At 49.2% G+C, this 230686-nt stretch carries 191 protein-coding genes, 1 tRNA gene and 5 pseudogenes (2 of these 197 cut by a window edge); 148 read left to right on the plus strand and 49 right to left on the minus strand.

Features of this window, described 5'->3' with window-relative positions; genetic code table 11:
- From QU597_RS06315 to mnmL, 6 genes are all read right to left on the minus strand, one after another.
- Positions 1-317 carry the 5' end (the start) of a class I SAM-dependent methyltransferase gene (locus QU597_RS06315; protein WP_310831860.1) on the minus strand. Its footprint begins 541 nt before the window's first position, so 317 of the gene's 858 nt are visible here — the first part of the coding sequence; the start codon lies at positions 315-317; the stop codon falls past the left edge of the window.
- 178 nt (positions 318-495) lie between these two features.
- Positions 496-1458, minus strand: a complete 963-nt coding sequence (locus QU597_RS06320) for an alpha/beta fold hydrolase (RefSeq protein WP_310831861.1) — start codon at positions 1456-1458, stop codon at positions 496-498.
- Between the two features lie 88 nt (positions 1459-1546).
- Positions 1547-2515: a type I phosphomannose isomerase catalytic subunit gene (locus QU597_RS06325; protein ID WP_310831862.1), complete on the minus strand. Its 969-nt coding sequence runs from the start codon at positions 2513-2515 to the stop codon at positions 1547-1549.
- 39 nt (positions 2516-2554) lie between these two features.
- Complete coding sequence (locus QU597_RS06330) at positions 2555-2947, minus strand: VOC family protein (protein WP_310831863.1); 393 nt, start codon at positions 2945-2947, stop codon at positions 2555-2557.
- Complete coding sequence (gene mnmM / locus QU597_RS06335) at positions 2948-3553, minus strand: tRNA 5-(aminomethyl)-2-thiouridylate-methyltransferase MnmM (RefSeq protein ID WP_310831864.1); 606 nt, start codon at positions 3551-3553, stop codon at positions 2948-2950.
- Positions 3553-4506: a tRNA modification radical SAM protein MnmL/YtqA gene (gene mnmL / locus QU597_RS06340; protein ID WP_369698840.1), complete on the minus strand. Its 954-nt coding sequence runs from the start codon at positions 4504-4506 to the stop codon at positions 3553-3555. The genes mnmM and mnmL overlap by 1 nt, the downstream gene beginning before the upstream one ends.
- 350 nt (positions 4507-4856) lie before the next feature.
- Here mnmL and QU597_RS06345 point away from each other — a divergent pair, with 350 nt between their 5' ends.
- Positions 4857-5039, plus strand: a complete 183-nt coding sequence (locus tag QU597_RS06345) for a hypothetical protein (RefSeq protein WP_054939336.1) — start codon at positions 4857-4859, stop codon at positions 5037-5039.
- A gap of 207 nt (positions 5040-5246) precedes the next feature.
- Positions 5247-5963 carry a tRNA (guanosine(46)-N7)-methyltransferase TrmB gene (gene trmB, locus QU597_RS06350; protein WP_054939337.1) on the plus strand — a complete coding sequence of 239 codons (717 nt, stop codon included), beginning with the start codon at positions 5247-5249 and terminating at the stop codon, positions 5961-5963.
- Between the two features lie 114 nt (positions 5964-6077).
- Here the strand turns inward: trmB and QU597_RS06355 are convergent, their stop codons facing one another.
- Both QU597_RS06355 and QU597_RS06360 read right to left on the minus strand, forming a co-directional pair.
- Positions 6078-7193: an MGDG synthase family glycosyltransferase gene (locus QU597_RS06355; RefSeq protein ID WP_236336354.1), complete on the minus strand. Its 1116-nt coding sequence runs from the start codon at positions 7191-7193 to the stop codon at positions 6078-6080.
- A 58-nt stretch (positions 7194-7251) separates the two neighbouring features.
- Positions 7252-7779, minus strand: coding sequence for a phosphatase PAP2 family protein (locus tag QU597_RS06360; protein ID WP_310831865.1), 528 nt, complete (start codon positions 7777-7779; stop codon positions 7252-7254).
- Positions 7780-8190: 411 nt separating this feature from the next.
- Here QU597_RS06360 and QU597_RS06365 point away from each other — a divergent pair, with 411 nt between their 5' ends.
- From QU597_RS06365 to rplT, 4 genes are all read left to right on the plus strand, one after another.
- Complete coding sequence (locus tag QU597_RS06365; RefSeq protein ID WP_206103602.1) at positions 8191-9429, plus strand: glycosyltransferase family 2 protein; 1239 nt, start codon at positions 8191-8193, stop codon at positions 9427-9429.
- 296 nt (positions 9430-9725) lie between these two features.
- Positions 9726-10223 carry a translation initiation factor IF-3 gene (gene infC / locus QU597_RS06370; RefSeq protein WP_054939340.1) on the plus strand — a complete coding sequence of 166 codons (498 nt, stop codon included), beginning with the start codon at positions 9726-9728 and terminating at the stop codon, positions 10221-10223.
- A gap of 56 nt (positions 10224-10279) precedes the next feature.
- Entirely contained in the window at positions 10280-10480 is a 201-nt protein-coding gene (gene rpmI / locus QU597_RS06375; RefSeq protein WP_019912828.1) for a 50S ribosomal protein L35, read from the plus strand.
- Positions 10481-10511: 31 nt separating this feature from the next.
- Positions 10512-10871 (plus strand): 50S ribosomal protein L20, encoded by a 360-nt coding sequence (gene rplT / locus QU597_RS06380; protein ID WP_038587257.1) that lies wholly within the window; start codon positions 10512-10514, stop codon positions 10869-10871.
- Positions 10872-10962: 91 nt separating this feature from the next.
- Here rplT and QU597_RS06385 read toward each other — a convergent pair whose 3' ends face one another.
- Entirely contained in the window at positions 10963-11505 is a 543-nt protein-coding gene (locus QU597_RS06385) for an acyl-CoA thioesterase (RefSeq protein ID WP_310831866.1), read from the minus strand.
- A gap of 308 nt (positions 11506-11813) precedes the next feature.
- On the opposite strand from QU597_RS06385, the gene QU597_RS06390 reads away from it, so the two are divergent.
- From QU597_RS06390 to QU597_RS06410, 5 genes are all read left to right on the plus strand, one after another.
- Positions 11814-12890, plus strand: a complete 1077-nt coding sequence (locus QU597_RS06390) for a BMP family lipoprotein (protein ID WP_206103604.1) — start codon at positions 11814-11816, stop codon at positions 12888-12890.
- Between the two features lie 178 nt (positions 12891-13068).
- Positions 13069-14607 (plus strand): ABC transporter ATP-binding protein, encoded by a 1539-nt coding sequence (locus QU597_RS06395; protein ID WP_310831867.1) that lies wholly within the window; start codon positions 13069-13071, stop codon positions 14605-14607.
- Entirely contained in the window at positions 14600-15673 is a 1074-nt protein-coding gene (locus tag QU597_RS06400; protein WP_236336361.1) for an ABC transporter permease, read from the plus strand. Before QU597_RS06395 ends, QU597_RS06400 begins: the two co-directional genes overlap by 8 nt.
- Positions 15674-16630, plus strand: coding sequence for an ABC transporter permease (locus QU597_RS06405; protein WP_236336362.1), 957 nt, complete (start codon positions 15674-15676; stop codon positions 16628-16630).
- A 337-nt stretch (positions 16631-16967) separates the two neighbouring features.
- Positions 16968-17309, plus strand: coding sequence for a hypothetical protein (locus QU597_RS06410; protein ID WP_310831868.1), 342 nt, complete (start codon positions 16968-16970; stop codon positions 17307-17309).
- On the opposite strand, the gene QU597_RS06415 is transcribed toward QU597_RS06410, so the two are convergent.
- Complete coding sequence (locus QU597_RS06415) at positions 17306-17761, minus strand: GNAT family N-acetyltransferase (RefSeq protein ID WP_310831869.1); 456 nt, start codon at positions 17759-17761, stop codon at positions 17306-17308. The genes QU597_RS06410 and QU597_RS06415 overlap by 4 nt on opposite strands.
- 668 nt (positions 17762-18429) lie before the next feature.
- On the opposite strand from QU597_RS06415, the gene ilvB reads away from it, so the two are divergent.
- The 5 genes from ilvB to QU597_RS06440 all read left to right on the plus strand — a co-directional run bounded on the left by ilvB (position 18430) and on the right by QU597_RS06440 (position 27580).
- The gene (gene ilvB, locus QU597_RS06420; protein WP_054939348.1) at positions 18430-20178 is read left to right on the plus strand and encodes a biosynthetic-type acetolactate synthase large subunit; all 1749 of its coding nucleotides are present in this window, start codon (positions 18430-18432) and stop codon (positions 20176-20178) included.
- Positions 20175-20663, plus strand: a complete 489-nt coding sequence (gene ilvN, locus QU597_RS06425; protein ID WP_054939349.1) for an acetolactate synthase small subunit — start codon at positions 20175-20177, stop codon at positions 20661-20663. The genes ilvB and ilvN overlap by 4 nt, the downstream gene beginning before the upstream one ends.
- Before the next feature lie 181 nt (positions 20664-20844).
- Positions 20845-21837 (plus strand): ketol-acid reductoisomerase, encoded by a 993-nt coding sequence (gene ilvC / locus QU597_RS06430; protein ID WP_054939350.1) that lies wholly within the window; start codon positions 20845-20847, stop codon positions 21835-21837.
- Positions 21838-21948: 111 nt separating this feature from the next.
- On the plus strand, positions 21949-23490 hold the full coding sequence (locus QU597_RS06435; RefSeq protein WP_310831870.1) for a 2-isopropylmalate synthase: 1542 nt from the start codon (positions 21949-21951) through the stop codon (positions 23488-23490).
- Between the two features lie 337 nt (positions 23491-23827).
- A complete protein-coding gene (locus tag QU597_RS06440; protein WP_310831871.1) occupies positions 23828-27580 on the plus strand; it encodes a collagen binding domain-containing protein in 3753 nt (1250 codons plus the stop codon).
- 112 nt (positions 27581-27692) lie between these two features.
- On the opposite strand, the gene QU597_RS06445 is transcribed toward QU597_RS06440, so the two are convergent.
- The gene (locus QU597_RS06445; RefSeq protein WP_310831872.1) at positions 27693-28823 is read right to left on the minus strand and encodes a response regulator; all 1131 of its coding nucleotides are present in this window, start codon (positions 28821-28823) and stop codon (positions 27693-27695) included.
- A 16-nt stretch (positions 28824-28839) separates the two neighbouring features.
- Positions 28840-31941, minus strand: a complete 3102-nt coding sequence (locus tag QU597_RS06450) for an ATP-binding protein (RefSeq protein ID WP_310831873.1) — start codon at positions 31939-31941, stop codon at positions 28840-28842.
- A 173-nt stretch (positions 31942-32114) separates the two neighbouring features.
- Between QU597_RS06450 and QU597_RS06455 the strand changes: the two genes are divergently transcribed.
- The 4 genes from QU597_RS06455 to QU597_RS06470 are packed head-to-tail and all read left to right on the plus strand — an operon-like array spanning position 32115 to position 34754.
- Entirely contained in the window at positions 32115-32657 is a 543-nt protein-coding gene (locus tag QU597_RS06455) for an RNA polymerase sigma factor (RefSeq protein ID WP_310831874.1), read from the plus strand.
- Complete coding sequence (locus QU597_RS06460) at positions 32654-33097, plus strand: zf-HC2 domain-containing protein (RefSeq protein WP_310831875.1); 444 nt, start codon at positions 32654-32656, stop codon at positions 33095-33097. The genes QU597_RS06455 and QU597_RS06460 overlap by 4 nt, the downstream gene beginning before the upstream one ends.
- 44 nt (positions 33098-33141) lie before the next feature.
- Positions 33142-33642, plus strand: coding sequence for a hypothetical protein (locus tag QU597_RS06465; RefSeq protein ID WP_206103613.1), 501 nt, complete (start codon positions 33142-33144; stop codon positions 33640-33642).
- A gap of 20 nt (positions 33643-33662) precedes the next feature.
- Positions 33663-34754, plus strand: a complete 1092-nt coding sequence (locus tag QU597_RS06470; protein ID WP_310831876.1) for a DUF4097 family beta strand repeat-containing protein — start codon at positions 33663-33665, stop codon at positions 34752-34754.
- A gap of 101 nt (positions 34755-34855) precedes the next feature.
- On the opposite strand, the gene QU597_RS06475 is transcribed toward QU597_RS06470, so the two are convergent.
- Positions 34856-35836 (minus strand): aldo/keto reductase, encoded by a 981-nt coding sequence (locus QU597_RS06475; protein ID WP_310831877.1) that lies wholly within the window; start codon positions 35834-35836, stop codon positions 34856-34858.
- Between the two features lie 258 nt (positions 35837-36094).
- Between QU597_RS06475 and leuB the strand changes: the two genes are divergently transcribed.
- From leuB to QU597_RS06500, 5 genes are all read left to right on the plus strand, one after another.
- Positions 36095-37177, plus strand: coding sequence for a 3-isopropylmalate dehydrogenase (leuB, locus tag QU597_RS06480; protein ID WP_206103616.1), 1083 nt, complete (start codon positions 36095-36097; stop codon positions 37175-37177).
- A gap of 246 nt (positions 37178-37423) precedes the next feature.
- On the plus strand, positions 37424-37963 hold the full coding sequence (locus QU597_RS06485) for a peroxiredoxin (protein WP_310831878.1): 540 nt from the start codon (positions 37424-37426) through the stop codon (positions 37961-37963).
- Between the two features lie 218 nt (positions 37964-38181).
- Positions 38182-38589 carry a hypothetical protein gene (locus tag QU597_RS06490; RefSeq protein ID WP_310831879.1) on the plus strand — a complete coding sequence of 136 codons (408 nt, stop codon included), beginning with the start codon at positions 38182-38184 and terminating at the stop codon, positions 38587-38589.
- Positions 38590-39030: 441 nt separating this feature from the next.
- Positions 39031-40134, plus strand: coding sequence for an ATP-binding protein (locus QU597_RS06495; RefSeq protein WP_310831880.1), 1104 nt, complete (start codon positions 39031-39033; stop codon positions 40132-40134).
- Positions 40135-40289: 155 nt separating this feature from the next.
- Positions 40290-41822: a leucyl aminopeptidase gene (locus QU597_RS06500; protein ID WP_310831881.1), complete on the plus strand. Its 1533-nt coding sequence runs from the start codon at positions 40290-40292 to the stop codon at positions 41820-41822.
- A 105-nt stretch (positions 41823-41927) separates the two neighbouring features.
- Here the strand turns inward: QU597_RS06500 and QU597_RS06505 are convergent, their stop codons facing one another.
- From QU597_RS06505 to QU597_RS06520, 4 genes are all read right to left on the minus strand, one after another.
- On the minus strand, positions 41928-42065 hold the full coding sequence (locus QU597_RS06505; RefSeq protein ID WP_167347598.1) for a hypothetical protein: 138 nt from the start codon (positions 42063-42065) through the stop codon (positions 41928-41930).
- A 110-nt stretch (positions 42066-42175) separates the two neighbouring features.
- Positions 42176-42358 (minus strand): FeoB-associated Cys-rich membrane protein, encoded by a 183-nt coding sequence (locus QU597_RS06510; protein ID WP_310831883.1) that lies wholly within the window; start codon positions 42356-42358, stop codon positions 42176-42178.
- 42 nt (positions 42359-42400) lie between these two features.
- Positions 42401-44413: a ferrous iron transport protein B gene (gene feoB, locus QU597_RS06515; RefSeq protein ID WP_310831884.1), complete on the minus strand. Its 2013-nt coding sequence runs from the start codon at positions 44411-44413 to the stop codon at positions 42401-42403.
- A complete protein-coding gene (locus QU597_RS06520) occupies positions 44410-44652 on the minus strand; it encodes a FeoA family protein (RefSeq protein ID WP_054939366.1) in 243 nt (80 codons plus the stop codon). Before QU597_RS06520 ends, feoB begins: the two co-directional genes overlap by 4 nt.
- 238 nt (positions 44653-44890) lie before the next feature.
- On the opposite strand from QU597_RS06520, the gene QU597_RS06525 reads away from it, so the two are divergent.
- The 3 genes from QU597_RS06525 to QU597_RS06535 all read left to right on the plus strand — a co-directional run bounded on the left by QU597_RS06525 (position 44891) and on the right by QU597_RS06535 (position 48298).
- Positions 44891-45853, plus strand: a complete 963-nt coding sequence (locus QU597_RS06525) for an aldolase catalytic domain-containing protein (protein WP_054939367.1) — start codon at positions 44891-44893, stop codon at positions 45851-45853.
- Between the two features lie 171 nt (positions 45854-46024).
- Positions 46025-48148, plus strand: a complete 2124-nt coding sequence (locus QU597_RS06530; RefSeq protein WP_310831885.1) for a bifunctional diguanylate cyclase/phosphodiesterase — start codon at positions 46025-46027, stop codon at positions 48146-48148.
- Between the two features lie 76 nt (positions 48149-48224).
- Positions 48225-48298 (plus strand) — tRNA-Gly (locus QU597_RS06535).
- Between the two features lie 216 nt (positions 48299-48514).
- Here QU597_RS06535 and QU597_RS06540 read toward each other — a convergent pair.
- Positions 48515-49870 carry a dipeptidase gene (locus QU597_RS06540; protein ID WP_310831886.1) on the minus strand — a complete coding sequence of 452 codons (1356 nt, stop codon included), beginning with the start codon at positions 49868-49870 and terminating at the stop codon, positions 48515-48517.
- Between the two features lie 319 nt (positions 49871-50189).
- Between QU597_RS06540 and QU597_RS06545 the strand changes: the two genes are divergently transcribed.
- The 4 genes from QU597_RS06545 to QU597_RS06560 all read left to right on the plus strand — a co-directional run bounded on the left by QU597_RS06545 (position 50190) and on the right by QU597_RS06560 (position 52661).
- Positions 50190-50645, plus strand: a complete 456-nt coding sequence (locus QU597_RS06545; protein ID WP_310831887.1) for a winged helix-turn-helix transcriptional regulator — start codon at positions 50190-50192, stop codon at positions 50643-50645.
- Positions 50646-50683: 38 nt separating this feature from the next.
- Positions 50684-51643 (plus strand): TRM11 family SAM-dependent methyltransferase, encoded by a 960-nt coding sequence (locus tag QU597_RS06550; RefSeq protein WP_310833248.1) that lies wholly within the window; start codon positions 50684-50686, stop codon positions 51641-51643.
- Between the two features lie 45 nt (positions 51644-51688).
- Positions 51689-52306 (plus strand): NUDIX hydrolase, encoded by a 618-nt coding sequence (locus QU597_RS06555; RefSeq protein WP_310831888.1) that lies wholly within the window; start codon positions 51689-51691, stop codon positions 52304-52306.
- A gap of 202 nt (positions 52307-52508) precedes the next feature.
- Positions 52509-52661, plus strand: coding sequence for a hypothetical protein (locus tag QU597_RS06560; protein WP_236336393.1), 153 nt, complete (start codon positions 52509-52511; stop codon positions 52659-52661).
- A gap of 160 nt (positions 52662-52821) precedes the next feature.
- Here QU597_RS06560 and QU597_RS06565 read toward each other — a convergent pair whose 3' ends face one another.
- From QU597_RS06565 to QU597_RS06575, 3 genes are all read right to left on the minus strand, one after another.
- Positions 52822-53295 carry an ASCH domain-containing protein gene (locus QU597_RS06565; RefSeq protein ID WP_310831889.1) on the minus strand — a complete coding sequence of 158 codons (474 nt, stop codon included), beginning with the start codon at positions 53293-53295 and terminating at the stop codon, positions 52822-52824.
- Between the two features lie 18 nt (positions 53296-53313).
- Positions 53314-55257 carry a ribosomal protection-like ABC-F family protein gene (gene abc-f / locus QU597_RS06570; RefSeq protein WP_310831890.1) on the minus strand — a complete coding sequence of 648 codons (1944 nt, stop codon included), beginning with the start codon at positions 55255-55257 and terminating at the stop codon, positions 53314-53316.
- A 116-nt stretch (positions 55258-55373) separates the two neighbouring features.
- Positions 55374-55535 (minus strand): hypothetical protein, encoded by a 162-nt coding sequence (locus tag QU597_RS06575; RefSeq protein ID WP_167347599.1) that lies wholly within the window; start codon positions 55533-55535, stop codon positions 55374-55376.
- A 167-nt stretch (positions 55536-55702) separates the two neighbouring features.
- Between QU597_RS06575 and QU597_RS06580 the strand changes: the two genes are divergently transcribed.
- Positions 55703-56080 carry a PH domain-containing protein gene (locus tag QU597_RS06580; RefSeq protein WP_054939376.1) on the plus strand — a complete coding sequence of 126 codons (378 nt, stop codon included), beginning with the start codon at positions 55703-55705 and terminating at the stop codon, positions 56078-56080.
- A 23-nt stretch (positions 56081-56103) separates the two neighbouring features.
- Here the strand turns inward: QU597_RS06580 and chrA are convergent, their stop codons facing one another.
- Both chrA and chrB read right to left on the minus strand, forming a co-directional pair.
- Complete coding sequence (gene chrA, locus QU597_RS06585) at positions 56104-56643, minus strand: chromate efflux transporter ChrA (protein WP_310831891.1); 540 nt, start codon at positions 56641-56643, stop codon at positions 56104-56106.
- Positions 56643-57224, minus strand: a complete 582-nt coding sequence (gene chrB / locus QU597_RS06590; RefSeq protein ID WP_369698841.1) for a chromate efflux transporter ChrB — start codon at positions 57222-57224, stop codon at positions 56643-56645. Before chrB ends, chrA begins: the two co-directional genes overlap by 1 nt.
- 225 nt (positions 57225-57449) lie before the next feature.
- Here chrB and ggt point away from each other — a divergent pair, with 225 nt between their 5' ends.
- From ggt to QU597_RS06665, 15 genes are all read left to right on the plus strand, one after another.
- Positions 57450-59027 (plus strand): gamma-glutamyltransferase, encoded by a 1578-nt coding sequence (gene ggt, locus QU597_RS06595; protein ID WP_310831892.1) that lies wholly within the window; start codon positions 57450-57452, stop codon positions 59025-59027.
- 61 nt (positions 59028-59088) lie between these two features.
- The gene (locus tag QU597_RS06600) at positions 59089-60276 is read left to right on the plus strand and encodes an amidase (RefSeq protein ID WP_310831893.1); all 1188 of its coding nucleotides are present in this window, start codon (positions 59089-59091) and stop codon (positions 60274-60276) included.
- 324 nt (positions 60277-60600) lie between these two features.
- Complete coding sequence (locus tag QU597_RS06605) at positions 60601-62175, plus strand: PucR family transcriptional regulator (protein ID WP_310831894.1); 1575 nt, start codon at positions 60601-60603, stop codon at positions 62173-62175.
- A 65-nt stretch (positions 62176-62240) separates the two neighbouring features.
- Positions 62241-62861, plus strand: coding sequence for an NTP transferase domain-containing protein (locus QU597_RS06610; protein ID WP_310831895.1), 621 nt, complete (start codon positions 62241-62243; stop codon positions 62859-62861).
- A 218-nt stretch (positions 62862-63079) separates the two neighbouring features.
- Positions 63080-64252 carry a BMP family ABC transporter substrate-binding protein gene (locus QU597_RS06615; protein ID WP_310831896.1) on the plus strand — a complete coding sequence of 391 codons (1173 nt, stop codon included), beginning with the start codon at positions 63080-63082 and terminating at the stop codon, positions 64250-64252.
- A 108-nt stretch (positions 64253-64360) separates the two neighbouring features.
- Complete coding sequence (locus QU597_RS06620; protein WP_310831897.1) at positions 64361-65893, plus strand: ABC transporter ATP-binding protein; 1533 nt, start codon at positions 64361-64363, stop codon at positions 65891-65893.
- On the plus strand, positions 65890-67011 hold the full coding sequence (locus QU597_RS06625) for an ABC transporter permease (RefSeq protein WP_310831898.1): 1122 nt from the start codon (positions 65890-65892) through the stop codon (positions 67009-67011). The genes QU597_RS06620 and QU597_RS06625 overlap by 4 nt, the downstream gene beginning before the upstream one ends.
- A gap of 63 nt (positions 67012-67074) precedes the next feature.
- A complete protein-coding gene (locus QU597_RS06630) occupies positions 67075-68004 on the plus strand; it encodes an ABC transporter permease (protein WP_310831899.1) in 930 nt (309 codons plus the stop codon).
- A gap of 234 nt (positions 68005-68238) precedes the next feature.
- Entirely contained in the window at positions 68239-68772 is a 534-nt protein-coding gene (gene uraD / locus QU597_RS06635; RefSeq protein ID WP_310831900.1) for a 2-oxo-4-hydroxy-4-carboxy-5-ureidoimidazoline decarboxylase, read from the plus strand.
- Positions 68769-69152 (plus strand): hydroxyisourate hydrolase, encoded by a 384-nt coding sequence (gene uraH, locus QU597_RS06640; protein ID WP_310831901.1) that lies wholly within the window; start codon positions 68769-68771, stop codon positions 69150-69152. The genes uraD and uraH overlap by 4 nt, the downstream gene beginning before the upstream one ends.
- A gap of 254 nt (positions 69153-69406) precedes the next feature.
- Entirely contained in the window at positions 69407-70801 is a 1395-nt protein-coding gene (locus QU597_RS06645) for an allantoinase (protein WP_310831902.1), read from the plus strand.
- The gene (allC, locus tag QU597_RS06650) at positions 70798-72045 is read left to right on the plus strand and encodes an allantoate deiminase (RefSeq protein WP_310831903.1); all 1248 of its coding nucleotides are present in this window, start codon (positions 70798-70800) and stop codon (positions 72043-72045) included. Before QU597_RS06645 ends, allC begins: the two co-directional genes overlap by 4 nt.
- Positions 72046-72066: 21 nt before the next feature.
- Positions 72067-73299: a pyridoxal-phosphate-dependent aminotransferase family protein gene (locus QU597_RS06655; RefSeq protein ID WP_310831904.1), complete on the plus strand. Its 1233-nt coding sequence runs from the start codon at positions 72067-72069 to the stop codon at positions 73297-73299.
- 155 nt (positions 73300-73454) lie between these two features.
- Entirely contained in the window at positions 73455-75260 is a 1806-nt protein-coding gene (locus tag QU597_RS06660; protein ID WP_310831905.1) for an adenine deaminase, read from the plus strand.
- 370 nt (positions 75261-75630) lie between these two features.
- A complete protein-coding gene (locus tag QU597_RS06665; protein ID WP_236336415.1) occupies positions 75631-76083 on the plus strand; it encodes an IDEAL domain-containing protein in 453 nt (150 codons plus the stop codon).
- A 154-nt stretch (positions 76084-76237) separates the two neighbouring features.
- Here QU597_RS06665 and hemH read toward each other — a convergent pair whose 3' ends face one another.
- Positions 76238-77278, minus strand: a complete 1041-nt coding sequence (gene hemH / locus QU597_RS06670; protein WP_310831906.1) for a ferrochelatase — start codon at positions 77276-77278, stop codon at positions 76238-76240.
- Between the two features lie 490 nt (positions 77279-77768).
- On the opposite strand from hemH, the gene QU597_RS06675 reads away from it, so the two are divergent.
- Positions 77769-80054 carry an FMN-binding protein gene (locus QU597_RS06675; protein WP_310831907.1) on the plus strand — a complete coding sequence of 762 codons (2286 nt, stop codon included), beginning with the start codon at positions 77769-77771 and terminating at the stop codon, positions 80052-80054.
- A 270-nt stretch (positions 80055-80324) separates the two neighbouring features.
- Positions 80325-81281 (plus strand): 3'-5' exoribonuclease YhaM family protein, encoded by a 957-nt coding sequence (locus tag QU597_RS06680; RefSeq protein WP_310831908.1) that lies wholly within the window; start codon positions 80325-80327, stop codon positions 81279-81281.
- A 353-nt stretch (positions 81282-81634) separates the two neighbouring features.
- Here the strand turns inward: QU597_RS06680 and QU597_RS06685 are convergent, their stop codons facing one another.
- Together QU597_RS06685 and QU597_RS06690 are read right to left on the minus strand one after the other, a co-directional pair.
- Entirely contained in the window at positions 81635-82297 is a 663-nt protein-coding gene (locus QU597_RS06685; protein WP_310831909.1) for a 3'-5' exonuclease, read from the minus strand.
- Between the two features lie 198 nt (positions 82298-82495).
- Positions 82496-83053, minus strand: a complete 558-nt coding sequence (locus QU597_RS06690) for a GNAT family N-acetyltransferase (protein ID WP_310831910.1) — start codon at positions 83051-83053, stop codon at positions 82496-82498.
- A 297-nt stretch (positions 83054-83350) separates the two neighbouring features.
- Here QU597_RS06690 and QU597_RS06695 point away from each other — a divergent pair, with 297 nt between their 5' ends.
- The 12 genes from QU597_RS06695 (at position 83351) to QU597_RS06750 (ending at position 94651) form a co-directional block, all read left to right on the plus strand.
- Positions 83351-84244 (plus strand): LysR family transcriptional regulator, encoded by an 894-nt coding sequence (locus tag QU597_RS06695; protein WP_310831911.1) that lies wholly within the window; start codon positions 83351-83353, stop codon positions 84242-84244.
- 120 nt (positions 84245-84364) lie between these two features.
- Positions 84365-84880 (plus strand): GNAT family N-acetyltransferase, encoded by a 516-nt coding sequence (locus tag QU597_RS06700; RefSeq protein ID WP_310831912.1) that lies wholly within the window; start codon positions 84365-84367, stop codon positions 84878-84880.
- Between the two features lie 4 nt (positions 84881-84884).
- Positions 84885-85745 carry a transporter substrate-binding domain-containing protein gene (locus QU597_RS06705; protein WP_310831913.1) on the plus strand — a complete coding sequence of 287 codons (861 nt, stop codon included), beginning with the start codon at positions 84885-84887 and terminating at the stop codon, positions 85743-85745.
- A gap of 33 nt (positions 85746-85778) precedes the next feature.
- Positions 85779-86564 (plus strand): amino acid ABC transporter permease, encoded by a 786-nt coding sequence (locus tag QU597_RS06710; RefSeq protein WP_310831914.1) that lies wholly within the window; start codon positions 85779-85781, stop codon positions 86562-86564.
- Positions 86561-87271: an amino acid ABC transporter permease gene (locus tag QU597_RS06715; protein WP_310831915.1), complete on the plus strand. Its 711-nt coding sequence runs from the start codon at positions 86561-86563 to the stop codon at positions 87269-87271. The genes QU597_RS06710 and QU597_RS06715 overlap by 4 nt, the downstream gene beginning before the upstream one ends.
- Positions 87268-88020 (plus strand): amino acid ABC transporter ATP-binding protein, encoded by a 753-nt coding sequence (locus QU597_RS06720; RefSeq protein WP_310831916.1) that lies wholly within the window; start codon positions 87268-87270, stop codon positions 88018-88020. The genes QU597_RS06715 and QU597_RS06720 overlap by 4 nt, the downstream gene beginning before the upstream one ends.
- A gap of 11 nt (positions 88021-88031) precedes the next feature.
- Entirely contained in the window at positions 88032-89048 is a 1017-nt protein-coding gene (locus QU597_RS06725) for an LLM class flavin-dependent oxidoreductase (RefSeq protein WP_310831917.1), read from the plus strand.
- Positions 89049-89099: 51 nt separating this feature from the next.
- Complete coding sequence (locus tag QU597_RS06730; RefSeq protein ID WP_310831918.1) at positions 89100-90281, plus strand: amidohydrolase; 1182 nt, start codon at positions 89100-89102, stop codon at positions 90279-90281.
- Positions 90278-91453, plus strand: a complete 1176-nt coding sequence (gene solA / locus QU597_RS06735; RefSeq protein ID WP_369698847.1) for an N-methyl-L-tryptophan oxidase — start codon at positions 90278-90280, stop codon at positions 91451-91453. The genes QU597_RS06730 and solA overlap by 4 nt, the downstream gene beginning before the upstream one ends.
- Entirely contained in the window at positions 91453-91932 is a 480-nt protein-coding gene (locus tag QU597_RS06740) for a DinB family protein (protein WP_310831920.1), read from the plus strand. The genes solA and QU597_RS06740 overlap by 1 nt, the downstream gene beginning before the upstream one ends.
- Positions 91933-92015: 83 nt before the next feature.
- Entirely contained in the window at positions 92016-93353 is a 1338-nt protein-coding gene (locus QU597_RS06745; protein ID WP_310831921.1) for an LLM class flavin-dependent oxidoreductase, read from the plus strand.
- Entirely contained in the window at positions 93350-94651 is a 1302-nt protein-coding gene (locus QU597_RS06750; protein WP_310831922.1) for a M20 metallopeptidase family protein, read from the plus strand. The genes QU597_RS06745 and QU597_RS06750 overlap by 4 nt, the downstream gene beginning before the upstream one ends.
- A gap of 991 nt (positions 94652-95642) precedes the next feature.
- On the opposite strand, the gene QU597_RS06755 is transcribed toward QU597_RS06750, so the two are convergent.
- Entirely contained in the window at positions 95643-96335 is a 693-nt protein-coding gene (locus QU597_RS06755; protein WP_310831923.1) for a PspA/IM30 family protein, read from the minus strand.
- Positions 96336-96396: 61 nt separating this feature from the next.
- The gene (locus QU597_RS06760; RefSeq protein ID WP_054939410.1) at positions 96397-96615 is read right to left on the minus strand and encodes a PspC domain-containing protein; all 219 of its coding nucleotides are present in this window, start codon (positions 96613-96615) and stop codon (positions 96397-96399) included.
- A gap of 307 nt (positions 96616-96922) precedes the next feature.
- Between QU597_RS06760 and QU597_RS06765 the strand changes: the two genes are divergently transcribed.
- The gene (locus QU597_RS06765; protein WP_054939412.1) at positions 96923-97552 is read left to right on the plus strand and encodes a YfbR-like 5'-deoxynucleotidase; all 630 of its coding nucleotides are present in this window, start codon (positions 96923-96925) and stop codon (positions 97550-97552) included.
- Between the two features lie 23 nt (positions 97553-97575).
- Here QU597_RS06765 and QU597_RS06770 read toward each other — a convergent pair whose 3' ends face one another.
- A complete protein-coding gene (locus QU597_RS06770) occupies positions 97576-98220 on the minus strand; it encodes a CPBP family intramembrane glutamic endopeptidase (RefSeq protein ID WP_310831924.1) in 645 nt (214 codons plus the stop codon).
- Between the two features lie 157 nt (positions 98221-98377).
- Here QU597_RS06770 and QU597_RS06775 point away from each other — a divergent pair, with 157 nt between their 5' ends.
- The 8 genes from QU597_RS06775 (at position 98378) to QU597_RS06810 (ending at position 104862) form a co-directional block, all read left to right on the plus strand.
- The gene (locus QU597_RS06775) at positions 98378-99130 is read left to right on the plus strand and encodes a hypothetical protein (protein WP_310831925.1); all 753 of its coding nucleotides are present in this window, start codon (positions 98378-98380) and stop codon (positions 99128-99130) included.
- On the plus strand, positions 99127-99660 hold the full coding sequence (locus QU597_RS06780; RefSeq protein WP_310831926.1) for a peptidase M56: 534 nt from the start codon (positions 99127-99129) through the stop codon (positions 99658-99660). The genes QU597_RS06775 and QU597_RS06780 overlap by 4 nt, the downstream gene beginning before the upstream one ends.
- Positions 99661-99703: 43 nt before the next feature.
- Positions 99704-100147 carry a zinc-ribbon domain-containing protein gene (locus QU597_RS06785; protein ID WP_310831928.1) on the plus strand — a complete coding sequence of 148 codons (444 nt, stop codon included), beginning with the start codon at positions 99704-99706 and terminating at the stop codon, positions 100145-100147.
- 5 nt (positions 100148-100152) lie between these two features.
- Complete coding sequence (locus tag QU597_RS06790; protein WP_310831929.1) at positions 100153-100983, plus strand: PP2C family serine/threonine-protein phosphatase; 831 nt, start codon at positions 100153-100155, stop codon at positions 100981-100983.
- Between the two features lie 96 nt (positions 100984-101079).
- Entirely contained in the window at positions 101080-101448 is a 369-nt protein-coding gene (locus tag QU597_RS06795; protein ID WP_310831930.1) for a hypothetical protein, read from the plus strand.
- Positions 101449-101831: 383 nt separating this feature from the next.
- The gene (locus QU597_RS06800) at positions 101832-102416 is read left to right on the plus strand and encodes a TetR/AcrR family transcriptional regulator (protein WP_310831931.1); all 585 of its coding nucleotides are present in this window, start codon (positions 101832-101834) and stop codon (positions 102414-102416) included.
- Positions 102417-102506: 90 nt separating this feature from the next.
- The gene (locus tag QU597_RS06805; RefSeq protein ID WP_310831932.1) at positions 102507-103940 is read left to right on the plus strand and encodes an MFS transporter; all 1434 of its coding nucleotides are present in this window, start codon (positions 102507-102509) and stop codon (positions 103938-103940) included.
- A 61-nt stretch (positions 103941-104001) separates the two neighbouring features.
- Positions 104002-104862: an NmrA family NAD(P)-binding protein gene (locus QU597_RS06810; RefSeq protein WP_310831933.1), complete on the plus strand. Its 861-nt coding sequence runs from the start codon at positions 104002-104004 to the stop codon at positions 104860-104862.
- A 237-nt stretch (positions 104863-105099) separates the two neighbouring features.
- Here the strand turns inward: QU597_RS06810 and QU597_RS06815 are convergent, their stop codons facing one another.
- Positions 105100-107445 carry a helix-turn-helix domain-containing protein gene (locus tag QU597_RS06815; RefSeq protein WP_310831934.1) on the minus strand — a complete coding sequence of 782 codons (2346 nt, stop codon included), beginning with the start codon at positions 107443-107445 and terminating at the stop codon, positions 105100-105102.
- 245 nt (positions 107446-107690) lie between these two features.
- Between QU597_RS06815 and QU597_RS06820 the strand changes: the two genes are divergently transcribed.
- The 8 genes from QU597_RS06820 to QU597_RS06855 all read left to right on the plus strand — a co-directional run bounded on the left by QU597_RS06820 (position 107691) and on the right by QU597_RS06855 (position 114521).
- On the plus strand, positions 107691-108656 hold the full coding sequence (locus QU597_RS06820) for an ABC transporter permease (protein WP_310831935.1): 966 nt from the start codon (positions 107691-107693) through the stop codon (positions 108654-108656).
- A gap of 21 nt (positions 108657-108677) precedes the next feature.
- The gene (locus QU597_RS06825; protein WP_310831936.1) at positions 108678-109553 is read left to right on the plus strand and encodes a carbohydrate ABC transporter permease; all 876 of its coding nucleotides are present in this window, start codon (positions 108678-108680) and stop codon (positions 109551-109553) included.
- 40 nt (positions 109554-109593) lie between these two features.
- Positions 109594-111162 (plus strand): extracellular solute-binding protein, encoded by a 1569-nt coding sequence (locus QU597_RS06830; protein ID WP_310831937.1) that lies wholly within the window; start codon positions 109594-109596, stop codon positions 111160-111162.
- 23 nt (positions 111163-111185) lie between these two features.
- Complete coding sequence (locus tag QU597_RS06835) at positions 111186-112358, plus strand: M24 family metallopeptidase (RefSeq protein WP_310831938.1); 1173 nt, start codon at positions 111186-111188, stop codon at positions 112356-112358.
- Positions 112359-112385: 27 nt separating this feature from the next.
- Positions 112386-113471: a sugar phosphate isomerase/epimerase family protein gene (locus QU597_RS06840; protein WP_310831939.1), complete on the plus strand. Its 1086-nt coding sequence runs from the start codon at positions 112386-112388 to the stop codon at positions 113469-113471.
- Positions 113464-113706, plus strand: a complete 243-nt coding sequence (locus tag QU597_RS06845) for a hypothetical protein (RefSeq protein WP_310831940.1) — start codon at positions 113464-113466, stop codon at positions 113704-113706. The genes QU597_RS06840 and QU597_RS06845 overlap by 8 nt, the downstream gene beginning before the upstream one ends.
- A 10-nt stretch (positions 113707-113716) precedes the next feature.
- Complete coding sequence (locus QU597_RS06850; RefSeq protein WP_310831941.1) at positions 113717-113902, plus strand: hypothetical protein; 186 nt, start codon at positions 113717-113719, stop codon at positions 113900-113902.
- A gap of 439 nt (positions 113903-114341) precedes the next feature.
- Positions 114342-114521 (plus strand): hypothetical protein, encoded by a 180-nt coding sequence (locus QU597_RS06855; protein ID WP_310831942.1) that lies wholly within the window; start codon positions 114342-114344, stop codon positions 114519-114521.
- 148 nt (positions 114522-114669) lie between these two features.
- Here the strand turns inward: QU597_RS06855 and QU597_RS06860 are convergent, their stop codons facing one another.
- From QU597_RS06860 to QU597_RS06870, 3 genes are all read right to left on the minus strand, one after another.
- Positions 114670-115863, minus strand: a complete 1194-nt coding sequence (locus QU597_RS06860; RefSeq protein WP_310831943.1) for a DUF3999 family protein — start codon at positions 115861-115863, stop codon at positions 114670-114672.
- 51 nt (positions 115864-115914) lie between these two features.
- Positions 115915-118485, minus strand: coding sequence for a DUF2339 domain-containing protein (locus QU597_RS06865; RefSeq protein ID WP_310831944.1), 2571 nt, complete (start codon positions 118483-118485; stop codon positions 115915-115917).
- Positions 118486-118928: 443 nt separating this feature from the next.
- Complete coding sequence (locus QU597_RS06870; protein ID WP_310831945.1) at positions 118929-120344, minus strand: glycoside hydrolase family 1 protein; 1416 nt, start codon at positions 120342-120344, stop codon at positions 118929-118931.
- A 129-nt stretch (positions 120345-120473) separates the two neighbouring features.
- Here QU597_RS06870 and QU597_RS06875 point away from each other — a divergent pair, with 129 nt between their 5' ends.
- Entirely contained in the window at positions 120474-121445 is a 972-nt protein-coding gene (locus QU597_RS06875) for a LacI family DNA-binding transcriptional regulator (RefSeq protein WP_310831946.1), read from the plus strand.
- A gap of 81 nt (positions 121446-121526) precedes the next feature.
- Here QU597_RS06875 and QU597_RS06880 read toward each other — a convergent pair whose 3' ends face one another.
- The gene (locus QU597_RS06880; RefSeq protein ID WP_310831947.1) at positions 121527-122363 is read right to left on the minus strand and encodes an AraC family transcriptional regulator; all 837 of its coding nucleotides are present in this window, start codon (positions 122361-122363) and stop codon (positions 121527-121529) included.
- 171 nt (positions 122364-122534) lie between these two features.
- Here QU597_RS06880 and QU597_RS06885 point away from each other — a divergent pair, with 171 nt between their 5' ends.
- The 4 genes from QU597_RS06885 (at position 122535) to QU597_RS06900 (ending at position 126660) form a co-directional block, all read left to right on the plus strand.
- Positions 122535-123194: a ThuA domain-containing protein gene (locus tag QU597_RS06885; protein ID WP_310831948.1), complete on the plus strand. Its 660-nt coding sequence runs from the start codon at positions 122535-122537 to the stop codon at positions 123192-123194.
- A gap of 34 nt (positions 123195-123228) precedes the next feature.
- On the plus strand, positions 123229-124332 hold the full coding sequence (locus QU597_RS06890; RefSeq protein ID WP_310831949.1) for a Gfo/Idh/MocA family protein: 1104 nt from the start codon (positions 123229-123231) through the stop codon (positions 124330-124332).
- Between the two features lie 37 nt (positions 124333-124369).
- A complete protein-coding gene (locus QU597_RS06895; RefSeq protein ID WP_310831950.1) occupies positions 124370-125353 on the plus strand; it encodes a glycoside hydrolase family 43 protein in 984 nt (327 codons plus the stop codon).
- A 206-nt stretch (positions 125354-125559) separates the two neighbouring features.
- Positions 125560-126660, plus strand: a complete 1101-nt coding sequence (locus tag QU597_RS06900) for a hypothetical protein (RefSeq protein WP_310831951.1) — start codon at positions 125560-125562, stop codon at positions 126658-126660.
- Between the two features lie 155 nt (positions 126661-126815).
- Here QU597_RS06900 and QU597_RS06905 read toward each other — a convergent pair whose 3' ends face one another.
- Positions 126816-127961 (minus strand): family 8 glycosyl hydrolase, encoded by a 1146-nt coding sequence (locus QU597_RS06905; RefSeq protein WP_310831952.1) that lies wholly within the window; start codon positions 127959-127961, stop codon positions 126816-126818.
- A gap of 347 nt (positions 127962-128308) precedes the next feature.
- On the opposite strand from QU597_RS06905, the gene sigK (QU597_RS06910) reads away from it, so the two are divergent.
- Positions 128309-129010, plus strand: a complete 702-nt coding sequence (gene sigK / locus QU597_RS06910) for an RNA polymerase sporulation sigma factor SigK (RefSeq protein WP_310831953.1) — start codon at positions 128309-128311, stop codon at positions 129008-129010.
- A 360-nt stretch (positions 129011-129370) separates the two neighbouring features.
- On the opposite strand, the gene QU597_RS06915 is transcribed toward sigK (QU597_RS06910), so the two are convergent.
- Positions 129371-129919 (minus strand): TetR/AcrR family transcriptional regulator, encoded by a 549-nt coding sequence (locus QU597_RS06915; RefSeq protein ID WP_310831954.1) that lies wholly within the window; start codon positions 129917-129919, stop codon positions 129371-129373.
- A 186-nt stretch (positions 129920-130105) separates the two neighbouring features.
- Between QU597_RS06915 and QU597_RS06920 the strand changes: the two genes are divergently transcribed.
- The 27 genes and pseudogenes from QU597_RS06920 to QU597_RS07055 all read left to right on the plus strand — a co-directional run.
- Positions 130106-131107 (plus strand): NADP-dependent oxidoreductase, encoded by a 1002-nt coding sequence (locus QU597_RS06920; protein ID WP_310831955.1) that lies wholly within the window; start codon positions 130106-130108, stop codon positions 131105-131107.
- A gap of 13 nt (positions 131108-131120) precedes the next feature.
- Entirely contained in the window at positions 131121-132134 is a 1014-nt protein-coding gene (locus QU597_RS06925; RefSeq protein WP_310831956.1) for an NADP-dependent oxidoreductase, read from the plus strand.
- 3 nt (positions 132135-132137) lie between these two features.
- Complete coding sequence (locus QU597_RS06930) at positions 132138-132983, plus strand: alpha/beta fold hydrolase (RefSeq protein WP_310831957.1); 846 nt, start codon at positions 132138-132140, stop codon at positions 132981-132983.
- Positions 132984-133264: 281 nt separating this feature from the next.
- Positions 133265-133843 (plus strand): TetR/AcrR family transcriptional regulator, encoded by a 579-nt coding sequence (locus tag QU597_RS06935; protein ID WP_310831958.1) that lies wholly within the window; start codon positions 133265-133267, stop codon positions 133841-133843.
- Positions 133844-134062: 219 nt separating this feature from the next.
- Positions 134063-134761 (plus strand): SDR family oxidoreductase, encoded by a 699-nt coding sequence (locus tag QU597_RS06940; RefSeq protein ID WP_310831959.1) that lies wholly within the window; start codon positions 134063-134065, stop codon positions 134759-134761.
- Between the two features lie 42 nt (positions 134762-134803).
- Positions 134804-135883 (plus strand): alkene reductase, encoded by a 1080-nt coding sequence (locus tag QU597_RS06945; RefSeq protein WP_310831960.1) that lies wholly within the window; start codon positions 134804-134806, stop codon positions 135881-135883.
- Between the two features lie 87 nt (positions 135884-135970).
- Complete coding sequence (locus tag QU597_RS06950; RefSeq protein WP_310833250.1) at positions 135971-136636, plus strand: SDR family NAD(P)-dependent oxidoreductase; 666 nt, start codon at positions 135971-135973, stop codon at positions 136634-136636.
- Positions 136637-136675: 39 nt separating this feature from the next.
- Positions 136676-137722: an aldo/keto reductase gene (locus QU597_RS06955; RefSeq protein WP_310831961.1), complete on the plus strand. Its 1047-nt coding sequence runs from the start codon at positions 136676-136678 to the stop codon at positions 137720-137722.
- Between the two features lie 109 nt (positions 137723-137831).
- Positions 137832-138404, plus strand: coding sequence for a TetR/AcrR family transcriptional regulator (locus tag QU597_RS06960; RefSeq protein ID WP_310831962.1), 573 nt, complete (start codon positions 137832-137834; stop codon positions 138402-138404).
- Positions 138405-138647: 243 nt separating this feature from the next.
- Positions 138648-139160, plus strand: a pseudogene (sigK, locus tag QU597_RS06965) (RNA polymerase sporulation sigma factor SigK); the annotation flags it as partial.
- A 1040-nt stretch (positions 139161-140200) separates the two neighbouring features.
- Complete coding sequence (locus QU597_RS06975) at positions 140201-140746, plus strand: hypothetical protein (RefSeq protein WP_310831963.1); 546 nt, start codon at positions 140201-140203, stop codon at positions 140744-140746.
- A gap of 269 nt (positions 140747-141015) precedes the next feature.
- Positions 141016-141529 (plus strand): annotated as a pseudogene (sigK, locus tag QU597_RS06980) (RNA polymerase sporulation sigma factor SigK); the annotation flags it as partial.
- Between the two features lie 767 nt (positions 141530-142296).
- Entirely contained in the window at positions 142297-143280 is a 984-nt protein-coding gene (locus QU597_RS06985) for an S-layer homology domain-containing protein (RefSeq protein ID WP_310831964.1), read from the plus strand.
- A gap of 97 nt (positions 143281-143377) precedes the next feature.
- Positions 143378-147154: a carbohydrate-binding protein gene (locus QU597_RS06990; RefSeq protein ID WP_310831965.1), complete on the plus strand. Its 3777-nt coding sequence runs from the start codon at positions 143378-143380 to the stop codon at positions 147152-147154.
- A gap of 98 nt (positions 147155-147252) precedes the next feature.
- Positions 147253-147459, plus strand: a pseudogene (locus QU597_RS06995) (RNA polymerase subunit sigma-70); the annotation flags it as partial.
- Positions 147460-148256: 797 nt separating this feature from the next.
- Positions 148257-149657, plus strand: coding sequence for a glycoside-pentoside-hexuronide (GPH):cation symporter (locus QU597_RS07000; RefSeq protein ID WP_310831966.1), 1401 nt, complete (start codon positions 148257-148259; stop codon positions 149655-149657).
- Between the two features lie 142 nt (positions 149658-149799).
- Positions 149800-150756 (plus strand): ROK family glucokinase, encoded by a 957-nt coding sequence (locus tag QU597_RS07005; protein ID WP_310831967.1) that lies wholly within the window; start codon positions 149800-149802, stop codon positions 150754-150756.
- Positions 150757-150761: 5 nt separating this feature from the next.
- Entirely contained in the window at positions 150762-152822 is a 2061-nt protein-coding gene (locus tag QU597_RS07010) for a methyl-accepting chemotaxis protein (protein WP_310831968.1), read from the plus strand.
- Between the two features lie 90 nt (positions 152823-152912).
- A complete protein-coding gene (locus QU597_RS07015) occupies positions 152913-153551 on the plus strand; it encodes a TetR/AcrR family transcriptional regulator (RefSeq protein WP_310831969.1) in 639 nt (212 codons plus the stop codon).
- A 309-nt stretch (positions 153552-153860) separates the two neighbouring features.
- On the plus strand, positions 153861-154652 hold the full coding sequence (locus tag QU597_RS07020; RefSeq protein ID WP_310831970.1) for a sugar phosphate isomerase/epimerase family protein: 792 nt from the start codon (positions 153861-153863) through the stop codon (positions 154650-154652).
- A gap of 15 nt (positions 154653-154667) precedes the next feature.
- Entirely contained in the window at positions 154668-155756 is a 1089-nt protein-coding gene (locus QU597_RS07025; RefSeq protein WP_310831971.1) for a Gfo/Idh/MocA family protein, read from the plus strand.
- A 246-nt stretch (positions 155757-156002) separates the two neighbouring features.
- On the plus strand, positions 156003-157100 hold the full coding sequence (locus QU597_RS07030) for a Gfo/Idh/MocA family protein (protein WP_310831972.1): 1098 nt from the start codon (positions 156003-156005) through the stop codon (positions 157098-157100).
- 16 nt (positions 157101-157116) lie between these two features.
- Complete coding sequence (locus QU597_RS07035; RefSeq protein ID WP_310831973.1) at positions 157117-158085, plus strand: sugar phosphate isomerase/epimerase family protein; 969 nt, start codon at positions 157117-157119, stop codon at positions 158083-158085.
- Positions 158086-158117: 32 nt separating this feature from the next.
- Positions 158118-160619 (plus strand): GH39 family glycosyl hydrolase, encoded by a 2502-nt coding sequence (locus QU597_RS07040; protein WP_310831974.1) that lies wholly within the window; start codon positions 158118-158120, stop codon positions 160617-160619.
- Positions 160620-160652: 33 nt separating this feature from the next.
- The gene (locus QU597_RS07045; protein ID WP_310831975.1) at positions 160653-161639 is read left to right on the plus strand and encodes a sugar phosphate isomerase/epimerase family protein; all 987 of its coding nucleotides are present in this window, start codon (positions 160653-160655) and stop codon (positions 161637-161639) included.
- Positions 161640-161658: 19 nt separating this feature from the next.
- Complete coding sequence (locus QU597_RS07050) at positions 161659-162051, plus strand: C-glycoside deglycosidase beta subunit domain-containing protein (RefSeq protein WP_310831977.1); 393 nt, start codon at positions 161659-161661, stop codon at positions 162049-162051.
- A 57-nt stretch (positions 162052-162108) separates the two neighbouring features.
- Positions 162109-162555, plus strand: a pseudogene (locus tag QU597_RS07055) (sigma-70 family RNA polymerase sigma factor); the annotation flags it as partial.
- A gap of 106 nt (positions 162556-162661) precedes the next feature.
- On the opposite strand, the gene QU597_RS07060 reads toward QU597_RS07055, so the two are convergent.
- The gene (locus QU597_RS07060) at positions 162662-164647 is read right to left on the minus strand and encodes a beta-galactosidase (RefSeq protein WP_310831978.1); all 1986 of its coding nucleotides are present in this window, start codon (positions 164645-164647) and stop codon (positions 162662-162664) included.
- 113 nt (positions 164648-164760) lie between these two features.
- Between QU597_RS07060 and QU597_RS07065 the strand changes: the two genes are divergently transcribed.
- The 11 genes from QU597_RS07065 (at position 164761) to QU597_RS07115 (ending at position 185341) form a co-directional block, all read left to right on the plus strand.
- Positions 164761-165603: an AraC family transcriptional regulator gene (locus QU597_RS07065; protein ID WP_310831979.1), complete on the plus strand. Its 843-nt coding sequence runs from the start codon at positions 164761-164763 to the stop codon at positions 165601-165603.
- 213 nt (positions 165604-165816) lie between these two features.
- Entirely contained in the window at positions 165817-167499 is a 1683-nt protein-coding gene (locus tag QU597_RS07070) for a CehA/McbA family metallohydrolase (RefSeq protein WP_310831980.1), read from the plus strand.
- A 113-nt stretch (positions 167500-167612) separates the two neighbouring features.
- Positions 167613-169223 (plus strand): response regulator, encoded by a 1611-nt coding sequence (locus QU597_RS07075; protein WP_310831981.1) that lies wholly within the window; start codon positions 167613-167615, stop codon positions 169221-169223.
- A gap of 33 nt (positions 169224-169256) precedes the next feature.
- Positions 169257-171017, plus strand: a complete 1761-nt coding sequence (locus tag QU597_RS07080) for a sensor histidine kinase (protein WP_310831982.1) — start codon at positions 169257-169259, stop codon at positions 171015-171017.
- A 271-nt stretch (positions 171018-171288) separates the two neighbouring features.
- Positions 171289-172218 carry an ABC transporter permease gene (locus QU597_RS07085; protein ID WP_310831983.1) on the plus strand — a complete coding sequence of 310 codons (930 nt, stop codon included), beginning with the start codon at positions 171289-171291 and terminating at the stop codon, positions 172216-172218.
- A 34-nt stretch (positions 172219-172252) separates the two neighbouring features.
- On the plus strand, positions 172253-173140 hold the full coding sequence (locus QU597_RS07090) for a carbohydrate ABC transporter permease (RefSeq protein WP_310831984.1): 888 nt from the start codon (positions 172253-172255) through the stop codon (positions 173138-173140).
- Between the two features lie 32 nt (positions 173141-173172).
- On the plus strand, positions 173173-174858 hold the full coding sequence (locus QU597_RS07095) for an extracellular solute-binding protein (RefSeq protein ID WP_310831986.1): 1686 nt from the start codon (positions 173173-173175) through the stop codon (positions 174856-174858).
- 117 nt (positions 174859-174975) lie between these two features.
- Positions 174976-175638: a histidine phosphatase family protein gene (locus QU597_RS07100; protein ID WP_310831987.1), complete on the plus strand. Its 663-nt coding sequence runs from the start codon at positions 174976-174978 to the stop codon at positions 175636-175638.
- Between the two features lie 13 nt (positions 175639-175651).
- Positions 175652-176881 (plus strand): amylo-alpha-1,6-glucosidase, encoded by a 1230-nt coding sequence (locus tag QU597_RS07105; protein WP_310831988.1) that lies wholly within the window; start codon positions 175652-175654, stop codon positions 176879-176881.
- The gene (locus QU597_RS07110) at positions 176878-179463 is read left to right on the plus strand and encodes a family 78 glycoside hydrolase catalytic domain (RefSeq protein WP_310831989.1); all 2586 of its coding nucleotides are present in this window, start codon (positions 176878-176880) and stop codon (positions 179461-179463) included. The genes QU597_RS07105 and QU597_RS07110 overlap by 4 nt, the downstream gene beginning before the upstream one ends.
- A gap of 13 nt (positions 179464-179476) precedes the next feature.
- Positions 179477-185341, plus strand: a complete 5865-nt coding sequence (locus tag QU597_RS07115) for an InlB B-repeat-containing protein (protein WP_310831990.1) — start codon at positions 179477-179479, stop codon at positions 185339-185341.
- Positions 185342-185522: 181 nt separating this feature from the next.
- Here QU597_RS07115 and QU597_RS07120 read toward each other — a convergent pair whose 3' ends face one another.
- Positions 185523-186488: an NAD(P)H-dependent flavin oxidoreductase gene (locus QU597_RS07120; RefSeq protein ID WP_310831991.1), complete on the minus strand. Its 966-nt coding sequence runs from the start codon at positions 186486-186488 to the stop codon at positions 185523-185525.
- Between the two features lie 213 nt (positions 186489-186701).
- On the opposite strand from QU597_RS07120, the gene QU597_RS07125 reads away from it, so the two are divergent.
- Complete coding sequence (locus QU597_RS07125; protein ID WP_310833251.1) at positions 186702-187847, plus strand: serine hydrolase domain-containing protein; 1146 nt, start codon at positions 186702-186704, stop codon at positions 187845-187847.
- A gap of 350 nt (positions 187848-188197) precedes the next feature.
- On the opposite strand, the gene QU597_RS07130 is transcribed toward QU597_RS07125, so the two are convergent.
- Complete coding sequence (locus tag QU597_RS07130) at positions 188198-188614, minus strand: MerR family transcriptional regulator (RefSeq protein WP_310831992.1); 417 nt, start codon at positions 188612-188614, stop codon at positions 188198-188200.
- Positions 188615-188731: 117 nt separating this feature from the next.
- Between QU597_RS07130 and QU597_RS07135 the strand changes: the two genes are divergently transcribed.
- Positions 188732-189781, plus strand: a complete 1050-nt coding sequence (locus tag QU597_RS07135) for an NAD(P)-dependent alcohol dehydrogenase (protein ID WP_310831993.1) — start codon at positions 188732-188734, stop codon at positions 189779-189781.
- 159 nt (positions 189782-189940) lie between these two features.
- Here the strand turns inward: QU597_RS07135 and QU597_RS07140 are convergent, their stop codons facing one another.
- Positions 189941-190534, minus strand: a complete 594-nt coding sequence (locus tag QU597_RS07140; RefSeq protein ID WP_310831994.1) for a TetR/AcrR family transcriptional regulator — start codon at positions 190532-190534, stop codon at positions 189941-189943.
- Positions 190535-190675: 141 nt separating this feature from the next.
- Between QU597_RS07140 and QU597_RS07145 the strand changes: the two genes are divergently transcribed.
- The 5 genes and pseudogenes from QU597_RS07145 to QU597_RS07165 all read left to right on the plus strand — a co-directional run.
- Complete coding sequence (locus QU597_RS07145; protein ID WP_310831995.1) at positions 190676-191677, plus strand: NADP-dependent oxidoreductase; 1002 nt, start codon at positions 190676-190678, stop codon at positions 191675-191677.
- Positions 191678-191695: 18 nt separating this feature from the next.
- A complete protein-coding gene (locus tag QU597_RS07150) occupies positions 191696-192466 on the plus strand; it encodes an SDR family oxidoreductase (RefSeq protein ID WP_310831996.1) in 771 nt (256 codons plus the stop codon).
- Between the two features lie 142 nt (positions 192467-192608).
- Entirely contained in the window at positions 192609-193361 is a 753-nt protein-coding gene (locus QU597_RS07155) for an SDR family NAD(P)-dependent oxidoreductase (RefSeq protein WP_310831997.1), read from the plus strand.
- Positions 193362-193407: 46 nt separating this feature from the next.
- Positions 193408-194487: an alkene reductase gene (locus QU597_RS07160; protein WP_310831998.1), complete on the plus strand. Its 1080-nt coding sequence runs from the start codon at positions 193408-193410 to the stop codon at positions 194485-194487.
- Positions 194488-194511: 24 nt separating this feature from the next.
- Positions 194512-194631: pseudogene (locus QU597_RS07165) on the plus strand (TetR/AcrR family transcriptional regulator); the annotation flags it as partial.
- A gap of 157 nt (positions 194632-194788) precedes the next feature.
- On the opposite strand, the gene QU597_RS07170 reads toward QU597_RS07165, so the two are convergent.
- The 3 genes from QU597_RS07170 to QU597_RS07180 form a co-directional block, all read right to left on the minus strand.
- Positions 194789-196675 carry an ATP-dependent DNA helicase gene (locus QU597_RS07170; RefSeq protein ID WP_310831999.1) on the minus strand — a complete coding sequence of 629 codons (1887 nt, stop codon included), beginning with the start codon at positions 196673-196675 and terminating at the stop codon, positions 194789-194791.
- 276 nt (positions 196676-196951) lie between these two features.
- Positions 196952-197923 (minus strand): alpha/beta hydrolase fold domain-containing protein, encoded by a 972-nt coding sequence (locus tag QU597_RS07175; protein WP_310832000.1) that lies wholly within the window; start codon positions 197921-197923, stop codon positions 196952-196954.
- A 122-nt stretch (positions 197924-198045) separates the two neighbouring features.
- Positions 198046-198315: a CD3324 family protein gene (locus tag QU597_RS07180; protein WP_310832001.1), complete on the minus strand. Its 270-nt coding sequence runs from the start codon at positions 198313-198315 to the stop codon at positions 198046-198048.
- 346 nt (positions 198316-198661) lie between these two features.
- On the opposite strand from QU597_RS07180, the gene QU597_RS07185 reads away from it, so the two are divergent.
- Complete coding sequence (locus QU597_RS07185) at positions 198662-200089, plus strand: family 43 glycosylhydrolase (RefSeq protein WP_310832002.1); 1428 nt, start codon at positions 198662-198664, stop codon at positions 200087-200089.
- 150 nt (positions 200090-200239) lie between these two features.
- Here QU597_RS07185 and QU597_RS07190 read toward each other — a convergent pair whose 3' ends face one another.
- Positions 200240-201109 carry a helix-turn-helix domain-containing protein gene (locus QU597_RS07190; RefSeq protein ID WP_310832003.1) on the minus strand — a complete coding sequence of 290 codons (870 nt, stop codon included), beginning with the start codon at positions 201107-201109 and terminating at the stop codon, positions 200240-200242.
- 130 nt (positions 201110-201239) lie between these two features.
- Between QU597_RS07190 and QU597_RS07195 the strand changes: the two genes are divergently transcribed.
- The 13 genes from QU597_RS07195 to QU597_RS07255 all read left to right on the plus strand — a co-directional run bounded on the left by QU597_RS07195 (position 201240) and on the right by QU597_RS07255 (position 219536).
- Positions 201240-202100, plus strand: a complete 861-nt coding sequence (locus QU597_RS07195) for an amidohydrolase family protein (protein WP_310832004.1) — start codon at positions 201240-201242, stop codon at positions 202098-202100.
- Entirely contained in the window at positions 202097-203056 is a 960-nt protein-coding gene (locus QU597_RS07200; protein WP_310832005.1) for an aldo/keto reductase, read from the plus strand. The genes QU597_RS07195 and QU597_RS07200 overlap by 4 nt, the downstream gene beginning before the upstream one ends.
- The gene (locus QU597_RS07205; RefSeq protein WP_310832006.1) at positions 203056-204075 is read left to right on the plus strand and encodes a zinc-binding alcohol dehydrogenase family protein; all 1020 of its coding nucleotides are present in this window, start codon (positions 203056-203058) and stop codon (positions 204073-204075) included. The genes QU597_RS07200 and QU597_RS07205 overlap by 1 nt, the downstream gene beginning before the upstream one ends.
- Before the next feature lie 50 nt (positions 204076-204125).
- Positions 204126-206372: a glycoside hydrolase family 95 protein gene (locus QU597_RS07210; RefSeq protein ID WP_370656234.1), complete on the plus strand. Its 2247-nt coding sequence runs from the start codon at positions 204126-204128 to the stop codon at positions 206370-206372.
- 321 nt (positions 206373-206693) lie between these two features.
- Entirely contained in the window at positions 206694-208397 is a 1704-nt protein-coding gene (locus tag QU597_RS07215) for a type 2 periplasmic-binding domain-containing protein (RefSeq protein ID WP_310832007.1), read from the plus strand.
- A gap of 97 nt (positions 208398-208494) precedes the next feature.
- A complete protein-coding gene (locus tag QU597_RS07220) occupies positions 208495-209481 on the plus strand; it encodes an ABC transporter permease (RefSeq protein WP_310832008.1) in 987 nt (328 codons plus the stop codon).
- Positions 209482-209495: 14 nt separating this feature from the next.
- A complete protein-coding gene (locus tag QU597_RS07225; protein WP_310832009.1) occupies positions 209496-210407 on the plus strand; it encodes a carbohydrate ABC transporter permease in 912 nt (303 codons plus the stop codon).
- Positions 210408-210539: 132 nt separating this feature from the next.
- On the plus strand, positions 210540-212063 hold the full coding sequence (locus QU597_RS07230; RefSeq protein ID WP_310832010.1) for a response regulator transcription factor: 1524 nt from the start codon (positions 210540-210542) through the stop codon (positions 212061-212063).
- A 21-nt stretch (positions 212064-212084) separates the two neighbouring features.
- Entirely contained in the window at positions 212085-213893 is a 1809-nt protein-coding gene (locus QU597_RS07235; protein WP_310832011.1) for a sensor histidine kinase, read from the plus strand.
- Positions 213886-215406, plus strand: a complete 1521-nt coding sequence (locus QU597_RS07240; protein WP_310832012.1) for a response regulator — start codon at positions 213886-213888, stop codon at positions 215404-215406. Before QU597_RS07235 ends, QU597_RS07240 begins: the two co-directional genes overlap by 8 nt.
- Before the next feature lie 96 nt (positions 215407-215502).
- A complete protein-coding gene (locus QU597_RS07245; protein ID WP_310832013.1) occupies positions 215503-216519 on the plus strand; it encodes an endo-1,4-beta-xylanase in 1017 nt (338 codons plus the stop codon).
- A gap of 46 nt (positions 216520-216565) precedes the next feature.
- Positions 216566-217993, plus strand: coding sequence for a glycoside hydrolase family 43 protein (locus QU597_RS07250; RefSeq protein ID WP_310832014.1), 1428 nt, complete (start codon positions 216566-216568; stop codon positions 217991-217993).
- Positions 217994-218021: 28 nt separating this feature from the next.
- A complete protein-coding gene (locus QU597_RS07255; protein WP_310832015.1) occupies positions 218022-219536 on the plus strand; it encodes a glycoside hydrolase family 43 protein in 1515 nt (504 codons plus the stop codon).
- A 92-nt stretch (positions 219537-219628) separates the two neighbouring features.
- Here QU597_RS07255 and QU597_RS07260 read toward each other — a convergent pair whose 3' ends face one another.
- Positions 219629-220420: a helix-turn-helix transcriptional regulator gene (locus QU597_RS07260; RefSeq protein WP_310832016.1), complete on the minus strand. Its 792-nt coding sequence runs from the start codon at positions 220418-220420 to the stop codon at positions 219629-219631.
- Between the two features lie 207 nt (positions 220421-220627).
- On the opposite strand from QU597_RS07260, the gene QU597_RS07265 reads away from it, so the two are divergent.
- Together QU597_RS07265 and QU597_RS07270 are read left to right on the plus strand one after the other, a co-directional pair.
- Entirely contained in the window at positions 220628-222190 is a 1563-nt protein-coding gene (locus tag QU597_RS07265; RefSeq protein ID WP_310832017.1) for a carboxylesterase/lipase family protein, read from the plus strand.
- On the plus strand, positions 222177-222965 hold the full coding sequence (locus QU597_RS07270) for an alpha/beta hydrolase (RefSeq protein WP_310832018.1): 789 nt from the start codon (positions 222177-222179) through the stop codon (positions 222963-222965). Before QU597_RS07265 ends, QU597_RS07270 begins: the two co-directional genes overlap by 14 nt.
- A gap of 156 nt (positions 222966-223121) precedes the next feature.
- Here QU597_RS07270 and QU597_RS07275 read toward each other — a convergent pair whose 3' ends face one another.
- The 3 genes from QU597_RS07275 to QU597_RS07285 are packed head-to-tail and all read right to left on the minus strand — an operon-like array spanning position 223122 to position 226833.
- Positions 223122-224912, minus strand: coding sequence for a type 2 periplasmic-binding domain-containing protein (locus QU597_RS07275; protein ID WP_310832019.1), 1791 nt, complete (start codon positions 224910-224912; stop codon positions 223122-223124).
- A gap of 41 nt (positions 224913-224953) precedes the next feature.
- Positions 224954-225922: a carbohydrate ABC transporter permease gene (locus tag QU597_RS07280; RefSeq protein WP_310832020.1), complete on the minus strand. Its 969-nt coding sequence runs from the start codon at positions 225920-225922 to the stop codon at positions 224954-224956.
- Positions 225919-226833 (minus strand): ABC transporter permease subunit, encoded by a 915-nt coding sequence (locus tag QU597_RS07285; protein ID WP_310832021.1) that lies wholly within the window; start codon positions 226831-226833, stop codon positions 225919-225921. The genes QU597_RS07280 and QU597_RS07285 overlap by 4 nt, the downstream gene beginning before the upstream one ends.
- Positions 226834-227292: 459 nt before the next feature.
- On the opposite strand from QU597_RS07285, the gene QU597_RS07290 reads away from it, so the two are divergent.
- On the plus strand, positions 227293-228456 hold the full coding sequence (locus QU597_RS07290) for a glycoside hydrolase family 27 protein (protein WP_310832022.1): 1164 nt from the start codon (positions 227293-227295) through the stop codon (positions 228454-228456).
- A gap of 234 nt (positions 228457-228690) precedes the next feature.
- Here the strand turns inward: QU597_RS07290 and QU597_RS07295 are convergent, their stop codons facing one another.
- Positions 228691-229554, minus strand: a complete 864-nt coding sequence (locus QU597_RS07295; protein WP_310832023.1) for an AraC family transcriptional regulator — start codon at positions 229552-229554, stop codon at positions 228691-228693.
- Positions 229555-229732: 178 nt separating this feature from the next.
- Between QU597_RS07295 and QU597_RS07300 the strand changes: the two genes are divergently transcribed.
- Positions 229733-230686, plus strand: the 5' portion of a protein-coding gene (locus QU597_RS07300; protein ID WP_310832024.1) for a glycoside hydrolase family 43 protein. The gene runs 618 nt beyond the window's last position; the window shows 954 of its 1572 coding nt (coding positions 1-954); the start codon lies at positions 229733-229735; its stop codon lies beyond the right edge, outside the window.

Consider the following 230686-nt stretch of genomic DNA (forward strand, 5'->3'; position numbering starts at 1 on the left):
TCGATGCTGTGGAGTGGGAAGGTATTCTCCTTTTGTTGCAGATTTCTGGCATATTCTACGGCAGCGGGAGACAGCTCCAGCAGATGGACCTCATGACCCAGCTCTGCCAGCCACCGGGAGTAGACACCGGTGCCGCCTCCGACATCATAGATAACTTGTTTGTTCCCGCTCAGGTATCTGGAGATGATGACTTTGCTGCGTTCCCATTCGATGACACCTATACCCCGCGTGAGGCGGTCCTTTTCGGTTCCGGCATTGTAATATTCGAGGATTTGCTCGAGATCCTGTTCCGAACCCTTGTTTCCTGAGTAACTCATTTCCACATTCCTCCTTATTTTGGATGGATTGTACAGCCGGGCTGAGCAGATGTCTATAACATTTCTCAGGCATACCGCCTCGGATGAAGCTTTGCTACGCTCAGCCCAAAAAGACAGGACATTCCGTTAATAACGGATGCCCTGTCTTTTGTAAATAATCTATATGTTTGAGTTGTCTTTAGTTTGCAGCCGGCTGTAGCAGCAGGGACTCGGCCGGAAGATGGCGGACCAGCCAATCCAGCACATCGGCAGTGACCTCATCGTGGTTGACTTCGTTCAGCATCTCATGCCGGCCTTCCGGGTAAAGACGGTACTCTACATCGCTTAGCCCTTGGTCCTTATATATAGCAGCCAGGCGCAGCACACCTTGCCCGTTCATGCCTACAGGATCTTTGGCCCCTGAGAATAGAAATACCGGCTTATCTTTGCATAACGTTAGCAGCGTTTCCCGGGAATGAATATCGCGCAGCAGCCGGAAGAAATCACGGAAGAAGCGGGTGGTACAGATTGCCCCGCAGAACGGATCGGCAATGAACCGGTCCACCTCCTGTGGATCACTGCTCAGCCAGTCGAACGCAGTCCGGATCGGAGTGAAGTTGCGGTTATAGGGACCGAATACCATGCCGTTAATCAGTACACTGCGGTGGTGTGCCCCTTGCAGTCTGAGCTGCATTGCCGCCAGAGATTCAGCGGCCCGAAGCATGCTGCGGGGCCCGTTGGTGCCGCTGAGAATGAAACCGGAGTACACTCCGCTGCCTGGCTCGCACATCAGCTTCTGGGCCAGAAAGGAGCCCATGCTGTGAGCGAGCAGGAAGAGCGGCAAGCCTTCCTGCCGGGATTGCACAATGCCTGCAAGCTGCAGCATATCGCGCCGCATCCAGTAGAAGCCGTTTTCGCCGGTATCGCCTAGCAGATTCACCTTGCCTGCCGTTTTGCCGTGGCCGCGGTGATCGTTGGCATAGACCGCATACCCGGCCGCCGTCAGTGCCGAGGCGAACCGGGCATAACGTGCAGCCGTCTCACACATGCCGTGGGCAATCTGCACTACCCCCCTGACCGGAGCCTCCGGTTCAGGCAGCCATTCATAGACATGGATATTGACACCGAGAGGATCGGTCATTGTAAAACTGTTTTCCCTCATCGCCTGTCCTCCTGAAAGTAACCTAGTTTTGTGAGCAACGCCGTACAAAACCAACTGCTGCTATAGTCTATTCACGGAAGGGCTTGCTTTATGGCAAATAAGAACGGAGCACCGTGGAACGGCCTTCGATGCCATAGGCTCCAAGGGTAGACGGCAGCAGGTAGCATTCTCCTGCGGCATAAGGCTGGGAGCCGCCTTCCCATGTCAGATGTCCGCTGCCTTCGCAGATGACCAGGATAGTGAAGCTGTCCGGGGTGGTGGACAGGTTCCACTCACCGTTTACAACCCCTTTTTCAACGATGAAATAAGGGGAGGAGGCGATTTGCAGCCATTCTCCTGGAACTGCACTATCTGTCTTCATCGAAGTGGCCCCAGCCCCTTCATAAGCGGTTACGTTGAGCGAATCTTCGATATGCAGCTCGCGCGGCTTGCCGTCAAGACCGGGACGGTCGTAGTCATAAATCCGGTATGTAGTATCCGAATTCTGCTGGATTTCCGCTACAACGACTCCGGCGCAGAGCGCATGGACCGTGCCGGCGGGAATGTAGAATGCGTCGCCTGCAGAGACTGTGATTTCCTGCATGCTGTCCATCACTGTACCGTTCTCCAGCGCGGCACGCAGGCTTTCGCGGGTGACGTTTTCTTTCAGGCCGTAGATGATTTTGGCATCAGGCTTAGCGTCCAGCACATACCACATTTCTGTTTTGCCGAGTTCACCCTTAGGCAATCCTTCATAATCATCTGTAGGATGCACCTGTACGGACAGATTGTCGTTGCAGTCCAGCAGCTTAATCAGCAGCGGGAACCGTCCGCCTGCTTCGGAGATGCCTTTGCTTCCGAACCATTCCTGCCCGAACTGCTCACGGATCTGGTCGAGGCCTTGTCCGGCCAATTCGCCGTTCACAACGGAAGAGACGCCGTTCGGATGATCGGCGATCATCCATCCTTCGCCAATATGGCCCTCCGGCAGGTTAAGGCCGAATTTTTCCAGGGCCCGGCCGCCCCACACGCGTTCTTTGAACTCCGGTTGAAACTTAAGTGGATATGGTTTTGTCATCACAGTATCTTCCTCTCCGTTTTTGATAATGCTGTTTCTCTAATTGCTGCGGGTAGACTCGAAGAACTCCAGCTTTTCACCGTCCGGCCCGTCAAAAAAGAAATAACGGCTGCCGTTCGCCAGCGTGCTGACTTCTGTCAGGCCAGGAAGCTTCAGCGCGGCAATCCGGCTATGCTCGGCCTCAATTCCGGTAACGGTAAAGGCGACGTGGCTGACCTTGCCTTCATCCGGCAGGCCGGTCCACACCCGTTCGATCAGCTCTATCTCTACGCTGGTCTGTCCGGGGAAGCTCAGGAAGGCCAGCCTCAGCCCGCTGCCCGGCTCGCCGATAATATCCTGCAGCGTAAGTCCGATGACTTCCTGGTAGAACGTAAGGGATTGCTCAAGCTGTGCAACCTTGATGCCGATATGCTCGATCTTGCTTACTGCCATTCAGATATCAGCTCCTTTTTTCTTCTCTACAGCAACAACATACGGGGCGGAGGCCCGCTGCAGCTGGCGGTATATAATGCTCTGCGCATGCGGCTGGGCGAGTCCTGCCGCCCAGGATTCGACGGCGGCGGCTTCGCGGTCGCCGCCGTCATGGCCGGGATAGAGCACGGCTGTGATAATGCCGCCCGGGCGCAGCAGCGCCAGGGCGGCATCCAGCGCGGCCAGCGTGCTCTCCGTCTCGGTGATGATGGTCTTATCGGCATCGCCCGAGGGCAGATAGCCGAGATTGAACATCACCGCTGAGACCGTTCCGCGCCATTCCGGCGGAACGGCTTCTGCCATCGCTGCATGGCTGCGCTGCAGCAGCGTCACGGGAGACAGCGCATCCGGCGCTTCCTCCCGGGCCAGCCGCAGGCGCTCTTCCGCGAGCTTCAGCGCCGCAGGCTGAATGTCGAAGCCATATACCCCGCCGCGCGGCCCGGCCGCCTTGGCGAGGACGAGCGTATCCGCACCGGTGCCCACGGTGGCGTCGATTGCTCTGCCGCCCGAGGCGAGCCGTTCGGCGGTTAATTTATGAGCAAAGCTAAGGACAGACATGAAGCCCATTAGCTCTTCCTCCAGTACTTACCCTGCCAGCTGTCGCGTGCAACCAGTTCATGGTCGATAGCGTTCAGCACTTCCCACTTTTTCAGGCTCCACAAGGGTCCAATCAGCGACTCGCGCGGTGCATCCCCGGTCAGGCGGTGAACAATCATCTCCGGAGGCAGAATTTCCAGTGAATCCACGATGAGCTTCACATATTCGTCCTGCTCCAGGAAGCGCAGCAGGCCGGCTTCGTATTGCTTCACCATCGGGGTTTTGCGCATGAGATGCAGCAGATGTATCTTGATTCCCTGCACATCCATGCCTGCAACCGCCGAGACGGTCTCCAGCATCATTTCATGGGTTTCCTGCGGAAGCCCGTGGATGATGTGGGTGCAGACGCGGATACCGTGGGCACGAAGCTTTGCAACAGCTTCGATATAACACTGGGTATCATGCGCCCGGTTGATCAGCTCCGAAGTGGAGTTATGGATCGTTTGCAGGCCCATTTCTACCCAGAGATACGTACGCTGATTCAGCTCGGCGAGATACTCGACGACATCATCCGGCAGGCAGTCGGGGCGTGTCGCAATAGACAAGCCGACTACACCGGGCTGCTGCAGAATAACCTCATAATATTCTCTCAGCTCGTCAACCGGAGCATACGTATTGGTGTAAGCCTGGAAGTAGCCGATGTATTTGGCGTTCGGCCATTTGAGATGCTGGCGGTCGCGCACATGATTGAACTGTGTGACCAGATCATCCCGGCGGCTGCCGGCGAAATCGCCGGAGCCTCTGGCGCTGCAGAAGGTACAGCCTCCTTTGGCGATCGAGCCGTCACGGTTCGGACAGGTAAAGCCCGCATCGAGCATAACCTTGAAGACTTTCGTGTCCATGTGCTCGCGCATTTCGTAGTTCCACGTATGGAAACGTTTATCTCCCCACAGCAGCGGAGAGGGGGTCTGTAAAAGGCTCACAGGTGAAGCTCCTTTCGTACATATAAGAACATTTATTTTGAGGGCCGAAGGGTGTTGTTTCAGCCGGCATAATCCTTATATTTTCACTGAGAAAGGCCGGTTTCCGTTAAGGGACGTACAGCCATTTCTTTCTAACCCGTCTATTGTATCAAAAATCAGCGTATAGCGTAACATTGCCGCCTGGAAAATAGGTGAAAAATAGGCTGTTTATTTACCAAGTTTACCTTGTTAATGCTTACACGATATGTTATATTTAAATTGTAAAAAAGCTGATGCACCAACTAAAATTTCATTCTTGAATTCATACTTTCGTGTCGTCCCGCCCATACTAAACCTAAGAGGTGATCACGATGAATTCTCAAACGGCATATGCCGAAGGAAAAGGCTCGATTGATGTACAGTTGACTCCCGATGAGGCGCTTGCACTTACCGGTGTTGAATTTAATGGCAATCACAAGATCAAGACCGAAGCGCAGCGTAAGATCAGAAACGCTTTCGAGAAGAAATTTGATTTTGATACTCCGTCAAGGTAGACTATGAACTGTTGAAAAGTGGACCCCAATTCCAAATACAACAAAAAAGGGATTCTCCAGCGGCCGTTTCCTGCCCTCCGGAGAATTCCTTTTTCCTATTTTGCCTTAAATCCCTTTACTTTTGCGGACAAGTTCGGCACAATATTTCAAGTGATACTAAGAGTTCATATTTATAAGTAATGTATTAGAGATAAGCGGAGGAATATTATGCGTTTACGCGGAAGAAAAGGAATACGTGAAAGCCTGGAGGAGCAAACCGACCTGGTGATCCTTGATCCACGCAGCCTCAAGGGCCGCTGGTCAGAATTGTTCGGCAACGACCACCCGATCCATGTGGAGTTCGGAATGGGTAAGGGGCAGTTTATTAGTCAAATGAGCTTCAAATATCCCGATATTAATTTTATCGGCGTCGATATGTACGATGAGCTGATCCGCCGTGCGGCAGAGAAGGCCAGACTGGTATGGGAACCGGCCGGGCAGGAGACACCGCCTAACCTGAAGGTCGCCCTTGCGAATATTAACTATGCCGAGGAAGTTTTTGCACCGGGGGAGCTGGAACGCATCTATTTGAATTTCAGTGATCCCTGGCCTAAGAGCAAACATGCCCGCCGCCGCCTGACCCACCCGCGTTTTCTTGACAAATACCGCGGACTGCTCAGCCCGCTGGGAGAAATTCACCTGAAGACGGATTCGCGCAGCCTGTTCGAATTCTCGCTGAATGCTTTTGCCGATTACGGCCTGCAGATGAAAAATATTTCCTTGGATCTGCACGCAGACGGCATCATTAACGAAGAGCATGTCATGACCGAGTATGAAACCAAATTTTATGGACGCGGTGTCAATATTCAGCGCTGTGAGGCGATTGTCGGCTCAGAGGCATTGGCCCGTTATCAGGCCGGACGCCTGGACAAATACCGGCTGTAGCCTGTGCAATGCCTGTGTTTGGGCATTAGCCATACAAGGCAGGAACCGTCAAAAATGGCAGTCACGGGATTTCCCGGACTGCCATTTTTATATGCCGCCTTGTTCTTGTCTGTCCTATTCGAGCATATCAATAATGCTCTGGGCGCTTTGCAGCGGGTGGAACCTTGCGATATCCTCCAGATGGCTTTTCCGCTTCGCCTGCACATCCCCGTAATTGTAGAGCAGCCGTTCCATCCATTTATCGACGACCTCCAGGGAGGAGATCGGCTCTCCGAGCCCGGCCGACGTAAAGTAACGGCAGTTTTCTTCTTCCTGTCCCGGCAGGGGGTGATGGAAGAGCATCGGAATACCTTTGGCCAGCCCTTCGCTGCAGGTCATTCCGCCCGGCTTCGTGACCAGCAGATCGGAGACCTCCATCAGCTTGTCGATCTCGCGGGTGAAGCCGATCAGCGAAATGTTAGGATGGCTGTATGTGGGGTCTTTCATCATTTCTCCAAGCAGCTTCTCGTTTTTGCCGAGACAAAAGACAATCTGCACCTTATCGCTCCAGCCGGCTAGTGCCTCGTTCACTACCTGGTCGTTCATCATGCCCCAGCCCCCGCCCATGACCAGCACAGTCGGCAGATCCTGGAGGCTGAACTGCTCCAGAATTTCTTCGCGTCCCGGGTGCTCCCAGAAGCTGGGGTGTACCGGCATGCCGGTCACCCGGATTTTGGCGGCGGGCACGCTGCGGCGGCGCAGCTTCGACTTCACCTCGGGGGTGGAGACCAGATAGCGGTCCACCTCCGGACTGATCCAGCTGGCGTGGGCATCGTAATCGGTTATGACCGTCACGAGCGGTGCCTTAAAGGCCGGGTCCAGCCGTTTTAGGCGTGAGACCACAGCACTAGGGATAAAGTGGGTACAGACGATAATATCGGGCTTTAGCTGCTTCACAATATTTTGTGTATGTGTATAAAATAAGCGGTGCAGGGCAAGCGTGGTAAGACGGTTAAATGATTTCTGGTGACGGTAGACGTAGCCCATCAGCCGGGGCCGGGTGGTTACCGTCTTGCGGTAAGCCGAAACGATCAGAGGCGCCATCTTGGGATTCAGAAAGTTTCCAAGCTCCAGCACCTTCGTTTGTACTCCCGGCGACAATTTACGCAGGCTGCTCGACAGCGCGTACGCTGCCTGTGTATGTCCTGCGCCAAAACCTTCTGACAGTAATAACACTCTTTTTTTGCGCAATTTTTATTTCACCTGTTCCCAAAAATGGTTTTCGCAGGTCAGACTTTTGTAGCAGGCTTCAGATCCATAGAACGATCGTGCCAATCGCGACGCCGCTGCCGATTACTGCACCTGCCATAACATCAGAGGGGTAGTGCAGACCTAGATAAATCCGGGAAAAGCCGACAATACACGCCAGCGGCAGCAGAATAACGGTAAGGGCAGGATAAGCCGCCATATAAGGAACCGTAGAGGCGAAGATAGCTGTAGTATGGCCTGAAGGAAAAGAATGATCCTTAAGCGGATTGTGAAACGTATTCGTTCCCGGCAGCGCCAGATAAGGCCGCATGCGCGGGTATAGCTTCTTGGCGACGGCCACAGGCAGGTGGCTGACGGCCAGTGCTGTCAGTGCCTGAAGTCCTGTTGTTTTGAGCGGCTGGGGAGCAAAGGCCCAGATCAGCAGATTAATGCCGATAGCGCTGGTTGCACCGCCCAGGTGGGTAAGATAAAAGAGCCAAAAGTTCAGGAATGGGTTATGCAGGCGGCCGTTGATCCATTTGAAAAGGCGGCGTTCCCAGAGAAGTAGTTTCATGAATAATTGTCTCATACCTTGTCCCTCCGATAGTCCGGCTGAGGATAGTAAGCGCTGCTGAAGCTAATCCGGTTTATACCCTAAAGCTGTCTTTATCATACTTTTTTAAGGTAGTCCATTTCAAGGAAAAGCTCAGCGGTGCGCGGAAATTGTCAGTTTTGACTTAAGAACCCCTTACACCGTACAATGATTCAAGCAGGCCGAACGCGTTTAAAAGGTAACAGAGAAAATGAGGAGTCCGTTTCAGCAGGAATCCCTATAACATCTTTTAAACGGGATATAAATAAATTGAACGCCTGCCCGCAAAAAAGGGGAAACTCTTGATCTATTGTAAGGGATGCAACAAAAGGGTCAGCAACAACGTTTAACAAGCCAGAGACAGAAAAAAGGGCATATCAAGAGTGAAAAAGGGGGCATCAAAAGATCATGACAGACGCATTGTTTGTTACGCTCCAAGTGATCTTGGCGGCAATTGCAGTTTATCAGTTTGGATTCTCACTGTTTGGACTGCGCAAGAAAAAGAAAAAGGAACACTTTGCACCGGAAAAATCATTTGCAGTACTGGTGGCTGCGCACAACGAGGAAGAAGTCGTCGGCGCGCTGATGGAGAATCTGAAACAGCTTAATTATCCCCAAGATCTGTACGATGTATTTGTCATCTGTGACAACTGCACGGACGGGACGGCAAAGATCGTAAGGGAGCACGGGATGAACGCCTGTGTACGCACCAACAACAATCTGCGGGGCAAGGGCTACGCCATCGAATGGATGCTGAAGGAACTGTGGGCTATGCCCCGCCAGTATGATGCGGTGGTCATGTTCGACGCCGACAACCTGGCACATACAGAATTCCTGATGGAGATGAACAATGATCTTTGCTCAGGCGCCCGGGTAATCCAGGGTTACATCGATACGAAGAATCCGGAGGATTCCTGGATTACTGCCGCATATGGTGTTTCTTACTGGTACATCAACCGCTTATGGCAGCTGTCGCGCCATAATCTGCAGATGGCGAACTTCCTTGGCGGAACCGGCATGTGCTTTGAGACAGCCCTGCTTAAAGAAATGGGCTGGGGAGCGACAAGCCTGGTGGAGGATTTGGAATTCACCATGCGCAGTGCCTCCAAAGGCGTCTACCCGAAATTCAACTATGATGCCAAGGTATTCGATGAGAAGCCGCTCACTTTCAAGGCGTCTTCCAGACAGCGTCTGCGCTGGATGCAGGGACATTTCACAGTGGCCCGCCGTTATTTCTTCCCTCTGCTGTGGCAGAGTATTAAAGAACGCAGCCTGACGAAGTTTGACCTCGCGCTGTATGGAGCGAATGTATATATCGTTCTGCTGACCTTTCTGATGACCGCGGTCATGTGGATTGACACTTCCGTGTTTGACGGCCCGCATATCGCGAACATTTACGGTCATCTGCCGATTTGGCTCAGCTATTTTGCAGTCGGAGCGAACATTCTGACCTTCCTGCTGGCGATGGCGCTGGAGAAGGTGAAATTCAAGAAGGTATATCTGTATCTGCTGGTCTTCCCAATCTATCTGCTCTCGTGGTATCCCATTACGTTCTATGCGTTCTTCACGCAGAACAACAAGCAGTGGAGCCATACCAAACATACGCGGGTCGTGCGGCTTGAGGAAGTACAGAGCAAGCAGGTCTAATCAGCTAAATGTATTTCGTACAATACTGTTGGAAAAACAGTTGACAACAGCTTGTGCTGTAATGTATATTATTCAAGTATGCAAAACATAGGGATTGCAAGCAGAAGCACCGGCTTCTCACCTGACTGGTAATATGCCAGCTGGTTTTGATCTCAATGCTTTATGAATGTTATAATTCATGAACGTTGATCAAACACGGGGTGTCGGGAGTTACCGGCACCCCTTTTTTATGGAGAACCGCAATAAAGAAATTGCCTAAGAAGATCCGGAGGTGGAGTATTATCAGTAAGGAACATATGATCAATGATGAAATTCGGGCCAAAGAGGTTCGGTTGGTTGGCGCGGAAGGCGAGCAAATCGGAATTAAGCCGATCCGCGAGGCGTTGCAGATGGCGATTGATCTTAATCTGGATTTAGTCAACGTAGCACCGCAGGCGAAACCGCCGGTATGCCGCATCATGGATTACGGCAAGTTCCGTTATGAAACGCAGAAGAAAGAGAAGGAAGCACGCAAAAACCAGAAGATCGTGGACATCAAGGAAGTCTGGTTCCGTGCTAACATTGAGGAACATGATTATCAAACCAAGTTCCGCAATGTCATCAAGTTCCTGGGCGAAGGCGACAAAGTGAAGTGCTCTGTCCGTTTCCGTGGACGTGAGATTACCCACGCTAGCATCGGCCAGAAGATCCTGGAACGTGTTAAGACCGAAGTGGAAGATATATCTGTTGTTGAGCGCCAGCCTAAGCTGGAAGGCCGCAGCATGATTATGATTTTGGCTCCTAAAGCCCAATAAACTGGAGTCACTTGCACAGCAATTTGGCGCCGCATAATATTCAAGGAGGAAACACCATGCCTAAAATGAAAACACACAGCAGCCTGAAAGGCCGCTTCAAAATTACCGGATCTGGTAAAGTACTGCGTTATAAAGCTCACAAGAACCACTTGCTGTCCCACAAATCGAAACGCGCAAAACGCGTATTGAACGGCAATCCAGTAATGGCCCCTGGGGATGTAAGACGTTTGAAACAAGGACTAGCTAACTTGAAATAGTTTATCACACATTTTTGGGAGGTTTATTAATATGGCAAGAGTTAAAGGCGGATTTGTAGTTCGTCGTAGACATAAGAAAGTATTGAAATTGGCAAAAGGTTACTTCGGTTCTAAGCACCGCATTTTCAAAACAGCTAACGAGCAAGTAATGAAATCGATGGTTTACGCTTACCGTGACCGTCGTCAGACTAAACGTAACTTCCGCAGACTGTGGATCGTTCGTATTAACGCAGCAGCTCGTTTGAACGGCCTGTCCTACAGCAAGCTTGTATTCGGCCTGAAATTGGCTGGAGTAGAAGTGAACCGTAAAATGCTGGCTGACCTGGCAGTAAACGACCTTAACGCATTCAACTCCCTGGCTGTTGTGGCCAAAGAGAAGATCAACGCGTAAGTGTTATAATTAACCGAAAAGCACCGCCTGCGGGGTAACCCGTGTGACGGTGCTTTTTTTGTGCGGCTTGGTCCGGCAGCTTCTGCCCGGCTTATTCCCAGTATTTGCTGGTGTTCAGCAGTGAGGCGAGTTTTTTGCTGCTGGCCCGTCTGATCTTACGTAATTCAGAACGTTCATTGGCGGATTCGCTGATCAGCTTCTCTTCGTCGGTTTCTGGAATGATGGCCGGGACAGGGGCTGGAGTACCGTCTTCTTCGACAGCCACAAAGGTGAGGAACGAAGTAGCGGCAACTATGCGCTCTCCGGTATAGAGGTTCTCAGAGATGACTTTGACGAATACTTCTATGCTTGTACGGCCTGTCCAGGAGACGAAGGACTCGAAGCAGACGGAGTCTGTAGGACGGATCGGCTGGAGGAAGTCAACGGAGTCCGTGGATGCTGTGACAACATTTTTACGGCAATGACGCATAGCTGAGATGGAGGCAACTTCATCTATAGTGCTCATCAGCTTGCCGCCGAACAGTGTCTTATGATTGTTGACATCATTCGGGAAAACACGGCCGGTCTTGAAGACGCGGGATTCCCGGCTGTATTTGAAGGACGGCGTTTCTTGAAGAGGATTTAGTTCATTCATGGTTTCAGTACTCCCTTTTCTTACAATATGTAAGCATTTATGATAATAGAATTTCTATCTGTGTGCAATAATATTATAGTCTACAGTGCGCTTCTTCAGCCAATTCGGAACTTTTCTAACATATTATGACCGTAAAGGTTACGTACGATGTTAGAGGAAGCGTTTTCTTGTGAAAAAATGCAAATTATTATTGACCTGAGGTCATTTATAGACTGGATTTTAGGTTTTTTTACAGTTATAATTTGATCTAATGGTATGTCCAAGCAGAAGACAGAAGACATCCAATTTCATAAGGGGGATCACAATCGATGAAAAAGTTTTTGAAATCGTCGCTCGTATTGTTGACGGCTTGCACTGTCGTTCTGGCAGGATGCGGAAACAACAATAACGCAAATTCAGGAAATGCAGCAAACGGAGACAAAGGTACTAACGCCGGAACGGCAACTAATGCACCAGCTGAAGCTCCTAAGTCCGATGTAAAGATCGGCCTCGTTACAGACGTAGGCGGAGTAAATGACAAATCGTTTAACCAATCCGCTTGGGAAGCACTGCAGGCTCTTGAAACAGAATCCGGTGCCCAAATTAAATATCTGCAAAGTAAATCCAATGCCGATTATGAGCCTAACCTTAACCAATTCGTAAAAGGCGGCTATAACCTGACTTGGGGTATCGGTTTTGACCTTGGTGACGCATTGCTTAAAGTAGCTAAAGAAAATCCGGATGCCAACCTGGCCATCATCGACAGTGTAGTTGATGCTCCTAACGTTGAATCCGTAACTTTCGCTGAAAATGAAGGTTCCTTCCTGGTTGGTGTAGTTGCTGGTCTGACTACCAAAACTAACAAAGTAGGCTTCATCGGCGGTATGGAAAGCCCGGTTATCAAACGTTTCGAAGTTGGCTTCAAAGCCGGCGTAGAAGCTGTTAACCCTAACGCAACAGTAACCATTACTTATGCAGGTGCATATGACAAGCCTGATACTGGTAAATCCCTGGCTGCTACTTTGTATGATGCCGGCAACGACATCATCTTCCCTGCTGCCGGTGCAACTGGTAACGGCGTATTTAACGAAGCTAAATCCCGCAACGATGCAGGCGGCACTAAAGTATGGGTTATCGGCGTAGACAAAGACCAATCCCTGGAATTTGGCGATGACGTTACCCTGACTTCCATGATCAAGCGTGTTGATGAAGCGGTTAAGAAAGTTTCCCAGCAAGTGGTTGACGGAACATTCAAAGGCGGCACTACAACCGTACTGAGCCTGAAAGACAACGGTGTAGGCCTTCCAGAAACATCCAAAGCTAACGTTTCTGCTGAAATCCTGGCTAAAGTTGACGAGTACAAACAACAAATCATTGACGGAAAAATTACTGTTCCATCTGAGTAAACTGATTTGATTTAATGTCATTCACGTCACCATATTACAAGAAACAAGGCCGGTTCTTAAGCTGGCCTTGTTCCCTGTTACAAAAGCGGTTAATCTAAACACAGCCTGCCGCCCTGCGAGGGGTGGCATGGCCGTGTCTATAAGGCAATGATATATATTCTGTGATGAGGGTGATTCCATGAGTGCTGCGGCTCCTGTCGTAGAGTTGAAGCAAATCACAAAACGCTTTCCCGGTATTGTCGCGAACGACGCTATTAGTCTGACGCTGGAAAAAGGGGAGATTCATGCACTGCTTGGGGAGAACGGAGCAGGCAAATCGACCTTGATGAATATCGTATTCGGACTATACCAGCCCGATGAAGGCAGCATCGAAATCGACGGGAAACCGGTTATTATCGATAACCCCAATAAAGCTATTGAGCTTGGCATTGGTATGGTTCACCAGCATTTCAAGCTTGTTGATCCTTTTACGGTAACCGAGAACATTGTTCTTGGCATGGAACCCAAAAAAGGACTTAAAATCGACTATAAATCCGCCGCGGAGCAGGTTCGTAAGCTATCTGAACAGTACGGACTCCAAGTAAATCCGAACGCAAAAATTCATGATATTTCGGTCGGTATGCAGCAACGGGTAGAAATTATGAAGACCCTGTACCGCGGAGCGGATATACTTATATTCGACGAGCCTACCGCTGTACTGACGCCGCAGGAAATTACGGAACTGATGGCGATAATGAAGCGGCTCGTTGCAGAGGGCAAGTCCATCATACTTATTACACATAAGTTGAAAGAAATTATGCAAATTTCTGACCGGGTTACCATTATCCGCCGGGGTAAGGTGATTGATACCGTAAAGACTGCGAATACGAATCCGAACGAACTGGCTGAAAAAATGGTCGGACGTGATGTAACATTCAAGGTGGACAAGCGTCCTGCGCAGGTGGGAACCAGTGTATTGAAAATGACGAATGTCCAGAGCAAGAACAAAGATGGTGTGTCTGTGCTTAACGGACTTAACTTTGAAGTGAAAGCTGGTGAGATTCTCGGGATTGCGGGAGTCGACGGCAACGGACAAAGCGAGCTGATCCAGGCAATTACAGGACTCCGCAAGATTGATTCCGGTTCAATCACTGTTTCAGGCAAAGAGATTGCCAATCTTTCTCCACGTAAAATTTCTGAAATGAATGTGTCCCATATTCCGGAGGACCGCCATAAACACGGACTGGTGCTTGATTTTACCGTCAGTGAGAATATGGTTCTGGAGACGTATTATAAGAGTCCCTATAACCAGAGCGGATTCCTGAAGCAGGATGTCATTGATAAGCATGCTGAAGATTTGATTAAGCAATTTGACGTACGTACGCCATCTATTGAGAATAAAGCCCGTTCGTTGTCAGGCGGTAATCAGCAAAAAGCGATTATTGCGCGGGAAATAGACAAAAATCCGACACTCCTGATTGCGGCTCAGCCTACGCGCGGTCTTGATGTGGGAGCGATTGAATTCGTACAGAAACAATTGATTGCCCAGCGTGATCAAGGCAAGGCTGTACTGCTGATTTCTTTTGAGCTTGATGAGATTATGAACGTATCCGACAGAATTGCCGTTATTTATGAGGGCCAGATTGTCGGCGAAGTATTCCCGCAGGATACCAATGACCAGGAACTGGGTCTGATGATGGCGGGCAGCTTGAAACAGGGAGGAAAAGCGGGTGCATAGACTTAAAAAAATCTTCGCGACAGACAGCTATATAGTGCCTATTGTCGCGATCATTATGGGCTTCCTGGTCGGAGCTGTCGTAATGCTGATCGGCGGGTATGATCCTATCGCCGCCTACTCCGCACTGTTCAAACGCGTATTTGGCAGCCCGTATGACTTCGGCGAGGCGGTACGTGAGATGACGCCACTGATGTTTACAGGTCTTGCCGTAGCCTTTGCCTTCCGCTCAGGGATGTTTAACATCGGTGCGGACGGACAGGTACTGATCGGAATGACAGCAGCTTCCGTTGTCGGCATTAAGCTTGCAGGAACACCTTCATTCCTGCTGGTGCCGCTTGCTGTTATTGCCGCCGGTCTTTGCGGCGGGATTTGGGCAGGGATTGCCGGATATCTAAAAGCAAAGCGCGGCATTAATGAAGTTATCACTACCATCATGCTTAACTGGATCGCACTGTATTTGTCCAATTATATTGTTAAACATTTTCTGCTGCTTAAAGGGCAGAACCGTTCGGTGGATAATCCAGCTTCGCTCTCCATGACATTCTTGAATTCGCTGTTCGATAATGCCCGTGTACACTGGGGCACGGCTCTTGCGCTTTGTGCCGCGTTGTTCTTCTATGTTTTCTTGTGGAAGACCAAGCAAGGGTATGAGATGCGTGCGGTTGGGCTTAACCCGCATGCCGCAGAATATGCAGGCATGAACGTCGGACGCAACGTAGTGAAGGCCATGTTTATCAGTGGTGCTTTTGCGGGTCTGGCAGGGGCAGGAGAGGTGCTTGGCGTGTTCCATTACCAGTCCATCTTTGCGGCGTCACCTGGCTACGGCTTTGACGGCATTGCAGTAGCACTGCTGGGGCTGACACATCCGCTGGGTGTTATTCTGGCGGCAATTCTGTACGGCATGCTGACCTACGGTTCAGCAGGTATGAGCTTTGGTGCGGATGTTCCGCCGGAACTGATCCGTATCGTTATTGGCTCCATCATATTCTTTATTGCGGCACAAGGAATTGTACGCTGGGTGCTTAAACCGTTCTACTTCAAGCGCAAGAAAGAGAAGGTGTTATAGATGGATTTGCAGACGTTAGGACAGCTGCTCAATACAACGCTTGTGTTTTCCACGGCGCTCATTTTTGCCGCACTTGGCGGCATCTTCTCTGAACGCTCCGGTGTAGTTAACATCGGTCTTGAAGGGTTAATGATGTTTGGTGCGTTTGCCGCTGCAGTGGGCGGATATTATGCCCAGGATGCAGGCATGGGAGCTTGGGCTCCATGGGTTGGTGTGGTTTGCGCGATGGCAGTTGGTGTTATTGGCTCACTGATTCATGCGGTAGCTTCAATAACGTTCAAGGCGGACCAGACAATCAGCGGTACAGTCATCAACTTCCTGGCTGCGGGCAGTACGCTTTATATGGTTAAGCTGTTTTTTGAGGGAGCCGGTGAAACTCCATTGCTGGAAGGTTTCAAAAAAGTTCCTGTTCCAGGGCTGTCCAAGATTCCGGTTATCGGTGAAGGGATTTTTAATTCCTATCCGACTACGTATTTAGCGATTGTGCTCGTTATCGTTATTTATTTTGTATTGTTCAAGACTCCGTTCGGACTTCGTCTGCGGGCTGTCGGTGAACATCCGAGTGCTGCCGATACTCTGGGCGTCAATGTCAACAAGATGAGATATATCGGCGTTATGCTCAGCGGTCTGCTTGCCGGAATTGGGGGCGCAACGATCACCTTGACGACTACGGGGACCTTTGCGCACAATACGATTTCCGGTCAAGGCTTTATCGCGATTGCTGCCATGATCTTCGGGAAATGGAATCCGCTGGGTGCCTTCGGGGCTGCAGTATTCTTCGGATTCTCACAAGCGATCCGCAACTATGTACAGCTGTTCGAATGGTCTAAGAGCATTCCGCAGGAATTCATTTTTATGATTCCTTATGTTCTGACGATTATTGTTCTGGTGAGTGCTGTAGGACGGTCTGCTGCACCTAAAGCATTGGGTGAGCCATACGACCCTGGTAAGCGGTAATTTGAATTTCAACGAATGGCAAAATAAGTACAGAAGCGCATGTCCTATAGGACATGCGCTTTTTTTATGTTTTTTAAGCGGACATGGAGATGTTAACCTGCTACACCCTTGAAGCAGGGACAGGTGTACAGGCGAACTGCTGCTTCACCGAATAGACTGAGTTGAACCTTAAGCGAATATGCAGGAATTCAAAACTAAGTTAATGCTTCCGAAGCCAGTTTTGTACGAAGTGAATCAATGAGGCTCAGCTCACAAAACTAAGTTAATGCTTCCGAAGCCAGTTTTGTACGAAGTGAATCAAAGAAGCTCAGCTCACAAAACTTTTAGGAGGGATTTTATGGCACATCCGGTTACAAAGAAACAGGTAATGAAGCTGGTCGGCAAAAATATTGTTGCAGTAAAAAAAGACGGTTCCAAGGTAATGGGCAAGCTGCTGCGCGTTTCGGGAAACCGTCTTATTCTCCAACGTGTCAGCGGTAAGAAAGTGCAAACCAAAGCATTGATTCCGCTGGTGCTGTTTGATTTGCTTGCTGTCGGTACAGCTCCGTATGCCTACGGTCCATATGGCTATGGCGGGGGCGGGCCTTACGGAGGCTATGGACCGGGACCCGGCTATGGCGGTTATGGACCAGGCCCGGGTTACGGCGGAGTTCCGTATCCTCCGATCGGATTCTTTTAAAGAAATCTGGTAAACTGCTTTTCGAACTCATAACAATAGTTCTGGGGTTGATAACGGGCTACGCTGTAGCCCAATTTTTCATAAAAAGAAATTCCTGCCGCATTTCCTGTATCCACAGCTACCTTAGCCCGTTTGCAGCCGCGTGATAATGCAAATCGCTCCGCCCGGTCCATCAGCATATTCCCCCAGCGTTTGCGGCGCGCTGAAGGGGCTATGGCCAGCATGTCAATATAGAGCAAATCACCATGCAGCATGAAATGGACAAACCCCAGCGGATCGCTCTCATAGTCGGGACAAGCTACAAGAGTAACTCCTTGGCCTAAGCGCCGGGGCAGGTCTTTTCTGACCTGGCTGATTACGGTTTGCGGCAGATGCGACAACGGGACAAGCTGCTTTTCAATTAAGTCCATAATGACGCTGTCGTCCTGCTTGGGTCTGCGGTAACGAATCATAGAGCGCCCCCTTTCCACGCATTGTCGTACATCATATGCCTGAGTCGGTGTGGGCGTTACGGAAACCGTAGAACAACGTTTTGTGACAGTTTATGAAATAAGGGTATTGACTAACCGTGTGAGGAATCATATAATGTGTCTAAACATTTTAACGAATATACTTGCATCGGCGATGATGAGGACGAAGTTTTAAGGGCTCTTTTGCTCAGAGAGTGAGAGGATATGCTGCAACCTCCACCAGAATCCCTTATATACGAGCTCACCTCGGAGCTGTTTCCCTGAAAGGTTCACCGGCAAGAGTGGTGAAATTATTAGGGGGAATCGTTTAGTCCGCGTTACGGACTTCAGGTTACAGAGATTTGGGCCCTGCCTACATCGATGGATTTTTGTATCCTGATAAGGCGTTACATCGTGAGATGTAATGCAAACATGGGTGGTACCACGGAAGATCAACCTTTCGTCCCTCACGCGCTTCTTCTTTGGCGCGTGGGAGGCGGGAGGTTTTTTTGTTTAGAAAGTATATGTTGGGGACCTCCGCAAAGTATCTGAGCAACATCTAAGCAAAGCTCCACTTTGTGGGGATCATTTGTTGTCAGCCCCTTACTGTTGTATAAAAGACGGTCCGTCATTTGCATAATGAATGTTAACTATTGAAGGGAGGAATACTGATGAGCGCGCAAACACCGGAAGTGCGGTCTACAGAAGAATTACGTGAGAAGTGGAAGAATCCTGAGGTGATTACGGGTTCCGAAGTCCTGCTGCGCAGTCTGGTTTTGGAAGGTGTAGACACTGTATTCGGATACCCGGGCGGAGCGGTACTGTATATATACGATGCGCTTCACGGATTCGATGATTTCAAACATATTCTAACCCGTCATGAGCAGGGTGCGATTCATGCAGCAGACGGTTATGCCAGAGCAAGCGGAAAAGCGGGCGTATGTATCGCAACCTCCGGCCCCGGAGCAACAAATCTTGTTACCGGAATCGCCACAGCTTTTATGGACTCGGTTCCGCTCGTGGTGATTACCGGGAATGTCTTTTCGAGCCTGATTGGAACGGACGCATTCCAGGAAGCGGATATCACCGGTATAACCATGCCAATTACGAAACATAGCTACCTGGTGCGGGATGTTGAGGATCTTCCGCGTATTATCCACGAAGCGTTCCATATTGCGAATACTGGACGCAAGGGTCCGGTGCTGATCGACATTCCGAAGGATGTATCGGCCGCGAAGACGTTATTTACACCAGTGCAGCATCAGGGAGTGAACCTCCGCGGCTATAACCCGCGAACCACGCCTAACAAGCTTCAGCTGGATAAGCTGATTCGTGCGATTTCGGCAGCTGAACGTCCAATTATTATTGCAGGCGGAGGAGTTATCTACTCCGGGGCGCATGAAGCGATGTATGAATTTGTTAAACGGACGGAAATCCCGATTACAACCACTTTGCTCGGCCTCGGCTGCTTCCCGAGTGCAGATGATCTCTGGATGGGAATGCCTGGTATGCACGGAACCTATACCGCCAATAATGCCATACAGCAATGTGATTTGCTGATAAATATCGGCGCACGGTTTGATGACCGCGTTACTGGCAAGCTGGACGGCTTTGCACCAAAAGCGAAGATTGTCCACATCGATATTGATCCGGCGGAAATCGGCAAAAACGTTACCCCTGATATTCCAATCGTCGGTGATGTAAAGACGGTTCTGGAAATGCTCATTCCAGATGTGACGCGTGCAGCAAATGCGGATGCCTGGAGAACACAGATTGCCCAGTGGAAGCTGGACCAGCCGCTTCGCTACAATGATTCTGATACGGAGCTCAAGCCGCAATGGGTCATTGAAATGATCAATGACACCACAAAAGGCGAGGCTATCGTAACTACAGATGTAGGACAGCATCAGATGTGGGCAGCACAGTACTACAAATTCAACCATCCGCGCTCCTGGATTACTTCCGGCGGTCTTGGAACTATGGGCTTCGGCTTCCCGTCAGCTATCGGAGCGCAAATGGCGCATCCGGAACGTCTGGTAGTATCCATTAACGGAGACGGCGGCATGCAGATGTGTTCCCAGGAACTGGCCATTTGTGCAATTAATAATATACCTGTCAAGATTGTAGTTATTAACAATCAGGTTCTGGGTATGGTACGGCAGTGGCAGAATCTCATTTATGAGAAACGTTACAGCTATACCGATCTTGCCGGCAGCCCGGACTTCGTAAAACTGGCTGAAGCTTATGGCGTTAAAGGACTACGGGCAACGAACAAAGAAGAAGCAGGCGCAGCGTGGAAGGAAGCACTGGAAACGCCGGGACCCGTTCTGGTAGAATTCGTTGTTCCCAAAGACGAAAATGTCTACCCGATGGTAACTCAAGGGTCAACCATTGATCAAATGCTGATGGGGGATGAATGACAGTGATGAAACACACGATTTCTGTGCTTGTGAATGACCAGCCGGGTGTGCTGCAGCGGGTATCTGGCTTGTTCGGACGCAGGGGCTTTAATATTGAGAGTATCACCGTTGGACAGTCTGAAGAGATTGGACTGTCCCGGATGGTCATCGTTACACTCGGTGACCAGCATACGCTAGAGCAGATCGAGAAACAGCTTTATAAGCTGATTGATGTTATCAAGGTCGTGGATCTTGGCTCTAAGCCGATGGTTGCCCGTGAGCTGGCACTGATTAAAGTCAAAGCCGAACCGGCTGAGCGTCCGGAAATTATGGGTGTAGTTGAAACCTTTCGTGCTTCTGTTGTTGATATTGGAGCAACAAGCCTACTCGTTCAGGTAGTTGGTGATACGCAAAAGATTGATGCAATGATTGAACTGATGAAGCCTTACGGCATTAAGGAACTGTCCCGCACAGGAGTGACCGCCATGATCCGCGGGAATGCCTAGTCGGTATAATTTACGGCTTTAACGAATTGCTGCTTGTTTGCATTAATTTGATAAGATTATAATGAACTTCCCGCGAAAGAGCGGGAACTTGAGGAGCGCCCAAAGCTGAAATCCGGGTCTCCAGCGCTCTTGAAGTACCCGCTCTTTACGATGGGTCCCAATTTAAAGGAGGATATTGACAATGGCAGTGACAACGTACTATGAACAGGATGCAGAACTCAGCGTTTTAAAAGGGAAGACAATTGCAGTAATCGGGTACGGCAGCCAAGGGCATGCCCAAGCGCAGAATCTGCGCGACAGTGGTCTTCAGGTTGTCATCGGCCTGCGTGAAGGTAAATCTTTCGAAACCGCCAAGAATGACGGATTTGAAGTATTGCCAGTAGCAGAAGCAGTATCCCGTGCAGATGTAGTACAAATTCTGATGCCGGACGAAACACAGGCATCCGTATATAAAAATGAAATTGAGCCAAACCTCAAAAACGGCGCGGCACTGATGTTCTCCCACGGCTTTAACGTGCACTTCGGCCAAATCGTTGCCCCTAAGGATGCAGACGTGCTGCTGGTAGCACCTAAATCCCCGGGCCACATGGTTCGCCGCACTTATGTTGAAGGCTTCGGGGTTCCAGGATTGATTGCCATCGAACAGGATGCAACCGGAAATGCCAAAGCAATCGGACTTGCCTATGCCAAAGGCATTGGCTGTACTCGTGCAGGAGTTATCGAAACTTCCTTCCGTGAAGAAACCGAAACTGACTTGTTCGGTGAGCAGGCAGTGCTTTGCGGTGGTGTATCCGCACTGATCAAAGCTGGTTTCGAAACTCTGACAGAAGCAGGATATGCTCCTGAAATGGCTTACTTCGAGTGTCTGCATGAGCTGAAGCTGATCGTTGACCTGGTGTATGAAGGAGGACTTGCCACTATGCGCGATTCCATCTCCAACACTGCCGAATACGGTGACTATGTAACTGGACCACGCATTGTTACAGATGAAACCAAAAAAGCAATGAAAGCTGTACTGACAGATATTCAACAAGGTAAGTTTGCCCGCGACTTTATCCTTGAGAACCAGTCCGGCCGTGCCTTCCTGACAGCAACCCGCCGCAATGAAGCTGCTCATCCGGTTGAAGTTGTCGGCAGCCAGCTGCGTGAAATGATGCACTGGATTAAGAAATAGGCTCATATACTTAATTTAGTAAGATAAACAATAGTGTAATCCTCAGATGCGGCCGTATTTTTTGCGGGCCGCATTTGAGGGTTTTAGCACAATCTTCAGGAGGTGCTCAGCTTGCGGAAAATATATGTGTTCGACACGACACTGCGTGACGGAGAGCAGTCGCCGGGTGTGAACCTGAATACGCGTGAGAAGGTGGAAATCGCCTACCAGTTAGAGAAGCTTGGAATTGACCGGATGGAAGCGGGTTTCCCCGCAGCATCACCGGGTGATTTGGCAGCGGTAAACGCGGTAGCCCGGGCGGTGAAGAATGTTACACTGATCGGATTGTCACGCTCCAGAGAGTCTGATATTGACGCGGTAAGAGAAGCACTGCAGGGAGCACAAGACCCTTGTATTCATATTTTCCTGGCTACCTCACCGATTCACCGTCAGCATAAGCTTCGGATGGATAAAGACCAGGTGCTGGAAACCGCCCAATCGGCGATCCGCTATGCGAAGAAATATTTCTCCAAGCTGGAATTTTCTTTGGAGGATGCAGGACGTACCGAGCGTGATTTCATGGCTGAGATGGTTGCCATGGCCGTTCGCGAAGGAGCAAATGTGGTGAACATTCCTGATACGGTTGGTTACCTGAATCCTTCGGAATATGGGGCGATTTTCAAATTCCTGAAGGACACCGTGCCGGATATTGAGAAGGTTCAGCTTAGTGCCCATTGTCATAATGACCTGGGCATGGCTACCGCCAATACACTGGCCGCAATCCAGAACGGTGCGGATCAGATTGAGGGTACCATCAACGGCATCGGGGAGCGCGCCGGCAACACAGCGATTGAAGAGGTGGCTCTGGCGCTCGAGACTCGCAGCGAATTTTTTGGCGCCAAGACTTCGCTTGTCCTGTCGGAAATCTCCCGTACCAGCCGTCTGGTCAGCAAGCTGACCGGGATGGCCGTGCCGGGCAACAAAGCTATTGTTGGAGCCAATGCCTTTGCGCATGAGTCAGGTATCCATCAGGATGGAATGCTTAAGGAGAAGACAACCTACGAAATCATGACGCCGGAAACCATCGGCCTGAAAGAGAGCAAGCTGGTGCTGGGCAAGCATTCCGGCCGTCATGCTTTCCGTGATAAGCTCAGCGATCTGGGCTACGATGTGCCGGAAGAAGCATTGAACACCGCCTTTGCGAAGTTCAAGGATCTGGCGGATAAGAAGAAAGAGGTTTCCGACGAGGATATCCTGGCACTGCTGGAGGAAAAGTTGGGGGATACGCCGGAGATTTTCAGCCTGCAGACTATATATGTAACTTACGGCAATGAAGCTGTTCCTACGGCAAAAGTTGTCATCAAGGGCCAGGAAGCCGAACCGATTGTCGCAACGGCTGAAGGCAACGGTTCTGTAGACGCAATTTATAATGCCATTGACCAGGCTACCGGCGAGGAAGTTACACTGGGTGACTATTCCATTAAAGCCGTCAGCAGAGGTAAAGACGCGCAGGGGGAGGTTCATGTCGTGCTGTCGCAGGGTGAAGTTGCCGCACAGGGACGCGGACTAAGTACTGATATTCTCGAGGCCAGTGCCCGAGCTTATCTGGATGCGCTCAACAAGCTGCTGGAGAAACGTAAGACGTATACACGGCGTGATCATGCGCAGTTGTAAACAAGTATAATTTTTTGCATAACTAATTAGATGAAGCCATCCCTTCAGAGGAGTCCTCTCTGCTGAAGGGGTGGCTTTTTTTGTGCATAATATTTGAAATTATTTATAGATTTGCGCATATTTGCTATTGGTTCATCAAATGGTTTTCCCTGTCTTATCAGTGACTTTAGTTGCCATAAAGAAAGTTAACTATCATAAAATCCCTAGAGACTTTGACTTTTTTGTGAAAAAAACAAGATATCTAACCAATTATACATAGGCTGTTCAGAAATTGTTCATGCGCGAAGAGTACAGTTAAGCCTGATAGATTATTCGGAGAAAAAGGAGACAACTGGAAATGTATAAAAAAAGAATGGCGGTCATACTTAGCTTACTTCTCATTTTCATACAAGGGGCTTACAGCTACGGTTTCAGCACCAAGGTCAATGCTGCGGAAATATCCGACAATATCATCACCAGTGTAACCATGGCCGTGTATGATAACGGCGTCCCTGTAACAGACGTTGTATATAAGCAGGGGGCTGAAGTGAAGCTTACCTATAATTGGGAGCTTCCGGATTCAACCTATAAGGGTGGTGATACATACAGCTTTGAGCTGCCCGACAAGTTTGTGCTTGCAAGTGACATAAATGGAACCCCTCTGATATTCGACGGCGTTCCGCTGGGTCATTTTGATGTCTTGAAGGGAAGTCCGAATAAAGTTGTTATGACCTTTAACGAAGATATTGAGCACTATTTTGGTGTGCACGGGTCTTTTACTATCAATACCAAGTTCGATAAAACCAAATTTACGGAAACGACCGTCCAGCAAATTGTGTTCCCGATCGACGGAGGCAATCAGACGGTGACGCTTACGTTTATTCCGGAGGTCACCTCTACCATTGTCAAGAACGGAGTTCCAACGGGCTCCAACAAGGATAACCTGAACGCCAAACAGATTATTTGGACTGTAGACGTGAACAAATTGCTGTCGAGTGTCCAAGGGGCGACGGTTAGCGATACCATTCCTGCCGGCCTTACGCTTGTGAACCCGCTGGACGTTAAGGTATATAACCTGAATGTGAAGCTGGATGGTTCCGTAACGCAGGGGGCGGAGCTTGATGTTTCACGATATGCTGTAACGACACCTGCCGGTAAGCTGAATGTTGCTTTTAATGATTCATCGATTACAGGGGCATACCGTATCCAATTTACTACGGACATCACGGATGCTGCCAAGACGAGCTTTACCAATAGTGCCGTCTTTAGTGGTTCCAATCAGGCGGCGGCTACAGCAACAGCCACAGTGAACGTATCGCAGGGCAGCTTTTTAAAGAAGACGTCCACCAGTTATAATTCGGCAACACAGGTAACCTACTGGGAGATTGATTACAACTACAATGAGCTGCAGCTTGCTCAGGCAGATGCTGTACTGAAGGATTATTTCAACAACACACAAGAGCTGGTGCCCGGCTCCCTGCAAGTGTTCCCGGTTAATTTCCTGACCAGCTCCAGCGGCACGGTAGGAACAACAGAAGCTACTAATTATGCAGTGAATGCACCTTCGGTCCCGGTCAGCGGGCAAAACGGATTTGAGCTTGCATTTACCAGCGATATCAGCGGCGCTTACAAAATTAAATATCAGATTAAAGCCGTTAACCGTGTGGAAGACAATGCGACAATCACGAATTCGGCTACTTCCGGAGCCACAACCGTAACAGGTACACGGGACATCGGTCAGGTAATCATCAGTAAAAAAGTAGCGGATTACAACTACCTTACCAAAACCGTCTCATGGTCGGTAACCATAAATGCCGATAGCTATCCGATGAATGAAGTGGTGGTTAAGGATGTATTTACGAACAAAGGACTAAAAATAGTGCCCGGCTCGATTGTAGTCAAGAAAGGTTCCGCTACGATCAACACAGGCCTTACTATTCAAAACCTGGATGAAACTGCCGGCTTCGACGTGGTATTCAGCTCACAGATTACAGGACCGTATACCATTACCTATGATACGTATTTTGATAACAACTGGCTTAGCTACAACTGGTTGAGCACAGCAGCCAAGTTCGAGAACAAGGCTACAGTGAACTGGAAAGATCCTGGTACTACAACAGTGAAGACTAAGACGGTAACCGCAGCCTTCGATCCGAATACTTCGGAAAAAGCGAACGGCTTCAAGAGCGGCGATTACAACGCGGTGAATAAGGAGATCACTTGGACCTTAGGCGTTAACTACAACCGTCAACCACTGGCTGATGCCAAAGTAACGGATGTACTGCAGAGCAATCAGCAGTATGAGCCAGGCTCTGTGGAGGTCTACAATCTGACTGTTGCCAAAAACGGCTCCCCCTCCCAAGGCACAAAGCTTACGCTGGGCACAGATTACACCGTGACCTATACAGAGAGCAGTAAGCTGCTGCAGGTGGATTTTAAGCATAATATTAATTCAGCCTACTACATCATTTTCAAAACAAACCTGCTGGGACAGCTCGTTGAGTCACCGACCCTTGTCAATACCGCCAATCTGTACAGCGGCACAACCCCTGAATCCAAGGATTTGACCGCTTCGCTGACGATTCCCAAAGCTGGAGAATTCGTGACTAAGAGCGGAGTACAGAGCAACACCAGAATAAAGTGGGCTATTCATATCAACAACAGCCAGTCTTTCATTGAAGATGCAAAAGTGACAGATGATCCAAGTGACAATCAGATTCTGCTATCCGATTCATTTAAGCTGTACCCGACAACTGTTAATGCAGGTGGTGATATTACTAAGGTGACAACACCGCTGTTGAAAGGAACAGATTATGATCTGGTCATCAGTACGGATGAGAATACCGGAAAACAGCAGTTCGTGCTTACTTTTATAACGGATATCGAGAAGGCCTACATTCTTGAATATGAGTCACTGATTGTGGCCAACAACAATGATAAAATATCCAACAGTGTGCGGCTCACCGGCAATAATTCGACCACGATCACCAAACAAAGCAGTAAAGAGATAACGGTGGCTCTATCGAGTGCAGACGGAGTGGGGACCGGAACCCGCAAGATATTAAATGTGGTAAAAAAAGATGCGGCGGAACAGGCGCTGCTGAGCGGAGCTACCTTTGCACTGTACCGTAAATCGGGTTCGACGGAAGTACTCTTTAATCAGCTGACAACGGATGCCAGCGGAACTGTTTCCTTCAAAAATCTCTGGCCCGGAAACTATGTGCTTCAGGAAGTCACGGCACCAGCCGGTTATGATCTCAATCCGACTAAGTTTGCTGTAATCTTCAACTCAACAACAGAAACAACAATGACGGTGACGGATAATAAGACAGTAACACCAACGCCGGTAACGACACCGACACCGACACCGACACCGACACCGACACCGACTGTAACACCAACCTCAACAGCAACACCGGCAGCGACAGTAACACCAACGTCGACAGCGACAGCAACGCCGGCAGCGACGGAACCACCGGCAGCGACAGCAACGCCGACATCGACAGCAACGGCAGCACCGACGCCTGCGGTAACACCAACCTCATTGCCGGGTTCGCTGCCTACGCCTTCGGCATCTGCGACACCGGTAGTTATTAGTACAGCAAAGCCTACGGCTTCTGTTACACCTGTGCCGGCATCAGCAACACCGACAGCAACACCTGCAGCCACACCGGGCCAGCCTACGGTTAGCAGCACTCCTGCTGCACCGCAAGCCACACAGGCAACTACAATTGTTGATGTTCCAATTGAAGGCGAGATCCCGCTGGGCGGCATTCCGAGCCTTGGAGACGAGCCGGGTCACGGGACGGTTACGATTACTCCAGACGGGAACTGGACGTATACACCGGATTCCGGCTACATTGGAAAAGATCAATTCACGATTGTTGTAACGGATGAAGACGGGAATGAAGAAGAGGTTGTTATTGAGGTAGCGATCGATGATGTACCGAAGGGTACGGTTACCGATACAGCCAATAACCCAGACGGCACACTGCCCGCAAAGCTTCCGCAGACCGGGGAGAGCAGTCCGCTACCGCTTTATCTGACAGGCGGAGGCCTAATTGCACTGGGTCTTGTTCTCGCCAGAAGATTCAAGACACGCACTAAATAGGTAGTAGTAATCGGCAGATAGGCTGCAGGATTACAGCAAAGACACCCGGGAACTCCGGGTGTCTTTGCTGTTGTATCTTAACAAAATGAATTCATGAAAAAATAAAGAGGTGTTATATGCTGAGATTAATATGCTTCCAGTTCTCGTACCAGTCTATGATATGGGACGGCAGCTCGATGTTCAGCTCACGGTTTAGCAGATTGCACAGCTTAGTATATTGCTGTTCTACCGCTATACGATCCCCCATACTGTCATAGACCTTCATCAGATCCAGATGGGCCTGCTCGAAATAAGGCTGGAGCAGAACGATGCGCTGATAGGTTGTAACAGCTGCAGGAAGCTTACCGCTGCTGACAAAAAATTCAGCCAGGCCGGTGGCTTGATGCAGCCAGATGGCACGCAGACGCTGACGCTCGCTTTCCGCCCATATATAGCCATAATCCCCTAAATAATCGCCGGAATAGAAATCTAATAGCTGCACATACTCCGTATAATTTTTTTCGTTAATTTCAGGCAGTGCTAGAATCCCCTTTTCCCACTCGACAGTATCAATCAGCAAGCCTACCGTTTCGAGTACATAGCCTTCATTGGCACTGTTGATCTGGAGCTCAATTCCCGATTGCTTCAGGCATTGCCGCACCTGATAAATCGTAGTGTAGAGAAGGGTGGAGGCTTTTTTATAATCCAATTCAGGCCATAGCCATTCAATCAGATAATCCTTGCTGATCAAGCGGTTTCGGTTATGGAGCAGATAGGCGAATACTTCCTGGGCCTTTAAGGTGCGCCAGCGGATGCTCTGTAACGGCTGTCCATCGAGCTCAAAGCGAATGGATTGCATACAGCGGAGCATAAGCTTAGATTGGTTCCCCAGCGTTACTTGAGCTTTGGCTGATTCCAGGCGCTGCAACGTCTTTTGCAAACGGTCACGGCGCACAGGTTTCAGCACGTAATCAAGGGCATTCAGCTCAAAAGCGTCCACAGCATAATCATTATAGGCGGTTACAAACACTATACTTGCCTCGGGACAAAGATTCTGCATAAGCTCGGCCGCCTGCATACCATTGATTTCCGGCATTTCAATATCCAGAAAGATTACATCAGGATCTAGGCCTGGTGCTGCACTTAGGGCTTCGCTCGGGTCTGTAAAAGCACCAGTAACCGTAACTGTGCCCAGTTCTTCCAGCATCAGCTGCAATTTCATAAGCGCCAGCCGTTCGTCATCGACTAGCAGGGCTTGAATCATAAGTGATTCCACCACCTCAATAAATATTCTTTGCTCCCGGAGAAGCCTGCGACTTGCTGAATGGAATAATGAAGCTGATTATAGTGCCCTTAAGAACTGTGCTTTCGATAGATAGTCCACGGCCATACATTCGCATCAGCCGTTTATCAGTGTTCTGCAGTCCGATCCCCCGTCCGGGTTCCAGAGGTCCGGTTAGCAATTGGGACAGAAGCTCTGCACGGATGCCAATACCATTGTCGGCAATGGTGACTTCATAACCCTCTCTGTGCTTCCTGACGGAGATTTCTACCCTGCCGCCTTTGGCACGGTTCAAAATTCCGTGTCTGACTGCGTTCTCAACGAGAGGCTGAATCGTTAACGGAGGAAGCAGGAAATGCAGATCCGGTTCGATAGACCAGGCGGTTTCCAGACGGCTATCAAAACGTTCCTTTTCGATATACAGATATGCCCTGACCAGCTCCAGCTCACGTTCTAACGGCACTAGAGGCTCAGCATTAAGGAAATTAAAGCTTAACCGCAAGTAGGAGCTAAAGGCATCAATTAAATCACTCATTCTTTCGGAATCAAAGGAGGCCAGCGCGGAAATGGAATTTAAGGTGTTGAATAGAAAATGCGGCTGAATTTGCGCCTGCAGATAAGCAGCCTCCACACGGAGCTGCCGGGAGACGGATTGTTTCAAATCGGTTAAAAAACGAACCCGCATCTGTAATTCCATCGCATTCACCGGCTTGCTTACATAGTCATTGGCCCCAGAGCCGAACCCGGTATAGATATCCTGTGGCTGGTTGCGGGCTGTAAGAAGCAGAACCGGCAGTTCTGTGACCGAGTAACGTTCACGGATCCGCCGGGTAAGCTCATACCCGGACATAACCGGCATCATTACGTCGGAGATGACCAGATCCCATGATTCATCATCCAGCAGCAGCAATGCTCCCTGCCCACTGGTAACGGTCACAATCTCATAATCTTCGGCGAGAAGAGCAGTGAGTATCTTTAGATTAACCGGATCATCATCCACCGCGAGAACTCTTGACTTGGATTGTGAATCAGAATCACCTATGCTATGATTCCGAACCAGCGCATAAGGGACCGAAGGTGCTTCTCCAGACTCGGGAAGGAAGACATCGTTTTTAAGAATGCTCTCTGCCGGCTCACCGGCCAATTGGAGAGTGAAGGTGAAGACCGAGCCTTCTTGTGGGCTTGAGACTACACTCAGGCTTCCGCCGTGCAGCTGAACCAGCTCTTTGCAGATGCTGAGTCCAAGACCGATACCGCCGCCCATGGCAGTCATACTGGAATCACCCTGCTCATAAGGCTCAAACACTCTTCGCTGTGTTTCCTGATCCATACCGATGCCAGTGTCCATAATATGAATACGGGCCGTTTGCTGGTGAATATCCGCATACACACTGATAGTGCCCTTCTCTGTATATTTAACGGCATTTTGCAAAAGATTGAACAGAATTTGGATAACTCTTTTCTCATCTCCTATTACATTAGGAAAGTTGTCTGGAATATCCATCTTTAGCTCGAGGGGTTTATCCCCAGTCATAAAGCGCAGCATGTCGATCACTCCGGAAGCCGCAGATTGAATACGGAGGCTTTCCAGCTTCAATTGGATATTGTGTTCGCGGAGCTGTGACAGATCCAGCAGATCGTTGAGCAGGAGGGACATACGGCGGCCAACGGTAATAAGCAGTCTCAGATCCTCGGCATTCTGCTCGTGCAGCGTGCTCTTTTCGCTGGACAGTACCGCTTCAGCAATATTTATAATGCCATGAAGAGGATTTTGCAGTTCATGTGAGGTATTGGCCAGAAAGTCATCCTTTTGCTTGATTGACCGCTGTAGGCTTACGGCCAGCGTGGCTGTCTGCTCCGCATTCCAGAAGAAGCGGCGGAACCAGAACGTGGCAAACGCTAAAAAGGCAAAAATCAGATCAAAGGGATAGAAGCTGAGCCCAAGTGTGCTATTGTTCTTGATAGATCCCCATATGGTGCTGCTGATGATACTGGTTATAGCCAGAAGCAGAAAGATCGTCCCTTCCTCATTTCGTATGAAGGATTTGTAGATGATGATAAAAATACCCACAGCTAAACACAGTAGCAGATGTCCGTATTGATGGCTCAGTACCGAAAAGAGAGTACTGCTGCTGGGAACGGCAATCAGCAGACCTCCAAATAATAAGGTAATAATGGCCAACACCCGCATCCACTTAAAGCGCTCATTCGGAAACAACAGCTGTTTGGCCAGAAGCAGCATGAAAAAAAACGTTCCCAAAAAAGCCAGCCGCAAGAGTTTGAGCGACCAGCCGTTGCTGATTGGCAGCCAGAGCATTAACAATCTGTCGTCATCCGATAAAATGCTGATTGCGGCAAAGATCACCATCAGCGTGAAATACAGTAATACCTTATGACGCGGGATGATCAGGTACAGAATGACGGCATAAGCGGCATGAAGCAGCAGCACGATGCAGACGGCAAGCTCCATTCCGATGGTAAGCAAGCGCTCCTTATGTATGGTCTGACTATTTCCGAACAAAACCGGACGCAGAATCCCACCTGAGTCGGTGTCAAAGTCGGCCACCTGCAGTACCAGTTCAGCTTCACCGTTGACAGCGTTGAAATATACTGGATAAGGGACAGCCCGGGCGGTGTATTCTTGCGCTGTTTCAGCAGGGATGCCTGAGTGACCTTCTATTTTGCCGTTTACATAAAGGGCTGAGGAAGAATTTATTTTGGGAAGAATTAATCCAATCCGCTGATCCGGCTGCTCCGTCAGAATCCGCAGACGATAGGTGGCATACCTGTAATCTTCCTGTTCCTGCTTCATCGCTCCTTTCCAACTGCCCGGTACGTGAATGTTGCTGGGGCTTTTCTCTGGAGAAACGGCGGAACGGTTACGACTGCCTGAAGGAAGCAGTGTACCAGGATAGATTTCCCACTCGCCTCTCAGACTGTAAATTTTGTCGTCTGAGAACGGGGTATCCCGCAAATCAAGTACACCGTGAACGGCCTTAAGGGGGAGCGGGAGCGGATGAATGCTAATCCACAGAAAACGCAGACCTGTAAGTCCCATTAGATAAAGTACGATTACCACAATAAGTTTTTTCTTTGTCATAGTGTTATTTTAGTTCGACAAACTCCGGGAGCATCCCTTCTACAACCTAGTATTCTTGATGTAGGATAGAGAATAAAGGATTTGAAATTACCTGAATTAAAAAAATATTAAATCATTGCAGGGGTCTATGAGTCCCCGGCGTCTAACGTTATGAAGAAGGAGGGGAGAACGACTTGGAAGAGGCAGAATGGATTTCAGCTGTGCTTAGCGGCCAAAGCCAAGCTTTTGGACATTTGGTAACGCGTTATCAGGGCATGGTATACAGAGTATGCATCAAAATTACGGGAGAAGCCGAGTCGGCCAAGGATATGGCCCAGGAAGTCTTCATCAAAGCCTACAAGGCGCTCCCCTCCTTCAGGGGACAATCCTCATTCTCCACCTGGCTGTACCGGATTGCTTACAGGACCTGTCTGGACTGGAAACGGGCGAATGACAGAGAGTGGCGGCACCGCAGTACAGCGGATTATACGGAAAATGATTGGGTCACCTCACAGACGCCGGAGCAAGCTGCGCTCCGCAAGGAAGCCTCGGAGGAGCTGGACCAGAATTTAAACAGTCTCACAGAACCGTACCGGTCGGTCGTGCAGCTGTATTATTTTCAGCGTCACTCCTATCAGGAGATCGCCGAGCAGAAAGGCGTCTCAGTCAAAACAGTTGAATCACAGCTCTATAGAGCCAGACAGATGATGCGCAAAAGCGGGGAGGAATGGCGATGAATTGTGCTACAGTCAAAGAATGGATGCCGCATTATATCGAAGGCATGCTGTCTCCAGAAGTGGAGCTGAATATCCGCCTGCACATTGAAGCTTGTCCCGACTGCTCATCGTGGCTGGAGGAAGCTAAAGGGCTTGCTGCACTATGGAGCGATATGGAACGTGGAGTAGACACACTGGAACCTCTGGATTTTCCTGATCTTACCGGAGATGTGATGGCACATATTGAAAAGCTTGAAACGGGACGCCGGGAACGCGCCACAAAAGCGACCATGGCCAGACGCCGTACTGCACCGGGAACCTCGTGGATGCATTATGGAGTTGCTGTAGGCTTGACCTTCCTGCTGCTGCAGTTTGGTGTTTTTGAAGATTTAGCCTATGGAATCAACGAGATCAACGGGCAGATGTCCACTTCGGTGACGGCGTGGTTTAATCCCAAGTGAGCTATTAATAGTAATACTTACAAAAACTTTTAGGAGGATATAGGATGATTAAGAAAAAACGCTGGCTTACCTTTTTCCTGGCACTGGTTCCGGGACTCGGGCATTTATATTTGGGGTTCAAAAAGCTGGGTCTGCAATATATGATCGGAGCCTCGATGTGTATTATGTTCATCCCGTCCATGCCAATGGTATTCCCGTTCGCACTGGCTGCCCTATGGTTCTACCAGCTGTTTGATGCGCTGCAGAAGGCGGCCTGGATGAAGATGGCGGCTGCCGAGCATGAACGCATGATGTTCCACCCCGACAGTTTCGGAGCTCCTTGGAGTATGGGAATGCCTCCTCATATACCAGATTATCCGCATGATGATGTGAATCCGGTTTGGGTTGGCATCGGCTGCGTAGCTGCAGGCTGCATGCTACTGCTGATTACAGCGTTTCCGTGGCTCTGGCGCATCCTCTCCGATATGAATATCGGGTCGATCCTGCTGTCACTGGCTCTCATCGGATATGGCTTTAGAATGCTCAAAAATAACTCAAAAGTATAGAGAAATGGGGATTAAAAGCCATGGGGAGATGGAAAATCGGCAGCTTTACTGCCGCACTAGGCTGCATCGCAGTGGGAGTAATTATAGTTCTGGCCCAAATTGATGTGGTTTCATACGACATCTTGGGTTATCTGTGGCCGGCCCTGCTTATTCTGTTCGGTCTGGAAATGCTGATCCGGCTGTTCTTCCGTTCGGATGTGAAGACCCGTGTCAGCGGATGGGCCATTGTCCTGATTATCGTCCTGGTGGTTGCAAGCGGGGGACAGACCGTACTGGCAGGCGGAACACTGGGCGGAATCTTTGGCAAAACGCAATTGACGCCGCTTAGCGGAACCGTGGACGTGAAGCCGGAGATTAAACAGGTAAAGATTGATTTGCCAAGCGGAAAAGTGAAGATACAGGGAGTAGAAGGAGCTACGCTCAATTACGAGGGCAAGCTCGAATTGCCGGGCAGCTCGGAAAGCGAAGCGGCAAGTGCAATGGAGAAGAAATGGAAGGTGTCAACGGAAGGCGACACGCTGATTCTGAAGCTGGATCTGGAAACGAATTGGCTATCCGGTATTCATTTTGGGATCTACACCAAAGAGCCGTATTTAAACGTCAGTCTTCCGCAGAATCTGGCCGTTGAAGTTGAGACCAGCGACGGATCGATTGAAGCGGGCAGCCTGCAGGCAGGGCTCGAAGTGGATACCAGCAACGGAACCCTTGATATCCACGATATCGCCGGAGGGGTAGATGCCCATACCAGCAATGGAACTATTAGTGCACAGAATGTGCAGGGGGAAACCGAGCTTGTAAGTTCTAATGGTGCAATAACACTTACCAATATTGACGGTTCATTACATGCGAAGAGCAGCAACGGCAGGATCAGCATTAATTCTGCTGTTACAGGCGACTGGGATTTCTCCTCGAGTAACGGTAGAGTCACAGTAAATCTGCCGGCAGCAACGGACGCCAAAATTAAGGCGGATACGAGCAACGGGTCATTGAAGGGCAATGTAGCCTGGGAACGTGATGGGGATAACAATGGAACAGCTGTGCTTGGAAAAGGCACTCATGAGGTATCGTTATCTACCAGCAACGGATCGATAACAGTCGATACAGCCGAATAACAAAAAGCAGGAGCACTCCCACCACAGGCATTATCGGGGGAGTGCTCCTTTTTTGTAGTCAATGAGTATTAGATCATGCCAGGTTACTTTGTCTGTACTGCTTACCAGGCATAAGCATTCGGAGCGGCACCGCCCGGACCCGGGAAGATTTCATCCAGACGTTTCAGTACGCTTTCATCCAGTACAACCTCTAGACAGCGCAGTGCGCTTTCCAGCTGCTCCAGTGTGCGCGGTCCGATAATCGGCGCCGTTACCGCCGGATTAGCGAGCAGCCAGGCAAGAGCGATGTTATCCTGCGGTTCGCCGAGGTCGCGGCTTAAATCGGCAAATTGTTCCAGCTGTTGTTTATATTGTTCTACACGTTCCGGATTACCTCCGCTGCGGCTGCCCTCAATTTTCTTAAGTGCATTACGGCCGAGCAGTCCACCGTCAAGCGGGCTCCAGGGAATAATGCCAAGACCGAGGTTCTGCGACGCAGGCAGCACTTCTAATTCAGGCAGACGGCAGGTCAGGCTGTACTTATGCTGCTCCGATACCAGCCCCAGGAACCCGCGTGCTTTTGCCTCCTGCTGGGCGAGCGCAATATCCCATCCGGCAAAATTGCTGGAACCGACATATCCGATCTTACCCTGGTTTACGGCAAGCTCAAAAGCACCCCACAGCTCATCCCAGGACACTGTACGGTCCACATGGTGCATCTGGTACAGTTCAATGTGATCGGTCTGCAGACGTTGCAGGGATCCTTCCAGATGGCGGCGGATAATGTAGGAGGAGAGACCGCTCTCATCATTGGGCCCGTCAAGCTTATCACTCATGGCACCATAGACTTTTGTGGCCAGCACGACCTTTTCCCGCCGTCCCCCGCCAAGCTTGAACCAGCGGCCGATAATCGTTTCTGTGAGCCCGGAGTTTTCGCCCCATCCGTAAATGTTAGCGGTATCAAAAAAATTGATCCCGGCATCCAGCGCGGCGTCCATAATACGGAAAGCTTCCTTTTCATCCGTAATCGGGCCGAAATTCATTGTGCCCAGACAGAGGCGGCTAACCTTAAGTCCTGACTTACCCAGCTTCGTATACTGCACTTCACCATCACTCCCTTACGATATTAAGTAGCGTCCAAAGATTAACAACATACTAATTGTAAACAACTTAAGAAACAAGAGCAAATTCCGGCCCGGTGTATGAACAGTCCGCAGCTACTGGAGAATTGATGTTATCCTATAGGCAATACCTATCACTTTCATAGAATCTATATCTTTGTCCTTTGGCTCCCGTTATGATACAACAATAGACAGAAGAACTATGTCTGCGTGCAGCAGAACATCTAAGGAGTGACGGAAATGAGCGAGGTTAAAAAAATCGCCGTAATTGCCGGGGACGGAATCGGACCTGAAGTTGTGGCTGAAGCGGAAAAAGTATTGAAAAAAGCAGAGGAGCTGTTCGGCTACACCTTTGAAACCGAGCATGCGCTGTTTGGCGGTATTGCCATTGATGAGCGGGGAACTCCGCTGCCGGAAGATACGCTGGAAATTTGCCGCAGTGCGGATGCTGTACTGCTGGGAGCAGTCGGCGGTCCGAAATGGGACAACAACCCGAAGGAGCTGCGTCCGGAAACCGGCCTTCTGGGTATCCGCAAAGCGCTGGGCCTGTTCTCCAATCTGCGTCCGGCAGTAGTGTTCGATTGCCTGAAGGATGCTTCTACCTTGAAACCGGAAGTACTGGAAGGTACGGACCTGATGGTTGTTCGTGAGCTGACCGGGGGCATCTATTTCGGAGAGAAGCTTCGCCGTCAGGGCGAGCACGGTGAAGAAGCTGTTGATACCTGTGTGTACAATGTAACCGAAGTAGAGCGCATCGTGCGCCAGGCTTTTGAGATTGCCGGTAAACGCCGCAATAAGCTGGCTAGCGTAGACAAAGCGAACGTACTGGAAACTTCCCGCCTGTGGCGTGAGGTTGTTAACCGGATCGCTCCGGAATATCCGCAAGTAGAGCTGGAGCATGTGCTGGTTGATAACTGTGCGATGCAGCTGCTGCGCCGTCCGTCGAGCTTCGACGTCATTGTGACCGAGAACATGTTCGGAGACATCCTGAGCGATGAGGCAGCGATGCTGACCGGATCGATCGGCATGCTGGCTTCAGCATCGCTGGGTGAAGGCAGCTACGGCTTGTATGAGCCGGTACACGGCTCAGCGCCTGACATTGCCGGCCAGGGCCTGGCTAACCCGATTGCGACCATCCTGTCGCTGGCGCTCATGTTCCGTATGACCTTTGGCTACGAGGATGCCGCTGCAGCAATTGAAGCCGCTGTAGCCGAAGTGCTGGATGCCGGACACCGTACCAGTGACATTGCTGTAGATAAGAGTAAAGCCATCAGCACGACTGAAATGGGCGATCTGATCGTTGCTGCAATCCGTAAAGCGTAATCTACCACTGCAGTCCTCCTTTGACGCAGAAAAACAGAAAACTTCACAAAATGTTGCTTATTTATAATAATTATAAAAAAGTAATGAGTGTAATATTGACTTTAATTTGGTGCGATGATACCATTTGGTCTATAGCAATAAGTAAGTGACCAACACATTTAATCAAGAAAAGCATATTGCCTCAGCTCCCTTAAGGGCTGCTAGGAGTGGTTGTTTTTCTTACATAATCAAAGGAGGATTTAAGCAATGGCAGAACGTTTGGTAGGTAAACAGGCTCCGGACTTCACAATGGAAACAGTTACGGGCGACGGTAAAGATTTTGGTAAGGTAAGCTTGTCCGACTATCGCGGCAAATGGCTTGTATTCTTCTTTTATCCGCTCGACTTCACCTTTGTATGTCCTACAGAAATTACAGCACTTAGTGATGCAGCAGCTGACTTCGCGGCACTCGATACTGAGATTCTCGGCGTGAGCATTGACTCCATCCACAGCCACAAAGCATGGATCACTACACCAAAAGACTTGAATGGCCTGGGCCCAGTGAACTTCCCGCTGGCTTCGGACATCACGAAGAAGGTTGCCAGTGATTACGGCGTTCTAATCGAAGAAGAAGGTGTAGCCCTTCGCGGATTGTTCATCATCGATCCTGATGGCGAACTGAAATATGAAGTGGTTAACCATAATGATGTAGGCCGCAGCGTAGAAGAAACGCTTCGTGTGCTTCAGGCTCTGCAATCAGGCGGTCTGTGCGCTATGAACTGGAAACCGGGCGACAAGAACCTGTAAGGGCTGTCTGCTCTTTGAGAGAATGATGAAAACCTCCTTGCGGGAAGATTTCCCGGCGAGGGGGTTTTTTGCAACAAAACACCAGTTTCTGGCAGTGACATCGTTTAAAAATAGGCGGAGCGGTTAATATATAGCCTAAAAGGAGAGGAATCTCCTGCAGGTTATTGTAATACAATAATACGAAATCAATGGAACATACCCAAGGAGGGTGAACAAAAATGAGCTTTTGCTGTGGAGCGAGTATGGTCGGAACGAAGGGAACCCTTAAACATTATCGCACGCAAGTCCATAATGTTCCCCTGCTTTTTTGCCCGGTCTGCCACCGGGTAGAGGTACATTACAAAGTCGAGAACGAGTATGAGATTCTGGCGGAATATGCTCATGGCGATGGAGTTAGCGACGTTGATTTTCAGGATTATGTAATGGAAGACGAAGAGGCGATCTTCGAGAATGTCATTAATATGGAGAGTGAAGATCCGCTGGCGATTGTTCGCAGTCAGATTGACATGGCTCTTGACCTGCTGGGCGTAGCCAAGCAGATTGGGGACAGCAAATGGGAGCGCGAGCTTAAGAAGCGCCTCGCAGTAATGAGTCAGCGGCGCAATCGCCTCCAGCAAAAAGCTTAAGCTCATTATTAATCCAAATAAGTTCCGGATATAGTCTGTTACCAAAGCCTTCGCTACTGCTGCGGAGGCTTTTTTGACGTATCAGAAAGTATCTACTCGGGGTCCCCGACAAGGATCTGGATATGCTTCCATGGAAATCCCACTGTATGGGGAATTTTGCGGGGAAATGCAACCTGGAGCAGCACTATAAGCGGCTTCTTGCATTAGTAATAATATTTAGTATGCCTTAAGAATCATTTTAGCAAGTTTTTTGTCATTCGACAGTTTCTCTGATTGCGTTGTCTTCTTCTCTTGGATATGATTGGAATATAGTTGAAACGGTTGGATAATATAATACGATTTCCGAATGTTCTGGCGGCTTCGTCATATACTCATTTACATAGTAATTTGATGTCGCTTAAGCGTCTACGCCAAATGCAGTAAAAGGGGGAACTTCGTATCGTGATAAGCCAATATCAGGAAAGCTTGCTTTTGCCGGCAAGAATGTTTCAATCCGTATCAATGAACACCACATATGAGGATGTGCTAGAGCACATTGAGAGCGGAATTATGCTTTTTGATGAAGAAGGGGTTCTGGTTTTTGTAAACAAGCAGATGTATGCTTTCCTTGAATTAGCTCGTCATTCACTCCTAGGCTGCACTATGACTCATCTGCTGGCGAATATTCAGTTAAGCCGTTTAAAAAGAAAGCAGGTGCTGCGAGCTTACCGGGAAATGGTGAGAAAAAACAAACCTACTTATGAATTCATAGATGAATATGGCCGTTATTGGCGGGCGACCCTGCGCTCAGGCGAGCAAATGAAGGGAAGCTATTTGTTTATCCTTAAAGAGATTTCCGATTATAAGCTGATTGAGCAGACCGCTTATCAGAACGATAGCCTGGCCATGCTGGGCAAATTATCCGCTTCAATCGCCCATGAGATTCGTAATCCTCTGACAGCGATTCGCGGATTTATCCAATTACTGCATCCGCATCTGCATCAGCTGGGTAAAGAGGAATACGCCAAGATCATTCTGGCCGAGATTGACCGCGCTAATGACATTATTCACGAATTTCTGACGTCATCTAAACCTTCTGTTCCCCAAGTCAGCATGATTCCTGTGTCGGCATTACTGAAAGAGGTTGTATTGCTTACGGAGAGTGAAGCCTTAATGAAGGGCTGCCAAATTAATCTCCATCCGCTTCAAGGCGATATGATCATTTCCGGTGATGCCAAGCAAATGAAACAGGTAGTGCTGAATATGATAAGAAATGCAATGGAAGCGATTACAGAGCGCGCGGATGATTATATAGGCAAGATTGAGGTTGGGGCCCGCAGAGAAGGTGCAGAGGTCCGAATCTTTATCTCTGATAACGGAAAAGGGATGGATCTCTGCACACTCGACAGATTGTTTAATCCATTCTTTACAACGAAGGAAAACGGGACGGGGCTCGGGCTGTCCGTTAGTGACCGGATTATCAAGAATCATGGGGGCTGCATTTCTGTCAGCAGCAGAGTTAACGAAGGGACCCGTTTTGTCATATCCCTGCCGCTAATTCAATAGCGGGATCTGCAAGCTGATTTTTCAGAACCCATACGTTATAATAAGAAATGCTAAAAGGCTGATTCCTGTGATGCACGGCTTAGTGCGGGAAGTCAGCCTTATCTGCGTTTTCATGGCGGATAGTGGTTATAGGAAGAACGGCTGGAGGGAAATATATGATCATTGAATGGAACGGCGGCGGTTCATCTGCTGCCATAACTGGTGATGCCTTATGTGTTATTGTATCCGAAGCCGAGCTGGAGCGGGGCAGTCTTCCGGCAGCATGGAAGTCGAGAATAGAGCCGCTGGCCCAAGCCGGACTTTTTGCAGGGAAGCTAAATCAGACTTATCTATTGACAGCCGGAGATTTGCCTAATCACCCTATTGTCATTTTGGCGGGGAGCGGGAAGGGAATACCGGATGCAGAAGAAATAAGGGTACTGGCTGCCCAGGTTTCCCGCGCTGCAATTCGCCACAAAGTCTCGGTGCTTATCATTCAAATACCAGAGCTGCTCCTGTCTCAGGAGGCTGTAATAGTGGCACAGATGCTTACCGAAGGCCTAGTACTTGGGGGCTACCGCAGGAAGCATTACAAGCAGGAACAGCCTCCTTATAGAGGACTAACCTCTGTAGTGTTTCGTACGGAGCAGCAGATGGGGGCAGCAGTCGACGATAGCTGGAATCAGGGGATACAACGGGGATTGGCCTTTGCTGAAGCGACGAATCTGGCGCGTGATTTAACGAACCTTCCCGGCAATTTGCTGACACCATCCACTCTAGCGGCAGCAGCCATTGAAGTGGCTGAGCGTCACGGCCTTCCGGCTGAAGTGCTGGATGAACGTGAAATTGAACAAAAGGGCATGGGCGGTCTGCTTGCTGTCGGGAAGGGCAGTGTGCATCCGCCGCGGATGATAGCTATTCGTTACCAGGGAACCGGTGACTGGGAGAATGTAATAGGGATAGTCGGCAAAGGAATTACCTTTGACACAGGCGGAATTTCACTGAAAAGAGCACCAGGGATGGAGGATATGATCAGTGACATGGGCGGGGCGGCAGCTGTACTTGGAGTCATTGATGCACTGGGCAGATTGCGGCCGCGGATCAATGTAGTTATGGTCATCCCTGCTGCAGAAAATATGCCCTCAGCTGCTGCCTTTAAGCCAGGGGATGTAATAACCTCTCTTAGCGGAAGAACGATTGAGGTGCTTAATACCGATGCTGAGGGCAGGATAGTACTTGGAGATGCATTGACCTATGCCATGGAATGGGGGGCAGAACGCATCATTGATGTAGCCACGCTTACAGGTGCGGTGCTGTCGATTCTGGGGGATATTGCTACCGGTGCTGTCACTAATGACGAGGCATTTTTACAGGAGTTGCTGGCTGCTTCCAGATTATCAGGGGAGAAAATCTGGCCGCTGCCGGTGTATCCTGAGTTTCGCGAGATGCTGAGAAGTGAAGTGGCGGATATCCGCAACGCAGCCGGAAGATTTGGAGGTGCCACAACGGCGGGCTTATTTATCGGTGAGTTTGCTGAAGGGCGGCCTTGGATTCACCTGGATATCGCCGGAACGGCCTTCCTGTCCAAAGAGCGGGGCGTGAACCCTAAAGGGGCAACAGGAGTTATGGTGCGCACGCTGCTGGAATATTTACTGAATCTTACCAATGGGACAGGTTCAGAACAGGCTGTTGCTTCAGCCGAAAGTTAGAGGATGGTTAAGACGAAAAGCCGCAAGGCTCCAGGGTTCAGGAGCCTTGCGGCTTTTTGTAATCAAAGTGAAATCGTTAAGGTATGAAGGTCTGATTTAGGGTGTTCAGCTGTTCCGCTTAGCCCTCACTTGCGAGGTGAAGGATTGGATGCCCTCCATAATCTTATCGCGTGCATTCTTGTTTTTCAGCAAATAAGCGGCTCCCAATGCTGCGGTAGTAAATAACGTTTTTTTAGTATTCATGGTTATTCCTCCTTAGGTTGTGGTCTGGCTGCAATTGCTTATAACAAACATACCCGATTGCTAAGGAGTTTAAACCTGCTGTATGAAGTTGGCAGTTGAATACCGCTTATTTACAGCTTGTTGTCAGCCGTTCCTGAAGAGCAGGAGAATGGTGAATCCAGCGAAGCAGCCGGACAGCTTTTGCTTTTATCACAGCCGGCGCAAGCACCTTGTTTGCCTTTTTGAACATGCCGGTAAATCATCCAGCCGGAATAACCGAACACTGCAGCTACAATCACAATATTGACTATCATTGTTTGTCCCCGCTTTCTGCAAGAAATCTGCCAATCCAGGCTTTACGACCATCCCAATAAACTTCCGCCCTGGAAAATAATAAGTGATACCATATACGCCAGCACCAGGGAGTAGCCCATGGAGAAGAAGGTCCACTTCCAGGAAGCAGTTTCTTTTTTAATTACCCCTACGGTGGCCAGGCAAGGAATGTAGAGCAGGATAAAGGCCATGAAGCTGATGGAGCTCAGCGGTGTAAATACCTGAGAGATCTGACTTTCCAATCCGGCATTATCCGGAGTGTGATAGATGATATTCATGGTGGAGACTACAACCTCTTTCGCAAGGAAGCCGGGAACCAGCGTAGAGCCGGCCTGCCAGGTTCCGAAGCCGAGCGGTTGCAGCAGCGGTGCAATCAGCCCGCCGAATTTAGCCAAAAAGCTGTTATCCATGTCCACATTGAATCCGGTAGGTCCGGCATAGGACATCAGCCAGATTATTACGGAACCGGCCAGGATAATGGTACCTGCTTTGCGCAGGAAGCCTTTGCCTTTCTCCCAGGTGCTGCGGCCAAGCGTCTTAAGCTGCGGCATACGGTAAGGAGGCAGCTCAATGATGAAGACGGATGACTCATTCTTGAACAAGTGTTTGGAGAACAGCTTGCACAGGATCAGTGCGAATACAACACCGAGCACATACATGGACATAACTGCCGTTGCCTGCTGGGCCGGGAAGAAGACTGCGGCAAACAATAGATAAACCGGCAGCCGGGCAGAGCAGGACATGAGCGGCAACAGGAGAGTTGTGAGCATCCGTTCTTTAGGCTGTTCAATGCTGCGTGCAGCCATGATAGCCGGGACATTACAACCGAAGCCGATAATAAATGGGATAAAGGCTTTGCCGTTTAACCCCATCCGTTCCATTGTGCTGTCCATAAGCAGACTGACACGTGCCATATATCCGGAATCCTCCAGGAAAGAAATCATCAGGAACAGAATAAAAATCTGCGGAACGAAGACAACCACGCCTCCTACCCCGCCGATAATGCCGTCTACAATCAGCGCATGCGTAAATCCTGATGCCCCGATAGTCTGGAGCAGCGAACTAGCACCCTCACTGATGGGGCCGGAAATCCAGCCGTCTACGATATCAGATAAAGGTCCGCCGACCCAGTCAAACGTTGTTTTGAACATTGCATACATAAAAACAAGAAATAGAGGAAGTCCCAAAAACCGGTGGGTCAGAATGGAATCCAGTCTTTCCGTCAGATTATGCGGCTTCTGGGCTGTGGTATCCACTGCCTCAAGACATATGGAATGAATGTATTCCTTACGGGTTGAACGAATCCATTGCGGCAGCGTCAGGGCCAGCTTCTTGTTCTGCAGCTTGGTTTGGCAGGTATCGCAGATTTCCAGCAGGCGGCTGATATTGATGCGTTTGCTCAGCAGCTCGAGCACCACCGGATTCTGTTCCAGCAATTGAAGGGCAACCCAGCGGTGGTTCGGCAAATCTGCAGTTTGCTGCAATTCATGCTGAATGGCCCCGATAGCCTGCTCCACGAGCTCACCATAATGGAGCTTAAAGGTTACTGCAGGGATGCTCGATGTTTTTTCCAGGACACTGAGTACTTGTCCGCTGCCTTTGCCCGTTCTGGCAACCAGCGGCAGTACAGTAATGCCTAAATGCTTCTGCAGGATCTCGGGATTAACATAAATGCCGCGTGCTTTAGCGACATCGATCATATTGAGGCCGAGTACGGTCGGCTTGCCATATTCCAGCAATTGCAGGGTCAGCAGCAGATTCCGTTCCAGCTGTGAGGCATCCACAATATTAACCAGTGCTTCCGGGGATTCCTCGATCAGATACTGCGCGGCAACGCCCTCATCACGGGAAAGGGGGTGCAGGGAGTAGATTCCAGGCAGATCAATCAGCTTGCCGGCGCCATTCTTCAGGCTGCCCACTTTTTTCTCAACGGTTACGCCTGCCCAGTTCCCTACATATTCATAGGAAGAGGTTAATGTATTAAAAAGTGAGGTTTTCCCGGTGTTGGGATTACCTACGAGTGCTATTGAACTCATGAAACATTCACCTCAATCATGGAAGCTTCCTTCCGGCGAATCGCGAACAATTGCCCGTTACATTCCAGTGTAATCGGACCTAAGAAGGGGCCTTTTCCTTTTAGACGGATCATAACGCCTTCGGACACCCCGAGATCTGCAAGACGGCGTCGCAGGATAGGGTTCATACCTTCAATTCTATGAATGGAGCCTATTGAGCCCGGTTGTAGGCGCAGTAATGAGCAGGATGTAGAGGCCATTTTAATCCCTCCAATAGAGACTGATAATCAATCTCATTTACTTTCTTGTACTGTAGCAAATTTTAATAAATTTTGCAGTGATTTATATCATAGCTTAAATGTGCTGAAAACAGTTATGGAAGAGAACAGAAATAATCTTTACATTTTATTCTTCACTAAAGTATGATTGTACGATAATGATTGCATAGTAATCTTATGCTGGCGGAAATAATGTAGGAAATGTTGAAGGGAGAACAAAATGGTGAAGAATAATCAAAGCAAAATTGTCGATTGCACGATTCGTGATGGAGGACTCGTCAACAACTGGGATTTTAGCGTAGAATTTGTGCAGAATCTGTATGCCGGTCTGAATGAAGCCGGTGTTGATTATATGGAAATCGGTTATAAAAACTCTCCTAAGCTGCTAAAAGGAGCAGAAGATGCAGGCCCATGGCGTTTCCTGAATGATGATTTCCTGCGCAAAGTTATTCCTCAAAAGGGAAACACCAAACTGTCGGCGCTGGTAGATATCGGGCGGGTGGACGAAAATGATATTCTGCCGCGCAGCGAGAGTATGCTTGACCTGATCCGTGTTGCCTGCTACAGCAAGGATGTCGACAAAGCACTGCAGCTGGTGCAGACTTTCCATGACCGCGGGTATGAAACAACCATTAATATTATGGCTCTGTCCAATGTGATGGAGAATGAGCTGCTGGAAGCCTTTGAAATGATCCGGGAAAGTGTCGTTGATGTTGTTTATATTGTAGATTCTTACGGCAGTCTCGATCATAACGACATGAAGTACCTGGTGGACAAGTTCAAAACCCATCTTCCTAACAAACGTCTGGGCGTACATACGCACAACAATCTGCAGCTGGCCTTCTCCAATACTCTTATTGCGGCTGAGCTGGGAGTAGAACTGCTGGATGCCTCCTGCTACGGGATGGGACGTGCCGCCGGGAACTGCCCGACTGAGTTGCTGGTTACCCACTTGAAGAATACTAAGTATACGCTGCGTCCGGTTCTTGATATTATCGAGCGTCTGATGATTCCGCTCCGTGAGAAAGAAGAGTGGGGATATATCATTCCATACATGATCACCGGCACTTTAGATGAGCATCCGCGCTCAGCGATGGCGCTCCGTTCATCAGAGGATAAAGATAAGGCTGTCGATTTCTATGACAAGCTGACAACGCCTGAGGTTAGTTTCGGAGATAAATAATCGTCTTCATACAAAAGTGCCGACCTCTGCCTCAGGGGGAGGTGCTTTTTCTTTTAAATATAAGTGGTGAGTGTAACTTTACAGGACGGTACAGCCGATATTTAAATGTAGGGCTTAAATCATTCATTCATCTATATAGTAGATATCATTTTTTTTAGACGCGAGGGACTTATGAGACAAGAAGAGAGAAAGACAATCCAAGCGGCGATTATAGGGGCCGCACTGTTCCTTCTAATTCAGATTTTCCGCACACCGCTTAGTCATATCGAGAATCAGGATGTACTGCTAGCATTCTATCTTATTATCGGCTGCTGCAATATAGCTTTTGGTTTTGCGATTTTTGCCCAAGGATGGCTGTTTTTCTCCGACAAATTATCCAGAGCAAGACTTTATACCTCCGCTTTATTTTTAGGAGTATGCATCTTTGATTTTTTACACACCTTAAGTTTTGTGGGAATTCCTGCAATATCTTCTATGATCAGCACCGATCAATCCCTTTGGCTGCTTACCTTCTCGCGTCTGGCCAGCGCATTCGGCATACTGTTTATTTTCAGCAAGGAAGACCAGCCTGTATCTGTAACGGGTAAAAAAAAGGTGTTCGGTGTATCGCTCGTACTGATTGCCCTTTCGCTGTCACTTCTGATCTTTAGCCATTCCATTGCTCAGGGATTTCCGGCCTACTCCTGGGTAAACACGATGAAGCATCTGGTGGATATGGCGGTGCTGTTTGTCTATCTGCTCAGTGTCGGCATTATTGTATACCCGGGCAGGGTTGAGAAATCTGCCTCTCTGCTCATTATTATCCGCGCCTTGATCTTTTTCGCCTTGGGTCAGGTATTCTTCATGAACCTGTTAAGTGTCGGGGAGATGGACTATCTCTTTGGAATGCTCAGCAGCGGAATATCTTATTATCTGATGCTCACCGGTGTGTACCGGCTGACGATCGATGAACCTTACCATGAGAATCAGCAGGCGGAAGCACGGATTAACTTTTTGGCATATCACGATGACGTGACAGGTCTTCCGAATAGAAGGCGTCTGATGCAGCGTGTGGAAGAAATGATCGTGCAGAGTGAAAAAGATAAAAGCCGTGGATTTTCGGCGCTGGTCATTATGAATATTAATCATTTTAAAAATATCAATGACTCTTTGGGGCATTACGCCGGCGATCTGCTGCTGCAGCTTGTTTCGGAGCGGTTTCAAAATGAGGTTCAGGTGAACGAAGAACTGTTCAGTATGGGGGCAGATGAGTTTGCCTTCTTGATGACGGAGCGGACCGGTGTAGAGAGCTGCCTGGTGCGCGCGTCTGAGCTTTTGCGGCTGTTCGAGACTCCAGTGCAGCTGGAATCCGGTGAATATCATATCTCTCTGAGCCTTGGGATGAGTATCCACCCCGGCGATGGGGATACGGCAGAACAGTTGATCCAGAATGCGGATACGGCTGTCCATAATGCCAAAGAGCAAAACGTGGAGATCCGCCGCTATATACCATCCATGCAGATGAAGGCCAAAGAACGCCTCAAGCTGGAAAACGATCTGCGCCGGGCACTGGAACGTGATGAATTCTATCTTGTCTATCAGCCGCAGGTACGGCTTGAGACCGAAGAAATTGTCGGGATGGAGGCACTGCTGCGCTGGAATCATCCAAAACGGGGGATTGTATCGCCTGTGGAGTTCATTCCGATTGCAGAAGAGAGCGGACTCATCGTTCCCATCGGGGAATGGGTACTGAAAACAGCCTGCCGGCAAAATAAAGAGTGGCAGGCAGCGGGATACCGCCCGATCTGTGTATCCATTAACCTGTCCATGCGCCAGTTTCTACAGCCTAATCTGGCCGGTAAAATTGATGCCATCCTGCAGGAGATCGGTCTGGATCCTTGTTATGTGGATTTGGAAATTACGGAAAGCATGACCTTGGACAAGGAAACCGCTTTTGACCAGCTTAACCGCTTGAAGCGGCTTGGCGTATTCATCAGTATTGATGATTTCGGCACAGGCTACAGTTCCTTGCATTATTTGAAGAATATGCCGATTGACAGGCTGAAGATTGACCGTTCCTTCGTCTCTGAAGTGATGGAAGACAGCAATAATGCTGCGATTGTCTCTACGATTACATCCATGGCCCACCACTTGAAGCTGAAGGTTACCGCTGAGGGCGTGGAGAATAAAGATCAGCTGAACTTCTTGCGCCAGCAGCATTGCCATGAAGCGCAAGGTTATCTGTTCAGCAAACCGGTAATAGCCGCAGAATTTGAAACAGAATTCCTAAAGCCATTAATGGGCGTATCTTTGTAAGCGGAGCGGGTAAGTCATTAGGGTTGCATTTTATTCATCGGAATGATACAATATCTTTTGTCTTCACTTTACGCTCGCGGGTGTAGTTCAATGGTAGAACTTTAGCCTTCCAAGCTAATAGCGTGGGTTCGATTCCCATCACCCGCTCCAATTATTAACTTCTGAAATCCTTGTTATGCAAGGGTTTTTTTTATTTGTTTATTTGTAAGTCAATAGCTGCAATTCTGGGTTTGTTTATTTTGTTGTCATCATCTCAAAGGCTTTTTTTATTTAATCCGGTATCATGCATAAATAAGCCAGGGTTTCCGCAGTATCTGCGGGACCCTGGCTTTATTGTTGTGTATTGCTGCAAATTGCTTGCCTGAGTTATACCGTCTTCAGGAACTCTACAATTGTAAGCAGGCCCTTATCAAAGTTCTCCAGGTTAAAGTGCTCATCGGGAGCGTGCAGGTTCTCGTCATCAAGACCAAAGCCCATCAGGACAACCGGTGCCTTTAGAATGCGGGAGAAGCTCTCCATAATCGGGATCGATCCCCCGTCTTTGGTGAAGAGGGCGCGGGTCCCGTATACTTTGCCAAAAGCATCTGCAGCCGTCTGCAGAATCGGGTTCGAAGGATCAATGTTGAAGGCGCGCGCTTTTTCCATCTGCTTCACATGTACCTTTGCCCCTGCCTGGATGTTGGCATTCAGATGAGCTTCCACAGCATCCAGAATATGCTGCGGATCCTGGTCGCCGACCAGGCGGCAGGTAATCTTGGCATGAGCTTCCTTAGGAATGACGGTTTTGCTGCCTTCCCCCTGGAAGCCGCCGTAGACACCGTTAAGCTCAAGCGTCGGACGGGCGCCGACCCGCTCAACAAAGCTGTAGCCTTCTTCACCGTACAGCTGATCGAGGCCGAGGGATTCTCTGATCTTCTCTTCATTCACACCCTGTTTGGCGAACTCTTCACGCAGCAGCGGGGAGAGCTCAGGTACGCCCTGGTAGAAGCCTTCAACAGCTACGCGGCCTTTGTCATCATGAAGCGAACTGAGCAATGAGACTAGCGCGTGCAGCGCATTGGGTACCCCGCCGCCGTAAGAGCCGGAGTGCAAATCGGTGGAAGCCGTATGGACGCTGACTTCAAGGGAGCAGAGGCCGCGAAGACCGGTGCAGATCGCCGGGCGTCCGCGTTCCAGGAGGGCGGTGTCGGAGACGAGTACTGCATCCGCTGCCAGCTTATCCTTGCTTGCTTCCAGGAACGGCGGCAGATTTACGCTGCCGATTTCTTCTTCGCCTTCGATGCACAGCTTGATATTGACTGGCAGTGTGCCTTCCTGCTTAAGGATAGCTTCGATGGCTTTGATGTGCATGAACACCTGGCCTTTATCGTCAGTAGCTCCGCGTGCATAGAGCTTGCCGTCGCGGATTTCCGGTTCGAACGGAGGCGTTGTCCACAAGTTCAGCGGATCTACCGGCTGCACGTCATAGTGACCGTAAACCAGAATAGTCGGCTTCCCTGGAGCATGCTGGTAATCTGCATATATCACCGGATGGCCCGCGGTAGGATGGATTTCAATATTCTCCAGTCCGGCACGTTTCAGGGTATCTGTCAGCCAATGGGCTGCCGAGTTCACGTCCTCTTTATGCACAGAAAGGGCAGAGATACTGGGAATGGCCAGCCATTCCTTCAGTTCAGAGAGCTGAGCTTCGCGCTCAGCCTGGAAATATTGTTCATAAGTCATAGTGAATATGTACCTCCTTGGAGTTTCGCTGCGCAAAACCGTCCAGATAAGCTAAAATCCTGAACCGGGCCGTTAATTGACCACCGGCTAGTTTGGCAGTGTAATGCATCCATTATACTGGAGAACTCACTATGGATCAAAACAGATTACAAATCGGCTTACCAGCCGATCCCGGGCCGGTGTTTATAATAGCGATTGTTTTCATATTAGATCAGTTCCCTTCCGGTTGTTGATTACGTTCAGTAACCATGCTAGACTTAACTGACCTATGGCGCAAGAAGGCACTATTAAATGCTTAGGTTACATGGAGGTAACCATTATGGACCGATCATTCACTGAGCAAGAGCGGCTGCAGCCGCTGCTGGAGGATTGCACCATTGCCCGGCAGATTTTAGACCGGGTCGGCGACAAATGGAGTGTGCTGATAATCGTCAATCTCGGTTCCGGGCCCTTGCGGTTCAAGGAGCTGCAGCGGCGCTCCGGCGGAATCTCACAGCGGATGCTGACCCAGACCCTCCGCTATCTGGAGCGCGATGGAATCGTCTGGCGGAAAGCAACACCCACGGTCCCCTTAACCGTTGAATACGGTTTAACCGCGCTGGGAGAGTCCCTGCTGCAGCCGCTGACTACTCTGGTCGGATGGGTAAACGGGAATCGTGAAGAAATTACCAGTGCGCGTATAAGCTATGACAGCAGGCAAGAGGATGCCTTAACGGTAGATGGCCTGGAAGAAACAACAGCGCCGCCAGCGGCGGAAGCGATAGGAGCGGAATAATAGTGTCAGCGAATTCACAATCAGGTTTGGAGCATGAAATGAAGCAAGTTCAGACGGGAGAGATTCCCGCTTATATTTATACATATGCCTGTTCCGGGGACGAGCTGGATTTATGCGGTATGGAGCTGCGCTGTTTGTTTGGCCAGGCAATTCCTCCGGGGATCTTCGCCAGCAGTATCAATGTAGAAGTCAGCCGCAGTCCGTTTATCAAGGAACGGATAGATGTAATGTACGCCGGAGACAGCCTGCCGGAAATTTATAAGCAGACAGAGCAGGTAGAGGTGGACGGAAAGACCTTTAAGGTGATCTTCGTGAAGACCAATGATTTGTCCCCGGAGGACAAAATAGCGTACGATGAACGCAGAGTGATTGAGCGGGAAATCGGCCTGCGCATCGAGGGAGAGGCGGATGTAAACCGTCCGGAGCTAGTCTACGGGATTGTAACGCTGGGCGGCCGCTGGTACTTTGGGACCTATCATAAGAACCAAGCGACCTGGTTCCGCCAGATGAAGAAACCGCGCAGTTACTCCATTGCGCTCAGTACGCGCGTGGCCCGGGCAGCAGTCAACATGGCTGTGCCGCAGCCGGCCGGTATCAGAGCTATCGATCCTTGCTGCGGCATCGGAACGGTAATGGTCGAAGCGCTGTCTATGGGGATAGATATTGTCGGGCGTGACATTAATCCCTTCATTGCGGCGGGAGCACGGACGAATATTGCCCATTTCGGCTTTGAAAGTGAGGTTACCCTGGGTGATATCGCTGACATAACGGAGCATTACGATGCAGCGGTTGTGGACATGCCTTATAATTTGTACTCCAGCATCACGCCGGAAGAGCAGTTTGATATTCTGGTCAATGCCCGCAGAATTGCTGACCGGGTTGTCATTGTAGCCATTGAAGCGATGGACGAAATGATCGGGGCTGCCGGGTTTGAAATTATAGACCGCTGTGTGGCCAAAAAAGGCCTGTTCTCCCGTCATTTGATGCTGTGCAGATAACTTAATCCGCAGAAACATAAAAACTTGAGTGGAGGCGCTGCTGTGATGGAAGCGAAATGGTTAACCTGGGCCAAGGAAATTCAGGGCATTGCCCAGACGGGTCTTACATACGCTAAGGATGTTTACGATATTGAGCGGTATCAGGCGCTGCGTGAGCTTAGCGTAGATATTCTGGCGAATTATACGTTTGAGAGCAAGGAGAAGATCCGGCTCGCTTTTGCAGAGGATGAGGGATACTGTACACCAAAGGTGGATATCCGCGGCGTTATTTTTCAGGACGGGAAAATATTGCTGGTCCGCGAGAAGCTCGACGGCAACTGGGCGCTTCCCGGGGGCTGGGGGGATATCGGGCTGTCACCGAGTGAGGTGGCTGTCAAGGAGATCGCCGAAGAGTCGGGTTATCAGGCTGAAGCGGTTCGGCTGCTCGCTGTGCTGGACAAAAAGTTCCATAATCACCCGCCGGAGCCGTATCATGTATACAAATTTTTCATTCTGTGCCGGATTACAGGAGGAGAAGCAGCGGAAGGTGTAGAAACTAACGGAGTCGGCTTTTTTGGTGAAGATGAACTGCCTGAGCTGTCCCAGGAACGGAATACGGAAAAGCAGATCAAGATGCTTTTCGAATTCTTAAAAAATCCTCAAAAGCCAGTCATATTGGACTAGGGAAGTGCATATAATGTATGACAAAGTGAAATATAAGTTTTAATTAGGCAAAAACTGGTTAATAATAATTATGAAAGCCTTTACAAAAAACATCCGCTGAGCCTTTATATCTAAAAAATTATCCGGAAACATAACTTTTTGGGCCGGGCGGTCTACATTTTTTCCTCTACTGTGACGATAAGATATTTTAGGAGGGGATCGCATGGAACAAGAAGAGTTGAGACTTCCGCTTACACAGGAGAGTGTAACACGTCCTGCCGAAGGCAATATTGCTACCGGACTGGTATGGGGTATTCTGATCAGCATTCCCTTATGGATCTCAGTATTCGGCTGGATCACAGGAATCTGGCGGTAAACAGCGTCCGCAGAATTATATCCTACATGAATTGCAACTATACATTGAAGGCTGCCTCTCCGCCACGGAAGAAGCGGCCTTTTTAATTCACTGCACATATTGCTTCCACCAAAAAAAAGCTGTGCCCCTGTTTAAGGAGGGCACAGCTTTTTGCTTCTGGTTACGGCATTTGCTTCACATGCACCACACGGAAGTTCTCACACACTACTTTCATTGTGGGGTCGAAGGACATGCCGTAGCGATTAAATTCTCTTGTGAAATACACTTCGTGCTCATGCCGCCACGATTTCAGCGAACGGTCATCTTCGCCCTCGGAATAAGCGAATTCCGCAGTCACTTCATTAAAGGGGACGGTCTCGATATGCGTTGTCTCGATGATTACCCTCGGCGTACCGTCTCCATCCAGCAGGATGGAGTGGCCGCCGATAAAAGGCAGACTCAATCCCTGCTGTTCGAACAGTACCTTATTGGAGGCAGTCCCCGTCTTAATTCCTTGCAGTACCAGTTCCAGGAGCTCATTTGCCAGCCGGGGGCTGTCACCGAAGGCCCATGCACTGTCGTATTTATCCGCTGCCTCCGGGTGCTCCTCTACATATGCGTTCCAATAGTCTGCTATAGCTGTGTTTTCAGTCATTCTATTCACCTTCTCCCCTTAAATTAATTCCGCTTCGTTCATCCAGGCTGTATATAAGTCATCCAGCTGGGTCTGCGCGGCATCCCGCGAGCGCTGAAGCTCAGCCAGCTTCAGTGCATCGCTGGCGATGGAGGGCTCCAGCATCTCGGCATCTATCCGGCTCACCCGTTCTTCGGCTGCCGCGATCTCTTCCTCCCAGCGGACCGCAGTGAGCGGTTTGCGGGAGGAAGCGGGAGGAGTGGAGCTGCTGCTTCGTGCGGAATCACTTTTCGGCGGAGCGCCGGCTTTGGAACCGGCTGCCTCTGCTTCTGAAGAACGGACAGCGGCTTTCTCGCCCTGCTTCTCTTTGTAATATTCATAATTCCCTGAGAATGCATGGAACCGGCCGTCTTCAATCGACCACAGCTTGCCGAAGCAGCGGTTGATGAAATAGCGGTCATGGGATACCGCCAGCACCGTGCCGGGGAATTCCTCAAGCGCCTCTTCCAGTGCCTCTCGGGAATCGATGTCCAGATGGTTGGTCGGCTCATCAAGGATGAGCAGGTTTGGACGGCGGTGCATCAGCACCGCGAAGCGCAGCCGCGTCCACTCTCCGCCGGACAGATTGGTGATGTCCTTAAACACATCACTGCCGTAGAAGAGGAAGCGGGCAAGCTGTCCGCGGGCTTCGCCTTCCTCCAGTTCCGCCTCTTCGCGGAAATAACGCAGTACAGACAGCTTGCCGTCCTCAGGCACGGCTTCCTGGGCGAGATAGCCTACAGCTGCCCGTGAGCCCAGTGTACAGCTTCCGCTGTCCGGGGCCTCCTGGCCGAGAATCATCCGGAGCAGTGTACTTTTGCCGGCGCCGTTGCCTCCGATGAGTGCGGTGGTTTCTCCGTATCTCAGGATATCGCTGGCTCCTGTGAAGAGGACGCGGCTGCCATAGCTTTTGCTGATCTGGTCCAGGATAACGACCTGATTGCCGGTCCGGTCATCCTGCTGCAGCTGCAGATCCATCGCTTTGCGCTCCAGGACCGGACGTTTGACCTTGACCATCCGGTCCAGTGCCTTTTGCATCGAAGCGGCCCGGCGGTGAAAGGAAGGATTCGGCGGATTGGAGCGGTTGCCCCATTCGATCAGCCGTTTGATGCTTTCCTGCATCTGTTTGATTTTCTTTTGCTGCTCCTGGTAATCGGCGAACTGCTGAAGCAGCCGGGCCTCCTTCTCTATCTGATAACCACTGTAATTAGTGTGGTAGGTAATGGCTTCACCGTCTTCAATTTCAACTACCTTCCTGACGACGGCATCGAGGAAATAGCGGTCATGGGAAATGGCCAGTACGGTGCCATCATAGGTCTGGAGGTACTGCTCCAGCCATTCGATAGCCTCCATGTCCAGGTGATTGGTCGGCTCGTCGAGCAGCAGAACGTCGGGACGTCGCAACAGCAGCTCTGCAAGACCGACCTTTGTTTTCTCGCCGCCGGAGAGGGAAGCGAACACGCGGTTATATTGGGAGGCAGCGATGCCAAGGCCAGCCGCGACGCGCTGGATAGAGGAGTCGATCTCATAGCCTCCGGCCGCTTCGAATTTCTCCTGCAGGCTGCCGTATTCCTTGAGGAGCCTATTCCACGCAGCTTCTTCGCTGCCGGCATCCAGTCCCGACATTTGCTGCTCCAGCTCCCGCAGCCGGCTCTGCCACGCGAGAGGTTCGGCAAAGCTGCGCTGCAGAACGGCATAGACAGTTTCCTGAGCGTCAGCTTCTTGGATCTGTGCGAGCAGGCCGACAATACTGCCCCGGCGGATGGATATTTGTCCTTGATCCGGACGTTCTTCTCCGCTCAGCAGCCGGAAGAGAGTGGTTTTGCCGCAGCCGTTGCGGCCTATGAGGCCGATCTTTTCGCCCTGGCGGATATCGAAGGTGATGTCACTCAGTACGAGCTGGGCACCGTGGTATTTTTGAACATTTTGACATGAGATGATCATGTGTATTCTCCTTTTTAGAATGCCCTGAGCCGCTTGATCAGGATGGGGGCCGGAAAAGAACATAAAAAGGCCGCGAGGAAATTTCCCCGCGGCCTTGAACAGTTCTCCGGTCTGGTTTATCCGTTGAAGTGTGGCTGGAAAGGCATTTCACAATGGTTTAGTGTTATTAAATTCTTGTAAATGGACAGACTTCTCCCGTTGTCGGCATTTACATGAACGATGCCAGCCATAGCGATAGGCAGCCGGCTAATAACACTGTTGGTCCAATTGCGATCCATTCCTCCACACCTCCTTCGTAACAAATTTAAAGTTAGTTTAACCAATATCGGCAGAATAAGCAAGGGCAAAAGGGATTTTTTACCGCATATAACTCCGGCGGCACAAGTAGGATGTTAGGGAGCGGTGCTGGCCGCCCAAATTTCTTTTACGGGAAAGAGGAGAGACTATGGCGATTTTTAACGGGCTCCTGGGCAATGCAACCCAGGTTGAGCTAGCCGATGTACAGCGGGAATATGCGCGGATTCTGGCCCCTCAGGAGAAGATTGAACGGGCATATAAGCTAATCAGGGATATGTTTATTTTTACGGATAAACGGCTGATTCTCGTTGATAAACAGGGCGTAACCGGCAAGAAGACACAGTACCATTCTATACCCTATAAGAGTATTTCCCATTATTCCGTGGAGACGGCGGGCCACTTTGATCTGGATGCGGAGCTGTGCCTGTATGTATCCGGCAGTGCCCTGCCGCTGAAGAAGACGTTCAATAAATCGGTCAATATTTACGAGGTGCAGGCGGTGCTGTCGCAGTATATTTTGAAATGAAGGCCTGATTGTTCCGGCAGCGGCTAGACCGTATAAGGAAGCAGAAACGCTCCATAGGCAAAAGCGGCAACAATCACAAGTGCGGGATGCAGCTTCAGCCACTTCATGGCGGCAAAAGCTATTACGGCAATGATGAGTGTCTGCCAGATCCCGATGCCTTCTGCCGGACTTTTAGCCATTTGAATCGTAAGCACAGTCATCATAATAGCGATTACCGGTTGTACGAGCAGAGTCATCCCTTTTACGACAGGAGACTGTTTATATTTCTGCATGACTTGAAGCAGGATGATCAGGGCAGCGGCAGAAGGGAGGACTGTAGCAAGCAGCGCTACAATGACTCCAATCCAGCCAAAGACATCATAGCCGACGTAAGCGGCGATTTTGGTGGCAATCGGACCAGGCAAGGCATTGCCAAGCGCCAGCATATTGGAAAATTGTTCATCCGTGAGCCATCCGTAATGCGGGACTATTTCCTCATACATCAACGGAATGGAGGAGGGGCCGCCGCCATAACCGAGCAGATTAGCCATGAAAAATCCGAAGATCAGTTCTAGCCATTCCATTAGGCGGTCCCCCCCTTCTTATTCTTCCCCGCAAGTATCCGGTAATGAACCGTTCCGTAACCGAGATAGAGCACAATGACGATGGCCGGGTGCAGATGCAGTACTTCCAGCAGCACCAGCGCCAGTACGAGAAAAGCTGTTCCAATCCATTTTCCAAGCCCTTTGAAGGCTTTTTGTGCGAATTCGTACGCCATCATTCCGAGCATCACCGCTATGACGGGCGAAACGGCGGCGATCATTCCCGCCACGGTTTTGGAGCCGCTTAAATAATTGACGGCAGAGAGCAGGGCGATCATAGCGATACAACTGGGCAGGATATGCGCCAGCACGGAGAGTATGGCCCCGCGGACTCCTTTTAGCTTATAGCCGAGATAGGCGGCCATTTTGGTGGCGATCGGTCCCGGCAAGGCGTTTGCGATAGCCAGCGTCTCACCGAACTCGTCATCTGTCAGCCAGCCGTACCGGGTTACGGCATCATGCCGGATCAGCGGGATGACAGACGGGCCTCCGCCGTAGCCGAGAATTCCCGTTCTGCACATCGCCACCGCAAGCTGCACATATTCATTATTGGTCGATTTCACGGGACTCCCCCTAAAAGTTTAGAAGCTTAGTCTGAGTTTGACTCATTCTATAACAACTGGTATTAGGGCAACTACTGCACATGCCGTATTTGCGTAAATCTTTGTGCATGGCTCACAAAAACAGACCGGCTGAATTTGAGTTTGCCCTTAACACATTGACAGGGGAATTTACTGTACGGTTAAATGACACTAACCTTAAGCGTTTCACGAAATGGAGATGGGTGCATGACGACAGGGCCAGTAATCGGCACAAAAACAATGGTGGTCAGCCCCCATTACCTGGCTTCCGCGGCCGGGGCGGGAATCCTGCAAAAAGGGGGCAATGCCTTTGATGCGGCGGTAGCGGTCAGTGCAACGCTCGCCGTAGTCTATCCGCATATGACCGGGCTTGGCGGCGATGCCTTTTGGCTCACCTACAGCGCCGGCGAAGGGCGCGTCCGGGCCTACAACGGCAGCGGACGATCCGGCTACGGCGTCCGCAGGGACCGTTATGCCGGGGAGGCGGCCATTCCCCGGCGGGGGATCCGCAGCGCCATTACGGTGCCCGGAATGGCGGACAGCTGGGCGGCGGTCCAGCGCCAGTACGGCCGCCTGACCTTCGCGGAGGTGCTGGAGCCGGCGATCGGCTACGCCTCCGCAGGGTTTCCGCTGTCGCAGGATCAGCACGGGGGCAGCATCTTAGCCGGAGCCGCGCTGACGCCCGAGGCGGCGGCGATCTATCTTCCCGGCGGACGGCCTCCGGCTGTCCACGGGAAGTTCGTGCAGACGCAGCTTGCCGGGACGCTGCGTCTGCTTGCGGCAGGCGGACGCGACGCCTTCTATAAGGGGGCAATTGCGCAGGATATAGCCAATTATATGCATGCCGCCGGCGGGTATCTCACCCGTGATGATTTTGCCGATCATCACGGGGAATGGGTGGACCCCGTCTCCACCGATTATCACGGGCATACCGTTTATCAGGCGCCGCCCAACTCACAGGGCTTTGCGGCACTGATGGCACTGAATATACTGGAGCACTTTGATTTCGGGAATATCGAACAGGGTTCCTACGAGTATTATCACCTGCTGGCGGAGGCTTTGAAGCTGAGCTTCCGTGACCGGGATCTGGTGCTTACCGATCCGGCATTCCGTCCGGTCCCGCTGGACCGGCTGCTGGATAAGCAGTATGGCGGGCAGCTTGCGGCATCCATCTCTATGCAGCGGGCTGCAGCGCTGGGCAGCGAGCCGATTGGCCGGGATACGGCCTATGCCGCTGTAGTAGACGGCGAGGGCAATGCGGTGTCGTTCATACAAAGTCTTTATTTTGAATTCGGATCAGGCGCTGTGGCTGGAGAGACGGGGATTCTGCTGCAAAACCGCGGCTCCTTTTTCTCGCTCGATCCTGCACATATCAATACGCTGGAACCGCATAAGCGTACGTTCCACACGCTTATGCCGGCTATGGCCTGTAAGGACGGCAAGCCAGTCTTTCTCTATGGCACACAAGGCGGAGAAGGGCAGCCGCAGACCCAGACGATGCTGCTGACGCGGATGCTGCATTACGGCATGGATCCGCAGGAGGCGGTGAATGCACCGCGGTTCGTATGGGGCAGAACCTGGGGAGAACCGACGCAGGAGCTGAAAGTGGAGAAGCGCGTGGGGCAGCATGTGCTTGATGAACTGGCCGCAGCCGGCCATATGGTCCGGCAGGCCGGAGAATATGACGGCATCATGGGCCATGCGCATGCCATCGCCATTGACGGCAACGGCTACCGCAGCGGAGGGACTGATCCGCGCTGCGATGGTGCCGCCATTGGCTGGTAGGGCATTGCTTCGGCATATGAATCAGATCCCCGTTCGGTCCGGGAGGAAAGGAGAGGAAGGGATGGTCCTTAATAATCAACATGGCGCTTTCATTGTCCCGGAGCTTGAAGTAACCGGCCGGAAACAGGGCGTGTTAGAAGGTCTTAGTTTTGCTGTAAAGGATGTGTTCGCCGTAGCCGGACACAGCTCTTCCGCCGGGAATCCCGACTGGCTCCGCAGCCATGAAGCGTCTGCAGCCCATGCGGCTACGGTGCTTAAACTGCTGGAGGCCGGAGCGTCTTTGCGCGGAGCTGCCCATACGGATGAGCTGATGTATAGTCTGGGCGGTGAGAATTACCACTACGGCACACCGCTTAACCCGCGCGGACCTGGCCGGATACCGGGCGGTTCCTCGAGCGGCTCTGCAGTGGCGGTAGCCTCCGGCGAAGCGGATTTCGCGCTCGGCACGGACACGGGCGGTTCGATCCGTGTTCCCTCGTCCTATTGCGGGGTGTATGGCTTTCGGCCGACGCATGGTGTGGTGGAGATGGACGGGGTGATTCCGCTGGCCCCTGGGTTTGACACGGTGGGCTGGATTGCGGACAGCCCGGAATTATTGCTGCGGATAGGCAAGGTACTGCTCGGTACGGAGCAGGTGCCATTACAGCAGAATAGTTACAGAATGAGCAAACTGTTCATCCCTGCGGATTGCTGGGCGCTGGCAGAAACGGCATGCTCCGAATTCCTTGAGCAAGGACTCCACCGGCTGCGAGCGGGAGCAGATGAAACGCTGGAAACGGTTATTTCAGCGGAAGGCTTGAAAACCTGGATGGATGTGTTCAGGGAGCTGCAGGGTACAGAAATCTGGGCCACCCATGGAGCGTGGATTGAGCAGGAGCAGCCGGTCTTTGGCCCGGACATTGCTGCACGCTTCACCTGGGCGGCAACCATTGCCGGGGAAGATCACAGCCGTTCGATATCCCTGCGGCAGGAGATTACGGCCAGGCTGCGGGATCTGCTTGGGGAAGACGGATGTCTGGTCATCCCTACGGTTCCCGGACCAGCGCCGCTGCGCGGCGGTGATCTGCAGCAGCTGGAACTGAACCGCAGCGGAGCGATGATGCTCTGCTGTATTGCGGGGCTGGCGGGACTGCCGCAGATCACGCTGCCGGTTCATGGCCCCGGCGGACTGCCGCTGGGACTGTCTGTCATCGGCGGTTACGGCCAGGATCACCGCCTGCTCTCATGGGTCCGGCAAAATTGGAATTAGAAGCAAATAAACGTTGGCATACACGGCTTCCGTCTCTGCGTAATCACGCGGGAACGGAAGTTTTTTATTCATCCCTCACACTCCGCGCTATTTCGGGCTCCCCTCCATTATCCGTTCATAAGCCAAACGCAGCGCCAGAATGTGGACCCGTCAGCAAATAGAAGTGCAATCGTTAATATTTTGTGACATACGTAATATTATCTAACATAATATACGGAAGATTTAAACTTTCTCTTTCAATAAGGGGTCATTTTATCTATAATGTTACATAAAGTAACATAAAGACCGAACGATAATAAATGAACCTATTTGAGGAGGGGTGGCATGCATCTTACCGTTGAAGAAGCGTTGTCCATTTATCCTTTATCCGAAGCAAAACTTATAGCCGGAGCTAAGGGGAAACACAGAATTGTGAAGTCGATTAATGTGATGGATGCGCCGGATATTTCGGACTGGATTAAAGAAGGGGAAATGCTGCTGACAACAGCCTATTTGATCAAGGACAGCCTGGAGGATGCGTCTGCACTGCTGCACACCCTGAACCGCCGCGGTTCTTCCGCCTTGGGCATCAAGTTAGGCCGCTTCTGGGATACGGTCCCGGAGGAGCTGATCGCTGAAGCGGAGACGCTGAATTTCCCGCTGATTGAGCTGCCGTTCCAGTTTACGTTCTCCGATCAGATGAACGGGCTGTTTCGTGCAGAACTGTCGCGCAGCACCAGTATGCTGCAGAGCATTATGGATAAGCAGCGCAAGCTGATGCGCTTCGCGCTACGCTCCGGACGGAGCCGCCCGCTGTTCGAGTCGGTATCCGAGGTAATTGGCTACCCCCTTGCAGTTGTAAGCGCCCGGGGAGACGCGGTGTACAATAATTCGGAGTACGAAGACCGACAGCTGCTGGAAGGCTGGCCTTGGCAGAACCGCAATCAGCGTTTTCGCATCAGTGACAAAACAGGCCTGCGGATACCGTTAATGCAAGGGGAGAAATGCTCCGGCTACCTGTTGTACTGTCCGATTGACCCGCTGCTGCTGCCTGTGGAAGAGAGCTTATTTGTCCAGGGAGCTGAACTTATTTCCTTTCATATTCATTCCGGTTATGAAGATTATTTTGAGCATGCCGAGCACCGTGAATTCAGCAGTCTCCTGCGCCGGTGCCTGAAGGGCGGATTGTCCTGCAGCGAGCTGTCCCAGGCCGCAGTCAAGCTGGAAGTGACACTTTTGCATTCCCCTTTTCAACTGGTGCTTACCGATACAGCCGCTATTGGAGATGACCGGCAGGGGGAACTGCTCCGGCTGAAGGAGGAATATGCGGAGCATCCTGCCCTGCGGGAGCTGAATGCCATTCATGTCATCATGGATGAGGGGGTAGTATCACTGTTGCCGGTTAGCCAGCACAGCCCTGAACAGTTTCGTGCTCTGATAAATGAATGTTTTCACAATTTGAAGCTTGATAAAACGTACTATCCCCGGGCGGCAGTTAGCAGTATTAAGGTGAAGCCGGAAGGACTGAAGGAGGCTTTTGCCGAGGTAAGGGAATGCATGTCGATGGCCCGGCAGTGGGGGGCGTACGGGAATGTGGTGCATTACCGCCAGCTTGAGCTGCATCTCCTGCTGGGCCAGATTCCGACGGATACGATGGAAAAGTATATTAACGGCAACCTGCGCGGGCTGCTCAGCCGGGAGCCGGAATACGTCAAGGAGATGCTCCATACGCTGGAGGTATATCTGGACAATGATGGACATGTGAACGAAACCGCCAAAAAACTGTTCATTCACCGCAACACTGCCACTTACCGGATTGAGAAGTTAAGTGAGCTTCTGGATGTCGATTTCAAAAAAATCAATGACCTGATGAGGCTAAAGCTGGTATTCGTATTCCGCAAAATGCTGGAACGCGACTAAGTCCTCCGTATTGCTGAGGAGTTAATCCCAATTACAACAGGCGCTGCCGAAAGGAGTGGAGAGCTTTGAAAATAGCCGGTATTTATCTGGCGGCAGGACAGAGCAGACGAACGGGCGTGTCGAAGTCATCGCTGAAGCTGTCCCCGGAGGTCTCGCTTAGGAGTGTCGTGCTCAGTGAGCTTGACCGCTGCGCTCTTGAACCGCTGGTGGTTGTCGTTCGTGCAGATGATCAATTGGAATGGCTGCCTCCTGCCGGTGAACAGCGCGTAAGACGTACCGAAACCTGCCTGACCGCTCATTTGGGACTTTCCTTTTCCCTGCGCTGCGGGCTGAATGCGATTCTGCCGATGCAGCCTGATGCTGTGGTTGTGGCTCTTGCTGATCAGCCGTTTATTACGGCATCACTTGTGAACCGGTTGATCGGTACTTTTGAGCGGAATCCGGGACTCGATTATGTGACCAGCACCCATGAAGGAATGGTGATGCCGCCCGCTCTTTTTTCCAGAGGAATGTTTACTGTCCTGCAAGGGCTGGACGGTGATAAGGGGGCGGCAGAAATTCTGTATTCGGCTGAATATAAAGGGGTTGTTCTGGAACCGGATGCCGTCCGCCTTTTCATGGATAACGGTACGCCGTTTGATTCAGGGCCAATCCGGAAGGAATGGAGTGTTCGTGGAGAAAGCTGACATCAAGAAGATGTGTTTCCAGATAAATGTTATAAAATATCACATATTTTAAGTATAATTTATCTCGATTTAGTGCATTAGGCACAAAAAAAATAGAACTTCTTATTACAAGGCACAAACGTATGTTATATAAATTTACGTGAACGTCCGGTCTCAGTATAGTAGAGATACATTAATGGTTACAGCCATTATGAGAGATTTCCTGGAGGAGGAGAATTATGAAAAGAAGGGGTCAGGGATTTACGCTAAGCTTTGTGCTTGTGTTCCTGCTCGCGGTGGTACTGGCGGGCTGCGGAAGCAATAACAACGCGGCTACGAACACAGCTGCTACGGAGGCGCCGGCGGCAACGAATGCGGGAACAGCAACAGAGGCGACAGCAACAACAGAGCCGGCTGCAAAGAAGCCGACGGTTGCTTTTGTCTACATCGGACCTCCGGGTGACGGCGGGTATACGTATCAGCATGATCAAGGCCGTCTGTACATGGAGAAAGAGCTGGGCATTACTGCAGATACTGTTGAGAACGTTCCGGAAAGCGCGGATGCTGAGCGGATCATCACGGAGCTTGCTCAGAACCACGATATTGTATTTACGACAAGCTTCGGATATATGGATTTTACGCTTAACGTAGCTAATAAATTTCCGAATGTGAAGTTTATGCATGCTTCCGGCTACAAAACAGCAGCAAACATGGGAACTTACTTCGGGAAAAATTATCAGGGCAGCTATTTGTCAGGGATTGCAGCCGGCAAAATGACCAAGAACAACCAGCTTGGTTATGTAGGAGCTTTCCCGATCAGCGAAGTTATTTATAACCTTAATGCCTTTACGCTGGGCGCCCAAAGTGTAAATCCTGATGTGAAGGTCAGCGTAGTATGGACCAACACATGGTATGACCCTGCAACGGAACGTCAGGCCGCAATCAGCCTTTTGGATAAAGGTGCAGATGTACTGATGGCTTATCAAGATTCTCCTGCAACACTCCAGGCAGCACAGGAACGCGGCGCATTTGCCGGAGGCAATGACTCCGATATGGGCAAATACGCTCCAGACAACTATTTGACCAACCCGGTATGGAACTGGGGTCCTTATTACACCAAGGTGGTTCAGTCCGTAATGGATGGAACCTGGACCAATGAACAATATTCCGGCGGCATGGACGATAAGATGGTCGATATTGCACCATTCGGCAACAAGGTTCCGGATGATGTAAAGGCCCTGGTAGAAGATGCTAAGGCTAAGATTATCAGCGGCGAGCTGGATGTATTTACTGGCCCGATCTCCGATAACCAAGGCAAAGAACAGGTTAAGGCAGGCCAGACACTGACCCTTGAGGAAGTACTGGGTATGAACTGGCTGGCAAAGGGTGTAGAGGGCACAATCCCGCAATAATGCCTTACTCCTAATTTCATAATGCATGTCTTTATGGGTGGGGCGGGTTCCGTTAAGGTGGAACCTTCCCCACCCGTACTACAACTATAAGGAAAGGAGCATCCCAAAATGCAGGACCATTCGGTTGAAATGCGCGGGATTGTGAAGAAATTCGGTTCTGTAACGGCAAGCGATCAAGTCGATTTTTCGGCAAACGCGGGTGAGGTTCACGCGCTGCTTGGTGAGAACGGAGCAGGTAAGAGCACAGTCATGAGCATGCTGTCAGGTGTATACCGGGCGGATGAAGGCGAAATTCTGATCCATGGCCAGACTGCCAGAATCCGTTCCCCTAAGGATGCAGCACTCATGGGAGTCGGTATGGTATTTCAAAACTTCAGACTGGTGCAAAGTCTCACGGCAGCGGAAAATATCGTGCTTGGCGAAAAGTCGTCTTTCTGGCGGGGAAGTAAGTGGATCAAGCATAAGCATGAAGAAATTGAGGCGCTGGGAGAACAGTTTGGATTGAAATTTCCGGTTGACCGTCCGATCTGGCAATTGTCCGTAGGTGAACAGCAGCGTGTGGAAATCGTCAAGACACTGTACCGGGGGGCAGATATTATTATTTTGGATGAACCCACCTCAGTGCTTACTCCGGGAGAAGCGGAGCAGCTGTTTGAAACACTGCGGGTGATGAAGCAGGCGGGCAAGACGGTGATTATGACTACGCATAAAATGAAAGAAGTGATGGCTTCTTCCGACCGTATATCCGTAATGCGCAAAGGAAAGATGATTGCTACGCTGGCTACGGCGGATACGGATGAGCTGGAACTGGCCCGGCTGATGGTGGGCAGAGAGGTAACGATCAGCCGCCAGGAACGGGAAGTGACACAGGGTGAGCCTCTGCTTATCGTCAATCAGCTCGATGTTTCGGCTGATCATGGCCGTAAAGCCCTCGACAAATTGTCGCTTAAGGTATGTGAAGGTGAGATTGTCGGGGTTGCCGGAGTGGCCGGGAACGGGCAGAAGGAGCTGGCAGAAGTACTTACAGGGCTTAGAACCTGGAAGAACGGCGAGATTATTTTTGATGGCAGTAAAGTGACGACTGCTTCGGTCAGAGGTGCCATCGATTCAGGGATATCCCATGTGCCGGAGAACCGGATGAAGAGCGGTCTGGCCGGGCGGCTGGGCTCGGTGGATAATTTGCTGTTCAAGTCCTACCGCAGTGAAGAGCATTCCAAATTCGGCTTTTTGAAAGCGGCAAAGAACCGTCTATGGTCCCAGGAGCTGGTCCAGCGCTTTAATGTGAAAACACCTGAGCTCGATACACCGGTCCAGCAATTATCCGGCGGCAATCAGCAGAAGCTGCTGTTTGCCCGTGAGGTCAGCCATAAGCCGAAGCTGATGGTTGCTGTTCACCCTACGCAGGGTTTGGATGTAGGAGCTACGGCCGGGGTTCATGAGCTGCTGATGGAGCTGCGGAGTTCCGGCAGCGGTGTGCTGCTGATCTCCGAGGATCTGGATGAGCTGCTGCAGCTGTCCGACCGGATTCTGGTTATATACAACGGCACAATCATCGGTGAAAGCGATCATGAGCACGCGGACCGAGAACAAATCGGTCTGATGATGGCCGGAATCAGGCACAGGGAGGGGAGTGCGGTATGAGTCCGAAAAATGGAAGTAATGCTGCAGCGGCAGTACTGGAGCCAGCTCCGGCTAAGCCCGGTAAACGGTTCCCGCTGCGGCTGGAATACGATTCAAGCCGTACCCGCTCACCGTGGTGGTCACCGATTCTGTCCGTTATTCTGGCACTTCTGCTATGCGCGATATTTATTGCCGCTAACGGGATGAGTCCGGTTACGGTATATGAAAAGATGTTTAAAGGGGCATTTGGTACCTCCTACGGCTTCACAGAAACAATGGTAAAAGCGATCCCGCTGCTGCTGTGCGGTCTGGGTATCGCTGTCGCTTACCGGATTTCCGTCTGGAACATCGGGGCCGAAGGACAGCTGACCGTCGGCGCGATGGCGGCTACGGCGGTTACGATTTATTTTCCTGATCTGCCATCCTTCTGGTCCATAACGCTGATGCTGGTGTTCGGTGTAATGGCAGGGGCGCTATGGGGATTGATGACAGCTATTCCCCGGACGCATTTCGGAGTCAACGAGCTGATTACTTCATTGATGCTGAACTATGTGGCGCTGCTGGCTCTGGATTATGTGGTGTTCGGACCCTGGAAGGATCCGAAGGGCTTCAACTTCCCGGGATCACCGATGTTTACGGCTGCCCAGTCCTTACCTGTTCTTGGGACGACAAGACTGCATATCGGGCTGATTTTTGGGCTTGTCGCGGTAGTCATCTATTATCTGATGGTTAAATTTACCCGCTGGGGCTATGAGCTGCGGCTGATTGGGGCCAATCCCACGGCTGCACGTTATGCGGGGATTCATATTAAACGGCATATTATTATCGTGATGCTGATCAGCGGCGGGCTGGCCGGAATTGCCGGTATGGCTGAGGTTTCCGGAGTGACGCACAAGCTGATGCAGGGAATTTCACCCGGCTACGGCTACACCGCTATTATCGTTGCCTGGCTTGCCAAGCTGAACCCGCTCGGTCTTATCATCACCTCTGTTCTATTCGGAGGACTGATCGTCGGCGGCTATAGTGTACAGACCATTGGACTGCCTTCGTCAATTTCTGAAATGCTGCAGGGCTCGATCCTGTTCTTCCTGATAGCCGGCGATATGATTCACCGTTTCCGCGTACGCCGGAGCGTATAAGCAGCGCCTTTCAACCTATCAGAACGTATATTATCGCGGGGATTTTGAGAAGGGAGTTTACCTATGGATTTCACTACACAGTTATTAATAGCCGCAATCTCTGCCGGAACCCCGCTGCTGCTGGCTACGCTGGGAGGTATTCTGAACGAACGTGCGGGCATAATCCAGCTCGGCGCAGAGGGACTGATGCTGATGGGGGCAGTGACTACCTGTATCGTCTACATCCGCAGCGGCAATCTCCTGCTGGCGCTCCTTACGGCTATAGCGGTCACCGCAGTGCTCGGAATGGTGCATTCGTTCCTCTGTGTGACGCTGCGGGCGAACCAGACGATGTCCGGGCTTGCCATGACCCTGTTCGGCAGCGGCCTCAGCGCTTATCTGGGCAAGTCGATCAGCGGGCTGCCGCTGCCGGGGACTTCGCCTAAGCTGAACCTCAGCTGGCTGAACGGGATACCGGTCATCGGGGATATTTTCGGCCGGATGGATTATTTAACCTGGTTCAGCCTGCTGCTGGTACTGGTGCTGCATCTGCTGATCCATCACACCTCCTGGGGGCTGCATCTGCGGGCCGTAGGGGACAGCCCGGCGACTGCCGATGTTATGGGCATCCGTGTGCAGCTGATCCGCTACAGCTATGTAACGGCTGGTGCTGCACTAATTGGCTTAGCGGGGGCGGATATGGTGCTGGCTTACGCGCCGACCTGGAATGAAGGCCTTACGGCCGGCCGCGGCTGGATTGCCGTCGGGCTGGTTATCTTCGCCAGATGGAATCCACTGCGCGCACTCTTCTGCGCTTATTTCTTCGGTGCACTCGATTCGCTCGGCTTCCGCATCCAGCTGCTGGGCAGCGTGGTTCCGTCTTATTTCCTCAAGATGATTCCTTATATCGTAACGATTCTGGTGCTGATGTATCTCGGCTACCGCAACCGCAACAAGCCTTCGGGCACCCCGGAATCGCTGGGCACACCTTATGTCCGTGAGCAGCGGTTCTAAGATAAAGAAAGCAGGCAGGTAATAGAGACTTCACTTATCGTTTGGTGCTATAATCGTTCCAATCTTCCATTTCTTGTAGTTCGAACATCTAACCAGCAGAGAAATCGGTATTTCCGGCGCAGAGTAAAAGTAGATGACTTGAATACAGCAAATGGACTTTTTTTACCCTTTTACAGAGAATATTATTGAATCAATAGAAAAATATGTATAAACGGGCGAAAGCGGGGCGGGAATATGAGCGCAGAAACGAATTCATTAACAATAGACAAAATTAACGGAATGGACAAAGAACAGTTTGTGACGGCACTTGGCGGAATCTTCGAACATTCACCCTGGGTGGCAGAGGGAGCTTACCAGCATGGTCCTTTTCATTCAGTGGAAGAGCTGCACAGTGTGATGCTGGAGACGGCACGGAGTGCGCCGCACAGCCAAATTGAGGCCCTGCTTAGATCTCATCCCGATCTGGCAACGAGACTTCAGGTTACCCCGCTGTCAGCGGCGGAGCAGCAGGGAGCGGGCCTGGACCGGCTGACGCCTGAGGAGTTCAAACTGCTCACGGAACTAAATGCGGCATATACGGAGAAATTCAGTTTTCCGTTTATTCTGGCCGTACGCGGCAAAAACAAGGATGACATCATTAAGGCGATCGGGGAACGGGTTAACCGTCCGTTAGAAGAGGAATGGGAGCAGGCACTTCATGAAATCGGCAAAATCACCGGCTTCCGGCTGCATGATCTGCTGCCTGAGACTGAGGGGACCGAGTCATGAGCGGCCGACTTACCACCCATGTGCTGGACCTGGCCCGGGGAGTGCCGGCGGCCGGGATGGCACTGGAGCTCTGGAAGCTTGACGGAGCTGCCGGCGAGCTGTTGCGGGAAACGGTGACGAACAGCGACGGCAGACTGGATATCCCGCTGCTGGCGGGTAGCGAGCTTGCTCCCGGCAGCTATGAGCTGCTGTTTATGGCCGGGGACTATTTTCGCGGCAGCAATCCGGCAGATAAAGGCGCTGAGGGAGCCGAAGAAGGTCCCGGTGTTCTTTTTCTCGAACAGATTCCGATCCGCTTCAACATAGTCAATCCCGCAGAGCATTATCATGTTCCGCTGCTAGTGGCTCCGGGAGGGTACAGCACATACCGGGGAAGCTGATAATACTTAAAAAACAATTATATAGATTGAACTTGAAGATCCACATGTAGGGAAAAGAGGCGGAAGGGAATTTTGGAACTGTAGGAGCGAGAGCGTCCGCCTTTGTCTTCGGATTTCTACCGCTAATAGCGGCTATTATCAAAAAATGGGAAGACAACAGCGGCAGGAAGTCCAAACATTCCCTGTAGTCCCGCCAATCCCAAAATAGAATAATCACAAGCTCAATTATATAGATGGCCGGAGGTGACCGATTCATGAAGGAAACGTATGAGCTTATCATCAAGAATGGGGACGTAGTGCTGCCCGGAAAAGTACGCAAGCTGGACATCGCTGTGAAGAACGGAAAGATTGCCGCGCTGGGCGAGAAGCTGCCGGTTTATCCGGACACCCGGGTCATCGATGCGGAGGGACAGTATGTGCTGCCCGGCATGATCGATATGCATGTTCATTTTAATGAGCCGGCGCTGGGCCATTGGGAGGGCTTCCGCAGCGGTTCGGCGGCGCTTGCTGCGGGAGGCTGTACCTGTTATGCGGATATGCCCCTGAACGGCAATCCGCCTACTGTGAATAAAGCCGCACTGGAACTCAAAGCGGAGGCAGCGACCGGCAACTCAGCCGTGGATTATGTGCTGTGGGGCGGGCTGGTTCCCGGCAATCTCGAGGACCTGGAGGAGCTGGCGGCAGCCGGTGTTACCGGCTTCAAGGCGTTCATCTCCAATCCCGGAGGCGAAGGAGAAGGGCGTTTCCGGGAGGTGGATGATGACACCCTGTTCCAGGGGATGAAAAAAATCGCCGGGCTCGGCGGCATTCTTGCCCTGCATGCGGAGAGCGAAGAGATCACCGCAGTGCTGTCAGCTGATGCTGTACGCAACGGCCGGACCACTGCACGTGATTTTGCCGCTTCCCGTCCGGCGGAAGCTGAGCTGGAGGCCGTGGCGAGAGCGCTGCTGTACAGTGAACGCACTGGCTGCAGGCTGCATTTTGTGCATATTAGCACCGCAGCTGCGATTAACATGATCCATGAAGCCAAGGTCCGCGGGCTGGATGTGTCTGCGGAAACCTGCCCCCATTACCTGGTTCTGAGCGAGAACAGCCTGGAAGAGCTGGGAGCGCTGGCTAAATGCGCGCCGCCGCTGCGCAGCCCGGAGGAGCAGGAAAAGCTGTGGACGGTGCTGGCAGACGGCCGGATCGAGCTGATCGCCTCGGATCATTCCCCTTGTCCGCCTGAGCTTAAGCTTGATCCCGGGCTGAACTTTTTTGAAGCCTGGGGCGGTATTTCCGGGGCGCAAAGCAGCCTCGAGCTGATGTTCCACGAAGGGGTCAATGTACGTGGCCTGCCGGTTACGCAGATTGCCGCGCTGCTGTCAGAGCAGCCGGCCCGGCGTTTCGGGCTGGACCGCCGCAAAGGCTCGATCAAGCTTGGGCTGGATGCGGATCTGGTGTTGCTGAACCCGAACCATACTTACACCTTGAAGGCGGAGGATCTCCTGTACCGTCATAAACATAGTCCCTATACCGGTATGACTTTATCCTGCAAGGTTACGGCTACGATCAGCCGCGGAGCGGTCGTATACACCTCCTCAGACGGGCTGCTGATTAATGACGGCGGCCAGTGGCTGCGGGTAAATGAAGGGCAGCCTTCATTATGACAACGCCGACGATTCAAGCACCAGCGCTAGAGATGATGGAGCTGCTGGAGGAGCTTGCGGCCTTCAGCGCTCCGGGACCCGGAATCTCCCGGCTTCTGTATACTCCCGAATGGCTCCGGGCGCAGCAGTTCCTGCAGGAGAGGATGGCTGCACTGGGGATGGAGGTAAGGCGTGATGAGGTCGGGAATGTCTATGGAAGATTTGCAGGCTCGCAGACAGCCGATAAAGTCATATTAACCGGCTCACATATTGATACCGTTCTGAACGGAGGGAAATATGACGGTGCATACGGGATTGCTGCTGCCGTAACTGCATTGCATTATTTATGGCAGACCTTCGGGCAGCCGCTGCGGACCGTGGAGGCAGTAGCCTTTTGCGAGGAAGAGGGCAGCCGGTTTCCGCTCACCTTCTGGGGCTCGGGCAATGTCACCGGGCTGTACGACGGAAGTGAAGCAGACAGCTGTGCCGACTCCGGAGGAGTGACGGTAACTGCGGCGATGGAAGCTTGCGGATTGGGACGTATAACCGGGAAGGGTCCCCGCAGAAAGGATATCGGCGCGTATGTTGAGCTGCATATCGAACAGGGGATCGTACTGGAGAGATCGGCCTTGGAGATTGGAATCGTTGAAGCTATCGCCGGACAAAGGCGCTTTGTAGTGAGAGTTGGCGGTACCGCGAACCATGCCGGCACAACCCCGATGGGGTTGCGGCGGGATGCGCTGGCGGGTGCTGCAGAGATGCTGCTGGCGCTGGAGCAGGCAGCGGTCCAGACCGGTGATCCGCTGGTAGCAACCTGCGGGAAGCTTGAGGTGTACCCGGGTACGCCTAATGTAATACCCGGTGAGGTGCAGTTTACGCTGGACATCCGCCATAGCGAAGCTGAGCAGCTGGAGCACTTTTGTAGCGGTATTCAGGCACATTTCAATAGGATCGCCGAAAGCCGCGGGCTGACTTTGGAGCTCACAGCAACCTTAGCTACCACTCCTGCACCTATGGATGAGGGGCTGAAGGGGCTGCTGGAGCAGATCAGCCAACAGCAGGGGAGAAGCTTCCGCACGATGGTTAGCGGAGCAGGCCATGATGCCCAGCTCTTCGCACCCCTATGTCCTACAGCAATGATTTTTGTGCCGAGCCGGGCAGGAATCAGCCATTCTCCGGATGAATATTCTTCACCGGAAGAGCTGGCTGCCGGATTGAATCTGTTAACGGCCATATTATATGAGCTGGCTTATAAAGAAAGCTGAACATCAGAGGGAGAGGTTCTCATGAAGCGGTACGAAGATTTGTCGCCGTCCTTGCGGTGTATAATGACCCCGGGACCGGTGGAGGTCGATCCGCGCGTGCTGCGGGCGATGTCTTTTCCGGTGCTGGGCCAGTTTGATCCTGAATTTACCGATATTATGAACGAAACCATGGGGATGCTGCGTGAGCTGTTCGCTACAAACAATAAATGGGCTTTTCCGGTCGACGGCACTTCGCGTTCCGGTATTGAAGCGGTGATGGTCAGTTTAATCGCGCCCGGCGACCGGGTGCTGATTCCGATCTTTGGCCGGTTCGGCCATTTGCTGCACGAAATCGCTGAACGCTGCGGGGCAGAGGTCTATACCATTGAGAAAGCCTGGGGCAGTGTGTTTGCTCCGGAGGAAGTGATCTCCGCGATCCAAAGCTTTAAGCCGGATGTAGTAGCTATTGTTCACGGGGAAACCTCCACAGGCCGGGTGCAGCCGCTGGCTGAGATCGGGCAGGCCTGCCGTGAGCAGGATGCCCTGCTCATCGTGGACGCCGTTGCGACAATCGGCGGTGTGCCGGTGGAGACCGATGCCTGGAAGCTGGACGCTGTCATCGGCGGTACACAGAAGTGCCTGTCGATTCCCTCCGGGATGGCGCCGGTTACGTATAATGAGCGGGCGGAAGCCAAGCTGCTAAAGCGCAAGCAGGTAGAACGCGGGCTCAGAACAGGGGAGTTCGAAGCGGGGGAGCTGCCTCCTGTGCGAAGCAATTATTTTGACTTAAGCATGCTGCAGGATTACTGGAGTCCGCAGCGGCTGAATCATCATACGGAGATGACTTCGATGCTCTATGCACTGCGTGAAGGGCTGCGGCTGGTGCTTGAGGAAGGCCTTCAGGCACGGCATGCCAGACATGCGCTGCATGAAGAGGCGCTTACAGCCGGACTAACGGCGATGGGCCTGGAGCTGTATGGCGATCCGCAGTGCAAGCTGACTGTTGTTACCTGTGTGCGGATTCCGGAGGGGATCGACGGGGAGTCTGTACGCAGCATGCTGCTTAACCGCTTTGGTATCGAGATTGCCAGCTCTTTCGGGCCGCTCAAAGGACAAATTTGGCGCATTGGCACGATGGGCTTCAGCTGCCGTGAAAATAATGTGCTGCGGGTACTTGGAGCGCTTGAGGCAACACTTTTGCGGCATGGGCATCCTCTTCCCGCCGGCCTCGGTGTCCAGGCGGCACTTGACGTATATGAGGCAAAAGTAAGATAATCGTCTGAATAGGCAACGGGACAAAAACAAATGCAATAAGGCCGCCCGGCTGAGCCGGACGGTTCAGGCATTACCCAGGAAACGGCTTGCGTCCCGCAAAGGGGCGGCATAGCCGTTTTTATTAAAATATAAATAAATCGGAGGGAGTGGAAGTCATGACGTTTAAAAGAAAACCGCTTGCGGATTGTGTGCCTGAGCTTGTGGCTACAGCCCGCGGCGATCAGCCGGCATCTCTGGTCATCACGGGAGGAAAGCTGGTTAATGTGGTTTCGGGGGAGATATTAGAGGGGATGTCTGTTGCGGTACAAGGGGGACGCATTGCCTATGTCGGCAAGGACGTCTCTCATACGATTGGTGAAGGTACCAAGATTATTGATGCAGCCGGCAAATATATTGCTCCCGGATTACTTGACGGACATTGCCATATCGAAAGCACACAGCTGACCGTTACCGAATTTGCCCGTGCGGTGCTGCCGATGGGAACGACAGGCGGATTCTTTGACGCGCATGAAATCGCCAATGTGTTCGGACTGAAGGGGATTAAGCTGATGCTCGATGAAATGCGCGGCACACCGCTTGCCGCGTATATGCAGGTAGCTTCCTGTGTACCTTCGGCAGGGGCGGAGTTTGAAACAACCGGCGCCTCGCTTGGACCGGCGGAAATTGCCGAAGCCTATACCTGGGGCGAGGATGTCATCGCACTTGGTGAAGTCATGAACTTCCCGGGCGTGGTATATGGCGATGATAAAATGATCGGCGAAATCCAGGCGACACTCCGCGCAGGCAGATATGTTGATGGGCATTTCACCTGGCCGTCCAGCGACTGGAGACTTCCGGTTTATGCTGCCGCCGGCGTAACCGGCGACCATGAATGTGTAACGGCTGAGGATGTCATCGAACGTGTCCGTCTGGGGATGTATGCCAAAATGCGCCGCGGCTCCGCCTGGCATGATGTAGCGAAGACGATCACTGCGCATACGGAACACGGGCTGGACCCGCGCCGGATGATGCTGGTCACGGATGACCGCAGCTCGGAATCGCTGCGCGACGAAGGACATATGGATTTTGTCGTACGCCATGCGATCTCTCAAGGGGTAAAGCCGGTTATCGCCTTCCAGATGGCGACCATTAACACCGCTGAGCGCTTTGGCGTAGCCCGTGATATCGGCTCGGTTACGCCGGGCTCCTGTGCGGATATTATTTTGCTGGACGGCAATCTGGCCGATGTCCATGTAGTAACGACAATAGCTGCTGGTGTGGTGGTGGCGGAGAACGGCATTATGACAGCTGAGCTTCCGGCTTATACCTATCCTCAGGAGGTACGGTCTTCGGTTCATCTGCAGCAGCTTCCGGTGCCGGAAGACTTTGTGATCCATGCTCCGGTGGAGTCGGGCAGCCTCGCTACACGGGTAATCAAGGTCATCGAGAATCATGTGGAGACAGAAGAACTGATCGTGCAGCTGCCGGTGGAGAACGGGGTGCTGCAGGTCGGAAACGGCCTCTGCAAAATCGCTGTATTTGAACGGCACAAAGGGACCGGCAATAAATCGGTAGGCGTAGTTGAGGGGATTGGCTTCCATGAGCCGGCAGCTATTGCCATGACGGTTGCCCATGACAGCCACAATGTGCTGGTGATCGGCAATGATGATGTCCTGATGGCAAAAGCAGCAGCAGCAGTAGCAGAAGCTCAAGGCGGTGTGGCTGTAATTACAGGGACGGGTACCACGCTATTCCCGCTGGCCATCGCCGGACTAATGTCTGCAGAGCCGTTTGAGGTAGCCGCCGCCCAGTCTGCGGCAATCAGTACAGCGCTGAATGATGCAGGCTGCACGCTGAATTATGCATTTATGACCCTATCTCTGCTGGCGCTAGCAGTCATTCCGACCTTGCGGATTTCCGATAAGGGTCTGGTGCGGATCTCACCGGAAGAGGGCATTCAGCTCGTATCTTTATTCTGCTAGACGGCAATTTGCCGGATCACCGTATACTAACAAAAGTGCCTTCAGCCGTTACCGGTCTGGAGGCACTTTTTTTCTATGTGAATGACTCTACTACATCTGATTAGACTCTTAATCTTTCATTCCAAAGCAGTCCGATTGCAGAGCCCTCCCTTCCAGAAATAACCGGATTGGTTACAGTTCTGTCATAAGGGACATAATATTAACCGTTTCATCACATTTCGAAACATATATTTTAAGATTTTTAATAAAAAATATTAACAAACCGCCAAGATTCGACGATAATACTGTTAAATTAATTAAAATTAGTGCCAATTCGCAGGTTTGCAGAACAGTTACTGAAAGTTCAAATATAAGGAACGGGGTGTATGAGATGATCAGATTAGATACACAGGACATTGTGAATATCACAATGAAGCAAATTGCCGGTATTTTTAAAATGGAGCCGCTTGAGCTCAGATTTGTTAATGATTTTCGGGGGGAGCAATATCTGCTAACCAATGATAAGCTGCATCTCAGCAACCAGCAATATTGGGCAAAGGTTATGGATTGTGTGTTTGATAACCATGTCAGACCGGTTTTGATGTGTGAAGTGCTGTATTTCCTCCGCAATGAATTTATGGAGAGTGACATCAAGCTTAAGTTTTCTTACGATTTCGCTGAGGGTGCGAATGGGTTGGCAACGGCAACAGCTGAGGTTTGCTTCAATGATTCTCCGGAGCTGCAGCCGGCTGAAATTGCTGAATTGATTGATTTTGCATTGGCCTTGCAGGATAAGAATTGGTTTGAGGAACTGACCGCTAAATACAAACAATTAACCGCATAAGCTTCATACGCGAGCCATAGAGTACATTTAAATATAAGAGCCGCTAGATCAGCCAGTTTTCAGCTGAGATTAGCGGCTTATTTGAAATATAATGAGGGTTATGCGTAATCTCCTGTTTAGAAGAAGGCGGTTTGAAGTTCGCCAGCATGGATGTTTAGGGATGAATCGGGGGGCTTTCTGCTGCCAGCCATCCCTGAGCATTGTCAGTAACCATTTGTGCGAGAAATAGAAGCCACTCTTCACTGTCGTTCAAGCAGGGCGCGGTTAAGAGGTCCCTGGGTTCTCCTCCGCCGGAGGCGAAATGCTCCCGTCCTTCCACCGCAAGCTCATGCAGTGTTTCCAGACAGTCGGTCACAAGGCCCGGTGAGAAAATCAACGGCCTGCGGATGCCGCGTGCGGCCAAGCCCTTCAGCACTTCTTCAGTCGATGGCCCCAGCCATTCCTCGCGGCCAAAGCGTGATTGAAAGCTGACCTGCCAGCGCCCGGGCTCCCAATGCATAGCTTCCGCCAGCAGACGGGCCGTTTCCAGACACTGCTTAGGGTAGGGATCACCCGTTTCGGCATATCTGCGGGGAATTCCGTGAAAAGACAGTACCACATAATCAGGCACTGCATTCATCCGGCTTAACTGGCGGAGCAGATGGTTCTTCATAGCTGAGATATAACCAGGTTCATCATAGTAGGAGTCAATAAACCGCAGAGCCGGGACGGACCGCTTGGACACGGATCCTGTTGCGCTGCTTCTTCCGAGAGCGGCGAAGCTCGCGGCATCATAGACGGAAGCGGTAGTAGTAGAAGAGTATTGCGGGAATAAGGGAACAACGACAATACGCTTTACGCCTGCAGCTTCAAGTACAGACATGGCTTGTTCCATGCCGGGTTCGCTGTAAGCGAGGCCAAGCTCCACCTGATATTGGCTGCCAAGGCGTTTTTGCAGGCCTTCGCGCTGAGCCAGTGAATGCAGGAGCAGAGGTGAACCATCCTTGTGCCAGATGCTGTTGTACAGCTTGGCGGACCGGCGAGGCCTTACACGTAAAATAACCCCCCGCAGCAGAGGCTGCCACAGTAAAGGGGGATAGTCGATAATCCGGCGGTCCGACAAAAACCTGCGCAGATAGTTGCGGACTGCATTGGCGTTTGGCGCTTCGGGTGTTCCGATTTGGGCAAGAATTACTCCGACAGGGGATGGATTCATTTTGCGGACACTCACTTTCAGGGAACTTGACATCGTTTTAAAATATCACAACCCTAATTGGAAGCACAATACATAAAATCATAGGTTTCTCATAAGACGGAGCAAATGGGAGAATTTGAAAGTTTAATCAAATATATTTTTTGTGTTAATCGCAAATAGTGATTTTTCTTATAGGGTGTGTGATTTTATATACAGAGAAATGAAGCATATATTTGATACCATCAAGCCAGAAATTACCTCTGAGAGGTTAATAGTTTTTATGTGAATTAATTCACCCTTTTATGTGAATTGTTTCACCTTATGCAGTATTAGTAAATAAGTGAACGCATCTTCTGAAGCACACAACTGGGTCATGCAGGAACGGGAAAGGGGGGATGATTTCTTATGAAGAGACATGTTGTTCTTCGTAAGAAAGGACGGGAGAGGACCAGCAGGGGGATTTTTTCGAAGAGCTATATACTACTGGGGATTTGGTAAAGGAGAATATGCATTGAAAAAACTAATTACTTTGACAATCAGCGCAGCTTTACTGCTTGCGCCATTCGCTTACACGATTAACGCACCCGCTCTGAAATTGACGGTGGACGCAGTTTCGGCAGCTTCTGAAGAAGCGCCGGCAGCGACTGCAAAGCCAGCTGCTAAGCCAACCGCTAAGCCTACACCAAAGGCAACAGCAAAACCAACTGCAAAGCCTACACCAAAGGCAACAGCAAAACCAACTGCGAAACCAACGCCAAAAGCGACAGCTAAGCCAGCTGCTAAACCAGCTGCAACAGCAAAAGCAACAGCTAAACCGGCAGCAACAGCAAAACCGGCAGCAACAGCAAAAGCAACAGCAAAACCGGCAGCAACAGCTAAACCGGTTGCAACGGCTAAACCTGTAACGGTTAAACAGAACGTGTATCAAGACGGCGTATATGTTGCATACGGCAATGCTTACTCCAAGGGTACTGAAGGCGTAAAAGTTACGATCAAAGACGGAAAGATCGCTGATATCGTACTGATGAGAACCAACCCGAAAATCATCGACAACACGGTCAGCAACAACTATAGCGGCGTGTGGGTAGCTTACGGTCTGATGAAAGAAAGACTGCTTGGCAAAACCAGAGACGGCGCAGCAGCAGTAGATGCTGTATCTGGCGCAACCCGTACCAGCACTGGCTGGAAGCTGTCTGTGGACAGAGCATTTGAAAGAGCATTGAAAGTTAAACCGGCAGATGCTACTTACTTCGCAGGTGACCACATGGGTGTTGACCCTGAAGGTAAATACGCTGTATTCGCAAGCTATGATGCTAACAGCCTTACAGCAGTGAAGCTGTATCCGCTGACCAGCACTGGCAGCTTCGTTGACGAAAAAGCATACACAGCTGAACAAACTGCGGCAATTGCAGCAATTACACCTGTACTGCTCGCTAAAGGATCTTCCGCACAGCCGGTTGCCGGCTATGAAGCTGAATCCAAAGCAGCAATCAACGCTTTCTGGGATGCAGAGCAAAATGCCAAGATCAACAACACCTCTGCTTATGTTGACGGTTTCTATTCTTCTTACGGTACTGCAAGAAGCGTAGGCGTTGAAAGAGCCGATGTTGTTATCCGTAACGGCAAACTGGTAGACGTGAAACTGTACAGACTTGGAACCAACCTGATTGACAGAGGAACAACAGCTTATGCCGAAGTAGTAAAAGCTAACGCTCCAATGACTGCAAAATTGCTTGCTAACGGTTCTTATATTGCTAATTATGATGAAAAGGTAGACGGTATTTCCGGCGCTACTGAAAGCAGCCACGGCTGGAACCAGGCTGTACAAAGAGCATTTGAGAAAGCCCTGAAGGTTCCTACAGCAGGCCAATACTTCGACGGCAAATTCGCAGGTGTGGATAATCAATCCAAAATCCTGCTGCTGGTTGATGTTGCAGCTGACCAAGTAACCGGAATTAAACTCAGCCTGTTCGGAACAGACGGCAAGCTTATTGCCGATGACAAACTGACTGCTGACCAAAAAACACTGGTTGAACAGCTGACAGCAGGTCTGCTTGATAAAGGCGTGCAATTGGCTGATGTTGCTGGCCAAGAAGCTTTGTCCGCAGCAGCAAGAGCAGCGCTGACTGATGCATTGACTAATGCTTCCAAGGTACAAGGCACATACAAAGACGGTACTTTCACCTCTTACGGTAATGCTTATGATAAAGGCACCAACAAAGCTGATGTTACCCTGCGTAACGGCAAGATCGTAAATGTTGTTCTTACCCGCGTAGGTATGAACCTTGTAGACCTGGGCAAAGCAGCTTATGCTGAAGTGCAAAAGGCTATTCCTCAGCTCACAGCAAGCTTCCTGGCAGCTGGCACCAAAGAAGGCGTACAACAGGTTGATGCGGTGTCCGGCGCAACATCAAGCAGTAACGGATTCAAAACTGCAGTAGACAGAGCTTACGAAAAAGCAGAACTTGTAAAAGTTGATAAAGCAGCTTACTTCGACGGTATCTTCATCGGTACTAGCACTGATAAATCCGTAAATGTAATGGTTACTGTGAAGAACAATGTTCCTGTAGCAATGACTGTATACTATTTGGATAAAGCTGGAAAAGTTAAAATTCCAGAAATGCTGACAGCAGCTGAGATTTCCGTGAAGTTTGAAATCGAGTCCACTTCGAACGGCAAATCATTGCATAAATATGGATACAAAGCAGCAGCATTCGGTGCAAACGATGCTGAAAAGGCAGTCTCTGCAAAAGTCGTTGAAGCGATCACTTCCGCTCTGGCAACAGCAAGTAAATAAGTTGATTTACAACAAATGAAGGGGTTGTCCTTAGCCATGCAAGTGGCGGGGGACGACCCCTTTTTTGAATACATAGAAACGGTCACCACCCCTTTAAGGACGGTGAAGTCGTATTTCCTTAGTATTATCGTGTATAATAGTAGATTCATAAAGAACAGCGACATAATTAGCAATGACAATCGTATAGTATTTAAAGGGATTTCGGAGATGAATGTCTAAAGTTTACTATATACAACAGGTGAAAGCCTGTAAGTAACAGGAGGCTCCAACATGACACTTATTAAACAGCTATCGCCACAGGATGAATTCGTCGGCTTCTATCTGCTCAGAGAGCTGACGCTGAAACAAACAAACGGTACTCCTCCAAAGGATTATTTTGATATTGTACTCGGTGATTCCAGCGGCCAGTTATCGGCCAAGTATTGGGATGTCAGCACGACTGATAAAGAAACTTTTTTTCCGATGGCACTGGTAAAAGTTCGCGGCATTGCCCATACCTACCGTGAAAAGCTGCAGATCAAGGTCACCAAGATACGGCTGGCTAATGAGTCCGATGGCGTGTCACTGACCGATTTCATCCGTTCGGCGCCCATCCGTCCGGTGGATCTGATCCATACGATCAAAGGGGCTATGGCCAGTATCGCGGATCAGGAAATTTCAACGCTTGTCGCGTTTTGTGTAGGTAAGGTGGAAGAGAAGCTGATGCACTATCCGGCGGCTAAAACCCACCACCATGCGTATTTCGCCGGGCTTGCTTATCATATGGTACGGATGCTGGAAATCGGAGATTTCCTGTGCAAACAGCGTCCGTTCCTGAATCCCGATTTGATGAAAGCGGGGATTATCTTACATGATATCGCCAAACCGGAGGAAATGATCTCCCAGTTTGGAATTGTCTCGGATTACAGTGTTCAGGGTAAGCTAATCGGGCATATTTCGATGGCCTCGAACTGGATTACAGAGGCGGCGATCCGCTCTAATATTGATTTGGAATCCGAAAAAGTTCTGGCGCTGCAGCATCTGGTGTTGTCGCATCATAATTTGGGGGAATGGGGCAGCCCTGTTCAGCCGCAGACGGCGGAGGCGGTAGCCCTGCATCACATTGATGCTATGGATGCCAAGCTGCAGATGGTGGAGGATGCGCTGGATACAACGCCTGAAACCGAAGAATGGACACCTTTTATCCGGGGACTGGAAAATAAGGCGGTTTACCGCTTGAAGCTGTAAAGGCCAATTTCAATTGTTCCGTGAAGGTGAGTACTGGTGTGAGTAAGTTGTTTGCTATAAAAAATGCAAGAGCAGGTTCTTCCCCATCGGGGAGGAAGACCTGCTCTTTGTTGTGTTACATAATCGGCTGGACTTTGCCGGAATGTCCGCTTTGTTGATGGAACCGTCGAATGATTTCGCCATATGAGACGGACCGGTTCAATCAACGGTAAAACTACCGTTGATTTCGCTCATATGAGGCGAACCGGTTGAATCAACGGTAAAACTACCGTTGATTTACCTCATGTGCCGCGCTCCATCTGCAGATGTTTACACACTTGGACATTCAGCCCCGCTAACACAGCTGGCTTCTCTTAGAAATGAGGCTTAACAGACGGAGCCGCCTGCAGTGAAGAAAGCGCCTTGGCAGGCTGCTTTTTTCGGGGGGCTTTTTTAGGCGGTGATTTAAAAGGAGTGTATCCGCCTGTGAACATCTTACCGGCTGTATAACCCTGATTGTCTGCCAGCAGGAGCGGTTCAAACTTCTGGTCCTGCTCCATCAGCTTGAGCAAAATGAGTGCTGCTGCCCGTGCATCGTCGAGCGCATCATGATGCTTCAGGCTGATGCCGAAATGCTGTGATACTACGTTCAATTTATGGGACGGCAGCTCCTGGAGCATTTTTTTGCCGAGCAGATAAGTGCACAAATATTGAAAATCAGGGTAGCGGTTCCCCGAGGCATCCAGACAATAACGCAGTACGCTCATATCAAAGGCCGCATTATGGGCCACCACGATCTCGCCCTGCAGCAGCGGTTCCACACTGCTCCACAGCTCCTCAAACGTAGGCTGTCCCTGGACCATTGAGGGAGTAATGCCGTGAATAGCGATGTTCATTCCGTCAAACCGCTGGCGCGGATCAATCAGCCATACATGCTCGGCGGTGATAACGCCCTCTCTTACCTGGACAAGCCCCAGAGAACAGGCGCTTGAGCGGCTGGAGTTCGCGGTCTCAAAGTCAATTGCAGTAAAATTCATTGGTAAAGCCCCTTATCTATCATATGTACTATTAATTTTAGAGTAGTGAGAGGGGAAATACAATCTACTGAATTTACAATAAAGTGATCGTATGATATGAAGGTGAGCTCCTAAACTATAGGATGAAGGAAACGGGAATAAGGAGTAGAAGTACTGGAGGGGACAGAAATTATACGTAGAAAGGCTGGCCCGGAGGGGCTAGCCTATTTTTGTGGTCAATGGCTGCTCAGCGCCTTGTGCGGGAGAGGGGGACAGTTCCAGCTGATAGCCCTTCACCAGGGTTTCGCCGTTCTTAATATCAGTCTCATAGGCCCGCTTGAAGCCTAGACGCTCGTAGAGCTTGATGGCTGAGGCCATCATATCTGAGGTGTGGAGGTTCAGGGTAGAGGCACCCCATTCGAGGGATCTTCGTGCGGCATCCTGAATCAGGAGTGTAGCAATTCCGCGGCCGCGGGCAGCAGGGGATACGGCGAGCAGGCGCAGAACAGGAGAGTGGATGCCAAGCTCAGGCTTGCCATAGGCAGTTTCCGAGGAAGTGAACAACAGTGCGCTGCCCACAATTTGCTTACCGGCTTCTGCAATGATACGGGCAGCAGGGGCATTTCCGTGTACGGAATCGAGAATGGAATCCCGGTATTCAAGCCAGTAGGCCTCAGGCAGGAAGGCTGAATATTGGCTGTAAGCGTCAAGCAGCACTCCGGCGATGGCTTCGCGATCGCTATCCACAGCTTCACGGATAATAATCTCTTTTGACATGTTCTCGTTATGCCCCCTTTAATCAAATTGGTAAGCTCATCTCAATGCTGTAATTATAATCGACAATTCCTATTGATATAAGAGGAATTTAAACATTCTGATAATTGGATAGAAAACTTCTATCTGTTTTTGTGATTATTTTTATGGAAAACGGGCCGAAAAGCATTGCAGATGTGTTGACAAAAAAATAGGTCGTGACTAAGATATATACAAAATCTATAAGGTAATCCTCGCCATAATTCATTGTTAATTCATCGGAATAGTAAATTATTATATAACGATAAAGGAGGCCTTGGAGTGAATATCGATAATATTGAAGCATTTGTGTACATCAACCACTATGGTAGCTTCAATAAAGCCGCCGAAGTCCTGTATATCTCACAGCCGACTGTAACAGCCCGCATTCAATCGCTGGAACGGGAGCTGGATTGCCGGGTGTTTGACCGGCTGGGCAAACAGATTCATCTTACGGATAAAGGCAAGCAGTTTCTTCCGTATGCTCAGCAAATTCTCCAGGTCTACCAAAACGGCAAACATCAGCTCCAGGCGAAGGGGCATATTCCGAATGAGCTGAGAATCGGCAGTACAGTATCGGTGTCCAATTATCTAATGCCGCATCTGCTGCTTCATTTGAAACGGAAGTATCCGCATATCAACATTAAGCTGACGACTTCATCCACAGATCTGCTGATTGATAAGCTGAAGGCGAAGGAGATTGATCTGGCTTTTATCCGTAAAGTTGTCAATCCGGCGATTCAGGCTTTCCCATTCTGCGAGGATCCTATTTCGCTGTATGTGTATGCAGGGCACCGGCTGGCCCTAAGCGGTCGTGCTTCCCTGCAGGATATCCGCAAGGAGACGCTGGTTTTTTTTGAATGCGGCTCTTTGGACTGGATGCGGCTGCACCGTGTATTTGAGAGCATGGAACAGCCGCCGAATATTGAATATCAGGTAGATAATCTGGAAACGGCCAAGAAGCTTGTATTGAAAAAAGCGGGTATCTGCTTTCTTCCGGCACTAAGCGTGCAGGAGGAGGTAGCGGCAGGAACGCTGATCCGGGTCGATATCGCGGAGACGGAGGGGATCTCCCTGCGGACCAGCCTGATTTCACTGAACGGGGAGAACGGGGAATTCATCGAGACCTTGCTTGAACTGGGTGCCCTCAAAGCCGGAGATCGACTAATTGTATAGATGTATTAAAAAACTCTATTAGCGTATGGTTACATGCAGTGATAAAGTTAATTGCATATAATCACGACTAATTCGATAGGGATTATAAAGTTAATTTTCAAAAAGTTTGGAGGGAAGGTCATGAGTGAGGTTTACCGGCTGGCAGAACTGAAGGATGCGGAACAATTGCTGGATGTTACATACCGCGCCTATGAGCTTATTCGTGAACTCGGGCTGCATTGGCCGGCAGCCAATGCCGACTTGGCGCTTATTGAAGATAACATAGCCACGAATGAGTGTTATGTGCTAGAGATTGACGGAGTGATAGCCGCCACCATCACATTGTCCAAGGAAGAAGAGATCAGGAAGCTTAGCCCGCTGCCTTTTATCAAATGGTTCGCTGCCCACCCGGATTACAGCAATAAGGGGTATGGCGGAAAGCTGCTGGACTGGGTGGAAGAGAATATTATTCTCGGACAATTGGGTTCACCTGAAGTCACTCTGGCAACGGCGAAGAAGCACCCGTGGCTGGTTGAAATGTATGAACGCCGGGGTTACGAACGGTTCCTGGAGCTGGATCCGCAGAATGGCGACGGCATTATGTATCTGCTGAAAAAAACACTTGCAGACAAACCACAATTCATTCAAAGGGGATAGAAACATGAAAAAATCCATTTCACTCGTATTTGCATCCATACTGACACTTGCGATTGCCGGCTGCGGGAATAACAGCAACAACGCCGCGAACAGCGGCCAGACCGGAAATACGGCTGAAGCTGCGAAGTCATCGGAAGCACCGGCAAAAGTTACGAAGATCATTGTGGGCACAGGCACAGCTTTTCCTCAAGTGTGCTTCATTGATGAGAACGGCAAGCTTACCGGCTTCGATGTAGAGCTGCTCAAAGAAGTCGATAACCGGCTGCCGGACTATGAATTTGATTTTCAGACGATGGATTTCAGCAACCTGCTGCTCAGTCTGGAAACGAAAAAGATCGATCTCGTGGCCCATGTCATGGAAAAGAATCCCGAGCGGGAGCTGAAATACTCTTTTAACAAAGAAGCCTACGCCCACTGGAGAAACCGCATTGTCGTGGCTAAGGACAATGATACGATCCAAACGCTTGATGATCTTAAAGGCAAGAAGGTATTGGTCGGCGCGACCAGCGCACAGGCGCAAATTCTGGAGAACTACAATAAAGAGCATGACAATGCGATTAATATCGTGTACCAAAGCGGTACGGCTAACGATGCAGCTGACCAGATCAGCACCGGCCGTGTGGACGCTACGCTCGCTGCAGATTTTGTCCTGCCGATCATTGATCCGCAGAGTAAGCTCAAGGCTTCCGGTCCCGAACTGTCCTCCGCAGATATTCTCTATGTCTTCCGCAAGGATGATGCCGATTCGCAGAAGCTGTCGGATGCCATTGACGGTGCCATCAAAGAGCTGAAGACGGACGGTACACTGGGTAAGCTGAGCACAGAATGGCTGGGTGCGGATGTTACCGCGGATTCGGCGCAATGATTAAGCCGGTGAGCACGGGAAGGGAGGGAGTTTATGGGCGCACCGTTTGATATAAGCTATGTATTCTCTTATTTGCCTAAGCTGCTGGGGACTTTGGGTACCACCTTGCTGATTGTCGGCTGCTCCCTGCTGGCAGGGATTATTGTCGGCTTTATCGTAGCGCTGCCAAGATTGTATAAAGTGCCGGTGCTGAAGACCTGCTCCGAAATCTATATCTCCTTTTTCCGGGGCACACCGATTCTTATCCAGCTTTTCCTGTTCTATTACGGGCTGCCAGAGATCCTGAAGCTGGTTCAAGTCGATATGACCCGGACGCCAGTGCTGGTGTTTGTGATTCTGACCTATGGTCTGCACACAGGGGCATACATGTCCGAGATGATCCGCGCTGCAGTGCAGGCGGTGGATAAGGGACAGGTCGAGGCAGCTTATGCAACGGGGATGACGGGGTTCCAGGCTTTTATGCGGATCGTGCTGCCGCAGGCGCTTGGAATTGCTATTCCGGTATTCTCCAATCTGGTGATTGCCCTGCTCAAGGATACATCACTGGCATTCACGCTTGGTGTTATGGAAATGACAGGGAAAGCGCAGACGCTGGGCAGCTTGACGCAGCATTTTATTGAAACCTATATCGCGCTTGCGCTGATCTATCTGGTTATCAGCTTTACGATTGAGAAGCTGCTGCTGGTAGCAGAACGCCGGCTGCTGCGGCATGAAAAGCGGAGCGCTGCCGAGAAAAGATCATTTAAAATCCATAAAAACTGGTCCTACCGCCGCATCATTGCTGAACTGGGACCAGGTAAAGGAGGCGCCGGTTTATGAAGCTGGACCCGTCGTTTATCTGGACCGCCTTCGTGCAGATTCTCAGTGCGATTCCTACGACCTTATATATTACCGTGGTTTCTGTCTTGATCGGGTTTGTGATTGGAGTAGCAGTGGCCCTGATCCGGATCTACAGAATTCCGCTGCTCTATCCGCTGGCTGTCGGGTATGTCACCTTTATCCGCGGTACGCCGATGCTGACGCATCTGCTGCTAATTTATTTCGGGCTTCCCGTGCTGATTGACGGTTTGGCGGTGCAGTTCGGCTGGAGCTTCAGGTCGGTGTCCATTCCGATGATTGGGTTTGCTTATATTTCGTTCTCCATTACAGCGGGAGCTTATATGTCAGAGGTCGTCCGCTCCGGCCTGCTCGCTGTGGACCGCGGCCAGCTGGAAGCGGCCCACTCCATCGGCATGACCACGCCTCAGGCGCTGCGGCGGATTGTTTTTCCCCAGGCGCTGGCGGCGAGTCTGCCCAACCTGTCAAATTCGGTAATCGGTATGCTGCACGGGTCTACGTTGGCTTTTACCGTATCCGTGGTAGATATCAACGCTAAGGCGCAGATTGTGGCTTCGACGAACTGGAAGTTTTTTGAGGCTTATCTGGCGGCGGCGCTGATCTTCTGGGGGCTTACGTTCCTGATAGAGCGCGCGACATCGGTGATCGAGAAACGGATTAATCTGTACAATCGGGGGGGAGTGGCATGATCAGCTTAACGCAAATATCGAAGTCATTCGGCCGGCATCAGGTGCTGAACAATATAGATTTAACGGTGACCAAAGGCGAGGTTGTCGTCATTCTCGGGCCCAGCGGATCAGGCAAAACGACACTGCTGCGCTGTGTGAATTATCTGGAAAAGCCCAGCGGCGGAGAAATTACCATCGGGGATTTCAAGGTGAACTGCAAGCATGCCCGCAAAAAGGAGATTCACCAGCTCCGTCAAAAAACGGCGATGGTATTCCAGCAGTACAATCTGTTCCGTCATAAAACCGCGCTGGAGAACGTGATGGAAGGGCTGCTGATTGTCAAAAAGCTTCCGAAGGACGAAGCCAGAAAGCGGAGCATTGCGCTGCTTGAAAAGGTTGGCCTCGGCAGTAAGCTGGATGCTTATCCGAGCCAGCTCTCCGGAGGCCAGCAGCAGCGGGTCGGCATTGCCCGTGCCCTGGCGCTGGAGCCGGAGGTCATTCTGTTCGACGAGCCAACGTCGGCGCTGGACCCGGAGCTGGTGGGTGAAGTACTGGCCGTAATCCGCAAGATTGCCAAGGAAGGCATCACCATGATTGTGGTGACCCATGAAATGGGCTTTGCCCGCGATGTGGCGAACCATGTGGTCTTCATGGACGGCGGCGTCATTGTAGAAGAAGGCACACCCACAGAGTTATTCAACCATCCGCGTGAAGAACGAACGAAGCAGTTCCTGAAGCGGATCACACCTGAATTGAACTATTCCATATAGGGGGCAAAATCATGGCCATTACAATCAGCGTACTCGATCAAAGTCCGATCTATCCGGGAGAAACAGCGGAGGAAGCCTTCCGGCATACGATCAGGCTGGCGCAGCTGTCCGAACAGCTAGGGTTCCGCCGTTTCTGGGTGTCCGAGCATCATGACTCCGAGCAGGTGGCCGGCTCTTCCCCGGAAGTGCTGATCTCGCACCTGCTGGCGAAGACGGAGTCGATTCGCATCGGTTCCGGCGGAATTATGCTGCAGCATTACAGCCCGTACAAAGTGGCGGAGAATTTCAATGTGCTGGCTTCCCTGGCCCCGGGCCGGGTAGATCTGGGTGTAGGACGTGCGCCGGGCGGTCTGCCGCGCAGCACGCAGGCGCTGCAGCAGGGACAGGGCGAAGCCCCCAGCCTGACGGATAAAATAATTGAGCTGGAGAAGTACGTACATAGCCGGCTCGAAGCGGACCACCCGCTGGCTGGGCTGAAGGCAGGGCCTATCCCGGGTACTGCACCTGAGCTCTATGTGCTTGGTGCGAGTGTAAGCAGTGCGGAAATTGCCGCTGAACTGGGCTTACCGTACGTGTTCTCCTTATTCATTAACGGGGACCGGGCGGTGGCGCTGGAAGCCATTCGTGCTTACCGCAACGGCTTTGTATCGGCCGAAGGCAGGCAGCCGCAGGCAATTATCGCGCTGGCGCTAATCGCAGCCAACACCGAGGAAGAGGCGAAGGAGCTGGCCGGCTCACATAAGCTGATCCGGATTACACTCGCCAGCGGAAAGACGCTGACAGTGGCTACCCGGGAGCAGGCGGAAGAATTTACCCGCCAGGCTAAAGAAGAATACACGATCGAAGAGCGGGAGCCGGAGATTACGAAAGGCACAAAGGAATCTGTACGTGAACAGCTGCTGGCACTGTCCGAGGCTTCAGGTGTCGAGGAGTTCATTATAACAACCAATGTGCAGCCGTTTGACAAACGTCTCCGCTCGTTTGAGCTACTGAGCGAAGCGCTGGCTGAGGTGCCGGCAGAGGCATAGGGTGGTCGATTAATTATTTACACAGGAAGTTGTAAGGAAGGGAGCCTGTATATGACAAGTAAAACCGCCGTGCTGAGCGTAGAAGCGCTTGGCGATCAGTTAACCGGAATCCGCCGTCATCTGCACCGGCACCCGGAGCTGTCTAATGAAGAATTTGAAACGACACAATATATTACTTCACTGCTGGAACAGGCCGGAATCAGGGTTCTGGATTACGGCCTGGCAACCGGAGTGATCGCCGAGATTGGAGGCTTGAAGCCGGGTCCGGTCATCGCGCTGCGTGCCGATATAGATGCCTTGCCGATTCAGGAGGAAACCGGCGCAGATTATGCCTCGCAGGTTCCAGGCAAAATGCATGCCTGCGGGCATGACTTTCATACCGCGGCGCTGATTGGCGCCGCTTATCAATTGAAGCAGCAGGAGGAGCGGCTGCCGGGTACGGTGCGGCTCTTGTTCCAGCCCGCTGAGGAGAAGGCGCAAGGCGCGCAGCGGATCATCAGCAGCGGAGCATTGCAGGAGGTACGCGCGGTAATCGGGCTGCATAACAAACCCGACCTGCCGGCCGGAACGATCGGCATTACCGGCGGCCCGTTGATGGCAGCCGCAGACGGATTTGTGGTAGAGATTCTGGGCGGCAGCTCACATGCAGCAGTGCCGGAAGCGGGGATCGACCCTATCGTAGCCGCTTCGCATATTGTGACTGCCCTGCAGTCCATCGTCGGCCGCAATGTCAGTCCTCTTGAGAGCGCGGTGGTAAGCGTGACGCAGATACACAGCGGCAATTCATGGAATATCATTCCTGACAAGGCTGTGCTGGAAGGCACGATCCGCACGTTCGATGAAGCCGTGCGTGCCAAGGTGCTGGAGCGTTTCGAGCAGGTAGCGGCTGGAGTAGCCTCCGCTCTCGGAGCATCCGCGACGGTCCGCTGGATCGGCGGGCCGCCGCCGGTGCTTAACGACGAAGCTCTTGCTGTGCTGGGGGTTGAGTCAGCCGAAGCGCTCGGCTACCGTGCATTGAAGCCGGTGCCCTCTCCGGCCGGTGAGGACTTTGCCTTCTACCAGCGTGTAGTGCCGGGATTATTCGTCTTCGTCGGCACGGACGGAAGCCGTGAATGGCATCATCCGGCCTTCAATCTGGATGAGCAGGCGCTTCCGGTGGCTGCCCGTTTCCTCGCGGATATCGCTGTACGTTCCTTAGAGTACTACGCTGCCGGAGGAGGTGCGGAATCATAACTCAGCATTCCAGTTATGACGTAATTATTGTCGGCGCAGGCTCGATGGGGATCAGCGCCGGGTATGAGCTGGCCCGGCGCGGAGTGAAGACGCTGCTGGTCGATGCTTTTGATCCGCCGCATACAGAAGGAAGTCATCACGGCGATACCCGGCTGATCCGCCATGCTTACAGCGGTGATCCCGCCTATATTGATCTGGTCTTGCGGGCCGATCAGCTATGGCAGGAAGCCGAGGAGCGTAGTGGAACAGAGCTGCTGGTACGCTCGGGAGTGCTCAATCTCGCGGACAGTGCTATCTATTCCTTCGCCGGACGTCTGGCGGAAGCAGAGAAACGGAAGGTGCGGGTTGAGCACCTGGACGCCGGGGAAATCAGGCGGCGCTGGCCGGCACTGAACATTCCGGAATCATTTGCAGCAATGTATGAGCCGGATGCCGGATATTTGTACAGTGAGCGGTGTATTGCCGCCTACCGCCAGCTTGCTCTTGCACATGGTGCGGAGCTGCTGACGAACACCCCTGTAGTGAACATTACCGCCCGCGAAGGCAGTGTCACGGTTCACACGGCTAAAGGTGATTATCACGGAGGGGTGGCAATTCTTAGCACCGGAGCCTGGTTCAGTGCATTGGCGCCATTTGTACAACTGCCGATCAAAGCGGTCCGCAAAGTTGTCGGATGGTTTGATAGCGCACCGGCTTTTGCTGCCGGGAATTTCCCCGGCTTCACGCTGGGGGCGGAGGAGGGCGGTTATTACGGCTTTCCCGGTATTGACGGGGCCGGCCTGAAGATCGGCCGGCATGATACGGGCCGGGAGTGGACGCCGGGTGAACCGCTGGCGCCGTTCGGCAGTGAAGCCGGCGACGAGGGAGACCTCCGCCGGGTGCTGGAGGCTTACATGCCGGGTGCCGCCGGGCAGCTGCTTAAAGGTTCTGTATGCAAATATGAGCATACACCCGATGAAGATTTTATCATTGACCGCCATCCGCTCCACTCTAATGTGCTGCTAGCCGGAGGATTCTCGGGGCATGGCTTTAAATTTTCCAGTGTCGTAGGAGAAATACTGGCGGACCTCACGACCCGTGGGGCTACAAGCCATAATATCCGGCCCTTTTCATTATCACGCTTTACACCGCCTGACCATCCGCAGGCAGGTCTTCAATTGGAGGGGATATAATGAGCATTGCTCAAATCAATGATTATCAAAATACTCATCAGCAATTAGTACAGGCGACAGACGGGTTAACGGAGGAACAGCTGAGATGGAAGGCGGAACCGGCCAGCTGGAGTATTACCGAGGTGCTGGCTCATCTGGCTGACCACAGCATTGTAGTATCGTTCCGCATTCGTGACATCCTTGCAGGTACCACAGCGCAGCTGCCAGCCTTTAACCAGGATGCCTGGGTCAGCGGGCAGCATGCCAATCAGGGAAGCGCCGCCGACAGTCTGGAGCTGTTCCGCAGCCTGCTGCATTATAACAGTCTGCTATTTGGCCGGCTAAGTGTAGAGGATTGGGAGAAAAGCGGAATCAATTTCAAAGGCGAAACTGTGAGAATAACCGACATCATCCGCAGCTTCACTGCACATGTGCAGACACATCTTAACCAGATTGCACGGATTAAGCAGGGGGCGGCATCTGCAGCGTTTATTCAGTAATAGTATAGCGAGTGCTTTCGAAGCGAGTTTTGCGAAGTGAATCAATGAAGCGGATGCTAACAAAACTTTGAGGAGGAACGAACATGACCAAACCAAAACAACTGAAGCTGGGTGCACTGCTGCACGGGGTGGGTGGCAGCACGTCGATGTGGCGTCATCCGGACGCCAAGCCGGATGCCAGTGTGAACTTTGAATTATACAAACAATGGGTACAGAAGGCAGAGGAGGGCAAGCTGGATCTAATCTTCATCGCGGACGGCTTGTACATTAACGAAAAGTCCATTCCGCATTTCCTGAACCGGTTTGAGCCGCTGACGATTCTCAGCGCACTTGCTGCGGTCAGTACTAACATCGGTCTGGTCGGCACGCTGTCTACCTCCTACAGTGAGCCCTTTACGGTTGCGCGCCAGTTCGGCTCTCTGGATGTTATCAGTGGCGGCCGGGCCGGCTGGAATGTGGTTACTTCCCCGCTGGAAGGCTCCGCTTCGAATTACAGCAAAAAAGAACATCCGGACCACAGCAAACGCTATCGCATTGCTGAGGAGTATTTACAGGTGGCGCGCGGGTTATGGGATTCCTGGGAGGATGATGCGTTTGTCCGCGACAAGGAGTCGGGCGTCTTTTTTGATCCGCAAAAAATGCATGCGCTGAACCATGAAGGAGAGTTCTTCTCTGTGAAGGGGCCGCTAAATATTGCCCGTTCGAAGCAGGGGCAGCCGGTGGTGTTCCAGGCAGGCTCTTCGGAGGTAGGCAAAAATTACGCCTCGAAGGAAGCGGATGCGATCTTCACTGGTCATGAAACGCTGGAGGAAGCGCAGGCCTTCTACAGTGATGTTAAGTCACGGATCGCCTCATTTGGCCGGAACCCGGATGAGGTGCTGATCTTCCCGGGAATTGCCCCAATCATCGGCGACACGCCGGAGGAGGCGGAGCGCAAATACCAGGAGGTAGCCGGACTCGTCACGATCGAGAACGCTCTGAATTATCTCGGCAGATTCTTCGAGCATCATGATTTCTCGCAGTATCCGCTGGATGAGCCGTTCCCTGATGTTGGCGAGCTGGGACGTAACAGCTTCCAGAGCGGCACGGATAAGATCAAAAAGGATGCGAAGGAGCGGGGCTTGACGCTGCGTCAGGTTGCTATTCAGTCTGCTACTCCTCGAAGCAGCTTCATCGGGACACCGGAGCAGGTGGCTGATCAGGTTCAGACCTGGTTTGAAGCCGGCGGGGCAGACGGATTCATGATCGCAGCGGCTGTACCGAACGGCTTGGAGGAATTCGTGGACCGGGTAGTGCCGATTCTGCAGGAGCGGGGGTTATTCCGTACGGAATACGAAAGCGACACCCTGCGCGGAAACCTTGGCATTCCGGTGCCGGAGAACCGCTACTCGAAGACTTCAGAGCCGGCAGGGCAAATTTGACGTCTGACACAAGTCCGGCAGTGAACGGGAACCTGGATGACCTGAACAAACCGGGCAACCGGAATGACCCGAGCATCCCTGACACCTCAGACATCCTGCACATGATGGAGTACGCTGGTCAGCTGGAGGAAGAAATCATCTCCATCCGCCGTGATATGCACGCCCATCCGGAGCTGCTGTATGATGTCGCCCGCACCTCCGGTAAGGTAGCCGGACTACTGGAAGAATGGGGAATTCCGGTGCGGCGGAATGTAGGCCGTCATTTCGGAATGGGCGTCGTCGGCACGCTGCAGGGGCTTGCGGGCAGCGGTCCGGTCATTCTGCTGCGGGCCGATATGGATGCTCTGCCAATTGGGGAACAGAATGAGCTGCCTTACAAATCGGTGAATCCTGGAGTCATGCATGCCTGCGGCCATGATGCCCATACCGCGATGCTGCTGGGGGCGGCCAAAACCTTGGCAGCCTTCCGGGAGCAGCTGGCAGGCACGGTCTTGTTCGTCTTTCAGCCGGCGGAAGAAGGTGCGGCCCGGAGTCCGAAAGACGGAAAGCTGCTCTCCGGGGGACGCGATATGATCGAGGATGGCATTCTGGAAGGCGTAGACTATGCATATGCGCTGCATGTTATGCCTGAGCTTCCGGCAGGGCAGCTGGGTGTTCATCCGCATTATGCCATGGCAGCCTCCAGTCATTTCAAGGTGGAATTTCAGGGGACAGCCGGACACCACAGCGCCCCGCACCAAGCAGTGGATGCTATCCAGATGGCGGCACAGTTCATAGCCGGCATCAACGGACTGATGGCGAATCAGACCGATCCGCAGGAGGCAGCAGTGCTGGCTTTCGGCACTGTGAATGCGGGTACAGCCGTGAACGTTATCGCTGAGCGCAGTGAACTGACTGGAACGTTCAGAGCTTTTTCGAAGACAGCAGTAACTGCGATTACAGAAGGACTAAGACGGCATGCCTCGGCGTCTGCGGAGGCATATGGCGGAAGATACCGGATGGAGCTGCGCGAGGGAATTACAGTGGTCAACGACGGGGAAGCTGTGCAGCGGATGCTTCGTGCAGCCCGTGAGGTGCTGGGGGAAGATCAGGCAGTATTGCTGGATCAGCCCAGTCTTGCCGGTGAAGACTTCGGCTGGTATCTTGACCGTGTTCCCGGTGCGTTTGCCTTCATCGGCTGCGGAAATGCGGAGAAGGGAATTACTCATGCAATCCATCAGCCGCAGTTTAACATTGATGAAGACATGCTGGTCCACGGCGCGAGGATATGGGTCAGACTTGTAATGCAGCATAAATGAACGAGTTGCGTCCAATATTTAAGGGATATCTAATGAGCCGGGAGGCTCCTGGGATATCCCATTTTGTTGTATAAGCGGGACCCGTGCAGATGCTGCCGGAAGAGCGGTTAAAATCATTTAAAGTTAAGGCAGGTGCCGGTCCGTTGATCGTTAGGCTCCCAGTGCCGTCAGTAAGTACTGTGTCGTCAGTACCTAACACTGAAGGAACAGCCTGTAATCGTATCCTTACCGACCTGGGGCCTCATTTCCACAAACTCTAAGTTCCGGTATATGCTACGGATATAAGCGGAATAATCCCATTGTGTCCGCCCTTCCAGTGCGAAAGCGTGGATATAAGCGGAGAAATCCTATTGTGTCCGCCCTTTCAGTGCGAAGGCGCAGATATAAGCGGAGAAATCCTATTGTTTCCGCCCTTCCAGTGCGAAAGCGCGGATATAAGCGGAATAATCCTATTGTTTCCGTCCTTCCAGTGCGAAAGTGTGGATATAAGCGGAATAATCCCATTATTTCCGTCATTTCAGTGCAAAAGCGTGGATATAAGCGGAGAAATCCCATTGTTTCGGTCCTTCCAGTGCGAAAGCGTGGATATAAGCGGAATAATCCCATTGTTTCCGCCCTTCCAGTGCGAAAGCGTGGATATAAGCGGAATAATCCCATTATTTTCGCCCTTTCAGTGCGAAGGCGCAGATATAAGCGGAATAATCCCATTGTTTCCGTCCTTCCAGTGCGAAAGCGTGGATATAAGCGGAGAAATCCCATTGTGTCCTTAGCGAGCCGTCTATCGCAAAACAGAGCAAAGGTGAGCTAACCCGCACTAGTTAGACCCGCTGTTCTAATGGGGAAGACACCTCTGAGCGCAGGTTTACCTGCTTACCCCACACGTAAAGAGTGGCTGCTCTAACTGCCATCAACATAGAGCAGCGATCCCCCGAATATCGGAGGATCGCTGTTCTGATCTGTTTCATAGTATGCAACTTATAAGCTGCGGGCCTTACTTCACGCTGCCATCTTCCGGCTTCTGCGTCCGCAGACGCGCCAGTTCGGCTTCCACAGCGTTTTGCAGGGCAGGATCAATAGCGGGAGCCTGGGCCGGCTGGCCTGCCTGTGCTTCCCATTCACTAATCTTGTCCTCCATCCGTTCGAAGCCGCGTGATGCGGCGCCGGCACTGATGATCGGCCCGTGTCCGGGTGCGCCAGGATATGCGTAGTGGTTCTGGGCAGCAGCCTGTTTACTCAACTCAGCCGCTTTGCGAGCACGTTCAGTCAGCTCAGCGCGTTTCGCTTTCAGCCGTTCATGCTCCGCTTTGGCATTGTGCAGATTGACTTCCAGGGCGGCAAGGGTCTGAAGTGTATCTTCCAGAATACCTTCTGTTTCCTGAATGCTCTCCTGGTACCGCAGCTTAGCCATTACCGCTGCTCTGGCGGCCGGTTCATTCCCTTCACTCATCGCCTTTACAGCGGCGGCTTCACTGCTCTCCGCCTGCACCAGATATTCGGCTTTACGGCGTTCCAGTACGCTTGCCGTTACTTTGAGCTCGCGCTGCTTGCTTTCGGCAATCCCGATCTTGTCCTCCAGATCCCGCAGATACTGTCCGGTCAGCAATACCGGGTCTTCCAGTTTGTTTAATCCTTCGTGAATTGCTGCTTTGGTAAGGGTGGTAATACGTTCGAATATGCTGCTCATGTTTATTTCTCCTTTGAATTTGAATTTTAGTTTGTAACAATGAAATAGGACTTCATTCCGATTAATAATGATCGAAGCTATCGGTAAAACCTGAGAATGCTTCTTTAGGGACGATAATGCTGGCAACGATATAGATAAATACAACTGTACCGAAGCTGAAAATTGCAGCGGCTGCTACAAGCAGTCTGACGAGTGTAGTATCAAGATTAAAGTAGCGGGCCAGCCCTCCGCATAAACCAGTAACCTTCTTGTCTGTCTCGGAACGGAATAACTTTTTCATAATTTTCTCTTCCTCTCTTGTAATGTCCGTTGTCTATGTGTTTATTCTACGGCTATCTGCAATCTTGCAAAACGGCCTCGGGACTGTTTTTCGGTCCAGACCTAAGGCGGGGATGGTTCCCGCAATAAGACGGGGCAAGTCCAGGCCAAACCTGATGCGCTGCAGCACTCTTTTTAACATAAGAAGTCATCCGGTTAATCCCTGCTTAACACTCCGGGCCTATACTGTAGTAAGCTTCTCCCTCCAAACCTTTTAAGAGAATGATTCACTTTCGGATAAGACGATGGACAATAAGGAGGACTGGCCTATGGGAATTCATAAGTATTTCCGCTCGCTGAATGAGCTGGAACGGATCATCCGCTGCCCGGGTAAATTCAAATTCGAGGAGCATAGTGTAGCGGCCCACTCCTGGAAGGTTGTACAGTATGCCAAAACCTTGGCTGATATCGAAGAAAAGCACGGTGCGGTCATTGACTGGAAGAAGTTGTATGAGATCACGAGCAGCCATGATTACGGAGAGATTTTTATCGGGGACATCAAAACGCCGGTGAAGCATTCCTCGCTGCAGCTGCGGTCGCTGATCCAGCAGGTTGAGGAAGGCATGGTTCATAACTTTATTGAGGAGCATATCCCGGAGGAGTTCAAAAGCATTTTCTTCCATCAGCTTCGTGAAGGCAAGGATGAGTCGCTGGAGGGGCTGATTCTGGAGGTTGCGGATAAAATGGATCAGGTCTATGAAGCTTTTGCCGAAATACAGCGGGGGAACACGGAGAAGGAATTTGTGGTGATGTACCGCAATGCGTTGATCAAGATTAAGAATATTGACCTGAGATGCGTTGAGTATTTCCTGACTGAGATTTTGCCGGATATGGTTAATGAAGAAACGTTGTCACCGGTGGATATTAAAAGAATTACGGAAGAGGCACTGGCTCTGTAACTGATGAGCGGTACTCTTTTTTTTTATGTACGCTGTCTTTTGGCAGCAGAATAGGCATACAATGCCGCTGAACCGTTGAACGCCATATGAAGCAGAATGGTCAGGATAATGGATTCCGTTGCCTGGGCAATCATCCCGAAGAACAGCCCTCCGCTCACCGCAAAAAGCATAAACCGGATGCTCTCTGCATTAAGCTTGTAATACTGCAGATGAGAAACTGCAAATAGAACGGCCGTAATAATCACTGCCAGACTTAATTTCGGAAAGAGACCATTCCCAAGCTCGAGCGTGAACTTTTCTCCCAGGCTTTGATGGCGTACAAGTATAGGCAGTATCAGACCGCGAAAGGCGATTTCCTCAAATACCGGATAGGTGATAACAAAATTAATACGATTAAAAAGACCTACGGGCGAATAGCCGGACCGCCTTGAAATGAGTAAATTGATGAACAGAATGATCAGACACAGCGGCAGAACTGCCAGAAAATGGTGCGGAAGATGAAACACATAATTCTCTTTGATCAACAGGCTTGCTGCTATAAGCAGAATTCCCCAGTAATAGATGGTATACCGCATGAAGCGCTTGTTAAATAGCCCGGTTATCCATTCCACAATTTTAAATGAGAACGATATTAATACTGCAGCAAGTAAAGCCCCTAACATCAGCATTTCGCAATCCCCTTTGCAGATCAATCCTCAGACTAATCTAATTTAGCCGTTACCAGCTATCACGCATATGATAAAAATAACAAAAATGAGAGTTTTAGTCCAAAGCAGCTTAAATATGATAATATTAAGGAAAATTTTTGAAGGGGAGACCTGGTCTGTGGAATATTTGCATTTCTTGCCGGTTTTTAATGCGATGGTATGGTTTGGCATTCTGTTGTTCGTTGTGTACGGTATTGATTTTTATAGGAACTACCCTGCAGCCCCTTTTGCGTATGCCAGCCGAAAACCTTCTTGGCACAAAGTAACGTTAGAAGTTCTTATCTTTGTTATTCTATCCTCTGTGGTGGTATTTGCGCTTCATCCGTTTGACAGCTCACTTCTGATGTCTTTGGTGCTGATCGGCATTATTATTACATATATTTTGGGCTCAGGAAATCGTAAATACCGGGAATCTGCCCGTTTAGGGTTAATGGCTGTACATAGTTTGCTGGGCGCTTGCTTTTTTGGCTTATTCGCGATGAAGCTAATGGACAGGCTTAAAATCACGCTTAACCTGAATATGACGGACAACTACGATATCTTATATTTCGCGTATCACCAGAAGCGGCCGGTAGTATACGGATTCTTCCTTCTGCTCATTGCTTTATATTATATAATCAGCAAGCTGTATATGAAACCGGTCTACAGCTCCTATGCGGCGGACTATCAGATACATCCTAGAGTTAATATCAAGCTTGTGAGCGGTGAAATCCTGCAGGGGATGTTTCTTTTGCAGCATGCAGGCAGAGGTGAAATTATCGCGGGAGACCATATTCACCGTTCGGAGGCAGCCCATATCTATTGCATTAACCGGGACCAAATATTGTACATTGAAGCCGCGGGCAATGCGCAGCAGCGATCGGGTCTATGAACCGGCCGAAAACAGGCAGAGGGCTTAAAAGAATAGCGGTTGCGGCGGCTCTTGTGGCTCTCGTCATCCTGGCGTTCCTGCTGAAAAATCAAGTGGCGGCTATGGTTACAGACTCAACAGACTTATCTTCATTAACGGTTAGCGGAATCCGGCTGGACCAGAATATGGCGGAGCTGGATTTGAGCCGAACCCCTAAAGACCCTTCTTTCACTGACAAAAAAACAGGCGATACGGAGTATAGATATTATAAGGACTTCTCCATCGCCTATAACAGGAGCGGAGAGATTATCATTCTGAGGACGATGTCTCCAGACGGGGTAGTGAGTGCAGGTGGGGTGACGCTCCAGACTCTTGAGGAGGCCGCCGGGATACTAGGGAAGCATTACACCGTCAGGATGTACGACTACGATCAAGGGCTGAGAGCCAGAGTATATTACGACAAAAAAAGCCGGATCAAAGCCAGCTTTGTCTATCCCCACAAATTCCGTAAGGAGGGCGTCATCATCTGGGCTATCCTTGAAAGGTATTGAATAGTATGCTGATAGGAACATCAACAGGAAATGAGGGATGCAGATGAGTTTTTTTGACAAATTTAAAGCAGGTGTGACCGAAGCCGGGAATAAGGCAATGAATGTCGTCGAGGTTAACCGTTTGAAGCTGCAAAACAGCAGCAAGCAGAATGAAATTGACAAGCAGTATCAGGTGATGGGCAAAATGCTGTTCGAGGCTACGCTTAATGAATCAACCCTGCCTAAAGAAGCTTTTGCGGTAAATATGAATCGTGTGCTCGTGCTGAAATCTGAGATCGAAGCTAATCTGGAGCAGATTGAAGCGCTGGGGGACGGGAAACATTGTAAAAGCTGCGGCAGCAGTGTGCCGGCGGAAGCACGTTTCTGTCCAAACTGCGGGCACACCTTCGAAGCTCCGCGTGAACCGCAGGTTCCGCAAACTCCGCAAGTATCCGAGGTGAAGGCAGGGCCACTGTCACTGGATAAAAACGACACCGAGGAAAGGTGATCGTTATGGGTCCGGGAACAGTTAAGTTTAGCTGGGTTGGCAGCGGGGAGAGGTATCTGGATCATCTCAAGCCGGCAGCTTTTGAAAATATGGTGATTGGCCGGTATGGCGGCAATTCACTGGCAGGCGCGGACAAAAATGAAGACGGGTTATTCATTCTAATTGGACCGGGCGGGACCTGGGAGTTCAGTATGCTGTTGGATGCCCATAATACGGCAGAAAGTGCAGAGCTGTTGATCAGGATGACCGGAAGTATCTCCAGCGAGATTGAGCAGTGTCTTTCGCGGCCTGTGCATGAGGCCTTTAAAAATTTGGAGACGCTGCTGCTCACGATACTGGGATCTGATGCCTTTAGAAGCCAGTGCCGGGAAGTAACAGGGGAAACAGCGTGCCTCATATGCGTGCGCAAGGAAAATTATCTGTGGTGGTTTTCGGTGGGCGACAACTCGGTGTATCTGCTGCATCCTGAACTGGCTGCCAGGGGACAGTACCTGCTGAATCAGCGTAACTACTATGAATGGATCGGATATGTAAATACCTTTGATCAGCCGGTAGCCTGCTTCTCCTCTGGGGTCAGGGAATTAAGGAAAGGGCGCAACGTGATTGTCATGACCACAGATGGCCTATTGGAATACGGGCGTCTGGAGCATGGCCGGCAGACCTTTGAGGATCCGGGCAAGCTGTACCAGGCATTTTATAATAAAAAAAATTTGCAGGCCTGTGTAGAGGCAGCAATCTTGGAAGTGCATGAAGCGCAAGGCCGCGACAGTGCGACCGTCGTTACCTGGAGTTACTATAATGAGCGGGCGGCGGTACTGCCGAGTGATGCCAAATAGGTGATTCGGCGGGGAAATTCAGATCTCTCTTAGCTCAAGCGGCCAGCTTGGGCTGTTTCTATTTGGTGATGGAGTAAAAGTGATGGATTATGCATCTTGCCCAAGCAGAATGGTTATGTATCGCTGATTGCGCATAATCAGGTCATGAAGAAAGGCATCCTGAATAAAGATCCGGACAGCGCGCTTGCCAGTCTAAGCAGTAACAAGGAATACAGCGGACTTTTTCAGACGGAGTTTACCGTATATCCTTATGAGCAGCTGGCAGGCTGGCTCAAAGGTGCGGGCTATGAAATTGAAGAACGTTTCGGTATCCATAATCTGTACGGATATATCGCGGATAATGAAATCAAGCAGGACGAGGAATGGCATAACCGGATGGTGCAATTAGAGCTGGAGCTCGGCAAGCTGAGTCCTTACAGGGATGTCGACATTTTTACGCATATTATCGCTAAGAAAAGCATCTGATGACAGGCAGAGTTACATTGGAGCGGGGGGAGGGCAAAATCGGCCAGGCGCTAGAACAGCTGGAGTTCGTACATAAGGAAGTGTCAAAAGAAAATAAAGTATTAGACTGACAATACTTCATTAAACTAACGGGCAGTTCGTTAACTTTACTGGTTGGGAATCTACCGCTAAAAAGATGTTCTTCACGTTATGTGCGTCGATAAGGGAAGATTGAAAATAATATTGACCAATCAGTCCGGAAATGATAAGATCAAAATCAGAAAACCAAGAAGGTGGTGAAGCCATGATGAAATTGAGGATGTAAGATGTAATTGGTGATTATTTTTTTGACTATATCAGACTGAATGGTCTGGAAATGTCAGCATGCGAGGAGGCAGAAGAGATTGGCAAGAAACAAAGAATTTGACACTACACAAGTGCTGCACAAAGCGATGGAAATATTCGGGCATTATGGTTACGAAGGTACTTCCCTGCAGATCTTGCTCGATGGTTTGGGCATAGCGCGCCAAAGCCTGTATGATACATATGGTACGAAGCGAGAGTTGTTTATAAGGGCTGTTAACCATTATGTTAATGAAAAGTCATCCGCGGTTGTCGTCTATCTGCAACGGCATAATTCCGTGAAACAAGCCATTGCCTCCATTTTCCATGAAATCGTTGTAACGCTTAAAGATGAGGAGCGGCGGAAGGAATGCTTCATTTTAAACAGCGCGATTGACCAGATACCGCATGATCCGGAGATTGCATCGTTATTCAAGACGGACAAACTGCTGTTGGAAAAAGCGTTTTATGATGCATTAGTCCGTGCGCAGCATGAAGGTGAGGTTGATAAGGATAAGGATTTGTATGCATTAGCGCAATATTTATATCATTCACGGTATGCATTAACGCAAGTTGCAAAGATGTCATCAGACACAACAACATTGGATAACTTTGCAGCGTTTACTCTTTCTATATTGGAGCATTAAGCTGGGGCGGCATCAAGTCGCTTCATTATTTTTAGTCATTTCGGACTGAATGGTCAAAAAAGATTGATTGATCTATAAAGGAGGAAGCAAATGATGGATACTAAACGGTTCAAAGGGTTAGCATTATTTATTCTCGCCATTTCGCAACTGATGCTGGCGCTTGATTATACGATTATTTTTGTTGCAATGCCTTCGCTAGGAAGCGAATTGGGATTTTCAGCGAATAATCTGCAGTGGGTTGTCAGTGCATATTCACTTATTTTTGGCGGATTTCTTCTGATCGGTGGACGTCTATCAGATCTCATGGGCAGACGCCGCATGTTTATAGTGGCTATGGTGTTATTCGGTTTGGGTTCGTTACTTGGAGGGGTATCCGACTCTCAGTTAATGCTGATCATAGCCAGAGGACTTCAAGGGCTCGGTGGAGCGATATTATCACCTGCCACGCTTTCGCTTATTATGTCTAATTTCGAGGAAGGCACTGAGCGCAACCGTGCAATGGGAGTGTGGGCGTCTATGGGCGGGGTAGGTATGTCTCTCGGACTGCTGCTAGGGGGGATTCTTACCAGTTACATCGGTTGGGAATCGATTTTTCTCGTAAATGTGCCAGTGGCTCTGTTAGCAATTATCCTGGCTCCTCGCGTATTGGCGGAAAGTAAATTGAAATCCCAAACGAAGCATTACGATATTGCCGGCTCAATATCTGTGACGGCAGCAATGCTGCTAATCGTTTACTATTTGATACAAGCACCTGTTGATGGATGGTTCAGCATATTCACATGGCCATTCGCTTTGCTTGGCATTATACTACTGCTGGCTTTCATTGTAATTGAACAACGTTCCAAAGAACCGCTGCTTTCGTTTAAGTTGTTCCGCAACCGGAACTTGACCGGTGGGGCTTTGACCGCATTCTTGTTCTCGGCATCCTTCGGTTCGTTATACTATTTCCTGACGCTCTATACGCAAAATGTTCTCCATTATTCTGCGATTCAGTCCGGTTTAAGCTTTTTGCCATTAACGCTTAGTGCCTTTCTGGGGGCGAAGCTTATAAACCGAATGCTCACTATTGTAGGGGTATCCGGCACGATCGCAACCGGCATGGGACTCGGCACAATCGGCTTCCTGCTGCTTACCCTTATATCCCCGTCTGGTAATACGTGGGGAATTATTCCGGGAACCATAATTGTGGGTTTAGGCCAAGCGCTTGTATTTACGACGATGTTTATTGCCGGAGGAACAGGGATTGAGCCTAAGGATCAGGGCGTAGCCTCGGCAGTTATCTCCACGGGCCAGCAGATTGGCGGTGCGATTGGCCTGGCGGTTATTATGGCCATTATTTCGGCAAGCCTAGGCTCGAATATAACAATGGAAATGATGCAGCCTGCAGATTTGAACTCGGCCATCCTTACCGCTTTCTTCATTTCGGCTGGTATCACGTTGTTAGGGATTCTGGTTGCCTTCCTTACGCTTAAGTCTACTAAAGCAGGGAAAATAGAAGACAGGGCGATAATTCGATCTCACTAAAACAATGCAATGGTAAGGATAAGGATGTTTATAACCTATAATTCAAGGAGATGAAGATAAGATGACGGATCAACGAAAGATACTCATTACAGGTGGAAAAGGAAAGACAGGAACGAGAATTGCAAAAAGGCTGGATCAACTGGGATATTCATACACTACTACGCTTAGGAGTCTCCAGCCAATTAAAGACCCTATGAAAGAAGTACATTTTGACTGGTACGACAATGCTACGTTTCTCCCTGCTCTGCAGAATGTTGAACGAGTTTATTTGGTCGCACCTGTAGGTGACCCTGAACCGGTGAAAGTTATGCAACCTTTTATTGAAACAGCATTGGAACAGGGTGTACAACGTTTTGTTCTGCTCAGCAGCGCATCCATCCCGGAGGAAGGTCCGGTTTTTGGACCGGTTCATAAATTATTGAAAAAGGCTACTCCAGAATGGACGGTACTCAGGCCTTCCTATTTTATGCAAAATTTCACTGAAGGTCAGCATGCAATGACCATATCTCAACAGGATTTGATCATTAGCGCTGCTGGGCAGGGGAAAATTGGATTTGTGGCTGCTGAAGACATCGCAGAAGTCGCTTTAAGAGCACTTATTGATGATGAAGCCCATAATACGGAGCATATTATTACGGGGCCGGAATCACTTTCATATGATGATGTTAGTCGTATTATTAACGGGGTATCGGGAAAGAACGTTGTCCACAAGTCAATTTCAGATGATGAATTAACTCGCAACTGGTTAACAGCAGGGATAGGCAAGGATTACGCTGAATTTATGACGGATCTTGAACGGAGAATTCGCGAGGAGGGTACGGAAGATTTAGTTACTGACACAGTAAAAAATGTGAGCGGAAAAGACCCTGTTTCCTTCTTTCAATTCGCCAATAAACATGCCGGCGTCTGGAAGCCGGCATGAATCGACCAGCAGTATAAATGATCGTTCAACTAAATGGGAACGTTAGTTCAATGAGAACAGCGGCAGTCTAAGACTTGTTTATCAAGTCTTGATATGCCGCTGTTTTTATTCATAGATCAGTCTAAAACTTAATTTTCACCGAACAGGAAGATATAGAACCATCCCCCTACAATTCGGTTCCACAGACCGGTTAGAGAAGGGGTTTTTGGGTTAGACAAAAAAAACTGTGAAAATCCGCTACATTTGTTTCCGTATAGCCTCACCGCCTGCTGCCGGGAACTGGTTGCGGTAATCGGTCGGGGAGATACCCTCCAGCTTGCGGAACGAACGGATGAAGGAATTACGGTTATTAAACCCCACTGCCGCCCAGATGTCCTGTATTGGCATATCGGTGCGGGCGAGCATCTCTTTGGCTTTTCCGATCCGCAGCTCCTGCAAATACTGGTGGAACGGTTTGCCCAGCTCTTTTTTGAGCAGACGGGACATGTAGTTGGACGTTGAATGAAATTTGTCTGCCAGCAGGTCGAGATGAATATCCTCCTGATAATGCATGTCGATAAATTGTTTGAAGAGCACGGACTCCGGCCCGTCCGCCTCCGGATTTACCGCCTCCATAATTGCCTCCAGAAACTCAGTAAGAAACCCCATCGTTCCCTCTACAGACAAAGGGTTATCCGAGAGGATTCTATGGAAATACTCCCGGTAGGCGCCATCCGACAGGGTGGTGTCTTTATGCTTCAGCACCTCTGAACCGATCACAAAAATCTGCAGATACAGCTCCTTAAGTCCAATTTCATTCAGCCCCCCGGACAGATGCCGGAGCACAACCGTTTCCAGCAGCCCGGACAGCTCGTCTTTTTTAGCGGAGCAGACCAAATTAAAGATCTTTCTGCTGTCGCCTGCACTCAGTAATGCCTCTGCCTTCTCCGATTCCGTTCTTACAGAATAATGAATCCGCTCATGCTGCAGCGGTGAGATGCGCCAGATGGCCTTCATGGCCTCCAGATAAGATTCTTGCAGCCCGGCGAATCCTGGATGGATCTCTCCCACGCCAATGGATATCTCCTGAACATCATGATCCGTGTGCAGAGAGTCCTGAATGAGGGTGAAATATACGTCCAGCTCCATTTGACGGCCGGTAAGCTGCGGCACATTGGCCAGCAGGCCATACACATTATCCTCTATTTCCACAACGATCCACTGCCGGGCAGCCGGGATATGCTCCTTCAGCAGCTGGAGAATCCGGTTGCGCGCTGTATTTTGCTCGCTCTTGCTGTATTCTCCAAGAAACGGCCCGGCAAACTTGACCCGGATCAGCGCAGTGACAAAGGAAGAGTGCTCGAAGGCAAAGCCGCTTTTCTGAAGGAAGGCCTCGGTCTCCTGCTGGTCGGGAAGCCGCTTAAAGCGCAGAAGGTTCACCATCCACTGCTCCAGTGCCACCGGATAGATGAAGGTTAATTTGTCATTGAGCCTGCTGACATCATCGAGCATCCTGTGGAACACCCTGTCCAGCAGCTTATACTCGTTGGCCGGCGGACCTGAGGCTGCTGTAGGCAGCTTGACGATCAGAGATTGAAGAGGGGCATACAGCTTCTGGCTAAGCAGAAACGAGATGAGGACCGAGAGGAGCAGAGCGAGTATATTCAGCAGATTGCCCCAGAATTTGATTACACTCATACTCTCCTGGATGTCGGCGACCGGCACAAGGGCAACCATGTTCAGATTCTTGAATATGAAGCGGGTGTTCATCTGTATCGCGAGCATCGCTTTTCCGCCGATTTCGGTTTTGAGATGGGTCTGTTCACCGGCTTGAAAGGTTTTTAGAAACTGGCTGATTTCCACATCGGGCGTGTCCATCTCCGTGGAAGCGATCACCTGCCGGTCATCGCCCAGCACAAACAGCTTGCTGTTGGGGGTGAGCTTGGAGTCCTTAAGCAGCTGAACGAGCGAATCTACCTTAACGCTGATGACAAACAAATCGTTGGATTTATATTCGGCGATGGCCGTCTGGACGACGGGGAGGATATACGCGCCGTTTTGGGCAACGGACCTGGACGGAGGAAGAATCTGAAACGGCCTGTTTTGGGAGCCGTAGGCATTCCAGAAATCCTCGCTGTAGAGCTCCAGCCGCCGGCTCCGGCCAAAGAAGTCAGCAGCAGAGTAGGTGCCCTGATCGCTGATGACCAGTCCGTCCCGCTTCTTATAAATAAAGACGTTGTCTATATATTCATTCATCAAGCGGATGCGAGCGAGCGAACGGATGCTTTGAGAGACGCGGGCATATTTGGCGTGTGAATCGACAGTGAAATTGGAGGAGAAGACCTGCATCGTCGCTTCATCCAGTGACAGTAAATAATTCAGGCTGTAAATCTCCGTGAATACATTGTTTAGCCCGTCAGCAATATTGCTTAGCACGGTATTGTAATTCTCCTTCATTTGCGTCTCCAGATACCCCAGATTGACCCGGTAATTGATGAAGCTCACCAGCTGGATGAGCGAGGCCAGGACGAGAAAACACAAGAAAAAGCGGTACATCATGCTGCAGAACTTGCCCCTGACCCATGCAGTAACTCTCCTTCTCACTATTGTCTCCCCCTCTATACGCTGAAGATAGGTTTAAGTTTAATAATAGTAGGTGAGCACAAGGAAACGCTACTACTATGACAGGTATGATAACACAAAAGGCTAAAATTGAGACGTTTAATAAAAATGTATGTCGAAATTGAATTATTTTTGTCATTATATATTACACAAAATGATTTCTGTCTCTTTTTAATTACAAAGAGATGGCCTTAAATGTGACATAGGGACTACAAGGAGGTGAGCAGATGAATCGTGTGATGGTCATGGGCAAGGCGCACAGCAGAGAGGTACGAAAGGAGGGACGGATGAACAGGGCGCGGAGGATCTTCAGAAAAAATATTCATTATTATATTCTGCTGCTTATCCCGCTGCTGTATATTCTGGTATTCAGCTACGGGCCGATTATTGGTAACATTCTGGCCTTCCGCAAATTTGTCCCCGGCGGATCGATTTATGGTGAAGAGTGGACGGGACTGCGGTACTTCAAAATGTTTCTTGGCGAGGCAAGCTTCTGGAGAGCGTTCAATAATACCTGGCTGCTGAATATCTACCATTTAATATTTACCGTGCCGGTGTCGATTCTGTTTGCCTTGATCGTCAATGAGATTAAATCGGCCAGAATGAGGAATCTGGTCCAGACGGTTTCTTATTTGCCGAATTTCATCTCTATTGTTGTTGTTGTCGGCCTGATGACTGAGCTGCTGTCACCGACCTACGGGCTGGTAAACGAACTGCTTAGTCAGCTGGGGATTTCGCCTACCTTTTTTATGAATGAAGCAGCGTGGTTCCGCACCTTGTATATCTCATCGGAAATCTGGCAGTTTACGGGCTGGAACTCGATTATTTTCTTCGCGGCCATTACCTCCATTGACTATCAGCTGTACGAGGCTGCGGATATGGACGGAGCGGGGAGACTGCAAAAAATCTGGCATGTCACGCTGCCGCAGATCATGCCGACCATTGTGGTTGTCTACATTATGTCCTTCGGCCACTTGATGACAGTTGCCTTTGAGAAGGTGCTGCTGATGTACACGCCGAGCAACTCGGAGCGCAGCGATGTGATTGAGACGCTTGTCTACCGGATCGGCATACAGAGCACCAACTACAGCTACTCGACAGCAATCAGCCTGTTCGGCGGCCTCCTTGGACTTGTGATTGTGGTCACCGCCAATGCGCTGGCCAAGAAGTATACCCGCTATTCCTTATATTGATCCTGAAGAGAGGAGACTGCCATGCGCACCATTAGAAGATATGAGGAATGGGTCTTTAAGCTGGTTCTCACGCTGTTTATCGTCGTCGTATGCGGCGCGGTGCTGCTGCCGTTTGTACATCTGCTTGCGGTATCCTTCAGCAGCTCTGCCGCCAATGTCGGCGGGAAAGTAGCCTTTCTGCCGGTGGGGTTCCATATTAAGGCCTACCGGTTCATCCTGAGCCACCGGGATATTCTCAGCGGCTTCCGGAATTCGGTGCTGCAGACGACAATCGGCACGGTGCTCAGTCTCCTGCTGATGACGATGTGCGCCTATCCCTTGTCCAAAAAAATCGCCGGCCAGTCCCTTATCATCTGGATGATTATGCTGACCATGCTGTTCAACGGCGGGATGATTCCTACTTATATGATGATCAAGGGTCTGGGTCTGTTGGATACGATCTGGGCGGTAATTCTGCCGTTCTGTATTACGCCTTATTATTTAATGCTGATGATGAACTTCTTCCGCGAGTTCCCCGAACCGATTGAGGAGGCGGCACTGATCGACGGACTTAATCCGATTCAAATCCTGTTCCGCATTGTGCTTCCCTTATCGAAGCCGATTCTGGTGACGATGGCGCTGTTCATGATTGTCTTCTACTGGAACAACTGGTTCAGCTCCCTGATCTATTTGAATAAAACCAGTATGTATCCTGTTATGCTGATCGTGCGCAATATTCTGGATGGACAGCAGCTTGTGAACAGCGGGATGGCGGGGCAGGATACAACCAAGTACATCTCCACTGCTTCGCTGAAAGCCGCATCCATCATGGTAACTTCACTTCCGATCTTTATCCTGCTGCCCTTTACACAGAAATATTTCACCAAAGGCGCCTTAATCGGTGCGGTTAAAGGCTAAAGTTCACACAGAGAGCCCAGAAGGAAAAGGAGAGAATCATATGACAAAGAGCATGAAGGTGCAAGGAAGCGGCAGCAAAGTAAGGGCGGGAGGAGTGATACTATCGGCTATGCTATTGCTAAGTGCTTGTTCCGGCGGGAACGGTGCGGCGGAAGTCTCCGGCAATGAGGTGGCTGCGGCAGACGGCGGACAGGTCACCCTGACCATGCTGCTGGCCGAAGGCGGGGTGCCGTTCAGCAAGGATTGGCCCACACTGGTGGAACTGGAGAAACGGACGAATGTGGAGCTTGATGTACAGGCAGTTCCCTCTGATTATCAGAGTAAAGCGAAAATTGTACTAAGCTCCGACAAAATTCCGGATATGGTGACGAGCGTGGAGCAGCCTACAGTGCTGGAAATGAGCGAGACCGGTGTGCTGCTGCCCATCAGTGACTATATGGACAAGCTTCCGCATCTCAAGAGCCGGATTGAAGAGTTCCAGATCGAGAAGGAGCTGGATAACTGGCGGGGGACGGACGGCAAGCTGTACGTGGTACCCTTCATGAAGGACTATGCCAACTACAACCGTGCGCCGCTGATCCGCTCCGATATTCTGAAGCAGAACGGACTGCAGGCGCCAACGAATATGGACGAGTTTTACATCCTTTTGAAGAAGCTGAAGGAACTGTATCCGGACAGCTACCCGCTAACCGGGACCAGCGCAGAGAATCTGCGGACGATGTTCGGGACCGCCTGGGGAGTGGATGCGAACTACAAGGGTTTTGTCTACGATGAAGCCGCCGGGCAGTACGACTACTTATTTACGAGTGACAAGTACAAGGCCTATCTGACCTATCTCAACCGGCTGATTGATGAGGGGCTGGCTGATCCCGAAATGTTCACCTCTACGACCGATCAGCTGATGCAGAAAATGTCTACGGGTAAAAGCTTTGTCTATTATTTCTGGAATGGCGAGCATAAGAGTGCTATCAATCTGCTGGGCAAGGAGAACAGCGGCCCGGATTTTGAAATCTCGATGCTGGAACCGATAGCAGGTCCTGCCGGTAAAAAAATGCTGGTCGGCGACCGGATTTCAAACGGCATGGTCATCCCGGCGTCGGCGGCGAAAAAACCGTATTTCGATCAGCTCCTGAGCTTCATTGATTACCTGTACTCGGACGAAGGCATTGACCTGCTGACCTGGGGGATTGAAGGGGATACCTATAACGTAGTTGACGGGGAGAAGAAGTTCAGCGATGAGATGCTGCAGAAGGATAACCTGAACCGGGCGCTGTGGGAGATTGGCGCTGCTAACGGCTCCTACGTAATGCTCTGGCCGTACAAATGGTTCGCGGCGGTGCTGGGCGACCCTGATTTTGAGAAAATGACGGAAGTGGCAAATGAGGAAGGCTGGTTCGCGGATGTTACGAAGGTGCCTTCTCTATCGGCGGCGCAGCGCGAGGAAGAAAATCTGGTCTATGCGACTGTGAATGATTATTTTGCCAAGATGACGGAACAGTTCGTATACGGGACGAATTCGATTGAGACGGACTGGGATGCTTATGTGAAGGAAATGGACTCGATGGGTGTCGGTAAGCTGAAGAAAATGTACAATGATTCGCTTAAGTAAGTGAGCTGAAGGGGGCTTTGACCATGACAATCAATGAGACGAAGCAAAGAATCGCAATACTCCAGGCGACACTGGCCGGGCGGGGAATTTCCGCCCTGGTCGCCTTTGCCAATGGCGCGCGTGAAGGAGCGGGTACTGTGCGGTATCTGACCGGCTGGATGCCCTTTAGCTCGGAAGTATTCCTGGTCGTTCCCGCGAAGGGAAGTGCAGTCATCGTATCGGCGGATAAGAACCGGGCGCGGGCGTTCCTTATGCGTTTTGGCGGGGAAGGGGAGGTTGTGAAAACAACGGATCTGTACGGCTCGCTGCAGGAGGTGCTGGCGAAGCTGGTGCCGCCCGGATCAGTACTCGCCTACACAGGTGCTGATGATTTCACAGTCGCGCAGTCTGCCAGGTTCTTTGCCCTGCTGGATGGTTATGAGAAGCTGGAGGGAACCGAGATCGTGAATGTACAGCGGTTGGAGCGCACGCCGTATGAAGTGGATAAACACCGGAAGGCGGCGGAAATTGCCGATAAAATGGTGGCCCACGCCATGGGTATCGCCTCGGTTAAGGGAATTAGCGGGGCGGAAATTATGGCCGAGGTGGAGTATCTGGGAAGACGGCTCGGTGCGGACTCTGCCTCCTGCTGGCTGGCGGTTGGTGAGCGCCCGCCGGAAACGTATTTTGAGCTGTTCGAGCTGGTGGAGCCTGTAGGTCCTGATTCCCGTGTGCAAATCGGCACAACAGTCTGCCTGGACGGGTATTACGCGCAGGTGTTGAGAATGGGGATGTTCAAGGAGCCCTCTCCTGAGCTCCAGCGTATTTCCGGAGCTATTCTTGAAATGCAAGATGCAGCACTGGCCAAGATGGCGGCAGGCACGCCGGTCCATGTCCTCGTGGATGTGCTGGAGTCCATGATCGATGAGTACTGCCCGTATACAAGGACGGAAGATCCGTTCCGGTTCCAATCGATCCACGGAATGAGCAACAGCTACAGCGATCCTGGTGTTGCTCCTTTCCTGAATGCGGGCAGAGATCAGTCAAGGGATGGAGAATCGGCGAGAGTATCTGAAAATATGGTCTTTGAAGTGCATCCCAACTTCACAATGCCTGAGCTGGGGCATGTGTGTCATGGGGATACGGCCGTTGCCGGGAAGGACGGGGGAAGCTGGCTGTCCAAGACGCCGCGGGGAATCTATTATCTGTCATCATAATGAGCTGAATATAGGAGGAGACGAGCTATGCGTATTGGTGTCGATGGTAAATACTTACCCGGAGGGCATAATCTAAGTCCTGTGGAGAAGCTGGAATATGCTCATAGTCTGGGCCTGGAGGGGATGTTCTTCCGCACCATCCTGCACATCAGTCCCAATCTGGATCGTGCGGAGATTCAGGCTGTACAGCGGAAAGCGCAGGAACTCGGTATGTATCTGGAGGCCGGGCTGGGCCGGGTCAATCCATACACAAATCCAGAAACCCCGGAACTGCGGGCGATTGGCAGCGGCGATGTGCTGCTCGGCTTCCGCCGCATGATGGAGGCTGCAGCGGAAGGCGGTATCCGCGAGCTTTGGGTCTCCACCGGCGGTGCCAAACCCTACAAGGGGATGTTCGCCACGGACCGGTTTCGCACCGATGTGACCTGGGAGGAGCAGCTGGAGGCGACAGAGCGGCTGCTGCTGAAGCTGAAGCCGATGGCACTCGATCTGGGGCTGCATCTCAATATGGAGACCCATGAGGAGATTACTTCCTATGAAATCGTCCGCCTGATTGAAGCGGTTGGAGCCGATGTGATGGGCGTGGTGTTCGACACCGCCAATGTGATGATTCGCGGCGAGCATCCGGTGCTTGCCGCCCGGCGCCTGGCACCTTATGTACGGCAGACGCATATCAAGGATGCCTATCTTGAATTGACAGATGGAGGAGTCTATCAGCGGGCGATGCCGTGTGAAGGCGAAGGTGCTGTTGATTTCTGCGAGGTGCTGAAGGAGCTTAACCGCTATAATCCGGAGTTGACGTTATCCTTCGAAGCGCAGGTTCCGCACGGCGGGCGGATGCCCGGTGAGCCGATGCTCATTGAGGTCTACGATCCGCAGTGGATTCGGAATCATCCGGATCTGACACGCGAGGATTTCGCCGCTTATTATGAACTGGCGCGGAATTACTCAGAACGGATACGCAGCGGCCAGGCCAAAGGCTGGCGGGCACTGAACGCAGAACGGTTCGAAGAAGAGGAAGCGGTACAGGCGGTGATTGCCTCCCGGCGTTATATGGACGGACTGTGCCGGGAGCTGGGTATTCAGCGGGAGCAGGCGCCGTCCCATGTCTGAGATTCCAGCCGGGCGCCGCGGTATCTTTGCCAAGGAGCTGTTTGCTACTACAGTTCCTGTGCGGGCGGCGATTCAGGAAGCGGCTGACCGGGGCTTTGACGGCCTGTATCTGGGTTCGCCCTCCAGTATCAGCCCGGAGCCGGACCGGAAGGAGCTGGAAGAGGCGGGGCAGTTCGCCAAGCGGGAACGGTTGCATCCCGTGGAAGGAACTGATCGGGCAGATCCGCAGGAGTGATCCCGGAGCCTTGTACTGGGGCGAGCTGCACCAGGCGGAGCTGGTCATGCCTCTTCTGAGCCCCGGCTGGTTCGGGGATCATCCCGATATCGGCCTGGAAGAGACAGCATCATGGCTGATTTCGGCTCCGCCATCGCTTATTGGTGTGAAAGATGAACGGGTCGCCGGTTTGCTGGCATTCCTTGCTGCCGGCTGACATGGAGAGATAGCCTGCTTAGCCTGAATACGCCCCCGATTCTCTATACGTAATAACGGATGTTTGCCCGGTTGGGGCGGCATCCGTTTTTGATTGTCTGAAATTATGGCTGGTTGTTGTGCTGGATGGCCGGCATCTTCATTTGGACGCTACATGGGATGATCCGGTTCCTGATACTGCGGGGTATATCGAGAGTAAGTACTTTCTGGTTTCAGACGAGCAAATGCACGGAATCATGTATGGGATGCAGAGAAAGTAAAGGGATTCTTTGAGCGGTAAGCACCAAAAGCATACAAAGCAGCAGTCCCGGCCCAGCCGGATTTAAATGACCGAAAGTTCATGGGCGGAGGCAACCCGGCCGAGAATGCTCTGGATGAAGTATGAGAACTGTACGAGGGCGTCAACAGCCGAAAGATCATTTTTATTTTTAGAAGGGTGAATGTTCAAGGACAAGGATTTCACTCCGGACTTCGCTGAATTCCCGGCCCTGATCGGCGCGATTGCGGCGGTCAGGCTTACAGTGAATGCAGCTGCGTCTCCTCTCTCCAAGGTGGAGGAGGCCTGGAATGAACCTTCGTCGCCCGGGCCACGGGCTGTGTTCGTACCAGCGACTAACTGAGCAGGACTGGGTTGCAACTTCCACCATCGCCACAAACCTCCAGTCTCCAAACACGCAAAACAGCGATCCTCCAATGAGCGGAGGATCGCTGTTCTTTTTAACATTATTGAATTAATCTCGTCCGTATTCGGCCTCATGAGAGCCGTGCCTACTTCCGGCCCAGCTTCCGGGCCAGGAAGAGGATCAGCAGCAATGAAACGGCAATAATCACGATATTGAATCCCAGTCTGCTCTGTAACCAGCTGTTGTGCGCAATGTCCGCTTCAGGCACCTGCTGTAGTTCTGCCGCCCCAAGCCGGGCAAGCGGTCTATTTTCTCCGGCGATATAGTCCTTGAAGTTCACAATATCATATTGCGGCGCAGCCGCCTCAGCATTCCCGTAGAGCAAGCGGTAAGGCTGGGCTCCGTCAGCGGCAAAAATGATCCGGTCCAGCAGGTATTCCAGTTTCAGCCCGGACAGCGCTATTGGCGCATCATCCTGATTATGGATGACGATACGCAGGATGGGCGCGGACGAAGCCTTCACAGGAACAATAGCTGTAGAGGCAATCTCCGCATCCTTGAAATCCAGCCGGTACAATTCTCCGATGCCTGTTACGGGAATGACTCTGCCTTCACCGTCATAAAGCTCGAACCGGCGGGTGAAGCTGCCGCTGCTCTCCAGCTGCAGCCCGGAGACTCTCAGCCGGTCATCATTGTGAATGATAATCTCAGTGCGTTTGTCTTCTTCCTGAATCTTATACGCTGCTTCCTGCTGCTGCTTAAAGAGTTCAGCCTTGATTACCCGGTTGCTATGCTGCAGGGTCAGAGCAGGAAACTGCAGATCCGCCACATTCTTCTCTGCCACCAGCCGGTAATAGCTGAATTTATAAGTGCTGCCGAGGTCGATGCTATTCTGTTCACGCCCATCTACGGCGTACAGATCACCCTTAGCTATAGGCTCCCAGGCAACGCCGTCATAGCTGCCAAGCAGTTGTACGTGAAGCAGGAAGTCCTCATCCGGAAGCTTGAACTCCAGCCGGTTGCCTTGGATATCGGTATTCTCGGCCAATGGTGTAACCTTGTAATCGAACAGGGTGTTCCCGTTCTTCTTCACGCTGTGAACCAGCGTAGCGGAGTAGGTTATGTTATGTTCCTCCGGGCGCTCTTCTCCGCTCTCCCTGTAGAAGGGAACATACTTGCCTGTATTGTCTACGATCCGCAGATCGCGCAGATCCTCTGCCGCACCCTTGTATACCTCAGGATCAAGGTAAAGTTCATAATAGGCTGCCTGACCCGGGATCACAATCTGCTTCGAGTACTGCCACGCCTGGCCGGCGCTCCCTTCAGCTGCGGCAGACAAAGGCTGTCCGGGGGAAGCAGGTTAAGAGAACTGAGCAACAGAAGCATAGTACTAATCTTGTGGAGAATCCTGTCCCGCCTCTGCATAGACTTCCTCCATTCTGGCCGACACCCGCTGATAGAGATAGGAAATGCCCAGCAGGCAGAGGCCGAAGCTGAAATAGGCGATGATTTTGCTGCCGGTATTCAGCAGCGTCAGATCATAGAGCAGCAGCTTGCCGGTAGCCAGCAGCGACAGGGCCAGACCGAAGCGCCGGATGTACACATACCTGCGGCGGAAGCCGAACATGATGAACAGCACCGCGAGCAGCAGATAAGTGAGGCTGAAGATCAGACCGCCATCGTTCTGCCGCAGCTGTACCCCAAGGAAAGCCGTAACGACTGCCAGCAGATATATCCCCATTACCACCGGATACAGCTCCTCATTGTTGTATTCACGCTTCAGCAGTGCCTTCAGCAGACGCCCGCCGCTCTGCCAGACGAACAGATTGAAGAGGATCAGCAGCCCGAGTGCAGCATAATCCGCCGCCGTATTATCGGAGAAATTAACCTTAAGGCTATGCTGCCAGGTAGTGAGGGCAATACAGATGACATACCCGATGGCGTACAGAAAATAAACCATGTATCCCACGGTGTCATCATAGAGCACCTTGATTTTCGGCAGCGCATAAGCCAGCCCTAACGTCAGCACGGCCGACAGCAGCAGTCTGTAGAATGTGGCACGGGTGAAATCCTCCGGTACATACAGGTCATACAGATGCAGCGATTCATAGAGGATATAAGCATAGGTGTTCACCAGCGCCGCATATTTGAACCAGATACCGGCCTGAACCTCGGCAGGAGAGCTGGCAAGCAGAATCTCCCGCCGGGAATGGCGGATGGCGTATACAAGAGCGACAACGAGCATCCCTGCTGTGATGAAGGTGTATTTTAGCGCAAAATACGGATTGTCGTAGATGATCACAGAGTTGGCAGATGAAGACTGCACCAGCACATCGATAAAGAAGAAGAGGGCCAAAGAGAGCAGCAGGATGCCCCAGCCGATCCGTTCGATCGCTTTGAAACGCTGCAGATGGCCGTAAACCGTCAGTACAACTGCCTCAACCAGCCAGCCGATGGACCACCAGACGGTGCCCAGCTGAAACGGAATCATCAGCACGGCGAAGGTGAGCGAAGTGGCATAGAAGAGCAGCATGCTCTCTTTTTCCTGCGCCATCAGCTTCTCCAGCAGACGGCCGAGTCCCAGATACAGCAGGCAAAAGGCGAGGGCTAGCGCTCCTTTGTACGCACCAAGCCCCGCATCCAGGAACAGTATATACAGGATTAAACAGCTGGCCATTGTGTTGCAGGCGAGCAGCGCGAAATCCCACCAGGACAGCTTGGTCCGGTACTTGAACGGGTACCACAGCGTAATTCCCAGGTACATGGCGAAGGTCAGAATGGAATAGAACATATTTATGCCATAGCTGTCCGACAGAACAATCAGCAGCAGCATCGAAGGTGTATTGAACAGGAAGCTGATGTAATTGACAACGATCCAGCGTTTACGCAGGGAAATGAGCACAATCAGCAGATTCAGCAGGAACAGATAACCCATAGCTGCATACACTGCGCCTCCCTCCAGGCCAAATGCGCCTATATAGGAGAACAAGGGCAGGTAGCCTCCGACTAGACCCATCGAACAGATGGTCCGGGACTCATACCGGAGCGATAACAGAACCGCCGTCAGCGTAACGAGGACTGAGAGAGCAAGGCCGGGATAGATCCCGATAATCTCAAGCAGAAAATAGCTGTAAAAGATGGAGCCGTACAGCACAGAAATCCCGCCGCCGAGCAGCCCTAGCGCAAAGGTGCCTCTGCCTCTGCGGAACAGCCACTCGCCGCCGCCCAGCATTAAGGCGCCGAGCAGGAAAAAGGCACTGCCCTTCATATATCCTGTGAACCAGGTGGAATAGCTGTATTTGAAGCCAGCGCCGACAGCAAGAATCAGCAGCAGGATACCGAGCCGGTTGATCCAGTTCAGCCCAATCTTCATCTCGATCCGGTTCTGTCTGCGCCGCCGCCGGATCGTCTCCTCGCTGACCCCTTCCGAAGCCAGCTCATCCAGCCGGTGATCCACTTCTGCCGCGAGCGGCCGTTCCGCTTCCAGCAGCTCCGCCCGGCGCAGCAGAATGCTCTCGTCCAGTCTGGCCGTCAGCTCATCCAGCCTGGCGCGGATCTCTGCATTGTCCTTCCCGAGCAGACGGTCCGCCGTACGGTACATTTCTGCGATACGCTGCTTTGTCCGAAGCTCAAAAGCGGTCAGCCGGTCATGCTGGGCAGCGCTTTGCGCGGCGAAATAGGTATGCAGCTTCCTGCGGGACAACCGCAGAATCCCCAGCTTCTCATCCAGTATCTGCTCGGTCAGTGCCGTACGCAGCTCTGCATTCTCTTGCTTCAGCCTCATTCCCTGAGCCTCGGTCTCGGCCAAAGCCTGTTCTACCGCGGCCGCCCGCTTCTTCAAAGCTTCATTCTCATTCACCAGATCACTGCCCTCATAGGCTTTGATCAGCTCCTGATACTCTCCCAGCAGTACATCCTGCTGCTCTTTTATGGCCCTAAGACGATCTTTGAACTGCTCCATAAGCGCCCCCAATGGCTTTTTTGTCCTATATAGATTGAACTTATGAATTTTCTTTTTTGGGGATTAGCCGTGACTACAGAGAATATTTGGGCTTCCGGCCGCTGTTAGGTTTGGATTTCCTTGAATTTAACTGCTTATCGCAGTAGAAATCCAAACCTAAAGGCGGACGCTACCGCTCCTCCAGCTCCAAAATTCTCCTCCGCCACTTTTCCCCTTTAATGTATATTTTAAGTTAAATCTATATAGTAGCTTTATTCTACTATAAACAAAGAAACAAAATCTTCCTTTTCTGTGCGGAACTTCATGCTGTTGTCACGAAAACGTGAACCTGTGTGCAGGCAGCCATTCACCGGATAAATCCGCAGCAGATGCTAAAAGCCCAAAAAATCCGCAAGCCTCCAGGAGCTGGAGAGGCTTGCGGATTTTGATCTGCCTGATCTATTTTATCGCTGCAGGCTTTGTCCGTTAGTTGCAATAATGTCCTTGTACCAGTAGAAAGATTTCTTGCGGTAGCGCTCAAGAGTACCAGTGTTATCATCGTGACGGTCTACATAGATGAAGCCGTAACGTTTGCTGAGCTCTGCGGTAGAGGCGCTGACCAGGTCGATGCAGCCCCATGAGGTATAGCCCATCACTTCGATGCCGTCTTCGATGGCTTCACCTACCTGAACCAGATGGTCGTTCAAATATTTGATCCGGTAGTCGTCATTGACTGTCGGCACACCGTCTTCGCCTGTGATCAGCACATCTTTGGCGCCGAGCCCGTTCTCAACGATGAACAGCGGCTTCTGATAGCGGTCGTAGAACATGTTCAGCACATAGCGCAGACCCTGCGGGTCAATCTGCCAGCCCCATTCACTGGCCTCCAGGTAGGGATTCGCTGCACCGCTGAACAGGTTGCCTTCGGTTTGATTGCGTCTGCTGTCGTCGCCAGTCTCACAGATGCTCACGTAGTAGCTGAAGGAGATGAAGTCCACCGTGTGCTTCAGAATCTCCGCATCTCCTGGTTCCATATGAATCTCGATGCCATGCTCTCTGAAATAACGTTTCATGTAGCCGGGGTAAATCCCTCTCGCATGAACATCCCCGAAGAAATAGTTCAAATGCTCCGTCTGCATTGCAGCAATCACATCGTCCGGGTGCGGAGTGAGCGGGTAGGTCGGCATACTGAGGATCATGCAGCCGATTTTGGCTTCAGGGTCAATCTCATGTCCAATCTTTACGGCCAGCGCACTGGCTACCAGTTCGTGATGGATAGCCTGGTACAGATCCTGTTTGCTCAGCTTGTCCTTCGGCGTATAGATGCCTCCGCTCATGAACGGCTCATGCAGAATAGAGTTGATCTCGTTAAAGGTCAGCCAATATTTCACCTTACCTTTGTAGCGTGTGAACAAGGTTCTGGAATAACGCTCGTAGAAGCCGACCAGCTCACGGTTGACCCACCCGTTATAATGCTTGGACAGGTGCAGCGGGGTTTCGTAATGCGAGATGGTTACCAGCGGCTCAATCCCGTATTTATGGCATTCGTCGAACAGATCGTCATAGAATTGCAGACCCTTCTCATTAGGCTCCAGCTCATCGCCGTTCGGAAAGATCCGGGACCAGGCAATGGAGGTACGGAACACCTTAAAGCCCATTTCGGCAAACAGCTTAATATCTTCTTTATACCGGTGGTAGAAATCAATCCCCACCAGCTTCATATTATCTTCGGTCGGCACTTCGGTGATAGGTCCTTTAATGCCTTGCGGAGCCACGTCCTGGGTAGACCATCCCTTGCCGTCTTCATTATATGCGCCTTCACATTGGTTGGCTGCTACTGCGCCGCCCCATAAGAAGCCTTCAGGAAATTGTACGCTCATTGATTATCCCGCCTTTTTATAGATGTTGTGAGAGTTATGGTATGCTTATAATATGTCCTACAATTGCATGCTAAATGTTGTAACGCGTTACATGTCAAGTATATTTTTTGAAAAGTTAAGGAGAGCCTCATGTCGAATCTTGATCAAATTGCCAAGCTGTCGGGATTTTCCAAAGCCACCGTGTCGAGAGTGCTGAATCATTCCCCCCATGTGAGCCAGGCGACGAGAGATAAAATTACGAATATCATGGAGGAGCTGGATTATGTTCCAAACGGCAATGCCATCTCCTTGTCCAAAGGGCAGACCCAGCAGATTGGCATGGTTACGGAGGGTATTAATGAAGTGATGCTGCCGTTCCTGAACAGCTTCGTCGAGACGGCAAGCGGGCATGGATACCAGACGATTATATATACTTCGGGCGGCGATCCCCAAAAAGAGCTCCAGGCCTTCGAGGATATGCGCAGAAAAAGAGTGGATGCGCTGGTGATCAGTACTTGTGTTAATGATCTGGCCCTGTTAGGCTCCTACTGCAAATATGGTCCGATAGTGTCCTGGCAGCGGATGGAGCTTGCGGAGATTGCTTCGGTTGCGATGAACCAATATGACGGCTATATGCTGGGGCTTGAACATGTTATTCAAAAGGGATACACCCGTATTGCTAATGCATTCGGCAGGCCCAGCAGTATGAATACCCTCAGCCGCATCAACGCTTATCAGGACATGATGAGGAAATACGGACTGCCTGTACACCCCCACTGGTCACGCACCGGTGTATATTCTATCCGTCAAGGAGAGCAGCTGGTCCGGGAGTTGCTGGGCGGCGCAGAGGAGCGGCCGAGTGCCATTCTCTGCGCCAATGACCTGGTAGCGGCAGGCATTGTGAGTGAAGCACGCCGGCAGCAGCTGCGGATTCCGGAAGATTTGGCCGTCGTTGGCTTCGATAATACAGAGCTTGCCCACACGCTCGGGATCACCTCCGTGTATAATCCCATTGCTGACCAGGCGAAGAATGCCTTTCATCTGCTGCTCAGCAAGCTGAAGGGTGTGGAAGAAGAGCAGCAGAAGCTGCAGTACAGTCTGGTTCAGCGGGCCACTACGTAATAATCCGTAAAAAAGAAGAGCCTTCCCGAACGTCATTCATGACGATTGGGAAGGCTTCTTTTTTAGGGTGGAATTCATCCTCTACCGTAAGCTCGACGGCGTATTGTGCCTGAATTGTTTGAACACCCGGTTGAAGGTTCTTACATTCGTAAATCCGCAGTCGAGGGCAATATCGATGATCGACTTATCCGTATTCAGCAGCATCTCTTCCGCCTTGTTCACCCGGATATGGTTCAGGTAGGAGATAAAGCTCATGCCTGTGGTGCTCTTGAAGAACCGGGAGAAGTAGAACAGGCTCATATCCGCCTGCTTGGCTGCATCCTCCAGGGTGATCATGCTCGAATAGTGGGTCTCCAGATAATCGAGTACGGCCTGCATGATCTTCATGCTGGTCATCCGTCGCTTGTCCTTTTTCTGATCGGCGGGCTCACAAGGGAGATGCCGCAGGATCAGCCCGCAGAGCTCATACAGCATTCCGGTAATGAACAGCTCATGCTGCGGCAACTCAGCTTCAGACTCCTGATTCAACTGGAGAATAAGCTGAGACGCCCTGGAAAGAAGCTGTATTCCGGCAGCTGTGTTTGTGTCACCTGCGGTGATAAAAGGGCTTGTCAGGCGAACGTCCTTCGGCCAGCCTCCGGGGCTGCCGATCAGCTGGGGATGAAAGATCAGCAGCAGAATGGTCGATTCGCAGTCACTGCTATCATAATAGTGAATGTCTCCGCTGCTGCATATTGCCATATCTCCCTTGTGAAGAACCCGGCTCTCCAGATTAATCCCCATGCGGATGGAGCCCTCACACACATACATAAGTTCAAGATCATTATGCCAATGGGCAAGGAAATTCAAATTATGCGAATGGTCGCAGCTGAATGGGAGGGTGGAATGATACAAGCGGTTTTCATGATAAGCCTTCATACGGAGCTCCTTTGATTTTAATACAACAGCAAGCCGTTTATTCTTGGATAATAGCAAAAAATGACCATCCAGGCAATGAAAATGACGAGCCGTAATAGAGCGCTTGCATTACAATTGAACTGAGCGAATATACAATATCCATTCTTTATAATCCAAAGGAGCATGTAATTCATGACGAAAAAAGCACTGATTGTTAGAGGCGGATGGGATGGGCATGAACCGGTCCAGGTATCTGAAGTTTTCGCTGAACTGCTGCGGGGAGAAAGCTTTGAAGTTGAGATCTCCGATACGTTAGATAGCTTCAAGGATGAAGAGAAATTGCTCGCGCTGAATCTGATCGTTCCAATCTGGACGATGGGCGAGATCAGCAATGAGCAGCTTCAGCCTGTACTGAAGGCCGTAGAATCCGGAGTAGGTCTGGCAGGGTGCCACGGCGGCATGTGCGATTCCTTCCGCAACAGTGTGGAATGGCAATTTATGACCGGATCGCAATGGGTGGCCCATCCGTTTAACGACGGCGTGGACTATGAGGTCAACATGGTGCCTTCCAGCTCCAGTCCGATTGTTGAAGGAATTAAGGATTTCAAAGTGAAATCGGAGCAGTATTATCTGCATGTAGATCCTACGGTGAATGTACTGGCAACCACCACTTTTCCAGTAAGCGAAGGGCCTCATTCCGCTAATGGAGCCATTACGATGCCTGTCGTGTATACCAAAAAATGGGGTGCAGGCAAAGTGTTCTATAACTCGCTTGGCCATCATGCCGACATTTTCGATATCCCGGAAGCAAAAGAACTGATGCGCAGAGGCTTCGTGTGGGCTGCCAGATAACTCAAGTGACTATATAACGTAAGGTGGGATCGTTTTGGATAAGGTTAAGGTCGGAATTGTCGGCTGCGGCAATATCAGCGGGATCTATTTTGAGAATCTTACACAGCTGTTTGTAAATACAGAAGTTTTCGCATGTGCGGATGTGTTCAGAGAACGGGCAGAGGAAGCGGCTGAGAAATATGGCATTCCGCATGTCTGGACTACTGAAGAATTACTTGCTTCTGATGATATTCAAATTGTAGTCAATTTGACTACACCTGCAGGGCATTTCGAGGTATGCAAGCAGGCCTTGCTCTCAGGCAAGCATGTCTATGTGGAGAAACCGTTATCGCTATCGCTGGAGCATGGGAATGAACTGGTTAAACTGGCGGAAGAAAAAGGCCTGATGATCGGCTGCGCCCCCGATACCTTCCTGGGTGCCGGACTTCAGACCTGCCGGAAATTAATCGATGACGGGTTTATCGGGGAGCCGGTGGCCGCGTCAGCGTTCATGGTCTGTCACGGGCATGAGAGCTGGCACCCGGACCCGGAATTCTATTACAAGGCCGGCGGAGGTCCGATGTTCGATATGGGACCTTATTATCTCACTGCGCTGGTATCTCTCCTGGGACCGGCTGCGACGGTATGCGGCATGACCAAAACTTCCTTCCCGCAGCGTACGATCACCAGCACGAAGAAGTTCGGGCAGAAGATTGATGTTGAGGTACCGACCCATGTTGCCGGTACGGTACAATTCGTCAGCGGCGCAGTGGCCACGGTCGTTACAAGCTTCGATGTCTGGGACAGCACGCTGCCCCGCATCGAGATTTACGGAACCCGCGGGACATTGATTGTTCCCGATCCCAACACCTTCGGTGGGCCGATCCTGCTGAAGCCGGCGGACGGCAGCGCGTTTACGGAAATTCCGCTGGTGCATAATTATGCCGGCAATAGCAGGGGGATCGGTGTCGCCGACATCGCGGACTGCATCACGTCCGGCAACAAGCCCCGGGCGGCTGGCGAGCTGGCGGGCCATGTCCTTGAAATCATGCACGCCTTCCATACCAGCTCCGATTCCAAACGTTATGTGGAGCTGGCAACCCGCTGTGAACAGCCAAGACCCTTGCCGCTTGGTCTCATTAAAGGCTATCTGAGTTAGAGCAATCCAGTGAATATATTATAAGGAGTCTAAAATCATGACGAACATCAAACCCAATCAACCGCTTGTTACCCACATCTATACTGCTGATCCGTCAGCCCATGTTTTTGAGAATAAAATTTATATCTATCCTTCACACGATCTGGATCACGACGGGCCGGATAACGATAATGGGGACCAATACGCGATGGAGGATTATCATGTATTGTCTCTGGATAACTTCGATGCTTCTGTCGTGGATCATGGGGAAGCTCTGCACCTGCGGGATGTTCCATGGGCTTCCGCCCAGATGTGGGCACCGGATGCTGCGTACAAGAACAATAAATACTATCTGTACTTCCCTGCACGTGATCATGACGGAATATTCAGGCTGGGTGTGGCAACGGGAGATTCCCCTGCCGGACCTTTCCAGGCGGAGCCGGATTATATTAAGGGCAGCTACAGCATAGATCCTGCCGTATTAGTGGATGAGGACGATCAAGCCTATATTTATTTCGGCGGACTCTGGGGCGGACAGCTGGAAAAATGGCAGACCGGCAGCTTTGAGCCGTCACAGACAGAGGGGCCACCGGCAGACAAGCCGGCGATCGGCCCGCGTGTAGCATTGCTGAGCGAGGATATGCTGTCATTTGCGGGAGAGCCTCAGGAAATTTCGATCGTGGATGAAGACGGCAATCCGATTCTCGCCGGTGACGAAGATCGGAGATATTTTGAAGGACCATGGGTTCACAAATACAACGATTATTACTACCTGTCGTATTCAACCGGCACTACTCACAAGCTGGTTTACGGCATCAGCAAGAATCCGCTGGGACCGTTCACCTTCAAAGGGACCATCCTTACTCCGGTCATCGGATGGACGACCCACCATTCTATCGTTCAGTTTGAGGATAAATGGTATCTGTTCTATCATGACAGCTCCTTATCCGAAGGCGTCAATCACAAACGCTGCGTGAAATATACAGAGCTGAAATATAATGCCGACGGAACCATTCAAACGATAGATCCTTATGCAGAGTAAGCTTTCAGGAAATAGAATGAATATAGTGTGCTGCAACTAGTAGAGGACTGCGGATATCTGCCCTTAGGGGAGAATCTGCAGTCTTTTTACATGTATGCGGTGCGCATTTGTTAGCATTCTTACACCTTTGAGGGATGGAAAGTCGGCGTCAAACCTCTATACTCTATGTGTGAAATAGAAACCTGACGGAAAAGGATGTGAGAGATTTGAAGGAATATGACTATTCGTTGGATGCTATCAAAGGGTTTAGCTGTATTTTGATGATTGTGGCTCATATTCCTATTTATTTTAATGGTAATGAACGTGTGTTTCAGATTATCGCCAGTTTGGCACCTGTACTGTTCTTTGCGGTCTCGGGTGTTACTACCACCTTCCAGGCCCGTAGAAAAAGCTTCCTGTCGCTGTTTAGCTTCTATGTGCTTTTCGCTGTCATCGGATTCTCGTATAATCTCATGTGGAGACCGGATGTTCAGGCTTTTTCAGTAATGGATGTTCCCCAGATCATCACACTCGGAGTACTCAGTGTATTTCTCCTGGAGAAATATTTGAAGCCCGCGCCCGTTGTGTATCTCCTCTTGCCGCTTCTACTTTTCTCAGTACATTATTTCATCGGGAACCACTTGCCGGACTTTCCGCTGAAATCCATGCTGTTCACGGAGACGATAGGCTTCACTTATTTCCCCTGGATATTTGCTTTTGTGGCTGGAGTGTTCGCTTACAGATGCAGCAATAAGGTGAACCTTATTTTAGCTCTGGGTGCAGCGCTGTTATTGGGCATATTCTCTTACGGAGGACTGCATGAGGCGGATTTTATTAAATATAATATGTCCGTGAAATATTTTCTGCTGTCCCTGGCCATTTTATTTGGAGCCTTTTTCATCTTCAGAAGGAAACCGAGTTATTCACCCTCTAACTTGATTATATTTTTCGGGCAGCATTCGTTTTTATTTTTATTTACCCATCTGTTCTTTATCCTAACTTTTGACCGTCTCGGTTTGGGCAGTCTGTACATTGTCCTCATGTGGGGGCTGGTTTTGGGCTGTACTTATGTAGCGATGCGAATCCTGCTGTGGCTTAACCGATACATAGATTCATACCTGAACCATCCGGTGCCCTGGGTTATTATCGTTCTTGCCGTTGTAGCAATCCCTGTGCTAATTTCCAACTCAGATTTAGTCATTCTTTCGGAAGCTGCGTTAGGTATTCTCTTTTCGCTGAATTACAAAAAACTGTCCAGTCTGATGCCTGCAAGCCCATCTCCCCGCGACAGGGCGGCCCTTCAGGAAGTGATCCATGAGAAGGCTTAATGCCGATTAGTACGTATCGTACCAGCTAATGATGGGCAGCGAGATGGCATTATTCGATTAGAAAGAATGTTGAATTTGAAAAAGGGTCCTGCCGGCAATTTCAGCCTGCAGGACTCTTTTTCTGTACCGCTATAAAGTTGAACTCGTTTTAGATCCTATCCATAAATCCGGTAATTTCCACTCAAGGCCAGCAGGCTGAAGAAATACAAGCAGTTGTCGTAATACCGCCTTACACCGGTACGGAGCGGTGTATTCCAGAACTGTCTGACGAAGTGCTCGGTATCGGGGCCGTCAGCTGCCAGTGAGGCCATGGCGAGCGTAGCCAGCAGCCCGACCGGATGCAGGGACGGCTCCTCAAAAGGCTGGCCGTCAATGGTATACCGGCGGTAATCTGTAATCTCAATATCCCGGAAAAAGGCCTGGATCCGGTTCGACTGCTCCACCTGCCAGGGATCCCTGCGGAACCATTCGTAATCGAGCCCGATGTTGGCCGCCACACGGTAGGCATCGCTGAAGAAGTGACGGTAGTCACCATGCGGCTGGGGTTCAGCCGGTGATCCGTCATAATTGGCGTATTCCGGCGACAGGCCGGTTACCGGATGACAAGCGGTGTGCAAGTAAGCGCGGCTGGCCTCTGCGGCTTTGGTCCAGAAGGCTCTATCCTGATCATCCGCCTGCAGGGCGAACAATTCATAGAAATGCGGCAGATGGTAAGACGGATCGCTGAAAGGAGATTCGGGAATGAATTTGATCAGCCGGGTCTGCGGGTCCCACATCGGGTCCCCTTCGCCGTTCTCCCCTTGATGCACACAAGCATGGAGAATGATCCGGGCCTGCTTGGAATAATTGAACGGCTCGGGCCCGTCACCCCAGCGGCTTGAGGCAAAGAACAGCGCCATCGCGAAGAATTCTTCTCCATCCGGTGCTGGACCCGGGGAGAGCCGTGTTCCGTCGGGTTTACAATGCCAGGCAAAATAATCCTTGTAGCGGCCATCCGTATGCTGCATGAAGACCTTGGCGAACTTCCACAGCCGGTCGAATTCCTCTTTCTTGTTCAACTGAACAGCCATCATCATTCCGTAGGACATGCCCTCTGACCGCACATCCGAGTTGCCCGTATCCACAATATAACCCTTATCGGCATCCATTGGATGGTAAATGCGGACCTCGGGTGCACCGTAGAACAATTCCGTCCACGTATGCTCAAGTCTGTTGCTGATTTCCTCATCACTCAACCCAAGCTCACTGAACAGATTTCGGTATTCACGCGTATAAAAGGAACCCTCTTTGCAGATTTTCATCGCAGCCTCCAGGTGTTGAAGTTTGATTGTGCCCAAAGTATAGCATAGGAGGAGGTGTCCAAATTAAAGCGCTTTCCCGAAAAAGTATAGCTGCTGCCACTCATTGGTTATTCATAAAATCTGTTCATTCTGCAGCGCCGAAATTGGAGCATAACCGTTGGCGCTGGACTTCATGAACCCGGGCGCTTGCAGAAGTGGATATCCATAAACTTTCTCCTCTCCTAGTTGTACCAATTTCCCCGTACATGCACTTCTAGGCACTAACCCACATAGAATAAAAGGACCATGAACCCGTAGTTCTCACTACTGTCCGGTTTCATTGTACATGTACGGGAGGTGTCGCCAAGTTGCCAGGAATAATAAGCACGATAGCGCTGCTGATCAAAGAACTGACATTGCTGGTATCCTACGTAAGAAATAATGCTTTCCCCCAGCCCCTGTCTGAACAGGATGAGAGCAAATACTTAGGAATGATGGCCGAGGGAGACGCCAAAGCGCGAAATTTGCTGATTGAGCATAATCTGCGGCTTGTTGCCCATATAGTCAAAAAATTCGACAACACCGGCGAAGACATGGAGGACCTGATCTCCATCGGCACCATCGGGCTGATCAAAGCAATTGAAAGCTACCGGCCCAACAAGGGCACGAAGCTCGCCACTTTTGCCGCCCGCTGTATAGAAAACGAAATCCTGATGCATTTGAGATCGCTTAAAAAGACCAAAAAGGACGTATCCCTGCATGATCCTATAGGGACAGATAAGGAAGGTAACGAAATTACTCTCATCGATATCCTTGGCTCCGATGCGGATGATATTGTTAAGGAAGTCGATCTGAAAATCGAGAAGAGCAAGATATATCGTAATCTTGATATATTGGATGAACGTGAGAAAGAAGTCGTCGTTGGCCGCTTCGGGCTGGACACCGGCGGGGAGGAGCGGACGCAGCGGGAGATTGCGAAGGATCTGGGGATTTCGCGGAGTTATGTGTCGCGGATAGAGAAGCGGGCGCTCATGAAGCTGTATCATGAGTTTTATAAGGCGAAGCGGTGAGTGAAATGATAATTACAATGTAGTATTTTTAAAAAATAAAACGATAAAAAGCGACTTGTCTGCGGATGAGTTGCTTTTGTTTTTTTAGGTGAACCCCTGATGAATGCGGATTAGTATATCCAACTGCTATATCTCTGCGAAAAAAAAGATAAGAATCAAGGGTTATATTAGAGACAAATAAGTTATTATAAGAAGCAATTTTTCTTGACTGAAGATGTATACCTGTTTAGAAAACTTAAAGCTCAGGGATTCACAATGAAGCTGGAATTCGACGAAGCTTCAAAAAGGTTTGGACATTCTTAGTTTTAGAGAGAGAGTTCTTTTGCGGTTTTCTTTGAATCCAACTAGAGGAATTTGGATTCAAAGACCCTGTTTGATTAAACTCCAGATGCGTTCAAACCTGTCTTGGTAGTCTGGTAAATTCCAGGATTCTTTGAAGGACGGGAGGCTAAACACCGCAAACGCGGAGAGAATCGCCTCTGCACGTTCCAAGTGGGGATCGTGATAGTCCATGAAGCCGTCAATAATTTGGTAGGAATCCCAGAGAACGTCACGTAATACCAGTGGATTGCTGTCCACATATTGCGTATTCAAGGCGAACATTTTGGGATTCTCGTTATAGGCACTTTTTTTTGCGTTAGCAAATGCCCAGAGCCAATCGTGGAGCAATTCCTGTGGATTAGCCAAATTAGTCATGTCTATTTTGATTTGTTCTGAAATCATCCGGTTGAACCAGCTCTTAGACACGGCTGCCCAGAGCTCTTGCTTATTTTTAAAGTGTTTATAAAGCGCTGCGTGGGTGATACTTAATTCATCCGCAATTTGTGAGAGGGTCACTTCGGATTTTTCCGTGCGTTCAATTAATGCCTCCGCTGTTTCAATAATGAGCTCTTGTGTGATTTTTGCCACTGTGCTGCCAACCCTTCTTTCTTCAATAAATTCCTAATAATCGTTTATACACCTGCCTGTATTTTAGCATATAAAATATCAAGTAACAATTGTTGACTTTTGTAACCTCTGGCATTATGCTTGTTGAATAAGTTACAAAAATAAATAAATGTTACTTATTATTCAGTGTATAGGAGGCCATTTATTATGAAAGCAGCACAGATTACCAAATATTCAAAAAAGTTCACAGTAAAAGTAAACGACATTCCAGTCCCAGAAATAAGTGATAACGAAGTCTTGGTCAAGGTGAAAGCAGCGGCGGTTAATCATTTGGAATTGCTGATCGGTACCGGGAGCGTGAAGCTGATCCAGGATTATGCGTTCCCATTGGTACTCGGTAATGAGCTGACGGGTGTTATTGAAAAAGTCGGTAAGAACGTCCATGAATTTAAAGTTGGCGATGCAATTTATTCACGCCTGCCACTACAAAAAATCGGCGCCTTTGCGGAATACGCGGCGATTAATGCGGACGCCATCTGGCATTTACCCGCTAATCTCGATTTTGTGACCGGTGCTGCTGCGCCATTAACAGGATTGACTGCCTATCAAGGTTTGCATGAAGAATTAGCTGCAAAAGCTGGCGAAAGCGTGTTTATCCCCGGGGGTTCTGGATCATTTGGCCAAATGGCCATTCCTATCGCTAAAAGCATGGGGCTGAGGGTCATTGTTAGTGGAAATCCGCAAGCACGTGAACGGACAATGGCGGCTGGAGCAGACCAATATATTGATTACACGACTGAGAACTATTGGGAACAACTTCGTGATGTCGATTATGTGATGGATACCTTGGGACCAAGCGAATTTGATCATGAACTTTCGATTATTAAAGCAGGCGGGCGCCTCCTTTCTCTGCGGACCGGTCCTAACAAACGTTTCGCCGAAGACCTGGGCTTGCCAGGTTGGAAACAAAAGCTTTTCACCATTGCCGGGGCTAAGTATGACCACAAAGCGAAGAAAAAGAAGATTCAATATCATTTCATTTTTGTTCGCAGTGATGGCGAACAATTAAAGAAAATTACGAAGATTATTGAAGATAACGGGATTGTACCAGCGGTGGACCCTACAGAATACCACATTGATGATATTAATGAAGCACTAAAGCTTGTTGCTACAGGTCATCCTAAAGGAAAAGTTGTTATCCGATTTTAAGGGGAGTTACCTTATGAAGGCTGCACAAATTTCGCGGTATTCCAAAATACTGGAAGCGCAAATTAACACAGTCGCTGTTCCATCAATCACACCAACACAGGTTTTAATCAAGACTAAGGCAGCTGGTGTTGATCCACACCTTGTCTTGGCGATTACAGGCAAAGTTAAGTTATTTGATCATTACGACTTTCCACTGACTCTGGGTAACGAACTTGCTGGAGTTGTAATCGAAGTCGGCGCTAGTGTCATAGATTTTAAGGTGGGTGATCACGTGTACACCATGCCACCGCTAGATAAGATGGGGGCGTTTGCCGAATATGTCGCAGTAGATGCGGCGATTGTGGCTAAGATGCCAGCCAATCTTTCCTTTATAGAAGCAGCGGTCGTGCCATTGTCTGCTTTGACGATCATCCAGGCACTAGCCATTTTAGATGTTCGGCAAGGCGGTAAATTATTTATTCCTGGGGGTACGGGTGGCTTTGGTCAGATGGCCGTTCCTTATGCGAAGTCACAAGGACTGTCTGTGACCGTTAGTGGTAGTGGATCAGCACGTGCCTTGGCGGAGCGACTCGGGGCTGATGAGTTTATCGACTATGCAACGCAGGACTATACTGACAGGCTGACAGGCTATGATTACGTTATTGATACCCGGGGCGCCGGCGAATTTAGTAAACAAATTAAGATACTGAAGCCCGGTGGCAAATTACTGTCGTTAAACGCCGGTCCCAATGCCCGTTTCGCGAATCAAAGCACAGACTTGGCAACGGCGAAGAAGATCCTTTTCAGTTTACTGGGAGCACCTTTTGATGGGATTGCCAAATGGCAAAAGAAGAGTTATGACTTCCTGTACGTACAGCCGAATGGTCAGCAATTAGCAGCTTTCACACAGTATCTTGAAAAAACAAACATTAAGCCGGTGATTGATTCCGAGTACCCCTTTGACCAAGTGAATGCCGCGATTGCTAAGATTGCGACAGGGCATAGCCAAGGGAAAGTTCTGTTAAAAGTAGAAGATGGAGGTGAATAAATTATGGCAACTAACTATTCATATGTAGAAGCACCAAATCTAAGTATTAAGACGGCTGATGGAACAGTTTACGCGTACCGTGAACTAGGAGAGAAAACGGGTATCCCAGTCATCTTTTTCACTCATCTATCTGCTAATCTGGACAACTGGGACCCACGCGTAGTGGATTGTATTGCCAAAAAACATTGGGTCATTACATTTGATAATAAGGGTGTTGGACTTTCTAGTGGGAAAGTTCCAGATACGATTGAACAAATGGCAAGAGATGCGTTGACGTTCATTCATACATTGGGATTTGAGCAAATCGATATTTTGTCATTTTCGATGGGTGGTATGATTGCACAAGAACTTTTGGCCATCGAACCAAGACTTGTTCGTAAACTTATTTTGTCAGGAACTGGCCCGCGTGGTGGTAAAGGCATTGAAAATGTTACGAAACTTTCTGATCGTGATCTGATACGTGCCATCTTCACGTTGAGAGATATTAAAACCTATTTATTCTTCACGCGAACAGATAATGGCAAACAGAAAGCAAAAGAATTCTTGGTACGTATCAAAGAACGTAAAGAAGCGCGAGATAAGATGATGAGTATCAAAGGATATCGTAGACAACTTAAAGCCATCCACGAATGGGGAATGGCAAAACCTGCTGATTTGTCAGGAATTACGCAACCTACACTTGTAGTAAATGGTGACGATGACAGAATGGTACCTACATCAAATTCCTATGATTTGGTTCAACGGATTCCAAATAGCAAGCTCATTATTTATAAAGATTCCGGTCACGGTGGGATTTTTCAAAATCATGATGAATTTGTGAAATCAGTAATAGCATTTTTAGATAAATAACAATGGAAAATGAAAATGCCCAAATAACGATATTGATTCTCTGAAACCAATCTCACGGACAATTATGACGAAGGGTTCCTGAATAAGATTAGCAAAGCTTGTTAACGCGAATTGTTAAAATGATAGCTCGTATTAGGCTACGCAGTAGGTAGTAATATAAGCTGTAGTGAGAGAGTATGAGAGTGGATTTTGTAGGGGGTTCTTAATTGATTTTACCATTCAATAAAATTCTTTACCGATCGTTCTCAATATGTTATATTGAATAACAGGGAGGGAATAGAATGGCAAGAAGCAAAGAATTCGAAGAGAACGTGGTATTAGAAAAGGCGATGAAGCTCTTTTGGGAACAAGGCTACGAGAAGACATCTATGACGGATCTGGTCAAGCATATGGGAATTCATCGAAGAAGTTTATATGACACATTTGGCGACAAGCATACGCTGTTTCTAAAAGCAATGGACCGATTTCGCGATAAAGTAAATGCTGAGCTTGTAGGAGAAGTTAAACGCTCTAAGAATGCAACGGAGGCACTTCAACTTATTTTTAGTTACGTGATATCTGGTGAAGAAGATTCACCTTTCGGTTGTTTGATGGTGAATTCAGCGGTGGAATTGGCAATGCGTGATGCTGAGGTGGATTTAAAGACCACAGAATTGTTTACATTATCAGAACAACTGTTCAAAGATATTATTCTGTGGGGACAGCAGGATGGAGAGTTTAGCTCAGATTATAATGCCGACGATCTAGCGGAACATCTGCATGCAGTTTATGTAGGGTTAAGGGTAATGACAAGGACCTCCATACGTAAAGAAAAATTACACCGTATAGCCGATTTTTCGATTAAACTTTTAACTAAGTAATTATTGTATATATACTTGTGAAGATCGTTCCCAAATTAGCATACTTGTGCTGAATTGAAGATTCAGCCTAGAAAGATATTAGTATAATTGCCTGTGTTTATTCTAGTATGATCGTTCTTGAATGAGAACGCCGTTCTATCCCTAGAACTTTTAAAAATGAGTCACAGTTTACTGGATTTTATGAAGAATGTAATCAAAAACAAAAAAGGAGCTAATACAATGAACATTTCTGAACAAGTAGCATTTGTCACTGGAGCAAACCGGGGGCTGGGCCGTCAGCTCACTCTTGAACTTCTGTCCAGAGGGGCTAAAGTATACGCTGGTGCAAGAAATCCGGAGACTATTGATATTCCTGGAGTTACACCTGTAAAGCTTGATGTTACAAAACCGGATGAGGTTGCAGCAGCAGCAATCCTGGCTAAAGATGTTACGCTTATAATCAACAATGCAGGATCATCTACAGGCGCTTCTTTGCTGGAAGGGGATGTGGAAAAAATACAGTTGGAATTTAATACGCATTTCTTCGGTACGCTATCCATGGTTCGATCTTTTGCACCGGTCATTGAAAAAAACGGGGGAGGATCGATTTTGAATATTCTGTCCGCATTGTCTTGGTTTAGTTCGGGAACTGCGGGTGCTTATACAGCTGCGAAGGCTGCAGAATGGGCATTGACGAACGATTTACGTTTAAACTTGTATCCTCGAAATGTACGAGTAGCAGGATTACATGTAGGCTTTATGGAGACAGATATGACAACCGGTGTCGATGCTCCCAAATCGAACCCTTCAGATATCGCAAAAATAGCTATTGATGGCATCGAATCGGACAGCTTTGAAATTCTTGCGGATGATACCAGCCGGATGTTACAAGGTGCACTTGCAGGTGGCATTTCTGCACTATACCCACATCTTACTTAATCATAGTTTCTTGTTAAACAAATTTAAAGAGGAGTGTTAATAATGGAAAAACTGTGGACTAAAATAAAAGTCGGCAATTTGGAATTACCGCATCGCTTAGCGATGGCACCAATGACACGCAGCAGAGCAGAGGAAGATGGTACACCGGGAGAATTAAGCTCCCAGTATTATGCTCAAAGAGCATCGATGGGACTACTTATTACAGAAGGTGCACAACCTTCTGATGATGGTCAAGGGTACTTAAGAACACCTGGGATCTATACGGAAAAGCATATTGAAGGGTGGAAAAAGGTTACTGATGCCGTGCATGAAGCAGGCGGGTATATTTATATTCAATTAATGCATGTCGGTCGTGTGTCGCACCCTGACAATACTCCTCATCACCGGCAGCCCGTTGCACCCTCTGCAATTGCACCAGGAGTGGAAACGTTTACGGCTACAGGCATGCAGGATACCCCCGCACCACGTGAGTTGAGTAAAGAAGAGATTCAAATAACCATTGCAGATTATCGTAAAGCTGCTGCCGCTGCTATTGAAGCAGGCGCTGACGGCGTTGAAATTCATGGAGCAAACGGTTATCTAATCAACCAATTTATCGGTGAAAATTCCAATAAACGTACGGATGAATATGGTGGATCTATAGAAAATCGAGCTCGCTTCGCGATTGAAGTAGCCAAAGCCGTCATTGACGAGATCGGGGCAGAGAGAACTGGCTTCCGCATTTCGCCAGGGACCCCTCTTGGCGGGATTCAAGATGGTGAACAAGGTCCTGATCTTTATCGTTATCTGACACAGGAATTAGCAAAATTGAATTTAGCTTACCTTCATATTATGCACCTTGGAAACGATGAATTGCTTCAAGATATTCGTTCCTTATGGACGAATCCGTTGTTAGTCAATCGGGCTGGACGGGGACTGGAGAATATTGGTGTTGATATCGAGAGTGGTCTAGCTGATCTGGCACCTATTGGGGTATGGTCATTGGCTAATCCGGATTTTGTGGAACGACTTAAAGCAGGCGCTCCATTAAATGAAGCAGATCCTGCAACATTTTATGGTGGTGGAAGCAAGGGTTATACGGATTATCCTACGTTGAAAGAATTGGAATCGCAGAAGGGCTAAGGATAGTTTATATGGAAGAAAAATGGCGTACAACTTAAATTTGTGCGCCATTTATTACTTTTAAAGGGTGAATATGAATTGAAAACAATGGTTATTGTCGGTGCAGGACCAGGTCTGGGGTTCTCACTGGCCAAAATTTTTGGAAGAAATGGATTCCGTATCGCTATGGTTTCAAGAACACAGGAGAAGCTGGATCAATATGCTGAGCAGCTGGACAGGATGGGCATTGAAGCTCAGGGGTTTGCTGCCGATATTACAGACAAAATACAGCTTACCAGAGCTTTTCAAGAAATTAAGAGTACATTCGGTACAATAGATGTCATGGAGTTTAGCCCGCATAGTGGTAGTGTCTCTACGACTTCTGTACTGGATACGACGGATGAGAGCGCACTTCGAATTTTCAACAATGTTGTAGTTGGAGCCATTAATTCAGCAAGACAAGTCATTCCGGAAATGACTGAACGAGGGGAAGGGGCACTTCTTTTCACAAGCGATCTTTCAGCAATGAGTCCGAGCCCCATGTTTGGAAATTCAGGTATAGCTATGTCAGGTTTAAGAAACTATATTCTTAATTTACATGATCGTTTGCATCCTTTAGGAGTATTTGTTGGACACCTGTCTATTAGTCCTTTGATCAAAAAAGGAACAGGCTTTGATCCAGATCAAGTCGCGGAAGCTTGGTACAATCTATATGAGACAAGAACAGAGGCAGAGGATACTTTTCCAAAGGGGATCATGCAATTTATTAACTAAAGTAGAATGATCATTCTAATTAAATGAACTAAGAAGGGAATGTTGTATGTGGAATATCGTGTATTAGGTCATACGGGTCTTAAAGTAAGCAGTTTTGTATTAGGTACAGGTACATTTGGTTTTTGGGGGAACAATACGGAGAAGGACTGTGCCCCCATTCTGGATGAAGCTTTGGCTGGAGGGATTAACCTAATTGATACGGCGGATGTCTATTCTAGTGGTCAAGCAGAAGAAATTTTAGGTGAATTACTAAAAGGACGCAGACAAAGTGTTATTCTGGCCACTAAAGGCGGTATGCCCATGGGCGGTGGACAGAATCAATCTGGAAATTCAAAATATTGGATTAAACGAGCAGTAGAGGATAGTTTGAGAAGGCTTCAAACCGATTATATCGATCTGTATCAACTACATCAGCCTGATCTTAATACCGATATTGAAGAAACGCTTAGCGTACTTACGGATCTGGTCAGTGAAGGGAAGATTCGCTACATTGGCACATCCAATTTTCAGGCCTGGCAAGTTACAGAGGCTCAATGGATAAGCGAACGCAAAAATAGTGCACGTTTTGTCTCTGAGCAATCCCCGTATTCCATATTAAACCGTAGTATCGAGTTTGATCTGCTTGCTGCCACAGCGAAATACGGAAAAGGTGTTTTGGTTTGGAGCCCACTTTCGGGAGGTCTATTAACTGGTAAATACCGTTTTGGAGAAGCGGTCTCCTCCGATTCAAGAGCAGCCACCTTTGCGGGAAGTTTGCAATCTATTGTTGATCCTAATCGGGAAGAAAACCGCAGCAAGTTTGAAGCCATAGCCAAACTCCAAATGCTGGCAGAGGAAGCGGGATTAACTTTACCGCATCTTGCTATGGCATTTACGCAAGCTCATTCTTCCATTACTTCAGCAATTGTAGGGGCTAGGACAATCGAGCAGCTCCGGGAAACCTTAAAGGGTAGTGACATCCGATTAAGCAGCGATATTCTGGATGCGATCGATTCCATTGTTCCGCCTGGAGTAACTTTGGACGCGACAGAAAAAGGATGGACTCCGGGTTGGTTACAAGCAGACAAACGAAGAATTCTTCGTTAAGAATTAGTAAAGCATGTAAAGAATAAAATCAAGCATCTCGCTTGATTTTATTTATGTTTTATACATTAGTTTGCGGATCGTTGTATAATGATTGCTTGAGGTGATTACATTGGCAAGAACCAAAGAATTTGAAATTAATGAAGTATTAGATAAAGCAATTCAACTGTTTTGGATGCAAGGTTACGAGAAAACTTCAATGCAAGATTTAGTAGACTTTATGGGAATTCACAGAAGAAGTATCTATGATACTTTTGGTGATAAGCACGCTTTATATATGAAGGCACTCCAACGCTATGAGTCTACTCAAAACAAGAAAATGAGATTCTTGGTTGAGAGACAAGAACCTGTAAAGGAATTAATCCGACAATTTCTAGAGTCTTCGATGAGGAAAGAAGGAGAACCTCAAGGATGCTTCATTGTTAATTCGGGTGTGGAGCTGGGAGTACTAGATCCCGAAGTTGCATCCCTTGTTGAAGAGAGCTATTCAAAAACGGAGAAGTTGTTATATGATCTCGTTCAGGCTGGTCAGCAAAGGGGGGAGCTTAGAGCTTCACTGGAGCCTGAGGCCATTTCTCATTATTTAATGAATGCCTGGTTAGGACTTCGTACGATGGTAAAAACAGCAACGAATCAAGGGAAATTAACAAGTATTATTCATACCATACTGAACACTCTAGATTGAAACTCTTTTACTGGATTGAATAGTTCCCGATGAAACTGGGGTTTGGCCTGGATGGATTCAGCATGCCTGGTACTGCGCAGCGTGTAGTCATTTTTATTTTATGCATTTTTTCGGTTTTAACAAGTTCACTTTTCCAACCATATCTACTGGTTTCTTAGGAGAATCCAAAATCGTATGCTTCGCTGACAGTTTGTAGATAAAGTTTGATTTTTTTAAGTATCTAGAGTTACATCGCATCGTGTCCATAACCTCAAAAAATTCGATAATACAGGCGAAGACATGGAGGACCTCATCTCCATCGGCACCATCGGGCTGATCAAAGCAATTGAAAGCTACCGGCCCAACAAGGGCACGAAGCTCGCCACTTTTGCCGCCCGCTGTATAGAAAACGAAATCCTCATGCATTTGAGATCGCTTAAAAAGACCAAAAAGGACGTATCCCTGCATGATCCTATAGGGACAGATAAGGAAGGTAACGAAATTACTCTCATCGATATCCTTGGCTCCGATGCGGATGATATTGTTAAGGAAGTCGATCTGAAGATCGAGAAGAGCAAGATATATCGTAATCTGGATATTCTGGATGAACGGGAGAAGGAAGTTGTGGTTGGACGGTTTGGACTGGATACCGGTGGGGAAGAGCGGACGCAGCGGGAAATTGCGAAGGAACTTGGGATAAGCCGGAGTTATGTGTCGCGGATTGAGAAAAGGGCGCTCATGAAGCTTTATCATGAGTTTTATAAGGCGAAGCGTTGACTTTTGAAAGTGACTTGTCTGCGGATGAGTCGCTTTTTATTTTTATATACGCAGGGTATGAGTGTAAATAAATATATAATCTCCTGTTCAATTGTTATGTGCTATGAAAATCACGAAAAGTATCAGAGATATGTTTTCGTTGTTACCCATAGATTATATTTATATCCACGCTATGGATTCTGTGCTAAACCCAGCGACCGGATACAATGAAGATTGTACAATATTATCAGTGAAAATTGATAAGAATACATTAAATAGATTGAACTTTGAAAGTATTGATTGTTCTGATTCAATGCAGAACTATAAACATAATATGAAATTTTTAAAAACTGCTGGGTTTAAACCAGTTGCAAAGCTACAAATAACTTAGTTTCATGAATGCAATATTTTATTGCAGCATCTGCAAAATATAGATTACTACTTATTTATTGGGCCGCTTCGCTTTGAAATCCTTAGGGGAAAGAGCGGACGCAGAGGAACTTGTAAGGTTCTGGGGATCTCTTTGAGGATTTTTTAATGCTCGAGGCCGAATGGAAATGTGATAAACCAAAATAATTTACTGACCCTGAGAGATGAGTCCGTCAGGGTTTTGTTTTAAATTATTTACCTTACATAACGATAAGGATTTATCGTGATTCCCAAGTCTTCGAGCCCGAAGGGCATCAAGGAAAATAGCGAAATCTTTGACTTTGAGCTGACTGATGAAGATATGGGGCGGATTCGCAGGTTGGTACATGGTAAACCCGCTATATGTGAAGCTAATGAAGCTGTTTATGTAAAGCTAACACTCCTTGCGCACCATTTCTGGGTATGGAAGGGTACCAGTTGTTGGACGGTGCCTTTTTAGAGCTATATGGTTTCTGATTTATTTGGAAAGGAAAGTCTAAAAACTGGCAACGAAGTTTGAAATTAGATTTAACATGTGGATACTAAGTGAACACCATTGAAATCATAAATAATTTATCTGAAAGTCCTTCATAACGGGATTACCTATAGTGGGTATTTTGTTATAATATGGATGATTAAACTGGAGGGGGATAATGATGAATTGTTCAAGAAAAGTATTAAAACGCATATCATTCTCGATTTTATTAATTATGGTTATTGGAATGAGTACGGCTTGCGACACATCCTCGAAAAATAAGTCTTCTTTTTACGAATCCACTAACAGTACCTCTTTAGGTGATGAAGATATCCAATCCATTGCTTTAAATTCTACTGAGACAGATGTACTTAATGTTTTTGGTGAACCCGATTTTAAGGATGAAGTGAAATCACCGAAATCTGTGCATTACATTTATGGAAAGGAACAGTCCCGTTTCGATGTCGATGTCCTATTAATGAATAATAAGGTAGCGAGATATCATATAGGCAGCACTAAGTATAAAACAAACCGGAACATTACGTTAAACAACTCTAAGGAAGATGTCATTTCCGCATATGGTAAGAACTTTTATGCAAGATCCGATACAGGAGCGGAAATAATTGGTTACTTTGATAAGGTGAATGGCACTAATCTTGAATTTGGATTTTCCAAAAACAAAGTCATTACGATTATTTACTCGTATTATACATATTCTAAATGAGTTACGTAATAATGATGACATTGACTGATAAAGAATATCCGCGGCTGGAGGGGGCCAAGCTTCTCCCGGCAAAATTGGAATAGTGATATTTGGGCATGGCGATCGTTAGTCAGAGATCAAAATATAAAATTCTAGCCAAGGTCGATATGCGTTTCCAGTTTTGATGAGTTTTCAGATAGACCATTACATATTAGATACAAAACGCGAAAATAACCAATTCGTATCGGAAACGATCGTAATTGGTTATTTTTTTGACATCGTATCGTGTCCATAACCTCAAAAAATTCGACAACACCGGCGAAGACATGGAGGATCTCATCTCCATCGGCACCATCGGGCTGATCAAAGCCATCGAGAGCTACCGCCCGAACAAAGGCACGCAGCTCGCCACTTTTGCCGCCAGATGTATTGAGAATGAAAATCCTCATGCATTTGAGATCGCTTAAAAAGACCAAAAAAGATGTATCCCTGCATGATCCGATCGGGACGGACAAGGAAGGTAACGAGAATACGCTGATCGACATCCTCGGCTCTGACGCGGATGATATTGTTAAAGAAGTGGATCTGAAGATCGAGAAGAGTAAGATTTATCGTAATCTGGATATTCTGGATGACCGGGAGAAGGAAGTGGTGGTTGGCCGCTTTGGCCTCGATACCGGCGGGGAAGAGCGGACGCAGCGGGAGATCGCGAAGGAGCTGGGGATTTCGCGGAGTTATGTGTCGCGGATTGAGAAGAGGGCGCTGATGAAGCTGTATCATGAGTTTTATAAGGCGAAGCGGTGATTGTTCACACATCTTTGATTGTCCCGTCGTCCTTGACCGCCATTTTCTTGATAAGACGTTGAAGAACTTGCTTCCATACTTGTCTATCATCAACAGCTTGTTCAGCGAAGCGTGAGATTTCCTTCTTAAAGGCATGGAGTTGTACTTCCGTGTCTTTTTTGGTTTGTAAGCAGTTTGATTTTTTTTGATTTTGAACCAAAAAATCCACTTTTTAAAAAAGAAATTCCAGCGTGATTTTCTAATGTCGCAGTTATAATGAAAACAATATAAAACAGGGGGGGATAGGCAAGCTGATTACTGTGATTTAGAAGAAGTTCTTCTTGCCACGATGGACGTCGTCTCGTTTTTTCCAGATCGCATTATTTTTCAAATAATTGATAGCGCTTTAATTTTGCCAACGCCACTACCCCTCCTACTAATTAATACTTAATTGAAGGACTTGTTTCCTCCAATCCACATGCCGAATACATCCAGTGTAATGCCTATGATCATGTATGATGCCTTGTTTCCCGTCCTGTTTGAGTTTATTCGTCACATTGGAGATCATCGTGGCGAAACCTCTCGCCATGGCGATCACGAGGGATCTCAAGTTTCTGGTTAACATATTCACTGATGATCGTTTTCCTTGCTCTTACCGTTCCTGCTGTTTGTGGTATGTCGAGCTCTGTTCTCACCCCCTCCTAGTCATTCAGGTTTTAAAAGTAGCAAAAGTCTGGGGATGGGATACTTTGCATTACTTCCCCTATTCTCACGATAAGGAGATTAACATGAGGAAATTAATCGTAATGTATGTAATTGCAGTCATGATCGTTGCTTGTATACCCGGCGCAGGATATGCACAAGGGAATACAGATTTCACTCTGAGTAAAAGTGCAGAAAATGCTTTGCCTGATCAAGTGCTGAAAGTTACGTTGAATGGAAGCAACTTAAAAGGCCTCTATGCATATGAAGCTTTGATTACGTTCGATCCGGATATTGTTGAGTTGGAGAAGGCGGAATCAAAGTTGGAGGGTTTTTTTATACCGCCAAAGACAGATAACGGAAAAATGACTATAGCCTTCACAAAAATAGGAAAGAAGGCAGGAGAGCAAGGAAGCACAGCCCTGAGTACCATCGTCTTCAAAGGGAAGGCTCAGGGAAATGCCCATATTAAGCTGGTATCCGTGAAGGCACTGGATCCGAATCTGACAGTAACTGTCTACAGTTATGGAACCAAATTCGACGATCTGGCAGGCTATGAGTGGGCAAAGACGGAGATAGAAGCTCTTGCATCTTCGGGAATAATCAAGGGAACGTCAGCTACTACCTTTAGTCCGGGAGATAACATCACCAGGGCAGACTTCATTAGCTTGCTGGTTAGGGCATTTAAACTTAATGCAGAAGTAGACGGCAATTTCAATGATGTAGAACAGTCCGACTATTATTACAAAGAGGTAGGGATAGCAAAAAAACTTGGAATTGCCCAGGGAACGGGCGACAACCAGTTCGAGCCGAGGAAACGCATATCCAGACAGGATATGATGGTGGCAGCCGCACGGGCAATGAAAATTGCCGGAAGAATGCTAGACGAGTCCGTTTCAGACTTAAACAGTTTCAGTGATTCCAGTGAGGTAGCAGCTTATGCAGTAAGCCCCTTGGCCCAACTGGTCAAGCAAGGAATCATCAAGGGCTACAATGGCATGATTAAGCCAAATGATACGGCGATAAGAGCGGAAGCAGCCGTCATCATATACAGGTTATTGAACAAGTAAAAAATATGGTGGCATCCGGGGTTACATCAATAGTGCAACAATTAATTAGTAGTCAAATGCAATGGTTAACCAACTAATGGATGATGGAGGTCGTTATATGAAGATATGGAATAAACTGCTCGCAATGATGATGGTTGTAACTCTTACATTCGTATCAAACCCGGCTACGGTAAGGGTACAGGCTGCAGCAACTACGCTCACTCCAGCATTGGCTAAAACGCCTGGCAACGGCAATCCGCTATTTACACAAAAGTTTGGTGCCGATCCATTTGCGATGGTTTATAACGGCAGAGTTTATGTGTACATGACAAATGATGTATTGGAGTACAATGCTGACGGGACAGTTAAGGATAACGGTTACAGTAAGATCAATAAGATTACGGTTGTTTCGTCCGATGATATGGTGAACTGGACAGACCACGGTGAAATCCTTGCAGCCGGGCCACAAGGTGCGGCAAAATGGGCAAACAACTCCTGGGCACCGTCGGCTGCACATAAAACGATAGATGGCAAGGAGAAGTTCTTCCTTTATTTTGCGGATAATGGAAGCGGCATTGGTGTGCTCACAGCGGATAGTCCGATCGGACCATTTACAGATCCAATTGGAAAGCAATTAGTAAGTAGAAGTACTCCTGGGGCTAGTGATGTTACATGGCTGTTTGACCCTGCAGTACTGGTTGACGATGATGGAAGCGGTTACTTATATTTCGGCGGCGGTATTCCGGCGGGGAAAGATGCTGACCCGGGAACCGCACGTGTTGCTAAGCTTGGTGCGGATATGATCAGTTTGGATCTGGACGCTAGCGGCGGTACTCTTGGACGAATCAATCCGCCGTGGTTGTTTGAGGATTCAGGCATCCACAAATATAACGGGAAGTATTATTACTCCTATTGTACTAACTTCTCTAGCGGGCATCCGTCGGATATCCCTACGGGAACAATTGCCTATATGGTAAGTGACAACCCAATGGGGCCGTTTACCTTTGTCAAAACAATACTGCCAAACCCTGCTACCTTCTTTGGTGCTGGAGGTAACAACCACCATGCGATTTTTGAATTCAACAACCAGTGGTATGTAACCTACCACGCGCAGACCCTTGCAAAAGCAATGGCAGAGAGTGGTTTATATCCACAAATGGGCGGGCAACCTCATGGATACCGTAACGCACACATCAATAAGGTAAGTTTTGATGCAAACGGAGTCATTCAGAATATTACAGGTGATTATACAGGTGTTCCGCAGTTAAAAAATCTTGATCCCTATACAAGGGTTGAGGCAGAAACCATAGGTTGGAATGGAGGAATATCCACTGAAAGCAGTACCGAACCCGGAGGTATGGTAAGCAGTATAAATCTGGCTGTGAGCAACATAAATGATGGGGACTGGACGGCCGTATCCAAAGTTGATTTTGGAGCTACAGGCGCCGGAACATTTAAAGCCAAGGTTGCAAGTGGTTCGGGCGGCGGAAACATAGAGCTGTATCTTGATAGTGCTGATGGCACATTGATCGGGACACTTCCAATTTCCAACACAGGCGGAGAAAATAGTTGGAAGACAAAAACAACAAGTGTTTCTGGTGCTACAGGAGTCCATGATCTATACATGGTATACAAGGGATCATCAACAGGTAATCTCTTCAAGGTAGATTCTTGGCAGTTCGAGCAAAAGAGCGCTGCTCATGATCTAGTTGCAATCAACGCATCCATCGATAAACAAAAGATTGATATTGTTTCAGGAACCAATCAGGCAAACATGAAGGTTTCAGCCATATACGCCGATGGAACAAGTACAGAAGTTACTGCTGAGGCCGTTGCAACACCGGAACAAAGTGGTATTGTAAGCATAAATAACGGAGTTGTCACTGGGGTGGGCTATGGCTCCACAAGCATTGACGTAAACTACGGCGGAAAAACTGACACTTTTAATATACTTGTGAAAGATTTGAACAGTGAACTGACGGTAAAGAAGATTACCGTTGACAATGCTTCAGTTGTATTGGATTCTGGCAAAACTGCAACATTTAAAGTAACAGCAGAATATGTTGATGGACAAACGGAAGATGTAACAAAAACAGCAACTTATAGCAATCCAAGTCCTGCTATTGCGGATGTTGCGGGCGGTACAATAACGGCTAAAGCAAGCGGAACAACCAATGTTACTGTAAGCTTTAAGGGGGCATTGGGTGCTGCTGTAACAGCTCAAATTACTGTAACTGTCAATACGCCTGCCGTAGTGGCTATTGACGCCGAAACAGCAGCAGAAAACTCAGTCACTGCCTATGTATATGGCACCATAAACAACCATACCTGGTCGCTTGTTGACGGACAGTCCACGAAAGCTATGTTTTTCGGGCCTAACAATGGGTTCACTACGTCAGCTACGGATGCAGCCTCTCTCGCTGTCAATTCCAGACTTGGGTATAAAATCAACTTTACGACTGCAGGAACCTATAACGTTTGGATACTTGTCAAGACGCTTGGATTCGATTCGGACTCCATCCACGTTGGATTAGATAATCAGTATAAATTCACTAGCAATGGTATTGAGGGTGTTAGCGGTGGTCAGTTTAAATGGGCTAATATCAGTGGTAACAGCGGCGGTATATTTGGTGGAGCTACTTTGAATGTTACTGCTGGCGAGCATGAATTGAACTTCTGGGGAAGGGAAGATGGACTTGCAATAGACCGGATCTATTTAACCACAAGCAGCTCAACCGCAGATCCTGTCTGGCCACCAAGCAATGTATCCGTGACAGGAGTAACACTTGACAAGAGTACATTAAGCTTGGCGACAGGTTCAACCGAAACACTTACGGCAACAATAACCCCTGCAGATGCAACAAACAAAACAGTAACCTTCTCATCAAACGATACTGGTGTTGCAACCGTAACGGGTGCTGTTTATGATTCTTCAACAGGTACAACAAGTATAACCGTTCATGCAATAGCTGCAGGAAATGCAGTCATTACGGTAACAACAGCAGATGGTAATCAAACAGCGGTAAGTAATGTAACGGTAACACCAGCTGTTGAGCCTCAAGTACCTACAGCTGCACTTTCAGCAGACAGCAGTGTGAATCCTGGAAGCAGCTTTATAGTGGCAGTAAGCCTGAACAATGCGGAACAAAGGGTTTTTGCCGAGGATATCACCCTGACCTATGATTCCAACATATTTGAATATGTGAGTGCGGCAGGTGCAGACAACAGCATCCAGATTGTTACAGAGGACAAAGCCACTGCGGGAAAAGTTAGGCTCATTGCCGCCAATATCGGAGGGGTATCTGGAGCGAGCACGCCGGTTCTGAATCTCACCTTCAAGGTAAAGGCCGGTGTTCAGAATACGACCGGAACGATTGCAGCTGCCGGGGCCAAGCTTGGCATGGCTCCTGAGGGGACCGTGATTGAGGCGGCTCTTAGCAGTAAGAGCATTTCAATAGGCCGTATTGAAGTGGTTGTAGATAAGACAGCTTTGACAACAACCATTACGAAGGCACAGAGCCTGTATGACGCTTCAGTAGTGGGCACACTGCCTGGTCAATACCCGCAGGCAGCCAAAGATACATTAGGTGCTGCCATCAACGCAGCAAAAGCTGTAAAAGACAACCAAAGTGCGACACAGTCCCAGGTTGACAGTGCCGTAACTGCACTCATCAGTGCAAAAGAAACCTTCGAGGCAGCGGTTATTAAGGCAGCGTCTGCAGACCTTAACAATGACAAAATCATCAATGTAGGTGACCTTGCGATTGTAGCTTACTATTACGGCAAGGACTCCACCAGCCCTGATTGGGCGAAGGCCAAGATCGCCGATCTGAACGGCGATAATAAGGTCGATATTATTGATCTTGCGTATGTTGCAACCAAGATACTCGAATAAGTGTGAAGATACTATAATTTTAAGAACGCTCATTTGAGCGAACGGGACACAGCAGTGGATCAAGATAACTTGATCCACTGCTGCTTTTCATACTTTTCATGGAATATGAAATCCTGATGCATTTGAGATCGCTTAAAAAGACTAAAAAGGACGTATCCCTGCATGATACGACCGGGACGGACAAGGAAGGTAACGAGATTACGCTGATCGATATCCTCGGCTCTGACGCAGATGATATTGTGAAGGAAGTGGATCTGAAAATCGAGAAGAGTAAGATATATCGTAATCTGGACATCTTGGATGATTATAAGGCGAAGCGTTAGATAAATTTAAAGAGGCCTGTTAAACGACAGGTCTCTTTAAATTTATGTTGGTTAACTGATCAGTGAAAGTAATTCGAAGATGTTATTTGTTATGTTACTATGCTAATTCCGAGATTGTCGGGTCAGATTTAAGAGGTTGGAATTCGGAAGAGTCAATTGATCTGTTAAGTAAGGTAGAGAATAACCAATACCGGTCTGCTTCTGTAATCTTCAAGTCACTCAAACGAACTATACTATTAGCGGAAAAGGTATTGAAATTATATAAATCGTGATTAATGCGAAAATTGTTTCGAAATTGATTAGGCCCTGATCCTAGCTAGTAACTCCCCGGGATCAAATGGTTTTAAAAGATAATCGTCTGCCCCGCTGTCTAATAAGTTAGCTCACAAATGTGCCGATTTAAGTTAATGGAAAACGAAAAAACCTCTGAATGAGTAGGAGGTTCTTTATTGTGTCTATTGCGAAGCAGCAAAGAGTATGATATTTTTAACTTAAAGTTTACACATGGTTAATCATTATCATATTGTAATCTTTTCCTTATTTTCGGAAGAAGGTGAAGAAACGCATACCTTAATTTAACCTTCTGCCTGGTACTGATATTTAAACTAGTGAAATTGAACAAAAAACAAGGATTCAAATGATTAAATATGAAAAGGCTCCGGGTTGGATGGCATCTTATAATGAAAGCGGAATCAATAATAAAACGCAATGGAGAGTATTCCGGTGTATTGATTTTTTTGCGAATCATGTAAGCGATTAAATAAAGGGAGATGGATGTTATGTCAACGACGAATTTAGCGAAGGAACTGCCAGTGCTCGGGGTGGTGAAGCCGCAAGCAGACGGTAAGCTCAGCTTCAAGGAAAGAATCAGCTATGGTCTTGGGGATCTAGGCTCCAACCTCATGTGGGGGATTGTCGGAAGCTTTCTGCTGTACTTCTATACTGACGTTGCATTAATTCCGGTAGCGGCTACAGGGACTCTGATTCTGGTTGCACGGATTCTGGATTCAATCATTGACCCGGTTATCGGTGGCATGGTCGACCGGACCAATACGAAGTACGGCAGATCGAAGCCGTATATCCTGTTTGGCATTATCCCGTTTGCCATTATGCTGATTCTGACCTTCACCAGCCCTGACATTTCTGTAACCGGCAAAATCATTTACGCCTCCGTTACATACATTATCGCCGGTCTGCTGTACTCCCTGGTGAATGTACCTTACGGCGCGCTTATGCCAATGATGACCAGAAGCGGGGAAGAGAAAAATCAGCTTTCCAGCTTCCGGATGGTCGGTATGGCTGTCGGCAGTATTATTGTAACCGCTTTAACAACACCTATGGTCGAGTTTTTCGGCGGGGGTAATGAGAAGACCGGTTATCTGTTTACTACTGTCGTATTTGCCGTCCTTAGCGCCATTATGTTCCTTGTAGTCTATAAAAATTGTAAAGAACGTTATGTAGAGCCTGTATCTGCTGTTAAACAAAAAGGGGCCTTGCTTCAGACTTATAAAAGCGCATTCAAGAATACACCTTGGGTAGCTACGATATTGTTCTCGCTGCTGCTCTTCGTCCGGACAGGTGCCATTGTCTCGATTACCATCTATTTCTGCCTGCATGTGCTGCACAACCCGGGGATGATCTCTATCCTGCTTCCGTCGCTGTATGTGTCTATACTGTTCTCTGCTGCTATTACTCCAGCGTTCCTGCGGAAGTTCAAACAGCGTAAGGGCAACATTATCGCCAATGTTTGTTTTATGATCGGAGTAGCTATCATGCCGATGCTTGAAAATAATATGACCCTGTTCGTGGGTGTATGGTTCCTGGCTAATGTGATCGGCGGAATTAGCTCCGGTGCCGTGTTCAGTATGATAGCTAATTCCGTCGACTACAACGAATGGAAATTCAACAAAAAAGCCGAAGGTACCCTGTACGCAGGATACAGCTTTGCAACAAAAGTCGGAATGGCACTGGGCAGCGCTGTTGTCGGATATACACTGGCTATGTCCGGCTATAATGCTGAAAAGGTATCACCAGAGGCTTCCTCTGCCATCAATGTATTATTCTTTGCGATTCCGCTTGTGTGTACGGTACTGCAGATTATTGCCGTTTCCTTCTACAAGCTGGATGCCATTCATCCGCAGGTTGTCCGTGAACTGGAACAAAGAAGAAGCGCCGTATAACTACGCTATAAACGGTATACCAAAACTGGAATTTTGCAATGCTGTAAGGTTTCGGACTTATAGCATTGCTTTTTTTTACAACCAAAGGTTACTGTTAGTAAATGATTAAACGAGAGTACGGAATTAGGAGGAGAAGTGTGCAATGGATAAAAGTGAAAAGCTGTACGTAGGCATTGATCTGGGAGGGACCTCGGTTAAGGTGGGTTTGTGCAATCGTCACGGGGAACTGCTGGCTGTATACGAAGGGCCGACTGAAGCAGAAAAACGCGCCGAAGGCGTGTTGCAGAACATTGAGCTGTATGTGAGAGAGCTTGTGGGACGTGAAGGCTGTGACTGGGAGCAGATTGCCGGAATCGGAGCGGGAATTCCCGGATTTCTGGATATGGAGACCGGTGTGGTCAAGGCTTCTCCCAATCTGGGCTGGAAGGATGTGCCGGTCAAAGCCATTCTGGAAGAAAGACTCGGCAAAGAAGTGCGGATCGACAATGATGCCAATGTGGCTGCACTCGGGGAAGTATGGAGCGGTGCCGCTGCGGGAATCCCGAATGCGGTATGCTATACACTTGGAACAGGCGTAGGCGGCGGCATTATTATCAAGAATGTGCTCTGTCAGGGCTACAGCGGCATGGGCGGCGAAATCGGGCATTTGGGTGTTGTGCCTGCAGAGGAAGCCATTACCTGCGGCTGCGGCCAAAAGGGGTGCCTTGAAACTGTATCCTCCGCTACAGGGATTATCTACATGGCAAAAGAAGCAGTGATCCGCGGTGAAAAAACCTCACTCGCCCATATCCGTGAAATCACCGCGAAGGATGTGCTGGACGCGGCCAAAGCCGGCGATCAGGCCGCGGTACGAATTGTGGACCGGGCTGCAGATTATCTGGGTAAATCCATGGCACTGCTGTCGGTCGTGGTCAATCCGCAGCGTTTTGTGATCGGCGGCGGTGTAGCAAAGGCAGGCAGCTTCCTGCTGGATCAGATCGACCATCACTTCCGTAAGTATGCACTGGAGAATGCCAAGGCGAATGTGGATATTGTACCGGCTATCCTGGGCAACAATGCTGGCGTGGTAGGTGCGGCCGGGCTTCATGTATTCGGATGAGCAACATGAAGGTTAATACACGGAATTCCTTATTCGTCAAAATCCTGCTGATCTCTTTGATATGTATGACCGTTCCAATGACCTTCTCTCTTTTGTATGCCAATGATTCCGTCTCCAAAACCCTGTACACAGAAAGTGCCGGTTCAGTAGCAGCTATTGCCAGTGAAAAGAGAAGTGAAATCGATCTGGCAATCGGCCAGATTATGGACCAGTCGGTAAGTATTGCTTCCCAGCCGTATATTGTTGACTATATGAAGGGAACGGGTCAACCTGGAAAGTCTGCCGGTGTCATAAAGGCGCGGATCTCAGATTATCTGAAGGATGTGGTGCAGACCTCCAACGGGCTCTATGAAAATATTTTTATCGTCGGGCTGGAAGGGACTATTCTTATCGACGGAATCGGCGGAGATTCAACCGGTAGCAGTGTCGGCGGGGCCGCCCGGAGCTGGCTGCAGGAGGCGGAAGCGAATAAAGGGTCAGTGATTACCGAGACAGCCCAGCAGTCACCTGTAACGGGACGGCCTGTAATTACTAACGCAGTGATTATCCCGGGTATAGCAGAAGGAGATTCCGCGGGCCTGCTGGTTACATCCATTGATCTGGGGGAGCTTGCCGGTAAAGTGAATCAGACTGGGAGCGGACCGGAGCTCAAGACGATGCTGGTCAACGGGGCGGGACTGGTCGTTTCGGCTGCTGAACCGGAGTATATTTTATCCTTGGATTTAAGCAAGCAGCAGGGTGATCTTCTTGATTATTACAACGGGTTCAAATCCAGCCATTCGGGGTCCGGGGCTTTTACCCTTGAAGGTGTCCCGTACATAAGCGCTTATGAAAAAAGCAGGATCCAGGATGTATATGCAGTTTCATATACTCCGATGAGCAAATACACTGAAAAAGCCGAAGAGCTGAATAATAAGCTGATCTTTGTCATGCTGGCGGCGATTCTGCTGTTTTCGCTTATTATTACCGGCTTTGCCCGGTCGGTAACGAAGCCGATTGCGGCCGGCTCAGCTTATCTCAGAGAAATGGCAGCAGGCAACTGGCAAATTGAGCTTCCTGTCCGGTATATGAATAAAAAGGATGAAACCGGCCTGCTTATGAGATCGGTGCATCAGATGCAGCAATCTCTCCGTGAAGCCATCGGTACCGTCAAGCAGGAGTCCGATAAGCTGAAGGAGAATGTGGACACGGCCAAAGGCAGTATTTCCGAGCTGAACAGGCAGATCCGGACGGTCTCGGAGATCACGCAGGAGATGTCGGCAAGTACGGAGGAAACGGCTGCGGCTGCCGATGAACTGAGGTTCATGGCATGTGAGACAGAGTCTGCGGTGCAGGCCATGGCTGAAAATGCCGTAAGAGGGGCTGCGGACTCCCGCTCCATTTACACGCGTGCGCTTGGACTGAAGGAAGGGACAGAGCAGTCGAAGGAGAAGGCAGCCTTTCTTTTGCAGAATCTCAAGGAGAACCTGAACTCGGCTATTGCTCATTCCCAGTCTGTACACCGGATTAATCTGCTGGTGCAGACGATACTCGGAATTGTCTCGCAGACGAATATTCTTGCGCTGAATGCAGGAATTGAGGCCGCGCGGGCCGGGGAGACAGGCAAAAGCTTCGCCGTTATTGCCGGTGAAATCCGCAAGCTGGCACAGCAATCGGGCAGATCGGCAGCCGAAATCCGTGAAGTGGCCGCGGAAGTTCTGAAGGCTGTTGACAATCTGACCCATTGCTCCCGGGAGGCAATTCTCTTTATGGATCAGACGGTGCTACAGGATTATGAGTTGCTTGTCAGCAGCGGAGAGCAGTATTACCGGGATGCCGCATTTTTTGAGGAGCTGCTTGATACATTCAGCCAGACAGCTGGGGAAATCCGGACATCCATACATAGCATGGCGGTCAGTATCAGTGAGATTACCCAGGTTAACAGCCAGTTCGCCCTGGATACTGGATTGATCGCAGAGCAGGCGAATGGGATTCTGCAGCAGAGCGTGGTAGTGGCCGGTACTGCCGGGCAGACAGAAGAAAGCGCGGAGGAGCTGAGAAACGGGATTGCCCGCTTCCAGGTGTAGTCCGGCTTGCTTTTTACACCCCCCTGTATTATCCTAACAATGATTAACTACGGATTAATGGTTTACTATTAAACATGGGGGAGATGTATTATGGCTACGACTTGGCATCAGGATGTGCGGAACCGGAACCGTGAAGAGTTCATTCTGGCCGGACAGCATACGCTGATTGAGCGCAATTTTACTAATGTAGGTCTTAAAGAGATATGCGAACGGGCGAATCTGAGCAAGGTTACCTTCTATAAATGCTTCAATTCTTTGGACGAGCTGATCTTTGCGGTGCAGCAGAAAATACTGGGTGAGCTGACGGTGTTCATTGAAGAGCATTCTTCTTCCCGGAGCAGCGGCCTGGAGAGTGTGGAGGGATACCTGGATGTCTGGGTTCAGTTTCTGGAGAACCATCCGGATTATTTGAAATACATCGGATTTTTTGACCACACCTACCGTGACCATTATCCGAACGAGGAGCTGCAGGCGACCTACAGGGAACTGGTCAGCGACGGTACCATCGGGCGGGTGCTGCAAAATTATATTGAGCAGGGTGTGCGGGACGGCTCGATTCGCCCTGAGCTGCAGCTGCAGAAGACCAGCCTGTTCATCTTTGAAATGATCATCAGCCTGATGCAGCGTCTGGCCTTCCGCGGCAAGCTGCTGCAGGAGGAGCATGGAGTCGATGTGAAGGAACTCGCGGACACTTCCAAGGCGTTTGTATTGCATTATTTGAAAAGGTAGTTTGAGTGGTGGACGCATATAGCAGATATGCCGTCGGTTAACGGCCGATCTAGCGGATTCCTTGGGGAATCCGCTTTTTTGTGCGCTTCTAACCGGGTGGCAGGAGGTGCGCCCTCGGGCCAAACGAGCCAATCACAGGCAAAAATGCCGTTGATTCCGCCCCGGCTGGCTGCTCGCCCCGTAGAAATGTGTGCGTTTTCCCTTGCAAAGCAAGACAAATAGTGATAAAGTAATATTAAAGAGTTACTTATAGTTAACCATTAATTATAGATAAACTATTACTGGCTTATTAGGAAAGGAAGCGCGCATATGAAGCTGGGAATTATTGCTGCAGTCAACGAGGAAAGCTTTGTTCAGGCCAAAAGCAGAGGTTTGAGTTTTCTGGAATTCACCATTAATGAGGGAGATAACGTAGACGAATTTACCAGTCAGGTTGAACAGATTGCTGAGTGGTCTTCCAAGTATGGTATTGAGGTCGGATCAATCGGACGCTGGAAATCGCTTCGGATAGACACGCATGGCGCGATTATCCGTGAAGAGCTGGAGCGTTGCTTCAGGCTGATTGATGCTGCAGCCCGGCTGAATTGCCCGAGCTTCGTGGCCGGCTGCAACTATGTGGAAGAGCTGTCGCTATATGAGAATTGCACGGCGGCGATCGCTTTTTTCAGCGAACTGATTGCCTATGCCAAGCCGAAGAACGTCGCCGTCTCCTCCTATAACTGCCGTAAAGTAAACTTTGTAAATACCCCGGATATCTGGCGGATCATTCATGGACATCTGCCGGAGCTGGGCATTAAATTTGATCCGTCGCATGCCCGTTTCTTCGGAGGGGACTATCTGCAAGAGACGCTGGACTGGGGGCACCGGTTCACCCATGTGCACCTCAAAGGCTCACTGCTTGTGAACGGACAGAAGGTGGATGAGCCGCCGGCCGGGATGGACCAGACCGACTGGCCTTCATTTATAGCTACACTGAGAGCAGCCGGATATGACGGCGGACTCAGTATAGAGCCGCGCAAATCGGCGCTTCCGGACTATCTGGCTGACAAAGGCATTGATTTCTCCGTGTCCTATTTCAAAAAGCTGCTGCTTGAAGATTAAGAAGAGGTGATTACATTGACAGATAAATTAAAGTACGCGCTGATCGGCGCAGGCGGCAATGCCGAGAAGAAGCATATCCACGGCTATCTGGCCCTTGAGGATGTTGAGGTTGTTGCCGTCTGCGATATTGATGCAGGCAAGGCAACCCGGATGGCAGAGAAGTACAATGTGCCGGGTGTATACAGTGACTATAAGGAGATGTTCCTCAAAGAACGTCCCGATATCGTCAGTATTGTTACGCCTAACTACCTTCATGCGGAAATTACCGAATTCGCTTTGGCACATGGCGCCCATGTCCACTGCGAGAAGCCGCTCAGCATCAGCAGTGAGGAGGCCAGCCGCATTATTGCTGCCCGCGACCGTTCCGGCAAGCAAGTCATGATCGGCCTTAACAACCGGTTCCTTAATGAAGCTGTCTTCCTGAAAAAGTGGATTGATGACGGGAATCTCGGCAACATCTACAATGCCAAAGCCGGCTGGATCCGCCGCAGCGGCATCCCGGGCAGAGGAACCTGGTTCACCGATAAGGACCGTTCCGGCGGCGGGGTTATGATTGACCTGGGCGCCCACTATCTGGATCTTGCTCTGTACTTTATGGGCTTGCCCAAGGTTTCCTATGTGGCCGGCAGCATCCACCAGAACTTTGTCCATACAACCGCCCGGAACCGCAACGGCTACAAAGGGATTGAAGGCGGACTGTTTAACGTGGAGGATGCGGCAACCGGTTACCTCGGACTGGTAAACGGGGCCAGCCTGTCGTTTGATTTCAGCTGGGCTTCCAATATTGAAGAGGACCGTTTCTACGTGGAGCTAATGGGCTCAAAAGGCGGAGCCAGCCTTGTTAACGGGCAGCTGAAGCTGTTCGGCGAAAGCTCGGATATCTGTCTGGATATTACCCCCAAGCTGAAGCTGAACCCGACGCTGCAGCTGAAGAACGAGTTCCGGCATTTTGTTGACAGTATCCGGCATGGAGGCAGTACGCTGATTGCTCCGGCGGAAGACGGCCTGTATTTTGCTGAAATCGTAGATGCATTCTATCAAAGCGCTGCAGCTGGTGCACCGGTTATTTTGAAGCAGGAGCAGCCGGTAGCGGCGGTCAGATAAAGCTTTAATATTGTACGCGGCATGCGGCATTCCGGAGGGGAAAACCCCGGGATGGCGCATGTTTTTACTTTGAATTGATAGCGGTTACAAAATGATTGAAAATCTGCAAAATAACCACTTGCCAAACAAAAGCGGGAGTGATATTGTATGAACAGGAAGTTTACTATCAGTAAATCATTAAACAAATGATAATTATTAATTGATAGTAAATAACTTCGCAATCATTCATTTCAGGAGGAAACTAACGTGAGCAAAAAATTGAGATTCGGATTTATCGGCTGTGGCGGTATCGCCAATCAGAAGCATTTCCCGGCACTTGCCGCTCTTAGTGAAGAAGCAGAGCTGGTGGCCTTCTGCGATATCGTGGAAGAGCGTGCGGCTAAGGCAGCCAAGCAATACGGGATTGAAAATGCAAGCGTATACACAGATTACAAAGAACTGCTGAAGGATGAAACGCTGGATGTCGTGCATGTCCTGACTCCCAACGTGTCCCACTCCTACATCACGGTTGATGCGCTGGAGGCCGGCAAGCATGTACTGTGCGAAAAGCCGATGGCCATTAGCACCGAGGAAGCACAGAAAATGCTGGATGCCGCCAAGCGTACCGGCAAAAAGCTAACAATCGGCTACCAGAACCGTTGCCGCGTTGATTCACTGGCTCTGCATGAAGCCTGCGAGAATGATGAGCTTGGTGAAATTTATTTTGCCAAAGCGCATGCTGTACGTCGTAAAGCCGTTCCGACCTGGGGTGTATTCCCGGACAAATCGAAACAGGGCGGCGGCCCGCTGATTGATATCGGTACCCATGCACTGGATCTGACTCTGTGGAACATGAATAACTATAAACCAAAAATGGTTGTCGGCTCGACTTACCAGAAGCTGAGCAACAACCCGATGGGCAATATGTTCGGACCTTGGGACCCTGAGACATTTGAAGTGGAAGACTCCGCCTTCGGCTTCATCAAGATGGAGAATGGTGCAACGATTTATCTTGAAGCAGCCTGGGCGCTCAACGTACTGGACGGTAAGGAAGCCCAGGTTACGCTGTGCGGAACCAAAGCGGGTGCGGAAATGCGCGGTAAAGCATTCCTGGATGAAGGTTATGTGGTGTTCAACACTGCACAGCACGGTCAACTGGTTGAAACCGGCCCGTCTGACGGCGGCGGTGTAGCGTACTTCAGCGGAGAGAGCCGCAGAGCGAACGATGTGGAAGCACGGATGTGGCTGGATGCGCTGCTCAATGATAAAGAGCCGCTGGTTAAACCGGAGCAGGCACTGGTTGTAACGCAAATTCTTGAAGCGATCTACAAATCGGCAGAAACAGGCGAGCCGGTATTCATCTAAAGAAGGTGTGGTAACAATGAAACTTGGAGTATTCTCCGTATTGCTGCAGCAGCGACCGCTGGAGGAGGCGCTCGATATTATCGCTTCCAAAGGACTGGATGCTGTTGAGCTGGGAACCGGCGGTTATCCCGGCAATCATCATTGCAAGCCCGATGAGCTGCTGGCTGATGCCGGCAAGCTGAAGGCCTTCAAGCAGCAGTTTGAATCCAGAGGGCTAAGCATCAGCGCACTGAGCTGCCACGGCAACCCGCTGCATCCGCAGAAGGCATTGGCCCGTCAATATCATGAGGAGTTCATGAAGACCCTCGACCTTGCCGAGCGTCTGGAGGTTCCGGTTGTAGTCGGCTTCTCCGGCTGTCCCGGTGACTCCGAAGATGCGAAGTATCCCAACTGGCCGGTTGCACCGTGGCCGAACGAATACGGCGAGCTACTGGCCTGGCAATGGGAGCAGAAGGTGATTCCTTACTGGAAGGAAACCGGCCGCTGCGCACAGGACAAAGGGCTGAAGATTGCACTGGAAATGCATGGCGGCTTCTCCGTCCATACACCGGCTACACTGCTGAAGCTGCGCGACGCAGCGGGCGAAGCCATCGGGGCCAACCTTGATCCAAGTCACATGTGGTGGCAGGGCATTGATCCGCTGCAGGCGGTTCAGATTCTCGGCCGGGCCGGCGCCCTGCATTACTTCCATGCCAAGGATACCGTAATTGATCCAGTCAACGTCAACCGTTACGGGGTTACGGATATGCAGCCGTACACGGCACTGCTGGACCGGGCCTGGAATTTCCGCTCTGTCGGCTATGGCCATGACAGCAAAACCTGGGCGGATCTGATCAGCACACTGCGGCTGGTCGGTTATGATTATGTCATCAGCATTGAACATGAGGATGGACTGATGTCGGTAGGAGAGGGCTTCTCCAAAGCGGTGGATACACTGAAGCCGCTGCTCATCCGTGAGCCGGCAGCAGAGATGTGGTGGGTCTGATCTACAGATAACAATGGGAAAGGAGCTGTGCAATGGAGAAGTCCGGGCATCCTATACTACGGATTATACCCCGCTTGTCATTACAAACGTCGATTATTACCGAACGGGATTCCGGCTCCGTTGCCAGTCCCGATATCCTGATTGTCTATGTGCTGCGGGGCAACCTGACGGTGCAGCAGCAGGAACGGAAGCTTATGCTCGGGCCGCATGAGTTCATCCTGTTTAATCCGCTTGAGGAGCATAAGCTGAATGCCGGTAAGGATGTTCTGGCTGCCCGGTTCAGGGTTCCCCAGGAGCTGCTTACATTCTTCGGCGGCCAGGAGGAGACAAGGTTTTTCTGCTGCTCCGTGCGGGAGCGCAAGGAAAGCGACGATGAGCTGCGGAGCATGTTTACGGAAATTCTACAGGGGCGCATACGGAATAAAACAATGCATCCTGTAGTGGAGATTAAACTGACCTTTGAGCTGCTTCATCTGCTGCTAAGCCATTACACCGTTAAAACGGCAGCAGTCGGCTCCATGCTTACGCCTAACAAGCCGAATCAGCGGCTGATGGAGATTTGCTCCTATATGCAGGCGAACTACCGGCAGCCGCTGACTCTGAATGAAGTGGCCGAACAGCATTATGTTTCCGTGCCCTATCTCTCCAAATCCTTCAAGAAAGAGACAGGCATGACGTTCTCGGAATACCTGAATCAGATCCGTCTGGATCATGCGATGGCCCATCTGCTGTATACAGATCAGCCGATTACACGGATTGCGCTGGACAGCGGCTTCCCGAGTCTGACCGCGTTTAACCGGGTGTTCCGGGAAGCGTATCAGCTGACGCCTTCCCAGTACCGGAAGGCGGCGCTGGAATCCGGTCTAGCACGAACAAGTGAAGAGGAAGGGTCAGTGCTTGCTGAAAAGGCTGATCTGAGAGAGCTGGAAGCGCTAATCAACAATCACTCTTTGCCCGATGCCTCCATCGTGACGGTTCAGGCTGTGCCGGAACAGGCGGCCAGCTATAAAAGAGTCTGGAAGGAAATCATCAACATCGGCTACGCCCGCGATCTGCTGAATTCCGATCTGCAGGAGCAGCTGCCGCTGATCCGCACCGATCTGGGTTTCACCTATGCCCGGGTGTGGGGAATCTTCAGCGATGAGATGATGATCGAGGACCCGTCGGACCCGGATAACGGCTATAACTTTAGCAATATCGATAAGCTGATTGATATTCTGATCCGCCACAATTTGCGGCCGTACCTTGAGCTCGGCGACAAGCCGAAGCTGATCCAGAAGAATGCCGCCCAGAAGATGGGAAAGGCTCCTGCGGTACACCGGCAGAGAGGGGCGGAGGAATGGAAAAGGCTGATCCGATCCTTTCTCATTCACTGCATCAACCGCTACGGCAGCGAAGAAGTGGAAAGCTGGTATTTCGAGCTGTGGCATTCCAGCAAGCATGCGTTTCTGTTTGAGGGGGTGGACGATCTGGTCAGTACCGCTTACCAGCCGGGTGAAATGGAGCAGTGGTTCAATGATTATTTTGTCCGGTTTGATCTGACCTGGAGGGAATTGAAGGAGCTGCTGCCTGCGGCAAGGCTTGGGGGCTGCGGATTAAGCATGGATCTGGAAGGGCGCTTTCTGCCGCTTCTGTTGGACAGGTGGAGCCGCAGGGAGATCGTTCCGGATTTCCTGTCTGTCTATCTCTATCCGTATGAATTCATTACGCCTGCTGACGGGAGCGCCCCGGTGTTTGCACATTCAGCCGATGAGCATTGGATCCTTCATACGATTCAGGCGGTCAGACAGTCACTGGCCGATCATGGCCTTACGCATTTACCGCTGCATGTGTCGGAATGGAACTTCAGTATTTCGAACAGGGACCCGCTGAATGACAGCATCTTCAAAGCCTCATATATTCTCAAAAATATGACGGAGTCGCTCGGTGAACAGGTGCTGATGGGCTACTGGCTCTACTCTGACATTTTCAGCGAGTTCAGGGACTCCCGGCGTTTGCTGCACGGGGGAGCAGGGCTGATCTCCAAAAACGGGATCAAAAAGCCTGCTTACTATGCATTCGCTTTCCTGAACCGGATGGGCAAGCAGCTGATCGGCCGGGGCCGGGATTACATGCTGACCAAACGCAGCGGTGACCGCTACCAGCTCCTGTGCTTTCATTACCGGCATTCCGAGCTGAGCGGTTACGGGGAGTCAGAGCCTGTGTCTGTGCCGGATGAGCTTCAGGAGCCAGGAACCACCGGATCTAAGCCGCTGGAGCGTAAATTCCGTCTGGAGGGTCTGAAGGACGGCAGCTACCGGCTGAAGCGTTCCTCTGTCAGCAGCGAGCGGGGCAGCATTCTTAAAGAGTGGAAAAAATTCGGCGCTGTCCACGATATCCGACCCGATGAAATTATGTTCCTGAAGCAGATCTGTGTGCCGGACATTTCCGTAGAGCATGTGGAGGTGAGAGGCGGAAGAATGGAGATCAGCAGCTCACTACGCGCTCACGAAATGTGCCTGATCGAGCTGGAGCTGAGAATGGATACGTTATAACACAAATTATTATTAAAGAAACGAGGGGTAAACATGTCCAGTATTAAACGGGCAGTAAGCTTGTACAGCTACCAGGATGAATATGTGCGCGGCAAATTGTCGCTGGAAGGGTGTCTGCAGGAGCTTGCGGAGATTGGTGTGGAAGGGGTGGAGGTCATCACGGACCAGATGTTCCACAACACGCCGGAAACCGACGATGCGAGCATCAAAAACTGGAAACGGATAGTTAAGGAAACGGGAATCGTTCCGGTCTGCAACGATATTTTTATCAATACGAACCTGTATCATAACCGCATGCTGACCAAGAAAGAAAACCTGGATTTCCTGAAAAAAGAGCTGGTCCAGGCTCACAATCTTGGCTTCCCGATGGTCCGTCTTGTTTCCGCCACACCGGCCGACATTATTGAGGAGGCCCTGCCGCTTGCGGAAGAGCTGAATGTCATCATGGCGCTTGAAGTGCATGCCGGAATGGCTTTTGACAATGCAATGACCAAGAAATTTACCGACATCATGTTCAAGCTGAATTCGCCTTATCTGGGTCTGGTCGTGGATACAGGGATTTTCTGCCGCAGACATCCGCGCGTATCCACAGCCTTTTTCCTCGATCAGGGCTTGAATCCTGAGATTGTAAAATATATCGACGACATCTTTGCCAGCGGGGATGATCCTCTGGAACTATCCCATAACAAGCTGCCGGAAGATTTGGAAAAAATGGTCCGTTCCCGGATCGACAGAGAATATATTATCTTCGCGGGCGGATATGAGAACAAGGATTTCTCCGTTCTGGACCCTTATATGCCGTATGTGAAGCATTTCCACGGCAAGTTCTGGGAGATGACTGAAGAAGGCACAGAATACTCCATTCCTTATAAGGAACTTATTGAATATCTCAAGGAAAAAGGCTACGAGGGTTATATTGCCAGTGAATATGAAGGCGGCCGGTTTGCCCTTCCGGGAACCGAGATTGATGCTGTGACTCAAGTAAGATTGCAGCAAGATATGCTGCGTTCCTATATCTAAGCAGAGGAGAGAAGAGTACATGTTCGATAACTATGTCTTAACAGATAACAGCCTTGAGAATGTCAAAAAAGACGGGGAAATCACCGGCTACAAAATGCGTACGCGCATTACCTACTACCGCGGCATTCCGCTTTCCATGGTCCATGATATCCAGGTTGAGGTGGACGGCCAAGAGGTTCCGCGTGAGAGCATCCGTTTTTCACCGGACGGGGAGATTTATTTTACACTTGAAGAAATGAAGACCGTAACCAGCTACAAATGGGAATACGGACAAGAAGGTATTGTGTATGTCGAGCAGGCAGGCGGACTTCCGGCAGGAGAGCATACAATCAAATTGACACAAGTATCACGTGTCGCCTATATACCGGTGCCGTTCTCCGGGTCACAGACTAAAACCCTTACTGTTATTTAATGATTCCTTAAGTGGATAAAGGAAGAGTAAGGGCCGCTTTTATCGAAAAGCCGTTTTGGGCTTAGCAAAGCCATCGAGAGCTACCGCCCGAACAAAGGCACGAAGCTAGCGACCTTTGCTGCCCGTTGTATTGAAAACGAAATTCTGATGCATTTGAGATCGCTTAAAAAGACTAAAAAGGACGTATCCCTGCATGATCCTATAGGAACAGACAAGGAAGGTAATGAGAATACGCTGATCGTTATCCTCGGCTCCGACTCAGATGATATTGTTAAGGAAGTGGATCTGAAGATCGAGAAGAGTAAGATTTAACGCAATCTCGATATTCTCGATGAACGTGAGAAAGAGGTGGTCGTCGGCCGCTTCGGCTTGGATACCGGCGAGGAAGAGCGGACGCAGCGGGAGATTGCAAAGGAGCTAGGGATTTCGCGGAGTTATGTGTCGCGGATAGAGAAGAGGGCGTTCATGAAGCTTTATCATGAGTTTTATAAGGCGAAGCGGTGAGCTTGAAATTACAACGTAATGTACATTAGCATACTTGATAAAGGGCTGTCCCTCAAGGTATTCAACCTTGTGAGACAGCCCTTCGCAAAGATACAAGCCGCTGATTCTATAAAGTAAGAATATCTACTCCCAGAGCTGGCAATATCATCTTCTGCTCCGATCTCTTGCTCGTCAACAAGCTGCGATAGGGAGCGTCAAGCGTCACCTCCCGTTGCTCATTCGTCAAATTGATCAGGAACAGGAAGCTTTCCTCACCCTTCGTGCGAATCGACAGTTCGACACCTTCTGGGAGCTGGAGCTTGGGTGCCAGGTCCTTTTCCTTCACTATTCCTTCAAACAGCTGATAGAAATACGATGGCTCCGGCCAAGTGCCGAGATAATACACTTCACCTTCACCAAACTTATTAACGGTAACTGCCGGCACACCCTCGTAAAAGTCGTTGTCATACCAGGCAATCGGTGCTGCTCCCCGCAGTTCCAGCAGATCGCTCCATTGCTTCGCAGCAAATGTCTGGCCCTCCGCGTTCCGAATCCAATGCTCGCTGTTGCCAATTGCATCATACTCACTAACGACAACCCCCGCCGCTTCCGCCAGCAGTCCCGGCAGAGGCAGCATCTCACATACATTCCGCATGTTCTTCACACCTGTACGATTAGTGAGGACAACCGTGCCGCCCTTGGCCGCGAATCGCTCCAGCCGCTGTGCTGCTTCTTCATTTAACAGAAAGAGGGAAGGGACAATGATCAGCTTGTAGCCATCGAGCTCCTCGGTCCAGTTGATAACGTCCGTACCTACGCCCATTTTCAGAAATGCATTATGCATAGAGGACAAGTTGTCTATATAGTGCATTCCCCCCTCTGCTTGGGGTTGAAGGGAAAGCGCCGTATGTTGATCATGTGAATGCAAAATCGCAACCAGGTTAACGATTGTCGAACCGTCCAGCAGTTCTCCTAGCTGGTTCACCTCGCTAGTAAGCTCCGCGAACTCCCTGAACCTGCGTCCAGGAACGTTGCTGTGGTCGATAAGTCCATGCCAGAACTGTTCGGCTCCGGCAGCAGCACTCCGCCAGCGGAAATGGACGACCATGTCGGCACCGCGGGCGATTGTCTGCCAGGAACGGGCCCGGATCAATCCGGGATAAGGAGTACGCTGGATAGGCATCCAGGCTCCCTGCGCTCCGCTCAGCTGCTCCATTACCCAGAAATTGCGGCGCTTGATGCCTCGAACCAAGTCCAGTGTCAACGCTCCGTTCCTCGGGAACCGGTCGCCATAATCGCGATACAGCTCATTCGGATAATAATCGACAGAGACGAAGTCCAGCTCTTTGTAGAGATCGTAATAGTCCAGGCTATTCGGGTATTGCCACATGTTATGCGTCACGAATTGGCCCGGACAGTTGCTGCGCAGAATATCAAGCTGCCATCCCAGCAGATAGCCTACACTGTCCGAGCAGAAGCGCTTGTACTCCAGAAGATAGGAAGGATTCATCGGTTTACTGGTACCGAGCGGTGTCGTTACCTCGGACCAGCTGCTGTACTCCCCGCTCCAGACGACCGTGCCCCACTCCCGGTTCAACTCTTCCAGACTGGAATAACGCTTCTGTAGCCAAGCAACAAATGCACGATTGCACGTATCACAATGGCATTCCTGGTAGTGCATCTCGTTATCGATTTGCCAGCCAATGACGGCGGGATGCTTCGCATAGCGCTGTGACATCGCTTCCATAAATTTGGATCCCAGCATTCTTAAGGAATAACTGTTGTTGCAACGATGTCCGCGCACACCCGGCCGGATGATTTGACGTTGCTCATCCATTGGAAGCACATCCGGATAACGGGTTGTCATCCAGTTTGGCGGGGTATTGGTAGGTGTGCATAACACGATCGCCATATTGCGTGTGGCAAATACTTCTATAGCCGCATCCAACCATTCAAACCGATAATCACCCTCGGTCGGTTCCATTCTGCTCCAGGCGAACTCCGCCATTCGCACAACAGCAACACCTGTCTCTTGCATAAGCGCTGCATCCTTCTCCCATTGCTCGGCAGTCCATTGCTCTGGATAATAATCAATTCCGATCTTAATCGTCATCCTTAATCTCCTTTGCTCATCAATATATTGCGATTATATGCTATATTAATTGGAGTGAATATCCTAAATATTTAATACGATATAACAATATTAAGATAGCAGGAGTTGGTCGCATGTCTCATCCAAATCGCGCTTTTCCGGTACTATCCGCCCGAGACAAGCTGCTCCCATTTTATTTGCTAGGGATTGGTCTGCATCATGAACAGGAGCATATATACCGGGACCCGGGCATTCAGGATTATCAGTGGATTCAATGCCGTAGTGGCGAGGGCAAACTCAAGCTAAGTGGATCGGAGCATATCGTCAAGCAAGGCATGGGTATGCTGCTGTTCCCCGGCCAGAAACACGAGTACTATGCTTTATCGGGGAGCTGGAAAGTCGACTGGATCATTTTTGATGGCAGCGGGTCAGCAGGCTTGTTTAAAACAGTCGGCATTGTAGACACATGCGTATTCACGCTCGCATCGCCCGAATACCTTCTATCCGGAATGAAGGAGCTGCTGAAAGCTGCCCTTACGCCGCGAGAGCAAACGTTAAGCAATTACGCATGCTCCGCCATCCTTTATACCTTATTGACGGAAATAATTCAGCGCATCTCTGTCGAGGGTAGCGATACTGTCGGTCAGCAGTATACACGGTTAAAGCCGGTCCTAGACTATATTGACCAGCATTATGCCGAAGAGATTACTTTACAGACACTCGCCGGATTGATGTGCGTCACACCGGAATACTTCTGCCATTTGTTCAAGAAGACGACAGGCATTCGTCCCATCAGCTATGTCAATCAGGTAAGGGTCAACAAGAGCAAGGAACTGCTGCTCGACAATGTGCAGCGCGGGATGGAGGATATTGCTCATCAAGTCGGCTTCGAATCTGCCAGCTATTATGGAGCAATCTTCAAGAAGCTGGAACGGCTCACACCCGGCGCTTTCCGCCGCAGCTACCAGAAATCTTAATATATGTACTGTCCTTGTGAACGTCTCCTTCTGAGAACCAGAAAGTGTCTGTTATGTTTATCTATCTAAAATGTTTGTTTTTATCACCAGGAATACGTGTAAAGTATAACCTTTAATGCTACCTTTCGATGGATATTTGAATTGTTGGTGAAAGTTAGGCGGATATATAATTTAGTAAAAGGCCTTGGGACCAGGCTATTCAGGAGGATATCCATGAAATTAAAGGTGCAAGTATATAATGAAGCAAAAGAACAGGCCTCTTGCAAAATCCATCTATGCGAGCTTCATCATAACAGCGGCCTTACTGTAAACAGTCATAAAATAGTGGTCTACTGCAATGGAGCATATGAATTTGAACTGGAAGCGGGCGAGTATGGGATCGAATGCTTTAAGGGCCCTTTATTTTTGCCTGTGGAGAGAAAGGTGCGGCTGGATCAGGACGATGTTGTTGTTGAGGTGTATTTGCAGAAAATAGTGGATACGAAGCGTCTTGGCCTTTACTCCTTCGACGCACATTCGCATATCTCCAGGAATTTGAACTCAACGGCAGGGAACCTTGTAAGTGCCTCTGCCATTATGAAGGGTGAGGATTTTAACTTTTTCTTTGCAGGATCGCCATATGATCTGGAGACTCATATCCAGGACCGGGATGGAAACCGGGAGGAAAAGGCTGCCTACAGGGAAAAGTACTCCGGGACTATCAAAGCCGTAAATAACTCCGATTTTATTCTGGATATAGGCAACGAAATTGTGAAATGCCGTTATGGGCACATGTTTATGATGAATTATGAACAGCTGCCTCCTTTTAGCAAGTATTATGACCGGGCATGGGATCCGTGGCTGTTTACCAAAGCCGGAGCAGAACCGGAATACTGCATCTCATACCCTTATGAAGCGCTTGGAAAGGAAAGAGGCGGGAATTCCGTTGCGGTTGCTGCCCATCCCACCAGCTGGTGGTCTCATAATGGAGAGTTCATCACTAATATTGCAGCTTCTTTAGGATTTGAAATCCTGGCCGGATCGATCGATGCGATGGTGATTATGGGATATGACAGCGATCATCTCTCATACCAGAAGCTTTGGTACGATGTATTGGATAACGGCTATTTTATGCCGGGAGTGGCAGAAACGGATCATTCCTTCGATTCGGCTCCGATGGAGCATTTGAAGTTCAGAACCTATACTTTTGCTGATGAATTTAGCATTGATTCCTTATGTACATCGGTAAAAGCAGGCAAAAATATGGTGTCCTCAGGGCCCGTCATTCTGCTGAAAGTAAACGGACAAATTCCTGGAGCGGTCCTGAACTATACAGAAGATGATGAATTTAATATCCAGATTGAAACATTCCGGTGTTATCAGGCGTCACTTAGTAAAATCCAGCTGATCGTCAATGGTGAAGTATGGAAAGAGGTTGGAATCGACGATCCTCATTACGAACTGAATGAAAAACTAAGCATAAAGCAGGATAGCTATATTCTTGCAAAATGTTATGATTTTGCTGGAAATGTCGCGATCACAAATCCTGTTTACATCAGAAACACCCCCTTTGCAAACAGGAATTTCCAATCGGATCTGACCATATGTATCACAAAGGACGGCCAGCCGGCGGACGGAGTTTTCTGGATTGACCATGACTCCGATAAGACGGAGTTTACACAGGAAATCCGTTGCACGATTAAGCCAGCTTCTGAAGTGAATATCGCGGTTGCCGGAACGGTGAAGCAGGTGAAGCTATTTGAAATGGGTGAATTGCAGCAAATATTCCGGAATCTTTATTTTGGATATTTTAATCAAGACAACCGTTACTCTGCAGGAGAAGTGCCTGCCGCCTGCTTTGAGCTTTCGCGGATCAGACAAATCTTAAGTAAAGTGGAGCTCCAGATCAGTTTTTAGAGTATTCCGGCGCGATATTTTATATCCCGTTTATCTTACTTTGTTATAGTGGTGCATGACCCTAATTCTGCAATTCTACAAAAAATAATGAATGCAAAGAGAAGGTAATGTACATGGCCAAACTATTGATTGTAGAAGATAACGATTTTGAACGAAATGCCCTGCAAAATTATATTGACTGGGACATTCTGGGGATCAGGCAGGTAGAGACTGCCTTTAACGGTCTGGACGGGCTGGACAAAGCACTCACCTTTATGCCCGATATCATCATCAGCGATATGAAAATGCCGGGTATGAGCGGGATTGAAATGGCCAAAAATGTAATCCGGTTTTGTCCTGATGTGAAATTTATCTTTTCCAGCGGACATGAAGAGGTCAGCCTGATTCAGGAAGCGATGGAGGTAAGGGCGTACAGCTATTTAATCAAACCTCTGAAACAAGAGGAACTGATCAGTATTATTAAGAAGATCACTTCCATTCTTGTAGATGAGAAGCTATCCAGCCTGGAGAATAACAAGATTATTGCACAGTTTCAGAATAATCTTCCTTTTCTGCAATCGAGGTTCCTTGAGGAATTAATCGTCTCGGGAAAAAGCGCCAATGATACAAAAGCCTTATCAGTTCAGGCGAACGATCTGAAGCTGAGAATGATCGGGATGTATAAGCTGGCTTTGATCGAGTTTGATTTTGGCGCGGATACGGATCTGTTTCAGAATACCGATTTGCTCAATGTGATCCTGTTCAGGCTCGAAGGCCTCAACAGCAATAAGAATGTAATTTTTTTGAAGAATTCAGGCAAAGGCATCATTGCACTGCTTCATACTCTGGTCCAGGGAGAGGAGAAGGATGCAAGGATAATTAATGATATTGAACAAGAAATCAAAGCCTTGTCTAACGAATATAACTACAAGTATATGATCGGAGTCAGCGGTCAGTTTGCTAATTTTGCTGAGCTGAATGCGGCCTACAAACAAGCTGTTATGGTTACGAGCAGAAAGATAGAACTGGGGTATGGACATATCGTTTTTTACAGTGAGTCAACAGAAGCACTTTCTGCTTCAATGGAGCCGGAACCGAAGGATATCAAAGCGGCAATTTCACGCGTGACGGACCTGGTGTGTGAGGGGGAAAGCTGTGAGGATGAGCTTAACCAGCTGGTAAACGTAATATTGCTGGACTCCAATAAAAAAATGGATGATATTCAAAGCCTGTTTATCTTCCTCTTTTCCAACCTTTCCATGCAAATGGCAGGCTTAGGTGAACGGTTCGAGAAGATGGCTGAAGAAGAAATTCACATTTTCAAGAATATCATTAATTCCAAAACCATCCCGGAACTGATCTTATATACCAGCAAGATCTTATATTCCATCTCTTCCTACATGGACCGGAAAAAACTCAATAAAGATGACTACATTATCAAGGAAATTTTAAATATTTTGAATCATGACTACAGCAAGCCGATAACGCTTACTTATATTTCGGACAGGGTGTACTTGAGTCCCAACTATCTGAGAATTTTATTCAAGGAAAAGATGAACATCAGCATTCAGGAATATTTGACAAATCTGCGGATCTGCAAGGCCAAGGAGCTGTTACAGCAGACCAAATACAAAGTCCATGAGATCGGCGAGATGGTAGGGTATGAGAACAGCACTTATTTTAACATCGTGTTCAAGAATTACATTCAGATGACGCCAAAGGAATACAGGAAAAAGTTCAGGTGAGATCACACAAGCCTATGCTAATGGAGCGTACAAATGATGAATGAACATGGACTTCGTGTAAGGAAAAAAGACTATAAATTCTTTCACATCATCTTAGCCTTCAATATCCTGATTCCGCTCGTTTGTTCAGTTACCATCAGTTCCATTCTATACGGAAGATTAAGCCAGACGCTTAACCATCAGAAGGAAGAGTTCATGCATTATGCCACCTCCCAGGCTCTGAACGGAATTGAGAACATCATGAAAAACTGTGAGCTGACGGCCAAAAACATCTATTCCGACAATACGGTATCCAGCCTCTTCCTGGGCACGTATCACGGTAATGTGGATTACAATTTATTTAACCATTTTATGGGGATTAACAATGTATTCGAGAACTATATCCAGACAAACAGTGACATCCGGAACATCACCATCTATAAAATCGACCCTGAACTGATTACGGACGGTAAAAATGTTAAAAGTATAGAGAGCTTCACAAGACAGGATCTGATGCAAAAAGCGATAGATGCCCGCGGGAAGGATGTTTGGGTTACCTACGAGGAGGAAGGGGAGGGAACCCGGATCCTGCTGCTTAAATACATCAATATTAACCTGCCGGGCGGGGTTCTGGCCATAGAGATGAATCAGGACCGGTTAAGTAATCTGTCAAAAGGCGAAGAGAATGCCAAATACCTTTTGTATTTGCTCAGTGAAGGGAAGATGATTTTCAGTTCCAATCCAAAGGTTCCGATCGGCAGAGACACGCTGGATACTGTGAAGACAAATGTACTGAGGGACAAGTTCTTATCCAAGCTGAAGCAGGATGACAGCTCTTATTATTCCTATTACGGAAAAGTCAATGATGCGTTGTCTGTGGTTATCCTCTACGATGCCTATGAGATCGAAAAGGAGAAGCGGTCAATCGCCAAGTATGTATGGGTTAGTACATGCTTTTTTGTGTTGGTCGGTGTTGTACTGGCGATCCTGTTCTCCACAAGATTTGCCCGGAACATCGAAAGACTGGCGCATAAAATGAAGTCCATTGAAAAAGGAAATTTAAAAATCGTGCCGGGTACGAATAAAATCCGTGAAATTTCGGCGCTGGATCAAACCTTGTGCAGCATGGCGCAGAAGATAGAAGGGCTTACTGAAGACATCGCCAGGACAGAACGTCAGAAGGTACAAAGTGAGATCAAATATTTACAGAAACAGATGAATCCGCATTTTTTGTACAATTTACTGTCTGCAGTAAGGTGGATTGCATTCCATAAAAGAGAGGATAGAATTGTCCATATCATTGATCTGTTAAGTGATTTTTATAAAATCGTGCTCAGCCAGGGAAGAGACATCATTCAGCTTACATCCGAAATTAGGCTGATTGAGAATTATGTTGCCCTGCAAAATTTATGCCATAGTGACGAGATCAAGCTGACGGTCCAGTCAGATCAGGAATACGTGGACCTGCCCATTAGTAAAATGACCCTGCAGCCGTTTATTGAAAATAGCATCATTCATGGGAAACCTCACGGGAAGCTCATTCATATCAATGTGGATATCCGCAAAGAGGGTGATCATGTGGTGATCACAGTCAGGGATGACGGAATGGGTGTGAAGGAGAGCTTTATCAAGTATATGGAGTGTCTGAATAAAGGGGAAGAGACGGATGCCAAGCTGGGGTATGGTGTCACGAACACATTCATGCGGCTCAGGCTACTCTACAGTAATGCGAGTATTCATGTATACCCGGGGAATCCGGGAACCGTTGTAGAAATCTCTTTTGATGTTGTTAACAAGCAGGAGCTGGAGGCTTAAGTATAGCGTACCGTAAGCAGGGTGATATTCTTGGTGAATGTAACAAGCCGGGAGCACCCTGCTTTTTTGTGGCATCAAAGTTTTGTTTTTTATTGAAAATGTTTATATCTATATTTCTTTTGCAGGTGAAAGTGATGCAGTTAGATATATCATTCGATGGATACTTCAATTGAATTGAAGGGCAGCTGACCGGATAATTGAATTATGAAAGGTGGCGGTGAATGCTTAAAGAACAGTAAATGCAGGATTACCCTTGGACAGGAGGCAGGGCATGAAAGCGGGATACGGTAATTACAGCATCATCAAAAAAATAAAAAGGCAGAAGGTTCATCTTCTTCTATTGCTCCCTTTTCTAATCTTTATTCTGATCTTCAAATACACTCCGATGTATGGTGCGCTGCTTGCGTTCAGAGAATTTTCCTACAGAACGCCGTTCGGGGGGGAATGGGTTGGATTTCATTATTTCAAGTCTTTTTTCAGTAATCCTGATTTCTCCGTAGTCATCCGTAACACGATTGTGATCAGTTCGCTCAGTCTAATAGGTTCAACCCTTGCGGCGATTATATTTGCCATACTGATCTGCGAAGTGAAGAACGCCGTCTATAAAAAATTTGTACAGACCGTTTCCTATTTGCCGCATTTTATTTCCTGGGTAGTCGTAGCGGGGATGGCGATGACAATCTTCTCTATTGATGAACTGGCGCCGGTGAATTCGTTCCTGCTCAGTATGCATTGGATCGATACACCAGTTAATTTTCTCGGGGAAGCAGATCATTTCTGGCCGCTCGTTACGGGGCTGAATGTGTGGAAGAACGTGGGATGGAATTCCATTATTTATATTGCTGCCATAACATCGATTGATAAGCAGCAGTATGAATCCGCTGTGATTGACGGGGCCAATAAGTTTCGGCAAATTACCCATATTACCATCCCTACTATAATGCCTACCATCATTCTGCTGTTTACCTTTGGTGTAGGCTACATATTGAATGCGGGATTAGATCAGCAGCTATTTCTGCAGAATCCCATGAATATCAGCCGGTCCGAGGTTCTGGACACCTATGTACTGAAGTACGGCCTGCAGCAGGCGGCATTCTCTTATGGAGCAGCTGTCGGTCTGTTTAAGAGTGTTGTTGGCATAGCTCTGATCGTACTTTGCAACTATGCTTGCAGAAAGTTCCTGAAGATGGGGATTTTCTAAAGCGATGAGTCAGAAGCCGGTAAGGGGGAGTTAGATGAAAATAACAAAGGGAGAACGGTTATTCTATCTGATCAATAATGCATTTCTGCTGTTCGTGGGATTTCTGGCTGTATTTCCCTTCTGGAATATATTTGTCGTGTCTTTTAATGACGGAAGGGATGCCATGCGGGGAAGTATTTATTTCTGGCCTCGAAAGTTCTCATTGGAAGCCTATAGCGCCATCTTCAACGAGAGCAGCCTGATGCACGCCACATATATCAGCATCTCAAGGACTTTACTGGGGACACTCCTTGGGCTTCTGTGTACAGCTGTTCTTGCGTATCTGTTATCCAACCGGGAGCTGATCTTCAGAAGAGGCATCCTATTCTTCTTTATCTTCACCATGTATTTCTCAGGCGGCCTTATCCCGGAATTTATGCTCATCAAGAATCTGCACTTGTATAACAACTTTCTGGTGTACATCATCCCGAGTGCAATCAGCGTCTGGAATGTGATGGTTATGAGGCAGTTCTTCGAGGATCTCCCGGCTTCCCTGGCCGAATCGGCAAGGATCGACGGGGCATCGGAGCTGAGAACACTGAGAAGCATCATTCTTCCCATGTCGACTCCCGTACTGGCAACCATTGCATTGATGATAGGAGTACAGCAGTGGACCACTTGGTTCGACACCTTTATGTTTACTTCAGGCTCGCAGAATTTAGAAACCCTTCAAGGGGTTCTGGTCAAAATCCTGATGGAAACCCAGATCCAGTCTACGGACCCTGTACAAGCGGCCAGGCTGGAGCAATCCGGTTCCATTCTTACCCCGGAAGTCATTAAGATGGCTACAATTACGATTACTACCGTTCCTATTATCCTGGTATACCCATTTTTGCAGAGATACTTTGTCGGCGGTCTTACGGTAGGTGCAGTAAAAGGCTGATTCTCATTTACAAAAAGGAAGGGATGAATACTATGAAGAGGTTTGTAAGAATCAAAAGCATTACTGCTGCTGCGGTGATGTGTTCGCTCCTGCTCAGCGCATGTGCGGTTAACAACAGCACGAATACGAATACGAATACGAATACGAATTCGGCTGCCGGCAACCAGACGGGTGTAGAGAAGGAGGAGCCGGTTGTGCTATCCATAGTGAATTCCGCCGGAGGCACACCGAGTTTCCCTACGGGAGATCCTTTCTGGGACGAGAATCCGGTAGCGAAAGCACTGGAGGCCAAACTCAACATCAAACTGAAGTGGGATGTCTATTCCGGGTCCGGAAAAGACAAGCTGAACGTTGTTCTCGCCAGTGGAGAGTACCCGGATATCATAATGTTATCTGATCCTTCCAAAGTCATTGCTGATAAAATAGCCATTCCTCTTAACGATCTGATCGATCAGTATGGTCCGGATCTGAAAAAGAAATACGGATCTGCGCTTAATATGCTCAAACAAAGCGACGGCAACATCTATCACCTGACCAACTCCTACTTACCGGAAGGGGCAACTCCTCCTGGATACGGATACAGCTTACAGGTGAGAACGGATATTTACGAGGCGCTGGGTTCGCCGAAGCTAGAAACGGCAGACGATGTGTATAACTATTTGAAGCTTGTAAAGGAGAAATATCCGAAAACCCCGGACGGGCAAACCATGTATCCGCTCAGCGGCTTCAACCGGAACTGGGGATCCCCCTATTATGGAATGATCGCCATGGCCGGTTCCCCGGCAGATTCCAAGCTCTACATGGGAGCCGGTGATTCTGTGCAGTACTGGCCAAAGGCACCTTGGGCAAAGGAAGTACTTGGATTCTACAACAAATTGTATCGTGAAGGATTAATCGATCCCGAAGCCTTTACACAAGATTATGCGACCTGGCAAAAGTCTAAGCTCTATCCGGCAAGAGTCGCAGCTCACATCGGCGGGTGGAACCAGACGTATGACGTGCTCAAGACCTACACAGACGCAAAGTTGCCCAATGCAGAAAAAATGTATTTCCAGAATGTTGTCTTCAAATTCCCTACCGGTGACAAACCGGCCTTATTTTCGGTCAGCAAAAAAGGGATCGGGGCGCTTGTCATTACCGACAAATGTAAAAACCCGGAAGCGGCTATGAAATTGCTGAACTACCTTGCTACAGAGGAAGGCAACTTCCTGGCGATGAACGGACCGGAGGGGATTCAATGGGAGATGACAGACGGTAAGCCCGCGCTTACTAAGCCTTATCTCGACAGATGGCTTGCCGGCGAGCAGCAGGTAAATATTGAAAAAGAAACCGGCATGGGCCATTACGCCAGACTTGTAGGCTCTGACCTTGGCAAAACCAGCTGGGGGACTTACTGGATCCTGAAGGATGATCCGGTTGCCACCAATAATACCAGAGCGCAGCAGAGAGACCAGGCCTTAGGCGAATACTGGTATGACTCTACGACGATAGGCGATCTGATGGCAGGGGCCGATATGGATACGCTGGCTAAACAGCAGGCTGTCGATAAGAGACTTTATGATAATGCATTCTCTGTCATTCTGGCCAAATCGGAGGCGGATTTTGCAGCGGAATTTGAGAAGTTCGTCAAGGATCTTGATTCCGCCGGTGCTCCTCAGGTTGAGGAGTACATGACGAAGATGCATAAACAATATATAGAGCAGCTGTCGGGTAAGTAAGTAACGCCTTCAATAACAGCAGAAGGCTTAACAAGGCAATGGGTGGAGGAGCAGCTTCATTCATTGCCTTTTCTGTGAAATCAGCGCTGATGATGCTCAGATGAAGGAGTGGGAAGCATGAAGTTAACATTCATAAGGCATGGACATATGGCAGGAGATCCTTTTATATGCCCGGAACGGCCGGTTCAAGGCTGCCTGTCGGAAGATTACGGCATACTGCAGGCGGAAGCAACCGCCGAAGCGCTGAAGGACGAGAAATTTGACATTGCGCTTTCGTCCCCTTATGGCAGAGCCCTGCAAACCGCGGAAATCGTCCTGGCCGGAAGAGCGCTGGATATCCGAATCCTGCCTTATCTCTATGAGTGGATGCCGAACCGTGAACTGGAGAAGGTACCGAGTACCGTTTTTGAAGAGATGCAGCGCGAGGCCGGAGAGGCATATGCGGAGGAGACCTGGAAAACGGATATGGGAGAGGGATACTTCGATATGTGCACCAGAATCATTCCTCCCTTTCTAAAGGAACTAGGCAAGCTTGGCATTCATAGCCGCATGGGCGGTTTTGTGCCTGATGAGCATGCCAAAGAGCTGTCCGTCGCCGTGTTCGGGCATGGAGGCTCGCTTGGTGTACTGCTCAACTTTTTACTCAGCGTAAGGCCGTTTCCTGTAGGCAGCTTTTCTTTTGCACATACAGGGACAGCCATGATTCAGTTCGCTGAACGGAAAGGGATTTATTATCCCCAGTTAATCATACCTGCACTTCATAAGATTAGCGAGCGGTGAGGAGACGATGACAATGAACATTATTGACGAAGCCTACAGACAATCCATTGATGTAGTAAAGCGGTGTATGCACGGCATCGGGGCAAAAGCGTCTGCTCTGTCGGAGGGGTATAACCAGGTCTATGCAAGAGACAGCATTATTACTTTTTTGGGTGCCTCCCTGGTAGAGAATGATGAAATCAAAGCCTCCTTCCGGATTACACTGGATACGCTCTCAACGTATCAATCCAAGCTGGGTATGATCCCGCTGTTCGTCGATGTAGAGAACCCTAGAATCGAGGCAAATCAGGGGGCCGTGGACAGCAACCCGTGGTATGTCATCGGACATGGAGTCTATTACAAGCGGTATAAGGATATAGAGTTTCTGAAAAGCAGCTTGGAATCGATTAAGCAAGCGATGCTCTGGCTGGAGTATCAGGACAGCAACAATTGCGGTCTGCTGGAGGTTCAGGAGGCTGCGGACTGGGGAGATTTGTATGCCAACCGCGGGAATATTCTGTATGACAATGTTTTGTATTATAAGGCGCTTCTGGAATATTCCGCATTACTTGAGCTGTGCGGGGAGAACGGGGAGGACAGTCTCGCAAGAGCTGAGGATGTTAAAACAAAGCTGAATCTTCTGCTCTGGCTGGGGGATGTGGAAGAAAAGACAAGGATCATTAATGAGAAAGGCTACTCACAAGAATGGCTGAGAGTGATACGGATGAGCAGTGAATTATATTGGTTCGGCAAGTTTTATATGCCCTATGTCGCCTTCAGGGATTTCGGATATCACTGTGATGCGCTTGGCAACAGTCTGGCCATCTTGTTTGGCATTGCGGACGATGCGCAGGCAGGTAAAATCATTGACCACTTCACGCAAACGGGGATGAATAAGCCATATCCGATCATGGCCAACTATCCGCCTATCCTGCCTGGAGATAAGGACTGGCGTGAATATTACAGAAACGGCCATTTAAATCTGCAGTACCAGTATCATAACGGAGGCATCTGGCCGTTTATCGGAGGGTTTTATGTTGCGGCGCTGAAGAAAGCGGGCAGGGAGGCCTTTGCCTTGGAGGAGCTGGAGAACCTGGCAAAGGCGAACCGTACCGGAAAACGCTTTGAATGGGAATTCAATGAATGGCTGAACGGCAGAAGCGGTATGCCTTCCGGCATGGCCTATCAGGCTTGGTCTGCGGGGATGTACATCTATGCCTACCGTTCTGTAATGGATGACGCGGCGGAGAGCGATTTCCTATGAACCTGAAATTCGGGGTGCGGACGGCAGCGGCATGGAATGTGAAGCCTGCACAGCTTCGGTGTGAATATGTGATTACTCCGCTCGGAGTGGATACGCCGGGGCCCAAATTAAGCTGGGAAACGGAGAGCAGCGGGGAGGGCTTTATCCAAGGGGCATACCGGATTATCGTAGCTTCCCTTAAACCCAATATCGACAATCATATAGGAGATCTGTGGGACAGCGGGAAGGTGGAGTCCAACGCTCAAAATGCTATCCGCTTCAATGGTTCCGGGATGGCTCCGAAAAGCCGTTACTGGTGGAAGGTCAAGGTATGGGACGATCAGGGAAATGAATCTGCCTGGAGTGATGAAACGTACTTTGAAACCGGCATGTTCACCGCCGGAGACTGGAACTGCAAATGGTTCAACTGTGAATATCCCAACAGTCCTTCTGCCGTCTATTATGAGCGAAGGGAATTTGCAGCCACAGGAAAGGCCGGTATAGCAGGGGCGAGGGCCTATATAGGCGCTACCGGCAGCAAAGCGAATGCCTATGAGCTGCGGATAAACGGGGCTAAAGCGGGCGAAGACCTGATCAGCCCGGGCCAGACCCATTTTAGACGGGGAATGTACCGCGTGTATGATGTTACAGACTTGATTACACCTGGAACCAATGTTATAGGGATTATGCATATCCGGAAAGTTATCTTTCACCTTGATATCCGCTACACCGATGGAACATCTGAAGTGATTGTGAGCGACCCTGCGTGGAAAAGGCTCAAAAAAGGTCCTTATGCAGCCCTGCGCTATGCAGGCGGCAGCATTTCCGAAGGGAAAGGCGAAACCTATGATGCAAGGCTTGAGCCGGATGGATGGGATCTGCCGGGCTTTGATGATTCTTCATGGGAGAGGCCGATTCCGGATACCGGCCCGCTGCTGCTGACTGCACAGCTGCAGCCTATCAAGGCCATAGAGGAGATCAGACCTGTATCCATTTCAACTATTGAAGAAAATACTATTGTCGTTGATTTTGGGCAGAATCTGTTCGGGACGGTAGGCTTGACCGTCACAGGTAGAGCAGGTACCACGGTGACCCTACGCTATGCGGAATGTCTGAATCCGGATGGAACAATCAATCCGGGCAGTATAGAAGCAGGCTGGCTTGCAGAACCGCAAGCCCAATATGATGAGTATATTCTTAAAGGTGCGGGGGAAGAGATCTATCAGCCGAGATTTTCATGTCATGGCTTCAGGTATATAGAGGTTTCAGGATACCCGGGAACCCTGTCCGCGGACCGGATTTATGCAAAGATTGTGCATAATGACATCTTGAACGGTTCCGGATTCACTTGTTCCAATGAGCTATTGAACAGGCTGCAGCACAGTGCCGTATGGTCATTACGGTCGAATCTGGTGTCGGTCCCCATGGATTGCCCTTCAAGAGAGAGGCAAGGCTGGCTTGGGGATGCCCACTGCCATTCTGAGGCGGATTGCTTCAATTTTGATATGGCTGCCTTCTATGCCAAATGGTTCGATGATATATCCGATTCCCAATTGGAGAACGGCATCGTACCTCTTATATGTCCCAGTGAAGGTCATGAATATTCCCTGGATATGCCTTGGGCTTCCGCTGTGATTCTGATCCCTTGGGACCATTACCTGGCGTACGGCGACAAGCCATTTTTGCTGCAGCATTATGATTTGATGAAACGCTGCCTGAATACCTTCAGCAGCGAACTGGGCAGTGATGGTCTGCTGCATAACAGCCTTATTTTCGGAGACTGGTTTGGAAGCGTTACGGATATTTCGGGGCTATATCTGGCTACGGCTTATTATTACAGATGTCTCGTGCTCTTGTCAGCAATGGCGGAGGAATTGGGGAACACGAGCGATATGACGCTATACTCCGGGCTGGCCCGGAAGGTAAGGGAAGGAATCAATGCAGCTTTCCTGAAGGAAGGCCGCTATTATGATACCAATTCACAAACCGCTAATGCGCTTGCTCTATATTCGGGATTGGTCCCGGATGATTTCAAAACGGCCGTCCTGGACAGTCTGGCTGAGGATATTATGTCCCGTAAGACCATGACGGTGGGATGCCTTGGTGCAGAAGTTATCCTGGCGGCTCTGGCGGAGAACGGAAGGAATGACATTGCTTACGAGCTCGCTGCGAACACCAATAAAGGCTGCTGGGGGTACTGGATCAAGGAGTATGATTCGACGACGGCGTTTGAAAGCTTTTCCGATAACAGATCTTCCAACAATCATGCATTCCTTATTGGAGGACTGAGTGTGTGGTTTTATAAGCACCTTGCCGGTATTACTCCTGTCAGACCCGGGTATGAGACCATGAAGATTAAGCCCTTTGTTCCTTATGATATGGATCATGCAAGCGCACAAATTCATACCGTCAGAGGAATGGTGAAATCAAGCTGGCACAAAACCGGTACAGGACTTGTAATGAACATAGTTATCCCTCCCAATGCAACGGCGGAGGTATATGTGCCGTCTGTTGATTCCGAAGGACGATTTACGCCGGATGGGGAGTTCACCGTGTATTCTGTAGGTTCCGGGCATCACTCTTTTCAAGCCAACATTCATTAGGAGGAGATTCATAATGGTGAACCATTACACACGAAGGGTACTGGCATTTCTGGTAACGGCGTTTGTGTTTTTATTTGTCCTCTCTATGAACTCAGGCAGTCCGGCTTATGCATTAAAGGAGCGGGCGCCCGTACCGCCCGTAGAAAAGCAGTCTTATGCAGGCGTGGTCGATTCCGAGTGGCTGGAAATCTGCCTGGTAGATAATCCTTACTCCGATGCTAATGTAACCAATACAGACTATTACATCATCAAGAGCGACGACGACCCGGTTTTTAAGGACGGTATTAAGCCGGTCCTGGTTCATTACCGGTATTTCCCCGAAGAAGCTCCGTTTAACTCGACTTTAGCAGGTGATTTCGGCAGCATCCAAGTCTCGTACAGGGCTTATCTTAAGCTGCCTTCTTCCGTAAAATTCAAAGAAGGGTTGAATTACACCGTTACAATCAATCCTGCGGTTGCTAAGGTAAATGAGCAGAATACCTTTGCGTTCAAATTCGACCTTGAACAGCCCAATCTTGTGATCCATTCCAATCAGGTCGGATACCCTTCGGAAGGGCCCAAAATTGCGTATTTGTCTCACTGGACGGGACAGGGGAGTGTAGAGTTCGGGGCCTACAAGAACTTTTATATTATGGATAAAAATACTGGGAAAAAGGTGTTTACAGGTACTGTTACACCACCCAATCCTTTTGTACTTGACAAGTGGACATACAGTTATATTTATAAGCTGGACTTCAGCAGTTTTAAGGCAGAAGGGGAATATTACCTTTATATCCCGGGAGTGGGCGTGTCCTATCCATTTAAAATCGAAACGTCGATTTATAAGGATAAAATCGGGTATACGATCACGCGCGCTTTATTTATGCAGCGCGACGGAGATCACGGACTTGACGATCCGCGTAACTTTACCCATTGGAAACGGCCGGCCACCCATACGGATGACGCCATTGATCAGGCTTTGTTCCGTGATAATGGCGGAACGAAAGAAGCCGCCGAGGCTGCAAAGGTTGACCTGGCCGGAGGCCATATGGACGCAGGGGATCGCGGGAAGTATCCTTATAATTCCGGTTATGTCGGCATTGATATGCTGATGGGCGCCAAATACTTTCCGGATCAGGTAGAGGCGCTCGGCGAGTCACTGGAAATCCCAGAATCGTTTAACGGAAAGCCCGATTACCTGGATGAGCTTGTATATGAGCTCGACTGGCTGACTAAAGCGGTAATGAACACCTCCACCAACGGGGCGCTTGCCGGTTATCTTAGACCGCAGACGCCTACCGATCCGGATAAAGGTACTTATGAAACCGGGCTGGATTTGAAAGGTGCTTCCCAACGCATGTTCTATAACAGAACGCAGGGGCCGTATGCCTCGGAAACCTTGTTTGCTGCGGGAGTACTGGCCCAGGCTTATAATACGCCGCTCATGCAGAAGTATTATTCAGAGCCGGGGCCAAATGGAGGCAAGAGCAAAGTAAGTAAGTACCTGGATGCCGCCGTTAAGGCTTACAAAGGCTTCAAGGTGTATGAGAATTCGACGAATCCGCTGTGGAATAAATCTTACTACGATTTAAGCGGTACAGGGGATAAACCGGGAGTGAAGCATTTATGGTCTAATGAAATGCTGCTAACGGCCAGTGCCTTACTCGCAGCGATGGGAGACCAAGACTCTTTGGACGGGATTACCAAGGATGAGTTGGTGACCCGGATCGAGCAGGAAATGCCGCTTAACCGAACCGATTATAATTCATTCAAGCAGTATTTCTGGGTATTGGACCGGGCATGGCTGGGCGTATTTGTCTCTATGTATGAGAACCCGAATCTGAATGAAGGCCTAAGGAACTGGGCCAAGGGAGGGATTCTTAATTATGCAGTTTCGGAACTGAGTTTCTCGGATCCGTTTGGCGCATCCGCACAGGACAAAGGATATAAGAATCAGATCGGCTGGAGATTTACAAGCTCGACTCTGATGCCTGTCCTTGTCGGATACGGCGTGACCAAAGAGCAGAAATATCTGGACCGGATTCAAAAAACGTGGGATTACACACTGGGAAGCAATGCAGTCAGCAGATCGTTTATTACGGGACTTGGCGATCCGCAAAGAGCGCCAAGATGGTTTGTCCATGAGATGAACCTGTATCAATGGACCAAGTATAAAGAAGGGAAAGGTGAGGGCTGGTCCGAACCTCCGCCGGGAATTCCGAATTCCGATATCCAAAGCGCCCCTTATCCTTCCTGGTACGACGACAAGGAGAATACGATCGCGAAAACGAAGGTCTTCCCGGAATATCAAGAGGATTATGCCGTCATGTACCGTTATACCGATTCTTGGAATACGACAAATGAGTATTCGGTTAATATCCTATCGGCAAATGCGGCTTCCATTCTGCCGCTAATCCCCGTAGAGACCGTAACACTTAACGTGTATTCCGCTGAGGGAGAGGTAGTTCCTGCCGGAGGCACCTACAACAAGGGGACCAAGCTTACCCTTAACGCAAAGGGACACCTTGGGCACCAATTTAAGGCATGGAAAGATAAAGACGGCAATGTGATCGGCGAAGAGAGCGAAATTACCATCACCTTGGATATGGATACGACCTTAACCGCAGAATACGAGCCGGTTAATTCCTATACCGTCACGGTGAATGCTGTACACGGTAAAGTAACGCAGGAGAATCCGCTCGGACAATACAATGCCGGAGAGAAGATCACCCTTAGCGCAGAAGCGGAATACGGCTATGAATTTGTTGGCTGGGATGACCTGGAGAATAGCGGTCCGTCGTCGAGGGATATTATCGTGGACCGTGACCTTAATCTGACCGCACGATTCAAGGAGCTTTCCAAGCATAGCCTGAAGGTTGATGCACTTGACGGCGGTATTATGAAGGTCAATCCGCTCAAGTCGTCCTATTACAAAGGCGATGAAGTGATTCTCACTGCTGTGGATCATTTCGGGTACAAATTCAGCAAATGGGACAAAGATTTTGAATCGACTCTAAATCCTGCCTCGGTAATCATAGACAGGGACAAAGAAATAACGGCCAATTTCGAAGAAGTACCGGTCTATACGCTTAACGCAGCAGCGATAGAAGGTGGTACGGTTACGCAGGCGGCCAAGCAGCCTGCCAACGCATCCGGTAACCGGTATGAAGCAGGGTCAGTAGTAACACTGACTGCAACAACCAAACCCGGGTATTTGTTTACAGGCTGGAGCGGGGACGTTGCCAATGAAAAAATACATGAGATTCCGCTGACAGTTACGGTTAATGCAGACACCACGATTACCGCGAATTTCAAGCCGGCCAACACGCTGATGAGCGTCGACGTAACACCCGGAGCGGTGCCGGGTAAGACCGTGGTAACCAATGCGGTGTACACCCTTACCAGCAGTGGAAACGCATTTAGTTTGGCGCCTGACAGCTTCAGATATCTGCTGCGCCCGGGTCTGAAGGACAACACGGTGTTCACCGCGACCCTGAATTCCTTGACCGGCAGCAATCCGGAAGCGGCCGCGGCCGGTATCCAGATCCGTAGAGACTTGACGCATAATTCCCAATATGCTGCGATCATGGTGAGAAACGGAAAAATCCTCATGCAGGTCCGTAGGGGCGGCACCGGCAGAGATTTGGTAGACTTAGGCGTAGTAGGCGACAAGCCTGTACACCTTAGAATTGAAAGAACTATATACCGGGACATTACGCTATCGTGGTCTACGGATGGGGTGGAATGGAAGAGCGCTAAGCTCCAAACACTATGGGATTGGGTTAAGCCGGAAATGGAGTTGACCATCGGGTTGTTTGTTTCCGCCGGAGCGGGAGACAACACGGCTACAGCAACTTTCAGCAATGTCAGCTGGCCCAATATGTACACTTTGACTGTGGAATCCGATGGGCTGGGTGATGCGGGAGTAGAGTCAGGTTTGTATGTGGCTAATTCAAACGTGAAACTTCACGCCATTGCGCGGGATCAGGATAAATATACCTTTACACACTGGTCCGGTGATCTCACAGGCAAAAGAAATCCTGTCAATCTGAGCATGACCGGAGATAAGACAATCAAAGCCAACTTCGGGCCGATGCCGGCTGCTTGTGAATTGAAGGTGTCAGCGGTCACGGGAGGAAAGATCCTGCTGGATCCTCCGTTACCCAAAGGAGGTACTTATGCTCCCAATACCAAAGTGAAGGTTACAGCCCTTCCGGACCTGGGATACCGGTTTATTCATTGGGAAGGAGATCTGGTAGGAACAGAGGCTGACACCTACCTGGTTATGAACGGACACAAGGAAATATCGGCCAAATTCGTTTCCTACAAAAGCTCGGATATCGCTACCGAATATACCGGAGCCACCACGGACGACGAAACCGGCCTCACCATGACTGCGTCGGGACAAAACATCTGGGCGGGAAGCGACAGCTTCAGATATACCTACGTGGATCATCTCACCGGAGAAGCGGATATTGTTGCGCAAATCACAGAGTTTAACGGGACGACCGATAACGCGCGGGCAGGCATTATGATCCGGCAGGGGATTTCCGCAGGGAGCGGCTACCAGGGCATTTTTATTAACAAGGACCGGAAAATTATCAGCCAGTACCGCATCGGTGCACAAACTGTGCGGCCGTATGTTTCCGAACCTGTCAGCGGGCCGATCTGGCTGAAGGTGGAGAAACGGGGGACAACGCTCCGGACATACTCCTCTGCTGATGGCCAGACCTGGACCCTGAGGGATTCACAAACGCTGGCAGCTTTTGTGGGTCCGTTCACCGCCGGTTTAGCAGTGGCCGCAGGCCAGGACAGCAAATTTGTGACGGCCAAGTTCGGGTCGGTTAAATGGCCTGTAGTTCAGGCTTATCCGTTGCAGACAGAAGCGGTAAACGGAACCATAACGGTCAGTCCGTCGGCTCCTGCCTATCCGGCAGGCACTGTGGTGACGGTGACCTATGCGGCTGCTCCGGGCTATATCTTCACCGGCTGGAGCGGTGACCTTAGCGGCCTCGCCAACCCGGCGACCGTAACGATGGATACCTACAAAACCATTCGAGCGAACTTTAGAAAAGAGACCGACCGCTATACCCTGGTCACAAATTCGGTCTATGGGGTCATCGAAATAGATTCTCCTCAGGAGTCCTACAGCGCGGGAACACAGGTAACCCTGAGCGCTACACCGGCTAAAGGGTATGCCTTCAGCGGCTGGAGCGGCGATTTCAGCGGCACAGCCAACCCGGCTACCGTAATCATGGATGACAATAAGACGATTACAGCAAACTTTATCCGGGTGCTGGTTCCGCAGAAGGATTATTGGAGTGAGGATATCGGTAGTATTACTACCGGTGCCACTATGGCGACGGACGCATCCATTAAGGTGAAAGGATTCGGCTCGAATATATGGGGTCAAGTTGACAGGTTCCGATATGTATATCAGGGGGGAATAGAAGGAGATTCCGCGATTATCGCCAAAATTGACGGTATGACCTTCTCAGGCGCTTCCCCGCATAAGGATATCAAGATTGGTATCATGATCCGCCAAAACACGAGTGCAGGAAGTGCCCATCAGGGCATATTCATCAACGGCCTCAGTGAACTCACAAGCATACACCGCGATTATGCCGGTGGATGGGCCCAGATGAATCAGGCCGATCAGGTAACGGTTACATGGCCGGTTTGGCTGAAGGTTGAGCGAAAAGGGAACGTTGTAAAGACGTACTGGTCCAAAGACGGTGCCGTATGGACTGAAAGAAGCTCGCAAACCTTAAACCTTACCGGCTCCTATACAATGGGGCTGGCGGTATCGGCAGGTGAAGACGGTAAATTCGCCGAAGCTGCCTTTAGCAACGTCATGTGGCCAAAATTACCGGCACCAGACCCCTCGGAAAAAGAATGATGGAGACTTAAGTACTATAAGCCAATAAACAAACGAACACCCCTTAAAGCCGGCGTTGGAACTCCCATGGGAGCTGATGCAGCTTTAAGAGGTGTTTATTTATGTAGCGGTGAACATCATTGTATGAGGAGTTAGGGTGGGATTATGCTTTGATAAAAAAGAATGATCTCGTATAACAACCCTAAGTTGCCGGGTTAAATGCCCCTTGATACTCATTCATTAAATTATCGATAATCTGCTGTACGGACAAAATCTCTTTAATCTCATGAACTCTGGACCCAGCAAAAACCAAACCGTTCTTAACATCTCCTCTAAGGGAAGTGAGCAGGGATTCCATTGTACAGAAGCGATGTGAACAAACCTTTAGACAATCATAGCATTTGACTATCTTTAATTTGGCATCATTACTGATCCGGTCCGTAAATTCATTCCGAATCGCTCTACCTTCCAGACCCACAGTAGACTTGATTAGAACGGTATCTCCTTGCTGAGCATCTACATACTTTTGCTTGAAGGCTAAGGGAGCATCACATTCATGGCTAGCCACAAAACGGGTCCCCATTTGAACACCTGATGCGCCAATCCGAAGGGCTTTTGCGATATCATCCCCTGTCAGAATTCCACCCGCAGCAATAACCGGAATCGAAACCGCCTCTAAGACTTCAGGAAGGATATCAAACATGGATCTGTCTGTACCTAAATGACCTCCTGCTTCGAACCCTTCCACAACGACTGCGGAGGCACCAAGTCTTTCGGAAATTCGGGCTAATTTGGCGGATGAAACAATAGTTACGACAGGGGTACCATATTCTCTACCCCAAGCATAAATATCTCTAGAAATTCCGGCTCCGGAAATAATAAAGTCAACCTTTTCCTCCAAAGCAATCTTCATTTTTTCGGCAAAGTCCTTCACTGCGAATAGTACATTCACACCGATATAACCAACCCCATTAGAGAGTTCTCTTGTTTTGCGAATATGCATTCTCAGCTCTTCAGCAGTGATTCCTGTACCAGAGATGGTGCCGATCCCGCCTGCACTGGCTACAGCAGCGGCTAGTCCGCTTAAGGATATGCCTACACCCATTCCACCTTGAATAACAGGAACTCTCGATTTAATATGTCCGAATTGGATTGTTGGAAGTTTCAATTACACACCTCTTTCGCAAGTTGTTGACATTATTAAAACTCTCTTGAGTAATAAGATAAATCGTAACACAGTTAAGTTTTTTCCGGATGTGACTGTAAACATGCTCAAACTATGTTAAATGTCATGTCTTTCAACTGTTTTCTTTAAGCTTACGCCTGATGGATAAATTGAAAAAATCTGGAACTCCAATTCCGGTACAACGTATGGTTGTTTGTGGAAAAAACGTTTCGTTATTCTTACATAGGGGGGATTGGTTTGTTAAAAGTTTTAAGATATGCTGCAATCTTCGGCGTAGCGCTTGTCCTGGTCTCCTGCTCCAATAATAGCGTCAACCGTGGCAATAAAACGTTACCGCAAGAGAAAGAAGCCATTCATCATGAAGCTGCTTTTGAAGAAGAGCTTGACCAGTATATGTCCGAGAATTTTTCAGGATCTGTGCTTCTTATCAAAAATAACAAGGTTATTATTGCCAAAGGATATAATATGTCAGACTATGCCAATAACTTACCTAACGGACCTGAGACTATTCATCACATTGGTTCACTTACTAAAGCCTTTACTGCTGCAGCGGTCCTGCAGCTTCAAGAGGCCGGAAAGCTCAGCGTTGACGACCCCGTAGATACATACATTAAAGATTACCCTCATCATGAAGTTACACTCCGCCACTTGTTAACCCACACGTCCGGAACACCCGAATACACCCGTTTACCGGGTTTTCTAAATGATCTCAATGTCAAAGTGAGCGTTGACGAACTGATTGCCAAATTTAAAGACCTGCCACTTGAGTTTGAACCGGGCAGCCGGTTTTCTTACAGTAACTCCGGGTATGTGCTGCTGGGAGCTGTAATCGAACGAGTGAGCGGACAATCTTACAGCGATTATTTGAGGGGGCATATTTTTACACCGCTTGGCATGAAAAGATCAGGATATTTAACCAAAGACAGCATTCCTACAGATGTTGCCGTCGGGTACTCCCTTCTTACTCCTGAAGTCTCTGAGATCGCCCAGCCTATTGATATGACCGTTCCTTATTCGGCTGGAGGCATTTACTCCACTGTGGAAGATCTTTATAAATGGCTTATGGGGCTTGAGAACGGGACAATCCTTAGCAGGGCTTCCTGGGAAGCGATGCGCACACCAGAGCTTAATAAATATGCCTTGGGCTGGGCAATTCCCGGACCAATGGGTACGATATACACACATAATGGGGCAATTAATGGTTTCTCCTCGGAGATTTGGCGGGATATGTCTAAGGGAACAGCGGTTATTCTGCTTAGCAATGTAGAGGGAGACCTTGGGCATCTGAGGGATATACTGTTGCGTATGCTTGATACCATGGAGGACGCAGGACGGGAATAGAGGAAGGATTTAATCTCCATAAAGAGGGGCTCGATGCCCCTCTATTTGTGCTTACATGTTCTTCTATTTGTCTTTCCTTTATCATTTTCATATTTACCCCTGAAAAGGTTAACCAAGCCGCTTCCGTCGCAGTGGCGGGTGACACCGTTACCGTCCACGAAGGAAGTCCTTACTTACCTAATGGAAGATTTCCGCAACCCGGAACTCACTTTGGGATTTATTAAAGCTGCGAATTGACGAGGCGATAAAGCTAATGAATGAAACCGAATGGAAAGCATATCAGATTGCGGATAAGGTAGGTAACAAGTTTTTTATTGAACTGAAGATGTATCATTTTACAAATTATTATGTTAGTGAGGAGATGAATGTTTTAGTTTACTGTTTTTATGAACAGCTTCCGTCCCGCTATCCAAGGCGGTCTTGTAATATAAACATTTATGTTCTATAACTTCCATCGTTTTTTTGAGCTCTTCCATCTGCGCTTCTACGGAAGCTTTACGTTCCAGGAACATGTCATATCTTTGCTGCAGGGTGGCGTCTCCTTCAGAGCACCACTCAATGAAATGTTTGATTTCCTTAATCGGCATCCCGGATAACTTCAGGCATTCAATTACTTTTAAAGCGTCCATATCCGATTCTTTGAACACGCGTTTCCCGCTGGAGGTCCTTTCGATAAAAGGAATTAGACCTTCCTTGTCATAGTAACGCAGGGTATGTGGTGTCATGTTAAAGTATTCTGCAACTTCACTTATGGAGTATGTCTTCATCCTGTATCTCCAGTCTTAATGTATTTTTGCTTGACTTAGAGTTAACTTTAAGTAATATCATATGTTTTGTAAAGCTCTATTACTGATTTTAATATGAACTAGAAGAGAGGTTACACTATGATAAAAGTTAATGCACGTGCTACATTCAGCCAGGAAGGTCCGTTCAAGCTAACCACCATTGAGCGCCGGGATCTTCAGCCGCACGATGTTCTTATTGAGATTAAATATGCCGGGATCTGCCACTCGGACATTCATACAGCCCGCGGGGAGTGGGGGCCGGTCAACTATCCGCTCGTTCCAGGACATGAGATCGCCGGGATTGTCAGTCAGGTCGGTTCCGAAGTCACAAAGTATTCCGTTGGTGACCGGGTAGGGGTAGGCTGTATGGTTGACTCCTGCGGAGAGTGCAGTAATTGCCATAAAGGCGAGGAGCAGTATTGCCTGCATGGAAATACGGGTACCTATGGAGCAATCGACCGGTACGGGCACTATACGCAAGGCGGGTATTCCACCCACATCGTAGTAACAGAAGACTTCGTAGTCCGGATCCCGGATTCCATCCCGCTTGACGCCGCTGCACCACTGTTGTGTGCCGGCATCACAACCTATTCACCGCTGCGCCATTGGGGAGCCGCTCCAGGCAAAAAAGTAGCTGTAGTGGGTCTTGGCGGACTTGGACACATGGCTGTGAAGATCGCTCATGCCATGGGGGCTGAGGTTACTGTTCTGTCACAGTCACTGAAGAAGAAAGAAGACGGTTTGCAATTAGGCGCGGACCATTATTATGCGACAAGTGATCAAGAGACATTCAAGCAGCTTGCCGGTTCGTTCGACCTAATCATAAATACGGTAAGCGCGCAGATTAATATCGATGCCTATCTTTCGCTCTTGGCACTGGATGGTACATTAGTCAATGTGGGTGCGCCTGCTGATCCATTGGCAGTTAACGTATTCTCCCTGATCGGTCAACGCCGTTCGTTTGCCGGATCGATGATTGGCGGAATCCGGGAAACGCAGGAGATGCTTGATTTCTGCGCTGAACATAATATTGCATCTGAGATCGAGGTTATCTCTGCCGACCGGATTGATGAAGCCTGGGAACGTGTACTCGCATCCGATGTGCGTTACCGGTTTGTCATCGATATCAGCACGATGGGGAACGAATAAGGAGCGGACACAGCGGGAAATTGCGAAGGATCTGAGGAATAATACTTTTCTTAAAAATAAATTGTAAAAAAAGCGACTTGTCTGCGGACGAGTTGCTTTTTTTTTGGGTCAACCCCTGATTTAACGAAGCTTCGAAAAAAAATTAGGAGAAATTTGATTTCAAAGCCCCTGTTTGATTAAACGCCAGATACGCTCAAACCTCTCCTGGTAGTCCGGGAAATTCCATGATTCTTTAAAAGAGGGGAGACTGAACACTGCAAACGCGGAGAGAATCGCCTCTGCCCGTTCAAAGCGGGGATCGTGATAATCCATGATGCCGTCAATAATCTGGTAGGAATCCCAGAGAACGTCGCGTAATACGAGTGGATTGCTGTCGACGTATTGCGTATTCAAGGCAAACATCTTGGGATTCTCGTTATAGGCGCGTTTTTTGGCATTCGCAAATGCCCAGAGCCAATCGTGGAGTAATTCCTTCGGATTCGCCGAGTTAGTCATATCGATTTGGATTTGTTCTGAAATCATCCGGTTGAACCAGCTCTTTGAGACGGCTGCCCAAAGCTCTTGCTTATTTTTAAAGTGTTTATAGAGCGCAGCGTGGGTGATACTTAATTCATCTGCAATTTGGGAGAGCGTTACTTCGGATTTATCAGTACGCTCCATTAATGCCTCGGCTGTTTCAATAATGAGCTCTTGTGTGATTTTAGCCATTCTGCTGCCAGCCCTTTCTTCTTCAATAAATTCCTTAATCATCATGTATACACCTGCCTGTATTTTAGCATATACAATACTAAGTAACAATTGTTGACTTTTGTAACCAGTGGTATTATGCTTGTTGTGTAAGTTACAAAAGATGATAAATGTTACTTTTATTCAGTGCAAAGGAGGCTCTTATTTATGAAAGCAGCACAGATCACTAAATATTCAAAAAAGTTCAAAGTAGAAGTCAACGATATTCCAATTCCGGAAATAAGTGATAACGAAGTCTTGGTTAAGGTGAAGGCTGCAGCGGTTAATCATTTGGAATTGCTTATCGCAACCGGAAGTGTGAAGCTGATCCAGGATTATAAGTTTCCACTTGTACTCGGTAACGAGCTGACGGGTGTTATTGAGAAGGTAGGTAAGAACGTCCATGAATTTAAAGTGGGTGATGCCATTTATTCACGTCTGCCGCTACACAAGATCGGTGCTTTTGCTGAGTACGCGGCAATTAGTGCAGATGCTATCGGGCACCTACCTGCTAATCTGGACTTTGTGACTGGTGCTGCTGCGCCATTAACAGGATTGACTGCCTATCAAGGATTACACGAAGAATTAGCTGCTAAAGCTGGCGAAAGCGTGTTTATCCCCGGAGGTTCAGGTTCATTTGGCCAAATGGCCATCCCTATCGCCAAAAGCATGGGGCTTAAGGTCATTGTCAGCGGAAACCCGCAAGCACATGAACGGACGATGGCGGCTGGTGCCGACCAATATATTGATTACACGATAGAGAATTACTGGGAACAGCTTCGTGATTTAGATTATGTGATAGATACCCTGGGACCAAGCGAATTTGATCATGAACTTGCAATTATTAAAGCAGGCGGCAGACTTCTTTCTCTGCGTACGGGTCCTAACAAACGTTTTGCCGAAGGTATAGGCTTATCAGGCTGGAAGCTCAAGCTCTTCACCATTGCCGGGGCTAAGTATGATTACAAAGCGAAGAAAAAGAAAATCCAATATCATTTTATTTTTGTACGCAGTGATGGCGACCAGTTGAAAAAAATTACGAAGATCATTGAAGATCACGGGATTGTACCCGCGGTGGACCCGACAGAATTCCACATTGAAGATATTAACGAAGCACTGCATTTTGTTGCAGCAGGTCATCCCAAGGGAAAAGTGATCATCCAGTTTTAAGGGAGGAGATGATGAAGAATGAAATTAGTAAATAGAACGATATTGGTGACAGGCGGGACCTCCGGGATTGGCTTTGCTTTTGCTAAACGTTTTCTCGAAATGGGGAATACCGTCATCATTACGGGGCGTTCACAAGAGCGTATCGACCGGGTAGTACAGAACAATCCAGGACTCCTTGGGATGGCGGCAGATGTTAGTGATCCGAAGAGCGTTGAGGCGCTTGCCAAAGAACTCGCTATACGCTATCCGAAACTGGATATTGTTTTTAATAATGCTGGTATCATGCACGAATATGACTTGTTTGATGAAAGTATCACTTATGAGCACCTTACCGCAGAAATCAACACCAACTTGAATGGCACCATCTATGTCACTAAGGCCTTGTTGCCACTGTTAGCCAAACAACAGGAGGCAATGATTGTTAACGTTAGCTCACTGCTTGCTAATATTACAGTTGCTAACGCACCGGCTTATTCTGCAACGAAGGCTGGCGTCCACATGTTCAGTGATGCATTACGTGAGCAAATCCGTGCCAAAGGAAAGAATATTCATGTGATGGAACTTTGCCCGCCCGTTATTTCTGAAACCAATCTCACAGACACGTATGACGAAGGGTTCATGAATAAGATGATCTCTTTGCCATTAGCGAAGCTTGTTCATGCGGGTATTAAAGGGATGGAAAAAAACAAACTGCGGGTGAACGCTGGTTTTACCAAAGTTATGCGCTTTTCAATGAAGTTCGCACCGGATTTCATCACGCATACCTGGGGGCAAATGATTCTTAAATAATTAATTCTTTACCAAATGTTCTAGTTTCGATATACTAGGGCAAGTTAGATCTAACAATGTAGTTTTTTTTGTTTTAATTAGAATGATCATTCTAAAATTATCTAAATCACAATACTTATATTAAAAGGGAGAGAAAATAGCGATGAAGTACACAGTGATTACAGGAGCAAGCTCAGGTATAGGATATGAGGCCGCACTCGCTTTTGCTGTCCGTGGCAAAAACTTAATTTTGGTAGCCAGAAGAACAGACAAGTTAGAAGAGCTTAAATCAGCCATTCAGGATATTGATCCTAATGTAAATGTTATTATTCGTTCAATCGACCTGTCTGTTACAGAACAGGCTTACACACTGTACAACACTTTGAAGGAATACCAGATTGAGACCTGGATTAACAATGCCGGGCTTGGTGAAGCTTCTTTTGTAGCAGAACAGAATTTAGATAAAGTTGAAACGATGTTACGCGTTAATATCGAATCCTTGACGATCCTATCTACACTGTTTGTGCGGAATTATGCTGATGTAGAAGGCACTCAGTTAATTAACGTATCATCCGCACTCGGATATGCTATTGCTGTTGGAAGTGTAACTTATTCTGCATCTAAATATTATGTTAGTGCCTTCACCGAAGGGCTTGCCAAAGAACTGGAGCTTAAAGGTGCGAAATTAAAAGCAAAAGTGTTAGCACCGGCAATAACTGAAACCGAGTTTGTGAAGAAATCAATAGATGCTGAAGAATTCGATTACAAAGCAAACATGCCTAAGTACCACACGGCCAAACAAATGGCAGGTTTCATGGTAGACCTTTATGATAGCGACGATGTCGTAGGTATTGTTGACCAGAACTATGACTTCAATCTGAGAAGCCACATCTATCCAATCATTTCAGAGTTCTAATCCGAATCAGATTCGCTTAAATTCATTTGCAGAGGAGAATAATAAAATGGACAAATTATGGAGTGAAATAAAAATCGGAAATCTGGAATTGCCGCATCGTTTAGCGATGGCACCCATGACACGGAGCAGAGCTGAAGAAGATGGTACCCCAGGGGAATTAAGTTCCCTTTATTATGCGCAAAGAGCATCTATGGGACTCCTTATTACGGAAGGCGCGCAGCCCTCTGATGATGGTCAAGGGTACCTATGTTCACCCGGGATTTATAACGATCAGCATATAAAAGGCTGGAAAAAGGTTACGGATGCGGTCCATGAAGCAGGTGGATTTATGTACATCCAATTAATGCACGCGGGCCGTATGTCACATCCTGACAATACCCCTCATCATCGTCAACCCGTTGCACCCTCAGCCATTGCTCCCGGTGTTCAAATGTTTACGGCCACGGGAATGCAGGACATACCCGTTCCGCGCGAGTTAAGTAAAGAGGAGATTCAAACGACCATTTCCGATTTCCGGAAAGCTGCAGCAGCAGCTATTGAAGCCGGTGCGGATGGCGTTGAAATTCACGGGGCCAATGGATATCTTATTAATCAATTCATCGGAGAAAATTCGAACACGCGGACGGATGAATATGGTGGATCGATAGAAAATCGTGCCCGCTTCGCGATTGAAGTTACAAAAGCCATCATCGAAGAGATTGGAGCAGAGAGAACAGGCTTCCGTATTTCACCAGGGACATCTCTTGGTGGCATTCAAGACGGGGAACAAGGTCCTGATCTGTATCGTTACCTGACGCGGGAATTAGCTAAATTGAACTTAGCTTACCTTCATATCATGCACCTTGGAAACGAAGATTTGCTCAAGGACATTCGTGCTATATGGACAAATCCATTATTAGTCAACCGGGCTGGACGTGCTCTGGAAGATCTTAGTATCGATCTTGAGCATGGCCTGGCTGATATGGTACCCGTCGGTGTATGGTCATTAGCTAATCCGGATTTAGTAGAACGGCTTAAAACAGGTGCTCCATTGAATCAAGCAGATCCTACAACCTTTTTCGGGATCGGAAGCAAGGGGTATACGGATTATCCTACGCTCAAAGAACTGGAATCTCAGAAGGGGTAAGTATATTGTCTTGAGGTGATTCCATTGGCAAGAACCAAAGGATTTGAAGTAAACGAAGTGCTGGATAAAGCAATACAACTGTTTTGGATGCAAGGTTATGAGAAAACCTCAATGCAGGATTTAGTAGACACCTCAAGGATGCATTTCTCATTATTTTAATGAATGCCTGGTTAGGACTTCGGACAATGGTAAAAACAGCAACGGATCCAGGGAAATTAACCAATATTATTCGTACCATACTGAACACGCTGGATTGACAACAAATAGAACAAGCCTGCCGCAGAAGCCCGGCAGGCTTGTTCTATTTTGAAACGGTATGTCTTATCCCCTTTTCTTTGACAAACTGCTCCAGAACCGTGAAATCTTCGGTAACCCTCTTAAACGGTAAAGTTTCCAATACCTTCTCCCGGTAATCCTTATGGGCTGCGGCGCAGAGACGGGAATCGAGAATGCTGAGAACACCAAGGTCGGTTTCACTGCGGATCAGACGTCCGGTTCCTTGCCTTAACCGAAGCAGCATATCCGGTACAAACACTTCCTGCAAAGGATTCTCTGCCAAAGCTGCCTTATATTCATAGATAGGATCGGCTGGAACAGGGAAGGGCAGACGGAAAATAATGACCTGCGACAGGTCGGAACCTTCGATATTCACTCCTTCCCAGAAGACACCGGTACTTAGGAGGACACCTTTACTGCCCCGGAATTCAGCGATCACCCCATCCTGGGAAGACCCCTCTTTTTGTGCATGGAGTGCCCATGTGAACTTATCCGTACCCGAAAGCAGCTTCTTATGAATGTACTTCATATCCTCCTTCGCTGAAAAAAGGACCAGTGTTCTTCCTTGTGTCAGATTACAGAGTCTAACCATTTCTTTGTAGGCTGCCTCAAGATATATTTCCCGTTTATCATGGCGGTAATAGGGAATGTTGCCCGAGATGTACATCATAGCATGGCTGCTGTAATCAAAGGGGGAAGGCTGGCGGTCCATATAATCACCCGAAAACCCAAGGGATTGCGTCAAATAAGCGTATTGCTCCTCCAGCGTTTCTCCGCCCTGACACATGGTTGCTGACGTTAGGATAACAGAGGTCTTGCTATTAAATAACGTATACTTTAAAAACTGGCTTATATCTTTTGGACAGATACTGACCGTAGCTTCACGCAGGGTATTGCTTGCCCACAGGAGATAGTTATCCTCCACTCCGGCCAGGACATTAATGAGGGCTATAAGTCCGTTCATGGCTTCAAAAACATCATCGATTTCCCGCTCATTCCGGGAAGTTAACACCGAGAGGCTAAGAGTAAGGTCTTTCAAATCCTGTAAGACCCGGGCTAACGGTATTCCTGTAATCGGAGACACTTTTATGCGGTCATTATCCTGCTTGGCGGCACGGAGTAAATCAGCGTCTATTTGTTTGAAAATATGTTCCACGCATCTTTTTAGAAATTTGGATTGTGATAACAGGCTTTTATCCCCGGATTGCTTAAAGAGAATCTGCAAAACGTCATCCAGTATACGGCAGGTTCTGCGGAAGGTAAACTCGGCCGTTCTAGCATCCCTAACCTTTGCCTCCAGATTATGAGCCTCATCAATCACGATCAGAGCCGGCCGTTCCGTAATGATGCCCCGGGTGCCTTCCTTTTTCTTAATCAAATCCCGGATGAGCAGGTCCTGATTTACGATAATGAAATCAATATCGCCGATCTTTGCATTAATTTTAGCTCGCATATCATAGAACAAACATGCATTTTTATGATGACAACGTTCAAATTTACAATCATTCACGCACACGTTAGACCATTCGGCATCACTAATTCCGCCCTTGATATCCGCTCTTTCATCAATTTCAAAATTCAAAATACACTGGGCAAGGGTAGATAGGGGGGAGCTTGAATCATCAGGCTTGAACAAGTCCGCTGCCCTGTACCGGCAGGCATACTGCCCCATCCCTTTTCCGACGACGGAGCGAACGGTTGTAAAGCCCAGCCGGCTTCCGATCACTCTCAGGTCTTTATGTATTTGCTCTGACAGCTGAATGGAGGATGTTGCAATAATGACCGGCTGCTGCGACACATGATTAATGAGCAGGCTGGGAATGAGGTACGCAAAGGACTTACCGATCCCAACCCCGGCTTCAATCATGGCGTTACGGCCGTTAATATAAGCGTCAGCTATATCCAGAGACATATTTTGCTGCCCGATTCGCTCTCTAAGACCCATCCTGGGAAATCGGTCATAGATCCGGAAGATAGCATTAACCAAAGAGGGTTCGATGTCCTTTCTGGGTTCCTGCTTCTGTAATTTATAGAGATCACTTAACCAGCTAATATCGATCACCCCTCTTCAAAAATCAATGTTCTTCCATGAAACTAATTTAAATTCAAACAGCGGCGCAGTAAGACTCTTCAAACAAAGTCTCAACTGCCCGCTGATTTTACGCTTCAACAAAATTCAGACAGTACCTCAAAGCAATCCCAGATCTTTCAGTAAAGCATAATCACTTGAACGGGCGCCTTCTTTTGAGTAGTGTGCATCTGCAAACAGGGGTGACAAATGATGGTAACCAGGGTAAACCTCAAGCTCCACCAGGACTCCGTCGAAAATCAGCTGTTTTGCAAATAGAAGGGTTTCATCGATGAATAAATCAATCGTGCCAATATTCATATAAGTTGGCGGTAACCCGGCCAATGACTTTGCCCGGGCAGGCACGTAATATTCACTCACCGCCTCTTGACCGGGCTCATGTCCTAATACGGATTTCCAACCAAAATAATTGCTTTGTCTGGTCCAAACAAACTCACCTGCATACGGGTGTTCCGGAGTAATACTCGTGCGATCATCCAGCATGGGTCTAAGCAGCCTTAAGTGATGGATTTCAAATTCCTTCTGATCACGGATGAAAAGAGCCAGACCGGCAGCTAAACCGGCACCGGCGCTTGAACCCCCGATTGCGACTTTCTGAATATCTATCTCTAATTCCTCTGCATGATCAATACACCATTTTAGGCCTGAATAACAATCCTGCAACTGGCTTGGCTGAACATGCTCTGGCGCTAAACGATAGGATACGGATACACAACAAAAGCCATGGCTTACGGCTAGTAATGCATTTGCTGGACGATCACCCGCGGGGCTTCCCAGAACCATACCGCCTCCGTGAATTGAATAATATAGAGGCATTTTTTCATACTTTAGCTGCCTTGGTTTAATAATTTCTATTCGAATTTCCGGACCGCCAAAATAACTGGGAACAAACCTTTCTTCAAATGTGACCGGAAACATCTGCGTTACATCTATTTGAGGCATCATTTGCGTTTGATTCCGGCGTGATTCCATTAACAGGGATTGGGTTAGATCGGTTGTGGGTATCAAATCAACGGCGCTAATAATCTCCGGATCAATCAAATGCCGGCTTCTACTTTTCGGGTTACTCATAACAGGAATTCTTCCTTTCTTGTTTCCATTGCCTGCAGGCTTATCTAGTTACATTGTAAAGATTAGAATAAGCTTAATAAATGAAAACAATAAGTTAGAATCATTCTCGGCATATAACCGCCCTACGATTTATGAGAATATACAATTTTCTTGATCGTTTCTGTTGCAAGGAAGTATTCCTTGGCCAGCTGATCTATACTTCTGCCATTGCGAAAATCACTTCGGATAGCTGCATTTCGCTGATCGATCATCTTTCTTCCACCACTTAATATTCCCCATTTCTCGTACTCTATTTCCGGCTTAGGGATATACAGGGTTTCACCTTGAATATACTTTTGGATTTCAATAATAAGCTCTTTGGGTAACACCTTTGAAGCATTTCTATATTTCACGCTGCCCGCCCCTTATTTCAGTCTTTAAAATAAGGTGCAAAGCCATCTATTTAGAAAAGCTTAGTTAGCGATAAAGTAAAACGTTTCACCCCACGCAAAGTATCGCCTTTCCTAGTATCAGGCTTTGCATGAGTGGGAAAAGTGCCAGACAATCGTTTGAGATTCTCCAACTGTAAGCACCTCCTTTCATTTTCGATTATAGCAAAATGTTGAGACCCGTATCTCTTTTTAATTCAAATCATCTAAGAATAGATCAATGTTAGGTGCCTATATGTCATGGACTTCGCTCGAGCCGCGTTACTATACTGTAAGTGACTAAACTTAAAAACGATAAGGATGAATTACCATGGTAAAAAAACAAGGATTTAATCCGTATCTGCCCTCTTGGGAATATATCCCCGACGGTGAGCCGCATGTTTTTGAAAATAGAGTGTATGTGTATGGCTCGCATGATCGTTTTAATGGACACGCCTTTTGCCTGAATGACTATGTCTGCTGGTCGGCTCCGGAGGAGAATCTGGCGGACTGGCGTTATGAGGGGGTGATCTACCAGACTACAGATGATCCGCTTAATCCGGAAGGAAGCATGTGTCTGTATGCTCCCGATGTTACCGTTGGACCGGACGGGCGGTATTATCTCTACTATGTTCTTGATAAGGTCCCGGTTGTTTCAGTGGCGGTCTGCGATTCGCCAGGCGGCAGGTATGAGTTCTACGGCTACGTACGGGATGCCGCCGGGGTACGCCTCGGGGAACGGGAAGGCGACGAGCCGCAGTTTGACCCGGGCGTATTGACCGAAGGAGAGAACACCTATCTCTACACCGGATTCTGTGCTTTTGGAGACCTATCCAGACACGGCGCCATGGCAACTGTGCTTGGCCCGGATATGCTCACGATCATCGAGGAGCCTGTGTTTGTTGTACCGAGCCAGTCTTACAGCAAGGGGAGCGGATTCGAAGGCTATGAGTTCTTTGAAGCGCCATCCATCCGTAAAAAGGGAGATACCTACTACCTTATCTATTCCTCAATCTCCATGCATGAGTTGTGCTATGCGACCAGCAAGCATCCGACCCGGGACTTCACCTACCAGGAAGTCATTGTCAGCAATTGCGATCTTCATATCGATACTTATAAACCGGCGGATCAGCCAATGGTTTACGGCGGTAATAACCATGGCAGCATCGCCCAAATTAACGGGGAATGGTACATTTTTTATCATCGCCACACCAATGGAACGGCATTCTGCCGGCAGGGCTGTATCGAGAGGATTGAATTCCGCGGGGACGGCACGATTCCCCAGGTGGAGATTACATCCTGCGGTCCGAATGGAGGACCGCTTGAAGGCCGGGGGGAATATTCGGCATATCTGGCCTGCCATTTGTTTTGCAAAGATCAGGAAATCTACACCGGAGGCTTTGGCCGCATGGGAGCATGGATGGACAGCCGGTTTCCGAAGATTACACAAGACGGCAGGGATGGAGACGAGGAGACCGGCTATATTGCCAATATGACGGATTCAGCTACCGCCGGGTTTAAATATTTTGCATGCGAGGGAATCCGGAAAGTCAAAATTAAGGTGCGCGGATATTGCCAGGGGACCTTTGAAATAAAAACGTCATGGGACGGACCGGCTCACGGACGGATACCGGTAGCCTTTAGTAATGTCTGGGAGGAATACTCCACCGACGTGGCTATTCCGGACGGTGTACAAGCACTGTATTTCACGTATACCGGCCATGGCGGGGCCAGTCTGGCTTCTTTTACTTTGGAATAACCGGAAGCGAAATCTGAATACGCCTTGAAAAGGAAGCAGCACTCGGGGATCCTCTGGTGCTGCTTTCTATTGAAATTTGAAGCATTTAGAAAAGTAGCTGACATGCTGATAGCCTGACTCCAGCGCAGTGTATGAAGAACAAGGAGTGCCTCAGTGTGGCCGGTTGCCCTTCCGGTAGGCGGCGGGAGTCATGCCCGTATATTTTTTGAACGTACGATAAAAATGGGGCATGCTCTCAAAGCCGCAAGACATAGCGATCTGCTCAATGTTGTTGTTGGACTGGAGTAAACCATCCTTGGCCGCGAAAATGCGTTTGGTTGAAATATAATCAGTCGCATTCATACCGAGCCGCTGCTTGAAGACACGGCTGAAATGGGCCGGAGATATGGCCGCCTGTTTCGCCAGCGCGCTAAGCTCCAGCGGCTGGTCAAGATGCTCATTGATAAAGGCGAGCGCTTCACGGAACCAATCCGGAACCAATTCGTTCATGGCCCCAAGCTCGGCAGCCTGCGGCAAGCAGTACCGGTTTAAGTGAAGCAGTGCAAGATGGAGAAGCAGCGCCATGGCATGGCCGCCGTCCGGGTGTCTCTGCTCCCATTCTTCATGGATGGCATCGATATCGCTTTCTACGAGTTGGGCATGTTCAGGAGACAGGGTGAATTTGTACTGCTTGTTCTTCTTGGCTGCGTCAAATAGCTTCAAATAGCCATATGTTTCGCTGAATATGTTGTTATTAACAAGGTAAGGGCTGAAAAAAACGGCGGAGGACATTACCGGATCCTCTTTGTCGGGAAATCCCCGGTGCACCGTATTTCCGGGAACGACGATGACGTCACCCTGGCGCATCTCGTAAAACGTCTGATCGATAAAAAAAGTTCCTTTTCCCCGGTAGACGTAAACGAACTCGTACCAGTGATGCTGATGGTCAGGGAGTTCGCGCTGCGGGCTTTTCGTTTCCTTGTAGTGCAGAAGCAGAGAAAACGGTAACTCCTTGCCGAAATGCTTACGGATCGGTTTCATTGCCCCGCCTCCTCCGTTGAACTCTAGATTCTTACAGTCATCATATCAAAATAAGGTATAAATTTGTTTCCTTAAGCTATTTTTATTCTTTTATCCGATGCTTACAATAAGATGGAATGGAGGTGGGGTGATGCGTATTGACGCTCATCAGCATTATTGGAAGATAGACAGAAACGATTACGGATGGATTACACCCGAAATTCCGGTGCTTTTCCGGGATTATCTGCCCACCGATCTTGAACCGCATTTGCAAAAACATGGAATATGCCGCACGGTTGTGGTACAAGCTGCACCTACGGTAGATGAGACCGAATATATTCTTGGGTTAAGTGAAAAAACAGATTCCATAGCTGGCGTGATCGGTTGGCTGGACCTTGAGAACCCGTCATTCAAAGTGCAATACCGGAGGTTCTGCGAGCACCCGAAATTCACAGGGATTCGCGTGATGATACAGGAGATGGAGGATCCCGGCATTCTTTTATCTACCCACTATGTAGAAGCGCTTTCATACTTTGCGGATGAGGATCTTCCCGTCGACCTGCTTGTTCTGGCGGATCAGCTTCCACAGCTTATAAAGCTGCTGGAACGGGTTCCCGGATTGAGAGGGGTGGTCGACCATTTGGCAAAACCACCGATTGCTTCGGGCAGCTTAGAGCCGTGGAGAAGCCATATGGCGGAAATTGCGCAGCATCCGGGCATTTACTGCAAGCTTTCCGGGATCATGACGGAGGCTGACCCCCAGGGCTGGAAGCAAGAGGATTTCACTGCCTATGTCCATGGAGTGCTGGACCTCTTTGGACCCGAAAGGCTAATGTTCGGCAGCGATTGGCCCGTATGTCTTCAAGCCGCAACGTATGATGAAGTCATAGGCGTATTGCGGCTGGCGTTGCAGGACCGGTTGTCACCGCAAGAGATAGAGCCAATCTTCGGAGTGAATGCGGCGAGGTTTTACAAGTTAAATTCACTATATATTGGAGGTTCAGAGCGATGAAATACAGAAAGCTGGGAAATACGGGATTAGACGTATCCGTGTTAAGTTTCGGGGCATCTTCACTTGGAAGCGTATTTCGGGAGGTTCCGAAGGAAGAGGGAATCCGCACGGTCCATACCGCTATCGACATGGGGATTAATCTCATTGACGTCTCTCCGTATTACGGTTTGATGAAAGCGGAGACAGTCCTGGGAGAGGCGCTGCAGACGGTTCCGCGGGACCGGTACATTATAAGCACGAAGGCCGGACGTTACGGTCAGGATGAATTTGATTTCTCCAAAAAACGGGTAATCCGCAGCGCGGAAGAAAGCATGCGCCGGCTGGGAACGGACTATCTGGATATTTTGCTGCTGCACGACATCGAATTCGGTTCGATGGAGCAGGTAATGGAAGAAGGGATCCCTGCTCTGGAGGAATTGAAGCAATCCGGGAAGATCCGTTTCTTCGGTGTGACTGGCCTGCCCTTGATGATCTTCGAAACGGTATTGTCCCGTATTACTCTGGATGTTATCCTGTCGTACTGCCATTATTCTCTGAACGATACCACGCTGCTTGGCCTCCTTCCTTTACTGGAGCGGCAGGGAACCGGACTGATGAATGCATCGCCTATTTCTATGGGCCTGCTGAGCAGCCGACAGGTGCCTGACTGGCATCCGGCGAGCAGGGACATCCAGGCTGCTTGTAAGCGCGCTGCCGAATATTGCCGGGACAAGGGAGAAGACATTGCGAAGCTGGCGGTCCAGTTCTCCACTCGTAATGAATACATTCCGACAACATTGGTAAGCACGGCGACACCGGCAAATATCCGCAACAATATATTGTGGACGGAAGAGCCGATAGACGAACAATTGCTGGAGGAAGTGCTGGAGATCCTGAAGCCGATCGACGGCGCAACGTGGCCGAGCGGCCGGCCGGAGTGGAATGAAGAACAGGTTCAGATCGGGGAGCGCCTATAATGAAAGGAATTATCTGCGAAGAAATTGGGAAATTCGTATATAGGGAGGAACTGCCGGAGCCCGAACTTCATCCAGGCGAAGCTATTGTAAGGATTCGCCGGATCGGTATATGCGGTACCGATCTGCATGCTTACCGGGGCAACCAGCCTTATTTTACCTATCCGCGTGTGCTTGGACACGAGCTTTCCGGGACAATTGAGCACATTGGCGACAACCCGGAGGGGCTGCGGGCCGGCGACCAGGTCAGTGTCATTCCATATCTTCATTGCGGCAAGTGCCGGGCTTGCCTGAGCGGCAAAACTAATTGCTGTCAGAAAATGAAGGTGTTCGGCGTTCATTTGGACGGCGGAATGAGGGAACGGGTGGCCTTGCCACTAGCAAATCTATTGAATACGGAAGGGCTGTCGCTGGATCAGGCGGCGATGCTGGAGCCACTGGCAATTGGCGCGCACGCTGTCCGTCGCTCGGGTCTTGGCGCTGGCGATCAAGTCCTGGTTATCGGTGCCGGTCCGATCGGCCTAGGAGCGATGGCAATGGCCAAATACGCCGGTGCGAAGGTGATAGGCATGGATGTAAACGACGAACGTTTGGATTTTTGCAGGAAATGGGCACAGGTTGAGTATACGGTAAGCGCACTACGGGAGCCGAAGGATCAGTTGTCCACGCTTACTGACGGCAACTTTCTGCCTTATGTCATCGACTCCACGGGCAACATCTCCTCCATGGAAAGTGCCTTTGGGTTTGTCGGCCATGGAGGAACCTTGACCTATGTTGGCTTGGTGAAAGGCATGATTGCCTTTAGTGATCCCGATTTTCATGCGCGTGAAATGATAGTGCAGGGCAGCAGAAATGCCACTCGGGAGGACTTTGAGCGCGTACTTGATGCCATCAAGGAAGGTTACATTGATGTTGACAGTTACATTACCCACCGCAGTGCGTTTGCAGACATGATCGGCCAGTTCGAGAACTGGCTGAGACCTGAATCGAAGGTAATTAAGGCGTTGGTTGAATTGGACTAATTATCATATCGCTATGTTTATATTATGCCGATTGAAGGAGCGTAACAATTATGACTAGCATGGAACACAAGCAGCAGTTGTGGTACAACGGGCCGGCGGGGGAATGGAACGAGGCGTTGCCGATTGGAAACGGGCGGCTTGGGGCTATGATTTTTGGCGGTGCAGCCGAGGAGAAGCTGCAGCTCAATGAAGATTCCGTGTGGTACGGTGGTCCGCGTGACCGCAACAACGAGGATGCGCTGCCTCATTTACCTGAAATCCGCCAGCTGATTCTGGAGGGAAGGCTGCGGGAGGCAGAGGAACTGGCTGGAATGTCGATGGCGGGTCTTCCTGAAGCGCAGCGCCATTATTTGCCGCTGGGCGAGCTGCTGCTGTCCTTTGGGGGTCATGAACAGCCTGCTGAAGAGTACAGAAGAGAGCTTGATCTGGAGACTGGCGTATCCCGGGTCAGTTATAGGATCGGTGAGGTTCAGTATACCCGTGAAATGTTTGCCAGCTATCCGGATCAGGCTATTGCCATCCGGATAGCTGCCGACCATAAGAACGGGATTTCCTTAAAGGCAAGGTTCAACCGTCACAACTGGAGATACCTGGAGAAGACAGAGAAGTGGCTGAACAGCGGGCTGGCGATGAGCGGGGAGTGCGGCGGCAAAGGGGGAAGCTCTTTTGCTGCTGCCTTGAAGGCGGTGACGGAAGACGGTATTTGCCGGACTATTGGCGAGTATTTGCTGGTGGATGGCGCGAGCTCGGTTACGCTGTTACTGGCGGCAGGAACATCGTTCCGTCATCCCGATCCGGAGCTTTATGCCAAAAGACAGCTGGAAAAGCTGAGCCGGGTTCCCTATGAAGAGATGCTGGCCCGGCATATCTCGGATTACCGTGAATTGTACGGACGGGTTGAGCTGGCACTGCCGGAGAACCCGCACAAGCGTGCGTTGCCAACCGACGAACGGCTGAAACGGTTCCGGGAGGGAGAGGAGGACAACGGGCTGATAGCGGCCTATTTCCAGTATGGCCGTTATTTGCTTATCGCCTCCAGCCGTCAAGGCTCCTTGCCCGCCAATCTGCAGGGGATCTGGAATGACAGCTTTACCCCTGCCTGGGACAGCAAATTCACGATCAATATCAATGCGCAAATGAATTATTGGCCCGCGGAAATCTGCAATCTGGCTGAATGCCATGAGCCGCTGTTTGAGCTGATCGGGCGGATGCGGGAGCCAGGGAGGGTCACGGCCAGGGTCATGTATGGCTGCCGGGGGTTTACCGCGCATCATAATACGGATATCTGGGCGGACACGGCTCCGCAGGATACCTACCTGCCCGCTTCCTTCTGGCCGCTTGGCGCCGCGTGGCTGTGCCTGCATCTTTGGGAGCATTACCGGTTCAGCCAGGATCGTTATTTCCTGGTGCAGGCGTATGAGACGATGAAAGAGGCTGCCCAGTTCCTGCTTGATTATTTGGTGGAGGACGCCGAAGGACGGCTGATTACCTGCCCGTCCGTCTCTCCTGAGAATACCTATAAGCTGCCGGACGGCGAATCGGGAGTGCTCTGCGCCGGGGCATCGATGGATTTTCAGATTATAGATGCCTTGTTTGGGGCTTGCATCCGAAGTGCGGAGATTATCGGCAGGGATGAGGCGTTCCGCGAGGAACTCGCCGCTGCTCTGGAGCGTCTGCCCAAACCGCAAATCGGGAAATACGGCCAGATTCAGGAGTGGATGGAGGATTATGAAGAGGTGGAGCCGGGGCACCGGCATATCTCCCATCTGTTTGCGCTATACCCCGGTGACGCCTTCACCGTGGAGCAAACGCCGGAGCTGGCTGAAGCGGCCCGGACGACGCTGGAGCGCAGGCTGGCCAGCGGCGGCGGCCACACCGGCTGGAGCCGGGCCTGGATCATCAATTTCTGGGCCAGGTTGCAGGATGAGGACAAAGCCTATGCGAATGTCCGCGCTTTGCTGGAGCATTCCACGCTGCCCAACCTGTTCGACAACCATCCGCCATTCCAGATTGACGGGAATTTTGGGGGAACGGCGGGGATTGCCGAGATGCTGATCCAGAGCCATGCGGGGGGAATCAAACTGCTGCCCGCTTTGCCGCCAAGCTGGAGCGAAGGAAGCGTCAAGGGTCTGCGGGCGAGGGGCGGATATACTCTTGATTTCACCTGGGCAGAGGGACTTGTTACGAAAGCGGTTGTGACTTGCACGGTTTCCGGTCCTTGCCGGCTGGAGGGTCCTGGTCTTGACTCCGTTTCATTCACCGGAGAAGCCGAAAGCTCCTATACATTCACGCGTTAAGAAAAATAGGTGGATGCCTATTCTGTCTGTATAATAGAAATGGCTGGCTGGGGTTGGCGTATTAACGCCAGCCCTATTCTGTTCGCCAGGAGCCTTGCCTAAAGAAAACCATTTATCTATAATCCGCTATGATTAAGCCCTGTACTTTAACAAGTCTGAGGAGTATCTGAATAGCAAGCGTTTTCATATTTTCGTATTTTTAGGGGGGAAGAACTATAGTTTATGAATTGGAAGCGCATTCTTGAAAGGTATAATTAATATTGTCACCAGGTGATTGACAGCAAACAAAAAGCAACTAGCCAAAAAGGGGAGGCATAACAAATGCATAAAACGGCAAAACGTTCCACCCGGGCATTAGCAGCTGGTACATTCGCGCTTGCGCTGGCACTGACAGGCTGCAGCTCGAACAACACAAACAACGCAAACAGCAACACAGCGAATGGGGGAAACGCTAGTCCGGCGGCAAATGCAGGAAACGCTAGTCCGGCGGCAAATGGAGACGATAATGCTCCGGTAACATTCTCGGTATTTTTGGCCAGTCCAGGGCAAACGCCTACGGAAGACAACAAGATTCTCAAACTGATTAAAGAAAAAACTGGCGTCAGCTTCAAAACGGAGCTTCTGGTGGGCGACCTGCAGCAGAAGCTGGGCGTTATGATTGCCGGAGGAGACTACCCGGACATTATGTCGGGCGATGACAAATTACTCAATGCCAAGGCGTACATTCCGCTTGAAGATTTGATTGAGAAGTACGCTCCCAACCTGAAAAAACATTATGCCGCGGTCTGGAATCAGATCAAGGATGAGACCGACGGACATATCTACGTTCTGCCAAGCTATGGGGTATATCAAGGAAAGATTACCGAACCAACTTACCAGGGACCAGGCTTCTGGCTTCAAAAGGCAGTGCTTGAGGAAATGGGATATCCGACTCCTAAGACTCTGGATGAATATTTCGATATCATCGCTAAATATAAAGCAAAGCACCCGGATATGATCGGATTTGAATCGCTCAACTTCGACTGGCGTGTATTCCCGCTTCAGAACGCTCCTGAGCATTTGGCGGGCCATCCGAATGACGGTGGCGTTATTGTAGACAACAACAAAGCGCAGATTTTTGCCGATAAGGACATTTCTAAGACCTATTATAAGAAGCTTAATGAAATTAACGCTCAAGGTTTGATGGATAAAGAAGCTTTCGTACAAAACTACGACCAGTACCTGGCTAAAATCGCAAGCGGCAAAGTCATCGGTATGTTTGACCAGCACTGGAACTTCCAGGATGGGGAAACCTCTTTGATTTCCCAGGGTAAAATTGAAAATACCTATATCGGCTTCCCTCTGCTCTATCCGGGCGCTGAGGAATGGTATCGTGACCGCGGAGCGGTCGGCACCAACCGCGGATTAGGTATTTCGATCAATGCCAAGGACCCTGTCCGGATTATCAAATTCTTGGATCAGATGATTACAGAAGATTGGCAGAAAACTCTCCAATGGGGAATCAAAGGCGAAGACTATGAAGTGAAGGAAGACGGCATGTTCTACCGGACGCCGGAACAACGGGCAAATGCGGATCAAACAAGCTGGCAGTTGGCTAACAAAATCACGACTATGTTTGGTTATATGCCGAAAATTCAAGGTACCTACAGCGACGGGAATGCAGCTGATGCCGGAACTCAGCCGCAGGAATTCTTCGACAGTCTGAAACCTTATGATCAGAAAATCCTGAAAGCGTATAACAAGAAAACATGGTCCGAATTCTTCAAGGAACCGAAAGAAAATTATATCTACTTCCCTGCTTACTCCATCGTTCTTAAGGACGGTTCGGCAGCCAAGCTTGCGCAGTCCAAGCTGAATGACCTTCAAGTCAAATATTTGCCGAAGGCCATTATGGCAAGTCCCGATGAATTTGAAGGGGTCTGGCAAGATTATGTCGACCGCATTCATAAGCTGGACATCAAGGCTTATGAAGACCGGATAAATGAAGGTATCCAGCAGCGCATCGAAAACTGGAGTGTGAAGTAGTCGATTCAAGACAAAGAATAGAGCGGGAAATCATATTTCCCGCTCTTCATTAATCCGGATAGTATGGAGAGAATGATCTTACAGGAGGGGAACACTAATGTCTGATGCCGTACTGGACAAACAGGTCAAAACTCAGAAGACCAGAAAACGCAGAGTCGATCCGGAAATCGGTGTGAGTCTTAGCTGGAAGACGCTGAAAATGCAGAAGCAGCTTATTTTCATGTCCGTACCGATTGCCATTTATTTAATTATCTTTAACTATGCTCCCATTTGGGGCTGGTTAATGGCCTTTCAGAACTACCGCCCGGCGCTCCCTTTCGGCAAGCAAGAGTGGGTAGGCTTGCAGCAGTTCCAATTTCTATTTTCAGATGAGACCTTTATGATGGTGCTGCGCAACACGATCGCCATGAGCTTTATTAACCTTGTGCTTGGTACTGTTACGGCAATCGGTCTGGCTTTGCTGCTAAATGAGATCAAAGCCAAGTTTTTCAAGCGTATCGTTCAGTCGATTTCGTATTTGCCGCACTTCTTGTCCTGGGTTATCGCAGCGGGCATCGTTGCCACTTCGCTGTCGATTGATGACGGAATTGTCAATATAATCTTAATGAAGCTTCACTTAATTAAAGAACCGATTATGTGGCTCAGTGAAGGAAAATATTTCTGGGGCATTATCGGGGCTTCGAACGTGTGGAAAGAGGTGGGCTGGGGCACCATCATTTATCTGGCAGCCATTACCTCGATCGATCCTTCTCTGTATGAGGCAGCGTCCATGGACGGCGCTAAGCGTTTTCAGAAGATGCGCTATGTCACTCTTCCGGGGATTAAAGCCACATTCGTTATTTTGCTGATTATGAACATCGGACATATTCTGGATGCCGGCTTTGAACTCCAATATTTGCTTGGTAACGGTCTTACTGTGGACTGGTCGCAAACCATTGATATCTTTGTAGTGAAGTATGGTATCGCTATGGGGAATTATTCTCTGGCTACGGCGGCAGGGATCTTCAAAACCATCGTCAGTGTCATTCTCGTATTCATCGCAAATTATATCGCAAAACGCCTCGGCGAAGAGCGATTAGTATAGAGGAGGAAGCCCATATGAAAGCTGTGACGAAAAGTTCAGGCCGCATTGAGCCGATTGTATTTCATACGATCAACACCATATTTATGCTCTTTGTGGTTGCCATCACGCTCTATCCATTCCTCCACACGCTGGCTGTTTCTTTCAATGACGGCAGTGACACTCTTGCCGGTGGAATATATTTCTGGCCCCGTGCCTGGACCATGGAGAACTACAGAGCCGTCTTTATTACAGGGACGATTTACCATGCCGCTTTTATCTCTGTGTCCCGTACGGTGCTCTCGACGGTATTCGGCGTTTTTCTGACTACGATGCTGGCGTATACACTGGCGCAGCAGCAATACATTTTCCGTAAAAAAATAAGTATGCTGTTCATCCTGACCATGTATTTCAATGCCGGACTGATTCCGAATTACTTCCTTATTAAAGAGTTAGGCCTGCTTCATAGCTTTATGGTCTATATCCTTCCAAGCTTGGTAAGCGCGTTCAACCTGATTATTCTCCGGACGTATATCCGGTCCCTTCCAGGCAGCCTCACAGAGTCGGCGAAAATCGACGGGGCGGGAGACTTCAGAATCTTCTGGAAAATCATCTTCCCGCTGTGTACTCCCGTGCTGGCAACCGTAGCTTTATTCATCGCCGTAGGCGCATGGAACTCCTGGTTTGACACGTTCCTATACGCATCATCAGATATCAAGCTGAGCACACTGCAATATGAAATGATGAAGCTGCTTGGTTCCACCATGAGTACGAACAACGATCCTTCTGCGCTGGCGGGCAATCAGCACAATCAGGCGCAGGCCCTGGTGACACCAGCTTCTATCCGTGCAGCCATCACAATTGTTACCGCGGTTCCGATTTTGTTCGTATATCCTTTTTTGCAGAAGTACTTCGTGGTAGGATTAAATTTAGGAAGTGTTAAAGAATAACTGAATATATAATATATAATTGGATTGTATGTTAATGAAAACCGTTTCGGCAGTGACCGAAGCGGTTTCTCCCGTTCCACAAGGTATAGCTTTCTGTAATCAAAAAATTTAGACATAAAGAGGGTGATGCCAATGCTTAAGGTACTGTTTGCCGACGATGAGCCGCTGATGCTTGAAGGGCTCCGGTTCCTGGTGGACTGGGAGGAACTGGACTTTGAAGTGTGCGGCGAGGCCCTGGATGGCGAAGATGCGCTGCAGCTTATTCATAGAACAAGGCCTGATTTAGTCATCACTGATGTACGTATGCCTGTGATCGATGGCCTTGAACTCATTAAGACATTTGCGAAAAGTGATTTTCAGCCGAAGTTCATCATTTTTAGCGGTTATGCTGACTTTGAGTATGCGAAAGAAGCCCTTAGATACGGGGTGTCCAATTATTTGACTAAACCCTTGGATGAAAGAGAATTGACAGAGGCATTGCAGACTGTAGCTGAACAAATACGTGCTGAGCAGAAGCTTGCTTCACGGCAGGAATTGATTTCAGCCTTCATCCAGGCTGAAAATGTATCCCGTCTTCTCATGCGGGAGAATACCGCAGAAGAAGTGGAAGAGGCACTCAAAACGCTGGAAATACATCCCGGCTCCCGGATATGCTGTGTATTGGCCCAGGGTGATTCGCTCGACAACTCACATTTGCGAGGACAAGCCTATTCCAGGAGTGTTAAGGAAATGTTCCACAATATAACTGTGTATCCTTTCATGGCCGGGAGCCATAAGTTTGGCTATTTGCTGGTTTCCCCGCCGGAAGGCCCGGAGCTTGACCCGATGATGCTGGCAAGCTGGATCAATGAAATGCGAACTCAGTTTAGCAGCCAGGTTCTTTTCTCGGCAAGTCTTGAGCACCAAGGTACCGCATTTCTAAAGGCTGCGTATCAAGAAGCCCTAACGGCAATATGCCGGCCGGATGGGAATACCTCCGAAATGGGTTTCTTCCAGAAGCAGGACAAGGATCAAATGGCGCTGCTTCCGGCAGGAATGAAGAAATCGCTGCTCCAGTCGGTTACCGAAGGGCAGCTTGATCCATTAAACCTCCAGCTGAGCGATTTATTTAAAATTTTCTCAGCGGATAGTACTTCAAGTGCCTGGATCGATGCTTTCCTGAGCAACATCAAAGCTGAGCTGCTCAGGGAAATCGATATAAGAGGAGGAGACTCGGGATTTTGGGCGGATAAATGGTTTCCACCCCGGGCAACCGCTTGCTGCCTGCCGCTGCTTGAGCGGCAGACGAAGGAGGATCTGCATGAAGCTGCCGAATGGTTCGCCTCAGCGGACAACAACCAGGAGGATACGCTCGTTACAGCAGCGATTGATTACGTCCGGACGCACTATCAGGAGAAGCTGAAGCTGCAGGAGATTGCCAAGCATTTACAAGTGAATTCTGCCTATCTGGGACAACGGATCAAGAAACGTTATGGCATCTCTTTTAACGAATTTCTTCATGAATACCGAATTGAAAAAGCCAAGAAACTGCTGTGCCGGACGGATATGTGCATTTCGGATATCTCTCAGCGTGTGGGCTATTCGGATGCCGATTTATTCGCAGCCAAGTTTAAAGCGCTGAATGGCGTCTCGCCTTCAGTGTACAAGAAGGGCTGATTCAAGGGGGAGGAGTGCAGCATGAAGGGCAAAAGGAAACCATCAGCCATCGTCAATGATATCCCGCTTAAATACAAATTTCTGTTTATCTATTTGCTGTGTGTTCTTGTCCCTATACTCAGCATCAATGGCCTCTTTTATGTTCAGATCAGCCGTAATGTGGATGCCCGTGAAAGAGAGAACCTTGAGATTTCTGTTGATCGGGTGGTCTATGATCTGATGCAAATCGTGAATGAATGTGTGGCGATAAGCAATACGGTTGCCGCAGACCGTGCGTATAATGAAATAATGGATTCGGCCTATCCGGATAACGAGGCTTACTATGATGCCTATAGCGATGTTCTGAGGGATAAGATGTGGCAATATAGCAATCTTCATTCCTATATTTATTGGATGGGTGTGTATACTACGAATCCCACCTTCCAGAACGGTGGCAGTTACTTTGTTTTGTCGGACAACGACAAGAAGAGTGAATGGTACCGCAAAATAACCGGTGGCCCGGACAAAGTGCTGCTAACCTCTTATCAGGCAACCAACCCGCTCAATCCGCCTCAGCAGGAGGTGTTTGTCAGCCTTATCCGCAAATTGGATAACTTTACAGGCCAGCCCTATAGTAAATATCTGCGAATCGATCTGCGGCTGAACAGTGTGCAGGAGCTGTTCCAGAAGGAACGTGACTATTTGCAGTTCAAGCTCCTGGATGAGCAGAACCGCGTCGTGCTGGAATCGGATCAGTCCTTCTACTCCATGGATAAAAATGTATTGTTGAATGTAGACACGGACAACAACCAGCCCTCCAAGCAGATTGTCCGAAATTTGAGCAGTGCGGGATATACGAATGGCTGGAGGCTGGTCGGAATTCCGGAAGGCAGAGTGGTTAATCATGAGATGAGCCGTGCGCTTCGGATTTCCTTGATTTTTGCTGTGCTTACTATAATCATCCCTACTTTGCTAATGATTGTTATTTTACAATCCTACAATCTGAGGGTAAGGCTTCTCTACAAACATATGAAGCTGGTCAAATACGAACAGTTTGAGAATATTGATATGTATGAGGGGAAGGACGAGATCGGTGGTTTGATCCGCAGCTTTAATCTGATGACGGAGAAAATCCGCAATTTGATCAACGATGTATATAAGCTGGAGATCCAGAAAAAGGACCTTGAACTGGAGCGGGTAAGAGCCGAACTGAACTATCTGGAAAGCCAGGTGGACCCGCATTTCCTCTTTAATACGTTGAACGCCATATTGGTCATTTGCAAGAAATATAAATATGAAGAGGTCACCGACGTGATCCGGAATTTGGCCCTTATTCTGCGCAGACTGCTAAGCTGGAAGGACGATCTGATTACCGTCGAGGAAGAAATATCCTTCATTGAAATGTATTTGCAGATTGAAAAGTTCCGCTTTCAGAGCCGGTTCACGTACGACATTGATGTTGACCCTGCCGTGCTGAATTGGCGGATTCCCAAAATGAGTGTTCAGGCGCTGGTGGAGAATTCCTGCAAGCATGGTCTGCAGTCGGTCAAAGGTGCAAGGAAGATTCACGTGTCTGCTTCCAGAAATGACGAAGGCCTTATTATTACTGTGACGGACAACGGTAAGGGAATTGAGAGGGAAAAGCTGAAATGGATCGAGTCCCACCTGCAATCAGAACAAGACACCGGACAAAATATCGGGCTCCGAAATGTCTATAAACGCCTGATGATGTATTATGACAGCAGAGCCAGGTTCACCATTAAGAGCACTGAGTATGAACAGACGGCGATCACCATTCAAATTCCAATAGACCTGGCATTAGTCCCAAAAGTGGAGGATTCCCATGTTTAAAGTGGTTTTAGCTGACGATGAAACAATTGCATTAGAGGGATTAAGAACATTAACCGATTGGGAGGAACTGGGCTTTGAAATCTGCGGAGTGTGCGAGAATGGGGAAGAAGCATTGACCACCGTTGTTGAATGCTCACCAGATCTTGTAATTACAGATATCCGCATGCCCGGCATTGATGGATTGGAGCTAATCAAGCAGGTACGCCAGCTGGATATGGAGCAGCCTCTATTCATCGTTCTCAGCGGTTACGGCGAGTTTGAATACGCACGGACAGCAATCCGTTATGGGGTGAGACACTACTTGCTGAAGCCTGTCATTGAAGCGGAATGGGAGAAGGCGCTTGCTGACATAACGGACGAGCTCGAAAAGCGTGTCAAGCACAAGAATCAGCAGGACATGCTTGCGAATCGGCTTCTTCCCGTTGCGATCGCCCGTATGCTTGAAGGGCAGTGGGTGGAGCCGGAAGAGCAGATTGCCGAGCAAATGGATCGTCTGGATGAGACCGTTTCAGGGTGGACTTATATCCATGTGGAGGGTCCAAAAAGTCATATCACGGAAATCTGCCGGAAGATGGCCGGGGCGGTCGGCGCCTTGTTTATTGATTTTCCATATGATCAGGCGGGGCTTGTCGTGGAGAGCTCAGCAAGTACAGCGGAGCTGGCACGGCGGGTATATACCGAGTTGTCACGGAACAGTAGCGTGAAAGGGTCCGTGAGCATCGGGCCGAGTGTGCAGTCTCTGCGTGAGCTGACCGTATCCTATATGATGGCTGCAGGGGCTGCCGCCCGCCATCTTTTTTATTCGGAAGCAAGCGGACCTATCGATACTGCCATGGATACATGTAACCAGCTTAGCTATAATCTTCCTTCCACAGATCTGACAGAGGAACTACTGGGCGCAGTGGAACGATTGCAGGAGCAGAAAGCCTTGGACCAATTGAAGGAAATGTTCAGAATGTTTGAAGTGAACAGAACCGCGCCTGAGGTTGTACAGATGACCAGCCTCGATATCATGCTGAAAAGTATGGAGCTAGTGAAGGAGTTCGGAGGGAAGGCTGAGCAGTGGAGTGATTCTTTTGAGTTTTTAAAAACCGAGCCCAAATCGCTTACAGTACTGGAAGACATGCTTAGGGATTTATTGAACTCATGTATGGAATATATCAGGCGGCATAAGGAACGCGGATCCGATCATCCGCTTGTACAGGTGGAATATTTCTTGAAGGACAATTATTCCAGACCTTTGACCGTAAAAGAAATTGCGGAGCATTTCTATATTAATCCGGTCTACCTGGGCCAGGCATTTATTAAAAAGAACAGTATCAGCATACTTGAATATATTCATAATTTGCGTATTGAACAAGCTAAGAAGCGGCTGATTGAAACGGGTGAGACCGTCAGGAAGATTGCAGAGAATGTGGGTTATGTTCATTACCATCATTTTTTAAGAGAGTTTGAAAAGCGGACCGCGCTGAAACCGGTCGCTTACCGCAACCAGGCCGGAGCTGAAAAATGATGGGTATCCTTCTTTAGTATAGTAATGGTAAACGCATACAAAAGCGATATCATAGACTTAACTGTCAACTACATTCAAATTAGGAGGTTATCGACGATGGCACAGGCAAGTAGCGGGTTCCCCGCATTGCATGAAGTGTTTCGGGACGCCTTCAAAATTGGCGCTGCGGTCAGCATGGACGTTTTATCTGCTCAAGCTTCTTTCATTGCTAAGCATTTCAACAGCATTACAGCCGAGAATGTGATGAAGCCGGAGGAAGTCCAGCCGCAAGAAGGAATCTATACATTTGATGCAGCCGACCGTATTTTTGAGTTCGCAGAAGCCAATAAAATTGCAGTCCGTGGCCATACGCTTCTTTGGCATAATCAGACAGGAGAGTGGATGTTCCGTAATTCAGAGGGTGAGCCATGCACCAGAGAACAGCTGCTCGGCCGTCTGCAAACCCATATCAACGCTGTTGTGGGCCGGTACCGCGGGAAGGCTTATGCCTGGGATGTGGTGAATGAAGCCATTGAGGATAAATCTGACCAATACTTGAGGCATACGAAATGGCTGGAGATCCTCGGAGAGGACTATCTCCGTGAGGCTTTTGAAATGGCCCATCAGGCCGACCCGGACGCCCTGCTGTTCTACAATGACTATAATGAGACCGATCCTGTCAAACGCGATAAAATTTATAAGCTGGTCCGAAATCTGCTCGACCAAAATACACCTATTCACGGGATAGGCATGCAGGCACACTGGAACATCTACGGCCCGACAATTGCCGAAATCCGCAGTGCGCTTGAGCTATATGCTTCACTTGGACTTAGAATCCACATTACCGAGCTCGATCTCTCCATGTTCCGGTTTGAAGACAAACGGACCGATTTGAAAGCGCCAACAGTTGAGATGCTGAAGCTTCAGGAAGAACGGTATGCGGAAATATTTGCTGTACTGCTGGAATACAGACAGGTCATTGATTCTGTTACTTTCTGGGGTGTAGCTGATGACTATACCTGGCTGGACGGTTTCCCGGTCCGCGGGCGTAAAAACTGGCCGTTTCTATTTGACGTACACCAGCAGCCCAAAGCTTCGTTCGGACGGCTTGCCGATCTGGCTGCTTCGAAATGATAACACTTGATGAAGTTCGGGAAAATTCAAAATTGGAGGACAGATAATGACATTTCAACTGAATCAGGCTATAGGGAAGGTTCCGCCTAACGGTAATCCGTTGGTTGCCAATCGATATGGGGCCGATCCGTATGCCCTGGTATTTGGAGACCGGGTCTATTTGTACATGACTCATGACGCGCTGGAGTATGACGGGAGCGGTGCAGTAAAAGAAAACACATATAGCAGTATCAATAAAATTGCGGTAATCTCCTCCAGTGATTTAGTCAACTGGACCGATCATGGTGAAATTGCGGTAGCCGGGCCGGATGGGGCGGCTAAGTGGGCTACCCAGTCTTGGGCGCCTGCAGCAGTCCACAAGGTGATGGAAGGCAAGGATAAATTCTTCCTGTATTTCGCCAATAATGCCAGCGGTATCGGCGTTCTGACGAGTGACAGTCCGGTGGGACCATGGGTTGACCCTATTGGTGAGGCACTTATTTTACGTTCCACTCCGGGAGTGGAGGATGTAACCTGGCTTTTCGACCCGGCGGTTCTGGTGGATGATGACGGCAAGGGTTACATCTATTTCGGAGGCGGGGTACCGGAAGGAGAATACGCGGAGCCCGGTACAGCACGGGTAATGATGCTGGGAGATGACATGACCAGCGTAGTGGGAACCGCGGAGGTTGTTCCCGCCCCGTTCATGTTCGAGGATGCCGGGATACATAAACGGGAAGGCGTCTACTACTATACCTATTGTTCAAATTTCTATGATGGGGAACGGCCGGAGGGCAGTCCTCCTGCGGGAGAGATTGCCTATATGACGAGCGACAAACCGATGGGACCCTGGACATATCATGAGACGATATTGAAGAATCCGGGACATTTTTTCGGAGTGTCAGGCAATAACCATCATGCCATTTTCCAATTTCATGATGAATGGTATATCGCCTATCACGCACAAACCTTGTCCAAAGCACAGGGAATTGCGAATGGCTACCGTTCGACGCATCTGGGCCGCCTTTTTCATAACGAGGACGGTTCTATTCAGGATGTTGAAGCAGATTATAAAGGTGTGCAGCAAATCCAACCTTTAAACCCTTATCAACGTGTACCGGCGGTGACGATAGGGTGGAGTGCAGGCATAATGACAGAATTCGAGGCAGACGCAGGAGAACGGCTTGTGACGGATATTGACAATGGTGACTGGATCGGGATATCCGGGGTCGATTTCGGAAGTAATGGTGCCGTAGCATTCAGTGCCTCTATTATTAGCCTTGAGGGCGGCGGTACGATTGAACTGCATCTGGATGATCCTGCAGGTCTGTTGATTGGCAAACTGCCTGTTCCTGCCGCTAACGTTCCGGTGAATCCAATGGAGTTAAAGACGGAGGTTGCCGGAGCCCGTGGGACCCGCGACCTGTACCTGGTGTTTACAGGTAATACAGGGACTCCATTATTCAAGCTTGTTTCATGGCAGTTCATGCAGTAGAAGAATTCATCCAGGGAGGGACAATACAGTGAATACCGCTACCCTAACCAATCCAATTATGTGGGCAGATGTTCCGGATGTTGACGTAATCCGGGTTGGCCCTGCATTCTATATGGTCAGCACAAGTATGCATTCCATGCCGGGCTGTCCAATTATGAAATCGGTTAACTTGAAAGATTGGGAAATTGTAAATTATGTATTTGATACCTTTGAGGATAATGATGCCCACCAGCTGCTGGACGGAATAGGTATTTATGGAAAGGGTTCTTGGGCGGCATCTCTCCGTTACAAGGACGGGGTATTCTACGTTTGTTTTTCATCCAATGACATGGACCGGTTCTATATCTACCGCACGGAGGATATCGAACATGGAATATGGGAGCGCTCGGTGATACCGGGACTTCACCATGACCCAGGCTTACTGCTGGATGACAACGGCCGTAATTATGTGATCTACGGTAATGGGGATATCCGTATTAAGGAGCTGACGGAAGATCTTACAGCTGTGAAGCCGGGTGGAACCGATCAGCTGCTGCTCGAAGGCGACCGGAGAGACATCGGTCTGCGGATCGAGGGCTGTCATGCGTATAAGCTGAACGGTTATTACTATCTGTTCTTTATTGAATGGCCGCGAACCGGAAATATGCGCAGACGTCAAATCTGCTACCGCTCGCGAGAGATTCTGGGTCCCTATGAACGGGAAATTATTCTGGATGATGATCTGGGCTTCCATAATAATGGTGTGGCGCAAGGAGGCATTGTCGATACCCCGGATCATGATTGGTATGCTGTGCTGTTCCAGGATCATGATGCTGTGGGGCGGGTTCCCTGCGTGCTTCCTGTGAGCTGGGAGAACGATTGGCCGGTTATCGGGATGAATAGCTCAGTTCCCCGAGTGGTTGAGACAAAGCTTCCTGTTGCGGAACCGAAGCCTCTGGTAATCAGCGATGAGTTCGACTATGCGTCCAACCGCCTGGCCCTGAACTGGCAGTGGAACCATAATCCTGACAATGGGCTGTGGTCTGTAACTGAGCGGCCCGGCCATCTGCGCCTCCGCACGGGTCAAATAACAGACAGCATTCTATTTGCACGCAATACGCTGACGCAGCGTACGGAAGGTCCGGCCTGCAGTGCGGAGACAGTGGTAGAAATTTCGGGAATGAAGCTCGGTGACCGGGCAGGATTGGTTGCCCTGCAGAATGGGTTTGGCACGATAAGGATTGCAGCCGGGAAGCCGGGACAGTTCAGCATTGATATGTGTGTTAACGGCGGCGAAGGCTGCGAGGAGACGGTGGAGAGTATCGTGTTTACCGGTGAACGGGTTTATCTCAAAGTTGACTTCAATTTTGAGGATAGCCTTGACCAGGCACATTTCTTCTATTCGGAAGACGGGTCTGCGTGGAAGCCAATCGGCCGGACGCTGCATATGAAATATACGCTGGATCATTTTATGGGTTATAGAATTGGACTGTTCAATTATGCGACTAATCAGTCCGGCGGTTATGCAGATTTCGATTATTTTCATTATCATAGACGGAATTAGAATAAGGTCTGAAAATATACAGAGCTAACCATGCCACAAATTACATCACAAAGGGCGGCCGCGTATGGACCGCCCTTTGCATTAGAAAAAAACTAAGGTTCTGCCTGAATCTTCGGTTCTTTGGCGGCGAGTGTTTCCCGGTAAGCCTTGGGGGAGTAACCCGTAAGCTGCCGAAACTGTCTGCAGAAATGCTCTACATTTGCATAACCGCAAAGCGTTGCGACCTCGGCAATTTTATGCGGACCAAAGCCAAGCTTTTCCTTGGCCAGCCGAATCCGGCAATGAATCACATCCTCCATACAGGAGATACCGAAGGTAGATTTGTATATCGTTTGCAGATAGCCTGCGCTGATATGCAGATGCTCAGCCATTAATGAAACGGTCCAAGGATGGCCGGGGTTATTGTAAAGAGTCTTACGCAAGTTCAGAAGATTATAATATTGCGGGCTCAGCTTGTCTTGGGACGCTTCGCACAGCTTATTGAAGATAATTCTAAACAGGTAGTCAATGGAAAGCTCCCGGTAGTCATTCTGAAAAGTATGCTCATAGGTCAGCAGCTGAAACAGCTGATGGCAATAGCCGGGGTCTGGAAGCGAGAAGGGAACACCAACAGGCAAAGTGGTTTCTGTAATATAGGATTCGTCCGCATCGAAACGGACCCAGTCGTTAACGTATTTATTGGAACAAGCACGGTAATAGATAGTGTGCTTAGGAGGATAGAGAACAACGGAGTGGGCCGGAAATTCTTTTAATTCTCCGTTCACTTCAAACAACGCCGCAGTTTGTGTGAGCACCAGAAGCCAGGCATCATGGCCCTCGGGTATACTGAACACAAAATCGTCAGGATGAGTAGCGTCAAATTCGACATAGTGAATCTTGGGCATCAGCTTCTCCTTTCTTTGGATACATCAATTAATGGACTGGATATATCATTGTTTGGGATTCATCATTTTTCTATAATTATATTGTAAATTAAGGGTTTTTGGAAATACTTATGAATTTTTTTTATGATATGCGAGTATCCGTTCATTATAAAATATCAATTTATGAAGAGAAGTCTGATGTGCTGATATTCAGAGAGGAGTAATGGTATGTTAAGAGAAGTGCGTGTAGAAAATGGTATAGTTCAAGGACTGCCGGCAGCGGATCCGCGGATTACCAGCTTTAAGGGGATTCCGTTTGCGGCCCCGCCTGTGGCGGAGAACCGCTGGCGTGCTCCACAGCCTGTCCAAAACTGGGAAGGAAAATTGAAAGCGTTTGAATTTGCCCCGATTTCAATGCAGGCCCCGACGGTCATTGATGTGAATAATATTTATACCCGCGAATGGTCGGTCGATCCGGATCTTCCGATGGATGAGGACTGTCTTTACCTGAATGTCTGGACACCGGCCCTCAGCACAGATGAGAAGCTCCCTGTCTTTGTATGGTATTTTGGCGGAGGACTTCAGGTTGGCCATACGGCTGAAATGGAGTTTGACGGCGAACGCATTGCCCGCAGGGGGATTGTTGTTGTGACCGTCAATTACCGGCTGAACGTGTTTGGCTTTCTGAGCCATCCCGGGATCACTGCCGAATCCCCCGATGCTCCAGCGAATTTCGGACATCTGGATCAGCAGGCAGGCACGCAATGGGTGAAGCGCAATATCGCTGCTTTTGGCGGAGACCCGGACCAGATTACAATAGGAGGACAATCGGCTGGCGGCGCAAGCGTGCTGAGCCAGCTGACCTCGCCGCAGAATGAAGGATTGTTTCAGCGGGCCGTGATTATGAGCGGCCTCTTTACTCCGCTGTATCCGAACAACCCCATGCCTCCGCTAGACCGTCCCCTCAGGCAGGCTGAGGAGGAGGGAGAAGCCTTCTTTAAATTTATGGGAGTGTCTACGCTGGAAGAGGCCCGCAGGCTGGATGCCGTATATATCCGCGATAAAATGCTGGAGTACGGCAGCTTCTGGGGAACGGTCATAGACCAGGTGTACTGTCCCGGCGATCCTTATAACCTTTTTTTGAAGGGGCAGCACCACAAAGTGCCGGTCATGCTTGGAAATACCGCTTCCGAATTTATCAGTGTTCCAGGCGCCGGCAGCGTAGAGGAATTCAGAGCCATGGCTGTAGAAATGTTTGGCGGGGAAGCCGAAGAATATCTTAAGCTATGTGCCGTAGAGACAAGAAATCTGGAGGAAATGCTCCAAAAGGCTTCCGTGAACAATATTGAATATGCGGCCCGCGTTGCCATTAAGGCGAGTAGTGATTCCGGCAGCGGTGTGCCGATGTACTATTACACATTTGATGCCGGCATTCCGGGCTGGGATGACCCCGGAACCTTCCATTCGGTGGATCTGTGGTTCCACTTCGAAACGCTGGCCAAATGCTGGCGGCCTTTTGTGGGCAAGCATTATGATCTGGCCCGCCAGATGTGCAATTATTTATCCTATTTCATTGGCACAGGCGATCCGAACGGCAAGGATTCTACTGGTGAGGAGCTGCCTCTATGGAAACCGTGTACGCCAGAAGCGCCTTACGGCATGGTTTTCGCCGACAAGTCAGAATTCGTGGAGGGGCCACCGGTCGATATTATGCAATTTCTGGTCGGGCAATATTTCAAGCGTAATCCAATCATAGATGAGAGGGGAATGAACGGAAATGAACGGGAGTAAGCAGGAATATATGATGCAGACAGCATCGGCCGGATATGACAAGGAGAGGGAGGGCATCGCCCGGGGAACGATCCGCACGATAGAATATCCTTCCAGAGCGGTAGGCAACACCCGGAAGGCGATGGTCTATACGCCGCCCGGCTATTCCCCCGGGCAGTCATACAGCGTCTTGTACCTGCTGCACGGGATCGGCGGAGATGAGACAGAATGGTATCATCACGGCAAGCCCCAGATCATTCTGGACAATCTGTACGCGGATCAGATGCTGAAGCCTATGATTGTTGTCCTTCCGAACGGGCGGGCAATGCGGAATGACCGGGCGGAAGGAGATCTATTTGCTCCCGACAAGATACAGGCCTTCGAAACCTTCGAATCAGATTTGCTTCATGATCTTATCCCTTATATTGAAGCGAATTATCCGGTCCTGACGGACAGGATGCACCGTGCCATTGCCGGATTATCCATGGGCGGAGGACAATCCCTGAATATCGGTCTGAACAATCTGGACCGTTTCGCCTGGATCGGAGCGTTCTCTCCGGCTCCCAATACGAAGCTGCCGGAGCTGTTGCTTCCAGAACCACAAAAGACTGCAGAGCAACTCAGTCTGCTCTGGTTATCATGCGGGGATCTGGACAATCTTAAGAATGTCAGCGACCGGACACATGCGTATTTGTCGCAGCATTCCGTGCCTCATATCTGGGTGGAGGAAAACGGCGACCATGACTGGCCCGTCTGGAAGAACGGCTTATATCAGTTCTCCAAGCTAATTTTTTAGCTGACCGCTCAAGGATATCGGCTGCCTGCAGCCGTATATAACACAAAAAAAGGGCGTTCCCGGCAGACTATTACGGCTGCAGGGAACGCCCTTTATCTTTGAAGAATATGAATTTAGATGAGCAGGATTTACGCTTGTGCTTGTTGTGACAACAATCTATTTATTGGCGATTGCATCGGCACGCATTTTAACGATTTTTTGTGCTCTTTCCGTATCGACGGCAAGGACATCATTCCAGCCGAGACCGACTACATCGGACTTCAGTTTGGTCCAGAGCTTATCAAATTCTGCCTGGTCCTTGGCAAAAATCATTTTCCAGGAGGTGTTCTTCACATAATCCGAGATCTGGCTCCGTTTGTTCTTAATGTCCGAGGAATCCGATCCGAGACTGGTATTAATGTTTGGCACGATATCGATCATATTGTTTTTCTGATAGTATTCTGTCGGAGTGGTTGCATTATAGGTTTTCTGCCATTCCGTAGTCAGGATGGTCTTGTTCGCCTCTATGGTAGAGCTCCAATAGGTATTGTTGTAGAATTCTTTCGTATCCGGATCTATTACAAAGTCGCTCATAATCATAGTGTTGAGCTTGCTTTGGCCATCTTGGTAGCCGCCGCCGCCGTACTCTTCCGGAACGGGAGTATTATCCTGGAAGGCCGTTTGTCCGACTTCAGTCAGCTTGAACTTGCCATCGGCCGTCTTTTCATAATTGAAGCCTTCGAAGCCATTGGTATAGTAGCGCAGACCTTCAGGAGAGGCCAGCCAATCCATGAACTCAATGATTCTTTCCGGATTTTTTGCTTTTGAACCCACGGCAAATACTCTTCCGTTCCCGAAGTAAGCATCACTATTCTGGATAATATGGGTATCGGCAATCGGAATGGCCACATTACCGTCACCTTTATTGCCTCTTTCAATCGTATTGTAGAAGCCTCTTTCCCATGAATACCATAAGAGCAGAACCTGTTTATTCGTCAGCTTTTCAGAGACTTTATTCCAGTCCTGGGATGGGGAATCAGGGTCAACCAGCCCCATTTGATTGGCGTCATAATAGAACTTAAGGATTTTCTTGTACATACTGTTGTCGTCAACGAGCGGAACAATATCGCCTTTTGCATTTAACTGTATGGTCGAGGTTCCGTCTGGCTGTTCATAACCGTACCAGTTACTGAGCCAGCGTACATTTTCCATACTTCCGTTGTCCCAGTCCTTCCACAAGGTAATCGGAACGATCGGTTTGCCGTCCGGTGTCTTGGGATACTTCTCCTGCATCTGCTTCAGTGCATTCAGAAGATCAGTCAGATTATTCAGCTTGGGCGCCCCTATTCCTTTGTAATAATCCCAAGGCATAAGCGGACTGGAGTAGGGGAGTTCTTCCGAGAATGTTGTCGGGGAGGTATCTGATGTAAAGGTCGGCAGCGCATAAATTTTGCCATCCGGATTGATGCTTTCGAATGCCGCATTGAAAGGCTTAAAGTGATTGTCCACATATTTGGACAGGTGCTCCGTATTCTTGATCTTATCCGTGATATCCATAATCATACCTGCCGGAATCAGTTCCTCGAGCTGACTGTTATCAATAATCAGGAGGTCTCCCAGATCTCCCGATGCTGACCTTGTCTTGTAAAGCTGATCGCCGGCAACCTGGGGAGACAGAATATTTAGGGTAATATTGAACTTATCCTTAACCAGTTTACCGTACCATCCGGTCTGTTCCCCCTGGTAATTTGCCGCGTTATCAAACACGGTAATGGTCAGCGGTTTGCTGTGGTCAATCCCTGTACCCGGAGTGGAGGACCCGGTTGCTGTATCCGCATCAGGCGATTGTGTTGCTGTACTTGCATTGTTGGAATTGCCGCTGCATCCGCTTAATGCTGTTGTTACCAGAAGTAAGGTGGTGCCAAGCCACAAAGAAGATTTTTTCGCCAGCTTCATGTTTTTATTCATTTACAGCCCCCCAAATGATTAATTTATCATAATTGTGCAAATTAACCTTTGACTGCACCAATGATAATTCCTTTTACGAAAAATCTCTGGAAAATTGGATACACGAGCAAAATAGGCGCGACAACAATGATAGTAACGGTCATGCGGATGGATGTGGTGGTTTGCTTGGTGGACAGACTGGCCATGGCGGTGGATCCGGCATTTTGCAGATTGACCATGGTGGACAGGGAACTGGCCTGATTGATGTAGTTATACAGAATAAACTGCAGACTGTACAATTTGGTGTCTGTAACCAGCAGCAGCGTATCCTGAAACGAGTTCCACTGGTTCACTGCCGAGAATATGGCGACTGTCGCGAGTATCGGTTTGCTGATAGGCAGGATAACCTTGTAAAAGATCGTTAGAATCCCGGCACCATCAATACTGGCTGCCTGCTGCAATTCCTTCGGCGTGGATTCCACAAATGTCTTCACAAGAATGATGAAAAAGGGAGCTACGATGGACGGCAGTACGTAGGCCAGAAAACTGTTGGTGAGGTGCAGGGATCTCATGGTCAGATACCAGGGGATAATACCAGCGTTGAAGAACATCGTAATAATGGTAAACCGGTACCAGAATTTTTTCCCCCACATATCCTCCTGGGCAAACATGAATCCCAAAAAGGCGGAGGCCCCGACCGTCAAAAGTGTGCCTATGACTGTTCTCCCCAAAGAAATAACAAAGGCATTCCACAGTCCCGGTATTTTAAATACGTCAACATAGTTCTGGAAATGGATCCCCCTCGGCCAAAATGCAATTTCGCCTTTGGCGCTGAGATCGTTGGCGCTTATGGTATTGATGATGATGGAGTAGAACGGATATACGCATATAAATGCAAAGAGTGAAAACAGGACATAGATCACAGCAGAAATCATTTTGTCGGTGGGACTGACCTGCATTTTTATTTTTTTGGAGAAGCGGCTCTTATTGTCCTTGGCAATCGGCGCCAGTTCTGTCTGATGGTCACTCATACGATGCCCTCTCCTCTTAACAATTTGGACAGTCCGTTTACGGAAAAGAGCAGCGCAACACTAATCAGGCTTTTCAGCATACTGATCGCAACGGAAACGGAATAGCTGCCGCCCCCCATCGCCAGGTTGTATACATATAAATCCAATACCTGAATGGTGTCTTTGTTGAAGGCATTCTGGAAAACAAAATATTGCTCCAATCCATTGTTCAGGAAACTGGCAATCTGGAGCATCAATAACACAAAATAGGTCGGCAGCATACTTGGTAAAACCACATGCCGGATGACCTGCATTCTTGTAGCACCGTCTACATAAGCAGCTTCATACAGAGATTCATCAATCCCCATAATGGCCGCAATATACAATATGGCCGACCATCCCAGTGACTTCCAGGTAATCCATATCCACATTGTAATCCAGACATGTTCCGAGTTCTGAAGGAAGAGTACAGGAGAATCAATAAGCCCTATCTGGTTCAAAAATCCGTTGACGACACCTTCACTGGAGAACATGGAAAATGCCAGGGAATAGACCAGTACCCAGCTGATAAAGTTCGGGAGGGTAGTTACAGTCTGGATGAATTTGCGGAAACGGACGGCTTTGATCTCTGTCAGGAAAATGGCGAAGATCATGGGGAGCCAGGAGAAAAGTATACTCAGCCCGCTAATACCAAAAGTGTTTTTGATAACCTGAAGCAGCTGATCGACCTTCACCTGGTTTTCTACCAGGGAATGAAACCATTTGAAACCGACAAATGGAGCTTTGGACAGCGGAATCGGCGGCATATAATCAAAGAATGCATATACCCATCCATAGAGCGGGTAGTATGCAAAGACAGCCAGTAAAACCATAAAAGGTGATATATACAGAAATTTCAGTATCGAATTGCTTCTCATGCTGTGACTACGCATAGGTTCTCTACCCCCTTTGTATAATTGGAGTTTATAACAGGGCTGCTCTACCCTAAACCTGCCGGCCGGTATGCTCTCCTCCTTCCCTTAAACATTGGCTACTTGCCTGATGCCTAATTTAAATGTTATGTTGCACCTATCACTTCTTGATGTTAGCGCTTACATAACTATGCAACTATAATAAATTATTGATTTCTTTCAAACAATGACCGATCCTCACGACTTATTGATCTATTATTAGATAAAGCCGGTATGGGGTAGCTGTACCCTTTAAAAATTTACATAAAATTGAATAATTTAAATTTATTAGAGTGATTGGCTCTTCAGGAGAAAAGCAACAAATGTACATGTGAAAGCAACGTCAAGCTATAGTTCGAAAGAGTCGTCTATGATTAAATACATTAAGAATAAGCTGCTGCTCTTACTCTTAATCTTCGGTTACATGAAAGGATGAATACGTTGACAAACAAACAACAACTCGGCCTGACGCCACCCATGGGCTGGAATTCCTGGAACACGTTTACCTGGGATATTAACGAACAGCTTATCCGGGAAGCCGCCGATACACTGGTTGCAGAAGGGTATAAGGATGCGGGTTATGAGTACATTGTGATTGATGATTGCTGGAGCCTGAAAGACAGAGACAAGGATGGCAGGCTGGTTGCCGATCCGGTTAAATTCCCGAACGGAATGAAGGCGCTTGCAGATTATATTCATTCCAAGGGGTTGAAGTTTGGGATGTACTCTTGTGTAGGAACACATACATGTGCAGGATATCCCGGGAGCTTTGAGCATGAATTTCAGGACGCCGAATTACTGGCGGAATGGGGCGTAGACTTTTTGAAGTATGATTACTGCTTCAAGCCCAGACATATCTCAGGGGAGCTGCTGTACAAACGAATGAGTCTGGCGCTTAAAAACTGCGGAAGAGACATCCTGTTCTCGGCATGCAATTGGGGTGAGGACAATGTTTATCACTGGATTCGTGAATCAGGCGCCCATATGTACCGGTCCACAGGGGATATTCAGGATAGCTGGGATTCTATCAAGGGTCTGGCTTTGTCACAGCTTGATAAAGCCTGTTATACAGGAGCCTATTGCCATAATGATATGGATATGCTGGTTGTCGGCATGTACGGAGGCAGCAACAGCGACTTTATCGGAAGTCAGGTCGGGGGTTGCAGCGACGTGGAGTACAAAACCCATTTCTCGTTATGGAGCATGATGGGATCTCCGCTGATGATTGGCAGTGACATCCGTAAAGCCAATCAGGCCACCAGGGATATTCTGATGAACGGGGATTTGATTGCGATCAATCAGGATGTGGAAGGCCGCGGTGCTTACCGCATCAAGCCGGAACCGCAATGGTTTCATGCGGATGATGTGTTTATGCTGGTGAAAGTGTTAACTGATGGAGACGTCGCTATAGGCTTCTTCAATTTAAGTGATGGTCAAAGGGAAATGTCGCTGCAATTCTGGGATATCGGACTCCCCTATGCTTCCGGAAAATCGCTGTCGTTGTATGATTGCTGGACGCATAAAGAAATAGGCATATTTAAAGAAAGATATGCTCCAGTAGTTCCGGCTCATGATTGTCTGATTATGCGGGCGAAATTAGTGTAAAGGGATCATGAACATGAATAGGACATGCAGAGCGTGCGGAGTTCCCCTAATGACGGATGATGTAGCGATATACCTGAAGCTTGTTACGCGAAATGCGCAAGATTTCCTGTGTATAGACTGTCTTGGCGAGCAACTGAAATGCGGCCGCAGCCCCATTGAGAAGCTGATCAAATATTTCCGGGAATCCGGGAATTGTGTGCTATTTCGCTAAGCTAGCCTTCTGATCGCATCAGATCAGCCAGTAATATCAATACCGGCTTCCGCAGGATGCTCCATTAGGGCCTTTCTATATTGCGACGGAGTGTACGAGGTTGCTTTTTTAAATACTTTTGAAAAATACAACGGGTCCTGGTAGCCTACCGAATAGGCCAATGACTGGATGGATAACTGTGCATTTTTCAATAATTCGCAGGCCCGCTGAATCCGGAAGGCAGTCAGATAGCCGGAAATGGATATACCGTTCTCTTCCTTAAATAACCGGAACAAATAGCTGCGCTCAATGTTCACAAATTCGACTACGTCCAGAACCGATAAGGAAGGCTTCCAAAAGTTGCTTTCAATGAATTCCCTTGCGGATAAGGCATAATCCTTTTTGAGAAAAGCTGTTTCACTAGGGTAGTGTTCCATGTAATAGGACAACAAAAGATGCAGTCCTGCATCCGAACGCTCCCGTTCGAACGGCTCCATTCCGGCAGCTTTGACCCTTTGAAAGAATGGTTTGAAATCCTGCGTCGATGCCTCCAGGACCGGATGACCAGGTGTAATATGAATCATCGATATAAGGCGTGAGGCCTTAAGTCCGCTAAATTCAATCCAATAATACTCCCACGGATCCTGCGGATCGGGATAATAGTATACTTCCGTGTCAGGAAATATAACGAAACTTTCGCCCGCCGTTAATGAAAAAGTTGTATGGCATGTGTTCAAGTATCCCTTACCGCTTACAATATAGTGCAAGGCAAAAACATCGCGGACACCCGGTCCCCATTTGTGTAAATTTGCAGGTTTATAACCGTTTCCTTTACAAATTGAACTGTCTCTGAAACCGGAATACATTGACTTCATAGGCTGCACCTGTATCCTTTGCATCAAGTTCATAGCTCTCTGTTTCTTATACCTCCCGATTATACCATTATCCTATCCAATGTTTGAGTTGTAACAGATAACAGTTCTTAATAGCTATAAAATAACTGCAAATTGACAGGTTGTCCGCCTTTATTTGTAAACGCTATACTTATTTTGAATTCATAGATTGTTTGAGGAGGAATGAAAAAGTATGACAACCGCTAGTAATCACCATTCAGTTACCTATACTAATCCGATAATGCCTGGTTTTTATCCGGATCCGTCAGTATGCCGGGTCGGGGAAGACTATTATTTGGTGACATCGACATTTGCCTATTTTCCTGGTGTTCCGATTTTCCAAAGCCGTGATCTTGTGAATTGGAAGCAGATCGGCAATGTGCTTGACCGTCCTTCACAATTGAACTTACAAGGAGCCAGGCACTCCGCGGGGATTTTTGCTCCAACGATACGTTATCACGAGGGCAAGTTCTATATGGTTACAACCAATGTAACCCATGGCGGGAATTTCGTTGTGACAGCAACCAATCCTGCCGGGCCGTGGTCTGAACCTTATTTTATTGAAGGAGCTATAGGGATTGACCCTACCATTTTCTTTGATGATGACGGAAGAGCCTATTATTTGGGTACAAGGCCTAACTCAACCGGAGTACGCTATGACGGCAACTGGGAAGTATGGATTCAGGAACTGAACCTGGAGACCATGGAGCTTGCAGGTGAGAGCTATGTACTTTGGAGAGGAGCCATGACAGATGTGATTTGGCCGGAAGGGCCGCATCTGTACAAGAAAGATGGCTTCTATTATTTAATGATTGCAGAGGGAGGAACAGGGCCGAATCACGCGGTGACCGTTGCCCGCAGCCGGAAGCTGACAGAAGGCTATGCCGGCAATCCGAATAATCCGATCATTACGCATCGTCATCTGGGCAAACATTATCCGGTTATTAATGTGGGGCATGCCGATTTAGTTCAGGCTGAAGACGGTCAATGGTTTATGGTGATGCTCGCTTCACGCCCTTATGGAGGCAGCTATAGTAATTTGGGGCGGGAGACGTTCCTTGCTTCAGTGGTCTGGGAGGACGGATGGCCTGTAGTCAATGAGGGACGGGGAATTCTGGAGGAGCAGGGGGTCATGGGATTGACGCCG

It is taken from the genome of Paenibacillus pedocola, from assembly GCF_031599675.1.
Lineage (GTDB): Bacteria > Bacillota > Bacilli > Paenibacillales > Paenibacillaceae > Paenibacillus_AQ > Paenibacillus_AQ pedocola.

Excerpts from the sequence above, each read along its gene's own strand:
- QU597_RS06320 (WP_310831861.1), bottom strand. The coding sequence starts at position 1,458 with ATGAGGGAAAACAGTTTTACAATGACCGATCCTCTCGGTGTCAATATC.
- QU597_RS06325 (WP_310831862.1), bottom strand. The coding sequence starts at position 2,515 with ATGACAAAACCATATCCACTTAAGTTTCAACCGGAGTTCAAAGAACGC.
- QU597_RS06330 (WP_310831863.1), bottom strand. The coding sequence starts at position 2,947 with ATGGCAGTAAGCAAGATCGAGCATATCGGCATCAAGGTTGCACAGCTT.
- mnmM (WP_310831864.1), bottom strand. The coding sequence starts at position 3,553 with ATGGGCTTCATGTCTGTCCTTAGCTTTGCTCATAAATTAACCGCCGAA.
- QU597_RS06345 (WP_054939336.1), top strand. The coding sequence starts at position 4,857 with ATGAATTCTCAAACGGCATATGCCGAAGGAAAAGGCTCGATTGATGTA.
- trmB (WP_054939337.1), top strand. The coding sequence starts at position 5,247 with ATGCGTTTACGCGGAAGAAAAGGAATACGTGAAAGCCTGGAGGAGCAA.
- QU597_RS06360 (WP_310831865.1), bottom strand. The coding sequence starts at position 7,779 with ATGAGACAATTATTCATGAAACTACTTCTCTGGGAACGCCGCCTTTTC.
- QU597_RS06365 (WP_206103602.1), top strand. The coding sequence starts at position 8,191 with ATGACAGACGCATTGTTTGTTACGCTCCAAGTGATCTTGGCGGCAATT.
- infC (WP_054939340.1), top strand. The coding sequence starts at position 9,726 with ATGATCAATGATGAAATTCGGGCCAAAGAGGTTCGGTTGGTTGGCGCG.
- rpmI (WP_019912828.1), top strand. The coding sequence starts at position 10,280 with ATGCCTAAAATGAAAACACACAGCAGCCTGAAAGGCCGCTTCAAAATT.
- rplT (WP_038587257.1), top strand. The coding sequence starts at position 10,512 with ATGGCAAGAGTTAAAGGCGGATTTGTAGTTCGTCGTAGACATAAGAAA.
- QU597_RS06385 (WP_310831866.1), bottom strand. The coding sequence starts at position 11,505 with ATGAATGAACTAAATCCTCTTCAAGAAACGCCGTCCTTCAAATACAGC.
- QU597_RS06390 (WP_206103604.1), top strand. The coding sequence starts at position 11,814 with ATGAAAAAGTTTTTGAAATCGTCGCTCGTATTGTTGACGGCTTGCACT.
- QU597_RS06395 (WP_310831867.1), top strand. The coding sequence starts at position 13,069 with ATGAGTGCTGCGGCTCCTGTCGTAGAGTTGAAGCAAATCACAAAACGC.
- QU597_RS06405 (WP_236336362.1), top strand. The coding sequence starts at position 15,674 with ATGGATTTGCAGACGTTAGGACAGCTGCTCAATACAACGCTTGTGTTT.
- QU597_RS06410 (WP_310831868.1), top strand. The coding sequence starts at position 16,968 with ATGGCACATCCGGTTACAAAGAAACAGGTAATGAAGCTGGTCGGCAAA.
- QU597_RS06415 (WP_310831869.1), bottom strand. The coding sequence starts at position 17,761 with ATGATTCGTTACCGCAGACCCAAGCAGGACGACAGCGTCATTATGGAC.
- ilvB (WP_054939348.1), top strand. The coding sequence starts at position 18,430 with ATGAGCGCGCAAACACCGGAAGTGCGGTCTACAGAAGAATTACGTGAG.
- ilvN (WP_054939349.1), top strand. The coding sequence starts at position 20,175 with ATGACAGTGATGAAACACACGATTTCTGTGCTTGTGAATGACCAGCCG.
- ilvC (WP_054939350.1), top strand. The coding sequence starts at position 20,845 with ATGGCAGTGACAACGTACTATGAACAGGATGCAGAACTCAGCGTTTTA.
- QU597_RS06440 (WP_310831871.1), top strand. The coding sequence starts at position 23,828 with ATGTATAAAAAAAGAATGGCGGTCATACTTAGCTTACTTCTCATTTTC.
- QU597_RS06445 (WP_310831872.1), bottom strand. The coding sequence starts at position 28,823 with ATGATTCAAGCCCTGCTAGTCGATGACGAACGGCTGGCGCTTATGAAA.
- QU597_RS06450 (WP_310831873.1), bottom strand. The coding sequence starts at position 31,941 with ATGACAAAGAAAAAACTTATTGTGGTAATCGTACTTTATCTAATGGGA.
- QU597_RS06460 (WP_310831875.1), top strand. The coding sequence starts at position 32,654 with ATGAATTGTGCTACAGTCAAAGAATGGATGCCGCATTATATCGAAGGC.
- QU597_RS06465 (WP_206103613.1), top strand. The coding sequence starts at position 33,142 with ATGATTAAGAAAAAACGCTGGCTTACCTTTTTCCTGGCACTGGTTCCG.
- QU597_RS06470 (WP_310831876.1), top strand. The coding sequence starts at position 33,663 with ATGGGGAGATGGAAAATCGGCAGCTTTACTGCCGCACTAGGCTGCATC.
- leuB (WP_206103616.1), top strand. The coding sequence starts at position 36,095 with ATGAGCGAGGTTAAAAAAATCGCCGTAATTGCCGGGGACGGAATCGGA.
- QU597_RS06485 (WP_310831878.1), top strand. The coding sequence starts at position 37,424 with ATGGCAGAACGTTTGGTAGGTAAACAGGCTCCGGACTTCACAATGGAA.
- QU597_RS06490 (WP_310831879.1), top strand. The coding sequence starts at position 38,182 with ATGAGCTTTTGCTGTGGAGCGAGTATGGTCGGAACGAAGGGAACCCTT.
- QU597_RS06500 (WP_310831881.1), top strand. The coding sequence starts at position 40,290 with ATGATCATTGAATGGAACGGCGGCGGTTCATCTGCTGCCATAACTGGT.
- QU597_RS06505 (WP_167347598.1), bottom strand. The coding sequence starts at position 42,065 with ATGAATACTAAAAAAACGTTATTTACTACCGCAGCATTGGGAGCCGCT.
- QU597_RS06510 (WP_310831883.1), bottom strand. The coding sequence starts at position 42,358 with ATGATAGTCAATATTGTGATTGTAGCTGCAGTGTTCGGTTATTCCGGC.
- feoB (WP_310831884.1), bottom strand. The coding sequence starts at position 44,413 with ATGAGTTCAATAGCACTCGTAGGTAATCCCAACACCGGGAAAACCTCA.
- QU597_RS06520 (WP_054939366.1), bottom strand. The coding sequence starts at position 44,652 with ATGGCCTCTACATCCTGCTCATTACTGCGCCTACAACCGGGCTCAATA.
- QU597_RS06525 (WP_054939367.1), top strand. The coding sequence starts at position 44,891 with ATGGTGAAGAATAATCAAAGCAAAATTGTCGATTGCACGATTCGTGAT.
- QU597_RS06530 (WP_310831885.1), top strand. The coding sequence starts at position 46,025 with ATGAGACAAGAAGAGAGAAAGACAATCCAAGCGGCGATTATAGGGGCC.
- QU597_RS06540 (WP_310831886.1), bottom strand. The coding sequence starts at position 49,870 with ATGACTTATGAACAATATTTCCAGGCTGAGCGCGAAGCTCAGCTCTCT.
- QU597_RS06545 (WP_310831887.1), top strand. The coding sequence starts at position 50,190 with ATGGACCGATCATTCACTGAGCAAGAGCGGCTGCAGCCGCTGCTGGAG.
- QU597_RS06550 (WP_310833248.1), top strand. The coding sequence starts at position 50,684 with ATGAAGCAAGTTCAGACGGGAGAGATTCCCGCTTATATTTATACATAT.
- QU597_RS06555 (WP_310831888.1), top strand. The coding sequence starts at position 51,689 with ATGGAAGCGAAATGGTTAACCTGGGCCAAGGAAATTCAGGGCATTGCC.
- QU597_RS06560 (WP_236336393.1), top strand. The coding sequence starts at position 52,509 with ATGGAACAAGAAGAGTTGAGACTTCCGCTTACACAGGAGAGTGTAACA.
- QU597_RS06565 (WP_310831889.1), bottom strand. The coding sequence starts at position 53,295 with ATGACTGAAAACACAGCTATAGCAGACTATTGGAACGCATATGTAGAG.
- abc-f (WP_310831890.1), bottom strand. The coding sequence starts at position 55,257 with ATGATCATCTCATGTCAAAATGTTCAAAAATACCACGGTGCCCAGCTC.
- QU597_RS06575 (WP_167347599.1), bottom strand. The coding sequence starts at position 55,535 with ATGGATCGCAATTGGACCAACAGTGTTATTAGCCGGCTGCCTATCGCT.
- QU597_RS06580 (WP_054939376.1), top strand. The coding sequence starts at position 55,703 with ATGGCGATTTTTAACGGGCTCCTGGGCAATGCAACCCAGGTTGAGCTA.
- chrA (WP_310831891.1), bottom strand. The coding sequence starts at position 56,643 with ATGGAATGGCTAGAACTGATCTTCGGATTTTTCATGGCTAATCTGCTC.
- ggt (WP_310831892.1), top strand. The coding sequence starts at position 57,450 with ATGACGACAGGGCCAGTAATCGGCACAAAAACAATGGTGGTCAGCCCC.
- QU597_RS06600 (WP_310831893.1), top strand. The coding sequence starts at position 59,089 with ATGGTCCTTAATAATCAACATGGCGCTTTCATTGTCCCGGAGCTTGAA.
- QU597_RS06605 (WP_310831894.1), top strand. The coding sequence starts at position 60,601 with ATGCATCTTACCGTTGAAGAAGCGTTGTCCATTTATCCTTTATCCGAA.
- QU597_RS06615 (WP_310831896.1), top strand. The coding sequence starts at position 63,080 with ATGAAAAGAAGGGGTCAGGGATTTACGCTAAGCTTTGTGCTTGTGTTC.
- QU597_RS06620 (WP_310831897.1), top strand. The coding sequence starts at position 64,361 with ATGCAGGACCATTCGGTTGAAATGCGCGGGATTGTGAAGAAATTCGGT.
- QU597_RS06625 (WP_310831898.1), top strand. The coding sequence starts at position 65,890 with ATGAGTCCGAAAAATGGAAGTAATGCTGCAGCGGCAGTACTGGAGCCA.
- QU597_RS06630 (WP_310831899.1), top strand. The coding sequence starts at position 67,075 with ATGGATTTCACTACACAGTTATTAATAGCCGCAATCTCTGCCGGAACC.
- uraD (WP_310831900.1), top strand. The coding sequence starts at position 68,239 with ATGAGCGCAGAAACGAATTCATTAACAATAGACAAAATTAACGGAATG.
- uraH (WP_310831901.1), top strand. The coding sequence starts at position 68,769 with ATGAGCGGCCGACTTACCACCCATGTGCTGGACCTGGCCCGGGGAGTG.
- QU597_RS06645 (WP_310831902.1), top strand. The coding sequence starts at position 69,407 with ATGAAGGAAACGTATGAGCTTATCATCAAGAATGGGGACGTAGTGCTG.
- allC (WP_310831903.1), top strand. The coding sequence starts at position 70,798 with ATGACAACGCCGACGATTCAAGCACCAGCGCTAGAGATGATGGAGCTG.
- QU597_RS06655 (WP_310831904.1), top strand. The coding sequence starts at position 72,067 with ATGAAGCGGTACGAAGATTTGTCGCCGTCCTTGCGGTGTATAATGACC.
- QU597_RS06660 (WP_310831905.1), top strand. The coding sequence starts at position 73,455 with ATGACGTTTAAAAGAAAACCGCTTGCGGATTGTGTGCCTGAGCTTGTG.
- QU597_RS06665 (WP_236336415.1), top strand. The coding sequence starts at position 75,631 with ATGATCAGATTAGATACACAGGACATTGTGAATATCACAATGAAGCAA.
- hemH (WP_310831906.1), bottom strand. The coding sequence starts at position 77,278 with ATGAATCCATCCCCTGTCGGAGTAATTCTTGCCCAAATCGGAACACCC.
- QU597_RS06680 (WP_310831908.1), top strand. The coding sequence starts at position 80,325 with ATGACACTTATTAAACAGCTATCGCCACAGGATGAATTCGTCGGCTTC.
- QU597_RS06685 (WP_310831909.1), bottom strand. The coding sequence starts at position 82,297 with ATGAATTTTACTGCAATTGACTTTGAGACCGCGAACTCCAGCCGCTCA.
- QU597_RS06690 (WP_310831910.1), bottom strand. The coding sequence starts at position 83,053 with ATGTCAAAAGAGATTATTATCCGTGAAGCTGTGGATAGCGATCGCGAA.
- QU597_RS06700 (WP_310831912.1), top strand. The coding sequence starts at position 84,365 with ATGAGTGAGGTTTACCGGCTGGCAGAACTGAAGGATGCGGAACAATTG.
- QU597_RS06705 (WP_310831913.1), top strand. The coding sequence starts at position 84,885 with ATGAAAAAATCCATTTCACTCGTATTTGCATCCATACTGACACTTGCG.
- QU597_RS06710 (WP_310831914.1), top strand. The coding sequence starts at position 85,779 with ATGGGCGCACCGTTTGATATAAGCTATGTATTCTCTTATTTGCCTAAG.
- QU597_RS06715 (WP_310831915.1), top strand. The coding sequence starts at position 86,561 with ATGAAGCTGGACCCGTCGTTTATCTGGACCGCCTTCGTGCAGATTCTC.
- QU597_RS06720 (WP_310831916.1), top strand. The coding sequence starts at position 87,268 with ATGATCAGCTTAACGCAAATATCGAAGTCATTCGGCCGGCATCAGGTG.
- QU597_RS06725 (WP_310831917.1), top strand. The coding sequence starts at position 88,032 with ATGGCCATTACAATCAGCGTACTCGATCAAAGTCCGATCTATCCGGGA.
- QU597_RS06730 (WP_310831918.1), top strand. The coding sequence starts at position 89,100 with ATGACAAGTAAAACCGCCGTGCTGAGCGTAGAAGCGCTTGGCGATCAG.
- QU597_RS06740 (WP_310831920.1), top strand. The coding sequence starts at position 91,453 with ATGAGCATTGCTCAAATCAATGATTATCAAAATACTCATCAGCAATTA.
- QU597_RS06745 (WP_310831921.1), top strand. The coding sequence starts at position 92,016 with ATGACCAAACCAAAACAACTGAAGCTGGGTGCACTGCTGCACGGGGTG.
- QU597_RS06755 (WP_310831923.1), bottom strand. The coding sequence starts at position 96,335 with ATGAGCAGCATATTCGAACGTATTACCACCCTTACCAAAGCAGCAATT.
- QU597_RS06760 (WP_054939410.1), bottom strand. The coding sequence starts at position 96,615 with ATGAAAAAGTTATTCCGTTCCGAGACAGACAAGAAGGTTACTGGTTTA.
- QU597_RS06765 (WP_054939412.1), top strand. The coding sequence starts at position 96,923 with ATGGGAATTCATAAGTATTTCCGCTCGCTGAATGAGCTGGAACGGATC.
- QU597_RS06770 (WP_310831924.1), bottom strand. The coding sequence starts at position 98,220 with ATGCTGATGTTAGGGGCTTTACTTGCTGCAGTATTAATATCGTTCTCA.
- QU597_RS06780 (WP_310831926.1), top strand. The coding sequence starts at position 99,127 with ATGAACCGGCCGAAAACAGGCAGAGGGCTTAAAAGAATAGCGGTTGCG.
- QU597_RS06785 (WP_310831928.1), top strand. The coding sequence starts at position 99,704 with ATGAGTTTTTTTGACAAATTTAAAGCAGGTGTGACCGAAGCCGGGAAT.
- QU597_RS06790 (WP_310831929.1), top strand. The coding sequence starts at position 100,153 with ATGGGTCCGGGAACAGTTAAGTTTAGCTGGGTTGGCAGCGGGGAGAGG.
- QU597_RS06805 (WP_310831932.1), top strand. The coding sequence starts at position 102,507 with ATGATGGATACTAAACGGTTCAAAGGGTTAGCATTATTTATTCTCGCC.
- QU597_RS06810 (WP_310831933.1), top strand. The coding sequence starts at position 104,002 with ATGACGGATCAACGAAAGATACTCATTACAGGTGGAAAAGGAAAGACA.
- QU597_RS06820 (WP_310831935.1), top strand. The coding sequence starts at position 107,691 with ATGAATCGTGTGATGGTCATGGGCAAGGCGCACAGCAGAGAGGTACGA.
- QU597_RS06825 (WP_310831936.1), top strand. The coding sequence starts at position 108,678 with ATGCGCACCATTAGAAGATATGAGGAATGGGTCTTTAAGCTGGTTCTC.
- QU597_RS06830 (WP_310831937.1), top strand. The coding sequence starts at position 109,594 with ATGACAAAGAGCATGAAGGTGCAAGGAAGCGGCAGCAAAGTAAGGGCG.
- QU597_RS06835 (WP_310831938.1), top strand. The coding sequence starts at position 111,186 with ATGACAATCAATGAGACGAAGCAAAGAATCGCAATACTCCAGGCGACA.
- QU597_RS06840 (WP_310831939.1), top strand. The coding sequence starts at position 112,386 with ATGCGTATTGGTGTCGATGGTAAATACTTACCCGGAGGGCATAATCTA.
- QU597_RS06845 (WP_310831940.1), top strand. The coding sequence starts at position 113,464 with ATGTCTGAGATTCCAGCCGGGCGCCGCGGTATCTTTGCCAAGGAGCTG.
- QU597_RS06855 (WP_310831942.1), top strand. The coding sequence starts at position 114,342 with ATGTTCAAGGACAAGGATTTCACTCCGGACTTCGCTGAATTCCCGGCC.
- QU597_RS06865 (WP_310831944.1), bottom strand. The coding sequence starts at position 118,485 with ATGGAGCAGTTCAAAGATCGTCTTAGGGCCATAAAAGAGCAGCAGGAT.
- QU597_RS06870 (WP_310831945.1), bottom strand. The coding sequence starts at position 120,344 with ATGAGCGTACAATTTCCTGAAGGCTTCTTATGGGGCGGCGCAGTAGCA.
- QU597_RS06875 (WP_310831946.1), top strand. The coding sequence starts at position 120,474 with ATGTCGAATCTTGATCAAATTGCCAAGCTGTCGGGATTTTCCAAAGCC.
- QU597_RS06880 (WP_310831947.1), bottom strand. The coding sequence starts at position 122,363 with ATGAAGGCTTATCATGAAAACCGCTTGTATCATTCCACCCTCCCATTC.
- QU597_RS06885 (WP_310831948.1), top strand. The coding sequence starts at position 122,535 with ATGACGAAAAAAGCACTGATTGTTAGAGGCGGATGGGATGGGCATGAA.
- QU597_RS06895 (WP_310831950.1), top strand. The coding sequence starts at position 124,370 with ATGACGAACATCAAACCCAATCAACCGCTTGTTACCCACATCTATACT.
- QU597_RS06905 (WP_310831952.1), bottom strand. The coding sequence starts at position 127,961 with ATGAAAATCTGCAAAGAGGGTTCCTTTTATACGCGTGAATACCGAAAT.
- QU597_RS06920 (WP_310831955.1), top strand. The coding sequence starts at position 130,106 with ATGAAAGCAGCACAGATTACCAAATATTCAAAAAAGTTCACAGTAAAA.
- QU597_RS06925 (WP_310831956.1), top strand. The coding sequence starts at position 131,121 with ATGAAGGCTGCACAAATTTCGCGGTATTCCAAAATACTGGAAGCGCAA.
- QU597_RS06930 (WP_310831957.1), top strand. The coding sequence starts at position 132,138 with ATGGCAACTAACTATTCATATGTAGAAGCACCAAATCTAAGTATTAAG.
- QU597_RS06935 (WP_310831958.1), top strand. The coding sequence starts at position 133,265 with ATGGCAAGAAGCAAAGAATTCGAAGAGAACGTGGTATTAGAAAAGGCG.
- QU597_RS06940 (WP_310831959.1), top strand. The coding sequence starts at position 134,063 with ATGAACATTTCTGAACAAGTAGCATTTGTCACTGGAGCAAACCGGGGG.
- QU597_RS06945 (WP_310831960.1), top strand. The coding sequence starts at position 134,804 with ATGGAAAAACTGTGGACTAAAATAAAAGTCGGCAATTTGGAATTACCG.
- QU597_RS06950 (WP_310833250.1), top strand. The coding sequence starts at position 135,971 with ATGGTTATTGTCGGTGCAGGACCAGGTCTGGGGTTCTCACTGGCCAAA.
- QU597_RS06955 (WP_310831961.1), top strand. The coding sequence starts at position 136,676 with ATGTTGTATGTGGAATATCGTGTATTAGGTCATACGGGTCTTAAAGTA.
- QU597_RS06975 (WP_310831963.1), top strand. The coding sequence starts at position 140,201 with ATGATGAATTGTTCAAGAAAAGTATTAAAACGCATATCATTCTCGATT.
- QU597_RS06985 (WP_310831964.1), top strand. The coding sequence starts at position 142,297 with ATGAGGAAATTAATCGTAATGTATGTAATTGCAGTCATGATCGTTGCT.
- QU597_RS06990 (WP_310831965.1), top strand. The coding sequence starts at position 143,378 with ATGAAGATATGGAATAAACTGCTCGCAATGATGATGGTTGTAACTCTT.
- QU597_RS07000 (WP_310831966.1), top strand. The coding sequence starts at position 148,257 with ATGTCAACGACGAATTTAGCGAAGGAACTGCCAGTGCTCGGGGTGGTG.
- QU597_RS07005 (WP_310831967.1), top strand. The coding sequence starts at position 149,800 with ATGGATAAAAGTGAAAAGCTGTACGTAGGCATTGATCTGGGAGGGACC.
- QU597_RS07010 (WP_310831968.1), top strand. The coding sequence starts at position 150,762 with ATGAAGGTTAATACACGGAATTCCTTATTCGTCAAAATCCTGCTGATC.
- QU597_RS07015 (WP_310831969.1), top strand. The coding sequence starts at position 152,913 with ATGGCTACGACTTGGCATCAGGATGTGCGGAACCGGAACCGTGAAGAG.
- QU597_RS07020 (WP_310831970.1), top strand. The coding sequence starts at position 153,861 with ATGAAGCTGGGAATTATTGCTGCAGTCAACGAGGAAAGCTTTGTTCAG.
- QU597_RS07035 (WP_310831973.1), top strand. The coding sequence starts at position 157,117 with ATGAAACTTGGAGTATTCTCCGTATTGCTGCAGCAGCGACCGCTGGAG.
- QU597_RS07040 (WP_310831974.1), top strand. The coding sequence starts at position 158,118 with ATGGAGAAGTCCGGGCATCCTATACTACGGATTATACCCCGCTTGTCA.
- QU597_RS07045 (WP_310831975.1), top strand. The coding sequence starts at position 160,653 with ATGTCCAGTATTAAACGGGCAGTAAGCTTGTACAGCTACCAGGATGAA.
- QU597_RS07050 (WP_310831977.1), top strand. The coding sequence starts at position 161,659 with ATGTTCGATAACTATGTCTTAACAGATAACAGCCTTGAGAATGTCAAA.
- QU597_RS07060 (WP_310831978.1), bottom strand. The coding sequence starts at position 164,647 with ATGACGATTAAGATCGGAATTGATTATTATCCAGAGCAATGGACTGCC.
- QU597_RS07065 (WP_310831979.1), top strand. The coding sequence starts at position 164,761 with ATGTCTCATCCAAATCGCGCTTTTCCGGTACTATCCGCCCGAGACAAG.
- QU597_RS07070 (WP_310831980.1), top strand. The coding sequence starts at position 165,817 with ATGAAATTAAAGGTGCAAGTATATAATGAAGCAAAAGAACAGGCCTCT.
- QU597_RS07075 (WP_310831981.1), top strand. The coding sequence starts at position 167,613 with ATGGCCAAACTATTGATTGTAGAAGATAACGATTTTGAACGAAATGCC.
- QU597_RS07080 (WP_310831982.1), top strand. The coding sequence starts at position 169,257 with ATGATGAATGAACATGGACTTCGTGTAAGGAAAAAAGACTATAAATTC.
- QU597_RS07085 (WP_310831983.1), top strand. The coding sequence starts at position 171,289 with ATGAAAGCGGGATACGGTAATTACAGCATCATCAAAAAAATAAAAAGG.
- QU597_RS07090 (WP_310831984.1), top strand. The coding sequence starts at position 172,253 with ATGAAAATAACAAAGGGAGAACGGTTATTCTATCTGATCAATAATGCA.
- QU597_RS07095 (WP_310831986.1), top strand. The coding sequence starts at position 173,173 with ATGAAGAGGTTTGTAAGAATCAAAAGCATTACTGCTGCTGCGGTGATG.
- QU597_RS07100 (WP_310831987.1), top strand. The coding sequence starts at position 174,976 with ATGAAGTTAACATTCATAAGGCATGGACATATGGCAGGAGATCCTTTT.
- QU597_RS07105 (WP_310831988.1), top strand. The coding sequence starts at position 175,652 with ATGAACATTATTGACGAAGCCTACAGACAATCCATTGATGTAGTAAAG.
- QU597_RS07110 (WP_310831989.1), top strand. The coding sequence starts at position 176,878 with ATGAACCTGAAATTCGGGGTGCGGACGGCAGCGGCATGGAATGTGAAG.
- QU597_RS07115 (WP_310831990.1), top strand. The coding sequence starts at position 179,477 with ATGGTGAACCATTACACACGAAGGGTACTGGCATTTCTGGTAACGGCG.
- QU597_RS07130 (WP_310831992.1), bottom strand. The coding sequence starts at position 188,614 with ATGAAGACATACTCCATAAGTGAAGTTGCAGAATACTTTAACATGACA.
- QU597_RS07135 (WP_310831993.1), top strand. The coding sequence starts at position 188,732 with ATGATAAAAGTTAATGCACGTGCTACATTCAGCCAGGAAGGTCCGTTC.
- QU597_RS07140 (WP_310831994.1), bottom strand. The coding sequence starts at position 190,534 with ATGATGATTAAGGAATTTATTGAAGAAGAAAGGGCTGGCAGCAGAATG.
- QU597_RS07145 (WP_310831995.1), top strand. The coding sequence starts at position 190,676 with ATGAAAGCAGCACAGATCACTAAATATTCAAAAAAGTTCAAAGTAGAA.
- QU597_RS07150 (WP_310831996.1), top strand. The coding sequence starts at position 191,696 with ATGAAATTAGTAAATAGAACGATATTGGTGACAGGCGGGACCTCCGGG.
- QU597_RS07155 (WP_310831997.1), top strand. The coding sequence starts at position 192,609 with ATGAAGTACACAGTGATTACAGGAGCAAGCTCAGGTATAGGATATGAG.
- QU597_RS07160 (WP_310831998.1), top strand. The coding sequence starts at position 193,408 with ATGGACAAATTATGGAGTGAAATAAAAATCGGAAATCTGGAATTGCCG.
- QU597_RS07170 (WP_310831999.1), bottom strand. The coding sequence starts at position 196,675 with ATGTCTCTGGATATAGCTGACGCTTATATTAACGGCCGTAACGCCATG.
- QU597_RS07175 (WP_310832000.1), bottom strand. The coding sequence starts at position 197,923 with ATGAGTAACCCGAAAAGTAGAAGCCGGCATTTGATTGATCCGGAGATT.
- QU597_RS07185 (WP_310832002.1), top strand. The coding sequence starts at position 198,662 with ATGGTAAAAAAACAAGGATTTAATCCGTATCTGCCCTCTTGGGAATAT.
- QU597_RS07190 (WP_310832003.1), bottom strand. The coding sequence starts at position 201,109 with ATGAAACCGATCCGTAAGCATTTCGGCAAGGAGTTACCGTTTTCTCTG.
- QU597_RS07195 (WP_310832004.1), top strand. The coding sequence starts at position 201,240 with ATGCGTATTGACGCTCATCAGCATTATTGGAAGATAGACAGAAACGAT.
- QU597_RS07200 (WP_310832005.1), top strand. The coding sequence starts at position 202,097 with ATGAAATACAGAAAGCTGGGAAATACGGGATTAGACGTATCCGTGTTA.
- QU597_RS07205 (WP_310832006.1), top strand. The coding sequence starts at position 203,056 with ATGAAAGGAATTATCTGCGAAGAAATTGGGAAATTCGTATATAGGGAG.
- QU597_RS07210 (WP_370656234.1), top strand. The coding sequence starts at position 204,126 with ATGACTAGCATGGAACACAAGCAGCAGTTGTGGTACAACGGGCCGGCG.
- QU597_RS07215 (WP_310832007.1), top strand. The coding sequence starts at position 206,694 with ATGCATAAAACGGCAAAACGTTCCACCCGGGCATTAGCAGCTGGTACA.
- QU597_RS07220 (WP_310832008.1), top strand. The coding sequence starts at position 208,495 with ATGTCTGATGCCGTACTGGACAAACAGGTCAAAACTCAGAAGACCAGA.
- QU597_RS07225 (WP_310832009.1), top strand. The coding sequence starts at position 209,496 with ATGAAAGCTGTGACGAAAAGTTCAGGCCGCATTGAGCCGATTGTATTT.
- QU597_RS07230 (WP_310832010.1), top strand. The coding sequence starts at position 210,540 with ATGCTTAAGGTACTGTTTGCCGACGATGAGCCGCTGATGCTTGAAGGG.
- QU597_RS07235 (WP_310832011.1), top strand. The coding sequence starts at position 212,085 with ATGAAGGGCAAAAGGAAACCATCAGCCATCGTCAATGATATCCCGCTT.
- QU597_RS07240 (WP_310832012.1), top strand. The coding sequence starts at position 213,886 with ATGTTTAAAGTGGTTTTAGCTGACGATGAAACAATTGCATTAGAGGGA.
- QU597_RS07245 (WP_310832013.1), top strand. The coding sequence starts at position 215,503 with ATGGCACAGGCAAGTAGCGGGTTCCCCGCATTGCATGAAGTGTTTCGG.
- QU597_RS07250 (WP_310832014.1), top strand. The coding sequence starts at position 216,566 with ATGACATTTCAACTGAATCAGGCTATAGGGAAGGTTCCGCCTAACGGT.
- QU597_RS07260 (WP_310832016.1), bottom strand. The coding sequence starts at position 220,420 with ATGCCCAAGATTCACTATGTCGAATTTGACGCTACTCATCCTGACGAT.
- QU597_RS07265 (WP_310832017.1), top strand. The coding sequence starts at position 220,628 with ATGTTAAGAGAAGTGCGTGTAGAAAATGGTATAGTTCAAGGACTGCCG.
- QU597_RS07270 (WP_310832018.1), top strand. The coding sequence starts at position 222,177 with ATGAACGGGAGTAAGCAGGAATATATGATGCAGACAGCATCGGCCGGA.
- QU597_RS07275 (WP_310832019.1), bottom strand. The coding sequence starts at position 224,912 with ATGAATAAAAACATGAAGCTGGCGAAAAAATCTTCTTTGTGGCTTGGC.
- QU597_RS07280 (WP_310832020.1), bottom strand. The coding sequence starts at position 225,922 with ATGAGTGACCATCAGACAGAACTGGCGCCGATTGCCAAGGACAATAAG.
- QU597_RS07285 (WP_310832021.1), bottom strand. The coding sequence starts at position 226,833 with ATGCGTAGTCACAGCATGAGAAGCAATTCGATACTGAAATTTCTGTAT.
- QU597_RS07295 (WP_310832023.1), bottom strand. The coding sequence starts at position 229,554 with ATGAACTTGATGCAAAGGATACAGGTGCAGCCTATGAAGTCAATGTAT.